Below are 219485 nucleotides of genomic sequence, written 5' to 3'. Positions count from 1 at the left end.
ATCAGCGCGATCGCCACGCCCCAGCGCAACGCCTGGAAACGGTATTGACGCCATTTCTCATTGGGCGAAGCTTCCAGCACTAGATACACGGCGACGCCGAGACCGAGGGCGAGATAGTCGAGCAGATGAAAAATGTCGTAGTCACGCAGCGCCAGGAGCCAGAGCAGGACGATACCGATGCCCGCGAGAGGCTGGGTGGTGCGGAAGAAGACCAGCATGGCGATCAGCAGCTGCATCCAGGAGATGAGCTCCGACGGCGTCTTCAGGTCCGGCGTCAGGTAAACGCCGCCGACTGCAAAGATGGCGATGAAGAACGCGCCGACCACCACTCGGACGAAATCGTCCAGCCGATTGTAGAGCGGGTCGGTCAGGCGGTCGAGGCCGCTGAGGATCACTTCGCCGCCCGCCGATTTTTCGACCACACGGGTGGCGAGGAAAAACACGAGGACAAGGGCGATCCCGATCCAGAACCATGCATTGCTGAGCATGGAAGAGATAGGTTGCGGCGGGGCGCCGACGATATAGGGGGCGAACCATTTGACATGGGCGGCGGCCGGCCCGGCGCCGGTCCCGGTAAACAGAGCGAGGGCGGCGAGGAGCCGCCCGGTATTGCGAATGCCAGACATGGCTTTGTCCCCTGGTTGCAAGATCGTAGGCGGCAGATCCCCATCCAGTCTGCCTACGATTTTAAGAGCAATTATTTGTGACTGAGTGTTTGATTTCCGTCAATTGCCGACCGGTTTCCGAAGGTCCGGTTCTTCGTCAAACGCGAATTCACGAAGGGCTTGAACCGCCGAAAGGTCGTCACCATCTCATGTCTGCAGGCGCCGATGAGGGCCTGCCGAACGGCTCCGGCATTGCCATTACGGGATGCTGAATGCCACACCCAAACCGCAACGTCGCTTCAAGAGAGGACACCATGCGTCACGTCGATTTTTCGCCGCTCTATCGTTCCACCGTCGGTTTCGACCGCCTTTTCAACCTGCTCGACAACCGTAATCCTGCCGACCAGGCTCCCAGCTATCCGCCCTACAATATCGAGCGGACCGGCGAGAACACCTATCGCATCACCATGGCCGTTGCCGGCTTCGACGAAACCGAACTTTCGATCGAATCCCAGGCCCATGCGCTGACGGTGAAGGGTGAAAAGAGCGAAGACGAATCCGCCGACAAGAGCGAATTCCTGTATCGCGGCATTGCCAAGCGCACCTTCGAGCGCCGCTTCCAGCTTGCCGATCATGTCGAGGTCCAGACCGCTTCGCTGAAGAACGGCCTACTTCACATCGATCTCGTCCGGAATATTCCGGAAGCCATGAAGCCTCGCCGCATTTCGATCGCTGCCGACGCCGTTGCGCCGAAGACGATCGAAGCCCAGATCGCTCCGCAGCAGGTCAACTGATCCTCCCCCGCCAGCCGATGCGCCCTTCGGGTCGTCGACTGGCAAAGACTGCAAGCCGCAAACGGCCCTTTCCTGGTCTCCGGGGAGGGGCCGTTTTTGTATGCGCTAATCACACGCCCGGAGGCAAATCGGTAGAAAACGCGATCTCCTTCTGGGCCCGGATGGCTTCAAGCCTTTCAGACAGGGCGCGCTCGATCATCATGTAGGAATCGCTGCCCAGCACCAGGCGCCTGGGAGCCGGGTGCTGATTGGCGCTTTCGATGATAAACTCGACCATCTTTGCCGGATCGCCGATCGGCAGCCGCGAGGTGTCGGCAAGGATCTTTCGGGTCATGCCGGCAGGGGTGTTTTCATAGGCCTCAAGCGCTGGCCCGACCCGGGCGCTGCCGAAGCGGAAATTGGTTCGGGCACCGCCCGGCTCGACAATCGTCATGTCGATACCGAAGGGGGCGACTTCCTGCGCCACCGCATCGCAGAAACCTTCGATACCCCATTTGCCGGCATGGTAAAGCGAGCCGCCCGGAAGCGTCGCCTGGCCGCCAAACGTGGAAATCTGGATGATCCGCCCGCCACCCTGGGCGCGCAGATGCGGCAGCGCGGAGCGGATCAGCCGGATAGGGCCTTCCAGATTGGTAGCGAGTTGGTGATCGACCTGTTCGTCGGTCAGTTCTTCCGCCGCACCGAACAGGCCGTAACCGGCATTGCTGACGATCACGTCGATCGATCCGAGTTCGGTGAATGCGCGATCGACGACCGAGCGAACCCTCGACAGATCGGTCATATCGAGCTCGGCCAGCCAAAGGTTGTCGCCGTATCGGGTCTTCAGGTCGTCGAGTGCATCCATTTTTCGAAGCGTAGCCGCCACGCGATCACCGCGTGACAGCAATTGTTCCGCCATCAGACGGCCGAAACCGCTGTTGGCGCCGGTGATGAACCAGGTCTTACGAAACATGTTTATACTCCATTTTATAACTAACTTGTTAGTTATAAAATGGACCTGTCTAACCGTTTAGTCAATTGCTAGGATTTAAAAAAGAATCGGAGGCTGTCGATGCGCAATGCGGAGGCGACGCGGGAAAAGATACTGGATGCGGCGCTTGCGGAATTTTCCGCCTATGGCATTGCCGGTGCGCGGGTGGACCGGATTGCCAAGACCGCGGGCTGCAACAAGAACCTCATCTACATTTATTTCGACAGCAAGGATGGGCTGTTTGCCGCAGTTCTCAGCAAAAATCTGACCGGCGCCTATGAAGCGGTGCCGTTTACACCCGATGACCTGCCCGATTATGCCGCAAAAGTTTTTGATTTTGCGATGGCAAACCCCGAGGTCATGCGGCTGATGGCCTGGTTCAATCTCGAACAAAAACCGGACGGGCTGCCGGCTCGACAGGAGGCGGCCGACGCAAAGATAAAGCAGATCAAGGCCGCTCAAGATCGCGGTGAACTGAACGGCGCTTTGCCGCCCGCATTCCTGCTGACGTCACTCATGACGCTCGCCACCGCCTGGACGGCGGCCGGAGCCTTCGGAGGCGGGCTTGACCCGGATGCAAAAGAAAAGCCGGAGCGTCTGAGAGACCATATCTCCGAGGCTGTCCGGCTTCTTTCCGCAAACAAGACTGGACGCTGAGGATCAGGCGGCGGCCTGGGCGGCCGCCGTATCCTTCAGCTTCAGCCGATTGGCGTATTTCTGGGCGATCACCGCGCAGGCCATCAACTGGATCTGGTGGAAGAGCATCAGCGGCAACACGATCGCGCCGATCGAGGAGGACTGGTTGGCGAAGATGGCATTTGCCATCGGCACGCCGCTTGCCAGCGACTTCTTCGAACCGCAGAAGGTTATGGTGATCTCGTCTTCCTTGTTGAAGCCGAGCAGGCGGGCGCCGAACATGGTGATGCAGAGAACGACGGCGAGCAGCGCCATGTCGACGACGATGACGACGGCGATATCAGTGGCCGAGAACGTATGCCACAGACCCTCCATCACCGCTTCCGAGAAGGCGAGATAAACGACCATCAGGATCGAGCCGCGGTCGACCGGGGCGAGGATCTTCTTCTTCGAACGGATCCAGTTGCCGATCCAGGGCTGCAGGATCTGGCCGACGACGAAGGGCAGCAGGAGCTGCAGCAGAATGCTCTGCATCGCATCCCAGGAAAAACCGCCATTGCCGGTGGTCGAGAGCAGAAGACCGGTCAGCAGAGGTGTCAGGAACATGCCGAAGATGTTGGATCCAGACGCTGCAACGATCGCCGCCGGGACATTGCCGCCGGCCATGGAAGTAAAGGCGATCGACGACTGCACGGTGGACGGCAGCACGCAGAGGAAGAGAATGCCCATATAAAGCGGGGCGGCCAGCACACTTTCCGGAATGAAGCCGATCATCAGCCCGAGAATCGGGAAGATCGCGAACGTCGTCAGCAGGATGGTCAGGTGCAGGCGCCAGTGCAGGATGCCGGCAACGACCGTGTCGCGCGACAGGCGGGCGCCATGCAGGAAGAACAAGAGGCCAATAGCAATGTCGGTCGCCACATCGAACCATTCCGCATAGATGCCGTGAATCGGCAGGACGGATGCAAGAATGACGGTGCAGATCAGGAGGACCGTGAATCGGTCTGGCAGGAAGCGGCTCATGGACGGGATTCCTCGAATTTGAGGCTTCCCATCTCGCTTATCATGAAGCAGGATGCAAACACTAACAGTTATTACGAAAGCCGATAGGCATGTTGAATCTATCGCATCTCAGCAGTTTCGTCATGCTGCAACAGACGGGCAGTTTTACAGAAACAGCGTCGCGACTGGGCATCGGTCAATCGACCGTGACGCAGCATATCCAGCGGCTGGAAAAATCGCTCGGCAAGCAGCTCGTGTTTCGCGATACGCATCAGGTGCGGCTGACGGCGGAGGGCGAGGCGCTGCTGGGATACGCGCGCGGCATGCTGGATCTCAACGGCAAGGTGGCTTCGCTATTCGGGGAAAGCCGGCTGCGCGGTCGGCTGCGGCTCGGGGTTTCGGAAGACGTGGTGGCAAACCGTCTGACGTCCATCCTGGAAGACTTCATCCGGCTTTATCCGCTGGTCGATCTGGAGTTGACGGTGGCGCTTTCGGCCGTGCTTTACCAGATGCAGGATGTCGGCGATCTCGATCTCGTACTCGCCAAGCGGCATCTCGGCGAAACCCATGGGCGGCTGCTGTATCGCGAGCCGCTGGTCTGGCTGGCGCGGGATCCGGAACATGTCTTGGCGCGCGGTGATGCCTTGCCGCTGATTGCTTTTCCACCACCGTCGATCACCCGGCGCGTGGCGCAGGAAGCGCTCGACCGGGAAAAGATGTCGTGGCGAATCGTCTGCACCTGCGGCAGCCTCAGCGGGCTAACGGCAGCGGCCAGGGCGGGCATGGGCGTACTGGTGCAGCCACGCAGTATGGCGCCGACCGGGCTGAAGGAAATTCCGGCTGAAAGGTTGCCGGTTCTGGAGGATGTGGAATTCGTGCTGGTGCCGAGGCGTGGGGCGGACGCGGCACTCGTGGAGGCGCTGTCGAATTTGATCGTGGCGAAGATCGCGCCGCAGCGGGTGGTTTAAGCTACGTCTTCGTGGTGATCTGGTATCATTCGATGATACCGCCTCTTGATCTTCATTGGTATCTCTCTATGATACCAATGCTTGGAGCTGTTTGATGATCATTTCCCATAGGTCGGATTTGACGGAAAAAGTGGCCCTTGGGGTCGCACCAAAAGGCTTCCCGGCAGATTTGGTTCGCGCCGCTCAACGCAAGCTTTCACTTTTGGATGACGCTACCCAACTGTCCGACCTGCGGCTTCCTCCCGGCAATCGTTTGGAGGCTCTGAAGGGAAACAGAAAAGGCCAGCACTCTATTCGCATCAATGACCAGTGGCGCGTCTGTTTCGTCTGGACGCCAGCCGGTCCCGAAAATGTGGAAATCGTCGACTATCACGACTGATAATGCACCCCTAGAAACAAGGAGGTTTCAAATGGCACTTGGTTCCCTGCTTCCCGCTATTCATCCTGGCGAGATATTGCGTGAGGAATATCTGTCTCCTCTCAACATGACCTCCTATGTTCTTGCGAAAAAGCTTGGCGTCCCGCGCACGCGAATCGAACGCATCATTGCTGAAAAGAATGGCATTACGCCTGACACGGCCCTTAGGTTGGCGAAGTTCTTTCAGACGTCTCCGCAGTTTTGGATGAACATGCAAGCAAGCTACGATCTCAAGATCGGAGCCGAGGCGCTTAAGGATCAACTCGCGGCGATACCTGAGCTTAAGATCGACGCTGCTGCTTGAGGAGGCGATATGGCTCGTTACAATGACAACGGGCCATATCGATCGTGACGCAGCAAGCCGGGGACTTCATCCCGCTTTGCAGATTGCCAGGAACTGATCGACATCCTCTTCCGTCGTCGCAAACGACGTTACCAACCGGATCAGCGTCTCGTCTTCCTTCACCGGTTCCGCCATGTTGAGCGGGGTCGGCCAGCCGTAGAACTTGGCGCCCTTGGCTTCTGCGGCTTCGGCCGAAGCCTTGTTCAGCACGGCAAAGATCTCGTTCGACGTGGTGTTCCAGGCGAGGCGTGCGCTGTTCTGCGAGCGGATGCCGGCGCGCAGGCGGTCGGCCATGGTGTTGGCATGGCCTGCCGTGCGGAGCCAGAGGTCGTCGGTCAGGTAGGCGTCGAACTGGGCGGAGATGAAGCGGGTCTTCGAGAAAAGCTGGGCTGCGCGCTTGCGGATGAAGGCGAAGTCCTTGGCGAGGTCCTTGTTGAAGAAGACGATTGCCTCGGCACACCAGCAGCCGTTCTTGGTGCCGCCGAAGGAAAGGATGTCGACGCCGCTCTTCCAGGTCATTTCGGCAGGGGTTGCGCCGAGTGCGACGACGGCATTGGCGAAACGGGCGCCGTCCATATGAACAGGTAGGCCGTTATCCTTGGCGATCTTGGTGATCGCGGCGGTTTCCGCCAGGCTGTAGACGGTGCCGAGTTCTGTCGCCTGGGTCATGGTGATGGCGGCGGCGCGGCCGTGATGCAGCGCGTCCTGCGGGAAGCCTGCGATCTTGGCGGTCAGCTTGGCCGGGTCCATCTTGCCGTCTTCGCCTTCGACCGGGATGATGCGCATGCCCGAGAAGAAGTCCGGGGCGCCCAGTTCGTCTTCGATCACATGCGCTTCCGAGTGGGAAAACGCGACGCCGCCGATGCGGGCGACGCTGGCCAGCGACAGGGAGTTGGCGGCCGTGCCGGTCGAGACGAAGAAGACGGAGACGTCATGTTCGAAAACTTCGGCAAATCGCGCTTCGACTGCCTTGTCGAGATCGCTGTTTCCATAGGCTGCCGCGAAGCGGTTGGATTCCTTGGAAAGACGGTCATTGATGGCGGGATGGGCGCCGGCCCAGTTGTCGGAAGCAAAAAACATGAAAGGACACCTTGGAAGGATTGCAGTGTGAAAACGCGAGCCGGACATTAAGGCTTTTGATCAAGTAATCAACGGGCGAAAACGCGCGCTGCGCCGCGGACCTATCTTCGCGGCAATCATTTGAATATCGTGAGCGTCATCCGGTAATTAAATTTCGCGCTTACGAATTTTCTCGCAATCTCCTGTCGTTCCCGCCTCGGGATTTTCAAAACTCGCTCTTGTTAAGCTTTCTAAACTGTGCGATAGAAAGTGGGAATTAGGACAGACATGCTGTCCTAATTTTGGGCTTTGAGAGTCAAGTTTGATGCTCTTCCCCGATGACCTGAGTGCCGATCCGGGTTATGCTGCGCCGCAGAGCTGCAGCTGACGCTGGAGCGGCGCCATCGCATGAATGAGGGATGGCGGCCTTGTTGTCATCCGTAAGAGATATTGAAGAGCCACTTTGCCCGCGCTGGATGCGGCCAACAGGAGGAATGACGATGACGAAGATGATCTCCGAGATGCAAGGCGCTGACGCCCCGGTCTCCGCTGAGACCAAAGCCAGCGTTCCTTTTGTTGCCTCCGGCATTCCGGCCGCGCAGGGTCTTTATGATCCGCGCAACGAGCACGATGCCTGCGGCGTCGGCTTCATCGCCCATATGAAGGGCAAGAAGTCGCACCAGATCGTCAAGGACGGCCTGTTCATCCTCGAAAACCTGACGCATCGCGGTGCTGTCGGCGCCGATCCGCTGATGGGCGACGGTGCGGGAATTCTGGTGCAGATCCCAGACCGTTTCTTCCGCGAGGAGATGGCCAAGCAGGGCGTCACTCTGCCGAAGGCCGGCGAATATGCTGTCGGTCACTTCTTCCTGCCGCGCGATGCCGAGCAGATCGAGCATTTCAAGAAGGTCATCGTCGAGACGATTGCCGAAGAAGGCCAGCAGTTCATCGGCTTCCGTGACGTACCGGTCGATAACTCATCGCTCTCCAAGGCGCCGGAAATCGCTGCTACCGAGCCTTATCACCTGCAGGTCTTTATCGGCGCTGGCCGCGATGCCGCGACGAACCACGATTTCGAGCGCAAGCTCTTCCTCGTCCGCAAGGTGATCTCGAACCGCATCTACGACCAGTTCGGCGGCCAGGAGACCGGCTTCTACCCGGTGTCGCTGTCGTCCTCGACGATCGTCTATAAGGGCATGTTCCTGGCCTATCAGGTCGGCGCTTATTACAAGGACCTGGCCGATCCTCGGTTCGAGACGGCGGTGGCGCTCGTCCATCAGCGTTTCTCCACCAACACTTTCCCGTCGTGGAAGCTGGCGCACCCATATCGCATGGTCGCCCATAACGGTGAAATCAACACGTTGCGCGGCAACGTCAACTGGATGGCGGCGCGTCAGGCGTCGGTTTCCTCGCCGCTCTTCGGTGACGACATTTCCAAGCTCTGGCCGATCTCCTACGAGGGCCAGTCGGATACGGCCTGTTTCGATAACGCGCTTGAGTTCCTCCAGCGCGGCGGTTACTCGCTGGCGCATGCCGTAATGATGCTGATCCCGGAAGCGTGGGCGGGCAACCAGTCCATGTCGAAGGAGCGCAAGGCGTTCTACGAATACCATGCGGCCCTGATGGAGCCGTGGGATGGTCCGGCCGCCGTCTGTTTCACCGACGGCAAGCAGATCGGCGCGACGCTCGACCGTAACGGCCTGCGTCCGGCCCGTTATCTCGTCACCGATGACGACCGCGTCATTCTCGCCTCCGAAGCCGGCACGCTGCCGGTACCGGAAGAGAGCATCGTCAAGAAGTGGCGCCTGCAGCCGGGCAAGATGCTGCTGATCGATATGGACAAGGGCCAGATCATCTCGGACGACGAGCTGAAGACGGAGCTTGCGACCAAGCATCCCTACCAGCAATGGCTCGGCCGCACCCAGATCATTCTCGAGGACCTGAAGCCGGTGGAGCCGCGTGCGCTGCGCCGCGACGTCTCGCTGCTCGATCGCCAGCAGGCCTTCGGCTACACCAGCGAAGACACCAAGATTTTGATGTCGCCGATGGCGACGACGGGTCAGGAAGCTGTCGGCTCGATGGGCACCGATACGCCGATCTCGGCCATGTCGGAAAAGTCGAAGCTGCTCTACACCTATTTCAAGCAGAATTTTGCGCAGGTCACCAACCCGCCGATCGACCCGATCCGCGAAGAGCTCGTCATGAGCCTCGTGTCGTTCATCGGTCCGCGGCCGAACATTCTCGACCATGAGGGCATGGCGCGGGCAAAGCGCATGGAAGTGCGCCAGCCGATCCTGACCAATGGCGATCTCGAAAAGATCCGTTCCATCGGCCATGTCGAGGACCATTTTGACACCAAGACGCTCGACTTCACCTACGATATCGAGCGCGGCGCCGAAGGCATGCCGGAAATGCTGGATCGTCTCTGCGAGCGCGCAGAGGCTGCGGTCAAGGGCGGTTACAACATCATCGTGCTCTCCGACCGCCAGATCGGTCCGGACCGCATCGCTATTCCGGCGCTGCTCGCGACCGCTGCTGTGCATCACCACCTGATCCGCAAGGGCCTGCGCACCTCGGTCGGCCTCGTTGTGGAATCCGGCGAACCGCGCGAAATCCATCACTTCTGCTGTCTCGCCGGCTTCGGCGCGGAGGCGATCAACCCCTATCTCGCCTTCGACACGCTGACCGACATGCACATGCGCGGCGAGTTTCCGAAGGAAGTCGATTCCACCGAAATCGTCTACCGCTACATCAAGGCGGTCGGTAAGGGCATTCTGAAGGTCATGTCCAAGATGGGCATTTCGACCTACCAGTCTTATTGCGGCGCGCAGATTTTCGACGCGGTCGGCCTGTCGTCGGAACTGGTCGCCCAGTATTTCTTCGGCACGGCGACGTCAATCGAAGGTATCGGCCTCAACGAGATCGCCGAGGAAACCTTCACCCGTCACAAGGCTGCCTTCGGCAAGGACCCGGTTCTGGCTTCGACGCTCGATATCGGCGGCGAATACATGTACCGCATGCGTGGCGAAAGCCATGCCTGGACGCCGGATGTCGTCGCGACCCTGCAGCATGCGGTGCGCGGCAACAGCCAGGACCGTTACCGCGAATTCGCCGAGATGGTGAATGAGACGGCGGTCCGCATGAACACCATTCGCGGCCTGTTCAAGATCAAGAGCGCCGAGCAGATCGGCCGCAAGCCGGTTTCGCTCGACGAGGTCGAACCGGCCGTCGATATCGTCAAGCGTTTCTCGACAGGCGCGATGTCTTTCGGCTCGATCAGCCGCGAGGCGCATACAACGCTTGCCATCGCCATGAACCGGATTGGCGGCAAGTCGAACACCGGCGAGGGCGGCGAAGAGAGCGACCGCTACATGCCGCTGCCGGATGGTTCGCAGAACCCCGAGCGGTCGGCGATCAAGCAGATTGCCTCCGGCCGCTTCGGCGTTACGACCGAATATCTGGTCAATGCCGACATGCTGCAGATCAAGGTAGCGCAGGGTGCCAAGCCCGGCGAAGGTGGTCAGCTGCCTGGTCACAAGGTGGATGCGACGGTCGCCAAGACCCGTCACTCCACGCCGGGCGTCGGCCTCATCTCCCCGCCGCCGCACCATGATATCTACTCGATCGAAGATCTGGCGCAGCTGATCTACGACCTGAAGAACGTCAACCCGACCTCGGATATTTCCGTCAAGCTCGTCTCGGAAGTCGGCGTCGGCACGGTTGCGGCCGGTGTCGCCAAGGCGCGCGCCGACCATATCACGGTTGCGGGCTTCGACGGCGGCACGGGTGCGTCGCCGCTCACCTCGCTGAAGCATGCCGGTTCGCCTTGGGAAATCGGCCTTGCCGAAACCCAGCAGACGCTGGTGCTGAACGGCCTTCGTTCGCGCATTGCCCTGCAGGTTGACGGCGGCCTGAAGACCGGTCGTGACGTCATCATCGGCGCGCTGCTCGGTGCCGACGAATTCGGCTTCGCGACGGCTCCGGTCATCGCCGCCGGCTGCATCATGATGCGCAAGTGCCACCTCAACACCTGTCCGGTGGGCGTGGCGACGCAGGATCCGGTCCTGCGCAAGCGCTTCAAGGGCACGCCGGAACACGTCATCAACTACTTCTTCTTCGTCGCCGAAGAAGTGCGCGAAATCCTGGCATCGCTCGGCTTCACCAAGTTCGACGAGATCATCGGCCTTTCCGACATGCTGGAAAAGGACGACATGCTGGCGCACTGGAAGGCCCAGGGTCTCAATTTCTCGAAGATCTTCCACAAGGTGGAAGCTCCGAAGGCTGCCACCTACTGGACCGAGCGCCAGAAGCACCCGATCGACGACATTCTCGACCGCAAGCTGATCGAGAAGGCGCAAGCCGCGATCGAAAGCAAGGAACCGGTGGTCATCGAAGTGCCGATCAAGAACGTCGACCGCTCCGCCGGTGCGATGCTCTCCGGTGCGGTCGTCAAGCGCTGGAATCAGAAGGGTCTGAAGGACGATACGATCCACGTGACGTTGACGGGTACGGCCGGCCAGTCGTTTGGCGCCTTCCTTGCCCGCGGCATCACCTTTGATCTGGTTGGTGACGGAAACGACTATGTCGGAAAGGGTCTCTCGGGCGGCCGCATCATCGTGCGCCCGCCGGAAAACTCGAAGCTCGTCGCTGAGAACTCCATCATCGTCGGCAATACCGTGCTTTACGGCGCGACGACCGGCGAGTGCTATTTCCGCGGTGTGGCCGGTGAGCGGTTCTCGGTGCGTAACTCGGGTGCGATTGCGGTCGTCGAGGGCGTGGGCGACCACGGCTGCGAATACATGACCGGCGGCATCGTCGTCGTGCTCGGCGAAACGGGCCGCAACTTCGCGGCCGGCATGTCGGGCGGCGTCGCCTATGTGCTCGACGAGCAGGGCGATTTCGCCAAGCGCTGCAACATGGCTATGGTCGAACTCGAGCCGGTTCCGGAAGAGGACGACATGCTGGAAAAGCTGCACCATCGTGGCGGCGATATCATGCACAAGGGACGTGTCGACGTTTCCGAGGACATGACGCGCCACGACGAGGAGCGCCTCTACCAGCTCATCTCCAACCACATGCATTACACGGGCTCCACCCGCGCCAAGGACATCCTTGATCGCTGGACCGAGTTCCGCCCGAAGTTCCGCAAGGTCATGCCGGTCGAATATCGCCGCGCGCTGGTCGAGATGGAACGCATGCGGATGGGTATCGCGGCCGAGTGACTTTAACAGGCTCTGAGGCTGTGATATGCTGATGGCATATCACAGTAGCGGAGGGTGCGATGAACGAACATTTGAGGGAGTCTCGAGAGGATGGTGGCGTTACCGTCAGTATCTTCAAAAATGGTCGCAGTCGTGCAGTACGGATACCGAAAGAGTTCGATCTGGATGGCGACAAGGTCGTGATGGTCAAGCAGCCCGATGGTTCGATTCTCGTTCGAACGGCGATCACAGCTGGGCTGATCGACTATCTCAGGCAGGCTGAAGCTTGGACTGGGGAAGATTTTGTCGCGAGCGACGACGACCTGGCGCCGCTTCACGAGATCGACCTGTGATGCGCTTCATGCTTGATACCAACATCGTTTCAGCCATCGTTCGTGATCCTCGCGGGAGGGTGTTCGAGCGGTTAGCTGAAGTGGGAGAAGAAAACGTCTTCATCAGTATCATCACCCATGGTGAGGTCTGGTACGGCGTCAAGAAGAACGGGTCGGAAGAATTGTCGCGTAAGGTGTCTGCTGTCACGCGACGGTTCTACGTGGCGCCGCTCAATCTGCCGACCGACCAGCGTTATGCCGATATTCGGCTGGCGCTGAGACAAGGAAATAATATCGGTCCGAACGACCTCTGGATCGCTGCTCATGCTTTGGCATTGGATGCGGTCTTGGTGACGGACAACGAGAAAGAGTTTTCCCGCGTGCCGGGATTGAAGATTGAGAACTGGCTGCGGTAGCGGCAAAGTAGAGGTTTAGACATGGGCAAGGTAACGGGTTTTCTGGAAATCGACCGCAGCGTGGCGAAGTATCAGCCGGCGTCGGATCGTATCCGCCATTTCCGCGAATTCACCATTCCGATGTCGGATGCGGAAGTCACCAAGCAGGCGGCGCGCTGCATGGACTGTGGCATTCCCTATTGCCACGGTCCGACCGGCTGTCCGGTTCATAACCAGATCCCGGACTGGAACGATCTCGTCTATAACAACAAGTGGGAGGAGGCGATCCGTAACCTCCATTCCACCAACAACTTCCCGGAATTCACCGGCCGCGTCTGCCCCGCGCCTTGCGAGGAAGCCTGCACGTTGAATCTCGAAGACACGCCGGTGGCGATCAAGACGGTCGAGCAAGCAATTGCCGACAAGGCTTATGAGCTGGGTTACATCGTGCCGCAGCCGGCCACCGTGAAGACGGGCAAGAAGGTTGCCGTCATCGGTTCCGGTCCGGCAGGCATGGCGGCGGCGCAGCAGCTTGCCCGCGCCGGCCACGAAGTGCATGTCTATGAGCGCGAGTCCAAGGCCGGCGGCCTGCTGCGCTACGGCATTCCGGACTTCAAGATGGAGAAGAACTTCATCGACCGCCGCGTCGAGCAGTTGACGGGCGAAGGCGTGACCTTCCATTACGGCGCCAATATCGGTGTCGATATCCCGGCTGAAAAGCTGATCGCCGAACATGACGCGGTCGTTTATTGCGGCGGTTCGGAAACCCCGCGTCCGGCCGGCATTCCGGGCGCCGATCTCAACGGCGTTTACGATGCCATGCCTTACCTCGTGCAACAGAACCGCCGCATCGGTCGCGAGAACATCGACAGCGTCGCCTGGGCAGCCGAGCCGATCCTGGCGGGTGCCAAGCATGTCGTCGTTGTCGGCGGTGGCGATACGGCGTCCGACTGCGTCGGTACGGCCTTCCGCCAGGGTGCCGTGAAGGTAACCCAGCTCGACATCCGCCCACAGCCGCCGGAAAAGGAAGACAAGCTTGCCGTCTGGCCGTTCTGGGCCACCAAGATGCGCACTTCGTCCTCGCAGGCAGAAGGTGCGGTGCGCGAATTCCAAGTGGCAACGCTTGAATTCATCGGCGAAGACGGTCAGCTCACCGGCGTGCGTTGCTGCGAAGTCGATGAGCGCCGCAAGCCGATCGCCGGCACGGATTTCATCATCAAGGCTGACCTCGCCTTCATCGCCATCGGTTTCTCGGGCCCGCTGATGGACGGCATGGTCAAGGAACTCGACGGCAAGCTCAGCCTCAATGTAGATCGGCGTGGCTCGACCAACGTCATCGCCAACGAAAAAGATTACAAGACCTCAGTCGACAAGCTCTGGACGGCAGGCGACGTGCGCCGTGGCCAGTCGCTGGTGGTCTGGGCGATCCGCGAAGGCCGACAGGCTGCGCGGGCGATCGACGAGGCGCTGATGGGAAGCTCGGTTCTGCCGCGGTGAATTTTTGAGAGGCATCGTTGACGTTTGAGTCAGATGCCTCCTCTGTGCTGCACATCTCTCCAGCGAGTGGGCAGTCTCGTAAAATGTTGGGTGTTGCGGCACACTCCCATCTTCCCCCTTGCGGGGAAGATGTCGCCATTAGCGACAGATGCGGTGGTTCAGCAATCTCCACCGTCTGGTTCGTGGCACCACCCCCATCTGTCAGCTCCGCTGACATCTTCCGCGCAAGGGGGAAGAAGGACGTCCGCAGCACTGCCGAATTTCAGCACGCAATTGCCTGATTAGCTTAGGTAGGGCCGGCGTTTCGATGCGCCGCTCTACTGCGCCACCTTCACCTTGTAATCATCTACCCGCCCAGCCGGCGGTGGCGCCAGTTCGCCGCGTTTGACCAGCTTGTCCCTTGGCGTTTCCACCGCAACGACCGGCAGTGGCGCGGCGCCCAGAAGATCCTTGCCGCCGTCGAGTTCCGGATCGGAGAGGCTGATCGGCACTGCCGGAACCGTCTGGCCGGCGGCGTTCGGAAGCGTGGCGAGCGGCGGCAGGTTGGTGCCGTCGAGTTTGACGAGATCGGGGCTCGCCATTTCGCCCACATGCCGGCGGACGAATTTTTCAACATAGAAGGCAAGCTTCTGCTTGCCGGCCTTGGTGAAGATAATGCCGTCGGAGCCGCGCAGGCGCACCTGCTGGCCGTTGACGTCCGAACCGGTGGTGATGAACTTGCCGTCCTCGTCGACGAACCCTTCCCAGATATCGACGAATTCACCGCCGACCTTCTCCGTTTGGGCGCGATAGATGGCGTTCAGCGTCACTGCATCCGCCATCATCGAGGGAGACTGAAAGGACGGCAACCCAACCCAGAGAAGCGGGATTTTGCGCGCCGAAACGGTACCGGCGATCTTTGCGACGCGCGCCTCATATTCCTTGAACCACGCATCGGTGCGGAATTTTTCAGCCGTATTGCCGATATCCATCTGCTGGCGGTCGTTGGCGCCGATCATGATAACGACGACGGACGGCTTCACGTCGTCCAGTATGGTCGGAAGCTGCGCTTGCCAGTCGAAATGATCTTCGCGCACCAGACCCGAGGCAACGTCGCTTCGGTCAGTGACTGCTACCCCCGGCGAGGCCGCAAAGGTCGTATCTAGTTCGCCGCCGAGGCCGCCGGCCATGAAATCGCCGACCACCAGCACATCCTTGGCATTTTCAAGTTTGGCGACGGGCTCGATAACCGCCGGCGTAACCGGCGCCTGCGGACGTGGTACTGCTGCACGACCAGTGCCGGCCGGGCGGCTTCGCTGCGGGCGGGAGGGAACGTCGACTATGGAGCCATCGCGATAATAGCGCCGTTCGTACCGCTGGTTTGGCTCATCACGGTCGTAGCGGTCATACCGGTCGTTTCTGTCAGAACGCCGTTCGTAACGCGGTCCGCCGAACAGCATGTCGAGAAGGTTACGGCGCGGGGCAGGTTCCTGGGCGCTTGCCGGAACAGGGGCAAGCGGCATCGCGACCGCCAATCCAAAGGCAAGGCAAGATACGCGCATCCATATGCTGTTTCGCCAGGATCTAGCCAAAGACGTCATGCCTCCCAAGCGGCTCGATGCGGATTCCATGCTGTGCCATGGCGTCTGAAACGATGTGGAGCATCGGGTCCGCTTGTCAACGCAAAGCTTTGAGAAGCTGCTGCGAAGGCTCCCCGCTCTGCTGCATGCCGAGCCGTTTCTGAATGGCGGAAATCGCGGCCTTGGAGCCAGAGCCGAAATTGCCGTCGACCTCGCCCTCGTAATAACCGAGCTCCTTCATACGGTGCTGCAGCTCGAATTTTTCCTTGATGTCGAGCGTGCCATCCGGCCGCGGCCAGCGCTGCTGCACGCCGCCGACGCCGGCGATCTCGTCTGCCAGAAGGCCAACGGCAATCGCGTAGCTATCCGCTGCATTGTACTTCTTGATGGTGAAGAAGTTGGCGAGCATCAGGAAAGCCGGACCATCGGAGCCAGCCATCAGCTTCAGCGTGGCGCGATCGGCGCCGCGCGGAAAATTCTTGCCGTTGGGGCGTGCGAAACCGAGCTTCGCCCACTCACCGAGCGTTTTTGTCTGGCCTTCAAGCTTTCCGGCACCGGCCGGCAATACGGCTTCGTAACCCCAGGTCTTGCCGGTAGTCCAGCCGTTCTTGGCCAGCAGGTTGGCGGAGGTCGCCAGCGCGTCCGGCACCGAGTGCCAGATGTCGCGCTTGCCATTGCCGTCGGCATCGATCGCGTAAAGCAGGTAGCTGGTCGGGATGAACTGCGTATGGCCCATGGCGCCGGCCCAGGAGCCGGTCAGCTGTTTCGGCGTGATATCACCGGACTGCAGGATCTTGAGAGCGGCGATCAGCTGGTTGCGGGCGAATTTGGCGCGCTTGGGATCGCCCCAGGCAAGCGTTGCAAGCGCCTGCGGCACGTGATGCAGGCGATCCGGCTTCTCAAGCGCTGCGCCATAATTCGATTCCATCGACCAGATGGCGAGAAGGATATTCTTGTCGACGCCGAAATGGCGCTCGATCGCATTCAGCGTCGAACCATGCTTGGCCGCCATCTCGCGGCCGATCTTCACCGTGTAGGGGTTCACGCGGGAATCGAGATAATCCCAGATGCGCGACTTGAATTCCGGCTGGTAATTGGCCTTGTCGAGCACGTCCTGATCCGGCTCGGAAATGCCTGCGAAAGCACGATCATAGGTGGTGCGGCTAATGCCGGCCTTAGCGGCCGTGTCATAGAATTTTACGACCCATGCCTTGAAACCGGCGTCTGCCCGAGCATCTATCGGCATTGCCGCGGTCAGCCCGGCAACCAGGGAAAGAAAGGCTCCGCGCAGGAGGTTGATGCGAAACGTGCTCATCGGCAGTCGTGTCCATTCTTCTTTTAACCAAGCCTTGCGGCAAGAGTGGCATGCGGCTTAACGATGTAATAACAAAATAGGGTCAACAAATTCTTTACCATGGAAACGCGATCAAAGGCAGTCTTTGCGAAATCGTAGCATTTCGTATTTAGACGCCATGAATCGTACAGTTTGCACAATGATGTGCTTTTCAGGAGGCATGAGTGGCACAACAACAGAAGATCCGTAAGGCAGTCTTTCCGGTAGCAGGTCTGGGCACGCGCTTCCTGCCCGCGACCAAGGCGGTGCCGAAGGAAATGCTGACGGTCGTCGACAAACCGGTCATCCAGTATGTGGTGGATGAAGCGGCAGAAGCCGGGATCGAACACTTCGTATTCGTGACCGGCCGCGGCAAGGGCGTCATCGAAGACTATTTCGACATCCAGTTCGAGCTCGAGCAGATGCTGCGCGAGCGCAACAAGAATGCGGAGCTGACGCTGCTCTCGCATATCCTGCCGAAGGCCGGCACGGCGAGCTTTACCCGCCAGCAGGTGCCGCTCGGCCTCGGCCACGCCGTCTGGTGCGCCCGCGATATCGTCGGCAACGAACCGTTCGCCGTTCTCCTGCCGGATATGATCATGTCGGCCGAGAAGGGCTGCCTCAAGGGCATGGTCGATCTCTACGAGCATAGCGGCGGCAACGTCATCGCCGTGCAGGAATGCGATCCGGAACAGGCCCACAAATACGGCATCGTCGGCGTGGGCGACGCGATCGGCGAAGGTTTCAAGATCACCCAGATGGTCGAAAAGCCGGCCAAGGGCACGGCGCCTTCCAACCTCTACATCAATGGCCGCTACATTTTGCAGCCGGAGATTTTCAAGATCCTGGAAACCCAGGAACGCGGTGCAGGCAACGAAATCCAGCTCACTGACGGCATGCTGGCGCTTGCCAAGGGTCAGGATTTCGCAGCCTATCCGTTCAAGGGCGAGACCTATGACTGCGGCGCCAAGGATGGCTTCATCCTGGCAAACCTCGCATTCGCTCTGAAGCGCCCGGACATCCGTCCGGCGATCGAGGAGCCGATGAAGGCGCTGCTCGCTTCGCTGAAGTAACATTTCTGCATCCCGCCGAGGGATGCCGAGACCACGTCACGAAAACCCCTCCTAGCGCGGCTATGAGGGGTTTTCATTTGAACCGCCGATCATGGTTATCGGCGAAACCGAATGGCGGCCATACATTCTGAGGCAGTCAAGGATTTCCGAAGGCCTGTGACCCTCCTGCTGCCGAGCCGGTAATAATCTCCAAAACTATTCCCTGGTTGCGGCACGCTGGACCTGTGTCAGGCCTACTTTTCGCGCAATTATTTCGAGCTGGGGTCTATCGCTTCAACGTCAGGCCGACACCGGCGCGGACGATGCGGTCATTGGAGCCGCCGCCGCTGGAGCGCTCATATTCCACGTTGCCGGTCAGATCGAGATAGCGGTTGATCGCCCAGCTGAGCTCGGCGCCGCCGACCCAGACGGTTTCGTCGCTCATACCGCTCGGAAAATCGCGCAGCGTGGCGGTGCTGGTCAGGCGGGCGACGAGATTGTCGCGCAGTTCATGCGCCACGGCGGCCGTGAGCTGGTATTCCACCCAGCCGCTCTGGCGGGGTGTCGTCGAATCCTGCACGGTGGTGCGCAGGCCGAGATCGACATCCGTGCCGCGTTTTGGAGACCAGGTGGCATTGCCGTTGAAGGTCACGGCGCCGATCGATTTCAGGCGGCTGTCCTGATAATCGACCACCTCGTAACCTGTGCCGACCTCGCCTCGCAGTTTTTCACCAAGGTCGAACTGCACGCCGGTCCTTGCCGCGTAGCTCTGCGATGAGCGCTGATAGCCCGAGAAATCGCGACGGCGGTCATAGAATGTGTGGCCCGTTCCAACTTCCAGGAAGGGTATGATTGCCGGCGAGAGTTCGTAACCGAGGCGAAGCCTTCCGTCGATGCCGGTATTGTTGCGGTCCTTCATGCTCAGTGTCGAGCCGTCGGACAGTTTCGCATCCGTATAGTCCGATCGCCTCAGGTTGAGTGCCGCCAGGCCGCGGACCTTGCCGAAATCGCGCTCGATCGACGAACCTGTGGTGAACTGATGCAAGCCGGACTGTGTTGCCGCGCCGCCGACTGCGTTCGGATCGTAATCGTCTTCGCGGGTGAAGCTGTAGCCGCCGGTGATATGAGCGATCGTATCGTTGGAAAGGTCGAGCCGCAGATCGGCGTTGATATTCGCCTCCGGACGCTCGCCCTGCTGGCCGCCGCTGATATTGCGTTCAAACGTGCCTTCACCGGTGACGGTCAGCGAATGGCGCGACCAGTCGGAGGAAAGCGTGCCGCGAATGCCGGTCGAGAGATAGTCGCGTCGGGTCTTGGCACTGTTGGAGCGGGTGATTTCCGTATCGATGCCCTGGCTGATAGACGGGCGCAGCAGAAAACTGCCGACGCGGATGCCGGTCGGATCGCCAGGCTCGCGCGGCAATTCCTGGGACTGAACCGGCGTGGTGCCGGGATCCAGATCCTGCTCGGTGGGCTGGTTGAGATCGTCCGCATACGGCGGTTCGACATCGGCGTCCTGGTTGCCATTGGCTGGAATGGTGCCGGTGGCGACTGTCGCATCGGGTTGGGCTTGGGAATTGCTGGCGTCTGTTGCCGCCTGCTGGCCTGTGCGGGTCTGAGATGTCGTGGTGCCGCGAAGTGCGCTGCTCGTGCCAACGGCTGTCGCATCCGCCGCGGAGGGAAGGGCGCTGCCTTGTGCTGGAAATACCGTACGGTTCGATTGTGTTTGCGCCGAAACAGGAGAGGTGAGCGCTGAGCAGGCCAGCAACAGTGCAAGCGCAGCCTTCTGCCGCGCGCGCGTTCTGCCTTTTGCTGTTCTCATCGTCATCAATGCGGTCCGCGATCGGAATTATCTGCCCAGCGGAAAATTCTGCATTATCGACATACACTGCTGATTTGCGGGTAAGTGTATGTTTTTTAATGCGTTTCTTCGCGCATGAGTGCTTTCTTAAACTATCTAAGGAAAAAGCAAATTTATGGTTAACGGATTGTGAAAATCCCGATGCTCGCGGCGAAAGAGCGATCAACGGAAGAGTGTCAGAATGTTCTGGGAGTCGCTATTGGCGATTGTCAGCGACTGCGTCGCCAGTTGTTGCTGTGTTTGAAGAGCCTTCAGACGGGTAGACGCTTCGTTCATATCGGCATCAACCAGCCGGCCGACGCCGCTGGTGAACGAATTCGACAGTTTGGAAACGAAGTTATCCTGCAGCTCGATGCGCATCGACATCGACCCGAGCCTGGAAGCAGCCGAGATCATCTTCTCCAGCTGACCATCCGTAAAATAGATCAAGTTCTCCATGACCTGCTTGTCGGTGGCAAAGTCGCCAAGGCCGATCGAATTGGGGCTGAAGTAACCTTTGTAGTCGTCGAGCTTGGTAATATCCAATTCCGAGACAGAGATGCCTTTCGCCAAAGCGATTGTACCATTGAGGGGAACAAATGAATTGGTATTGATCTCGAATTCATTCGATGTCGTCGAGAATATTGTGAAGAGATAGGCTCCACCCATCTCCATCACATAGGTGCCCCTGGTGCCGTCGTAAAATACGCCGTCAGTGGAGGCCTGCTGCCAAATTCCTGGCTCAAGCTCCCGCCATTCAACGTTCTTGGAATAGAAGTTGACCGTATCGATACGCGACCAGCGCTCGATACCGTTTGTATCTTTAACCTTGCGCACACCATTGGGTGGGCCGGTGTCGAGGATGCCGGCATCGCCGCCCGAAAGGTCATAAAGGACATTGGTTTCGTTGAGCGTGACATCGATCGTGCGGATCGAGACATTGCCATCGGCGTCGCGCGTGAAGTTGCCGACGACCCGTTTTGCGATGTCATCCGAAGCGTAGTTGATGCCTTTCACGGCATCGTATTTTCCGCTCAGGTCGGCTTGCAGCCAGTTTTCGCCGGAGAACGAGGCGGAGGCCGCGATGTTCTTAAGCTGGTCTTGGAGTTGGGTGATTTCTTCTTGGACTTTTGATTTGTCTACACCTGGCTCCGTCGCTGCGACCAGCTTGTTCTTGATTTCCTGGACGACATCGATTGCCGATTCCATGGCTGTATATGCAGTGTCGACCTGAGCTGCACCCAGCCCCAGCGCATCCTGTACCGCTGCCAGTGCCCCGTTGTCCGAGCGCATGGTCGTCGCGATGGACCAATATGCGGCATTGTCCGACGCTTCGCCGACCCGCATGCCCGTCGAAACCTGCTGTTGTGTGTGCAGCATTTGAGTGCTGATCGACCGGAGTGTTTGAAGCGCGGAAACGGCGGCTGAGTTGGTAAGGATGCTGGTCATTGATTTCTCGAATATCTTTAAGAATCAACGCTTCATGCGCTTGCTGGCCGCCAGGATAAGTGGCGGTGATGGTTAATGACCGGTAAATTTTTTCTGCAACTTCCGACACCCTTCCACTGTGGTGGTGCGGTTCGGCGCCGCCTTGAGTGCGAGTGGAAGCCTGGGTGATTTTCGCTCGCCTTGCGTTCCTTATGCGCGCTTTTGTCGGGGGCCTCCGCTCCTGTTTATTGTGCTGGCGCAGCAAGGATGTCCAAGGTTTCGGACAGGTCAGCATCCTTTGCCGGCGCTAACCTTTGTTTTGGCGCAACAAGTGTTGCTCTGACCATAACAACGCTTGGTTTCTGTGCGGGAACTCTAATGCAAGTTCTGTGCGGTGCGATAAACCCGTAGACTTGGCATTTAAAAAGGATTAATCCATTCGGCATGATCAAGAGAGCTTTGCAACTCGTCGAACATGACGTTGTCGATTCCGCTCTGCGGACAATTGCCTTTGGGAAGCAGGGGCTTAATGCGCTTGAGATAGCGCTTCAGAATGGCCTCGGCGAGGCATTCCGTAATGCGGCTGAAATCATCGGCCGCATTGATGGTCGGGTTGTGGTCACAGGTGTCGGCAAGAGCGGACATATCGGCAGGAAGATAGCCGCAAGCCTTGCGTCCACCGGCACTCCGGCATTCTTCGTGCATCCCGTTGAGGCTAATCACGGCGATCTTGGCATGATTGCCAGCGGCGACGTGGTGCTCGCACTCTCCTGGGGCGGCGAGACGGCGGAGCTGCAGGGTATCCTTTCCTTCACGCGACGTTTTTCCATTCCGCTGGTTGCCCTTACCTCGGGAGCCGCTTCCACGTTGGCGCGTTCCGCAGATATCGTATTGCTTCTCCCGAAAGAGCAGGAAGCCTGCCCGCATGGCCTTGCGCCGACGACATCGACACTGATGCAGCTCGCCGTAGGTGATGCGCTCGCAGTGGCATTGCTGGAAGCGCGCGGTTTTTCTGCAACCGATTTCCGTGTCTATCATCCGGGCGGCAAGCTGGGTGCTATGCTGAGCCATGTGAGCGACCTGATGCATGGTGGCGAGCGTATGCCTCTTGTGAACAAGGGCGCGCTGATGCCGGACGCGATCGACGAGCTGTCGCGCAAGCGGTTCGGCTGCGTGGGTGTTCTCGATGATGACGGCTGCCTGTGCGGCGTGATTACCGATGGCGATATCTCGCGACATCTTGATCTCGATCTTCGTCAGACGCTGGTCGACGATGTGATGACCCGCAATCCGAAGACCGTCGGTAAAGATACCCTGGCGACCGCTGCGATGGCGATCCTTAACAAACACAGCATTGCGGCTCTTCTCGTCATAGATGAGACGAGACGTCCGGTTGGCATTGTGCATTTCCACGATTTGCTGCGCGTCGGCGTCGCCTGACGCCCTTGCTTTAGGCTGCTTCGACGGTGAGGTCACGGCCGCTTGCGGCGGTGACCTTCACTCGTGTGCCGGACGGCAAGTCCGGGCCCACGACAGTCCACCAGGTATCGTCAAGCCGGATACGCCCATGGCCTTCGGCTATCGGCTCATGCAAGGTCGCGGTGCGGCCTATCAGGCTTTCGCCGCGGCGATTGAGAAGCGGCTCGTCGCTCGTCTGGCCACGGCCGGCATAGATCCGGCGTCCCAATATCGCGAAGACGACGGAAAGCACGGCGAAAAGCAGCAGCTGAATATGCCAGCCCCAGAGAGCGGTGTCCCAAAGCGCAAGCGACAGCGCGCCGACGACGATCGCTGCCGCGCCGATCCAGATGAGGAAGACACCCGGAACGAGCAGTTCGGCGACCAGAAGGAGGAGGCCGAGTATCCACCAGCTCCAGGGTCCAAGGTTGACGACGGCATCATGCAGCATGTCAGGTCTCGTCGGATGCCGGAGGATTGAACGGATTGACTGCCGGCGTGTTGCGCGAGGTCATCGGCGGACGGGAAGAGGCCGGCGGGCGCGGCTGGACCACCTGGCCGGAACCGTCGCCGAACACTTCCTTGGCGATTGCGCCGATGCCACCGAGCGAGCCGATGATCGACGAGGCCTCGAGCGGCATGAGGACGATCTTGGAATTCGGTGCCTTGCCGATTTCGACAAGCGCCTCGGTATATTTCTGGGCGACGAAATAGTTGATGGCCTGCACATCGCCGGAGGCGATCGCTTGTGAAACCATCTGCGTTGCCTTGGCTTCGGCTTCCGCCAGTCGTTCGCGGGCCTCGGCCTCGCGGAAGGCTGCCTCCCGCTCGCCTTCGGCCTTCAGCACCGCTGCCTGCTTGGCGCCTTCGGCGCGCAGGATCTGGGCATTGCGGAAACCTTCTGCTTCAAGAACCTGGGCGCGCTTTTCGCGCTCCGCCTTCATCTGCCGGCCCATGGATTCCACAAGGTCTGCAGGTGGCTGGATGTCCTTGATTTCGACGCGGGTGACCTTGATACCCCAGGGGTGTACCGCCTGATCGACGACGCGCAGCAGCCGCTCGTTGATAACTTCACGGTTGGACAGCAGTTCGTCGAGATCCATCGACCCCATGACCGAGCGGATATTGGTCATGGTGAGGTTCTGGATGGCGTTTTCGAGATTGGAGATCTGGTAGGCGGCCTGTGCCGGGTTGAGCACCTGATAGAAGGCGACCGCGTCAGCCGAAACGCTGGCATTGTCCTTGGTAATGACTTCCTGGGTGGGAATGCTCAGCACCTGTTCCATGACGTTCATCTTCGCGCCGATGCGCTCGATGAAAGGCGTCAGGATATTGAGGCCTGGCTGAAGGGTGCGCGTGTAGCGGCCGAAACGTTCAACGGTGTAGGAATAACCTTGTGGCACGGTCTTCACGAGCGCGAACAGCAGCAGGATCGCGAGGATTACCACCACAATCACGAAGATATCGAAGCCACCCAGATTGATATCCATGAAACTTTTCCTCCATCTCAGGATAGGCCTGATCCTATTCAAGGGAGGAGGCATTCACAAGCAAGGTTGTTCGGCCGCAGCATTTGAATATGTGGCGGCAGGCAAATCGCGAGCCCGCTTCTTTGAAAGGATACGGCGAGCTCGCGATCGCGTGAACTAGAAACTCACGCCGAGCGCATCCACCACTCGCTCGATCTTGTTCGCGAAAGTGTCGGAAATGGCGTCTGCGAAGAGCAGCCCAACAGCCTTGTTCTTGTCGCTGAGTATGATCGAGCCCGAATCTCCTGCCGCGGACATCTTCGTCATCTGCAACTGGTCCTTGAATATGCGATCGCCATCGGGATAGCCGCTGGCCCTGACCGTGGCGTTCGTGGAGCGCACCTCGCCGGTGGTCGCTTCGGTGGTTCGTCCACATTTTTTGACGCTCATTTTGTCGGTCGCCTTTTCGGTGCCGGTGATGTCGCCGTAAGAAATGGTCCCTTTCTTCACGTAGTCGTCGGCAGGCTTGCCGATGGTTGCTAACGCAACATCGAGATGTTCGGTCAAAACGCCGACAACGTTTAGGGCGATCACGTCGTCCAGTTTTCCGCCATCACCCCGTGCCTGCTGAAGGATGGGGTCCCCGTCTTTGGCTGCGCCCCCGTAAAGGACGTGCCAATTGGAAATGATGCAAGCGTTGCCCTTATACTGGACTCGAGCGCCGAGCGTGCCTGACCAATTTCCGGCCGCAGGTCCGCAACTGTTGCCTCCCAGGGCAGGGCGCAGCTTTCCAGTGAAACTCCGCACCTGGATTTTCCCGACGATGCGCTTTCGAACGGGAATAGTGGTGGCGCTCCGGGTTAACACACCGGAGGCATCAGGGATGGCCAGTTCGACAGGTGCTACGGGAAGCGAAAAATCCCCCGCCCTGGAAGAGGCCGGATCTCCGACGAGCTCGGAGTCGACCAGGCCGATCTCGATGACGTACTCGCCGTTTTCATCCTGAATGACGCTTATCAGGCTTACATTCGGATTTGCCATGACCGCATCGGCATGAAACGCCAATGTGCGGTCGGCCTCTTCTCTCGTTGCCATGGATGATATCCTTTCTCGGAATGGATTTGTTCATATTTTCAGTTGTCGGCCATAGGCTCGAAAAATGTTGGGCACAGTCCGAAGCGGCCCGATGCGATCAGCTCAGCAGCCTCGGCCGAATCCAGCTGCATCAGGACGTTCCTACTATCCAGCATGACGACGATTTCTCCCGTGCTACCGAAATCAAGACGGAGAGGCGTCTGCAGCTTGAGGGCCGAGGGATCGTATTGCGAAGGTGAAATCGCTCCGTAGCCGGCATAATATGTCTCCCCGATGGTCCAGGAGTAGCTGAGGTTTGGCTGTGCCTCGATCACCGAGACGGCATTGCCGGGTTGTCCGATCCCGGCGGCGATTTCGATATTGATGCCTACGGTTAACCCACCTGACGGAATATCCGCAGATGTTTCGATCACCATGCTGTCCGATGCCATTTCATGCGTTGGTGTAAAGGGAACGAGCTGGTAGCCCGTTCCTTTTTGCTCCAGGCGCACGGCGGGGGCCGTGCCGCTTGGCGCGAGGCGCTGAGCGACGCTGACGACCTTGTCGGAGAAGAGCTTTCCCGTATTCGACCAGACGTATTCGTAGGACGCCTGCCATTGAAGGGCTGCGAAGCTCTCGCTAAGCAAAAGTGCGCTGAACCAGGCGACGGGAGATGGGTCTGGGGATTTCTGCATCTCCGGCCAGATTGCAATACAGGTGCGGCTAGGGCCTGCGTTGATCAATGTCGCGCGGAAAGATCTCGCCTCGGCCATTCCCATCCCCCGTCTAGTGCTCCGGCAGGTTGGCTACCGAAGCAGCTTCGGATTGATGCGCAGGGCATGCGGAAGCTTCTCACTGCCGCCGGCTTTGAGGTAAGCGGTATTGACCTCCTGGAGAGAGGCAGTCGTCCACTTATTATCCGGTCCGAGGATTGCGCACATGTCGTACACATTCACCGGAAATTTGATCTCCTCTTTCTGACCGATCTGCTGCGTATCAAGCACCTGTCCCGCCACATAATCGCCGAAAGTGACCCAGTAGGTCGGATGCGGGGTGAAGCTTGCAATGATGTTCGGCTGTGCCGGTACGACGAAGGTGCCGCTGCCGGCACCGGCGGGGGCGCCCTGGATGCCCATGTTGATGCCGATCGCCGCCGTGTGTAACGGGATGGTACCGTCCTGATTGATATAGAGCGTGCCGGGAGCACTCCCTGTGGTCAGATTTTCGAAACTAAAGGCAGTGTTGGATTTGCGGGTGAAATCGACGCTGTTTGCAGTCTGCAGATCGGCGTCCCATTTCTGGCCGGCCTTGAACAGGACGCCCGGGGAAAGCTTACCCATCTGACTCCACACGAACTGATAGTTGATGTTCCACTGGAAGGTGACCGAAGTCGTAGAGGCGACCGGAAAGGCGAACCATGCCAACGACATGACGCCCTGCATGGTGATATTGGGGTCTTCCTGGTAGCAGCAAAAGCTCCAGTCGTTTTCAGAGTCATTGATGAAGGTCAGGGAATAAGTGTTCGACATGCCTGCAATCTCCTCGGTATATGACGGGTGGAGCAACCTAATAGGTTGTGCATGCGAATATTGACAATTTACGGTTATGATGACCATTCGTTGTGTGTAACTGATGGTTGATTTATTGGGTTTTGTTTTACTCTGGGTTTAGGGCTGCCGGTAAGTTCTCAATTGCGGTATTTCGGAAACGATTGCGATGACCAATTGAGTTATGTGAGCTGGTCGACTTCGTAAATTTTCGACAAGGTCGATCTCGATATGGTCCAATCGGTGTTGCGGCCATTCCGACGTGCTCTTGCCCATCAACAGCCAGTCAAGCGAGACATTCAGAAGATCCGACAACCGGCAGGCGTGGTCGATCGACATGGCATGCCCCTGTCTCCATTTTGAAACCGCGGCTGGCGAGATTTCCAGTGCTGCGGCAAGGGCCATCATCTTTCCCTGATCGCGCGCGATCATCGCCTGGTGAAGCCGCTCTCCGCGTTGCCTGTCAATCGATCCCGCAGACATTGCGTTCTCCATTTGTTCTGATTTATTTATGCGCACAAACGCGCATTGGTTGCAATAGGTGCAACTGAAAATCCGGATATAGTATCAAATTTTTGGACTATTGCCGATTTTCTTTGGAAATTTAATAGGGAAACTCTGCCGCTTACGCCGAAGAGGAACCCCGGTTCAAATCATGAATGCAATCATGGATTGTATTATTGTTCCGCAAAGATCCTCAACCCATCGTGCTTGAAAACAATTGGACGCCAGGCAAAAGATCAATGTGCCCTTACGCCCAGCCCTGCAGCTCGCGGCGCACGACCTTTTCCAGCACCGTCATGCCGTCTTGGCTGTCGTTGAGGCATGAGATGTGGACAAATTTCTCGCCGCCGTGATGCAGGAAGCTTTCGGCGGCTTCCTCGGCAATCTCTTCGAGCGTTTCAAGACAGTCAGAGACAAAGCCGGGGTTCATGACGGCGATGCGCTTGACACCTTCCGAGGCCAGCTTCTCGACCGTCTTGTCCGTATAGGGCTGCAGCCATTCTTCCGGGCCGAAACGGGACTGGAAGGTGATCATGAAGTTCTGGTCGGTAAGGCCGAGCGCTTCCTTCAGCAGGCGGGCGGTTTTCTGGCAGTGGCAATAATAGGGGTCGCCCGCCTTGAAATAGGATTGCGGGATGCCGTGGAAGGAGGCGATCAGCATTTCCGGCTGCCAGTCGAGCGTCGCAAGCTTCTGGCGGACGGAGGAGGCGAGCGCTTCGATATAAGCCGGGTCGTCGTGATAGGGCGGCACGGTGCGCACGGCCGGCTGCCAGCGCAGTTTCATCAGGTGTTCGAATGCCTTGTCGTTGACAGTAGCGGTCGTCGAGGCGGCATATTGCGGATAAAGCGGGAAAAGGACGATCTTCTCGCAGCCTTTTTCCTTCAGCGCATCGATGCGTTCGGCGATCGACGGCTTGCCGTAACGCATCGCCCAGTCGACCACGACATTGGGCAGGTCCTTCAGGCGTTCGGCCATCAGCTCGCCTTGGCTGCGGGTATAGGTGCGCAGATAACTTTCGTTGCGCTCCTTGTTCCAGATCGCCTCATAGGCCTTGCCGACTTTTTGCGGACGCTTGTTCAAGACGATGCCGTAGAGGATCGGATACCAGTAAAGCCGCGACCACTCGATCACCCGCTTGTCGGAGAGGAATTCCGCCAGGTAGCGCCGCATCGACCAATAGTCGGTGCCATCAGGCGTGCCGAGATTGACGAGCAGCACGCCGACCTTGCCGAAAGACACTTTCGGATGATCGGCTGGCATGGAGGCGGAATGAACGGTCATTCGGATGCTTTCGGTTAAAGCCAGAACATTTCCATCGCAGAGGGGCGGGCGGAAATGCTCCGTGTCTTCTGTTTGCGTGGTCCCAGCGACAAAGCCGGTTCCCACGGTCGCGGGAGTTGCTCTTGCCGAGCGTTACGTGCGTCCTGGTCTGGCGGATTACTTAGAAATAAAAATCGGCCCGGGAAAGCCCGGGCCGAAACGAGTATCGGGACAAATCGTCCCAATGCATGGCGGGAGGCGCTGACCCGAACCTTGGTCCGGGTCAAACGGCTTCGTTCAGCCGTTTACTTGGCCGGCAGTTCGAGTTCGTCGCCGATCTCGATATGGTTCGGGCGGCGCAGCTTGTTCGCCTTGGCGATCTCGGTCCAGCGCTCGCCGGAGCCGAGCTTGCTGGTGGCGATATCCCAGAGCGAGTCACCCTTGACGACCGTGTACTTGGTCGGGCCGGCGGGCTGCGGAGCGGCAGGTGCCGCCGGAGCAGGCTTTGCCGGTGCGGCAGCCATGGAGTTCTGGGCCGGTGCGGCAGGCGCCATCGTATTCGGAGCCGGTGCCATCGAGTTCTGAGCCGGAGCTGCCGGAGCTGCCGGCTTGGCCGGGCTTGCCGCCATGGAGTTCTGAGCCGGAGCGGCCGGAGCTGCCATGGACGGAGCCGGTGCCGCGGGGGCAGCCGGTGCGGGAGCAGCAGGCGCTGCCGCCATGCTGTTCGGTGCCGGTGCAGCAGGGGCGGCGGCGGTCGGAGCCGGGGTTGCTGGAGCAGCTGGGGCGGCCGGAGCAGCGGCAGCTGGCGGAGCGGCCGGGGCCGGCTTCGGAGCAGGCGTATAGCTTGCCGGCGTCAGGTCGGTGATGCGGCCGTCCGTATAGGGCTTGTAGGGGTTATGCGAGGCGACGAACTCGGCGGTGACATCGGCGAGGTCCGGACCGTAGTCATAGGCGTTCTTGCCGCCGGTCTTGAAGATGGCATAACCATCACCGCCGGCGCGCATGAAGTTGTTGGTGGCAACGCCATAGGTCTTGGCCGGATCGATCGGCACGAACTTGTCGCCTTCCTTGACTTGCACGTCGCTGACCTTGGCATTGGCCGGCTTGCCCTTGTCGAAGGAGAACTTCAGGCCAGCGACCTGCGGGAAGCGGCCGGCGCCGTCGTCGATCTGGCTGACGCCGTTTTCGAGCGCCTTGATGATGTCGGCGCCGGTGAGCTGGAAGGTTGCGAGCGTGTTCTGGAAGGGCAGAACGCTGACGACTTCGCCCTGGGTGACTTCGCCGGCATCGATCGAGGCACGCAGACCGCCACCGTTCTGGATGGCGATGGTGATGCCCTGATCCTTGGTGCGGGCGAGCATCGCGTCGGCGACGAGGTTGCCCATCGAGCATTCCTTGGCGCGGCAGACACGACGATCGCCGTCGATCACGCCTTCAGACGCACCGACGATCTTCTTCTTCATGTCTTCGATCGGCTTCTTCAGCTCGGCGACGCGGGCAAGGAAGGCCGGGTCCGGCGTGATCGACTTGTCCATCAGGATCGGCTCGCCATCGGCCGACTTCACGACGCCAGCGTCATCGAAGACGATTTTGATGTCGCCGAGATATTTGGAATACTGGTAGGCCTGAACCACCGGAACCTTGTAGCCGCCCGGATTGTCGGACCAGGTCGGGTAGGGACCTTCGGCGCCCTTGGCAACGTTCGACAGGAGCGTGTGGGTATGGCCGCCTACAACGACGTCGACATCCGGGATCTTGGCGATCATCTGAAGGTCGCGCGGGTAACCGACATGGGTCAGCGCGATGATCTTGTTGACGCCCTGCGCCTTCACGGCCTGGACGGCTTCGGTGATCTTGGCGACGTCGTCGGCGATCGTGATGTTCGGGCCGGGATTGGCGATTTCGGCGGTGTCGTTGGTGACCGCGCCGACGATGCCGATCTTCTGGCCACCGACGTCGAGAACGAGGAACGGCTTAATGCGGTTGCCGATCTTGGCGGCAGCGGACGGCACGACGTTGGCGGTGACGACCGGGAACTGGATCTTGTCGAGGAAGGTGGCGAGAACGTCGTCGCTATCGTCGAATTCATGGTTGCCGACGGTCATGGCGTCGAACTTCATGGCGTTCAGCGCTTCGGCTTCGGCAGCACCCTTGTAGGTCGTGTAGAAAAGCGAACCCTGGAAGTTGTCGCCGCCGTTCAGCAGGATGACGTTCTTGTTCTGCGCCTTCAGCGCATCACGGGTCTGGTTGATGGCGGTCAGCAGGCGGGAGGCGCCGCCGAAGCAGACGCCCTTGCCTTCATCTTCAGCCGAGCAGGTGGAATCCGTCGCGTTGATGGATTCGAGGCGCGAGTGGAAGTCGTTGATGTGCAGGATATTGAGTTCGAAATCGGCGAATGCCGCGCCGCTTGAAAGGGCCAGGGCCGAAGCGGCCATCAGGCCGGTCCTCAATCTCTTCATCATCTGTTCTCTCTCCTGTTTTATCGGCTCGCTCATCGGCCGCCGCGTTTCGGATTGTTCTAACGTCCCACCGTGACAATCGTTATACGACCATGTTTTCATCATGGCCGGCCCGTTTCAAGGGAAATGTGACAGTGCTGCATTTCTCTTGATCTGCGCGCCAAACGCGAAAACCCCGCTTGCGCGGGGTTTTCCAGTCTTGCGAAATGTCAATTCCGGCTCAGCCGCGGCGGGCGAGCGAGAACTGGGCGCCGCTATCCTGCGTGCAGTTGAGCTGCGTCGGCGTGACGAGCGAGCAGTTTACGCGTGACTGGGTCTTGCGCACCAGTGACGTCATGTTGATCTCGACCAGTGTCGGCGACAGGCTGACATAGTTGCCGGAGGCGAGCAGCGTGTTGCTGTCGCTGGAACGGGTGGTGAAGGTGCCGCCCTGGAACTGCGAAACGATGCCGTTCGGATCGACCCAACTGCCCTCGACGCCCTGCGGCTGAGCAGACGGCTGAGGCATCCGGTCCGGTGGCGGGGAGGACACGCAGGCGGTCAGGCTGGCTGCAGCGATGAGCACGAGGCTCGCTTTCAGTTTCATCATGGGTCTCCCGCGATTCGGTCCTGATCTGATGGCAGACCATGCCGCCTGACGTCTATGTAACGCAAGATGTGGCCTTGAAAAGGCGAGGGTTTTCCAATGCACAAAAAAAGCCGCCTGAAGGTGCAGGCGGCTCGTTTTTGAGGCTCGCCGGATTAGCGGACGAGGATGTTCTTGAACTGCCATGGGTCCTTGGTGTCGATGTCTTCCGGGAAGAGGCCCGGGCGGCCATCGAGCGGGGTCCAGTCGGTGTAGTGACCTTCGACCGGGCCGAGATAGGGCAGCTGCACTTCGAGGCAGCGCTTGTAGTCGATCTCGTCGGCTTCGACGATGCCGGCCTTCGGGTTTTCCAACGCATAGACCATGCCCGCGAGAACCGCCGAGGTGACCTGCAGGCCGGTGGCGTTCTGGTAAGGCGCGATGCGGCGGGTTTCTTCCAGCGACAGGCGCGAACCGAACCAGTAGGCGTTCTTCTCGTGGCCGTAGAGCAGTACGCCGAGTTCGTCGAGACCTTCGACCAGCTCGTGTTCGTCGAGAACGTGATGAACCGGCTGCGGCGTGCCGCCATTGCCGAACATTTCGTGCAGCGAGAGGACTGCGTCATTGGCCGGGTGATAGGCGTAATGGCAGGTCGGGCGGAAGGTTACTTCGCCGTCCTTGTCGCGCACCGTGAAATAGTCGGCGATCGAGATGGACTCGTTATGGGTGACGAGGAAGCCATACTGCGGGCCCGGGGTCGGGCACCAGGTGCGCACACGGGTGTTGGCGCCCGGCTGTTCCAGATAGATGGCGGCCTTGGAGCCCTTCTTGTGCTTCTTGGCATTCTTCGGCATCCATTCTTCATGGGTGCCCCAGCCGAGTTCGGCCGGCTGCATGCCTTCAGAGATGAAGCCTTCGACAGACCAGGTATTCCAGAAGACGTTCAGCGGCTTCGGGTTCTTGGTGAGCTGGGTGTCGCGCTCGGCAATGTGGACGCCCTTGACGCCAAGCTTCTTCATCAGCTTCGCCCAGCCTTCGCGGTCGTGCTGATCCGGCTCGTCGAACTTCAGGCCGGTGTCATTGGCGAGGTTGACCAGCGCCTGCTTGACGAACCAGGACACCATGCCCGGGTTGGCGCCGCAGGTGGAAACGGCAGTCGTGCCGCCCGGGTTCTTGGCCTTTTCCTTGCGAAGGGTTTCGCGCAGCGCATAGTTGGTGCGGTCGGCGTTCTTCATACCCTTGTCGAAATAGAAGCCGAGCCAGGGCTCGACGACGGTGTCGATGTAGAGGACGTCAAGCTTGCGGCACATCTTCATCAGGTCGAGCGAACCGGTATCGACCGACAGGTTGACGCAGAAGCCTTGGCCCTTGCCTTCGGTCAGAAGCGGTTTCAGGAGATCCTTGTAGTTCTCCTTGGTCACATATTCCTTGATGTGACGGATGCCATGCTTCTTGAGAATCTCCATGTCGGAGGGAATCTCGCGCGGGTCGATGACGACCATCCGGCTCTTGTCGAACTTGAAGTGACGTTCGATGAGCGGCAGCGTGCCGCGGCCGATCGAGCCGAAGCCGATCATGACGATCGGGCCGGTGATTTCGGCATATACCGGATGTTTCGTGTCTGACATGTCTTTCTCCTTTGGATCGGCGACCGTTCAGGTCGCTGCCCCCGCTTCTTCGGCAGTGAGCGAAATGCTGAAACCGCGATTTCGCGGGCTCTAGATCATAAATTTGCGTTACAATAAAGGGCCTGCTTGTGACAGCAATAAAAAGGCGATGCGTTTATTCCGCCTCGACCGGATTTCCGGCGATTTGCCGCAGCAGGTCGACAAGCTCGGCGCGCTTTTCCGTCAGGCCCTTGTAGTCGATCTGGGCGTCGCTCATCGCTTGCAGTTGATCGGCGAGCGATGCGGCAAGCCTTGGCGCATCCGGCTGCCTTGAGATTGCGGTGACCGGATCGAGATAGATGCGGATTGTGAAGAGGATGTCGCCCGAGACCGGCATCTTGCGTAGCGTCTGTCGTTCGACCCTGAGATAGGCACCTTCCGGCGGAATGGGTGCGGTCTCGGAACGAGGCTGAGGCGCGGGGCGATAAAGTTCGTAACCCCAGTTCACCGACCAGTTCCAGCGCTCGACGAAACGCTGCGGCGAAAGGTTGTCGAACATGCGGTTGATCAGCCCGGCATTGCGGCTACCGCCCTGGAAATCCGGCACCGGCGCGTGCACTTCATCCATGACCTTGCCGAATTTTTCCGACAGCGACCAGGAGGAGGGGAAGGCGAGGAAGGCGGCAGCGATGCGCCAGCCGGCTTCGCCCCTGCGCATGATCACGAGGTCGTCCTGCACAAGCAGGCCGGCGCGCAGGAGGGGCGGGATGGAGATGTCGGCCAGATCTAGTTCAGCGCCCGCCAGCCGCATGATGTTTCCATCCCGGCAATAGGCCGCCGGATGATGCGACGGGAGATAGACGCAGAGTGCATCCAGGATCTCCTGCTGCGCGTCTGCCGTGTCCGGTTCGGCGCGAAAAACCTGTTCGCCATGTTCGGCAAACAGCCTGCGTTTCTCCGCCAGATGGTAGGCAAGATCCTCGTCCGGTTCGATCCAATAGTCCGGATCGAGCTGCATAAGGCCGATCGTGAACGGCTTCGAGGAGCCGTCATAGGGCGTATGGACGAGGGGTCTGTCGTTCATGTCGGTCCGGCGCGAAAGTCATCTTCGATTCTTGTACGGCAGTTTCCGCTGCTTGTAAAAATCCGTTGCGAAGACTTGGAACATCGCCTTGCAGCCCTACAAACACCGCAGTCGGGAAAATTTGCGCCGGGCGGCACAGGGGTATGGGATGCAGATTTTACGGCTTGAAGAGGCGAGCGAAACCGATGGCGATCAAAGAGATCTCGCCTATCGGGCATACTGGCTCATTTTCTGGGTCATCATTTTCCTGGGGTGCGGCATGGCGGCGGCAGTCGCATCTCCAATGAGCCGGGGCTGCGATCTGGAAAACCTCAAACACTATCCGATGTCTCACGCGCTTTAGGCGCGGTCTATCAAGATCACGTCACCCAACCTGTTTTTCCGCGAGCCGGATAGCAGCCTGAACTACGAAACCATGATGGAAGCCGAGGGCGCAGAAAGGCTCAAAGCGGCGCTGTCGCGTGGACTTGAAACCTACCCGCCGAAGGAGTGGCCCATCCTTATGCTGGCGGCAGCCGATAACTGGACCAACGCCCCGGACGGCCTCCTAATCTTCTTCGTGTTGCCGAACAGCGTTTTTGTCGATGATCTGATTGCGGTACTCGATGCAGAGGGACTGGCGGCCCACGCCGCATTGCCGAGGTAAAGGGGGTGGCGCTTACGCCGTGGCAGTGCCCTGGTGAAACACCATCCGCCATTTGCCATCCGCATCAAGACGCCAGAGGGAACTGCGGTTGGTGAACTGACGGCTGCCGTCCTCTTCGGTGCGGATGCCACGATAGACGGCAAGTGCGACATTCTCCGCAATCACCGACACGCTGAAATCAGCAATATCCGTATTGTTCAAACCGGCCTCTGCGACGAGGCGAGTGATGATGTCTTCGAACGTATAGGCGAGGCCGGAGCGGCCGAATTCGCGAAAATCCGGCGACAGGAGTTCGCCGATCTTTTCTGCTGAGCTGCGGACCTCACGGGTTTGCAGCGCTTTCTCCAGCACAAGCAGGTGATCGACGAGGTCCTGTGGCGCGGCCGTCACCGGCCGGCCTTTGCGGTCTTGGCGCGGGCTGCCGGGCGGGGGGCTTCGATCGGTTTTTCCGCGCGGGCGATTTCGCCGATGAGTTCGGCGGCGATCAGGCCGCGCAGGGAGTTGCCGACGAAGAAGCGGCGGCCTTCGAGGTCGGTGGGCTTCAGGACATGGCTTTTTGCGCGGCCCTCGCGGATCAGGTCGGCGCGCAGGATGCCGGGGAGCAGGCCGCTGGAGATCGCCGGTGTTGCCAGTGAGCCATCAGGTTGTTCGACGAAAACATTGGTGATCGTGCCTTCGCAGACCTCGCCGCGCTCGTTGAGCAGCAGGACCTCGTCGGCTTCGTCAGGCGTGAATTCGGCGCGGGCGGTTTCGTAAAGCTCGCGGCGCGAGGTCTTGTGGCGGCAGTTCGGATCATCGGAAGGCATTGCCGTCCTGGCGACCCGTATTTTCCAGACGGTATCGGCGGCAAGCGGCGCAAACGGCGTGGTGGTGATCTCGACCTTGCCGCGATATGTCATGACGAGGCGGACGCGGAGCGGCGTTTCGCCTTCTGCCACTGCCGCGGCAAGCTGCTTTTGCACATCGGCTGGCGGCTGGCGGAAGCCGAGCGCATCTGCCGACCGGCTCAGCCGGCGCAAGTGCTGGTCCAGGCGCAGAAACCCCGTGCCGGGTTCCCATCGCATCGTTTCGATCAGCGAGAAATCCATTGATCGCCTACTGCAAAGCGTGCCTTCAACAGGCATTCATCATATTCGGCCTGCGCCTCCGAGTCGAAGACGATTCCGCCGCCGGCATTGAAGACCGCTTTGCCGTCGTTGAAAAGCGAGATCGTGCGGATGGCCACCGAAAAACGCATCGGGCCTGCCGGATCGCACCAGCCGATCGCGCCGCAATAGGCGTCGCGCGGTTGGTCTTCCAGCCGGTGGAGGATCTGCATGGCCCATAGTTTCGGGGCTCCGGTGATCGAACCGCAGGGGAAAAGGGCGGAGAGGATTTCAGGGAAGCCGATTTCGGGTCTGAGCTTCGCCCGCACATGGCTGACCATCTGGTGGACGGTCGGGTAGGTCTCGATCTTGAAAAGTTTGGGCACCGAGAGCGTGCCGACCTCGCTGATGACGGAAATGTCGTTGCGGAGCAGGTCGACGATCATGCGGTTTTCGGCGAGCGTCTTTTCGTCGGCGAGCATGCCGGCGATGATCGCATCGTCCTCTTCTTTCGTGGCGCCGCGTGCGGCGGTGCCCTTCATCGGGTGGGTTTCGATGAAGCGGTCCGTATCGACGGAGAAGAAGAGTTCCGGCGAACGGGAGAGGATCAGCGGGCCGCCGGCTGCCTCGGTAAAATCGATGAAGGCGCCGTAGCGCACCGGCTGGCGGGCGGTGAGCGACCAGAAGGCGCGCAGCGGATCGCCCTGCCAGCGGGCGGTGATCGGCATGGTGAGATTTGCCTGGTAGCAGTCGCCGTTGCGCAGGTGCTGATGCAGCTTTTCGAAGCGCTCGCGATAGGTCTCGAAATCCCAGCCGGCGTGGGGGGCGGTGAGGAAGTTGCTGTCATTGGCGGGGTAGGCGGCAGCCAAAGGGTGCTCATTGCCGGCTGGGGCGTCGAAAATGCCCATGGCGAGGAGGGGTGTCTCGCGGCCTTCGGCCATCAACGGGCGGAGCTTGTCCTCGAAGACGTAGCCTGCTTCGTAGGAAATGTAGCCCGCCAGCCATTTTCCGTTCAGGCGCGCTTCCTCCAGGCGGCGGAGGGCGGGCAGGATCTCGGCGGCGGTTCGGGCGATGACGATTTCCTGCGGCTGGTCGAAGACCATGCTTTGAGCCGCGGGGTCGTCTCGGAAGAGGGCAAAGGGGGTGGCGTTTGTCATTCTCGGCTAAAACCAAATGTTTCGCATTCAATGCGAGCGTTTTTGGCGGCGCGCAAGGGGCGAGATTTCCCTTCTCCCCAGTGGGGAGAAGGTGGCCCGAAGGGTCGGATGAGGGGGCCAAGTCCTACGACGCCAAGGATTAGGCGTCACTCCCCGTCGCCCCCTCATCCGCCTGCCGGCACCTTCTCCCCGCTGGGGAGAAGGGATTTGCCGCACCGCTTCTGCCTCTTTCGGCGCTGAGTAGGGCACGTTCCCTCTCCCCGTCATAACGGGGATAGGGGTAGGGTGAGGGGCAACTTCGATCAACAGGATGGGAGCGTTAGACCTTATCCCCGATCCAAAGCCTCCAGCTCATCGATCAGCCCCTCAATCATCGACAGTCCCTTAGACCAGAACGACGGATCGGTGGCATCCAGCCCGAACGGCTTCAAGAGTTCCGAATGGTGCTTCGTCCCGCCGGCCTTGAGGAGATCGAAATACTTGTCCTGGAAGCCCGGAGCCGCGTTCTGGTAGACCGCATAAAGCGAGTTCACCAGGCAGTCGCCGAAGGCATAGGCATAAACGTAGAAGGGCGAGTGGATGAAGTGGGGGATATAGGTCCACCACGTCTCGTAACCTTCCGAAATCTTGATTGCCGGCCCGAGGCTTTCGCCCTGGACGGAGAGCCAGAGTTCGCCGATCTGTTCGGCGGTCAGTTCGCCTTCCTTGCGGGCCGCGTGGACCTTTCGCTCGAACTGGTAGAAGGCGATCTGGCGCACGACCGTGTTGATCATGTCCTCGACCTTCTGGGCGAGCATCGCCTTGCGCTCGCGCTTGTCCCTGGTCTTTTCCAGCAGCGCGCGGAAGGTCAGCATTTCGCCGAACACGGAAGCCGTTTCGGCCAAGGTGAGCGGCGTCTGGCACATCAGCGCGCCCTGGCCGCCGGCCAGAACCTGATGCACGCCGTGGCCGAGTTCATGGGCAAGCGTCATCACGTCGCGCGGCTTGCCCATGTAGTTGACCAGAACATAGGGATGGGCCGAGGGTACGACGGGATGAGCGAAGGCGCCCGGGGCCTTGCCGGGACGCACCGGCGCGTCGATCCATTCCTCATCGAAGAAGCGGCCGGCGATATCGGCCATCTCCGGGGCAAAGCCGCGATAGGCGTCGAGAACGGTGGCCTTGGCGTCGGTCCAGGGGATGAGCGCATTCGGGGTTTCCGGCAGTGGTGCGTTGCGGTCCCAGAAGTTCAGCTGTTCCATTCCGAGCCATTTGGCCTTCATCGCGTAATAGCGATGGGACAGGCGCGGATAGGCCTGGGCGACGGCTTCCGCCAGTGCATCGACCACCTCGCGCTCGACACGGTTTGCCAGATGGCGGCTATCGGCGATGTCCTCGAAGCCGCGCCAACGGTCGGAGATTTCCTTGTCCTTGGCGAGCGTATTGGTGATCAAGGTGAAGACGCGGAGGTTTTCACCGAAGGTCTTGGAGAGTGCCGCAGCCGCCTTGGCGCGGGTTTCCGGCTCCGGTTCCTGCAGCATGTTGAGCGCCACTTCCATCGGCAGCTTCTCGCCGTCGATCTCGAAGCGCAGTTCCGCCATCGTCTCATCGAACAGGCGATTGAAGGCGGCGGCCGAGGTCATCGATTTTTCGAGGAAGAGCTGTTCCAGCTTGTCGTCGAGCTGGAAGGGCTTGTCCTTCCTGAGGTCGACGATCCAGGGGCGATAATGGCCGGCCGCGGGATCGCGATCCATGCAGGCATCCACCACGGCGTCATCGACGCGGTTCAATTCGAGCGCGAAAAACAGGAGATGTGCCGACATGTCGGTCAGTTTCGCCTGCACGTCGCCGTAGAACTTGCCATTTGCCGGGCTCGAAGTGTCGGCGAAATAGGTGAGGCCGGCAAACGAGCCGATCTTGCCGATCAGATCGTCCATCGCCTCATATTCCTTGAGCGCCTCGCCGATGCCGCCGGCGCCCGTCTTCGTTGCAGCCTCAGTGAGCTTGCCCTTCCATTTATCCTCGAAGGCGACGGCCAGCTTGCCGGCCTTTTCCATATCGGCGACAAATTCCGGAGCGTCTTTCGCGGCATAAAGATCGGAAAGTTTCCAGACCGGCAAAAGGCCGAGCCCGGCGTCCGGCGCTGCGCCGCCAGCGGCAGTTGCGGCGGCAATTTCGGGGAGCGCGGGGTGGGACATCTTCATCGCGTTGTTCCTTCCTGGATCTGGTGCGTCTGTTTTCCTTGCCGGCCGTTAAAATGCAAGTCTTTCTCAAAAGGGGATGTTCAAGCCTTTCTGGCACAACCGGCAGCATAAGAGCCCATAAGGGGGCACGATGAACGTAGCCGGGAGCCGAGCATGATTGCGCAAATCCTTGTTGTCGATGACGATCCGATCCAGCGTCGTCTTCTGAAGAACGCCGTGGAACGTTACGGCCATGCCGCGCATCTGGCCGAGAACGGCCTTGCGGCACTCGAGTTCCTGAAGCAGACCTCGGTCGACATCAATGTCATCGTGCTCGATCTGATGATGCCGGAAATGGACGGTTTGACCTTCCTTGCGGCAGCCCGCGAGCTCGGCATCGACACGCCGGTCATCGTCCAGACGGGACAGGGCAGCATCGAGTATGTCGTGCAGGCCATGCGTGCCGGTGCCTTCGATTTCGTCGTGAAGCCGGTTTCGCCGGAGCGCATCGGCGCCTCGATTTCCAATGCGTTGAAGCTCGACCAGAAGGAATCGAAATCCCGCGCCGGCCGCCGCCAGCGGACGAGCGCCGTCGGTTTCGGCGACATCGTGTCTGCCAGCCCGGATATGCTGCGGGTCATCGACCTTGCACAGCGCGCTTCCCATTCCAACATCCCGGTCGTGCTCGAAGGTGAATCGGGCGTCGGCAAGGAAATGATCGCCCGCGCCATCCAGTCCAACGGCGATCGCGCCGGCAAGCCGTTCATCACGGTCAACTGCGGCGCCATTCCGCATAATCTGGTCGAGAGCATCCTGTTCGGCCACGAGAAGGGTGCCTTCACCGGTGCGCTCGAAAAGCATACCGGCAAGTTCGTCGAAGCCGATGGCGGCACGCTGTTCCTCGACGAGATCGGCGATCTGCCGCTCGACGTCCAGGTGAAGCTGTTGCGCGCCGTGCAGCAGGGCGAAATCGAGACCGTTGGCGCTGCCAAGGTCCAGAAGGTCAATGTCCGGCTGATTTCGGCGACCAACAAGGACCTGATCGAGGAAGTGCGCGCCGGCCGCTTCCGTGAAGACCTTTATTATCGCCTCAACGTCTTCCCGATAACCATTCCGGCGTTGCGCCGCCGCAAGGAAGACATTCCGCATCTTGCCCGCGTGTTCGCCGAGCGTTTCTCGATCGAGCAGAAGCTTGCAAAGACGCTGTCCGTCGGCCCCGGCGCCCTGGCGCTGCTGACCGCCTATGACTGGCCGGGCAATATCCGCCAGCTGGAAAACGCCGTGTTCCGTTCGGTGGTTCTCGCCCAGGGCGACGAGCTGACGGAAGCCGATTTCCCGCAGATCGCCGCGCAGCTTCCGGAATTCCGTCCCGAAGAACTTGCCGCGACTGCCGTCATGCCGACGCCATCGGCCGCTGCCGACCAGGCTGTCAGGGAAGCATTGGCGGAATCTCCGGTCTTTGCCAACGGCCCGCGTGCCGGCAAGCCGGACCCGAAGGCGATGCTTGCCGCAGCTTATCCACAGGCTGAAAACGTCATCATCAGCACAGATGAGACCGGCGAAGTGCGCAAACTGGCCGATGTGGAGGAGGAGCTGATCCGTTTCGCGCTGAAATTCTACCGCGGCCAGATGAGCCAGGTGGCGCGCAAACTCGGCATCGGTCGCTCGACATTGTACCGGAAACTCAAGGATTACGGCATCGATCCGGACGATCCGCTCAAGGAGGCGGCGTAATTATACGTCGCCAACTTAAGTATTTGCTTCGTTAGGAAGCGTTAACCCTCACGCAAGCATGTCCTACGTTTTACAACAACCCGTTTTTTAACTAGGGGGCTTTTTTTACAGCCCTTTTTTCTTTTCTGCTCTCAAGCCTGTGCTCGCCCTGATACTCCAACGGCTTTAAATCCAGAGTTGCAATCGCAACAAGGAGATATTGCAATGGTTGGATTTCGCGTTTGGGGACGAATTGATGGCAAGCAGTTCGATCAAGTCTTCAAAACGGTCGCAGAGTGGCGCGTTGAGCGCAAGATGATCGAAAACGTCTGCAAGCTCGTCGTCATCGGCATGGCAAGCGTTGAGGTGGCAGCATGAGACTGCTTACCGACGAATTGAAGGCCAAGTTGATCTCCAATAATGTGGAAGCACGTGAGGCCGATCATATCCCGGTGGTAAAACTGTTTACGCCATGGGCTGCGGCAACATGGATTCTGACGGAAATGGAACCCGATGGCGTGTGCTTCGGCCTTTGCGATCTCGGCCACGGCACGCCTGAACTCGGCTATGTCAGTGTTGAGGAATTGGAGCTTCTCACAGGGCCGCATGGATTGCGTGTTAAACGCGATCTCCACTTCCGAACGGATAAGCCGCTGAGCGTTTGGACCGAAGCGGCAAGGCGTGCGCGAGAAATCGTCGTACCGAAATAGGGAACTAACGGTCCGTAATGCCGTTATCTTTACGAACAGCGAAGCCTAGTCAGTGACGCGGTTCAAAATGGAAGAGCCCGGTGTGCAGCCGGGCTTTTTCTATTTCAATGTGCCTGCGCAGCGTTTTGCGCCAATGCGGCTTGTCGCTGGGCGATTTCTGAATTTCGCAGGTATAGCCGGTGCATGGTCTCGGCTACGGCTTTCTCAATCGGCTGTCCCAACAGTAGGTCGGGATCATCGGCGAAAGCGGTGATCGTCTGCGCGATCAGTGCTCGGTGTTCGGGGCCACGGATATGATAGCGAAGCGCATAACGCGACAGCATTTCTTTCAGAGCCTGACGCTCGTCCGACGAATGGGTGAGAAGTGATTTGAACATGGGGTATCCCGGCTATGCAGGCGGGAGCAACATGACTCTCAGGCACCAGCGCCTACTATCTCGTGTGCCGGTGATGTTCCCATTATACTGTCTTGCAGATCGGTGTCTGTGTACTTTGACATAGCTGGAACATTAAAGGTCGATGGTAACGCCGTCGAACTCCGCATCGGTCTCGCGGCGAACGCGTTTTGGTTTGATCCAGTGCCACCAGATGCTGTCAGCTACACGTAGCCATGCCCATGCGAGAACCGGACCGAACACCAGCCAATATGCGAGTGCCAGCAAGCGGATCGCGCCGATGTAGTGGAAGAGGTCTGCTATGGTCATACGCGTGTGCTCCTGCAAAAGCAGCAGCCGTATTGCCACTGCTTTCAAAGGGCGAGCGCTGACGCAGGCTTAGTTAATGGACTTTTGGCTAGTGTAGCCTTCGAGCCATGACTGGTGTTTGACTGGCTCGCTGTCCTGCCGAAAAGGATTGTCAGTCCGCTGCAATCCGACTTTCGCGCTTGCACGGCCTTCATCAAAACAGAAGGCGTCCTTGATAGCGCGGCTGTCACCGTAACCTAGATCCATTTTATCACGCATAAGATGTTGTCCCGTTTCCCGGCCCTCTAACGCGGTTAAATCGATTCAGTTCCCTAACGCGATGAGCTATCACATTTAGTCGAGGTGCATCATGTCTGCTGCGACCAGCTTCCTCGAAAGAACAGTTCGCCCTCATAAACTGGCTTGCCGGTGACATCACGGACAGCGACGCGGATTCGAGTTGCGTCATCAGTCGGCATCTCTTCCTTTGCGATATCGGTGAGGATACGGGAGACTTCGCGGCGGATTTGATCGGGTCGATCCATCTCGATCCCAATCTCGTCGCGCTCTAACCCATGGCCGTTGATCACGTCGAAAAAGAACCTTGTCATCTTGAACTCCTACAGGCTGATGGTGTCGAAGTCCTATCCTGGGCATTTGTTCCAAAGGACAGAAAGCCCTGCTAGGGAGGTAAGGAAAACCTAGCAGGGCTTCGTTTTAGGAGTAAAAGCTATGGCGTGCTTCCACAAATCTATTTAGCGGTTGACGCTATCGCAGCGGCACGATCCGCCGTCAGCGCGGCGATCCATTGCGCCTTGCTGAGATTCGTCGTCTCGGTGAATTCGACTATCTCTTTGTTTTTGGGTACTCGCTTCGCTGCCCGCTTTGCGATTTCTTCTGGCGACATCTTGTAGCCCTTTGGCCTGGCCATGTAGCGTTCTCCGTTGTTGCGGAGATATTTACGTCAGCTGAGCGCAGCTAGTCCGGGCTATCATTTTCCCTTCTTCTTCCGAAAAGTGGCCGCCGTCTTGGCAATGCATCCGACAAGCGATTTTGCGCCGATCTTTTCATAGCCTAGGGCATACATCCGTTGGCCGACGAGATAACCAGCGGCAATGGTGCTTTCGTTGTGACCGCCATAGTCCTTTCCCAAGGCGCTCGCGATTTGGGGATCGATCGGCTCTAATGCGGGGTCTGCCCTTTGCCGTTGCATCTAACATCAAGTCGGTATTGTCGGGCTTGTTGATGATCAGTTCGATTTGCCGGTAGATCGGATCGCCATCGGAAACTGGCGTTTCTTTGAAATATTTCTCACCTGTAGCGACCAACATGGCGATGATGTCGTCTGCCTGTCGCAGGTTCAGCCGTCGCAGCCAGTGACGCTCTATGACGCGCTGGCGGGCATATTGTCCGGCTAGGGCAGGGAGGATAATGAACCCGGCTCGAAAACCGCAATATCTTTATTTGCTCATGTAGCAGATTTTAATTTTGGCTCTCAAAACAGGCATCGCTTATAAATAGGATGTGATGCTTGGTCTGGAAAACGAAGTCATTACAATAACTTCGTGCAAGACCAACGCATTCTTTTCTTGATGATCAGTTGAAACGGTCCCGCTTGTTTCCAGACCCAAGCGGGACTTTTTCGTATCAAGAAAGGAATTCTGTAATGTCTGGAAAACTTACCGCAGCCAATATCCTAGCGCAGATCAAGCGCAACACATTGGAGAAGGCGAAAACCCACGCAAATGAAATCAACCCTGTCATCCTCGATTGGGCAATGACTGAGCGCGCATCTATTAAGAGCGAGCGCGGCAATGACTTTTTTTCGGGCCAAGGCGCGCATTCATTAAGTATTAGAAGTAGAGAGAAGTTACTTAATAGATGCGCGCCTGATGGCGCTGACAACGCATCTAGCGAAGTAGTTTCTTCCGACCTGCAATCGGGAGAGAAGGCCCGCGCGGATGCTCGGTCGCACCCAACGACGGCGAGTGAAGCCCGCGTGAATTCGCTCTGCTCATCCACACGACAAGACGAAGTCACTAATGGCTGCGCGGAGATGGACCCCCAGGATGACCCCGCCGGGCAGCACGTCGATTTCTACGAGATCAAGACCGACTTGTTCGATAATACGGGCAGGGGCAAGAAATCGACGGTCCACCGCGCAAAGCTGATGATCCGTGCCGAGCCGACCACGTCGGCAAAAGAAGCCGACGTTTTCATGCTCGATTTCTATAACCGCAGCCGCGACATCAACAAGCGCCTCAAGGAAATGGAAGTCGAGAACCATGCTTGGTACCTCGGTTTCAAGGCGGAGTTCAATCGGTATTCGGAAATGCTCGTTGCGTGGGAAATCCCGCCGAAGCTGGCCGTGCTGAAGGAACTAATCATGGATGACGGCAGTAGCGAGATCGTCGGCTACGGCGCTGGCATCATGTTCCAGGTGAAGAACCAAGCCCCGACCGTGATCTTCTTCTACGGCGCGTCACGCTTTGAGCTGGTGTTGGATTTAGAATTCAACCGGACACCGGGTAGCCCGATTTTCAAGAAAGGCATCTACCGCGATCCCGCTCGCCAGCATCTGGACGTGGACCTCACTGCGACGAAGAAGAAGTTCAAGATCAAGACAATGAAGGATTTCAACTGAGCGGGTTGGAGAACGGTCGTTTCGGAGCCGTTTCCCGCCTCAAAGGTAGCAGTCGGATTAAATACAAGCGAAGACAAAACACAAGAAGGAGATAACTCCCATGAAAGACAATACGAAGCTGGTCGCAGACATCAACAGCGCGATTCAGTCACTCGACAAGGCCATCACCGCTTACCATGCCGTGATGATGCCGCAGCCATACGGCTCGACGGAACCGATGTCGCTCACATTCTATCCTATGGACCTTCTTACGAACCTGAAACACGCCGTGCGCGAGGTAGTAAGCAAACGGATCAGTGCTGACGAGACAGCACGCATTCTGAATCTTGGTCTCAAGAAGGAGAGCAAGTGATGGGTACGAAGAAGGGCCACAAGTTCAGCGAACAGGCAGTCGAGAATATGAGACAGGCCCAGCTAAAACGTTGGCAGCGTATTCGCGAACTGATGGCCCATGGCGAAGAACACGACACAATCCTTAATGCAGTCCCGCGCAACTGCAAGCACGATGACAAGTCACTGCTAGAGAAGGTCGCAGATTTCATCACGAATTTGAAGTAAGGAAACCATAGTGAAAGTCTACAATATCAACATTTTTATGGGACTGGACGAGGAAGAGAATCCAACACCACTCGAAAAGGGACCGACAACACCAAAACGTCTCGATCCAATTGCCGAACTAAAGCAGTCAGCGGGTCCGATCCAAATCGAGTTCACCAAGCGATTTCAGAACAGCAACATTCCATATCTGGATTTCAGCCGTGGTGATCGCCGCTGGCTCAACCTGCTACTGGAAGACCTACAGCGCATTTACATCGCCAGCCCCACCGATGCTGTGATCATGAGCGGCAAAGCTCCGGTGCGTCCTCGTGATGGCTCCAGGCAGTCGTGGCAGGAATTCATCGATGGGATGGTCAGCGACAAGGTGAAGAAGGGTTTCGATTTCACGGAAGGTCAGTTGAAGCATTTGCCCACGCTGATCGATCTGCTCAGCAAGGGACACAAACTGGCGGGTTGCGGCTCGCTTGTGTTCGTTGAAGCAGAGACAGGGGCGGTGTTGGCATGAAAAAGGAGTCGATATTCGAGAACAGGAAGAAGCGTCTGCTTCGCGAGTTCGCCAAGACATTTCCCGGCAAAGAGCTTCCGGTCACTGATTCGGAAGTCGAGTTCTATCTCGAAGAAGAGCAGCATCTCGCACGTCGAGCAATCGTCGCATATGATTTCAAAGCGCGATATCCCGCCGAGGTTCTGGAACATCACGACCAATTCGAAGCGTTCCTGAACGACCGCAGCAGGGTAGATGTGTGGCACGACGAGCGCAAAGCAGTATGGGCTGGCGCGAGAGTGATCCGCGCTTATGGAGGCACAGCATGACCACTTACACGAAGGTCACAATCGGCACGCGCACAGTGTTCGTACCCGTCGAGCAAGCTCCACAGCCATTGCCAAAACCAGCACAGCCGAAACCGAAAGCACCATATGCGAAGCGGATCGGCAAGAAGTACGGCGAACGTAAAAATTGGTGGTAAGCAGCCGATGTTGATCCCGAAGAGAAACGGCAATAATAGTGAGGCGTGGTGCAGCCAAACGTACCGCTAACTTCTGCCCGATCAGCAATGGTCGGGCATTTTTCATCGGCGCAACAAAAAGCCCGCCGGATGGATGACAGCGGGCTTTTCGTGTAACAAGCGCCGACTACGGGTAACATCTCGGCACCCGATGACGATGCCGCATCACGGTTAACATAAGGCTAATACGGAGAGCTGGTTGCTTCCGCTAGGCCCACGCCGCCCAAGCCAGCATGGCCAGTACAACCGCCAAGATCAGAATGAAATCGATGCTCATACAATAGCGAAGACCCGCTCAGGAGATTTGAGCGGGCCTTGCTTCGTCATTCCATTACAAGGAGAAACGCCGCCGAAGGGCACTCGGATTGGCGTCCCGTATGTCTAACAGCGACTACGCCGGAATGTTTCTGTCCGCTAACGTACCGAACTACTGCCGATTTTTCGGATAGCCCCGAGAGATGCGAACGCTACGGTCGGCCTCAGCAGCGGCGGCTATAAACGCCTCACGGGCGCTTTCCGGCTCGGCCTTACCTTGAAGCACGGCAAAGCAGGTTGCCTTAGCAGCGGCCAGTGCCTGGCCTTCTTCCAGCGGCCAATCAAAGACCAGCGTGCGGGCGGCTGCATCTGTGTCGGCTATCGTCCTGTACATGCCCAAGCGATCAAGCTCAATCTCGACGGGCTTTTCCCAATCACCACGCATCATGACTCGTACTCCCAACATACACCTATGGCGATTCAACAAGAGACGAAATGATTCGTTCCGGTTGAAAGGAATCAGTAATCCGTGTATGTCAGGGATGCTGACAAGCATCGACCTCTCTTGTGTGCTTCCCAAAGTGTCAGCGTAGTTCCAAACCCGGTCCTCCAAAGGCCGGGTATCTTTTTGCGTTTGGGTAAGCCAGCAGTGACTAAGCGCCCGGTTGTAAAATGAGAATCGAGGGGTACTATTTGTGCGCGAGTTCAGCCACGGGCTGGCTCGTAACGGATAAGGTCGTGAGGTGTGGAGCCTGACATTATCCGGTGCTACCGAGCGCAGCTTCGATTAAATCGGTCGTTAGGCGCGCGGCGGGCGTCGTGACGCGACGAAAACAAACAATCCGATTGCGGCGAAAATAATCAGCCCTGTTACAGCGGCATATGTGGCCCATGGTGGCCCGTCATTGATACAAAGCCCAGCCGTTGCTGAAATTTGCTCTTGCATTTCCTCACCTGTGCGCCTTGCTGGCAGTGTTCACCGCTCATTGCGTCATTTCCGACGGGCGTTTTCTAACGATATGAGTTTGGTAGCGTCAACGAAACGTTTGTCCCGATGAGGTGCTAGGGTGCAGCAAGTCCCGTTTTTAACATAAGTTAATTGCCCGGTAGCGCACCGACAACAAAACAGATATTGAGCTTCCCGCGATCCAACGAGATGCGGCTTGTAATCGTAACGGAGTGATCTGGCTTCTGCCGGTCACTCCGTTTTGTTTTATTCACCGGCCTAATATTCGTCCAACAGACGGTGAACATCACCCGTACATACACGGGATATCTACCGAACACGAACTTACGGTTTGCTAAGATCGGGGAAGCAAGTTTCCACAGATAAATTTCAGAACCTATTGTCCGAATAGGAATCCGAGCTATATTCAAAGTAGCGCATTCAAGCGCGAACCGGATAAATGAGTGAGCCCGCGGAAGCGGTTTACTGGAAGGTCTCTATACTGGTTGGGATCTTCGTAGCTTAGATAAGACGAAACCAGATGTAGTTTAGTTTCTCTCGGACACATTAGAACCCGAAGACCGGTTTACAAAAGGTCCCGCATGACGGGACACGCGGACGGCCAGTACTGTCACACAAAACCGGGAAGCGAAGCGACATCTTCAACGAGTTACAGGACCCTCGATGGACGTATCGTTCATTCTCGGGCGTGTGGCGCGGTTGGGGATGTATTTCGCTGATGCCCCCGCTACCGTCATCATCGCTCTCGCCTTTGCAATAGTTGTCGTGATGATCGTCGCGGCAATCATTATGCGTTGTCTTGACCTCCACAAGGTCAAGTTATTTGGCCTGGAACTTACCGCCAAGACGAACGATAACGCGCCCGTTAAAAGAGACTGTAGTCGCCTAGCGTTGCCGGCTAGGGTTTCCAAACGTGCGACTAGGGTGAAGCCAAAGGAAGATCAGTCAAATTGATCGACGGCGTGTTGAAACGGCCAATAGCCTCGCCGGTCGTCTTGAGCGTCTTGAGGATAGCTGGAATATCTCGGGCTTCATGATCGCGCCAGGACAGCACGATCTTGCCGATGGGGATGCCCCGACGGTCACGGACACCGCATTGAACCATCTCGACGCTGCCTAGGCTTTTCAATCCCGCTCGCAGGTATGGCGATGAAATCTGATCGCGTCGCCAGTACCCGCATTCGGTAGCCTCGGCATTTGGAAAAAGTACGGCATTTGTTTCCGCGCTGATGCTGTTGGGGATTTTCTGGAAGTCATCGGGGATAAAGGCGATGCCCTCTTTTACGAAGGGGCAATGGACATTCGCATAGTTGAAGGGCACGCCGCCAAGGCCATAACTGCCATTGCTGAATGTCCAAAACGTAGCACGGTCGGCATCCAATTGCTTGCCAACCTCATCGATTGCCGCACAGGTCAGTTTATCGCGGGGAATGCTTTCCTGTAGTCGCTTCGCTTCTTCTTCCGGTGGAATAGGCACAGCGATGGGTTCGATTATCGAAGACTGCGAGCTGGTGAAATACTCGACCAGTTTGAATGTTCGATCAGGGTCGGACAGTGCGACATATCCAAGCAGACCAATACCCGCGAATAAGCCAATGAGATTAAGACCGAATACGGTAGCCAGTGGCTTTCGCGTAAGCGTGTCGATGAATGACGCGAACGCCGAACTGATATTAGAGAGGTCCATACAATGCCTTTAAGAACCGAGGGATGCTCGAATATTTAAACGCAGACAGCGGTTTGAAGCCTCATATGGAGCAGGTTGGTAAATACCACGAAGTTTAATCACGAAGGTATTTTCCAATGACAAAGCGAAAAGACAGTCCATTCAACCTACTCACGCCTGAAAGCTTCACGAAGGCGCTTCAACTACGCGCACAAGGATATTCGTTCAACGACATTGGTAAGATACTGAACGTCGAGCACACGAGCATCTACAGAAAGATGAAGACGCAGGAGACAATCCAACGCGAGTTCGGAAGACTGCACAGAAAGCAGATGGTGCAGGATTACATTGCAGCACGGAACGGTGGCAGTGATCTATGAGAAACCGACTTGAAGAGAAGGTAGCAGCGCAACTAGGTCCAACCTATACCTACGAAACGCACAAGCTCTCCTACACAATTTCACACACATACATTCCTGATTTCATCGATGAAGCCAATAAGCGGATTGTCGAAGCGAAGGGGAATTTCCCACTAGAAGAGCGCACTAAGATGTTGGCAGTCAAGAAGCAGAACCCTGACTGGCAAATCGAAATGGTATTTCAAAATCCGAAAGCACCGATCAACAAGGGAAGCAAGACGACCTACGGCGACTGGTGCGACAAGCATGGTATCGCATGGAGGAAAGCATGAGTATCAAAGCAAAACTCGCAGCGAGGATCAAGCGGCTTCCGAAGCCAATCAAAGATCGCGTCCTAAACGTATTATTCAAAATCCTGAAGTTTCTTGCTTACAATCACAGGCAAGCGAATGATGGTCGTCTCTTAGAAGCCAGCACCCAATACGATCACTTCATCCGAATAGAACGCGAAGTGCCCTACAGCATTTTCAGGGGTTTCAATAAACGCGATCCCGATGTGCAAGCGGATCAAATCCTTGAGGTTGTCGGCTGGGACCTCCGCAATGAGACGGCAATCAAAAAGTGGTACTTCGAATTGGTCCCCACGACATACGAATTTCCTAACGTCACGTTCAAACTCAGTGGTTTCATCGCGTTTAATACGAAGAACGAAATGGTGCTGTGGAAGCTGGCGAATGGAGGTGATGCATGAGCAGAGCCATTGGCAAACACTTCGGCACGATCAAGCAGCAGAGACAAATCCTAGCGGATTGGGCAGCATGGGAATACGAGATTGACCGCTCACAACGCCTCTCGGCACATGCTAATGCAGCCGCAGGGCTTTACGGTCTATCCCGCGCAGTCCTCGCGCCTAGAAGTTTCAATACCAGTATGGGCGATTATCATCGTATCCTCGACCTAGCAGAGAGCCGATTGAAGATCGCGGCGAGTATCGGCAGTGTCGTGGACATTTCGGCAACCAGCGTAGGCCAGGACGCGCTTTGCGTAATCGACGCGGCCCGAGCCGGGGCACAATTTGGATCGAAGCAGCGAATCCGCGACAATCTCGTGGCATACGATTTCATGAAGCGCTTTGGCCGCGACGTAGACGTGAGCGTAAGCAAGACAAGCCTCTTGCGGATAGCTCCACCAAATCCCGCGAGCAGTATCGAAGACCTCGCGACGATCTTCCTCAGCCCCACATACGAACCCCTTGTACTGGCGAGTTTCAAAGACCCGGCAGATGCGATGGTCTACAGGCTGGCAATCTAAAATTGCCGGGGACATATCACCCTCAAGTTTCCTCCCCCGATTGCAAGCTGGTATATTAGCGGCGTTGGAATCGGAGGACGGCAGTGTACGAAATCTTTGCGCTTTTACTTGATAAGTTGACGAGCCGCACGGCAGGCGCGGTTTCATTCTGCGTCGGCTTCGGTATGACACTGCTCGAATACCTTTATGCGAACCCCAAGCCCGAATATTTCTTTCAGATCGATATATGGGCCGTGGCGACATTCGCCGGTGCATCCGCCGTTGTCTTCCGATCAATCGCGACATGGAAAACTGCATACGAGAAAAGGCAATCAGAGGGCGCCTATGGTCGGGCCAAGGCTAAGCGGGTCGAGCAGGCGGCCCTTGCAAACCTCGACCATCTTCCCAAGCAGGAACTTGAAGCTCTGTTGCATTGGCTCCGCGAGGGTAAGCAGCGCATTCATGTCCAGTACAAGACCGACCTCATGCGGGAACTGCTCGGCCATTACATTTTTGTCGAGACAAAAGAACTCGGTGATGCTTGGTCGTCCGGTATGTATGCGATCCATCCCGCGATATGGGCAAGGCGCGACGAAATCTTAGAGAAGTTTAAAGGCGTTGAAGGGCGTATCACTGACTTCAGAGGACGCAGCCGAGTTTAAAGCGGTCAATGCCGTGGCGCACTAGCGAAGATCAATCCGGCGTGGCTTGTAATTGACCAGCCGCATGAACTCGTAAAAGCTGGCTTCATTGGGGAACGAGACCGCGAACAGGCCTTCCTCATCATCGGTGTGATAAGGGAAATAGGTGCCACCGGCTTTCCGAACGCATTCCATCGTCTTGCTGAAACGATCCGGGCCGACATGCCCGAAATGGAATGAACGCGGCCACGGCTTATCCTCGATCCGAATTGCCCGCTTCATTCTGCAATCACCGCTATAAGCCGCCGGTCAACAGCGGCGATATCCACGATAGACCGTTCCTCGTTTAGCACCCAGACAAGTTCAATCGGTTTCAGGTCGCGGAAGACAAACCGATAAACGGCCATCGCGCCAAGTTGCGTACCACCGTTTTCCGCGAGCATTTCGGCCCGCTGCGCAATCGCGGCGAGATGGCATTCCTCGGCAGTCTCGGCAAACCAAAGCAAGTCATCGGAACCCGGCGACATCTGGTAAGCGTATAGAATTGTTTCCACCGGCCACTCCCGCGAATCTCACGCACAGGTATAGTGGCGTTGATACGGGTTGAAAATTATAGAATCCTACATAGGCGATGGAATGATGAAAAAGAACGGCTGGCTGATATTCGGCTTTGGCGCGACCTTCGCCTACACAGTCGCGGCGATTGGATTTGGCTTCATCGAGGTCGATTTTATCAAGAACTTCGCCGCCTTGCCGCTCAACAATCAAGGCGATGCACTCGCCGGATTCTTCGCGCCACTGGCATTCCTCTGGCTGTTCGTCGCGACCATGATCCAATCACAGGAACTTGCGCTGCAACGAAAGGAAATCGCGGACAACCGCGCAGTAATGCAGGAGCAGTCCGATGCTGCAAAAGAGCAAGCCGAACAGGCGAAGGAACAGGCAAAGTTTCTAGAGGCTCAAACAAAAGCGATGCAGGATCAAACAGCGCTGATCATTGAACAGGTCAAAATTGCTAGAGATAATTCCGAACGGGAGAGTAGGCTTGCGCTTTTCGAAAAGCGCATCGAAATCTACAACGCTCTTGTCGAGTTGGATCGGCTCACTTGGCACCGTCGCATGATAGACCATACGCATGTGGACAGAGTTTGGGAAATTTCGCGACGAGCAGAGTTTCTTTTCGGTACAGAAGTAGTTGACTGGCTGGACAGTGTTGCAGAAAGCCTTGATTACATAAGAACCGAGTCTTCAAGGCTGGACGAGTTTGATAGCGGCATCATGGTGCTTGGTCCGAAGCGGACACCAAGTAAGGAAGAAGCCGAACTTGAGCAGAAAGTCAAAGAGGAATTATCATGGGCAGTTGAACAGTTTTGGGGGGTAACTTTAAAGGAAAAATTGGGCGACTACCTGTCTCTTTATAGAGAAGATCAACCGGAACAACAGTCAAACAACGATGCATCCTATTTGCAGCGCGTAGGAACAGATAATCAGCCGCCCGCTACAATATAGCACGATATTTCCGATGAAATGGTCAGAAAACCGTAGGGCATAATAGTCTAAGCCTTTGCAATCATAGGGCAACCGAAAAGGCTTCTTGCCCTTCATTCTTTTCGGCAGCAGGAACGAGCAACGCACGTTGTTTGTGCCGAAGGAGAATGCAACCAATGCAACCTGCAACTTATGTCGCGTATTATCGCGTATCCACACAGAAGCAAGGGCAGAGCGGATTAGGGCTTGAAGCGCAACGCAATGCTTGCCAAGTGTATCAGCCAATCGCGGAGTTCATCGAAGTCGAAAGCGGCAAGAACGATGAACGTGAGGAACTAAACAAGGCAATCGCATTCGCTAAAGCGAACAAGGCCACACTGATCGTTGCCAAATTGGATCGCTTGTCTCGTCGTGCAAGTTTCATCATGAATCAGATGGACGAGGGCTTGAAGTTCCGTTGCGCGGACATGCCAGATGCAGATGAGTTCCAATTACATCTGTTTGCGATCCTCGCACAGAAGGAACGCAAGATGATAAGCGAGCGCACTAAAGCAGCATTGCAAGCGGCAAAGGCACGAGGCGTTAGACTCGGTGGTGTTCAAGCGGAGAAAGCCAATGCGATGCGGAGCTATGAAGAAAGCATTCTACCAGTCCTTAAGAGGCTCATAGACAGCGGTGTTGAAGGGCCAGCAGCATTGGCACGTAAGTTGAACGAAGACGGTCACAGAACGCCCAATGGTGCTCTATTCGTATCCACGCAAGTATCTCGCTTGTTGAAAAAAGAGTTGGAGAAATAGGAAGATAACGCTCGCCCTGTTCGATCAAAGGCTATTGATAGAGAGGCACAGCAGCAACGGTGCTGCTGGTGCAAAGGTAGATCGAAATGGCAAACGCTTTGGAAGTTCTCAAGTCCGCAGCAACGACTAGCCCGGTTGGTGGTCGTAACCCGCTGGAAATCTTCAACAGCAAGATCGACACGCAGATCGCATATGCTGGTCAGGTCAAGGACGGCAAGCAGATCAGCAGCAGGTCGCTGTGGTTCCGCAAAGACGGTGCTGGATATGTTGTGCGGATCGGACGCAACGGATTCGAAATCGCTGGCAGCAAACTGTTTAAGGCTGCTGATCTCGATGCGGTCGCGGAAGTGTTGAAGGCTGCGAAGGACGTAATCAACTCGGACAAGGAGTTGCAAGACAAGATCGCAGTCCACTCGATGGAGCGCAGCGAACGGCTTAAGGTTGGACGTGCAAAGTCGAAGAAGGCAAAGACCAAGTAAGCGTACGGTCTGATTGCGCAATCGGACTTAGCCCGGTCGGAAACGGCCGGGCTTTTCCATGCTGTGTTTGGCCTGGCTGTGTAGCTGTCGAGCGTAGGGCAGGGGAGCGCGTGCATTGCAGCAGCAGGACCCACAGGAGCGTCACACAGCGCGTTCGCGGCTGTCCTTGCTGCCAAGTAGCGCTGAGAGTTCCCGCGCTTCCTTGATGCCTCTATAAGGTGGTTGCATACGGACCCCCTATACACCCCCTGCCGCACAGGCAAAAATATCTATCTGTACAGATTCCATTTGATACGGCTCTGCAGTTTTCCGACTTCATGCCCACAACGGCGTTCAGCGCACCCGATAATCCTTAAAATTATTCCATTTTTTGGACTTAAAAGTTAATCTGATCCTGATAGGCGATCCCGAGACGGCTTGACAGAGGCTCATATCTTGACTGACCGCATTTTTCCTTTTCTGCTAGGCTGGATCGTGTCAGCGATGTTCACGATGGTTTCGTTCGGCCTCGGTACCGGTTTCGCGATCGGTGGCAATTATGCGGGTCGCGTAATAGAACCGGATTGGGCTGTCTTGCTGATCGGCCTAGTCGCGGGTTTTATCATGACGCTCCTGTTTTTTATGAGCGCTCGATACCGAACCGGTCTGCCCGTTTTCACTGTCCACGTTGTCGGGATTTTCGCCGCAGCCGGTATCAGCTTTGCAATATCCGAACACGCGCTGGGTCAATCGGCTTCACGATATAACCTGCTGACCGAGAATTGCTATTACGTCAACGTTCCCGTCTATAATCTGATCGCTGGTAAACTAATTCAGATCAATGACTATAAGTTGTTGGTACGTTCAAGCCAGATTGTGAGTATGCGGCAGAACCTGTCGGGGTCAAAAGAGGTTCAAACGATCCCGCAGTAGGGATACAGCGCGTGTATTGTTGCTCGGGTTGCAACTGATACGATTTAGAGAATATCCGGTGATATCGCTGCACAAATATTACATTCCGCACTTAATCGTTAAGCCTGCAGCAAGTTTGAGGAAGATTATCCCGCCGAAACCACAAGACCACTTTTTAGCGATCACCAATATGAGCAATTGCGAAGATTACCCCGACGCGGTGGAACCCAAAACTGTGTCAGAAGAGTACCTTGCCAACCTAATCGAATACCGTCGCCGTCTCACCCGGCTCTATGAGCAATTGACCGTCCTCAACGGGATGATCGAGGAAAATCAAGCCGCTATCGATCCAGCTTCGCAAATCCGGCACTAGTTGTCCAACTTCCCCTTAGCCATTCGTAACGCCCGTAGCCGCTCGGTCTTTTCGCGCGATTCCTGCAACCATTGCCGGGAAGCTTCCTGCGCAAACCGGGTGGTCTCTTCATGATCCCGGCGTTTGCGCTCGGTCTTGGTCAGGTCAGGTTCTTGCTCGTCCATCTCGTACCTCCGTCATTCCGAAATAGAGCTATCGGCATTCATGGCAATGGTTGGTTTAAATTGCCGAGAAGGCATTTTATGACGGCAGCGAAAAGTGATTCGTTTCGATAAGATTCAAGAGTTTGGTGTCCGCAGGAACACCAAATCGGTGAGTCAATTCGACTCTTATCAGGTCAAGAAGATTTTTATTTTTTCTGTGAATAGTTGTTTGAAATGTTTGCCAAATTCGAAAGCCATTGATTCCGCAACGATTCTCCGTGAAGGCCACTGTGACACTTGAATCACGGTCGCCTAGTCAACGCCCGGCTCTTAATTTTGCGTAAAATTCATCATTGATCTTGCGAGATGAAGTCTCGCATTATGCGCGAAGGCCGAGACAAAACGACGGTGCTCACAACACCTTAACGTCGTCGTCCCGGCCTTGGTACGGCAGTCAGTACAACTGCAACCGCGCGAGGGGATGATTTGGCTGCAACCGGTCATCCCCGAGCGGCCTTATCATCGTATAGTTTCGCGGAAATCGCAAACACCGCTTTGCCACACCGGCAAAAAAATCGAAGGAGGATTATTCTGCGGGCTTCTCGTTCGCCATGAATTCGTCGATCCGCCTTTTGATTTCTTCCGGCGTCATCTGGCTTGCTGGAGGCGCGGGTTTGATAGAGGCCGCATTCTTTGCCGCGTTGTCCGCCCGGACCTGTTCAAGTGATCGCGAGCCTTCCGGTGTGCATAGGGGCGCCTCGGTCAGGCTAACAGCCTTGCAGTATGAAACAGCGCCAGTCCGTACGTCGATCCGCAAACCACCGCGATCATCGCCAGTAGTCTGATATCGTGGCGATGTCAGCCACATGCTGGCTGCGATCAACAATCCGGCGAGAAGAATGGCTAGTGGCTTCATGCTAATTTCTTAGCACGAACCTGTTCCCACTTTCTAAATTCTCCTGCCAATGCCGCCCGCTTCGCTTCTCGTCGCGCCAGCTCGTCAGCCTTCTTTTTCGCAGCCTTCTCTACCGGAACAGGCTTAGGCCGTGGCTTAGGCTTTACCTTGACCGGCTCTGGCTTGGGTTTCGGCTGAATCGCTACCTGCCTCTTAATGCGCGGGAATTGCCACTCCACGTTATCAGGGGCGAATCCGAACCTGGGGTCAACCGGCGCAAGCAAACGCCTGTTCTGTTGATTGGGAGTCCGGTCCCACATATCCGCGATGAACCGATCTTCGCTGTCACGCCATGCCGAATAGACGAACTGGCCGGTTGCCATGATCCGTTTGTATTCGTCGCGGAGAAACTTGTTCTTGTCCATGCGGGGAGCTTAATCCACCGCACGGAACAGATCAAGAACTTGAATCAAAAAGCCCCGGCTGTGAACCGGGGCTAGTGATGTTAGACAACGATGTCGCGGTTATGGCCTTCTTGCTGCCATGCCGTCCCCTGGTGGTCATGATCGAAGAGGAGCCAGACAATGTGTCGATCCTCACTCGCGTTTTTGAAGTAGACCCGGACGATGGTCGGTGACACTTCGGCATGAGCAGCAGCCGTCCGGGCCGCGTCCATAATCGTACTGATGTAGTCTGGCGCAACATCAGAGACATCGTAGGCGAGCCGGACCGCTGACATCATCAAGGCGCGATTGAGCTCTCCCTTGTCTTTGTGTGCGCGTGCACCTAACTCGCAAAATCCGCTTTCCCCGTTGCGCCAGACTTCAAGGCTACCCTTATAAAGACCGCCCGAGGTGAATGATTGAACGACCGCATTTTGCGCCTCGGTCGGATCGACAGATTTGTTGAAATAGTAGGCCATGTAATTGCGTCCTTCTCAAATCGAAAATCAGGCCAGCGGATACTTCAGTTTGAACAGAGCCGCGATTTCTGGCTCTGTGATCGCGACAGTCAAAACCGTTTGCCGACTATCGACTGTTTCGAGCTTTATCGTGCCGATGCGAACCCACGCCGCACTCCGAAGTCCTCTATCAAATTCATCCATTAGTTCACTCGCGATCTCCTCATTGGTGCCCTCCGCGATAAGGTACGGCTGGAACAAAACCGCGCCTTTCTCCCAGTGTTTGAGAGCGCCTAGAACAGACGTGATGGAATGGGGCGAGCGATAAGAATCAGTTGTTGCGGTACGCGTCACTGTCCATGTGTCGCCAGTATTGCGCCCGTTTACCTCGGCCTCGATGGCGAAGGTTTTCGCCTTTATGATGTCACGCACAAGCAGGTGTAGTGCGGTAGTGGAAAAGGGATTGTCTAGCATTTCGTTCGCTTCTCGTTGTGCCAGCGGAACGACTGTCGAGAGTTACGCGCACGACAGACCGTTCACGCCAGCGATTGCTGTGTGATTTTGTCTGTCGAGGGTCTGCCAAACTCGACTACGGCGCCTTTAAAATCGCTGGAAGAGGACGCGTTTAGGCCCAGCGAAGTGTCTCCCGCACTAAGCGGTCCGTCTGGTCTCAGGGACGGCAAGACAGTGAACGAATTCACTATGGCCGCCGATATAGCCGTCGATTTCGGCCGATGCAAGGCAATCGTAAATCTATGGTTAATTTCAGGAATTGCCGTCTTCGTGCTGGATTACCCGCACTGCCTCGACCTGGCCCTCGATGACATTCGCACGCGACCCCGCACGCGCCAGCAAGTCGGAAATGCCCGGACCTACGTCCAGCGTCATCTTCTGCTCCTGTGCGGCCTTCGACATATTGAACGATAGGATCGTCTCCGCAGCTTTCAGCCGAACCATGTCGTTCTTGCTGTTGTCGCGGAGCCATTCCAGCGTCTTGAGGGAAGCCGGGCTCATTTCCGCCGCCGACAGTTTAAGCTCAGCAGCCAGCACCGGCCTGCCATTCGGGTTACGGCTAGGCTGACCCTTCTGCGTGCCGATCCGCTTCAAGCGCTCGTGCTGCTCTGGCGTCACCTTCAAATCTTTTGCTCGTTTTGTGCGATCTCTCGTTGCCATTATTCCTCCACCACTCGACCGCCAATCTTCGGCATCGCAAACAGCGCATCTGTGTCATGAGTGAAGTCGATACGGAAACTATCGTCGGTCACATCGTAGATGGTGAAGTCGGTGATATCGCTGGAACGCAGCCAACCACCATGTCGAGCATCAGCCCATTGCGTGATCGCTGCAATGCGAGCATCATTATCAACTTGAGCATTCGGATCGATTTCGAACCACTTTGCGAGCGAACCGCGCTTGTCACCGTTCGCGATGTTCATATGTACCTTCATGTCGTATTAACCTTGGCTATTCGCCTCTATAGGGGTTTACCCTTTATTTAAAAGCGGACAGCTAGAAAGTGCATCATATCGGAACAAGCGCGGATGAACTGCGCAATGAACAGGGAAGGGCAGACTAATGGCAAAAGCAACGACACCAGTATCCGCAAAAGATCGACTCAAGGCTCGACTGACGCCACCGCCGAGCAAATCGGCAGGGCCGCAGGATCGCATCAAGGCGCTTATTGAAGAAGCGCAGAAGCAGATTGAAGCGCTCGACAGGCTGGCTAAGTTGAAGACCGCCGACGAGCAGCGCAAAGCAATTATTCCGCAAGCTTCATGGATCAAAGTCACCGACCACAATAAGTTCGTCATCAAGATTGGTCGCTTGGGCTTCCCGTTCTTCGGCGAAGAGGACAAGCATTTTAAGGCAGATGGAGTTGATGAAGCGAAAGAGATCATCAACGACATTAAAGACCTCGCTCGCGAAGACGAGGAGTTTCAAAACGCGATCCGCGCTTACAAGCCAACTCCTAAGAGTGGCACCATTGTTAAGTAATCGATCCACATTGATGACAACAGAAAAGCCTCGGTTCGCCGGGGCTTTTTGCATTTGAAGCTCTCAAACACAGGCCGAAGGTAAATATCCCGATTACAATAGTCGGTTGATATTTCATGGCACTCACACAGCAACAGCAAGCGGAGCAGGATGCTTTTATCGCGCTTGTTGGTGAATGGCATAAGGACATCGCGTTCTTTGCCAACAACGTTTTTCAGGTCGAACTCACACCCAAGCAGATCGAGTTCGCAAAGGCATTCCAATCCAGTCGCCAGATCACATTCCGTGGCGGTGTAGGTTTCGGCAAGACAATGGCGATGAGTATCATCGTCTGGTGGTCGCTCGTCACTCACGATGAAGTGCAGGTTACAATTTTCGGTCCAACCGAAGGCCAATTGAAGGGCGGTATCTGGAAGGAACTGACATCGCTCTACGGCAAGATGGACAAAGCGCTTGCCGATGGCTTCGAAATGACCGCCACTCGCATTAGCAGAAAGACCCGCAGTTCGGACTGCTTTGCAGAGTTTCGCCTTGCCAACAAAGACAACATCGCAGCGACACGCGGTATCCACAAGCGCAACAACTTCGTACTCGTGGATGAGGCAACAGGTATCGAGCGCGAAGTCTTCACGGATTCGCTCGTCAACATCCTAACCGACCCAAATCCTAAGCTCTGCTTGGTATCCAACCCGAACAAGTTGGACAGCTATTTTTTTGACACCTTCTACGGCGACATAAGCGCGGACTGGACAAAGGTTCACGGCGCAATGATCGACGGGCGTCAGATGACGCAGGAGAAGGTTGATCGCATTGCCATCCAGTACGGAGGCAAAACCGCACCTCGTTATCGTGCGCTTGTACTTGGTGAATTTCCACTAAGCGACGAAGACAGCCTTATCCCACGCGAGTTTGTGGAAGAGGCAATCGACAACGAAGATGCAATTCCCGCAACTGGCTCGCCTATCATCTGGGGGCTTGACCCGGCTGGCAAAGGTGCTGACCGGTCCGTGCTTTGCGTTCGGCAGGATAACAAGGTCATCAAGTTTCACGAATGGCGGAACTTGGACCCCGCACAGTTGGCGACACAGGTTCTCGACTTGTGGAAGCTGACGCCAGCAAAGGACCGACCAAACCAAATCTGTGTCGACGCGATTGGTCTCGGTAATGGCGTGGCCGCTGTTTTGAAGCAGTGGAACCTGCCAGTGCTCGCCGTGACAGTCAGCAATAAGCCAACCCGCAAGCAAGACCTCTACACGAGGCTTCGTGATCAGCTTTGGTGGGAATGTCGTGAATGGCTGATGGACGGCAATCGCTGCATCCCAAACAACCCTGACCTGATCCGCGAACTTTGCACGCCAACGTACGAAGAGTTCCCAAAGATCAAGGTTGAAGACAAGCCATCGATCAAGCGCAGGCTTGGCATGTCGCCAGACCTTGCAGACGCCATGTGTCTGACATTCGCAGGCAACTCGCAACGGTTTAGCGGCAGATGGGCATGGAGCAACACAATCCAGCCATCCGATCTAAGAGCGTTCGAATAAGCGCGGAACGGTAAATATCAAATAACCAACACCTCAACTAGAACGGCAGGCCAACTGTCGCGAAAGGCTGCATTGGCAAAAAAAACCAAGAAAAATACCATCAAAGATGACGACCTAGCCAATATTGTCGCACGGATTGCAAGCGACGCTGTCGGCGTCTCAGCAACTACAATCGACAATGCGTATCAAGAGAACTTCCGTCTCTACATGCGCAAGCCGATGGCGGGTGATGAACGTATCAAGGGCCGATCCAAACATGTCAGTGGTGAAGTCCTCACACATGTAGACTGGTCAACGGCGCAGCTTGTTCGTGTAATGGACACACAACGAGAGCCGGTCAGTTACCTACCTAATACACCAGCCCCGCAAGACGCAGCACTTGCAAGGCAGATGACGGAAGTCGTCAATCACATTCTCCGTCAGAAGAACAAGCACGTTGGCGTTCTCATGCCGGTTGCGAAGAACGGGTTCATTCACGGCCTTGGTGTCGCGATGGTTCGTTTCGAAGCCAAGGACGAAGAAGGCAAGCCGCAGCTTGTGAAGGGGCTGACCGATGAACAGTTGGTTCCTTATTACGAGCAGGAGAAGGCCGGTCAGATTTCCGATATCGAGGCAAGCGAAGTTGAGGCGAAGGATGCGCCGCTGCCCGCTGGTGTTCCCGAAGAACTCGGCCCGATCCTCAAAGCTATGCAGCCTCGTCTCTGGGACATTAAGTTCCGCAAGAAGAAGCGCGTGGTCTGCTTGGACATCGTGCCGTTGCCCCCGGAAGATTTCATCGTTTCCAAGGACGCGGATTTCGATCCTCAGACCGGAGGTGTCAAGGCTCGCCTGCAGGGCCACAAGCGACAGATCAGCCGCGCCGACCTTCTCGAAATGGGATACGAGCGCGAGAAGATCGGCCGCATTAGCAGCGGCCAGGACGACGAGAAGGGCCTTTCGCTAGAGCGCTCCGAAGTTACCGGCTTTAGCGGCGGTGATAGCAGCGTCAGCGACGACGTGACCCTGTACGAGATTTACACGAAGATCGACGCAGGTAGCGGTCAGCGCCGTCACTACCGTTTCGTGCTTGCCGGTGACTTGCAGAACAGCCCTGTGCTGCTTCATCACGAGGAAGTCAGCAAGCATTACCCATATGCGGCCTTCTGCCCATATCCGACCCCGAACACGCTTTTTGGTCAGGGCATCGCAGAGCGTATCGGCCCGGAGCAGGCAATCATCTCCAAGATGAAGCGCTCGATTTTCGATAACCTCAACGCCCACTCCAATCCGATCAAGATTGTGAACCCGGAAGTGACGAACGTGGATGACGTTCTGAACCTGTATCCGGGCGCTGTCGTTCGTTCGACCGATCCAACTGGCGGCATCACCTATAATCAGCAGCAATTTACCGGCATGAACGCAATGCCAGTGATCGACGCGCTTTCGCAGGGTATTGATTTCGCTACTGGTGTCGGCCCAAGCATGATTGCGTTGAATCCCGGCGACATGGCCGAAACGGCGACCGCTGCAAGTCAGCGTGCCAATGCAAGTCAGCTTTTCATGGAACTGGTCTGCCGCTGGTTCGCGGAGACGTTCTACACGTACCTGAACCGTCTCATTGTCGATGCTCTCGTCAATAACCCGGAAGACGCGCAGCTCTTTATCCAGCGCCTGACCGACCAATTCGTGCCGATCCAAATCGATGATTGGGACCCGGATATGGATATCGCGACGAACGTAGCGTTTGGTGTGATGAACAAGGATTTCAACTCGCAAGCCCTCAACATGATCCTCGCCCAGCAAATGCAAGCGATGAGCATGGGCTTCGTTAAGCCGCAGCAGATTTTTAACACGCTGACCAAGATCGCGGAGAACGCCGGTTTCACTAACCCGGCTGAATTCTATCTCGATCCCGCGCAAAATCCTGCACCACCTCCACAGCCTCCGGTCGATCCGAACGCGGGCCTAATCGAAATCGAGAAGGTGAAGGCTCAGTTGAAGGCACAGGCGGACCAAGCCGACCGCGAATTTGAGATGCGCAAGTTGATCGTGACGAACGACCTAGAGCGTGATCGCTTGGAACAGGACAAGTACCTGAAAGCAGCGGAAATCCAAGCCAAGTACGGCGCAGATATTCAGATCGCGCAGATCAACGCGGCACAGGCAGCGCAGCGCAATGACGTTGATATGGCGATGGCGCAGCAGGAAAGCCAGAATCAAGCAATGCAGCATTTGGCGCAGATGAAGCAGCAGGCACAACAGCCGCAAGCTCCACAGCAACCGCCAATGCCGCCACAGGGGCAGTAATATGAGCCAAGAAATCATTGATCGCGGTCAGGCCGCAAAGCGTTTGCTCGAAAATCCCGATTTCGTATTCATCGCTGAACAGGTGCGACAGGACATTTTCACTCAGTTCGTTCGAACGAATGTCGCAGATGCAGAGAAGCGAGAGAGCCTATTCAAGGTGGTCAACGGACTGGAAACGCTAGTCGCGAAAGCCCGTATGTATGCGAGTGACGGAGATATCGAACTCACGCGCGACGCGTCAATTCCAGACGCATAACCGCAGTCAAAAACGCTGGCTCACTAAATACGATAAGATCAATATATTTGTGAGAATAGCACATGGATTCGACCAACAATCCCGATGAGGGAACTGGTGACTCAGTGGCAGAAGCCGCACTAAACATCGAAAGCCTTTTGGACACCGACAACGGTACAACCGAAGAAGTAGATGCTGATGGAGCCGATGAGGCTCAAAACACCGAAACTGATGAAGTCGCTGATGAGGTGGAACAATCCGATGAGGACTCCGATAGCGTCGAAAACGATGGAGACGAAGACGGTGAAGGCGAGACAGACAATGCAGATGTCGCCGCTGCTAAGGACGCTGAGATTGTTTTCGAAGTCGACGGAAAGCAAGTCAGCCGAAAAGAAGCGGTGCAGGGGTATCTACGTCAAGCCGACTACACGAAGAAGACACAGGAACTGAAACAGCACGTGGCTCGCTACCAAGTGCAGGAACAGAACTTTGATCAACTCCGTGCAGACGTTGCGCGTGAGGTTCAAGAAGTTAAGAACCGCATCGCACGAGAGTTCCAATTCAATGAGCCTGATTGGGGCCAGATGATCCAAGATGATCCCGCTGGCTATCTACAAGCAAAGCATGATTGGGACCGGAAGCAGGCAGCAGTTCGTGAACTTCATACAATCGAACAATTGCAGGCAGAGAAGAACGCAAAGTGGCAGCGCGAGCAGTTTGCTATCCAGCAAGCCAACGCACTTGAAACACTATCGACCAAACACCCTGAGTTCGCGGACAAGCAGAAAGCACCCGCATTGCTTAACGGTCTAGGCGAGTTTCTTGTAGATGCTGGTTTCACGGCTGAAGAGATTGAAGGCATTGCCGATCATCGGATCATGGACATTGTGTACCGCGCTTACAAGAGCGGACTGGTTCAGAAGAATGTTCCGCAGGTCGTCAAGCATTTCGAGAAGAAGCCGCCAGTGACCATGCCCGGTGCTAGTTCGAAGAAACTACAGTCTTCGACCGCAGATGCCGCAAAGCGTGAGGCTCAGAGACTAAAACAGAGTGGTTCGCTCAATGATGCACAATCCTATTTGGAGAGCATGATGAAGGGTCTCACTCGCTAATCAGCATAGACTATAAGGAGAAGCCAAAAATGGCCATTACACTCACTACCGCGCTGAAGAACATTAACGAAGACCTCGCTAATACGATCAGCAACATCGCCCCTTCCGCAACTCCGGTTTACACAAAGATCGGCAAGACGAAGGCATCCCACACTTATCACGAAGTGCTCGTAGACACGCTCGCTGCTCCTAACAAGGACAACGCACGCGCAGAAGCAGCCGACGCTCTCGTTCCATCGAACGCAGTTGTCAGCCGTGTTGGTAACTTCACGCAGATCGTTGCGAAGGAAGTCTCTGTTGCTGGTACTGTTGACGCCGTAAGCACAGCCGGCAAGGGCGAATTCGCACGTCAGCTTGCAAACGTAATGAAGGAAGCAAAGACAGACATCGAAGCGTCCATCGTTTCGGGTAACGCGTCTGTTGCCGGTGCTACTCGTAAGAGCGCTGGTATGGAAGCATGGATCAAGACAAACGCTGTTGAAAACGGCGGCTCGTCCACTCCGGGCTTCTCGTCCACACTCGTAGGTGCTCCGGTCGCTGGTACGCCAGTCGTTGTTACAGAAGCAATGGTTCAGACCCTTGCACAGAACATGTACAACAACGGCGCTGAGATCAAGGAACTGATCGCAAGCCCACTGATGAAGACAAAGCTTTCGGCTCTGCTTTCCGGTAATGCAAGCCGTTGGAATAACGCAAAGGACAAGTCTGCTACTTCGGCAGTTGATTACTACGCTACGGACTTCGGCGAATTCGCTATCAAGCCGCACCGCATGGTAAGCAACAACACCGTAATTGCTTACGATCCTGAACTTTGGGCTGTGGCTACACTTCGTCCGTTCAAGACTGAAGAACTGGCTAAGACAGGCGACGCACGTAAGGTTCAGTTGCTCACAGAGTTCACTCTGGAATGCCGCAACGAAGTCGGTAACGGCAAGATCGCAGGCATCAAGACTGCCTGATGACTAAGGGATGGGGGCCAAGTGCCCCCATTCTCCTATCGCCGCATAAAAACAAAAAGACGAGGCGAACAAATGAATCTCGATAATTTCACCAATGGTGACATGTTTCACGATACGCGCACTGTGCTGTTCATCGATGAACCCGGCTACCGCGTTTGGCTCACCAACTTGGGTAACGGCGAGATGGCCGTTCAAGAGCAGTGGCCGGACGTTAAAGCGCTTCTCGATCACAACGCGGCAGAAGCAGCAGAATTTTCGCGGAATCAGAAACTAGGCGATATGGTCAAGGTGGCTTCGGTTCCACAATGGCTCGTCAATCAGTGGGAAGAAGAGACGCAAGGCGACAAGGCTTTGCTACGCCGCAAATTGAACGACCCGGATAACGCCAAGTTCCGCACGAACGGGATGAGGGTGTAACGATGGCCCTGGCCAATTATAACGATCTTCAATCGACTATCGCAGATTATGCACTCGGCATCACAAGCGCCGATCCGATCAGCACGTTCATCGCGCTAGGCGAGGGCGATGTCTTTACCCGCGTAAAGCACTACCTGGCCGAAACTACGATCACGACCAGCTCGACCGCAAATGCGATCACACTGCCGGCCGATTTCTCCGAAGCCCGCTCTATCACCGTTGACGGTATCAAGGCCAAGCCCGTTTCGATTTACGGTGCGAAGCTCTATGCGGGCGAAATCGGCTATCTTCAATCCGGCAATACGTACGTCTTTGTTCCCACGCAGGAGACACCTCGCGTGGTCGAACTGACCTACTATGCCAAGCCCCTTGCACTGTCGGAAAGCAATCCATCTAATTGGCTGCTCACAACCTTTCCGGCAGTGTACCTTCATGCGAGCCTAGTGCGCGCTTATCGCTGGCGTCGAGACGCAGACAGCGAAGCAGCCGAGAAGGCTTCTCTTGAGGAAGCCCTTGCACTGCTAGACGCAGATCATCGCAAGGCAGTCCATAGCGGCAATCCGATCATCATGAATGACGGAGGCTTGTTCTATGCTAATTGATAGCACGCTCGGCCAATGGCTTCCCGACCTACCCGATTACAATAATCCCGGCGTGACGACCGCTTATAACGTGGTGCCTTCCGTAGGTGCCGCACAGGGCGCAGTGACGTATCAGCCATTGAAGGCCGCATCACTGTATTCGACAACGACGATGGTAAGCCGCCCGCTCGGCTCTGCAATCGGCAAAGACAAACTCGGAAATGCCAAGGTCTATTCGGGCTGTGCAACGCGCCTCTATAAGATCAACACGGCAACCCGCATGTGGCAGGACATTTCGCGTGCGGCGTTCTACACGACCGCAGAAGGCGAGCGTTGGGAGAGCACCGAGTACGGTAACGGCATCTACCTCACGAATTATTCAAACGAAATTCAGTACATCAACAAGGACGTAGACACGCAATTCGCCAATGCTACGACCCTCGTGCAGGCACGTCACATAGCTACGGTGAAAGACTTTATCGTAGTCGGCAACACCTATGACCCGCTAGACGGCGCAGTTCCATTCCGTGTTCGCTGGTCTGGTCTCGGATTGCCTCTGAGTTGGGATTTCTCACAGGCGACGGGCGCTGACTTCCAAGACGTATACGGCTACGGCGCTGTCCAGGCGATTGTCGGCGGTGAGGCCGGTTGGTTGATCATGAGCGACGGCATCGTGAAGATGACTTACGTCGAATACCCGTATTGGTTCCGCTTCGATCCTGTTCCGAATGCCAAGGGCTGTGCAGTCCCACAGAGCGTCATTCCTGATGTCGAGGGCTTTACCTACTTCATCGGTGATGACGGCTTCTATGCTATGGATCAGCGTAGCGGCGCAACGACGCCAATCGGCTCGGGCAAAGTAGATCAGTTCTTCCTCAACTCAGTGGATACAGGCGCTTACCAGTATATGACGGTTGCGGCTGACCCACGCGCAAAGCTGATTTACTGGTTATATGTGAGTGCCGCAGCAACCGATGGCACGCCCGACAAGATGCTGGTTTTCAACTACCTGACCGGCGCATGGTCCACTGCCGACGCAACGGCGGATTACATTTTCAACGCGCTGTCGTTGGGATGGACAATCGAACAACTCGACACGTTCGGCACCATCGAGCAAGTCCCATCATCGTTCGATAGCCCGCTCTGGGCCGGTGGCAACGCCATGCTTTGGGCGATGAAGCAGAACGGTTCGATCTACGTTTTCGGCGGCTCGACGCTGCCAGCGCGGATCGAGACCGGAGAGCAATGGCTCTCCGGCACAATCAAGGCGATGGATCCACGTGCGGGGAATGGCGACCGTGCAATCGTGCATGGTGTGCGTCCGCTGTTCGACGGAGCCGGTGCAGACGTAGACGTGTCCGTAGGTACTCGCAGTCTCAGCAATGACGCAGTGGTTTGGACGAATGCGCAGGATATGCATGGTCAAACTGGCTTCGCATATTTCCGCACTCATAGCCGATACTTCCGCTTTCGGTTGAGCTTGGAAGCAGGCTGGTCAAACGCGATGTCTCTGCAAATTGAAGCCTCTATGGCCGGAGGTAGGTAAATATGCAGGGGCCTAGAGACGTAACAAACCCACAGCAATTGAAGGTCGCGTTGGATCAACTAGTCCGACAGTTCGACAACACAGGAACGGTCACACTCACTTTAAGTGCGGCAACGACTGTGGTTCAAAACGGCAAGGTCAACCCCAACAGTGTTGTTGTCCTGACGCCAAGAACAGCGAATGCAGCGGCAGCAATTGCATCGACATATGTCACGTGCGCAACTGGATCGTTTACGATCACACATGCGAACTCGGCAACAACAGGCAGAACATTTGGATATGTAATCCACGGAGTGTAATGGCAAGGAAGATCGATACAGCGGTAGAATTCACAAGCGAGTTGAACCGTTGTCTTCCATGGCTGATTGAAGCTCTTCACCGTGCCCAAGAGCAGATCGATTTCAAGGACATATTGAAGGGTCTCGTAGAGCGAGAATATCAATTGTGGACCACTGAAAACGCAGCGGCAATCACCTCGATTATCACTTGGGAGGGCAAGCAGGTTTGCTGCTTGTTTATGATCGGCGGCGTTAAAGGCAAGTCACTCAAAGAGATACTAGCCGCTCGTTCAATACTTGAACCATACGCAAAGAGCAAAGGCTGTTCCGGGTTGCTCGGAAAAGGTCGGGCGCAGTGGTTACAAGCGCTTACTCGCATTGGATTTCAAGAAATTCAACACGTCGGAGATACTGACAACATTTATTTTAAAGGAATTTGATCGATGGGTGGACCTAAAGAGACAACAACAAAGGTTGAACCGTGGGACGGCGCAAAGCCTTACCTAACCGATGTTTACAAGCAGTATGATCAACTCATCAAGGATGGCGCTCCGAAGCAGTGGAGTGGTCCGACTGTCGCTGATCAATCCGCAGCAACAAAGACTTCGCAAGCGCAGACACAAGCCTATGCGACCAATCCGAATGCATCGGCTGGCCTCAACGTAGCGGCAAACGCAACGAAGAACATCACTTCCGGCAACTTCGACCAGAGCGGCAACAATGCGCTCAAGGGATTGCTAGGTGGCGTTAACACTGGACCGAACCCAGCGACCTCCGGTGTCAATAACTTCCTGACGGGAAATCAATTTGCACCCGGTCAGTCCACATTGAACGCCGGTATGAATTACACGAACGCGGCTTCCGGTCTGCAACAGCAACAGGCACAGGGTCTTGCGGGTGCGAACAATCCGGCACTGGCTAATTTGCAGGCGACTGCTTCCGGCGCAAACATCGGCAAGAACCCGTATTTGGATCAGGCCGTTGGTAACGCTACACAGAAAATCGCAGATCAACTCGGCAACGTAACCAATCCGACGATTGCCGGTGGTGCCGCTGGTATGGGGCGTCTCGGATCGAATGCATCTGCAAGCCTGCTTAATAACGCGCAGGGCGCAGCGGCAGAGCAGATGTCGAAGGTCGCAACCGACATGTATGCGAACCAGTACAATACCGACGTGCAGAACATGCTCGGCGCGAACAGTCAGTACGGCAATTTCTATAACAGCGATGTCGCGAACCAGCTTAATGCAAACTCCGCATTGGCCGGTACGTCGAACTCTCAGCAGAGCCAACGCACTGATGCGGCGAACGCGAATAACAGCCAATACAATGCGGGTCGTGATGCACAATTGGCTGGTCTCGGTTTGCAGAACAACATGTATCAGCAAGGCGTTGCGAACCAGTTCACCAATGCAGGCTTAAAGGCCGATGCAGCGAATTCGCTCAATGGCAATCAGAACTCACAAGCTGGTTTGCAGTTGTCGGGCGCTGGTATGGCAGGCGATCAGTACAAGAATGGTTTGCTTCCGGCTCAGGCTCTCGCAGAACTCGGTCAGACGCAGGACACGCGTAACCAGAACATTCTCAACAACAATATCCAGCGCTACGAACAGCAGCAGCAGCAGGGTCTTACGAACCTCGGCAATTTCACCAACATTCTCAATGGTGGCAATTACTCCAATACGACCACGCCGGTCTACAACAATACGGGCGGTCAGATTTTGGGCGGCTTGTCTACGATCCTCGGCCTGTTCGCTTCCGACCGTCGCATCAAGAACGTGCTGGCTCATACCGGCTTCGACCGTGGCATTCCGATCTACTTGTGGACCTACAAGGACGATCCAGAGCAGCGCGTGTTCGAAGGCCCGATGGCGCAGGACGTGGAAGAAGTCATGCCAGAGGCAGTCGTCGAGTTCGGCGGTATCAAACAGATCGTCATGGATCGCTACATGGAGGCCGCGTAAATGGCAGACATCGATTTTCTCGAACTTCTCAAGAAGGCGCTTGAGGGCAATGGCGGTATTGCTCCCATTCCTCAAGCCCGCCCTGATATGCAGGAACAGCCGCCGATGCCATTAGCCGCTGCAATGCCACAGGAGCCAAAGCAGGAGCAGGGCGGTTTCTTCTCCGGTCTGCTTCCCCAAGATCCAACTAAGCGCGAAGCTCTCGGCAATGGTCTGTTGAATGCCGGTGCGGCCATGATGGTTGCTGGTGGTCCTAGCGTTGGCAGACCGACAAACTTCTTGCAGGTTCTCGGTTCGGGCGTTGGCGCTGGTGCGCAGGCTTACCAAAACTACCGCAAAGACGCTTCGGAGATCGGCATTAACGACGCCAAGATCGCAGCGGGTAAGGCCAAGTTGTCTCAGGAGCAGGCTGCAAAGCAGTTTGCTGGTGGCCTTGGTTCGCCTGCAATGGGCGAGGCCGTCGATGCTGATACCGGCTATTCCGTGGGCCAGCTTAAAAAGTTGTTCCAGTTCTATATCAGCCAGAGCGAACTTTCCGCCGCTGGTGGCATTCTCGACAAGATCAACCGGCTCGATGACGAACGCGCTAAGGACGGCATGATCCGTGGTGCTGATGGCTCGTACCGTAACGCGCCGGGTCTCGTAGCTTCGCAGGCACAACTTGAGCAGGGCAAAGCAGCTGGTCGGGTGTCGGGTGAAGAGAGTCAGCGCAAGACCGATGACATTCGCGAGTACGAGTACGGCAACGACAACCCCGGTTTCGTGCAGCGTCAGGATGAGTTGTCAGATAGCAAGCGTCAGGCTAATCGCTTGCAGAAGACTGGCGCATATATTGATCCGAAGACGAACACTCGCTTCAACGGCTATTTCGATAACGCGACCGGCAACACCATCTACAAGGATGCGACAAACGCCACTGTAAGCGATCCCGCAGTAATCAATCGAATGGTTGAAGACACTCCGGGTCGTACAAAGGCGAATATGAGCGATCCAGTTGTGAAGGACGAGCGCGGAGCAGAAGCAGCGCTTGCACAAGCAGCAGGTCGCACTCAGCAATCCATCGGCACTGTTGATCGTATGCTGAAACTCTCCGACGACATCAACAAGAATTCGTGGTTTGGCACTGGTGGTTATAACGGCACTGCAAAGATGCTTGATGCGTGGTTGCCCGGTGACAACTTCTCTGGTTCGACGCGTCAGGAACTCGACAACCTCATGCAGGATCAGATCAAGGGCGAAATCGAAAGCCTGCGTGGTCTCGGCGCTATGTCGGATAGAGACTTGGCGGCAATCCAAGATCGCGTGTTGAACGGCAATCTCAATCCCGCTGCACTCAAAGATATTGCGGATCGTATGCGCAAGATTTCGCAGTACAACGCCAACAAGTACGAGGCTTGGAAGAAGTCAGGTCAGACTGATGAATTCCGTTCGTGGAACTTCAACTTCGACAAGGACAACTACGAAGGCTTCATGGGTGCGAAGGAAGAGAAGAAGTCAGACGAGAAGCCAAAAGCAGAGGGTAAGCCAGCAGCAACGATAACTATGGGTAAGACCGTAGTCGGTGAAGACGGCAAGCAATATCGCTTCAAGGGCGGCAATCCAAACGACAAGAAGAATTGGGAGCCAGTCATGTAACTGGCTTCACCTCAAGAAGCCCGGCAAACGGGACAAGGTGGAATGTGAGAAATTACATCGTTTATCGAAACCAAGGCGCTACTCGTAATCGACCACTCGATGACGATCTAGTTGAGCGGCTCGGCTACTTGCAGGACATGGGCGTGACCATGGAAGTTTTCTCCGGTGGTCAGCCGGGGAAAGCCGAGGGTGGTGCTCGCGTCGGTTCCGTTCGTCACGATCACGGCGGCGCAGCCGATGCCTTCTTCTACAAGGACGGTCGAAAGCTGGACTGGTCGAACAAGGATGACTTGCCGATATTTCAGCAAATCGTTTCGCAGGGCAAGGCCAACGGCATTACCGGATTTGGCGCTGGTGACGGCTACATGCAAAAAGGCTCCATGCATATCGGCATGGGCACACCCGGCGTCTGGGGTGCTGGTGGCAAAGGTTACAATGCTGCGCCCTGGCTAAGATCAGCATATGCGGGCACTGCTTTCGACCCTAGCAGCGTTACCGCTGTCGCACAGTCCACAGGAGGCTCTTCCAGCGCGGTGAGCGATTCTAGCGACCCAGCAGTGCGGGCGCTACAGGCGCAAGCCCTAGCGCAAAAGCAGGACCCTCAGCCCGCTCCTACGCAAACGCCTACACCTGCTCCGCAGCAGACAGCATCGGCGGATACGAAGAAGGCCGACGAGCCGCTGTTCAAGTTGCCAAAGTTGTTTCCTGACAAGGTTCTTGGCGTCGACACGAAAAAGGGTCTCAACGTCTTCGGTGCGTTCGGTGACATGATCGCGAAGCAGGACGAGGCGAATAATCAGCAAGCACAACAGACGGCCCAAGCCGGTGCTGCCCGTCGCAATTCCGCTCAGCCAGTGCAACTCGCCGCTAATCCGGCGCAGGCTCCGCTATTCGGGCAGGGGGAAATGGACCCGGCAATGATGGAAGAATTGAAGAAGAAACTGCTTGCGCAAAGCCTAGGTGGCCTTGGTGGTCTTGGCGGATTTGGGAGGGTTTAATGCCTAATCCATGGGAAATGAATTGGTCCGGTGAGGACGAGAAGAAAGGACAGCCTGTAGCTCGAAATCCTTGGGATATGGAGTGGAGCAACGAGGCTAAGGCCGAACCTGAACCTGCACCGGAAAGAGAGCAAGGCATGTTGTGGCCTGTAAGTTGGAACAAGGAAGACGGTTCCGATTATTCCTTCGACAGCGATGCTGGTCTGCTTGGAGCTATGAAGCGCTCGTTCATGGCACCCGGTGATGCGATGGCAGGGAAGTTCGATCCTATGTCGGACGAGGGTATCGGTCGCGCACTTGAGTTCGCCGGCACGTTCGGTGGTGGCGCTACAAACTTTGGTCGTGCCGCTGCACCTATTGCGAAGACGGCAGAAGAGATCACGGTTGATCCTCGTGGCGGTATCGGTAACACGCTCCGCAATCTCGTGGTGGGTGAGGCTGATGACCCCGCGCTTATTCGCCAGCGCATCGATGACTTGAAGGCCGTAGGCGTCGAGAATCCGACAACGGGCATGGTTTCCGGTTCGAACCGCGCAGCATGGAAAGAGCACGCGATGAGCCCGACAAATCGCCGTGTTGCGGAAGCGCAGCAAGCCAGCGTCGGCAAGGTCGAGGATAGCATTAGTGGCCTTGCAGATCGCATGGCAGCGGAAACGAACCCGACAGCACGCCCGACGACTATGCAGGACTTGAGCGGTCGTCTCCTAGAGCAGGCAGAGCAGGTTAAGCAGGCCCAGGTCGCAGAGGCTAACCGCCTCTATGGCCGTGTAGGTGAATTGACAGGTGAAGCGCCCGCCGTTGGCGATGCAAGCCGCGCAGCATTGGCGAAATTGCAGGAGGCAAAGGCTGGACTTTCGAACAGCGCGAAGCTGACAGAAGGCCCGCATTTGAACAAGGCGATCCGTCATGCAGAGGCCGTTGTTGCCGATCTCAATTCGGGCGCATCCTTCAATACGCTGAAAGAGGCTCGCACCTCACTCGGCGCGTTGATGAGCGACCAGTCCGTAAACCCGGTTCTGAAAGGCCATTTGCAGAATATCCGTGCCGCTCTCAGCGACGACATGGCCGCAACGGCTCGCTCTTCCGGCGATGAAGCTTTCGGCGCGTGGAAAGCCGCCGATGACTTCTACAGGGGCTTCAAGGACAACGAGACTGGTTTCGGTAAGAAGTCGGACGTGTCGAAACTGCTGAATAAAAACGAGGACAGCGCTCTCAAGTTCACAATGGGTATGACCAAGGAAGGCGCTGCGCGACTCCGTAATATCAAGTCCCAGATCGTGAAAGAGAACGGTCAGGAAGTATGGGACCGCACAAAGGCAACAATGTTGATGGACGCGGCTACAGATGGCGCGGGCAATGTCAGTGGCAGCACATTCATTCGTAACTTCGCCAAGTATGCGCCGGAAGCAAAAGATGAACTATGGGGTCCTGTTGGCTCTGTACATCGCGACAATATCGAACAGATCGCTCGTGCAGCCGAGACAATGAAGAAATACAAAGCGAAAGCGAATGGATCGAACACCCAGAACCATGCAGAGGCTAACCGCGATATCACCCCCGGAAAAGACAGCCTCATGTGGGCCGCAGTCGGTGGCGTGAAGGCATTCGCAGCAAGTGCAGCGGCTAAGACTGCAAACGGCGTGTCGCGTTGGTATCAGGCGAAGTTGTTGACCAATCCACAGACAACGGAATGGCTCGCAACTATGCCGAAATCGGTCATGCAAAAGGGCGGTCTTTCTGGTCACGTCAACAAGCTGCTCGAAATCGGTCGATACACCAGTGATCCGCAAATGCGCGTGGCAATCAACGAGTACCTAGCAGCCGCCGGATACGAGGGCCAAAACAGCAGATCGCGTTAAATACGATACGGGCAAAGCCCGATCACCCAATAAGAAAAACAATAAGGTGGTGACGAATGGCAGACTATTCTGCAAGTTCATGGAATGAGGTAGATGCCTCGAATACCAGTGCAAGCCCCGATGGTCTGCCAACTGGTGCGCAGCCTAGCGCACTTGCTCCGCGACTCAGAGCAATGGCCGGTGCTGCAAAGCGCTCGTGGGATCGCATCAATGCCGCAACGACTTCCACAGGCACGGCAACTGCAAGCATCCTGACTTATTCGCAGGGTCCAGCGTTGTATTTCAAAGGCGAGCGTTTTGCGTTTTGGGCAAACGCAACGAATACCGGCGCGCTGACGATCAATATCAACGCGCTTGGCGCGAAGAGCATTCTCCGACCAAACGGCACAGCTTTGGTGGCCGGTGATATCACCAACGGCACTTTTACCGAAATCGTGTACGACGGCACAAACTTCCGCATCGTCAATTCGGTGCAGGCAAGCCCTACATTCACCGGCACAGTGACTGCTCCAACCTTTAGTGGTGCGTTCAGCGGTTCCGGTGCTGCGATCACTGGTTTAAATGCATCGCAGTTGACGACTGGTACTTTGCCAAATGCGGTATTGAGTGGCGCGTACAACGGCATCACCAATCTCGGTATGGCTGGTACGCTAACGAACGTTACGAACAGCGAAGCGCTTCGATTGCAAGCTGCGACTACTGGCAACGATCCGTTCATCTCGTTCTATGAAGCCGATGGCACGACACGACGCGCTTATATCCAGCATCGTGACGGCGCAGGTAACGGTAACGGTATTCGCCTGACCACAGACGCTACAGGCGACTTTCTGAACCTAACAAACGACAATACGACATCAGCACTGGTCCTGTTCGATTCCAGCGTAGGCGCGTATTACAAGGTTTGGCACGAAGGCAATGATGGTGCTGGATCGACACTGGAGGCAGATACAGTCGATGGCTATCACGCTACAGGTCTTTTCCGAAACAACGCAGACTTTTCGACAAGTGGCAATCTGACGATCACAAACAGTGCGCCTTACATCGTTCTGTCGGACACGACTTCTGGCTCCTATAACACGCGCATCGTGGTAGATGCCAATAACTGGCTACTGCAAAAGCAAGCAGATGGTTCGACTACATGGACAACGTTCATGCAGTTCGAAATGGACACGACCAACGCCTACGCCAATGGCTCCCAAATCTGGACCAACGACAACGTAACTGCTTCTTCCCTCACTACGAAACTCGGCTACACACCTGCAAACCGAGCAATCGTGCTTACAGCGGGTAACGGTCTGACTGGTGGTGGCGGTATCGACACAAACCGAACCTTTACACTCGGCACGCCAACTGCAATCACAGCGTCATCGACGAACAGCGTAACAGCGACATCCCATACACATGATTTCGATGTGGCGTCGTTCATCTACACAGGCTCGTCATCGAGCAACGTCACGTTCCCGCTCGGCACATATATCGCCGTCTACAGCGGCTACATCGATCTCGCGGCAAGTGCGACAGTTCGATTGGGCACGTCGGGAGATTTCTACACAACCGGTTCAGGTGCGGTCGTCACAGGTACATGGCGTACTCGCGGCGCTGTTGGTCAGGATCGAATGCTGTTTCAGAGGGTTTCATAATGTCAAAAATTCATCAGATTCACAAGATTACTGCCACAGCAGAACCCGACGTTTATATCATCGACCTCGACTTGACCGATATGGATGGTGAAGTCGCCCGCTGTGATTATTGCACGCGACCGGGAGACCCTTATGGGGCTAATCCGGAAATTCGAGAGTGGCTTACGGCTAATTCAGGTTCGTACACGATTGAGCCGTATGTCGAACCGACAGCAGATGAAATCCGGGCCAATATGCGGTCGATCACAAAGCGCCAGCTTTCGTTGGCATTGATCCGCAATGGCTTCTCATTGGCGGCGGTGTCGGCTGCCATTGCAGCGATGCCGGAAGGGCAAGCGAAGGACGAGGCCGAAATCGAGTGGGAATATACGACCGATTTCGAACGCCTCAACCCGACCCTTCTAAACGTTGCCAGCGCACTTGGGCTGACGCCGGAACAGGTCGATGCAATGTGGGAACAGGCGCTTACGATTTAACTGTCGATTGCTGCTTTCCGTTTCGCTTTCAGTGCGACGACATCAGAATCATTGAGGCGGGGGTTCTTTGCTCCCGCCACTTTCTTATTCCGCGCCATGATGAAGTTGGTGATCACCTTCTTCCGCTCTTCCGAAACACCGGTCTTGAACTTGTCCACAGACACACCGCCGCGTTCGGCTGCGATGCCGTCACGAATGGCATCGGTAACGCTATCGAGCTTGCCGTCTTTGAAGTGGTACGCGAAGAGGCCATTGGCGAATACAAGACTGGCCGTGCCCTTTACGCTGTCGAACACGAGCAGGTCGTAGAGATATTTCAAGGTTGCGTTGATTCGAGACCGGCTTTGATAAAGCTCTGCCTCGCTCATGCCGGGCCATGCTTCCCGCTCTTTACGGATCGCCGCGTCTGCATCACTAAAGTCGTCCTGGGAGCCGATCAGGATCGATTTGTTTTTCTCCGCTTCATCAAGCCGCTTCTGTGCCGCTGCCTTATCCACCTGCATCTGATCGAGCGCTTTGTGAAGGACTTGAGCGGAAGCAGCAGAAACCATCGCCAACTGACTGACAAGATTGATTTCCTTCGCCTCGATCTCGGCCAGCATTGCCCGCGACGACAATATTACCTCGTCTAGTTCCTTCATTTTCGGATCGATATCGAAATTGCCTGCGTAGTCGCTGATCCCGAATTCGCGGATCGTATCCAACGCCACAGCCTCCAAGGCTTCGTACATGAAGACCTTCTTGCCGACCGTGCAGTTATTGCCACGCAGGTTATTGTAGCATCTTAGATAGGCCTTGCCGCCGTTTTTCGGGCCTTTGTAATTGATGGTCATGCTGCCACCGCAGTGAATGCATGTAGTCAGGCCGTTAAACAGGTTCGTGAACCGATCACCTTTCCGGCCGCGATTGACCTTCCGCTGTCGATTGCGTTGAGCTGCAAGAAAAGTCTCTTTGTCGATCACTGCCGGGTAATAATCGGGAATGGCGTCAGCATACTGCTCGTATTTGCCGTTCACCCGTTTGCGGGGAACGAACACACCGTAGGTCGCATGATTGTCGAGAACGTCACCGACGACTGTCTGATGCCATCCATTAGATGAGGCGCGCATCGGTTTCAGTCCGCGCCGGTTCACTTCCTTCGCGATTGCCATCTGACCCATGCCGCTTTTCGACAGTTCGAAAATCAAGCGAATCGTATCGGCGTGGTCGTTGAGCTCGTAATCGATTTCATGCCGTGACCGTTTCGTCTGTCCGATCCAGCCAGGAACGATGTGCGAGAACTTGCCTTTGCCTTCCAGCGCGTCGGCCCGTCGTTTTGCCAACGCATCATGGGCGAGGTCGCTTTTTCGCTGGCTCTCTTCATGCGCTCGCGCCTGTTTTGCGAGAATCAGAATCAGTTTGGTCCAGTCGTCGCGAAGGCCGCGAGATGAATAATGCTGCTCGTCTTCGATGGTGACGACATCGATTCCCGCGTTGAGGATGCTGACGAGAATTACTTGCGCGTCAAGTGGGTGTTGTCGCGAAAGACGGTCGAGACTTTCCACAAGTAAAATACTGCCGTGTGCTATCCGGCCAGTTCTCACCAGTTCTAAGAAACGCCCTAGCGCGCCTTCCGTAAGGTTCGCGCCAGAGAAGCCTGATTTACCTATATCCGTCAGGTTCAGGCTTTCGTCTAATACTAGTCCATGCTTTCGGACAAATTTAACCGACAAATCCATCTGACGGGCGAGGGAATTGCCTTCAAGTTGCTTGGCCGTACTCATCCGAATATAGGAGTAGGCGATCGTATTCGGCTTGAATTGCATTGCGGGTGGGCTCACTTATCTCGCGTTAACTCTTTGCAGGATATGATTAATCGGCAGTTAGCGCTGACGGTCATGTTGCAAAGCAAGTTACACGCAAGGATGTCCTGTCACCCTTTGTCAATCTGGCGTTAGTCAATTATTGACTATACGCACAAAGCTTGTACATGTGTGGCACATTTGCCATCGTGTAACCGCAATTGACAGTCATTTAGGCGACGTCGCACGTTGTCGACAGGACGGGGATCGTTTTGCCGGATCAGAATGCAAAAGAAACGCTTTCGGGTGAGAAAGCGCTCGGCGACTTTGCCGGGCTTTTTGGAATTCTCGCCAAGCGCGTTGCCATCGCAGCTCTGTTGATGCTGGCGGTGTTGCCTGTCCTGTTCGTTTCCGCAGGCACGGCATCGGCGCAGGACAAGAGCCTGAAGCTCTATTTCGTGCATACCGGCGAAAAGGCCGTCATCACCTTCAAGCGTAACGGCAAATTCGATTCGCGCGGTCTCGCGCAGATCAACCAGTTCCTGCGTGACTGGCGCAAGAACGAGCCGGCCAAGATGGACCCGCGGCTCTTCGATCTCGTCTGGGAAGTCTACCGCCGCTCCGGCGCGACCGATTACATCCACGTTGTTTCAGCCTATCGTTCTCCCGCCACCAATAACATGCTGCGCACCCGCTCGCGCGTGACCGGTGTTGCCAAGAACAGCCAGCACATGCTCGGCAAGGCCATGGACTTCTTCATTCCGGGCGTAAAACTTTCGACCCTGCGTGGGCTTGCCATGCAGATGCAGGTCGGCGGCGTCGGTTTTTATCCGACCTCCGGTTCGCCCTTCGTGCATCTCGATGTCGGCGGCGTGCGTGCGTGGCCGCGCATGACGCGTCAGGAACTCGTCCAGATCTTCCCGAACGGCAACACCATCCATCTGCCCGCCGACGGCAAGCCGTTGCCGGGTTACGATACCGCGCTTGCAGATTACAAGAAGCGCGTCGGTGCCGACTCGATCCAGATCGCCGCGACGGCGGGCGGCAGCATCCGAGGCGATTCTTCGCCGCGCCGAGCGCCTAACCTGCTTGCCTTCCTGTTTGGCGGTGGCGGTGCCGACGAGGAAGAAGATAACGAAGAAAGCTCTGCGCCGGTTCAGGTCGCGCAACGTCCCGCCCGTGCAGCGCCTGCTCCCGCAGCTGATGATGAAGACGATTCTGCGCCCGTTCAGGTGGCTTCGGCTCCGGCTGCAGCGCAGCAGCCGACGATTGCTGCTCCGGTTCCGCTGCAGCGTCCGGCATTCCGTTCCGACGTGCCGCAGGGCAATGCCCAGCAGGCCAGCCTGGCGACGGCTCTCTATTCTCCGAGCCGCAATGCTGCCCAGGAAGCGCTTGCCATGCAGGCCTCCGCTCCGGCTGCGACAGGCCAACAGCCGGCGGGCGAGACGTTTGCCGACCTTTCCGGCTACAAGATTCCGGTTCCGACCCTGCTTGGTCCGCGTGGCCTGAAGGGCGATGCGGAGAGCGGTGTGATGACCGCTTCCGTCGGCCAGATGCCGGGGCTTGAGAATATGGCTTCGATCCCGCTCCCGTCGCAGCGTCCGACGCCTGTAACCATCCCGGCTCCGGCGGCAGCGCCTGTCGCTGTGGCGAAGGCTGAGGAACAGCAGGAGCTGACGCCGGAACTGGTTGCAGCACTTGCCCAGAGCGTAGAGCCGCAGCGGGCGCCGACACCGTCTCCCGTTCAGACGGCTCCGGCCGTTGCCATGCAGGCTTCCGCCCCGATGCCGGCGCCGGTTCAAAAGCCGGTTCAGACCGCAGCGATTTCTCCGAAGGTCATCCAGCCGTCGTCCAAGAACATGCAGTTCGGTGATGGTTTCGACGCGCCGAGAGCACCTGTTGCAGCCTCTGCAGCTACAATGCCGGTCGTTCCGGGCAAGGGTAGCCGGTCTGGCCAGCCTGCTTCGCAGCCGGCCCAGGCCTCCGGCACTGGTCAGCTGACCGGCGATATGGTGGCCAAATGGGCGGTGAACAATAATCGTGTGGATGCCGCCGCTTCGATCAAGGCGCCGCGTGTCGTCAGCCGTACGTTGAATAGCGAATATGCGGCAGGTTATTCCGGTGGCGGCTTCAAACCGGTTGCAGCGGCCGCTGCCATCGACACCGGCCGTTTCGGCAACTGATCATCCAGATTTAGAAAACCGGTACAGGCATCAGTGATGCCCGTACCAGGTATAGGTACCGTCCTCACGAAAGGGCGGCCTCATGTTGAGCGGTTCGAAGCGCCGCTCTGCAATGGCTTCCGCGTCTGAAAAGATGGTCTGGAGACGCCTCGTATCCTGCGCCATATTTGCAAGTGCCGCATCGAACCGTTCAAAGAGGCTATTCGCCCCGCTTTCCGAACTCGGGGCCGGCGCTTGCGGCGCAGGCGTGATCGACATCCTGACCCCGACATTCAACTGAAAACGCGCGAGGCTGAGGCCCGCCGTCGCGAGGCGCCGACGCACCAGCGGCCTCGGCTCGGTCGCAATCACCAGCCGGAAGGCGTTCTCGATCGAGGCCTTGCTGGCAGGAAGAGCACGGATATCGAGGATATCGTTGTTGATCCGCTCGATACGGGTGAATTCGATAAACGCCTCGACGAGTTCATGCGCCTCGGCGAGGATTTCGCTGTCCGACAGATGGCCGGCATTGCGGACCGGATATTCGTAGGATGTAGCCATGTCGACTCCTTCGACATAGCAACGTGCGATCAGGTCAAAAGGTTGCCGCGGGTGATGTTTGCGACATGACCGGCCCCGTCATTTCGGCAAATTCTTTACGCAGTCCAGGATATTCGTCCTGCAGACAGGCACATCTGCCCGCGCCGAAGGATCCTCAAGCCAGCGCCGATAGGAGGCGCGTATCTCGACATCCTTATAGTTGAAAGTCTTCGCCTTCTTGGCGATACGGCTTGCTTCGAGCGCTTCCGGCGTCACTACCATGTGGAAGGCGAGCTCGGTGAATTTCCAGGGCTGCCAGCCTTTTCGATGCTCGAAAACACGGACATGAAAATACGGATCATCGGGCCGTTCCGGCAGAATTTTATAGATCGCTGCCCAGCGTGTGACATTGCCGGTCGCAGACAGGACGATATCGGCCTGTTGCTCCAGCGTTTCGGCCTGCGCCGCTGCAGCCGAGGAGATGCAGACAAGCGCCGTGAAACACATCGATCTCAGATAGCGGGGCATCCGGACCTCCTCAAACAGCATGCAGACGATGAGCATCATATGCGCTGCTCAAAGCGTCACATCGGGCGCTGGGCGGCAGAATGCTCAGGCGAAGGCGGTCGTCGGCCGCCAATGGCAGATTGTCGATCAGCCAGTCGAGCACCGCATTGCGATCTTCCGAAGCAGCCAGCCGCAAGGCTTCGTATCCCGCAAGACCGCCGAGCTGTTTTGCGAATGGGCCGTCGCCATTCACATCGTCAAGGACCTTGGTTCGCAATGTATCGAGTTCTTTGAAACTCGAAGCCTCCTGCGATGCGGGAAGAGGGCTGATCCGGACCGCAGCAAGTGCATCCGACGGAACAGGCTTCGGCCGGCGTCGAAAGAGGCCCGTTGTGCCGAGCCTGGCATAGTTGCCTCCAGCGAACATCCCGGTGATTTCGGCAATTTGCACCGCCTGCCTGGAGCGGAACGAATAGCGTACTGCCTGGTCCGGCACGCCTCCGCTTCCATGGCAGATGGCGATGACTGCCGGCGCGCCGGGTGCGAGATCGGCAGCAACGACGAAGGGGATGTCGAAAAGCGCAAATGTATCGGCATCGGCGGGCACGGCGGCTTCCACCAGTGCCTCGCCCTGGGTCGAAAATTCCTGGCCGGCCCTGGCAACATGGAGAGAGGCAAAGGCCGGGTAATGGCGGTCGAAATCGATCGGTTTGGGCGGTTTCGGAGTGTGGCGGTAAATTTCGTCCGTCGCGGTCGCCTCCATGAGGCAGTCGAGATCGGGCGGACGCTTGGCCGGCTTGATCTCGTGGAGAGCGCCTGGCTGAAACTGTACGACATAGTTGGGCAGCGGTTCAAAACCATCGTCCCTTGCGCCAGGTTCGGCGCTCCATTCGACGGCCGTCACGGTGACCGCGTAATCTCCATCGGGAATATCGATCCAGAATTCCTCGTTTTCCGAGGGTTGAGTCATCTGTTCGACGCCCGGCAAGGTATCGGTATTGTCGATGAATACCCGGCCATGGCGCACACGATAGGGAAAGGTCCATCGCGGCCCGCAATAGCGTTCTTCCCGCTCGGTCAACGGGCCATCGGTGATGCGGACGGCAAAGCCGCCATCGCTGCCCGTACACCATCCGATCAGGCGACCGGCAGCGCTTTCTGCGGGAAATATGAAGGGTTCGGAATACCAGGCGATCGGCCATTCGCGGGCATGGGCCAGATCGTCCGGATGGAAAAGTACGATATGCGCCACGTCGGTCGAAACCATCAAGGTCTTCGAAAATCCGGCCATCAATGTCGTCCCCTCATTGCGCGGCCGAGCGGACCACGCGGGGACATATAGGCTTGAAAACCGATAGGGGGAGGCTGCTTTCCGCTATTTCAGGGGAGCTGGCGGGCTTTTCCATTGCAATAAAAAACCCGCCTTGCGGCGGGTTCCTGGATCCTATCAGCAATGGTAGGCGATCAGGCGGCGTCCTGCTCGCCCGGGCCTTCGATCATGCCAAGTGCGGCGAGGTAGGTGTCGAGAATCAGGTCCTCTTCCATACGCTCCTGGTCGTCTTTCTTGCGAAGGGCGATGACCTTTTTCATGATCTTGGTATCGTAGCCCATGGCCTTTGCTTCGCCGTAGACATCCTTGATGTCGTCGGCGATGGTTTTCTTTTCTTCTTCGAGACGTTCGATACGCTCGATAAATGCGCGAAGCTGGTCGCGGGCGACGCCATGAGCATCAGACATCGGGGCCTCCTGATCGTGAAATTGATGGATTGCTGGTCAACTGCCGAAAAGCCGCCGGAAGGTCAAGCATAATCCGCCTCAAGTATGATAATCGACCCGAGTTCAACCGTGGGCCGGCTTGTTGACTTCGAATGCGGCTTTTTGTGCGTCGCTGGCCTGACCCTGGTGCAGATTTTTCCAGTCCTCGTAAGGCATGCCGTAGACGATTTCCCGCGAGGCGTCCTTGGAAAGATCGGCGCCCGCTTCATCGGCGGCGTCCTTGTACCAGTTCGACAGGCAGTTACGGCAGAAGCCGGCAAGGTTCATCAGGTCGATGTTCTGAACGTCGGTACGCTCTCGCAGGTGCTGCACGAGCCGGCGGAAGGCGGCGGCTTCGAATTCGGTCTGCTGTTCCTTGGTCAGGTCGGTCATGGCAATACCTCGTGATTGGCTTCAAGCCGGGTAGGGGCCGGTGCGCGACGGAAAAATCCGGTATTCGTGCAATGTGGGGTCGGCGTTGAGCGACTTGAAGATGGGGGCGAGCCTTTCCGCCCAGGCGGCAATGCCGGTCTCGTCACCGATCAGGTCCTGTCGGACTTCGAGCAGCGCATGCGCAATGCCCGCCCTCATGCAGTGCCGGTACATGGTATCGCCCTTCAAGGCGCCGTCATAGGGCTCGTTGTCACCGACGACGATATCGCCCGGCCGGTTCAGCAGGTCGAGAAACGGCGTAACCGCGCGGTGATCGCTGTCCCAAAGAACAGCGGCGTGCCAGGGACGGGCAAAGCCCTTCCAGAAGGGCGTGAAGGAATGCAGCGACAGGACAAGCGGTGCGCGGCAGGAAGCCGCGGCTTTTGCGATCGTCCGGTCGACGGCCTGATGGTACGGGCGGTGATACGTATCGAGCCTAAGATCCCATTCCGCCTGCGTGATCGGGTGATTGCCCGGAATGATCGCGCCGTCGGAGATCTTCATGATCAGCGTCGGATCGTCCTCACCCCGGTTCGGATCGATCAGCAGGCGGGAAAAGCAACCCAGTACTGCCGGCACGCCGAGCATGGCCGCCAACTGCCGCGTCAGACCTTCGATGCCGATATCGAAAGCGATATGGCGGTGGAAAGCGCTCTCGGGGAGGCCGAGACTGCCATAGGCAAACGGCAGGCGGTTCATGGCGTGATCTGCCAGAAGCACCATGCCGCCGTCATAATCGCCGTCTATGATTTCGAAAGGAATGAAGTCCTGCATGGTCGAACGATCGGATCAGCGGTGAGACGAGACGGGTGTTGATGGCACGGGCGGAGGCAAGTCGCAAGCGTTTGAGGAAGTGCTTGTTCGTTGTAATTGCAACGATTGGCGGGACTAATCGATTAGACCTTCGTTGACTTTCAAGCGTTGCCGCGCGAAGAAAGTGCTTCACGAATAACCATGGAGTCCTGACGGAAACCGTGTCGAAAAAATCCCCGAAAGCGTATCTTCGTTCTCTCGTTTCCGCTCCGGCCGCTGTGGCCATGCTGGCGTGCGGCATTCCTCTCTTTGCCGCCGGCGCAGCGCATGCGGATTTCCGCGTCTGCAACGGCACCCAGAACCTCGTCGGCGTAGCCATCGGTTATCGCGCGGCGGAGGGCTGGACGACCGAAGGCTGGTGGCAGGTGCCGGCATCCACCTGCGCGACGCTGATCGAGGGCGAGCTGGCGTCGCGTTATTATTATCTTTATGCCGAGGATGCGGCCCGTGGCGGCCGCTGGACCGGCGGTGTCAACATGTGCGTCGCCGAGAACGAGTTCAAGGTCGTCGGCGTCAACGATTGTTTCGCCCGTGGCTTCCAGCGCATGGGCTTCAAAGAATATGACACGGGCCGTCAGGGCAGCTGGATGGTCCAGCTTTCAGACACGCCCGGCACGCAAGAAGGCCAGAATTGATGAGGCGCTATCGCAAAGTTAAAATCCTCGCGACGCTCGGACCGGCGTCCTCCGAAGAGGACATGATCCTGAAGCTGCATGAGGCGGGTGCGGATCTTTTCCGCATCAACATGAGCCATTCGAGCCATGAGATGATGCGGACCCTGATCGGCCGCATCCGTGCCGTCGAAGCCAAGTCCGGCCGCCCGATCGGCATTCTCTGCGACCTGCAGGGCCCGAAGCTGCGCGTCGGCAAGTTCAAGGACGGCAAGGTGGCGCTCAAGGTCGGCCAGACCTTCACGCTCGACAACAAGGATGAGCCGGGCGACGAAAAGCGCGTCTTCCTGCCGCATCCGGAAATTCTGGAATCTGTGAAGGCGGGCGATCGTCTGCTGATCGACGACGGCAAGCTGGCGTTGAAGGCCGAGAAGGTCAACGGCAAGAGCATCGTCTGCACGGTTGTTGCCGGTACCAGCATTTCCGACCGCAAGGGCGTCAGCCTGCCCGACACGCTGCTCGGCGTCGGCGCGCTGACCGAAAAGGACCGGACCGACCTCGATGCGGCACTCGCCACCGGCGAAGTCGACTGGGTTGCGCTCTCCTTCGTGCAGCGCCCGGATGATCTTGCCGAAGTACGCAAGATCGCCCGTGGCCGCGTCGGCATCATGTCGAAGATCGAAAAGCCGCAGGCGCTCGAGCGCATCGACGAGATCATCGAGCTTTCCGACGCCGTCATGGTGGCGCGCGGCGACCTTGGCGTCGAAATGCCGATCGAAGCCGTTCCGGGCATCCAGAAGCAGCTGACGCGCGCATGTCGCCGTGCCGGCAAGCCGGTCGTCGTCGCGACGCAGATGCTGGAATCGATGATCACCTCGCCGGTGCCGACCCGCGCCGAAGTTTCCGACGTATCGATCGCCGTTTTCGAAGGCGCCGATGCGATCATGCTGTCGGCCGAATCCGCGTCCGGCGAATATCCGGTCGAAGCCGTTTCGATGATGGCGTCGATCTCCCGCAAGGTGGAAGACGACCCGCTTTATCCGAGCATCATCTACGCGCAGCGCGCCACGCCGGAAGCCACCGGTGCGGATGCGATCTCGCTTGCCGCTCGCCAGATCGCCGAGACGCTGCGCCTTTCGGCCATCGTCACCTATACCTCGTCGGGCACGACGGGCCTGCGTGCATCGCGCGAGCGGCCGAATGTGCCGATCATCGCGCTTTCGCCGATCGTCCAGACCGCCCGTCGGCTGTCGATCTGCTGGGGCATGCATTGCGTCGTCACCCATGACGCGACCGATCTCGACGATATGGTGAACCGCGCCTGCCGCATCGTCGTGTCGGAAGGTTTCGGCAAGCCGGGCGACCGCATCATCATCTCCGCCGGCGTGCCGCTCGGCACGCCCGGCGCCACCAACATGCTGCGCATCGCCTATATCGGCTCCGACGGCCAGACGGGCGTCTGAGAGCCAGCAGGCACACATGCAAAAGCCGCCGGAGCGATCCGGCGGCTTTTTTCATGGACATAAGAGGCTGAGGTCAGATCGTGATGCTGGTCGTCGGTGCGGTAGAGACCGCGTTGGTTACGGCGCCGACGGCGGCGTCGAGATTCTGGGTGCCGGGAACGGCTGCGGCATTGCGCTGTTCGCGCAGATTTCGGGCTGCCTCCTCCAGCAGGGCTTTGATCTGTTTGGCAATGGTGCTGAATTCCGTTGCGGTACGAATATCGTCCTGTGAAAGGCTGGATGTGCGCGTCGGCTTGTTGTCGTCCATCACGTCCAGATAGGCCCGTTCCGCCTGAGATGCCTGTTCTTCGCCGGCATCGGTTGTGTCACCGGTGGATACGTCCGGTTGCTGCTTATCGACTGCGGGGGCAGTATTGGTCGTGGGCAATTGTCCGGTAGCATTACCTCCCAATGCGTCGGCGAATTCCCGGGCGGCGGCTGCCACGACAGTTCCCAGCTGGGCCGCAAGGCGCGCGACGACCTCCGGATCCATGCCCCAGCGCTGCATGAATTTGAGCTGTTCCTGGGCATCCTTCAGCTTCTGCTTGGCACGGGCCTTGGCGTCGTCATCGGCTTTTGCCGTGGCTTCGGAAAGCTTGGTCAGACCATGGATGAGGCGGTCGTATTTCTCATAGGCCGGATCGGTTGCCTGATCCTCTGGCACGCTCGGGCCGCCAGACGCGGCATTCCTGTCGATCGGATTTGCCTGATAGTTTCTGCCGATACCACCGATTTCCATAAACGCCTCCGATTCCATTTTGCTGAACCGTGGGGCGGGTGGCTTGCGTCAGGCTGATTGTATTTCAGTTGTGCTCGACTGAAAGGTCCATCTCCGAACGGCCCGGTTGCGCGTGGGGAGCGATCCTCGCTTCGGCCCGGCGGGCCAGCGCCTGAATGTCGCGCGGCAGCCCGGCGAGCTTTTCGATCGCGGCGATCGCCACGTCGGTGACGATATAGTCCGGCTTGTGGCCGAGATTGTGGATCCAGACGAGTTCGGAGCCCGCGATATCGCGTGCAAGACCCTTGGAGTGGATTTCTTCCGCGACGATCTCATCCGTATCGCCGGTGATGATTACGGTCGGGGCGGTGATTTCGCGATAGCGCGGCGAGATGCGTTTCACATAGTCGTTGAGGTTCACGACATCGACCGCGTTGTTGCGGAAATTGTCGGGCCTCAACACCAGCGCCGGGGCGCCGTCTTCGAGATATTTGTCCGGCCGGGGATTGGGGTGGAAAACGGAGCGGGTGGCACCGTCCATCAATACAAGACCGGCGGGCAGGGTGAGGAGATGGGTGAAGAGCCAGCCGAGATAGGGCTTGGCCGTGACATCGTAATACCAGTCGACGCCGCCGTTCCAGGGGTGGGTGGCAGGCGCCAGTAGCAGCAGCCCGGCAGTCTTCTCCGGATGGAAGACGGCGAAACTGGCGGCAATCGCGCCACCGAAGGAGTGGCCGACGATGATCGCCTTTTCGATCCCGTATTTCTCCATCAGCCGGGCGATCGCGGCCGCCTGCCCATCTGGGAAGTCGTTCTCCGGGCCACCCCGTTCGGAATAACCGTGTCCCGGGCGGTCGACGAAGAGCATTTCGGCGCGGCCCTGCAGCGGCTTCAGGAATGCGGTCGTCTGGTCGCGGAGATTGCCGCTGGCGCCATGAATGAAAACGATCGGCGGCAGGTCGGCGCCGGCTGGCTTGGGGATATGCAGGGCATTCAGATTGTAGCCGCCGATATCCGTCAATTCGCCGATATTCGGGAATTCGGATTCGATGGCGCGTGCCTTCCAGAATGTGAAGGCAAGGCCGATGGCGATGAGGCCGGCAAGGGCGAGGGCAAGGAAAATCATGAGGGAGCGAACCGGATGCGTCAGGTACGGTTTCCGGCGATCTTTTCGGAGATCTTGGATACGGCCTCCTGGGCGTCGCGATCGGCCGGATAAACGGCGAGGTAGTCTTCCCAGGCCTTCAGCGCCAGCTGGTCCTTGCCGGATTCCATGAGAATGCCTGCCATGCCGGCAAGCGCGCCGAAATGGCGAGGCTCACGCTTCAGCACCTCGGCAATGTCTGCCATCGACTTGCGGCTATTGCCCATCGTGTAATGAAGCGTCGCACGACGATTCCAGCCTTCGGGATAGGCGGGGTCGAGCACCGTCACCTGATCTAGGAAATCGAGTGCTGCGCCATTGCGCTTTTCCTTGATGGCGGTCGCGGCCCACTGCATCAGCAGGTTCACCGTGGCGCTGCCCGAATCGCCCATGTTGCTGGCAATCTGGCTGGCGATGCCTTTGGCCTTTTCCGGATCGCGCTCGCGCTTCAGGGCATCAAACAGCGGATCGAGCGGATTGGGAGCCTTGGCCGGTGCAGAGGTCTGAACGACAGGGGGCTTCTGTTCCGCAGGAACGGCAGGCGTCGCGGGAGCGGCCGTCTGAGCGAGGGTGGCTGAAGCGGCGAAGGTCGCGGCCAGGAGCGGGAGGCTGAAACGAAAATAGCGCATGCGGTTAAGGTAAACCGCATGCGCCGAACTTCAAACCAGAAATATCACGCTATCGACAATTTGATCGGCTCGCAGTCCGCGTGGCCGAATGCCGATATCAGCCCTGACGGGCCTTGAAGCGCGGGTTCTGCTTGTTGATGATGTAGATGCGGCCCTTGCGGCGAACCAGACGGTTGTCCCGGTGACGAGCCTTCAGCGCCTTGAGCGAGTTCTTGATCTTCATTGTACTGATCCAGCAGTCTGTGGGCCGTTAAGCCGCTTGTCCTATCAATCAAAAGCGCGCCGCCAAGTTTCTTCGAGGGGCGCGCTCTCAGTTGGGCGTGCAGATAACCCGAGGGAGGTTACATGTCAACCTTGTGAAGGTGATTTCAGCGGCAGAACAAGGGAATTCACCGGAGATCATATGCCGTTCGGATACCAGATGCCGCGCCGAAGATGGAAGCCCATGTTGGGCCGGACGTGGTTTTCCTCGATATCTTCATATGCGACGGATTCTATGGAGGCGATCCGGTCAAGATAGTCAGCGGTGCTGAGCGTCTCGGCGAGAACCGTTCGGACATCAGCGGAATCAAGAGCTGTTACGCCGCATCCAAGCTGGCAGCCAACCGGGTAGTCATTTTCGACGAAATGTACCCAGTATGTCTGCATGTCGGCTCTTCAAGTCCGTCAGGCTTTCGCCGTCAGCTCCGTTACATGCCCCATTTTGCGTCCGGGGCGGGATTCCGTCTTGCCGTAGAGGTGGACGAGGACGTCCTTTTTCTGAAGCCAGGCGGGAACGTCCAGGATGTCGTCGCCGATCAGGTTGGTCATCACGCAGTCGGAATGGCGGTGCGGATTGCCGAGCGGCAGGTTTGCCACAGCGCGGATATGCTGCTCGAATTGCGAGACGATGCAGGCCGCTTCCGTCCAGTGGCCGGAATTGTGGACGCGCGGGGCGATCTCATTGGCGATCAGCGTGCCGTCGGCCATGACGAAAAATTCCATGCCGATGACGCCGACATAGTCGAGCGCGGCGAGCAGCTTCTCGGCCGATTCGCGTGCGGTCTTCGCAGTTTCGTCAGAGATGCGAGCGGGAAGGGTCGAGGTATGCAGGATGCCGTTCCTGTGGATATTCTCGGCCGGATCGAAACAGACGACCGTGCCGTCCTTGGCGCGGGCGGCAATGATCGAGACTTCGCGCTCGAAGGGCACGAAGCTTTCGAGAATCAGCGGCACCGAGCCGAGCGCCTCATAGGCGCCGGCCGGGCTTTCGTCGGCGGAACGGAAAACGCGCTGGCCCTTGCCGTCGTAGCCAAGCCGGCAGGTCTTCAGGACACCCTTGCCGCCGAAATCGGCGAGCGCCTTTTCGAGGTCCGCCTGGCTGTCGACGGCATGGAATTTCGCCGTCTCGATGCCGCAGGAGTTGAGGAACCGCTTTTCGACCAGGCGGTCCTGCGACACTTCGAGCGCCTTGGCCGGCGGATAGACCGGCACAGAGCGCTGCAGAGTTTCGGCAGCCGTGACCGGCACGTTCTCGAATTCGTAGGAGACGACGTCGCAACGTTCCGCCAGTTCGGCAAGGGCTGCAGGATCGTCGTAAGCCGCGGTGATCTGCGCATTGGCGACCTGAGCGGCAGGGCAATCGGCTTGCGGCTCCAGAATGATGGTACGGAAGTTCAGCCGCGCGGCGGCCATTGCCAGCATGCGGCCAAGCTGTCCGCCGCCGATGATGCCGATCGTGCGGACTGTCCCGGTGTCGGTGGTCATAGTGTCCCTCACGGAGCCTCGTCGATCGGGTAGTCTGCGACCGAGGCGGTCTGGCGGGCGCGCCATTCGTCCAGCCGGTCGGCAATGCCGTCGTCATGGAGGGCGAGCACGGCTGCGGCAAGCAGGGCCGCATTGATCGCACCGGCCTTGCCGATCGCGACGGTACCGACCGGAATGCCGGCCGGCATCTGGACGATCGAGAGCAGGCTGTCCTGGCCGGAGAGCGCCTTGGACTGGACGGGCACGCCGAAAACCGGCAGCGGTGTCATGGAAGCGGTCATGCCGGGCAGGTGGGCGGCACCGCCTGCACCGGCGATGATCACCTGGAAACCCTCGGTGCGGGCGCCCTTGGCAAAGGCCATCATCCGCTCCGGTGTGCGATGTGCCGAAATGATCCGGGCTTCGTAACCGATATCGAGCGCTTCCAGCGTATCGGCGGCGTTCTTCATCGTTTCCCAGTCGGACTGGCTACCCATGATGATGGCGACGGCGGGTCTTTCGGCCATGGTCGAGCTCTTCAAGCGATGATGTCTGGGATGATCTGGTCTTCGATCTGGGTCATCTTGTCCTTGATCGAAAGTTTCTTCTTTTTCATCCGCTGGATGCGCAGAGCCTCGCAGCCGACCTGGATCATGGCGTTGATGGCTGCATCGTAATCCTCGTGCTCCTGGCGGAGTTTTGCGAGCGCCAGCCGGTTATCCGCCTGTTCCTGATCTGCCATGTCTCAGTCCCCATGCTCATGCCGGCTATTTCAACTCTCGCCAGCTATTTGCGCAAGCCTCTACCACCAAACCGTATTAACCGCTAGTTAGCCGATGCCACGAATTTGCCCCCTTGAAACCATGATTTCTCCTTCGACAAACGCCGGCGATCGTGTCACACTTCCGTCGTAAACCTGAAGCCTTGGCAGAAGGGATGCCGAGGCAGGTGACCAAGGAAGGAACATGCCACATGACCGTCCAGGCTCATATCGCATCGCTTGAAAAGAAGCATGGAGATCTCGAGGAGGAACTCCAGGCAATTCTCGCTTCTCCCTCTTCGGACGACCGGGAGATTGCGGATCTCAAGCGCCGCAAGCTGCGTCTCAAGGATGAGGTGCAGCGTCTCAAAGCCTCTACGCGTCACTAATTTCTCAACGGGAGAAGATAGCCGCCCAGCCTCACGTCTGATCAGTTAAGAGGCTCTCATACGGCGGCAAAGCCAATCATCAAAGATTAGAAAAACGTTCTGGTCGTGGCCGGGATAATCCCGAAGGTGACTTGCAAACGCCAGGTCACGACCAGAACTCAACTCACGACCAGAACTGATCCAGCCACAAATTGAGCTTGTCGAACCCCTTCGCATTCACCGAATAGATTCGCCGCGTGCCTTCGGCCGTGACGTTAACGAGATTGCTGTCGAGCAGCGCCCTCAGGTGCTGCGATACCGCGGGCCGGCTGATCGGCAGGCCCTGCGCCAGTTCGTTGACGGTTTTCGGCGAACGCCGCAACTCCTCCAGCAAATACCGCCGGTTCGGATCAGCTATGGCTGCAAAGGGATCAACGGTTGTCATGCCGCGAACTTACGGTAAACACCTGATATCGGCAAGAATTTTTGTGCGTCGCAGCAATAAGTTCTGCCTTATTCTGTGTCGCTGTTTTAGCTACGCGGCGCGCTGCTTTTTGATCAAAACGGCAACCCATCCCAGAGCAGCTTGAGGCCGGCGAAAAAGGCGAGCGTATAGGTCATCGGATAAAAGACCTCCGCCTTCAGATGCTTGACCACGGCCGCGCCCATCATCGTCGCGACAAGAGCCACCGGCAGCAGGGTGGCCGAGATCGTCAGGTTTTCCTGGTCCAGCGCGCCGAGGAAGAAATAGGGGATGACCTTGACCGCATTGACGATCGCGAAAAACCGGATGCTGGCGCCCGTATAGGATTTCGGGTCGAGCTTCATCGGCAGAACGTAAATCTGGAAAGGTGGTCCGCCCGCATGGGCGACGAAGCTCGCATAACCCGACAGCGCGCCCCAGAAAGTGGCGGCCGCCGGACGATGCGGCAGCGGGGCGACCGGCCGGCCGGAATTCGGGCCGTAGACCTGCCAGAAATAACGCACCGTGAAGAGGATGGTGGCACTGGCGATGACGAGGCGTAGCGCATCGTCGGAAACATAGGCCGAGGTTGCCCAGCCGAGCGCAATGCCGATAATGCCGCCGGGCAGGATGACCAGCAGCGTCTTCCTGTCGTTATAATGCCGCCAGGACCAGAGCGCGACGATGTCCATCAGGATGAGGATCGGCAGGAAGATCGCCGCGGCCTTGACGGGATCGACGACCATCGACATCAACGGCACGCCGAGCAGGCCGATTGCGCCGCCGATACCTCCCTTGGAGAGGCCGACGAGCAGGACGGCGGGAATGGCGAAAGTGAAAAATGTCAGTGTAAGAGTGTCGGGCATGAAATTTTCGACAGGAAATCTTCGACGGGGCGGGGCGGGTTGATCCTTCAGTCACTCCGGTCTATCGAATCGTCACGCATAAAACGAGTGCGGATATCGCCGAAGCGGTCCGCCTACACGGAAAAAGAAGAAGATGACCGGATCGGAATATCGCTGCCGCCTCGTATTGATCGTGCCGGAAGGCGACGATGCTGCGGCAATCGCGAAACAGCTGGAGGAGGCGTTGTCCGGCGGCGACGTCGCGTCGGTGATCGTCCCGCAATACGGGCTTGACGATCAGGCCTTCCAAAAGCGTGCCGAGCAGCTTGTCGAGATCATTCAGGCTGCGGGTGCCGCCGCGCTGATCGCCGGCGATACCCGCGTGGCCGGACGCGTCAAGGCTGATGGCCTGCATATGACGGGTGCGATCGGCGACCTCGAAGACGCGATCTCAAAGTTCTCGCCGAAGCTGATCGTCGGTGCAGGCGGTGCGGCAGACCGGCATCAGGCGCTGGAAGTGGGCGAACATCGGCCGGACTATATCTTCTTCGGCAAGCTGGACGGCGACATCAAGCCGGAAGCGCATCCGAAGAACGTGGCGCTCGGCGAATGGTGGGCATCAATGGTGGAAATCCCCTGCATCGTCATGGGCGGCACGGATGGCGCTTCTGTTTTGGTCGTGGCCGAGAGCGGTGCAGAGTTCGTGGCCTTGCGGACGGCGGTATTTTCGTCTTCGGAAGGGCCTGCGAAGGCCGTTGCCACAATCAACGCCATTCTGGACGAAAAAGCGCCACGGTTTGAAGCTTGATGATCCGCATGCTGTGGAACCGACCATACCATCGTCTGATTCTGAATGGATTGCTGGCAAGCTTTTTGGCGACGTCGGCGATTCCCTCCATCGTTTTTGCCCAGTCGAGCACACGGCCGGTCACACGGCCGGTGGAAAGCGATACCCAACAGATGAAGATGGATCGGGCGGAAACGCAGCAGGTGCCGGGGGCTTCGGGTGATAAGGACAGCCAACCGGACGGTCTCGTGCCCTCCGGTGGCGTCGAGCTTTATCGGCGCATGGGGGCGGCTCTGCCGCCGGCGCCGGCCGAAAAGCCTTATAACGGACCGGTCGATGAAGCCTACGGCGCCTACCAGCGTGGTCTTTTCGTGACGGCGCTCGACAAGGCTCTTACCCGTGCCGGGGAAGGCGATGCTGCCGCGCAGACGCTCGTTGCTGAAATGATGACCAAGGGGCAGGGCGTCAAACGCGACGCCAAGACAGCCGCATTCTGGTATCAGAAGGGTGCGGCCGGTGGCGATCCCGCGGCGATGTTCCAATATGCCATGCTTCTGATGGCCGGCCGCGACATGCCGCGCGACAAGAAGCAGGCCGACGATTACATGCGCAAGGCGGCAGAGGCCGGCAATTCATCCGCGCAGTTCAACTGGGCGCAGATCCTCGTTTCCGACAATCCCGGTGAGCGTGGCCTGCGTCTCGCCTTGCCTTATTACGAAAAGGCGGCCGTCCAGGGCGTTGCGGATGCGCAATATGCCGTGGCGCAGCTTTATGTGGCGTTGAAAGACTTGCCTGCTGCGAAAAAGGCGGAAGCCCGCAGCTGGCTTGAGCGCGCTGCCAAGGCCGGGTTCGACACGGCCCAGCTCGACATGGGAGTCTGGCTGGTCAACGGTGTCGGCGGCAATCAGGATTACGACAAGGGCTTCGAGTGGATGCGGGTCGCCGCGCTTCGCGGCAATGTCGTTGCCCAGAACAAGCTGTCGCATCTTTATATCGATGCGCTCGGTACCCGGCCCAATCCGGTCGAGGCCGCGAAATGGTACGTGCTTTCGCGTCGTGCCGGGCTGCAGGATGCCGCCCTGGAAGATTTCTACCTCGGCATCAACGAGGAAACCCAGAAGAAGGCGATCGACGCGGCGAACAAGTTCCGCCGCGGCGCGATATTGGTGGCGCCGCAGCCGGGGCAGTCCCTTCAATAGGGCTGCCGCGGCCGCTTTGCTTCTATCATTGCCTGAACAGTGACAGGATATTCTGCGAGTCGTTGTTTGCGATAGACAGCGATTGCGTGGCCAGCTGTTGCTGGGTCTGCAGAGCCTTGAGACGGGTCGATGCCTCGTTCATTTCGGCATCCACCAGGCGGCCGATGCCGCGATCGATCGAATCCGTCAGTTTCGAAGCATAATCCTGCTGGATGCTGATGCGCATCGAGACGGAACCGAGCTTCGCCGCCGCACTCGTCATCTTCTCAAGCTGCTTGTCGGTAAAGTCGACGAGGAAGCCGATCAGCTGATTGTCCGTGACAAAGGTACCGAAACCCATGCCCAGGTTGAACGCGCCGCCCAGTTCGCGATAGTCATCGAGCCTGGTAAGGTCGAGCTCGGAAACGGAAACGCCGCCGACGACCGAAAGTGCGCCAGTGGCAAAGGCTCCCGTGCTGACCGCGTAGTCGTTCGCGACCGTCGAGAAAACCATCGGCACATAGCCGCCAGCCACTTCCTTGTAATAGGTGCCCTGCGAGCCGAGGGCATAATTGCCGTTGCTATCCGCACCCTGGTAGATATTGCCACCGAGGTCCTTGTATTGGTGATTGTAGGCGGAAAGGGCGATCGTATCGATATTTGCGAAGCGGTCCTGGCCTAGGGTGTCGGTTATCAGGCGCACACCCTTCAGGACGTTTGCGTCCAGAAGGCCGGCATCGCCGCCGGACAGGTCGAAGAGCACGTTGTTCTCGTTCAGCGATACGCTGATCGTCTTCACCGACACATTGCCCTTGGCATCGCGCGTGAAGGATCCGACGATCTGTTTGTTGACTTCGCTGGAGGCGTAGATATCGCCGGAGTTCGTGTCGAACCTGCCGCTGATATCCGCCTGCAACCAATTGTCGCCGGAGAAGGATGCGGATGCGGAAATGCTGCGCAGTTGACCTTGAAGCTGGGTGATTTCTTCCTGAATCTTGGTCTTGTCGACGCCCGGCTCAAGTGCTGCAACGAGCTTTTTCTTGATTTCCTGCACGACGTCGATGGAAGCTTCCATCCCGGCATAGGCAGAATCGACTTGGGCTGCACCCAGGCCAAGGGCGTCCTGAACGGCGCCGATCGCTCCATTGTCCGACCGCATCGTGGTGGCGATCGACCAGTAGGCGGAGTTGTCGGCAGCCTTGCCGATGCGCAGGCCGGTGGACACCTGCTGCTGCGTATCGGTTAACTGGCTGCTCAGGTAGCGAAGCGTTTGAAGCGCAGCCACGGCTGCCGCGTTTGTCAGAATACTTGACATTAGATCTCTCTAAGATTTTGAAATATAATGATTTTACGCGTGGAACTGATGGGTTAAGAGGTGATCTACCTTGGTTAATTCCAAGTTAATGGAACGACGTGAAATATATTGGTTGTTAAGGGTTTGGGCGTTCCGGAGGGCTCGATATCCCGGCGACGAGGTGCCGGGATACCGGATCGGCCGCGCTTGCCTTTCGTCAAATTAAGCCAGACGGCTTCGGCAGCTTCATGCCGAGGCTTTTTAACGCTGAATACGAATCACCGCCGTCAAATCCGGGCGCAAACCTCACGCGACTTGAATTTCCCGCCGTTTTGTGGTCTTGAAGCCGCCCATCAAAGAAAATTTGCAAAACACGCCGTCCCGCGTTGCCTGTCGGGACACTCCCAAGGATTTCCCGCATGGCCCGCTCCGCCCTTCTCAATGTCATGGTTCAGGCTGCCCTCAAGGCAGGCAAGTCGCTTTCACGCGATTTCGGCGAGGTGCAGAACCTGCAGGTTTCCGTGAAGGGACCGAGCGATTTCGTGTCGCAGGCCGATCTGAAGGCCGAAAAGATCGTCCATGACGAGCTGATGAAGGCTCGCCCGACCTATGGTTTCCTCGGTGAGGAAAGCGAAGAGGAAAAAGGCACCGACGGCGCGCATCGCTGGATCGTCGATCCGCTCGACGGCACGACCAACTTCCTGCACGGCATTCCGCAGTTTGCCGTCTCGATCGCGCTGGAGCGCAATGGCGAGATCGTAGCCGGGGTGATCTTCAATCCGGCGACCGACGAGTTGTTCACGGCCGAAAAGGGCGGCGGCGCCTTCATGAACGACCGCCGCATTCGCGTCGCCGCGCGCCGCGTGCTGTCCGATTGCGTCATCGGCGGTGGTGTTCCGCATCTCGGCCGCGGCAATCACGGCAAGTTCCTCGTCGAACTGCGCCATGTCATGGGCGAAGTCGCCGGCATTCGCCGCATGGGGGCCGCTGCGCTCGATCTTGCCTATGTAGCCGCCGGACGTTTCGATGGCTTCTGGGAAACCGACCTTTCGCCGTGGGACATGGCTGCCGGCATTCTGCTGATCCGGGAAGCGGGCGGTTTTGCCAGCGATATGAAGGGCACAACCGACATTTTCGGCAGCCGCAACATCGTTGCCGGCAACGAGCTGATTCAGAAGGCGCTCGTCGAAGTCGTAAACCGTCCGGTTCCGACGCGCTAAGGGCGGTACGCTTTACCGCGGCAAAGCGGCCACAGCAGTCGATAGCCGACTGTTTTCCCTTTGCTGCACACTTCAATTCGTCGCAATTTTACACTAGCCTCCGGCGCGGCAGAATACCGGAGGCAAAGGCATACCCATGGCGAATGCGAGAGTGGACGATCTGGCAGAATCCGAAACGCGCGGCGGCTATGCCCACAAGCTTTCGAACCCTGCGTCCTTCCTGTGGACGATGGTGATCTTCCTGATCATCGTCGGGTTCGTCGCCTCCATCCTTTATCGACAGGCGGCCCATGCCTTCCAGACCAATCCGGGCCTGAACGGCCTGATCCTCGGCGTTCTGGGCATCGGCATCATCCTCGTTTTCCTTCAGGTCATCAATCTTGTGCCGGAAGTGCGCTGGTTCAACTCGTTCCGCGCTGCCGGCAGTGCCGACAAAGTGGGCCGCGAGCCGAAGCTCCTGGCGCCGATGCGCACCCTGATCGGCAGCCGCCGACGCATGTCGCTGTCCACCGTTGCCTTCCGCTCCATCCTCGATTCGATCGGCACCCGGCTCGACGAATCGCGCGACACGTCGCGCTACCTGATCGGCCTTCTCGTCTTTCTCGGCCTGCTCGGCACGTTCTGGGGCCTGATTGAAACAATCGGCTCGATCAGTAACGTCATCGGCGCGCTCGACCCGAATTCCGGCAGCTCGAACGACGTTCTTGCGGCGATCAAGAGCGGTCTCGCCCAGCCGCTGGCCGGCATGGGCACGGCGTTCTCGTCTTCGCTGCTCGGTCTTTCCGGTTCGCTGATCCTCGGCTTCCTCGATCTGCAGGCCGGCCGTGCGCAAAACCGGTTCTATACCGAACTTGAGAACTGGCTTTCCTCGGTCACTGATGTCGGCTCCGACATGCCGGTCGCTGCGGCGGAGACGATCGCCAGCGGCTCTTCGGAAGATATCCGAGCCCTGACCGAACAGCTTCGCGCGCTGGCCGCCGCACAGGCGAAAGCGCCCGCCGGGGTGCCCGATGGCGCGTCCAACGACCGCTCGCTCGCCGCCATGGCCAATCTAGCGGAAGGCATTCAGGGTCTCGTCAAGAACATGCGCAACGAGCAGCAGATGCTGCGCGACTGGATCGAGGCGCAGCAAGAGGAATCCAAGGCGCTGCGCCGCACGCTCGACCGGTTGTCGGACAAGATTTCGGCCGACAAGATCGGAGGGAAGTAAGCGATGGCGCTCGCCAAGAACCGCCGTCGCGAGCGGGGTGTCGATTACTGGCCGGGCTTTGTGGACGCGCTTTCCACGCTGCTGCTCGCCATCATGTTCCTGCTGACGGTCTTCGTGCTGGCGCAGTTTCTGCTGTCCCGCGAAATTACCGGCCGCGACGAGGTCTTGAACCGGCTGAACAGCCAGATTGCCGAACTGACCGAGCTTCTGGCGCTGGAAAAGGGCAATGCCCAGGATTTCGAGGACCAGCTCGCCAATCTGCAATCGTCGCTCGCCACCGCTGAAGCGGACCGTTCGCGTCTTCAGCAGTTGTTGAACCAGGGCACGGGTAACAGCGATGCCGCTAATGCGCGGATCGGCGACCTAACCAATCAATTGGGCCAGCAGCAGCAGCTCAGCGCCCGCGCTGCAAGCCAGGTCGAATTGCTGAACCAGCAGATTGCAGCGCTTCGCGCCCAGATCGCCGCCATCGAGCAGGCGCTGCAGACCTCCGAGGCCAAGGATGCCTCCTCGCAGGCGCAGATCTCCGATCTCGGCCGTCGCCTCAACGTGGCGCTGGCGGCCCGTGTGCAGGAGCTCAACCGCTATCGCTCCGATTTCTTCGGCCGCTTGCGCGAGATTCTCTCGGATCGCGAAAACATCCGCATCGTCGGCGACCGTTTCGTCTTCCAGTCGGAAGTGCTTTTCCCGGTCGGAGGCAATGAGCTCGATCCGGCCGGCAAGGTAGAGATGGACAAGCTTGCCGCAGCCCTTCTCGACCTCGCCAAGGAAATCCCGGCGGAAATCAACTGGGTGCTGCGTGTCGACGGACATACGGACAATTCGCCGCTTTCCGGCACCGGCCGTTACCGCGACAATTGGGAGCTCTCATCGGCCCGTGCCACTTCGGTGGTCAAATACCTGATCTCCAGGGGCGTGCCGGCCAATCGCCTGGTCGCCGCCGGTTTCGGCGAATTCCAGCCGATCGCGCCGGGCGACACGCCGGATGCGAAATCGCAGAACCGCCGCATCGAACTGAAGCTGACCGAACGCTGATGGCCGAAGTAAAGCCGGATATGGCTGCGGTGTTGAAGGCTGTTGCCGAAAGCCCAAAGCGTGACAACAGTGCCTATCACAAGGCGATGGCGGAAGCGCGAGAAGCGTTCCAGGCCGCCGAGGCGGAGCTTGGCGGCCCGGTGACGGTGAAGACCAAGGCCAAGCTGAAGAGCAACGGCAAATATGTCGTGAAATGGGTTTTCGAACGGGCGGAGTGAACCGCCCTTCGAAACTCAGGCGCTTGCCGGCGCGATGCCGTGTGGCTCGGACGTGAAGCCTAGTCGTTCCAGCCCGCGGCGCACTTCCGGAGCGTTCATGAACAGTTTCCACAACAGGCCCGAGCGGTAGTTCTCGATCATCGAGATGATCGGTCCCTGGTCGATGGCAAGATAGGTATTGGCGATCCAGCCGGTTTTCGGCACGAAGGCATCGGCGAAACCGAAGCGGCCGAGCAGTTTGCCGTCCTGATAATCGAGCATGGCGCGCAGGCCGCTTTCGGCCTCGACAGGCAGGAACGGGAAGCTGGAGAGGGCAGCGGTCGGGGCGATGACGCCCTTGTCGAAGGTCGGCGAATGGGCGCCGTAACCTTCCTGGCCGTCGGAGGCAGTCAAGCCCCAGACGCCGGCAGCGCGATATTCCGGCACGGCCGCGCAATAATCATGGTTGATATGCGTATGAGCCACGGATTGCGCGAAATAATCGGTGCAATAACGGTCGCTCAGCCCGCGCGGGTCGATGGCGCAGAAAGAATATTGCGTCAGGAACAGCGGGCCGCCATAGGGCTCGCCGAGCGGCAGGACGGTGCCGAGATAGGTATTGCCGTTCACCATCTCGCCCGAGCGCGCCCAGCCCTTGTGATAGTTTTCCGGCTTGATCGGGTGGGTCTCGGAACCGGCTGCCAGAACGTAAACAGATAGTGCCTCGTTCCAGCCGCGGATCGGCAGGTTCATGATCCAGTCGTGGTCCGGGCTCCAGTGCCAGAACAGCGCATCGTCCTCATCGCGTGTGTACCAGCTCCATTCGACCGCGGCGAACAGGCGGTTGATACAGGTGCGAAGTTTTTCTTCCTGCTGTTCTTCTGCGGCGAAATATTCCCGTGCGCTGATCAGGCCCTGCATGAGGTATGTCGTCTCAACTAGATCGCCGCCATTGTCCTTTTCGGAGAAATGCATGGCGGCACCGGTGTCGCCGTCGATGAAATGGGCGAAGGCGCCGTGAAAACGGGGGGAGTGTTCCAGATGCTCCAGCATCGTCGTGAGCCGCTCCAGCGCGGCCTCACGGCTGATCCAGCCTCGCTCCGTGGCAACAACGATCCCCATGATGCCAAAACCGACACCGCTGACCGAGACGATATTAGGAGACGGGTCGCCATTGGCAAAGCATTTATCGAAGGCCAGACCGCTTTCCGGATGCGCGCCCTCCCAGAAGAATCGAAACGTCTGCGACTGGACCTTGTCGAGGCAGTCATCGAGGGAGGCGGGCGGCGCGACGGTAACATTCATGGGCACTGGCTTCTCGAAGTCTTCAGGTTGGCTTCCAACACGTAGGCACATCGAGCGCGGTATTCACGCCCCGACCGGCCGGGACATGAACACATCGACGTGACGATCAGAGTGCCGATGCGCTCTGATGCTCGATATCATGAAATTGCAGCCGGGCAAGCTTGGCATAGAGCCCGCCCTGGGCGACGAGGCTCTGATGCGTGCCTTCTTCGACCACCTTGCCGGCTTCCAGCACGAGAATGCGATCCGCTTTCAGCACGGTGGCGAGCCGGTGGGCGATGACCAGGGTCGTGCGGTTCTGCATCAAGCCATCCAATGCCTTCTGCACCAGCGTTTCGCTTTCCGCATCCAGCGCCGAGGTGGCTTCGTCGAGCAGAAGGACCGGCGCGTCCTTCAGGATGGCGCGGGCGATCGCGATGCGCTGGCGCTGGCCGCCGGACAGCGTGATGCCGCGTTCACCGGCCAGCGTGTCGTATCCCTGGTCGAGTTTCGAGATGAACTCGTCGGCCTGAGCGGCAACCGCCGCGGCGCGCACGGCTTCGCGCGTGGCATCCGGCATTCCGAAGGCGATGTTGTCGTGGATCGAGGCGGCGAAGATCGTCACGTCCTGCGGGACGATGGCAAGGCGCGAACGGAAATCGTCAAGCCGGGCCTGTCGAAGATCGACGCCGTCGAGTTTTATGGTGCCGGCGGATGGATCGTAAAAACGCATCAGCAGCGAGAAGATGGTGCTTTTGCCGGCGCCGGACGGGCCGACGATGGCGACCGTTTCTCCGGATTTCACCTTGAAGGACAGCGAATTCAGCGTGATGGCGCTGACCCGGGCGGGATAGGCGAAGGAGACTTGTTCAAACTCGACTTCGCCGCGCGGTGGAGCGGGCAGCGCGACGGGCGTTTCCGAATCGCGGATGGCCGGCACTTCCTGCAGCAGTTCGCTCAGGCGCTCAGCAGCACCTCCGGCAGCGGAAAGCTCGCCCCAGACTTCGGAAAGCTGGCCGAGGGAACTCGCGACGATGACCGAATATAGCACGAACTGGCCGAGTATACCGGCCGTCATCGTGCCGGACAGCACGCTCTGCGCGCCATACCACAACACGCCGACGATCGAGCCGAAGATCAGCAGGATGCCGAAGCCGGTCAGCAGGGCGCGGGCCTTGATGGAGGCGCGAGCGGCGCCATAGGCGTTTTCCACCGTGCCGCCGTAACGGCTGCTGGCAATGGTTTCGGCGCTGAAGGCCTGCACCGTACGGGTGGCGCCGATGGTCTCCGACGCGAAGGCGGAGCTTTGGGCCAGCATATCCTGCGCGTTGCGAGAGCGCTTGCGCACCGAACGGCCGAAGCCCACGAGCGGGAAAACGATCAGCGGAATGGCGCCGAGCACCAGGGCCGAGAGCTTCGGGCTGGTATAGATCATCATGCCCATCGCGCCGAGACAGAGGATGGTGTTGCGCAGCGCCTGTGAGGCTGCGGAACCGAAGGCAGACTTGATCTGCGTCGTATCGGCGGTCAGGCGCGAAACGATCTCGCCGGACTGATTGACGTCATAAAAAGAGGGCGACAGCCGGGTGATATGCGAAAATACTTCACGGCGAAGATCCGCCACGACGCGTTCGCCGATGGTGATGACATAGTAGTAGCGCATGGCGCTGGCGACAGCGAGAAGCGTCGCGAGCACCAAGAGCATGCCGAAATAGTTGTTGATGAAATGCCCGTCAGCGGAGGCGAAACCGTGGTCCACCATGCGGCGCACGGCGAGCGGCAGGGCCAGCGTGGTGGCAGCGGCCAGCACCAGGAAAAAGGTTGCGAGCCCGACCATGCGCCGGTATCGCGAGAGATAGGGGAGGAGTCGTCCGAGCGGCCTTAGCGCCTTGCCTCGTGCCTTGGTTTCTGCGGGCTGGGTATGGGAGGCGTCGGACAATTTTCCCTCGGATTTCATGCTGCTTCTGGGGCGCTTTTCACAGCGCGCGGGTACTTGTAACTCCGGCCACCTTCCTGTATAGGCTCCGCATCCAATTGGGAAGCCGTGGCCGGGCAGGTCTGCGGCTTCATTTATTAAAGAGGTTTCTCGCTCGCAATTGCGACAAATGGACCTCGCAGAGCAGGAACATCGACATGAAGGCTGGCATCCATCCCGACTACCACACGATCAAGGTCGTCATGACCGACGGCACCGAATACGAAACCCGCTCGACTTGGGGTTCGGAAGGCGCCACCATGAACCTCGAAATCGACCCCAAGTCCCACCCGGCTTGGACCGGCGGCAACCAGCAGATGCTGGACCGCGGCGGTCGCGTTTCCAAGTTCAACAAGCGCTTCGGCGGCCTCGGCCTCTAATCCGCTTCTGGACAGATTTATAAAAAGCCTGGCGAAAGCTGGGCTTTTTTGCGTTTGGGCTTTGTCCAACGAAATGGGCGGCCGTTGAATTTGTGCGAATTATACGTATAATTTGGATATGTCGCGATGGAGTGGTGTCATGGCAAGGGTGAGCTCACTTGAATTCCAGCGCCGGTTCGGCGAGGTCCAGCATCAGGCGCAGCGGGAACCGGTGGAGATAACTAGACATGGCCGAAGGGAATTCGTGCTGATGTCAGCGGACCAGTATGATTGGCTGAGGGCTGCTGCTCAGCGGTCGCATGCGACAGGCAGCGCGCTGGATATCGTTGTCGACGCGGTAGAGCGCGCTGAGATAGATCCGGAACATGCATCACTCGACGAGCTTTTGAAGTAATTATCGTCAATGGCGCTTCCCGACCCGAAGCCCGGAATGGTTATTCGCTACGACTATGTCTGGGCGCATGATGAGGCTGCGAGGAGAAACCAAGGCAAAGATCGGCCCGCCTGTCTCGTTGCGGCAAGCGATAGTTTTGCCCGCCCGCGTTATGTCGTCCTGCTGCCCATCACCCACAGCCCGCCTTCCGTAAACACGATTGGAATTGAAATCCCCGCCAGGGTGAAGGCGTTTCTCGGTCTCGACGATCAGCCGAGCTGGATAATCGTCTCGGAGCACAATATCGACGAGTGGCCAAATGGTGGTTTGACGCCTGTGCCCGGCGGCGGCGGCGAGTTCAGCTACGGCTTCATTCCACCCGGACTTTTCTCCATCGTCAGGGTGAAATTCCTGGAATTGGCGAGAGCAGGAAAAAGTGCCGGCATCAAGCGTGATTAGGTCACCTGATTTCGCTAAGCACAAAACGAAAAAGGCAGGCGCGAGGCCTGCCTTTTAAAAATCTAAAAATCTGGATACCGACAGCTTCGATCAGCCGCCGAAAGCGGTCTGCAGCAGGTTCTGCTGGGCGCGAACGCTGTTTTCGTTGTCCGAGACGACGGTCGGATCGGACGGACGGTAGATTTCGCGATCGAGAAGCGCAACGCGGTTCTGCAGGCGCAGCGAGCGCTCGACCAGATCACGGAAGCCTTCCGGCAGGTCCAGCCAGCCCGGCGCGTTGCGGTCGACGTTGAAACCGTCGAGGCGGACCTTGTTCTTTTCGGAGAGAACCTGTTCGCGGCTCATCTCGCCATTGTTGACGGCGCGCTGCAGGAGAAGCCAGGAAGCCATCTGCATGAGGCGGGTGGTCAGTCGCATCGACTCGGCGGCGTAAAGCACCGATGCCATGCGCGGCAGAACCTTGGAGGCGGCGCGACCCGGACCGTCGAGATAACCCGCGGTTTCTTCCACAAGCGCCATGCCTTCAGAGTACAGCGCCTTGAACTGCGAAGAGGCAGCGGCGCGGCCGGCAAAACTGACAGTGTTCAATCCCTGTTCGGACATCGAGGTCATCCTGCTAACGCAATCACATTCAGGCAATGATGCCGGCGACTAAAAGTTCCCCGGCCGTTCTCTTTGACCTGAAGATGATACTTATAATGGAAATCCGCAAGACGTTTCTTAAGGAAAGGTTAATACCCACAAGAAGCGGTAAACGCGGGTCAACTTCCTGAAATGGGACGTATTTCCGGACTTGCCAATACACCGCCTATGGCCGGAAGGCGAGAGCTGCCGTTACGTCAGCTCACGGTGTAGTGAAGGGAAAATTACCGAAATCCAGCGGTTTTAAAAAAGAAGAGCCGCGGGAAGGCGGCTCTCAAGGTAAAACAGGGAGAAATCAGACCATTCGCCGAACGGTGAAACTGTCTGAGTCCAGGAGGCCTGGACGGTTTTATATTCTCTATTAATGATTAATATTCCGTTAAAGATGAGAAGAAATACTTCAGTGCCTCCCGGAAATTCTTGAGGGTTTGCGGGCGCAGCGTCTATGATCTGCGTATGCGTAAAAACGATGTGATCCATCGCTGGACGCGGATGCGGTCTCGATCAGGATTTGAAAATGCTGTCGGCAGCACGACGGCCGGCCGCTTTCCGGTCTTTTTCGGCGCCGAGACGCTCGATTTCGCTCCTCAGCAAAGTGATTCGCGCGTCGAGTTCGTCAACGGAGAGCATCGAGAGATCCGAGCCGATCTCGTGGGCGGTCGGCTTTTTCGGGCGGTCGTCGTCAAGGAATGTCATGGCGCGTCCTTCCGAGCCTGGCCTTCCGGGTTCGCCTTGGCGCGCGGATCGAGCGACAGGCTTTCCGGCGTTGCAAGCTGCGAGGGCGAGCTCGGAGCCGTCTGGTAGGAGCCGCGCTCTTCCACCGGCACCGGCGCGCGCATGCGGCTGCGGATGATGGCATAGGCAGTGATGAGGGTATGCGCCACGGCGGTGACCATGAACAGCGCATAAGGGCCGGCCCAGGTCATGACGGGGCCGCCGAGCGAGGGGCCGATGATCGTGCCGATGCCGTAAAGCAGGAGCAGGCCGCCCGACACTTTCACGAAATCTTCCGGCGCGGCGAAGTCGTTGGCGTGTGCGACCGCGATCGGATAGAGCGCGTTGGCCGCGGCTCCGTAGACCGCCACCAGCGCGACGATCCAATAGACATGCGTGGGCTGGATGATGACGACGGCAAGGCCGGCAAGAGCCGCCGCGGCGGAAAGCGCGGCCAGCACATGGCGGCGGTCCATGCGATCGGAAAGCCGGCCGGCGGGGAATTGCATGATGGCGCCGGCGAAGATGGTGATCGAGACCATTGCCGCAACTGCGCCGTGATCGAGCCCGGCGCGGGTGCCGAAGACGGCGCCGAGCGTACCGTATGCGCCGTTGGCGACGCCGATCAGCAGGATGCCGATGCAGGAGATCGGCGAATTGCGGAAGAGGGCGGGGATATCCAGACGCGCGCGTTTCAGCGGCTGCGGCGAGGCGGCCTTGGAAAGCGTCGTCGGCAGTGCGGCGATGCAATAGAGGATGCCGCAGACCATGAAGAGGATCGGCGTGTTGATATCGGCGAAAGGCACCATCAGCTGTCCGCCGACGACGCCGAACAGCGTGATCGAAATGTAGAACGAGAAGATCGTGCCACGGCTTTCCGGCGTGGCGCGCTCATTCAGCCAGCTTTCGATGATCATCGAGGTGCCGGCGGTGCAGAAGCCGGTGATGGCGCGCAAGAGCAGCCAGGCTTCCTGGTTGACGATGATGCCGGTCAGAAGCACGTTCAGGCAGATCAGCGACAGGAAACCGGAAAAGGCGCGCACATGACCGATGCGGCGTACGACGTTCGGCGCCACGAAACAGCCGATCACGAAGCCGGAGGCCCAGGTGGTGCCGAGGAAGCCGAGCACCTCGTTCGAATAACCTTCCTGCGAGCCGCGCACCGGCAGAAGCAGGCTTTGCAGGCCGTTTCCGAGAAACAGGAAAAGCGTACCGCAAAGAAGGGCAAGAACCGGGAGGAGGTTGCGTCTCATCTGTCTACTGTCAGCTCTTATGCGCGCGTCTGGAGGGGTTCACATGCAAGCATTGTTGCATGCGGATGAACCGAGCGTTAACGAAAGCGAAGTGGATCATGACTTCCCCGAATCCCCTCACAGCTATCTGTGGTGGAGGGGAAAAATGTCCAGCCTGTGGCGGTTCGCGAAAGAACAACCTGATGACGAAAACAATCTCGGTTCTGCTGATCCTGGCGATGGTGATCCAGATCATCAAGCCGCTCGGACTGCCTGGACTGAGGCGCCGCGGGGATTTTTGGAAGCTCGCCTTGTTCGCTTTCGCGATCTGGAGCGTGGCGCTGATCCTGCGCGAGTTTACGACGCTCTAAAGCGTATCGCGCTTTAGATTTTTGTTTGTCGCATGTCGTCGTCGCAAAACCGCTGCACACTTTTGCGCGACATGCTTAGACCTCAATCGATCCGCGCATGACCGAAATGCAGCGACCGGTGATCCGCACGTCGGTAACCTTGCCGGCCGTCTTGACCACATCAAGCTGGATCACGCTGCGACGGCCCATCTCGACGCCCTGTTCGATGGTGATCGCCACCTTTGCACCGGCCTCCGCAATATTGGTCACGAGGAAGGCACCGAGTGCCGCCGACGCGCTGCCGGTGGCCGGGTCCTCGATGACATTGTCGAGCGGCGCAAACATGCGGGCGCGGATGCGCCAAGGGTCTGCGGCATCGCGAACGTAGAGGAAGAGCGAAAAATCGCCACGCGTCGCAGGGTGTCTCGCCGCTGCTTCGTGGAAGATGGAGATATTCGGCCGGGCTGCCGCCAGCGCCTCCAGATTTTCCAGTTCGGCGATCGCGAAGAGCAGGCCGACGGATGCGAAGACGGGGTTATGCCCCGCTGTGCGGATCGCAGTCACATCGATCGAGGCGCAGCGGGCGACCAGATCCGGGTCCACCTTTTCGCCGGTCTCAAGCGGGCGAGGCGCCCGGATAGTCGCGCCAATGACAACGTCAGCCTCACGCAGAAGCTCGATCTTGACGAGACCGGCGATCTCCTCGAAGCGCAAGCTGTCTTCAACCGGCTTGCCGAAAAGCTCCGGCCGGCTGCCGAGTACGAAGGCGGTGCCGACATTCGGATGGCCCGCAAACGGGATTTCTGCGGTCGGCGTAAAGATGCGCACGCGGGCGCTGTTTGCCGGATCCTCCGGCGGCAATATGAAGGTGCTTTCCGCATAGCCGAATTCCGCTGCGATCTTCTGCATATCTTCGGTGCTCAGCCCGCGGGCATCGGGCACGACGGCCAGCGGATTGCCGGCAAAACGCTCCGAGGTGAAGACATCGACGGTGACGAAATCGGCTGTTGGCATGGGACAACTCTAAGGACGGTGGATGGCGGGATTTAAACGTTTCGCGGCTTTCGCGACCAGCGAATGTTTTTGATCGTCTCCATCAGCAAAACGAAAGTGCCGGTTCAGGCCAGACCGTGCTCCTGCATCGCCTTGTCCTCGTCGCCGGTGATATAGGCAAAAATCCGCGGTTCGCCGTCGGCGATGGTGACGAAGTAGAAGTTGGTGAAACGCACGTTGCCGCCTTTGCCGGCCTTGTTGACATAGGCAAAGTCCCAGCCGATTTCGGCCAGTGCGTGGAGGTCGTTGAGGACGGTGATCTTGATGCCGGTAATGTCCATCCGCTTGCCGCCGCATTGCCGGTAGCGGGCAAAACCTTGCGGGATGACTTCGCGAAAAGTCGCGTCATTGGCTCCACCGAACACAGCCTTGGGCGTCGAGCCGACGAAATAGGATGCGAAGAACGAGGCCACGAGCGTGGCATGCACTGATGTCTCATCCTTCAGGGCATCGTTGCTGAGACGGCCATAGTCATCGAAGAGCTGCCGAACCCTGGCTTCCAAATCCGTCATCGCTCCACCTCCATCGCCGAATGAACGCGAGACCGGTTGGTTCGGTTCACGCCGATGTTACAGCCGCGCGAAGGACCGTGGAAAAACGAAAAGGCCGCTCCGGTGGAGCGGCCTTCTTCCTCCTCTGAAAAGGCGACGGTTTGCGCGCCTTTTCGGAATATCAGGACTTGTTGACGCTGGCAGCGTAGATCTGATCGATCGTCTTGGCCAAGCTCGCGTCGAAGTCCGCATCGCTCATGGAGACCTGCAGGTTTTCCGCCAGGGCGCGCGAGAAGCTCGCGATCATCCCGTGGTTATGGCTAAGCTTTTCGCAGGCGTCGACAGTGCTGTAGCCGCCGGAAAGGGCAACCACGCGGATGACCGACTTGTGGGCGACCAGCGGCGCGTAAAGATCGGCAACCGTCGGGATCGTCAGCTTGAGCATGACGGTTTCGCCGGCGGGAAGCTTGTCGAGTTCTGCCGCGATTTCATCGCGAAGAATGGTTTCGGCCTCCGCCTTGGTCGGGCTCTTGATCAGAACTTCCGGCTCGATGATCGGCATCAGGCCCTGAGCGATGATCTGGCGCGCAACTTCGAACTGCTGCTTGACGACGGCTGCGATACCGGTCTTGTCGGCATGGGCGATCACCGAGCGCATCTTGGTGCCGAAAATTCCCTTTTCGCGGCCGCGGATCAGCAGTGCATCGAGATCGGGCATCGGCTTCAGCGTCTGAGCGCCGTTTTCCTCGGCATTCAGGCCCTTGTCGACCTTGAGGAAGGGCACGACGCCACGCTTTTCCCAGAGGAAGGACGGAACGGCCTCGCCATCGACGTCGCCATCCATGGTGCGTTCGAACAGGATCGCGCCGATGACCTTGTCGCCCGTGAAAGCCGGTGCGCTCATGATGCGGACGCGCATGGCGTGGATCAGGCGGAACATTTCCTCGTCGCCGCTGTAGTCGGACTCGGACACGCCATAGAGGCGCAACGCTCCAGGTGTTGAACCACCGCTCTGGTCCAGCGCCGCGATAAATCCGGGCGCGGAACTCATCTTGTTCAACATCTTCGCGTCCACCATTCTACACTCCTGTTCCCTAAAGTTGGCGCGAAACGCGCACACATCCCAAAGCTGCCATCCGCGGATAACAGAAGTCGTTTTAAAGTGAAATGCACCCCTAAGCTACTGAAACGATTGAATTCATTTCAATCGTTTAAAATATCTAAATATTTTAAAATCAGTGAATAACGAAGTGCGCCGCTCTATATGCAACATATTTCGTTGCAGGCGTATGACTGACAGGCGACCGACATAACCGATCAATAGCCCGCTTCTTTCTGGTGGCGGATGGCCAGCAGGCTAATTGTCTCTGCATCAACCCGGTAGAGAACAATGTAACCGCTATCCCCGAATTTGACGAGCCATTCTCTGTATCCCTCCTCCATGTTTTCTGCGTGCCGGCCGATATGCGGCTGCTCGGCAAGGATCTTAACGCCGGTGCGGATGGCGTGGATAGCGCGCTTTGCAGAATCGGGATTTTTAGGGGACAGAAATCGGTAAAGGCGCTGGACGTCCCGGAGGGCGGCAGGTGTCCAGATTAGCCGTGGCATGCGGGCATATCCGCATCTTCGCCCGCTTCGAGCTTGGCTAGCCAGGCATCGACTTCGTCGAGCGTCAGATGCATGCCGCTGCGCTGGTATTCATCCCAGGCATCTCGCGCCTGCTGACGAAACGCTTCGCGCTTTTCTTCCCGCTCGACATATTCGGCAATTGCTTCCCGCATGACCCAGTGTGAACTCCGGCGGCGCGCTTGCGCAAGCTGCTGGACGCGTTCTTTCAGATCGTCATCGAGCTTGATGGAGGTTGGCGTCGCCATCGTGCCGGCCTTTAGTCGAAGGTAATACCTATCGCTACCTTAGCGTATCGAATGCGTATTGTCGATGCGCCGATAGCAGACGACGCATCGACAAGATGAAGTCAGGCCGTCTTCGAAAGCACCGAAACGCCCGGCAGTTCCTTGCCTTCCATCCATTCGAGGAAGGCGCCGCCGGCCGTCGAGACGTAGGAAAAGTCGTCGGCCACGCCGGCGTGGTTCAGCGCGGCTACCGTATCGCCGCCGCCCGCGACGGAGGTGAGCTTGCCGGCCTTGGTCTCGGCCGCTGCGTGCTTGGCGGCCGCGACGGTTGCGGCGTCGAACGGGCTGATTTCGAAAGCGCCGAGCGGGCCGTTCCAGACGAGCGTGGAAGCCTTGGAAATCCATTCGTTGACGGCTTCGATCGACTTCGGACCGACGTCGAGGACCATGGCGTCGGCGGGGATCGCGTCGATGGCAACGACTTCATTGGCGGCACCCGCCTTGAACTCGCGGGCGATGACGCCGTCGACCGGCAGCACGATGGTGCAGTTGGAAGCCTTTGCCTCAGTCATGATCGCCTTGGCGGTCTCGGCCAGATCGTGCTCACAAAGCGACTTGCCGACATCGATGCCCTGTGCGGCAATGAAGGTGTTCGCCATGCCGCCGCCGATGACGAGAGCGTCGACCTTCTTCACAAGGTTCTGCAAGAGGTCGATCTTCGAGGATACCTTGGCGCCGCCGACGATGGCGACGACCGGGCGGCTCGGATTGCCGAGGCCCTTTTCCAGGGCTTCCAGCTCTTCCTGCATGGTGCGGCCGGCATAGGCCGGCAGGTGGTGGGCAAGGCCTTCCGTGGAGGAATGGGCGCGGTGGGCGGCGGAGAAGGCGTCGTTGACGAAAAGATCGCCGTTCCTGGCGAGCGCTTCGGTGAAGGCCGCGTCGTTCTTTTCTTCAGCCTTGTGGAAACGGGTGTTTTCCAGAAGCAGGATTTCGCCGTTCTTCATGGCCGAGACGGCCTGTTCGGCATCCGGGCCGATGCAATCGGTGGCGAATAGGATTTTCTGGCCGAGCACTTCGTTGACGGCCGAGAGGATTTGCGACAGCGACAGGTCCGCGGACGGGCCATCCTTCGGGCGGCCGAAATGGGCAAGCAGGATGACCTTGGCGCCCTTCTTCGACAATTCGAGAATGGTCGGCGCGACGCGTTCGATGCGGGTCTTGTCCGTTACCTTGCCATCCGCAACAGGGACGTTGAGATCGACGCGGACGAGTACGCGCTTGCCTGCGATGTCGGTGAGATCGTCGAGTGTCTTGAAGGCCGGCATATCCTGATCATCCTCTTATATAGAAATTCGCGCGGACCATACTATGCCAGCCTCCTGACGCAAGCGGATATCGGGCTGCAAAAATTCTTGGTCCTAAGCTGCGGGTGGCGGCGTTGCGCGCCGATCCGGCACCGTCTTGCCGCGGTATTTGCGGATCAGGTCGCGGATACGATGGGCGATTTCCCGCATGTTGATGAAGATCGGCAGGTTGGTTGTGGGTTCGACCGGTTCCAGCGAAATGCCGATCGAGCGGATATGCTCCTCCTGGTCGTCCAGTTCGCGGACGATCAGGATGATCGAGCCGAAACGCATGCGATCGGCATATTCGACCCGGCCGCCAAGGCGTGAGGTGATCAGGTCACCGACCGTCATATTCTGCTCGTTGGCGGAGAGCAGGCCGGGGCCATAGGCTGCATCGAGCTCCTTGGCCGGACGGTTCGGCGAAATTGCGAAGGCGCCGAAAAACTCCGCGTCGTCTTCGTCAACCGGCACCTGGCTTGCGAAAATGCGGTCGAGCAGTTTCGAATAGGCGGGCGAGATGAACAGGTAGATCTGGTCGTTTTCCTTCAGCCGTCCGGCATATTGGTAGCGCATGCTGCGGCCGTCGCGGATGACGAGCGAGGGCATCGCCCAGCGCGGAATGCGCTCACCCTTCAGGATCGGGCTGTCCTTCATGACGCGGTAGGAGATCAGCTCGTGATGAGCGGTGCCGGGCAGGTCAAGTTCCACCTTGTCCACGGCACCCATGCGCGGCGGAATGATCAGGCCAAGCCAGTCGGCGACCGGCTTGATGGTCCAGCCCTGAACGAGCAGTGAGACCAGCACGATGATGAAGGTCGTATTGAAATAGACCGAGCCGTTTTCGACGCCGGAGAGGATCGGCATGATGGCAAGCAGGATGGAGACGGCGCCGCGCAGGCCGACCCAGGCGAGGAAGCCGGTTTCCTGCTGGGTGAAATCGAAGGGCAAGAGGCTCAGCCACACCGCGACCGGGCGGGCGACGAAGATCAGGAAAAGTGCAAGCCCGACGGCGGGCAGCAGGAGGCTCGGGAACTGCGAAGGGGTGGCGAGCAGGCCGAGCACCAGGAACATGATGATCTGCGCCAGCCAGGTCAGCCCCTCGTTGAAACGGACGATCTGCTGCTTGGCAAACATCTTGCGATTGCCGGACACCATGCCGGCGACATAGACCGCCAAAAAGCCGCTGCCACCGATCGCGCCGGTAAAGGCGAAGACGAGAAGCGCCAGGGTCAGCACGAAGATCGGCGCCAGGCCGCGGTCGGAGGTGAAGCGGTTCAGCACCCAGACGATCATGAAGCCGCCGCCCAGGCCGCAAAGGACGCCAAGCCCCATTTCCTCCAGGAAAAGTACGAGGAAATGCACGTCGAGGCCGGAAAATCCCTGGCCGGTGGCCAGCAGTTCCGCCAGCGCGACGGTGAGGAAGATCGCCATCGGATCGTTGGTGCCGGATTCGACCTCCAGCGTCGAGCGCACCTTGTCACGAATGTTGATGCCGCCGATGCGCAACAGGAAAAACACCGCCGCCGCATCCGTCGAGGCGACGATCGAGCCGAGCAGCAGCCCTTCCAGCAGCGAGAATTTCAGGAACAGCGAGGCGGCAAGTGCAAACAGGCCGGTGGTCAAAAGGACGCCGACGGATGCCAGCGCGATCGACGGGGCCGCGGCGATGCGGAACGAATGCATCGGCGTCATGAAGCCGGAATCGAACAGCACGATGGCCAGCGCCACCGAACCCAGCATGAAGGTGAAGGAATAGTTTTCAAACGCGATGCCGAGGCCGTCAACACCGGCGAGCAGGCCGATCGACAGGAAGACGAGAAGGAGGGGGGCGCCGAAGCGGAAAGCGAGCAGGCTCGACAGGGCGGCGACCAGCACCAGCACCGTGCCGACCAGCAGGATGATATAGAACGCCTCCACCGACTAAATCCCCTTCCTTCTGCACCTCACTCGATATGGGTTCCTCATCCGCAGCCCCGAAACAGGAACTGTGCCACACCGCAACGCGGCCAGCTAAGACGAGGCTTTGAGTACCCGGCAGGACACCAGGCGATTCGATGCAACCATTTGAATAGGGAAGAGCAATTCCGGCAAGAGCAGGGCGGCCAAGAAAAAAGACGGATTCATGCCTTGGTGCAGATGGCTTTTCAAATATCGGAGAGCCCACACGAATGCGGAACCTCAGTTTAGTTTAGGTATGGTGGCTCCGCATTCGCGTGGCCTTCGGCGTCTTTTCGGGACTTCCGGCCCCTACAGGTGATTGCCTCGCCTTCTCTGCACGCAAGGTTCCCTTAGCGCTTGCACGGCTCAAACCGAACCCAACCCGGCGGCCAGGGGGACGCTTGATAGGAACACACATCCTTTCAGACATGCGCTCCATGGCTTTCACCTCTTCCACCTTTCCCGCACGTTACGGTTCCGATGAAAGCGCCGGCCTCCGCCTGCCCGCGAACGTCTCGCGAAACACTCCGGCGACGGAAGCAGGGGGATTGTAGGCATGGGTTTGATGGGTGGGGAAATTTGGAGGCGATTTTTTCCAAATGAGCAAAATCCGCCACCAACCTTGGGCAGCTTTACGTCAATTGCGGTCATGTGTTAAGCCTTCTAGGTGTCTGCCCGAACCTCATCCGCGATCCAGTTCCGGAATGCGGTGACCTTTGGGTGTTGACCGTTCCCGGTTCGGTAAACGAGGTCGTAGCCCCATTCGACATCCAGCTTGGACTTTGGGAACAGCGCAATGAGACGCCCTTCGGCAAGGTCTTCGGCCACCAGTACGCTCCGCCCGAGCGCGACGCCTTCGCCTCGAATAGCCGCTTCGATGGACATGCTACCGTGGCTGTAGCCTGGACCGCGTGTCTTTGAATAGGATAGTCCAACCGACGTGAACCACCGCTCCCAGGTCGCGGTCATGCCGATCTCGTGAATGAGCTGGCATTTATCGAGGTCAGCCGGATCGGTGAGCCCACCGACCTGTGTCAGATAAAATGGGGCACATACCGGCGACACCGTCTCGTTCATGATGCGCTCGGCCGTCGCTGCAGGATAAACGCCCGCTCCATAGCGAAGAGCAACATCGACCTGGCTCTTTGTGAAGTCCACTGCGATGTCCGTGACTTCCAGATGCACATCAAGATCCGGGTATCGCGCCATCAGCCTATGAAGACGGGGTGTCAGCCACTTGCTGGCAAAAGAGACACCGGAGCTGACGACGAGGCGCGTTGTATCGCTGCGGCTTCGGATGGAATCCGCCTCGCGGGCAAGTTCGGACAGAAGCCTCGTCACAATGCCGAACAAGGAGCTTCCTTCTTCGGTCAATTCGATCTTTCGGGTCAGCCGACGAAAGAGCGGAACCCCAAGATGCACTTCCAGCGTCTTGATCTGCCGGCTGACAGCCCCATGCGTCAGATGCAGTTCTTCGGCCGCTCCTGTCATGGATAGACGCCGCGCAGTCGCCTCGAAGGCGCGAAGGGTTTGCAAGGGAAGTTGGTCGGGCATAGCACCTACGCGTGAACAGAGATCACGCATCCTGTGAAGAACAATCGTTTGTCAGCAGATAACGAGCAGAGCATATGAATGACAGATTTGCACGCTTCTTCCAACGATTGAACCAGCTATATGACCCAAACCGTCGCCACCAACTTCAAGACGTCTGCGTCCACGAGAAGCATTGCTGCGATGGTCCTGCTCGCCGTCATGTGGGGGCTTTCGATCCCGATCACCAAGCTCGGCCTGGAAACGGTCCCGCCGTTAATGTTCACCGCCATGCGATTTCTCGTCGCGGTTCCCATATTGCTCATCCTGGCAACGGGACGTCTTCGGGTGCCGCTTCGGGCGGTTCCGAGCATCGTCGCTCTCGGGGTGATGGGCATCACGCTCGGCAATGTCGCCCAGTCATACGGGGTGCAAGGAACGTCGGCCTCCGTCGGCACCATCGTATCGGCGACCATTCCAATCTTCATCGTGATTTTTGCCGCAGTGCGCCTTGGCTAATCTGTGGCAGGCAGACATTGGGTCGGCCTCGTCGCGGCTTTCGGGGGCATCGCCTTGGTGGCAATCGGTAGCGGATCGGGCGTCGATGACCTATCGAAGACAACGGTGACAGGGGTCGCCTGGATGCTGGTTTCGGCGGTCGCAATCGCCTTCTACTACATCTGGAGCGCTGAGCTGACGGAGAAGTACGGCACGTTACCAGTTGCGGCTTGGAACGCGCTGGCAGGCCTCATCGCGATCTTGCCTCTAGCGGCTGTCGAGATGGCTGACACGCCCTACCAGATCACTGTTCAAGCCCTTTGGACGGCGATCTATCTTGGCGTCATGGTGACTGTCGCTGGCCTTCTGCTGTGGCTCTACATTCTCCGCGCCGTTCCGGCCCGCGTTGCTGCAAGCGTCCAATATCTTCAGCCAGTCTTCGGGATCACCGCTGCCTCGCTCATGTTCGGGGATCGGCTTGGTGGCTTGTTTATTGCAGGCGTGATCGTGATTCTGGTTGGCCTGGCTCTCGCCGTCTCGAACAAGCGGGTTGTCCCTGAGGAAGTGGTCACGCACGAGTAGCCCCAGTTCCCCACCGCTCTGTTATTCCAGGAGCGGATTGGCCTGCCCCTCGGGGCGGGCCTTTTTATGCAACGGCCGCAAAGGGTCGAAAATCGCCATTCGGCGGCGGATCTGTACCTCATAGGCAGACCTCGGATCGTCTTCGCAAACGCTATGGCCGTGTCCGACATGCGGTTGGAGAAGCCGCATTCGTTGTCTTACCAGGAGAGGATACGCACGAAATTGCCTTCCATGGCCTTGGCCTGGTCGATCGCGAAGATCGAGGAGTCGTGGTTGAAGCCGCGGGAGGCCAGCAGCTCGTCGGCATAGCCGAGGATACCCTTCAGGTGCGGTAGGACGAGGCCGTTCGGGCGGCCGCTGATGGTCGGTGATCTTTCGGGCCAAACCGATAATCGCGGTCACGATGCCGGCCGGAATTCGACCTTGGAGCCCAATGCCTCCAGCTGATCGCGCAGCCGGCGCAACTGGATGTGCGAGCCGCTTCCGGCCGTGAACTCGCCTGCGGCCGCAAGCGCCAGGGCCTGTTTCAGGGGAAGCCCCAGCGCCTTGCTGACGACCTGCACCACCTGCAACTTGTTCTGACCGGGATCGGTCACGATGAGATGGCCGTCTTCGTAGTCTTTCAAATCGTAAGTGGCGCCCAGGGTTTCCCGGAGGTTTTCGCTCTCGGCTTCGGCGCGGGCGATCTGCACTTCGTGCCAGAACGGGTTGGAAATGTCGGTTTCCGCTTCCAGCGCTGCCGAAAACCGTTCGCTGTTATCTTCCACGTGCTGCAGGGCGGACAGTATTTCGGCAAACCGCGAAAGGTTCGGGGCGATCGGTGTTGCATCCCATCGCCCTGCACCATGCGGTGCGTAATAGACCGGATAGCCGCTGTCCCGGTCGCCGGCGTCTATGATAAAGGGATCGTCAAGCGCGTTGAGGGCGATGACATACCATCCGGGCTGCCAGGCGCCGGTTGTCTGCGCCACTAGGCTCTTGCCCGTGACGCCATGGCTGCGGAAGCCGATCTGCAGGGCATCGAAGCCTTCGGGGTCGGGATAGAAGGCCGGCAGCATCGCCTCGCCGACGATCAGGCGGGCGGCAAGGAATTCTCCGACCAGTGGGGAAAAACGTTCGCTGAAGTTTTCTGGAGCGGATGACGCCATCGGGACTGCTGCTCTCATTCGTATAAGGGGCGGACGTTAGAGTAGCGGCGCCCGCCGTCACGGCAATGCCTGCCGGTGACGCGATGATGCGCAAACAAAAACCCCCTCCCTTGTGGGGAGGGGGCGATATTCTGCCGATGCCACCCAAAGGCGGCCTCTGCGATCCTCAGATCGTCTTGGCGAAGGCCACAGCCGTGTCGGACATGCGGTTGGAGAAGCCCCACTCGTTGTCGTACCAGGAAAGGATACGCACGAAATTGCCTTCCATGACCTTGGTCTGGTCGATCGCGAAGATCGAGGAGTGGCTGTCGTGGTTGAAATCGCGCGAAACCAGCGGCTCGTCGGTATAGCCGAGGATGCCCTTCAGCTTGCCGTTGGCGGCGGACTTGATGGCTTCGACGATTTCTTCGACCGAGGTTGCCTTCTTGGCGACGAACTTGAAATCGACGACGGAGACATTCGGGGTCGGCACGCGGATCGAGGTGCCGTCCAGCTTGCCCTTCAGATGCGGCAGGACGAGGCCGACGGCCTTGGCGGCGCCGGTCGAGGTCGGGATCATCGACAGGGCTGCAGCGCGGGCGCGGTACAGGTCCTTGTGCATCGTGTCGAGCGTCGGCTGGTCGCCGGTATAGGAATGGATCGTGGTCATGAAGCCGTGGTCGATGCCGACCGCGTCATCCAGAACCTTGACCACCGGAACCAGGCAGTTGGTGGTGCAGGAAGCGTTGGAGATGACCAGGTGGTCCTTGGTCAGCTGGTCGTGGTTGACGCCGAAGACGACCGTCAGGTCGGCGCCGTCGGCCGGAGCCGAAACGATGACGCGCTTGGCGCCGGCCTGGAGGTGCAGGGCGGCCTTGTCACGCGAGGTGAAGATGCCGGTGCATTCCATGGCGATGTCGACGCCCATTTCCTTGTGCGGAAGGGTTGCCGGATCCTTGATCGCGGTGACCTTGATCGGCTTGCCGCCGCCAACGGTGATCGTGTCGCCTTCGATCTTCACGTCGGCCGGGAACTTGCCGTGGATCGAATCGTAGCGCAGCAGGTGGGCATTGGTCTCGACCGGGCCGAGGTCGTTGATGGCAACGACTTCGATGTCGGTGCGGCCGGATTCGACGATGGCGCGCAGAACATTGCGGCCGATGCGGCCGAAACCGTTGATGGCAACTTTTACAGTCATGTCATTCTCCCGAAAATCTAGCGTTCAGTGCTGGCGGGGCGCATCCTGTCAGGCGCGCCCCTTGTAGTCTTGGTGTCAGGCAAGTGCCTTTTCGGCAGCTTCGACGACCGCTTCCGCGGTGATGCCGAAATGCTTGAAGAGATCCTTGGCCTGGCCGGAGGCGCCGAAGGACTTCATGCCGATAAAGGTGCCCTTGGGGCCGATGAAGTGATCCCAGCCCTCGCGGACGGCCGCTTCAACGGCGATCTTGACCGGCGAATTGCCGATGACGGCGTCCTGGTAGGCTTCCGGCTGGTCGAAGAAGAGTTCGACGCAGGGAACGGAGACGACGCGGGTCGAGATGCCCTTGCCATTCAGCGTTTCAGCAGCCTTCAGCGCCAGTTCGACTTCCGAACCGGAGGCGAAGACCGTGACCTTGGCATCCGCCGAGCCGGAAAGCTCGTAGGCGCCCTGGGCGCAAAGGTTCTTCGCTTCGTAGGTCTTGCGGGCAGGCGTCAGGTTCTGGCGGGTCAGCGCCAGGCCGGACGGGCGGTGCCGCTCATGCAGCGCCAGCTGCCAGCATTCCGCCGTCTCGGTCTCGTCGGCCGGGCGGAAGATCAGAAGGTTCGGGATGGCGCGCAGTGCGGCGATCTGCTCGACCGGCTGGTGGGTCGGGCCGTCTTCGCCGACGCCGATCGAGTCATGGGTCCAGACATGCACCAGGCGGATGCCCATGAGGGCGGCCAAGCGCACGGACGGACGGCAATAATCCGAGAAGATCAGGAAGCCGCCGGCGTAGGGGATCAGGCCACCGTGCAGCGAGATACCGTTCATGGCCGCAGCCATGGCATGTTCGCGGATGCCCCAGTGCATGTAACGGCCGGAGAAATCGGTCGGGGTGATCGACTTCATCTGGCTGGTCTTGGTGTTGTTCGACGGGGTCAGGTCGGCCGAACCGCCGATGGTCTCGACGACGATGCCGTTGATGACTTCGAGCGCGTCTTCCGAAGCCTTGCGGGTGGCGACGGTCGGGTTGTTTTCGGCGATCTTCTTCTTGAAGCCGTCGATGGCGGCATCAAAGCCTTCCGGCAGGTCGCCAGCGAAGCGGCGGACGAACTCGGCCTTCTTGGAGGACGTGTCGAGGCGGCCTTCCCAGGCCTTGCGGTCGTCGACGGAGCGGGTGCCGGCCTTGCGCCATTCGGTGAGAACGTCTTCCGGAACAACGAAAGCTTCGGATTCCCAGTTCAGCGACTTGCGGGCGGCAGCGATTTCCTCGGCGCCGAGCGGCGAACCGTGAACCTTGTGGGTGCCCTGCTTGTTGGGGGCGCCGAAGCCGATGATGGTCTTGCAGGCGATGAAGGTCGGGCGATCGGACTTCTGGGCGGCTTCGATGGCGGCCGAAATCTGGTCGGTGTCATGACCGTCGACTTCGATCGTGTTCCAGTGGGCGGCCTTGAAGCGCATGATCTGGTCGGTCGAATCCGACAGCGAAACGGCGCCGTCGATGGTGATCGAGTTGTTGTCCCAGAAGAGGACGAGCTTGTTGAGCTTCAGGTGGCCGGCAAGCGCAATGGCTTCCTGGCTGATGCCTTCCATGAGGCAGCCGTCGCCGCACAGCGCATAGGTGTGGTGGCTCTGCAGGTCGGAGCCGAATTCTTCTTCCAGCTTGCGTTCGGCGATCGCCATGCCGACGGCATTGGCAATGCCCTGGCCGAGCGGGCCGGTGGTGGTCTCGATGCCCGAGGCATGGCCATATTCCGGATGGCCGGCGGTCTTGGAGCCGAGCTGGCGGAACTGCTTGATGTCCTCGATCGTCATGTCCTCGTAACCGGTTAGGTAGAGGAGCGAATAGAGAAGCATCGAGCCGTGGCCGGCAGACAGCACGAAGCGGTCGCGGTCGGCCCAGAGCGGGTTCTTCGGATCGAACTTGAGGTAGCGCGAGAAGAGCACGGTTGCGATGTCGGCTGCGCCCATCGGCAGGCCGGGATGGCCGGAATTGGCCTTCTCAACAGCATCCATGGCAAGGAATCGGATCGCATTCGCCATCCGGTTATGTGTTTCGCTATTGGTCATGGCAAATCCGCTTTTTATGGGTGTCGGATACGATCCCATCTAAGCCGTCGTTCTGGCTCCGGGACCGCCTGAAAGCGGCTGATCCTTAGCAGGTGCAACGCGCAAGTCAACAAAAGCAAAGTATGTTGAATCGGTTGAGAAAGAAAGTTTTGTGCGGCCTGCCGAAATTGTAGGCAAGGGTAACGAGCGAAGCAAATATAGCTGACGATCCACAGCTTGAAGCGCTGGAAACCCCCTTGGTTGATTGACCGCTTCGGAGGCCGTGAATAGTCTTCGGCGCTTGTTGGAAGGGGAAACCGTGCCGATTCGGGACTCCTCGCGTATCGACAGGAAAACGCCCTATGCCGGCTGAAAAGACGATCGACATGGCTATCACGCAGCTCCGAGCCGCCATAGGCGGGCTGGAGAGCGCCGTCGATGCGCGCATCGAACGGCAGCGCGACGCGCAGGACGTGGAGGGCGAGGTTCGCCGTGTGCATGCGGATCGGTCGCGGCTGGCGCAGGAGCTCGACCAGTCGCAATTCCGCGCCAATCGTCTGGAAGAGGTCAACCGCGAAGTATCGCGGCGGCTGGTGACGGCGATGGAGACGATCCGCGCCGTGCTGGATCGCTGACGGGACGCTTGGGATAGGGAACGCGCATGGCTCAGGTTACGGTAATGATCGACGGCAAGGCCTATCGCATGGCCTGCGAGGAGGGGCAGGAGCCCCACCTGACGGAGCTTGCCGGCCGTTTCGACCGTTATGTCGGCCATCTGAAGAGCCAGTTCGGCGAGATCGGCGATTTGAGGATCACCGTCATGGCCGGCATCATGATCATGGACGAGCTTTCGGAAATGACCCGCAAGCTCGGCCTGCTCGAAAGCGAGGTCGCGTCGCTGAAGACGAACCGCGACGGGTCGCTCGAAACGCAGCAGCGCAACGACCAGCAGGTGGCCTCGGCCTTGAGTGAACTTGCCGCGCGGCTGGAAGGCTTGACCGCAAAGCTGAATGGCCGCACGCCTGCCTCAGTGAACTGATGGCTGAGCAGGGCGATCATGTTCAGCCCTCTTCGCCGCGCATCAGAATTATTCTCTCGGCGGGGTTTGCGGGCGCGTGCTTTCTGCTCATGCTTTTCGCCTGGAGATTGCTCAGCGGGTCCGTGGGGCTTTACGGGCCGAATGGCCAAGGCCAGCCCTTTCAATGCGATCTGCTGATGAGTTCCGGGAACGATGACGAGATTTGGGCCATGGTACTCGTCTTGCTCGTAATCCCGATGACGATCCGGGTATTCAGATATTCTAAATACGCTTCCTGGGCAGAGTTGCTGCTCTATGTGTTTATCGTGAATATCTATCTCGGTCTGACCCAGCGTCTGGGGGGATGCGGTGATATTCTCTATACGCTCTCTCTGAATCTGAATTTCGACCTGACCATGATGGCTGTCTGGTTCCTGGTAGGCTTTGTCGTGCTGACTTTTTCTTGCATCCAGGGGCGCCGTAGCGCCAGGCTCGCGCGATGACTGCGGCCTGATTAAATTAGCGCATGCATATCCGGCGGCACTGGCGCGGGACGTTCTTTATCTCTATATCTGAGTAGCGGTCTGCGCCTCACGACAGGAACCACAATCCCTGGGGCCATACTCGATCCAAAGGGAGCTGTCCCTGACCAGGCCCGTGGGCTTGGACACACGGCGCCCACCTACGTTTGTAGGCACCCAGGATCGTAAACATCCATCGGTTGCCGTGGATCGCTCTCTCGTTTTATGCCGGTAGACGTTTGGTCAATCGGCTTTAATACTTTCGACAATTCTAATTTATTTACCATGCCGGCCATTTGATCGCATTTGGCCCAGCGTCATGCATGCTTCCTTAATTTTCTTTTCAGTCCGGAGGCCTATGTTCCCGGCATGCGCATTAACGAAATCACCAACTGGGCCTATGGCGTCACGGTCGTGCTGACCGTGCTCTCGGGCGGTGCGTTCATGCTGTCGGCATATAGCGCGTCCCAGGAACGGGTCGCCATCGAAGAGCATCGCGCACTGGATGATCTATCCGACGAGCTTGCGATCGGCGCCGAGGAGCGGACGGATGCGGCGAGGCTTTATGTCATTCGCGGCGAAGAGCGACATCTTGACGATTTCAAGGATGACGAAGCGCGCGAGACGAGGCTCGAGGGCGCGATAAAGGATGTTCGTGGGTTGGGCGCGGCCGATGCGGAATTGGCGGCACTGACGGAAGTCGAGCAGGACGCCGATGCGCTGGATCAGTTCGAGCGGGATGCCATCACGGCTTACCAGAATGGCGACAAGGCCGGCGCACAGCAGACATTGTTCGGTGTCGAGCATGAGCGTTATCAGTCATTGCTATTGGAGAGGGTCACCCGTTTCCGCGAGCTCGTGAAGGCGCGCACCGAAACGGCGGTGGCGCTCGCCCAGGCGCGCAGCGATTTCTGGGGGCTTGTCGCCAAGACGATGCTCGGCATCACCGGTGCATTGTTCATTGCCGTTCTCTATTTCGTGCTCAAGCGCCGCGTCTCCATGCCGCTGACGCGCATGACCGGCATCGTCACCCGCCTTGCCCGGCAGGACTACGCGGTGGAAGTGCCGCTCGACCGGCGCCGCGACGAGATCGGCGAGATGAACCAGGCGATCCACATTTTTCGCGAGAACGGGCTGGAGCGCGACCGGCTGGATGCCGAACGCCAGGCCGACCAGCGTACCAAGGACCTCATCCTGCAGATGATGCATCGGCTGCAGGCGTGTCAGGCACAGGTGGAGCTGGCGGATGTCGTCTCGCGTTTCGCGCCGCAGATCTTTCCCGATCTCTCCGGTCATCTCTATGTGCTGAACGAGAGCCGCACTGTGCTGGTCAAGGTCGGCACCTGGCTGGAGCCGCAGCATTCCTCCGACGCTTTCCCGACCAGCGCGTGCTGGGGCCTGCGACGTGGCCGGCCTCATCTGAGCAATCACGGTCACGGCGACATTCCCTGCCAGCATCTCGGCGAAAGCGACACTGCCGGCCTTTGCGTTCCGCTGACGGCGCAGGGGGATACGATCGGTCTCCTATATTTCGAGGAGCGTCCAGGCCATGAAATGGCACCGGAAAGCGCACGGCTCTATCTGGAACTGATCGCGGAAAATATCGGTCTGGCGGTGGCAAACCTGCAGCTGCGTGACCGGCTGACCAATCTGGCCGTGCGCGACGCGCTGACGGGCCTTTTCAATCGCCGCAGCCTTGACGAGACGCTGCTGCGTTTTGGCAAGGATCGGCCGGAAGTGCCGCTTGCCTGCCTGATGATCGATATCGACCGGTTCAAGCGCTTCAACGACGAGTTTGGCCATGATGCCGGCGACATGGTGATGCAGTATGTCGCGCAGATGATGCTGGATACGGTCGGGAAGGCGGGGACGTGTTACCGGTTCGGCGGCGAAGAATTCACCATCCTTCTGCCGAATGCGGAAGAGACGGTGGCATTCGACATTGCCGAGCGGCTGCGAGAGAAGATCGCCACGACGCCGCTGTCGCATGGAGGCCGTATCCTCGGCCTGGTGTCCATCTCGATCGGTGTGGCGGGTTCACCTGCGGAAGGCCCGGTATCGACACTCGTCACCCGCGCCGATGCGGCCCTGCTGCAGGCCAAATCTGCCGGGCGGAACCAGACGATCGTCGCGGGCACGCACAAGCTCGGCGAACTGGGCAGCCGCAATTCCGCCTGAACCAGCGATCGGTTACTCCGGCCGTCTTCCGACTATTTATCATGGTCTGCTTGACAAAGCGCATGTTGCGACCACCTTGTTGCCGTCCTGTTCGCTTACTCTCCTGATTTGACTGGCCGGCCTGTCCCCATGCCCTTTTCCAATGCATCTTTCGCCCGATCCTCGCTGCTGATGCTGGTCATCGGCAGTGCCATTCTTGTCGGGATCGTGCTGTCGTCCTTCTTTCTGGCGTCGAACACGAAGAGCTATTTCCAGGATGTGGTAAAGCTGCGCGATGTGCGCAGTTCGGCGGCCGATCTCGTGCTTTACCTTCGGGCGGCGGAATCCGGTCAGCGCGGCTATCTGCTGACGCAGGACAAGGAGTTCCTGACGCCCTTTACCAATGCCATGGCGAATTTGCCGAAGGCACGCGATCGTTTCAAGGCGGCCCTTGCCGCTCAGGGAAGCGTCGATATTCCGATATCGGATCTGGATCGCTTGTTGTCCGAAAAGATGCAGGAGATGGAAAGCACCGTCGATCTCGGCAAAAGGGATGAATTTGCCAGCGCGGTTGCCATCGTCAAGGGTGCCTACGGCCGTCAGGTCATGGAAGGCATCACGGCAATCATCGGCAAGGTGATCCGCGACATGGACGGCAAGATCGGCGCCGGTGTCGAGGAGCTGAACGATTCGGCATCCTCGCTGCAATGGTTCACCATCGGTGGCGGTGTGGTAATCCTCCTGGTGCTCGGCGGAGCGATCGCCATCGTCGCACAACATGTCCGCGAGCTGCAGCATGCCCGCAGCGAGGTGGAAGAGTTGAATGCCGGTCTGGAGGAGCGGGTCAACGAACGCACCGAAGATCTCATCCAGGCCAACCGTGAAATCCAGCGTTACGCCTATATCGTTTCGCACGACCTTCGTGCGCCATTGGTCAACATCATGGGTTTCACCAGCGAGCTCGACGCGACGTTGAAATCGGTCGGCGCCTATGTCCTTGCGGACGGTGCGCCGCTTTCCGAGGCGGAAGTGCGCGATGCACGTCTGGCGGTGCAGGAGGATCTGCCGGAAGCGATCGGCTTCATCCGCTCTTCGACGAAAAAGATGGACGGGCTGATCAACGCCATCCTGAAGATTTCCCGCGACGGCCGCCGCGAGCTGAAGCCGGAGCGCGTCAATCTGCAGGAACTTCTGGAAGCGACCGCCGCGAGCGTCTACCATCAGGTGAACGATGCCGGAGGCGAAGTGGATATTTCGGTGGCTGCAGCGCGCGGCCTTATTACCGACAGATTTTCCATGGAGCAGATTTTCGGCAACCTCTTTGACAATGCCGTCAAGTATAAGCATCACGACAGGCCGCTGAAGCTGTCGGTCAAGGCGGTTCCGATCGGCCGTGGGGCGATCAAGGTCGAGGTTATCGACAACGGACGCGGGATTGCGCCCGAGGATCATGAAAGAGTTTTCGAGCTTTTCCGCCGCTCGGGTGTTCAGGACAAGCCGGGCGAAGGCATAGGCCTTGCGCATGTCCGATCATTAGTTAGAAATTTAGGCGGTGAGATTACGGTCACGTCCACATTGGGCGGCGGGACGACTTTCGTCATTCGCCTGCCCACGGATTTGTCCCAGTATGTCAGGAGTAACGGGTCATGAAAGCAGCCGGCAAGGAAGTCACCATCGTCATGGTCGAAGACGATGAAGGCCATGCGCGCCTGATCGAAAAGAATGTCCGTCGCGCCGGGGTCAACAACGAGATCGTGCCGTTCACCAACGGCAACGAGGCGCTCGACTACATTCTCGGCACGGACCGCGCCGGCACCGCCAATGCGGACCGCTACCTGCTGATCCTTCTGGACCTCAACCTGCCTGATATGTCGGGTATTGACATCCTGGAGAAGGTAAAGTCCAACCCCCATTCGAAACGTCTGCCGGTCGTGATCCTCACGACGACGGACGACGAACGCGAGATCCAGCGCTGCTACGATCTCGGAGCCAACGTTTATATTACGAAACCCGTCGACTACGACAGCTTTGCGCATGCCATCCGACAGCTCGGGCTGTTTTTTGCCGTGATGCAGATCCCCGGACAATAACGAGACGATGCCGCATACCATTCTCTACGTCGATGACGACCTGGCCCTTGCAAGGCTTGCCGAACGCCAGTTCGGCAGGGCCGGGTATCAGGTCATCCATGCCATCGATGCGGAGTCGGCGATGGTGGCGATCGAGAATGGCGGCATCGATATTGTGGTCCTCGACCACTATCTGAAAACCGGCACCGGGCTCGACATCCTGCACACGCTGAAGGAACAAGGCTCGGACATGCCGGTCATCTACGTGACCGGTTCCAGCGATGCGACGATCGCGATCGACGCGCTGAAAAGCGGCGCGTCGGACTATGTCATCAAGACGGTCGGCGAGGAATTCTGGCCGTTGATGGAAAGCGCCATTTACCAGGGCCTCGCCAATGCCGACCTGCGCCGCGCCAAGGAAAAGGCCGACCAGGAAATTCGGGTCGGCAAGGAACGCGCCGAAGTGCTGCTCGCCGAGGTCAACCATCGCGTTGCCAACAGCCTTGCGCTCGTCGCGGCACTGATCCGCCTGCAGGTATCGAGCAGCAAGAACGATGCGGTCAAGGAAGCGCTGTCGGAGACGCAGGCGCGCATTTCCGCGATCGCGGGCATGCATCGCAGCCTCTACACGTCCGACGACGTGCGCCATGTCGAGATGGACAAATATCTCGGCACGCTCGTCAAGGAAGTGCAGGGCACGGTGAACGACCAGCAGGGACCGTCGATCCGGCTTGAAGCAGAATCGGTGTCGCTGACATCGGACCGCGCGGTATCGATCGGCATGATCGTCACCGAGCTTCTGACAAACGCCCTGAAATACGCCTATCCTGCCGGTTCGGAAGGTGAGGTGCGCGTCGTTTTGAAGAAAACCGGCGAGGGCAGTGCGCTGCTCGCTGTCGAGGATGATGGTGTCGGCTGGCGTGAGGGCGACGTGCCGAAGGGTACCGGACTGGGGAGCCGCATCGTCAAGTCGATGGCCGCGACGCTTGGTTCGACGATCCACTATGTGCCGGTTATTGCCGGCACGCGTGCCGAGCTGACGGTCACCCTCCACTGAATTTTCGTGATTTTTCTGCAACAGATTTCGCATCGCATTGTGTTCCGGCCATTGCAATGACCGGGCTGCGACCCTATGATTTCATGAGAGCAAGGAACGATGCATAGTTCCGAGAACCGATAGCCGGTTTTCCGAACTGTGCGTGAAACCTTGCCGGCGCGGCGTTCCAACCGCTATCGCCTGAAGGCATTTTCCGTCTCCTTGCAACATTTTCGAGGGCGGTGTGTTTCGTTTGGCGTGCAGGATATTGTCCCAGCTTAAGAGCTCCTTTTGTTAACCGAAATTCTCATCGTCGTTGCACTCACCGTCCTGAACGGTGTTCTGGCAATGTCGGAACTCGCCGTCGTCTCCTCCCGTCCCGTTCGCCTTAAAGTCATGGCCGAGCAAGGCAACCGGGGAGCGGCGACAGCCATTCAGCTGGCCGAAGATCCCGGCCGCTTCCTTTCTTCCGTCCAGATCGGCATCACGCTCGTCGGCGTCCTGTCCGGCGCCTTTTCGGGCGCGACCCTCGGTACGCGCCTGACCACCTGGCTGGAAGCCCAGGGGATGGCCGATAACCTGGCCGACTGGCTGGGCGTTGGCACCGTCGTCGTGTTCATCACCTATCTGTCGCTGATCATCGGCGAGCTCGTGCCGAAGCAGATTGCGTTGCGCGCCCCCGAAGCGGTGGCCGCCCGCGTCGCACCGGCCATGAAGCTGGTGGCGATGGTCGGTGCGCCGGTCGTCTGGTTCCTCGATATTTCCGGCCGTCTGGTGCTGGGCCTGCTCGGCCAGCGCGGTGAATCGAGCGACCGGGTGACCGACGAGGAAATCCGCACCGTGCTCGCCGAAGCCCAGAGCGCCGGCGTGATCGAGACCGGCGAATCCGAGATGATCTCCGGCGTCATGCGGCTTGCCGACCGCACCGCCCGTGGCCTGATGACGCCGCGCCGCGATGTCGAGGTGATCGACACGGAAGACAATCTCGATGAACTGCGTGCCCAGCTGCGGGCGACGACCCGTTCGCGTCTGCCGGTTCGCAAGGGTTCGTCAGACGAGATTCTCGGCGTGCTGTTCGTCAAGGACGCCTACGATTTCATCGCCGGCGACAAGCATTTCGAAGTCAGCACGCTGATGCGCGAGGCGCCCGTCGTCTCCGACCTCACCGGCGCACTCGACGTGATCCAGGCGCTGCGCAAGGCGCCGGCGCATCTTGTCCTGGTCTATGACGAATACGGCCATTTCGAAGGCATCATCACCTCGGGCGATATTCTCGAAGCTATCACCGGCGTGTTCCAGGAAAACGAAATCGAAGAGCCCGCGATCGTGGCGCGCGACGACGGTTCGTTCCTGATCGCCGGCTGGATGCCCGTCGACGAGTTTGCCGACCAAATGGGCATTCCGGTGGGCGACGATCCGGGTTACGAGACGGTCGCCGGCTTCGTGCTGGACGAGTTGAAACATCTGCCGGAACTCGGCGAGAAGTTCACCAGCCATGGCTGGACCTTCGAAGTCGTGGATCTGGACGGGCGGCGTATCGACAAGCTGATCGTCACTCGGGCGGACAAGGACTGATGAGCGACGCATCTCTCAGTGCGCCTCTCAAGGCGGAACTGCGCGCCGGGCGGCTTGCCGCTCGCGACGCAATCCCGCCGGTCGAGCGTATCGAGAAAAGCCTGGCGCTCGCATCGCATGGGCTGGACACGATAAAATTCGAAGCCGGAGCGATCGTCTCCGGCTTTTTGCCGATACGGTCGGAAGTCGATACAAGACCGCTGATGGCCTATCTCCGCGACCGCAGCGCGCGGCTTTGCGTGCCGGTCATCCTCGATAAGCAGACGATTGTGTTTCGCGAACTGGTGCGGGGCGCGGAACTTGTGGCCGGTACTTTCAGCACGTTCGGGCCGGGGCCGGATGCGGAAGAACTCGAGCCGCAGGTGATGCTGGTGCCGCTCTCCGCATTCGACGCCGCCGGCCACCGGATCGGCTATGGCGGGGGCTATTACGACCGCGCGATTCAACGTTTGCTTGAAAAAGGCCTGAATCCGATGCTGATCGGCATTGCGTTCGACTGCCAGGAAGTGGCATCAGTTCCCGCTGAACCTCATGATATCAGACTGAATGCGGTCCTGACCGAAAGCGGCTACCGGCCCTTCGGAGAGTGGGACCGATAGATTGGACAGACATGCGCCTTTTGTTTCTCGGTGACATGGTGGGCAAGACGGGCCGCACGGCGGTCTGGGAAAAGCTGCCCGGCCTCGTCTCCGACCTGAAGCTCGATTTCGTCATCGTCAACGGCGAGAATGCCGCCGGCGGTTTCGGCATCACGGAAGACATCTTTCTCGAGACGATCAATGCCGGCGCCGACGTGGTGACGACCGGCAATCATGTCTGGGACCAGAAGGAGGCGGTCACCTTCGCTGGCCGCCACGACCAGTTCCTGCGGCCCGCCAACTATCCTTCCGGCACGCCCGGCAAGGGATCTGGCCTGTTCTACGCCCGCAACGGCGCGCGCGTCATGGTCGCCAACATCATGGGCCGGGTGTTCATGCATCCGGAACTCGACGACCCCTTCAAGAGCGCCGAGGCGATCCTCGATGCCGCGCCGCTGAAGGAGCAGGCGGATGCGATCATCTTCGATTTCCATGCGGAAGCGACCAGCGAAAAGCAGTGTTTCGGCCATTTCGTCGATGGCCGCGCCAGCCTCGTGGTCGGCACCCACACCCATGTGCCGACCGCCGACTATCAGATCCTGAACGGCGGCACGGGCTACATGTCGGATGCCGGCATGTGCGGCGACTACGACTCGTCGCTCGGCATGGACAAGGAAGAACCGCTCAACCGCTTTATCTCAAAAATGCCGAAAGGCCGTTTCGAGGCGGCCAGCGGCCCGGCGACGATCTGCGGCCTCGGCATCGAGATTTCGGATTCGACCGGTCTGGCGGAAAAGATTGAGCCGCTGCGGATCGGGCCGCGGCTGGCAGAGACCATTCCGAGCTTCTGGCGGTAGTTCACCTGCGCCTGTTGCTGCGTTTGGTGCCGTCATAGAAGCCGTCCGGCTTCTTTGCGACCCAGGCGATGAATTTCTGCATTTCCGGATGATCGAGCAGCGCCTCGATCGTCGCATAGGACTTTTCGAGTTCGGCTTCGGAAAACAAAGCATGGATCTGTCGGTGGCAGATGCGATGCAGGAACTGCGTCTGGCGTCCGCCACGGCTTTTCGGCACGAGGTGGTGTTCGTCGCGCTGGTCCTGCGGGATCAGGCGATTGCAGAGCGGGCAGATTTCCGGCTCCGGCTGCTGATACCATGAGACGACATCGTTTTTGTGCTTTCTCGCCATGCTTTTCCCGGCCCGCCGCTATAGCGGCATTCCGCTTTCGATCAGTTTCCTGAAATAGGCAATGCCATAAGGGATTGCATCGTCGTTGAAATCGAAACGCGGGTCATGCACCGAGGCGGTGTCGCCATTGCCGATCAGCATGATATTGCCCGGCCTTTCCTGCAGCATGAAGGCGAAATCCTCCGAGCCCATCAGCGGTTCGAGTTCGGCGTTGACATTGGCTTCCCCGACCAATGCCCGCGCCATCTCGACGGCGAACTGCGTTTCGCGATCATGGTTGACGGTGGGCGGGTACATGCGCCGGTAGGCGACAGTGGCCTTGGCGCCATAGGCCTCGGCTACCTTTTCTGCGATGGTCGTCACGCGGGCTTCGATCAGATCCTGGAGTTTCGGGTCGAAGGTCCGGGTCGTGCCGACCATCTCGGCAAATTGCGGAATGACATTGCCGGCCTTGCCTCCATTCAGGGCGCCGACACTGACGACGGCGGATTTCATCGGGTGGACGTTGCGGGAGACGATCGTCTGCAGCGCGAGCAGTATATTGGCGCCGACGACGAGTGGATCGACACTGGCATGCGGTGAAGCGCCGTGTGCGCCCTTGCCCTCGATGCGGATGCGGAAACCATCCGCCGAGGCGGCGATCGGGCCGCTGACCGTCGAGAACTTGCCGATGGAAAGGCCGGGCTCATTATGCGTGGCGTAGACTTCGTCGATACCAAAGCGCGACATCAGCCCATCGTCGACCATGGCCTTGCCACCGCCGCCGCCTTCTTCGGCGGGCTGGAAGATCATCACGGCGGTTCCGTCGAACTGGCGGGTGGCGGCGAGGTCTCTCGCCGTGCCGAGCAGCATGGCGGTGTGGCCGTCATGGCCGCAGGCATGCATTCTTCCTGGTATCGTCGATGCCCAGGGAAGGCCGGTCGTCTCCTCCATCGGCAGGGCGTCCATGTCGGCCCTGAGGCCGATCGCCTTGCCGCTCGTCTGCGTCCGGCCATGGATCACACCGACGACACCTGTTCGGCCAATGCCGGTGACGATCTCGTCACAGCCGAATTCCTTCAGCTTCTCGGCCACGAATGCGGCTGTTCGGTGGACGTCGTAAAGCAGTTCCGGATGCGCATGGAGGTCGCGGCGCCATGCGACGACGTCACTGTAATCGGGCTCGTTGGATGTCGCATCGGTCATCGTCCTGCTCCTTTCGGGTGCCCGGAGAAACTGCCCGCAATGGCAGAAGGTTTCAACCGGTGCCCTGCCGATCTCGACCCTGGCATGAAACGGGTGGGCGGCGCCAATATTCGGATCTCTAGTGTCTTGTTGTCGAAAATACCGGAGATTCCGATGTCCTCTCTATTGGCGCTGCACGCGATCGCGGCCGAACGCGGCGATGGCCTTCATCCGAAACTTCTGGACGCGCTGAGGCAACAGGAGGCGAGGCCGGCGGACGGGCTGACGCTTGTACCGCTTCCCGGCCTTGCCCTGGAGCGGTCGCCCGTCAACGAAAATGATCAAGGCTTGTTGCGTCCGGTAAGCCACGCCTCGAACCCGGCAATCGAACTTACGCTACCATCGAGAACCGCTTCGTAGACCAGCGCGCTCGACGCCGGTCGGCTGCCCTTCGGCGTATTGGCGGCAAGCTCAGCCTTAATCGCAAGGATGGTCCTGCGGATATCGTCGGTCAGGCGCGGAGCCAAGGTTTTCAGATGGGCGATGTCAGGCTGGCGCGCCGGTTGGTCGACGAACCATAGGTCGAGGTTCCAGTCTTCGTCCCTTTCGGATCTATAGGTAACGGCGAGGTAGAGCCCGTCCGGATAGGCATGCGGCTCAACATTCCAGGCGCCGGTATCGTTGCGATAGCGCACGGCGCCGATCCGTTGATCGAGCATCAGTTCGGAGGCAATCTCGGCGATCGTCCGCCGCGTTGAGGCATCCAGGCGGTCGCAGATGGTGGTGATGTCAATGTCGCGAAGAACCATCAGGCCGAGAGTTGAACTTCCGACACGCACCGGCTTCCCGGCCAAACCCAGCAGCCTTGGCAGATCCAGCTTTTCGACGATCGTATCGGCCTGCGCCTGGAGAGCGGCCTGGCGTTCGAGAATGTCCGGCATGGTTTCAAGTCTCCAGGAACGGGCGGCGCTTGCCGCCCGAGGCCGTGCTATCGACGTCAGAGGGTCTCTTCGAAGAGCGTCAGCAAGCGCTTGAAATGGCGCTCGGAGCCGGCTTCGTCGTAGACGCCATGGTCCGGCACGGTCCAGCCATGCGCCATGCCGACGTAGTTTTCCATGGCGTGATCGACGCCGGCAACGCGGAAGGTTTCGGCGAAGCGGGCGGATTGTTCCGGCGGGAAGCTGTTGTCGATGCCGGAAACGCCGACATAGACGCGAGCCTTGATCTTGTCGGCAAGGCGGTGCGGGCTGTTTTCGGCGTCGCTTGCCAGACTGCCGCCGTGGAAGCTTGCGGCAGCGGCGATCCGTTCCGGATAGTTGGCGGCAGCGGTCAGCGCGCGGGCGCCGCCCATGCAGTAACCGACGACGCCGACCGGGCCGGATGCGCCTTCCGCATCGAGCGCGGCGATGAAGGCATCGCCGTCTTTCGCCGTCAGTTCCTGGGTGGTCGCGGCCATCATGGCGCGGATCTGGGTCTTTGACTCTTCCTGGCTGAAGGCCGTCTTGGCATTGAACGGGCCGTAGGCGCCGGAGCGGTAATAAAGGTCGGGAACCAGCACGATGTAACCGGCATCGGCGATGCGCTGGCCCATCCAGTAGAGGGCTTCTCGCGGGCCGAATGCATCCATGTAAATGATGACGCCCTTGGACGTTGCTGCGCCGTTGGCAGACTTGATGACGGCTGCCTTGGCAATACCGTCGGCAGTCCTGATCTCAATATCTTTCTTCATGAAAAACTCCTCTCGACCCTTGCAGCAGACGGCTTCAAGTCGCTGCATTCTTTCAATAGTCAATTCTATCGCCCCAACCAATGACAGAATTGTGAGGGTGCCTGTTACACTTCGTGCTGGACCGGTCTTTTGCCTTGCCGCATCTTTTCAACAGGGAATGGGTGCGTTCTTGAGGATGGTGGCATGAGGCTGCGAGCTCTGGCATTCGGGTTTCTAGGCGGGGTTTCGGCCCTGTTTCTGTCCGCCTTCACGGCTGCCGCGCAACAGGCGGAAATGCCGATCAGCCAGTGTCAGGCGATTGCCCAGAAGCTTCCCGGAGTCACCTATGCAAGCTTCAATCCTTCCGGCGTCCAGTTCGCCCAGGCGAAGAAAAGCCTGACGCTTTCGGAGAAGGAAGAGGTGAAGATCACCTTCGTCGGCCATTCTACCTATTTCATCGAGACGCCGGAGGGGGTCGGTATCGCCACGGATTACAGCGGCGTCTACTCACCCTCGAGGCTGCCGGATGTGGTGACGATGAACAAGGCGCACTCAACCCACTATACGCTGCAGCCCGAGCCTGGCATCCAGCATGTGCTGCATGGGTGGAGCGATGTGCCGGGCGAGAAGGCGAAACACCAATTGATGGTGGGGGACGTCTATATCCGCAATGTCGTCTCAGATATTCGCGACTGGGGCGGCGGCATCGAGCAGAACGGCAATTCGATCTTCATCTTCGAAGTCGCGGGCCTTTGCATCGGCCACCTCGGCCATCTGCATTTCGAACTGAACGAGGCGCAATATACGGAGATCGGCCGTCTCGATATCCTGATGGTACCGGTGGATGGCGGGTTGACGATGGGGGCCGACAGCATGAGCCGCGTCGTGCAACGGCTTCGGTCGTCGCTTATCCTGCCCATGCACCGGTTCGGACCGCCGCTCGATCGGTTCCTGGGAATGTTCGGCACCAAGTTCGACATTGCCTTTGCAAAGGAAAAGACGCTCAGGGTCTCGATGCGCAGCCTGCCGAAAAAGCCGACAATTCTGGTACCGCAGGGGCTGTAAGCCCCCGCGGAAGGCCATCTCGTCAGTGGAATTGCGGGAAGGCGAGGTGCTGCTTGACGCCGACATCCGGCATCTTTTCGTCATGCAGGTTGGCTTTGGCGATTTCCCAGCCGAATCTCAGCGTGCTGTCGGTGGAGGCCCAGATTTCGGCATCTTCGACGCGCAGCGCGAGTAGGGTGAGCAGAGGGTCTTCCTTGCCGTGCTCGAACCAGGCAGCCGTTACAGCGCTCCAGTATTCCTCGATCTTGGCCGGATCCTTGCGCACTTCCAGCCGGCCGGCAAGGCAGGCATGATAATCATGCTTCTTGCCGATAACGCAGAAATGCGCCATGGCGCCCGCGCCGACTGCCCGCACCAGATCGGTATCGGTCTTGGTGAAGAACCAGATGGTGCTGGCCTTCGGGTCCGCATTCGGCGCCATCGGCTGCATATGCATGTGCGATCCCTCGATGCCGAGCATGCCGGCATGGATGCCGCCGATCTCGTCCCAGAGCTGGCGTTCGGGTGCTTCGCGGGCTTCGGTCAGGCTTGCCATGGATTGTCTCCTTGTTCTTCGTTTGCTTCGAAGATCAAACGGCGAGCTTCGATTCTTGTTCCGGCAGCTGATAAGGCTCGAAACCCTTGTTTCCACGTCAGGCGCCGTATGACGGAAAAACCTTGAACGGCTGCGGCTTCGAAATTATAAGGCCCCATTCCCAAACAAGCTAAAGCGTTACAGGGGTGCCATGGCTGGCCATTCACAGTTCAAAAACATCATGCACCGCAAGGGCAAGCAGGACGGCATCCGTTCGAAGATGTTCTCCAAGCTCGCTCGCGAAATCACCGTTGCGGCAAAAACCGGTCTTCCCGACCCGAACATGAACGCGGCGCTTCGCCTGGCCGTCCAGAACGCCAAGGCGCAGTCCATGCCGAAGGACAATATCGACCGCGCCATCAAGAAGGCGTCCGGTGCCGACGGCGAAAATTACGAATACATCCGTTACGAGGGTTACGGTCCGGGCGGCACGGCGGTCATCGTCGAAGCGCTGACCGACAACCGCAACCGTACCGCTTCCGTCGTTCGCTCGACCTTTGCCAAGGCCGGCGGTGCACTCGGAGAAACCGGTTCGGTGTCGTTCTCCTTCGACCGGCTGGGTGAGATCACCTACAAGCCGGGCGCTGGAGATGCGGACAAGGTCATGGAAGCGGCGATCGAGGCCGGTGCCGAGGACGTTGCCAGCGACGAAAACGGCCATGTCATCCTCTGCGGTTTTGAGGATCTGGGCGAAGTCTCCAAGGCTCTGGAAGCCGTGCTCGGCGAAGCCGAAAGCGTCAAGTCGATCTGGAAGCCGCAGAACACGATCGAAGTGGACGAAGAACGCGCCCAGTCGATCCTGAGGCTGATCGACACCCTGGAAGACGACGACGACGTGCAGAACGTCTATTCGAACTTCGAAGTTTCCGAAGAAGTCATGGCCAAGCTTTCGGCCTGATTTTTCGAGGGTTGGATGAAATAGAAACGGCACCGCGATTGCGGTGCCGTTTTTTTGTTTTTGGGAGTTTGTGGCTGCCCCTCATCCGGCTGCCGCCACCTTCTCCCCGCTTGCGGGGAGAAGGACATATGCCTCGATGCTTTCGGCAATCTCAACCGTTGAGCTGGGCACGTTCCCTCTCCCCGCGAGCGGGGAGAGGGTTAGGGTGAGGGGCAACGCCGCGAACGATCAGAACAGCTGACGCAGCGCGACGAACAGCACGAACGAGATCGCGATCGAGGCGGGAAGGGTCAGCACCCAGGCGAGCAGCATGTTGCGCACCGTCGACCACTGAAGTCCCGAGCCGTTCGCCGCCATCGTCCCGGCCACACCGGACGAAAGCACGTGGGTGGTGGAGACCGGCAGGCCGAGATGGTCTGCAGCGCCGATGGTGATCATCGCGACCATTTCCGCCGAGGCGCCCTGGCCGTAGGTCAGGTGGGTCTTGCCGATCTTTTCGCCGACGGTGACGACGATGCGCTTCCAGCCGACCATGGTGCCGAGGCCAAGAGCGAGCGCCACAGCGACCTTCACCCAAAGGGGGATGAACTTCGTCGCGTTGTCGACAGCGCCGTGATAGGCCTTCACCGCATCGAGATCGGCGCCCTGCATCGGCAGGAGCTTGTTCTTGTCGATGAGCTTCAGCGCCTCGCCGATCAGGTAGACGTCGTTACGCATGTTGCCGACCAGCGAAGTGGGCACGGCTTCGAGCGTCGGGAATTTCGAAATCTGGTCGCTCGACGAATGAATGAATTGCTGGAGAGCAACCGTCGTCTGGTCGTTCCAGGTCTTGTTCTTGACGGCGCTGGAGACCTCCGCCTTGGCATCTGTCACGGTAACGCCGGGCTTTGCATATTTCTGCAGAGAGGTTTCGACGGCGCTCGATGCCTGCAGGTAAGCCTGCACGTATTTGGCATCGGGCGTGCGGTTCAGCGCAAATGCGGTCGGCACGAGGCCGATGAGGATGAGCATGATGAGACCCATGCCCTTCTGGCCGTCGTTGGAACCGTGCGCAAAGGAAACGCCGGTGCAGGTGAAGATGAGAAGGCCGCGGATCCACCATGGCGGCGGCTTATTGCCTTTCGGCTCCTCGTAAAGCGCCTTGTTGCGGACGAGAACCTTCATGACCAGCAGCAGGATGGCGGCGAGGCCGAAGCCGACGACCGGCGAGACGAGCAGCGAGGTGCCGATGCTGGTCGCCTGCGACCAGTCGACGCCGCTTGTCGCGGTGCCCTGCGGAGCGAGGAACTGGTTGGCGAGGCCGACGCCGATGATCGAGCCGATCAGCGTGTGCGACGAAGACGACGGCAGGCCGAGATACCAGGTGCCGAGGTTCCAGATGATCGCGGCGAGCAGCAGGGCGAAGACCATGGCGAGGCCGGATCCGGAACCGACTTGCAGGATGAGCTCGACCGGCAGCAGTGCCAGGATGCCGAAGGCGACCGCACCGCTGGACATGAGAACGCCGAGGAAGTTGAAGAAACCGGACCAGATGACGGCGAGTTCGGCCGGCATGGAGCGGGTGTAGATGACGGTGGCGACAGCGTTTGCCGTGTCGTGGAAACCGTTGACGAATTCAAAGCCCAGCGCGATCAGCAGGGCAAGACCGAGCAGGGCCCACGGAACCGAAGTCGCGACTTCGAGATCCTGCGACAGCGCATAGCCGACATAGCCGAGGCCCCCGAGAATGACGATCAGGAAAATCGGCAGGAAAACCTTGCCGAGGGAGCTGCGATGTTCGAGGGGATGATAATTGGAGGAAGCATGAGAACTGGAAGCAGTTGCGTCTGTCACGTTGAAAACTCCACGTTGGCCGGACTTAACAAAGGGTAAATCCGGCCGGTGAAACTCTTGTGACGCATACTATCGCTTAGGTTGTGAGTGCTTGCCGCTCCATCATGGGCAGGCTGGCGAACAGTTCCACCGAACGCAGCCGCGTTTCGATATCGTGGATCGGCATGGAAACGATCAGCTCGTCGGCCTCCGTCTCTCCGAGGAATTCCTTCAGGTGAGCCTCGACGGTCTGCACGGAACCGACGGCTGCATAGCGCAGGGTATGTTCCACATTCATCTTTTCCATCGGCGTCCAGAAACCTTCCATGCTGTCGATCGGTTTCGGGAAGCGGGTGCGGACGTTCTTTCGCAGATTGACGAACTGCTGTTGCGACGAGGTGAAGAGCTTCTGCGCTTCCTCATCCGTGTCGGCTGCGACGCCCATGACGCCGACCATCACATAGGGCTTGTCCAGTGTCAGCGACGGCTGAAAGCGGTCGCGGTAAATGGCGATCGCCTCCATCAGCATGTCGGGTGCGAAATGCGAGGCGAAGGCATAAGGCAGGCCGAGTGCCGCGGCTAGGTGGGCGCTGTAGATGCTCGATCCCAGCAGCCAGATCGGTACGTTGGCCTCCATGCCTGGCACTGCGAGCAGGCCCTGGTTCGGCTCCGGTGTGCCCAGAAGGCGCTGCAGTTCGAGAATGTCGTGGGGGAAGCTTTCGGCGCCGGCCTCAAGATTACGGCGCAGTGCGCTGGCGGTGCGCATGTCGGTTCCGGGAGCTCGGCCGAGGCCAAGATCGACGCGGCCGGGCAGAAGCGCTTCCAGCGTGCCGAACTGCTCGGCGATCACCAGTGGCGAATGGTTGGGAAGCATGATGCCGCCAGAACCGACGCGAATCGTTTTCGTGGCTGCGCCCACATGGCCGATGACGATGGATGTGGCGGCGCTGGCAATGCCCGGCATGCCGTGATGCTCGGCAAGCCAGAGCCGCTTATAGCCCTCTTCCTCGGCCTTGATGGCGAGGCGGCGAGACTGATCGAGCGCTTCGCGCACCGAATAACCTTCGCCGATCGGCGAAAGATCGAGAATGGAAAAGGGGATCATCGGCAGGTCCTGAAGAAATAGGTGATGGAGTGCCTCACCTATTTAGGCAGTCGTGTCCAAAAATACGACCCCTTCCGAATGCGCTATTGTAAAGGGTTCGCGCAGGACCTGCCTCCGGCTTTGCTACCGTTCGCCTGATTATTTCACCAATCGCAGGTGCGAGCCTCGTTTCGGCCGCGTCACGGTGCCTGGCATGGTGATGCTGCCCTGCGTCAAGACCGTGACGGGAGTGAAGCGGCCGGCGTGATGATCGAGCGCGCCGATCTCCCGCATAATGCGGTCGGCCCGAACGGCAAGGGCATCCAATGCAATGCTCTGGTCCCGGCCGTTCTTGGCGAGCGACAGGATCGACAGTCTGACAGCGGCGACCTTCTCGATCTCTTCGGAGGAGCTTGCAGCGATCGTATCCAGATGCCCCTTCAGGGCATCGGCATAGATCACCATCGCGTCGAGTTCGGCTTCAGCCTTATCGATAGACCGGCTGCCGTGTTCTGCAGCTTCCGCTGACTGCCGTGACAGGAGAGAAATTTCCCGTGCGACCTCTGCAGTCTCTTCCGCAAGCGCGCGGAAGCTTGCGACGATCATATCCGTTGCACCGTCGGCGAGCCGGCTTTCGTCATGTGCGGCCTCAATGCCGGCGTTCATGGCCAGTATGTTGGTCTCGAAGGCGATCTTCCGCATGAGTTCGGCGACGGGCTCGATCCTGAGAGACGCATCCTGCACACGGGCGACAGCCTCGGTTGCCGTATTCATCACCTCTTTTGGCCGGCGGATATCGATCCGCGCATTATAGGCAATATTGGCGGTATGCTCCGCCTGCATCTTGCGCATCCGCAGAGTCTCGGCGAGCGATCCAATATCGGCAACCGTCTTCGCCAGTATCGAACTTTGCCGCAGGCTTCCGTGCATTGCCGAGGCGGAATCGCTTTTCAGATCCGCGCAAGTGGAATGGAGCAGATGGGTGCCGTTCTCGATCCTGTCGAGCTTGTCCTGGAGCGAGGTCATGGCGTGATTGAAATCCGCGCGCAGGCCTTCGAATTCCTCCGGAAAGCTCATGTCGAGCCGGCTGCGCAGGTCTCCGGCTGCAAACCGCCGCATGGCGTGATCGACCGCATCCACGACCTCTTTCAGCGCACTTACCCGTCGATTGGCGGCCTTAAGTTCGCGGGCATGCTGATCGTCGCGCTCCGCGGTCTGCTGGTTGCGCTTGTCACGCTCCTGGTCGTCCTCGACGAGGCGGGCAAGGTTTTCGTGGGAAAGGCGTTCCAGTTCGCGGGCAATCTCGCCGATCTCATCCTTTCGCTGAAGATGTTCGGGGGCGATCGAGTTGCCATCCGCGAGCCCGGACAGATCACCAGTCAGCGTTTTCAGCGCACCCAGCGTGCGGCCGGCAAGCATGATCGTTACCAGCGCCGAGAGAAACAGGACACCGATGATGAACGACGTCTGCAGCGGGGTCGCATCCTTGGCAGAGTAAAAGAGCAAGGCGGCAAATATCCCATTCTGTATCAGGACAAACCCTGCCACCTTTAGGGAAAGGGAGTGATGAGTGTTGGACATGACTGCCTCCTCGCATCGCGTTCCAGCCGTGAAAATCCAACGCGCGAGCCCGTCCGGCGTTGCTTCCGGGCCGGGTGAGGCAGGGCAAAGCTTCCCGTCGTGGTAAACGAAAGGTAAAGAGCGACTCGATAGCGTTTTCGGTTTGTTCACATTCTCGTGGCACTGATGGTGGTCAGAGGATAGAGTGCACGCATGACACAGACGATTCGCATTATCGGCATCGACCCGGGGCTTCGGCGCACCGGTTGGGGTGTTATCGAAACGCTTGGTAACAGCCTGCGCTTTGTCGCGTCCGGCACTGTGACCTCGGACGGGGACATGGATCTCGCTTCCCGTCTCTGCCAGCTGCATGACGGGCTCGCCGAGGTGGTGCATGCCTATCAGCCGCACGAAGCGGCGGTCGAGCAGACTTTCGTCAACAAGGACGCCGTCGCGACGCTGAAGCTCGGTCAGGCGAGAGGCGTGGTCATGCTGGTGCCAGCGCGGGCGGGCCTTCCCGTTTCGGAATATGCGCCGAATGCCGTCAAGAAGTCGGTCATCGGCGTCGGCCATGGTGAAAAGCAGCAGATCCACATGATGCTGAAGATCCTGATGCCGAAGGCTGAATTCAAGGGCAACGACGCGGCAGACGCGCTCGCCATCGCTATCTGCCACGCCCATAATCGCGGCGGCCACCGCATGCGGCAGGCACTCGCCGGCTAATTTGTTCTTGACTTGTTCCGTTTCGGAGATTAGGTAATACCTGAGAGGTATTACCATGCGTGTCACCGAAAAAGGCCAGGTTACGATCCCGAAGGAAATCCGCGACCGATTGAATATCGGACCGGGCTCTGAGGTGGATTTCGTTGCGGACGAGAAGGGGGCAAGGCTCGTGGTTGTGTCGAGCGGGGATCATGCTCCTTCCAAGGACGACTTCGAGACGTGGCTGAAAAGCAGGTCCGGCACGTTCGATACCGGCGGCATGACGACGGATGAGTTCATGGAGTTTCTGAGAGGACCGCGCGATGATCTCGGTTCTCGTTGATACCAACGTTTTCATCGATGTCTTCGGGCCGGAGACGCAATTCAAGAAATGGTCCTCCGACACCATTCTGGCGCTCAAGGAGGAATCGCAGTTCATCCTGACACCGATCGTCTGGGCGGAGCTTTCCAGCATGGCGCCGAGCGAGGACGAGTTGGCCTTCACGCTGGCCAGGCTGAACCTCGTGCGTGAAGCACTGCCGTTTCCTGCTGCATACCGGGCCGGAATGGCACATATGCAATACAGGCGCGCCGGCGGCCTACGAGATCGGACCCTGCCCGATTTTCTGATAGGCGCACATGCGCTTATCCGCTCCCATCGTCTCCTGACCCGCGATGCAGCCCGTTACCGGGCATATTTCCCATCACTCGACATCATCTCTCCCGAAACCCATCCCCTTTAACACGGACGCATTTCATGATCGGCAAGCTCAAAGGCACCATTGACGAGATCGGCGACGACCATGTGCTCGTCGATGTTCATGGCGTCTGTTACGAAGTCTTCTGCTCGTCGCGGGCGCTTTCGAAAATGGGTTCGGTGGGCGAGGCGATCATTCTCTATATCGAGACCTATGTGCGCGAGGACCAGTTCAAGCTCTTTGGCTTCCTCAGCGCCCTGGAGCGGGAATGGTTCAACCTTCTGCAGAGCGTGCAGGGCGTGGGTGCGAAGGTGGCGCTTGCTGTGCTTTCGACCCTGACGCCCTCTGAACTCGCCAATGCGATCGCGCTGCAAGACAAGACGTCCATCTCACGTGCGCCGGGCGTCGGTCCGAAGGTGGCGATGCGCCTCGTCACAGAATTGAAGAACAAGGCTCCGGCATTCGCCGGCGAAGCGTCCGCCAATCTCGGTCTCAAGCAGGAGATCGGCGAGGGTGTCGCCTCCGCACCGGTGGCAGATGCCGTTTCGGCCCTCACCAACCTTGGCTATTCCCGCGATCAGGCCGCCAACGCGGTTGCCGCGGCCTTGAAGAACGGCGGGGAGGGAGCCGATAGCGCCAAGCTGATCCGGCTGGGGTTGAAGGAATTGGCGCGGTAAAGCGATCACGGCTGCGAATCCACGATACGTCGTGTATGACTGAAATCGAGTTTCGAACGGAAATACCCTTATGACCGAACCCGCCCGCCTGATTTCCGCTGAAAAGCGGGGCGAAGATCTGGATGTGACGCTGCGGCCCCAGTCGCTAGACGAATTCACCGGCCAGGCGGAAGCGCGCGCCAACCTGAAGATTTTCATCGAAGCGGCGAAGGGGCGCGGAGAGGCGCTGGACCATGTGCTGTTCGTCGGTCCGCCGGGCCTCGGCAAGACGACGCTGGCGCAGATCATGGCGAAGGAGCTCGGGGTCAATTTCCGCTCCACTTCCGGCCCGGTCATCGCCAAGGCCGGCGACCTTGCGGCGCTTCTCACCAATCTCGAAGAACGAGACGTGCTCTTCATCGACGAAATCCACCGCCTCAATCCGGCGGTCGAGGAAATCCTCTATCCGGCCATGGAGGATTTTCAGCTCGACCTGATTATCGGCGAGGGGCCTGCCGCACGCTCGGTAAAGATCGATCTGTCGAAATTCACGCTGGTCGCGGCAACGACGCGGCTTGGTCTCCTGACCACGCCGCTGCGCGATCGTTTCGGCATTCCGGTGCGCCTGTCGTTTTATACCGTCGAAGAACTCGAGCTGATAGTCCGGCGCGGCGCGCGGCTGATGGGGCTCGGCATGACCGATGACGGCGCCCGCGAGATCGCCCGACGTGCGCGTGGCACGCCGCGCATTGCCGGCCGCCTGTTGCGGCGGGTGCGCGATTTTGCCGAAGTGGCGAAGGCGGAAGCCGTCACCAGGGAGATCGCCGACGAGGCGCTGACGAGGTTGCTCGTCGACAATATGGGTCTCGACCAGCTCGACAAACGGTATCTCAACATGATCGCCGTGAATTTCGGCGGCGGTCCAGTGGGCATCGAGACGATTGCGGCGGGGCTTTCGGAACCGCGCGACGCGATCGAGGATATTATCGAGCCCTATATGATCCAGCAGGGTTTCATCCAGCGCACGCCGCGTGGCCGTGTTTTGACCGCAAATGCGTGGAAACACCTTGGACTACAGCCGCCCAAGGATCTGGAAGCGGCGCAGTTCCGGATGAGTCTCGAGGATGACTGAGTGATATCCCGTCGCGGGTTTCTGAAGACGCTGGGCGGAGGCTTCGCGGCACTGATGGCGCTCGGCGGTTATGCCGTGGCCGAGCCGTTGGTTCGTCTGGTGACAACCCGATACGCGTTGACACCCCGCAGGTGGACGCCGGGATTGAAGCTTCGTGTTGTTGTGCTCACGGATTTTCACGCTTGCGAACCCTGGATGCCGGCCGATCGTATTGCATCGATCTGCCGAATGGCAAACGAGCTGGAGCCGGATATCATCTGCCTGCTCGGCGATTTTGTCACGGGCATGCGGCTCATCACCGATCGGGTGGCGCCGGATGCATGGGCAGAAGCGCTGACAGTGTTGAAAGCGCCGCTCGGGGTTCATGCGGTACTCGGTAATCATGACTGGTGGCAGGATGACGCTGCCCAGAGCGGAACGTCCGATGCGCCGTTTGCGCGCGCCGCGCTGGAGCGCGCCGGCATCCCCGTTTACAGCAATCGGGCGATCCGGCTGGAAAAAGACGGACATCCTTTCTGGCTTGCAGGGCTGGAGGATCAGATCGCTATCCTGCCGAGGCGCAGGTCCGGGCGCTGGGCTCAAGGCCGAGACGATCTGGGCGGAACCCTTAAACAGGTGACTGACGATGCGCCGATCATCCTCATGGCGCATGAGCCGGACATTTTTCCCAGCCTTCCGTCCCGTATTTCGCTGACGCTTTCCGGTCATACACACGGCGGCCAAGTGCGGATTCTCGGATATGCACCTGTTGTGCCGTCCCGTTACGGGTCGCGTTATGTCTACGGTCACATTACGGAAAATGGTCAAGATCTGATCGTGTCCGGCGGCCTTGGCTGTTCCGGCCTACCGATCCGTTTCGGGTCGCCACCGGAAATCAATCTGATCGAACTGGGATGACCATGGCCCGCACGCGCATCCGCATCAAGACCAAGTCGAAGAACGCATTCCAGATGCGCATTGCCGGCCTCGGGTTTCGCAACGGTTACGTACTGGTGCATCGGGCGATGCATGAGCCGTTCTGGACCTTTCCCGGCGGGCGGGCGGAGATCGGCGAGACGTCGGAAGAAACGCTGAAGCGCGAGATGATCGAGGAACTCGGCGTCGAGGTGAAGGTCGGGCGGCTGCTCTGGTCGGTCGAGAACTTCTTTCATTACGAGGACCGCGACTGGCACGAATTCGGGCTCTATTATCAGATGGAACTGCCGGAGCATTTTCCCTTCCATCCAACCGAGATCGTGCATCGGGTAATGGACGGGCATGAGCTCGAATTCAAATGGGCGCCCGCGACCCGTGCGGCGCTGAGGGAACTCGACATCCCGCCCTATTTCATTGCCGAAGAGATCGAGAACCTGCCGGAGACCCCGAAACATCTCGTCTGGCGAGATGGCGATCTCGACCTTAAAACCTGACTTCTGGAACATCTTTCCGCGTTTCTTCGTTTTTCAACCGAGAAGGGAGAACGCCATGCAGAAAATCGAAGTCGGAAACGAAGTCGAATGGAAATGGGGTCGCTCGAAAGCGGAAGGCAAAGTCGCGGAAAAGTTTACCGACGACGTCGAGCGCAAGATCAAGGGTAAAGCGATCAAACGGCACCCGGATGCCAAGGAGCCTGCTTTTCTGGTGAAACAGGAAAACGGCAATCGCGCCCTGAAAAGCCAGTCGGAGCTGAAGAAGACCCATGTCTGACCAGTATATCGACCATGTCCCGCCGCCAGATGTCGCCCAAGCTGCCGAAAAAGGTCTTGAGCTGCGCGCCCGGTTCCGTCGCGGCGGCACCACGCTCGGCATCGCCCGTGCCAAGGATATCCGCAACCGCAAGCCGCTTTCGGAAAAGACCGTGCGCAAGATGGTCAGCTATTTCCATCGCCACAAGACGGACAAGCGCGCGGACAATTTCGGCGACGACGACAATCCGTCGACGGGCTATATCGCCTGGCTGCTCTGGGGCGGCGATCCCGGCCAGCAATGGGCTGAAGAGCACAAGAGGGCGATCGAGCGTTCCAAGCAGGAGGGCAGGATGCAGCGTTATCAACAGTAGATGCGCATCCCGGCGTATGTTGTCCGACCGCGATAAGGCCGCCGGAGCGTTTCCGGCTGGCCTTTGCTATCTTTCCTGCTAGTGAAAGCCCGGTTGCACTTGCGGCTTAGACGCCATGGATGTGCATCGAGGTTAGGGCAGGGCCATGCAAGGACACAATTTTTCTTTATCGGGCGATCTGATCGAGGGCGGCCACCGGCTTGCGCAGCGGGTCTATTACGAGGACACCGATTTTTCCGGCCTGGTCTATCACGCCCGTTACCTGCACTTCCTCGAGCGTGGCCGCACCGACTATCTGCGCTGCCTGGGCTGCGAACAGAGTGCGCTTCTCTCCGCGGATGAGGAAGGCCTGGTCTTCGTCGTTCACCGCATGGAGATCGACTTCAAGCAACCGGCCCGCATGGACGATATCCTGACGATCCAGACGGTGACGGAGAAGGCCGGCGGCGCAAAGATGGTGCTGAACCAGGAAATCCGCCGTGGTGAAACGCTGCTGATCGCCGCCAAGGTGGTGATCGCCGTCATCAACAAACATGGCCGTCCGCGACGTCTGCCGGAGGCGATAGCGGAAAAGTTTCTGGGCAAGCAAGCCGATTGACGGTCCTTCGGCGGCTTATTGGCCGCCGCATATATGCTGGGAATCGCCCATTGCCCAACTCTGTCCCGTGCGCAGGTTTGTCGTAAGGTAACCACGGCCACGGTCGTCATCGGGCGGGCAGCGATGCGGAATTGAAATCAGGCACATGGTAACTTTGTCACCGGGCCTGGAGCTTATCAGCGCTTCCTCACGCGCGTAGGAAACCTGGTATCCATCGTTCGCGAATTCGATGCCCGTGCCGCTATCAAAATCCTCGGATTTTGGAGGCGTGCTGCCCTCGAGACGTGGATGAACTTCCGTCACAGTCGTGCTCACGCATTTGCCGAGTGTGTTTGGCAGGCCGGTGAGGGGAAGTTTTCGCCCGGCTGCGATCGATCCTGCGGTAATCTCCTTCGGCAAAGCATCAGGACCATTGAGCGTTACCAAAATCGCGACATAGGTCGCGAGAACGCATGCGCGATCAGAGCCGCAGCTCTTGCGATCGGCCTGAAAGTCCCGGGATGCCTGGAGCGCCGTTTCCGGATCGTCTTGCTTGGCTGCGAGATAGGCATCGCCGAGCCGCGTATCGAGGGACGAGATGAGGGGATCGTGACAGACGACTTTTTCATCGGGCGAGAGGGACGCCTTGCAGCTGAAAGAGGCGCCATGAGCCGAATTGGCGGCGAGCAATAACAGGAGAATCACGAAGGTTTGTCTCATGTCGTCTCCAGATATGCCGGATGGGATGTTTCCGCTCGTGCCGAGCTTTGTTCAAATCCCGTTGCCATTGCAAGTGCAGTACCGGCAGATATCTTCGAGGCAGCGCCGTAACGCATTTTTAACGATAATGTAGTCTTAATGGCCACAGAGGAATTTGTGCAACGCACGCCTTCCTTTGACCAAAATTGAAAGCGAGAAGCCAAAGCTTATAAACTCAGGGCATCTGTGGGTTAAGGCGGGCGCATTCGGCGATCAAGACATATTCGCGGAAGCGCGCTTTTGAACCCGCCCGGTCTTTCAAAGCCGGGCGTTTGGATTCGGGGATAGTGGATAGATGGAACATGTAGGTTTGGCGGCAGCGGCGAGCGAAGTGAGCCTTTGGTCGCTGTTCATGCAGGCCGGTCTTGTCGTCAAGCTGGTCATGATCGGTCTTCTCGGCGCGTCCGTCTGGACCTGGGCAATCGTCATTGACAAGTATATCAATTTTGCCAAGGCCAAGCGCCAGTTCGACCAGTTCGAACAGGTCTTCTGGTCGGGCCAGTCGCTTGAGGAATTGTACCGCTCGCTGGCCGAGCGCCAGAACAACGGCCTTGCGGCGATTTTCGTGGCTGCAATGCGCGAGTGGAAGAAGAGTTTTGAGCGCGGCGCGCGTTCGCCGATCGGCCTGCAGATGCGTATCGACCGGGCCATGGACGTCACCATGTCGCGCGAAGCGGAAACCTATGAGGCTCGCCTCGGTTCGCTGGCAACGATCGGTTCGGCCGGTCCGTTCATCGGCCTTTTCGGAACCGTCGTCGGTATCATGACCTCGTTCCAGGCGATTGCCGGTTCGAAGTCCACCAATCTTGCGGTCGTTGCACCGGGTATCGCGGAAGCGCTGCTCGCCACCGCGATCGGCCTCGTGGCCGCTATTCCGGCGGTTATCGCCTACAACAAGTTCATGGGCGATGCCGGCAAGCTGTCGGGCCGCATGGAAGGCTTTGCGGACGAGTTCTCGGCCATCCTGTCGCGCCAGATCGACGAAAAGCTGCAGGCGCCGCGCCAGGCAGCGCAGTAACAACGGTCCGGTCTCAAGGAGTAACGTTTCATGGGCATGTCGGCCGGAGGAGCAAAGGCATCGGGTGGCGGTCGTCGCAGGCGCGGCGGGCGTCGCGGCGGTGCGATCAGCGAAATCAACGTCACGCCGCTCGTCGACGTCATGCTCGTGCTTTTGATCATCTTCATGGTCGCCGCACCGATGATGACGGTCGGCGTGCCGATCGACCTGCCGGAAACGCAGGCGAAGGCGATGAACTCCGATACGCAGCCGATTACCGTCTCGGTCAATCCGAAGGGTGAAATCTATCTGCAGGAAACGCCGATCGCCCTCGAAGAGGTCGTGCCGAAGCTGCAGGCGATCGCCACGACCGGCTATAACGAACGTATCTACGTGCGCGGCGACACCACCGCTGCCTATGGCATGGTGATGAAGGTCATGGCCCGCATTTCCGCCGCCGGTTACAAGAATATCGGCCTCGTGACGCTTCAGGAACAGGCGAAGTGATCGAAGCACCATGAAGGTCAGTCTCGGCACATCGCTGGTTCTGCATACGGTGGCGCTAGGTTTTGCCCTGGTGTCGCTCAGCGCCCCTGCGTCTTTCGAAGTCGCGGATGTCGAAGCGCTGCCGGTCGATATCGTGCCGGTGGAATCGATCACCCAGACCCAGCAGGGTGACAAGAAGGCGCCGCCGAGCACCAAGCCTTCGCCGAAGGAAACCAAAAATCAGAAGATCGTCGAGAATGCCCAGAATGCGGGCGAGAACAATGTCGATCTGAAGACGCCTCCGACGCCGGTGACGAAGCCGACGCCGACGGAGGTCACGGCTGCCCCGAAGCCGACCGAGCGGCCGACGCCAACTCCGACGCCCGACCAGAACCAGGTCAAGGATATCGTCAAGGAAGAAACGGCGCCTAAGCCGACCGAGGTTGCCGCCCTGCCGCAGCCGAAGCCGGAAATCACCCCGCCGCTTCCGAAGCCTGAGCCGACCCCGCCAAGACCCGAGCCGACGCCCCCGAAGCCGGAAGCCGCCAAGCCGACACCGGCGCCGGTGCAGAGCGAAAATACGTCCGAGACTGGCGAACTGCCGCCGCAGACCGCGACGCCGATTGCCAAGCCGACCCCGCCAAAGCCGCCGGAACCGCCGAAGGAACAGGCTAAGCCCGCCGAAAAGCCGACGCCGGCAAAGCCTGACGTGGCTGCCGCCAAGCCTACCGACGCGCCAAAAACCGACGCCAAGACGACCGCATCCGTGAAGCCATCCGACAAGAAGGAAGGCAAGCAGCAGGAAACGGCGAAGTCTTCGTCTTCCATGGCCAGCGATTTCAACGCCAACGACATTGCCGCCCTGCTGAACAAGCAGGACGCCACCGGCGGCGGCGCCAAGCGCTCGACGCAGGTCGCTTCGCGCGGCGATACGAAGACGATCGGCACCGGCCTGAGTTCCAGCGAGATCGACAACGTCAAGGGCCAGATTCAAGGAAACTGGGCGCTTGTCGGCGGCCTGACCGGCGTTGCCGAAGTCCGCGTCAAGATCAGGGTGCAGCTCGATCAGTCGGGCAACATTATCGGCGAGCCGGAAGTCACCGCGACCGGCGGTCCGGAAGGAACCCGTCGCGCCGTCGAAGGCAGCACCAAGCGTGCGCTGATGAAGTCGGCACCGCTCAAGAATTTGCCTGCCGCCAAGTACGAAGGCGAAAAAGGCTGGAATGTTTTGGTTTTGAACTTCGATCCTTCGGAGTTCGCATTGTGAGCCGGCAGGTATGGAACCGTTCGAACGGAACCTGCCCAAACTCTCGTGTTAAGCTGAAAGGCTTGTTTATATGATCAAGAGCTCTTTTTTCCGCGCCGTAATGGTGGCTGCGGGGATGTTGACGGCCTTCGTTGCCGCCACCCCGGCCAGTGCCGAAGTCGTGATCAACATCAACAAGGGTAACGTTCAGCCGCTGCCGATCGCGGTGACGGACTTCCTGTCGAACAACGAACTCGGGCCGCAGATTTCGCAGGTGATCGCCGCCGACCTGCAGCGTTCGGGTCTGTTTGCGCCGATCAACAAGCAGGCTTTCATCGAGAAGATTTCCGATCCCGGCAAGACGCCGCGCTTCGAGGACTGGAAGGTCATCAACGCCCAAGCGCTGGTCACCGGCCGCGTCACGCGGGAAGGCGATGGCCGTCTGCGTGCCGAATTCCGGCTTTGGGACACTTATGCCGGCCAGCAGATGACCGGCCAGCAGTTCTTCACCCAGCCGGAAAACTGGCGCCGCGTCGCGCATATCATCGCTGATGCGATCTACAAGCAGATCACCGGCGAGAACGGCTATTTCGACAGCCGCGTAGTCTTCGTTTCCGAAAGCGGCCCGAAGAATGCCCGCCAGCGCAATCTGGCGATCATGGACCAGGACGGTTTCAACGTCCGCATGCTGACCAATACCAAGGATATCGTTCTGACGCCGCGTTTCTCGCCGAGCCGTCAGGAAGTCACCTACATGTCCTTCGAAGGCAACCAGCCGCGCGTCTACCTGCTGCAGCTGGAAACCGGGCAGCGCGAAGTGGTCGGCAATTTCCCGGGCATGACCTTCTCGCCGCGCTTTTCGCCGGATGGCCAGAAGGTCATCATGAGCCTTCAGCAGGAAGGCAATTCCAACATCTACACGATGGACCTGCGCTCGCGCACCACGACGCGGCTGACCTCCACCTCGGCGATCGATACGTCGCCTTCCTATGCGCCGGATGGCGGACGCATCGCCTTTGAAAGCGACCGCGGCGGCCGTCCGCAGATCTACGTCATGAACGCCGACGGCTCAGGCCAGACGCGCATTTCCTTCGGCGACGGTTCCTATTCGACGCCGGTCTGGTCTCCCCGCGGCGACCTGATCGCTTTCACCAAGCAGTCGGGCGGCAAGTTCTCGATCGGCGTGATGAAGCCGGACGGTTCGGGCGAGCGTATCCTGACCAGCGGCTTCCACAACGAAGGCCCGACCTGGGCACCGAATGGGCGCGTCCTGATGTTCTTCCGCCAGGCGGCGGGTGCCGGTGGGCCGCAGCTTTATTCGATCGATCTGACCGGTTACAACGAGCTGCAGGTCAAGACGCCGTCCTACGCTTCCGACCCTGCCTGGTCGCCCCTTCTCGAATAGGGCCGGTTTTCGCCTCTTTCCCGCCCCATTCTCCTGAGAAAGGGCGGAAATAGGCACTTTGGAAGGGTTTGTTAACCATAACCCTTCGCGCATGGTTAACCGAGCCCGGTTAGAGTCTGGAAACCGTAATTCTGGCAACTCTGAAAATTACTGATCTAAGGAGAGACCGGCCATGAGCCGCATCGATACCCCGGCGATGAGCCGCATGCAGACCCTCGCTCGCAATCCCGCCGTCATCGCGCTCACGCTGGCCTTGGCGCTTGCCGGTTGCGCCAACAAGAACAACCTGCCGAACAATGCCAACGAGCTTGGCCTGAACGGCAAGAACGGTGGCCCTCCGGGTTCGCAGCAGGACTTCACGGTCAATGTCGGCGACCGCATCTTCTTCGACACCGACTCGACCTCGGTTCGCGCAGACGCCCAGCAGACGCTCGACCGCCAGGCACAGTGGCTGCAGCGTTACCCGAATTACGCGATCACGGTCGAAGGCCATGCCGACGAACGCGGCACCCGCGAATACAACCTGGCGCTCGGTGCGCGCCGTGCGGCCGCCACCAAGGAATACCTCGCTTCGCGCGGCGTTCCGGCAAACCGCATGAAGACCATTTCCTACGGCAAGGAACGTCCGGTCGCCGTTTGCGACGACATTTCCTGCTGGTCACAGAATCGTCGCGCTGTCACGGTTCTTGGCGGCGCCGGCATGTAATTCGGTCTTTCGCCCGGCGGGCGAAGATTACCGGAGCATTAAAAAAGGCGGTCTTTGGGCCGCCTTTTTGTTTTTTCCTTAGTTTGGCCCTGATTTGTGGGATTTTTGATCGCGAGCTTGGTTGCTTTTTGCCGGCAGATTAGAAAAATCCTTGTCTGCACCAAATCAGGTGCAGACTTAACGAGCAGGACGGACACTCATGAAGAAAATTGTCTTGGCAGCGATGCTGGGGCTGATGGCGACGAGCGCCCCGGCTGGGGCTTTCTCTCTGCCTAAACTCTTCCAGGGCACTCAGAGTTCTGTGCAGCAAGCTCCGGCCGCCCCGCAAGAGGCGCCGGTGATTCTTGCGCAGAGCAACGATGCCGTTCGTAACCAGCAACTCCAGGAACAGATCCGGCAGTTGAACGGCCGTATCGAGGAAATGAGTTATCAGCTGCTGCAGATGCAGGAGCAAATCCGCAAGACGCAGGAAGACAACGAATTCCGTTTCCAGGATCTGGAAAAGAAGAAGAGAAGCGATCTGGGCGACACGGCTGGGCAACCAGCCGTGGCGTCCAGCCGCCCTCCCGCCGCGAATGGCGCTTCTCCGTCCCAGCCCGCGCCATCCGATGATGTCGCACGTATTATCGAACAGCCCGGCAACAACGGCGCCGGGGCGAACACGGGCGGCTCGACCACCGCTCCGCCGCCGACCACGCTCGGCTCGATGGATTTCGACCAGAACGGCAATCCGCGCGGTGCCAACCGCAACAATGCCAACAATTCCGCTGGACTTCCGGGTGTGGAGCTCGGAGCACGACCGCAGGGCAACACGCCGGCGACGCCGAGCCGTCCGGATCCGCAGCAGACCGCATCGCTCGGCTCCGAAAGCGATACGTACCAGGCCGCCTATAACCACGTTCTTTCCGGCGACTATTCGCTCGCGGAGAAGGAATTCTCGGGTTACATCCAGGCCTATCCGAAAAGCACCCGCATTGCGGACGCGAATTTCTGGCTTGGCGAAGCGCAGTATTCGCAGCAGAAATACAACGAGGCGGCCAAGACCTTCCTCAACGCCCACCAGACCTACGGCAAGTCGCCCAAGGCTCCGGAAATGCTCTTGAAACTCGGCATGTCGCTTGCGCAGCTGGACAATACCGACACTGCCTGCGCGACGCTGAAGGAAGTCACGCGCCGTTATCCGAGCGCGTCCAAGGCGGTGCTTGCCAAGGTCAGCAGCGAACAGAAGCGCCTGAGCTGCGGCTGACGCGGTCGCGCCCGTGTCTGCCGGTTTGACGCTTTCTCCGCAAAGAGCCGCAGCGCGGTTTCTCGCTACTATCGCCAAGCCTGCCCGCCTGCTGGTGGCGATTTCCGGTGGGAGCGATTCCGCCGGTCTGCTTCTTGCCCTTGTTCAAGCCAATGCCTCCGATTCGGACGTTTTCATCGACGCCGTGACGATCGATCATGCGCTGAGGCCGGAATCGGCAGATGAGGCTGTGTCTGTCGCCGCATTCTGCCGTCGGCTCGGCGTGCGCCATTTCATCCGTCGCTGGGATGGGGAGAAGCCCAGGACCGGGATTTCCGCTGCATCCCGCGAGGCGCGTTATCGGCTGCTGATGGATGTCGCTGACGAAATCGATGCCACCGCGATCCTGACGGGCCATACGCTTGACGACCAGGCCGAGACGGTGGCCATGCGAGCGGCGCGCAACGAGGGGGAAGGCAATCTCGGCCTTGCAGGCATGGCCGATGCCGTGCTGCTCGACCGCCGCCGCTGGCTTTTGCGGCCGTTCCTTCACTGCCGCCGTGCCGATATCCGGGAGCTCCTCGCCGAGGTGGGTGAGGGATGGATCGACGATCCGAGCAATCAGAATATCCGCTATGAGCGGGTGAGGGTGCGAGAACGGCTGTCTCAGGAGGCCGTTTTCGATGATCATGCGATTATCCGCGCCGGCTTGCGCCGTACCGAGCTTTCCGATGCGGCGTCGTTGTGGGTCCGGAGCCATCTAGCGATCAGTCACGGCGTGCTGGCCCATGTTTCTGGCGAAGGACTAACCGAGGATCCCGTCGTGCTGCGCCATGCGCTCGCCGTGTTGTCGGCTGTGCTGGGGGGCAGGTCGTATCTACCAGCCGGTGAAAGCATGGATCGCGTCATGGCTTTCATCGATGGCGGCCAGCCCGGACGGATGACGGTCGGGAGAGTGATCTTCGATTTGCGCCGCGACGGCCTTTATGTGGTGCGTGAGAACCGCGGCATGATACCGCTGCATATTGCTGCGGATAGCTCGGCGGTTTGGGACGGGCGGTATCGGATCGTGAATGATGGAGAGTGCGAGATCGCCGTTGGTCCGCTGGCACCGGGTCGCGAAGAGGCGATCGGGCTTTTTCCCGATGTGCCGCCGGCGATCGCGATGCGGGCGGCGACTGCGATGCCATGTATCGAGATATTTGCCGGGCGCGCCGACGGTGCGGCGTCCCCTTCTCCCCAGCGGGGAGAAGGTGGCCCGAAGGGCCGGATGAGGGGGCCAAGTGCTCCGACCTCGCTATCAAGCGGCATTCCGCGGAGCCCCCTCATCGCCTCGCATTCGCTCGGCACTTCTCCTCGTTGGGGAGAAGTGGGAGCGAACCTCCAGCGCGGAATTCCTTCATTAACGGATACCCAGGAAGGGGAAGGGGCTCCACGCTCCGTCTCTCCAAAACCCCGCATCCTTCTCACTCCCACCCTTGGTCCCTTCGACCGTTTTTTGCCGCAGTTTGACGTTAATCTTGCAAACCAATTCGTGCTTTTGCTCGGATGCGACGATTTTCCCCCGCTGCCGATTAAGGATTGTGCGCGGAAAAGCTAGGCGAAGGTTCTGCGTCGCCTTGGCAAGCCGGTGCCGCAACCCTATGTTATGCGGCAAGCAAGGCGGTCGCCGTCAGAAGCTGATCGTCACAGTCCGGGGAGTTCAATGAACCCAAATTTTCGTAATATCGCCCTCTGGGTCGTCATAGCCCTCTTGCTGGTCGCTTTATTCAGCATGTTCCAGACGGCACCGACGCAGACAAGCTCGCGTGAGGTTCCCTATTCTCAGTTTCTGAAGGATGTGGATTCGGGGCGGGTTCGGGATGTCGTCGTCACGGGTAACCGCGTTCTCGGTACCTATACCGAAAGCGGCACCGGCTTTCAGACCTATTCTCCCGTCATCGACGATACGCTGATCGAGAAGCTGGCCGCCAAGAACGTCAACATTTCTGCCCGCCCGGAAACGGACGGGTCTTCCGGTTTTCTCTCCTATCTCGGCACGCTCCTGCCGATGCTGCTCATCCTCGGTGTCTGGCTGTTCTTCATGCGGCAGATGCAGGGCGGCTCGCGCGGCGCGATGGGTTTCGGCAAGTCCAAGGCCAAGCTTCTGACAGAAGCGCATGGCCGCGTGACTTTCGAAGACGTTGCCGGTGTCGACGAAGCCAAGCAGGATCTGGAAGAAATCGTCGAATTCCTGCGTGATCCCCAAAAATTCCAGCGTCTCGGTGGTCGTATTCCGCGCGGCGTGCTGCTCGTCGGTCCTCCGGGTACCGGTAAGACGCTGCTCGCCCGTTCCGTCGCCGGCGAAGCCAATGTACCGTTCTTCACGATTTCCGGTTCGGACTTCGTCGAAATGTTCGTCGGCGTCGGTGCATCCCGTGTGCGCGACATGTTCGAGCAGGCCAAGAAGAACGCGCCTTGCATCATCTTCATCGACGAAATCGACGCCGTCGGCCGTCATCGTGGCGCAGGCCTCGGCGGTGGTAACGACGAACGCGAGCAGACGCTCAACCAGCTGCTCGTCGAGATGGACGGTTTCGAAGCCAATGAAGGCATCATCCTGATCGCCGCGACCAACCGTCCGGATGTTCTCGACCCGGCACTGTTGCGTCCGGGCCGTTTCGACCGCCAGGTCGTCGTGCCGAACCCGGATATCGTCGGCCGCGAGCGCATCCTCAAGGTGCATGCCCGCAATGTTCCGCTGGCACCAAATGTCGATCTGAAGGTTCTGGCCCGTGGTACGCCTGGTTTCTCTGGTGCGGACCTGATGAACCTCGTCAACGAATCCGCTCTGATGGCTGCGCGCCGCAACAAGCGCCTCGTCACCATGCAGGAATTCGAAGACGCCAAGGACAAGATCATGATGGGCGCGGAACGCCGCTCGTCCGCTATGACCGAAGCCGAAAAGAAGCTTACGGCCTATCACGAAGCCGGCCACGCCATCACGGCGCTCAAGGTCGCGGTTGCCGATCCGTTGCACAAGGCGACGATCATTCCGCGCGGTCGTGCGCTCGGCATGGTCATGCAGCTGCCGGAAGGCGACCGCTATTCCATGAGCTACAAGTGGATGGTGTCGCGCCTGACGATCATGATGGGCGGCCGCGTTGCGGAAGAGCTGACCTTCGGCAAGGAAAACATCACCTCGGGTGCATCCTCGGATATCGAGCAGGCGACCAAGCTTGCCCGCGCCATGGTTACCCAGTGGGGCTTTTCCGACGTGCTCGGCCAGGTCGCTTATGGTGAAAACCAGCAGGAAGTCTTCCTCGGCCATTCCGTCTCGCAGTCGAAGAACGTTTCGGAAGCGACCGCTCAGAAGATCGACAACGAAGTGCGCCGCCTGATCGACGAGGCCTATACCGAAGCCCGCGCGATCCTGACCGACAATCACGACCAGTTCGTCGCGATTGCCGAAGGCCTGCTCGAATACGAGACGCTGACGGGCGACGAAATCAGGGCGCTGATCAAGGGTCAGAAGCCTGCGCGCGACCTCGGCGACGATGCGCCGCCGGCCCGCGGTTCGGCTGTTCCCTCGACTGGTTCCAAGAAGGACGAGCCGAAGGGTGGTGAAACCGGCCTCGAGCCGCAGCCTCACTGAGGACAGGTTCCTGGATTACACACCGTCGCGGAGCAATCTGCGGCGGTTTTTCTTTGGAACCCACTCGCGTGTTGGTAACGGGATATAAGCGATTTTTGCGCTAATTTATGTGCTTGCGCCCGCGAACTATGGCATGAGCCAAGCTTCCGGTTCGTGTGGCCGTCGAACATCATGCAGGTCCAATCCCTGCGAAAGCCGCGCCATGCAGGGTGCGATGACGAAGGAGCATTTATGACACGCCGCTATTTTGGCACGGACGGCATTCGCGGACAGTCCAACATCTTTCCGATGACGCCGGATCTGGCGATGCGCGTTGGCATTGCCGTCGGCACGATTTTCCGCAACGGCAGTCACCGCCACCGGGTGGTGATCGGCAAGGATACCCGTCTATCCGGCTATATGCTGGAAAATGCCATGGTGGCTGGCTTTACCGCCGCCGGCCTCGACGTCTTCCTGCTCGGCCCGATTCCGACGCCTGCCGTCGCAATGCTGACCCGTTCGCTGCGCGCGGATGTCGGTGTGATGATTTCCGCGTCCCATAACCCCTACGAAGACAACGGCATCAAGCTGTTCGGCCCGGATGGCTACAAGCTGTCCGACGAGCTGGAAATGCGCATCGAGGAACTGCTCGACAGCGACCTGCATGCCCAGCTTGCCAAGTCTGCCGATATCGGCCGGGCGAAACGTGTCGAAGGCGATATCTACCGCTATATCGAGCACGCAAAGCGCACACTGCCGCGCGACGTGACGCTGCAGGGCCTGCGGGTTGCGATCGATTGCGCCAATGGCGCCGCTTACAAGGTCGCTCCGCTGGCGCTCTGGGAGCTCGGCGCGGAAGTCGTGACGATCGGCAACGAACCGAACGGTACCAATATCAATCTCGATTGCGGCTCGACCAGCCCGGCCAACCTTCAGAAGAAGGTGCATGAAGTGCGTGCCGATATCGGCATCGCGCTCGATGGCGATGCCGACCGGGTGATCATCGTCGACGAGCGCGGCGAGATCGTCGATGGCGACCAGCTGATGGCGGTGATTGCTGAAAGCTGGGCGGAAGATCAGAAGCTGACAGGCGGCGGTATCGTTGCGACGGTCATGTCAAATCTCGGCCTGGAACGCTTCCTGAACGGCAAGGGGCTCGATCTTGCCCGCACCAAGGTCGGCGACCGATATGTCGTCGAGCATATGCGTAACCACGATTTTAACGTCGGCGGCGAACAGTCCGGCCATATCGTATTGTCGGATTTCGGCACGACCGGCGACGGCCTGGTGGCCGCTCTTCAGATTTTGGCCCGCGTGAAGCGTCTCGGCCGACCGGTCAGCGAAATCTGCCACCGGTTCGATCCGGTGCCGCAGCTCTTGAAGAACGTCCGTTTCTCGGGGGGCAAGCCGCTGGAGGAGGCCATCGTGCGTGAGGCGATCGCCGATGCGGAAGCCGAGCTTGCCTCCAAGGGGCGCCTCGTCATTCGCCCGTCCGGCACCGAGCCGCTGATCCGCGTCATGGCGGAAGGTGACGACCGCGCCCAGGTCGAACGTATCGTCGACGGCCTGGTCAATGTCATCGCCAATGCGCGCAGCGCTGCCTGATCGGAAGCAAGTGCCTAAAAAGATAAAGCCGGCGGAAACGCCGGCTTTTTGATTCGCGAAAGTTCTTTGGCCTGACCCGCAGAGGACGCCGTTACGGGCGCGGGGCTCCCGCCAAGGAGAAATACACGTAGGCCGCCAGGAAGAAAGCTACGATGCCGAGCGCAACCAGCAGCTTTTTCAACCACGGCGGCGTCTGCCGCGGAGGCTTCGGTTTTTGCGGGCGCTGAAATTTGATGACGTTGTCGGACATGCCGTCTTTCTTAGACCTCATCGATAGATTTGCCAATGCGACTGTTTAGAACCGATATCATGACTTTCAGCCGCATAATAAAGAGCGTCGGTTCAGCCTAAATTAGAGAAAACACCTGGTAAACAAGCATGGTTAAGCAGGGCTTAACCTTTCTCCGTCATGATTCATTGCGGATCAACCCGATGGCTGTGCGCTTGCCTGCCATATGCGAGACGAGCTTTGGAGATGAAGCCATGAAGAAGTTTCTGACCAGCGCCTTTGCGCTGGCGTTGACGGTAAGCGCCGCCAATTCCGCCGACCTTTACCAGCCGCAGCCGGAACCGCTCCAGGACGCGCCGGAAGTGACCGTGCAGGAAGCCACCGGCTGGTATCTGCGTGGCGATGTCGGCTACTCGTTCAAGAAGTCCCGCGGCACCGAATTCTGGCAGGGCACCTCGACCCCGGGCGTTGCTCAGGCCGATTTCACCCGCTCCTCGCTGCGTGACGGCTTCACGCTCGGCGGCGGCGTCGGTTATCAGATCAACAGCTATCTGCGCAGCGACGTCACGTTCGATTATTTCACGCGCTCGAAGTTCCGCGGCGGCACCAGCGGCGTCTGCGCCGGCGGCATCGCCTGCACCTCGAACGACAGCTCCAACATGAACGCCTATTCGCTGCTGGCGAACGTCTATGTCGATCTCGGCACCTACGGTTACTTCACGCCTTATCTCGGCGGTGGTATCGGCGGTACCTACGTGAAGTGGAACAAGCTGCGTAACACGATCTGCGACGATCCGTCCGTCCCGGGCTGCTACTCGACAGAACACGGCGGCAAGGGTGGCTGGCGCTTTACCGCAGCCCTCATGGCCGGCGCGTCGATCGACATTACCTGCAACCTCAAGGCCGATGTCGGTTACCGCTTCCGTTACGTGGATGGTGGCGACATGTTCGGCTACGCAGCCGGCGGCGGCCCAGGCCGCGACAAGGGCTTCTACAGCCACGAAGCACGCGTCGGCGCTCGCTACATGTTCGGCGGTTGCGATGCACCGGTTGCCTACGAGCCCCCGCCGCAGCCGATCGTCTACAAGTAATTCTTTCAATATCTTGCGAAAGCCGCCCATCGGGCGGCTTTTTGCGTTTGGTCAAGTTTTAAGCGTTAACGATGTATTAAGAATTCAATTCAGGTTGCCCGTCCCGGTTGCTATGGTCGGCTGTAATCAGTCGGAGACGTTGGCATGGTGCCGGCATTCCAAATTGCGATATTCGATAGACTCGAAAACGTTTCGAGCGACTGGCCGCGCGCTGCGCAGGCCGAAAACGGCGCGCGTTTCCACGCCTTTCAGACCGTTACCTTCCTGACCGCCTGGACCAACAGTTTCGGCCGCTCCGGGCGGCGCAGCCTGCATTTCGTCGAAGTGCGCGACAGGGCAGGGCGTCCGGTCATGTTCGTGCCGCTCTGCATCACCCGTCGCACCGGCGCCGCCATCCTGACCTTCATCGACAACGACGCGGCCGATTACAACGCGCCGATCCTGTTTCCGGTCGGTTTCGAGTGGACGCGCAACGTGATGGAAGGGCTGTGGCGTCAGATCGCCTCGAAGCTGCCACCCTATGACGTGCTGGAACTCGACAAGATGCCGGCGGATATCGACGGCCTCGTCAACCCGCTGGCGCTTCTGAGCAACGGCGCGCATGCGATCTCCTGCCACGGAACCGACCTGCGGCGCCCGTGGAGCGAGGTCGATGCGGCCTATCCGAACCGCCGCACGGTGCTGCGAGGCGCCCGGCTCCTGAACGACAAGGCGCCGCTGGAATTCTGCGTGGCGCGCCGGCGTGACGAGATGGATGAGGCGGTGGCGACGATGCTGCGCCAGAAGCAACAGCGATTCGAGCAGACGCGCGTACCGGGTTTCGAAACCGACCGCGACAAATACGACTTCTTCAACGAAGGGACCTATCTCTTCGCGGAGGAAGGAATGGTCGTGCTGTTTTACCTGAAGGCCGGCGACCGCATCTTGGCGACCAACTGGGGCCTTGTTGCGGGCAGGCGCTTCCACGGCATCATGACCTCCTTCGAAGGCGGTGACTGGGCGAAGTTTTCGCCGGGTAGCATCCTCAATTATCGCGTCGTCGAATGGCTGCATCGCGAAGGTTTCGAATGGCATGACCTTGGCGTCGGCGACGAGGCCTGGAAGCTCAAGGCCGCGCGGGCGTTCGAACTGACCCGCCGCCGCTCGGCCGCAACCGTGCAGGGCTGGATCTATCTCCAGCGTCGTACCGCAATGATGCGGCTGAGGGCGACTCAGATCTGGCAGAAGGTCCGGCCACTTAAATGGATGATCCTGCGCCGCCTGCGGCAGGGCACTCTGGCTCTATTTGGCCTCGATATTTTATTCGACGTGATTTTTACAATCGCGGCAACGGCTTAGCGCGCAATTTTCGCAATGCCCGGCCGCCCGTTGCGGCAAAAATCTATCCGGTAGCGACATCGGCCGCTTGACTGCGAAAACCGACAGGCATATCCACAGCGGCGGGACACTCCTCCCCAACGAGGAGCCAATTACCTGGAAGGGTATACATATGGCCGATGCCGCCGCAAAGCCGGACCTCCGTCCGAGCAATACTCATTTTTCTTCTGGCCCTTGCTCGAAGCGCCCCGGTTGGTCGCTCGAAGCGCTTTCCGATGCCCCGCTCGGTCGTTCGCACCGCGCCAAGGTCGGCAAGGCAAAGCTCAAGCAGGCCATTGATCTCACTCGCGAAATTCTGAACGTGCCGGCGGATTACCGCATCGGCATCGTGCCGGCTTCCGATACCGGTGCCGTCGAGATGGCGCTCTGGTCGCTGCTCGGCGAGCGCGGCGTCGACATGGTCGCCTGGGAAAGCTTCGGCGCCGGCTGGGTCACCGACGTCGTCAAGCAGCTGAAGCTCAAGGACGTGCGCAAGATTGAAGCCGGTTACGGCGAACTTCCGGATCTTTCCACGGTGGATTTCGACCGTGACGTGGTCTTCACCTGGAACGGCACCACTTCGGGCGTTCGCGTTCCGAACGGCGACTTCATTCCGGCAGACCGTAAGGGCCTGACGATCTGCGACGCCACCTCGTCGGCATTTGCGCAGGACATGGATTTCTCCAAGCTCGACGTCGTCACCTTCTCCTGGCAGAAGGTTCTGGGCGGCGAGGGTGGCCACGGCATGCTGATCCTCAGCCCGCGTGCCGTCGAGCGCCTGCTGTCCTACCAACCGGCCTGGCCGCTGCCGAAGATTTTCCGTCTGACCTCGGGCGGCAAGCTGATCGAAGGCATCTTCACCGGCGAGACGATCAACACGCCGTCGATGCTCTGCGTCGAGGATTATATCGATGCGCTTCTCTGGGCAAAGCAGCTCGGCGGTCTCAAGGGCCTGATGGCCCGCGCCGATGCCAATGCCAAGGTGATCTTCGATTTCGTCGAAGCGAACGACTGGATCGCCAACCTGGCCGTCGAGCCGGCAACGCGTTCCAACACTTCCGTTTGCCTGAAGATCGCCGACGCTGACGTCGCCGCACTTAACGCCGACGCCCAGGAAGCCTTCGCCAAGGGCGTTGTCGCCATCCTCGAAAAGGAAGGCGTCGCCTTCGATATCGGCGCTTACCGTGACGCTCCGTCCGGCCTGCGCATCTGGGCTGGCGCGACGATCGACGAAGCCGACATGAAGGCCCTGATGCCCTGGTTGACCTATGCGTTCAACACGCAGAAGGCCGGGCTCGCCAAGGCCGCCGCGTAACGATCGCGTATCGGCTCCGCTTCGGCGAAGCCCATTCTCTATTCCAGTTCAGAACCCCTTATCAGGAGCCCGCATCCATGGCACCTCGCGTTCTCGTATCCGACGAACTTTCGGAAACCGCCGTCCAGATTTTTCGCGATCGCGGCGTTGAAGTCGATTTCCAGCCGAAGCTCGGCAAGGACAAGGACAAGCTTGCCGAGATCATCGGCAATTATGATGGCCTCGCCATCCGTTCCGCTACCAAGGCGACGGAAAAGCTGATCGCTGCCGCGACCAACCTCAAGGTCATCGGTCGCGCCGGTATCGGCGTCGACAATGTTGACATCCCGGCCGCCTCGCGCCGTGGTATCATCGTTATGAACACGCCGTTCGGCAACTCGATCACTACAGCCGAGCATGCCATCGCGTTGATGTTTGCCGTTGCCCGCCAGCTGCCGCAGGCCGACGCCTCGACGCAGGCCGGCAAGTGGGAAAAGTCGAAGTTCATGGGTGTCGAAATCACTGGCAAGACGCTCGGCGTCATCGGTGCCGGCAATATCGGCGGTATCGTCTGCCGCAAGGCGATCGGCATCGGCATGCATGTCATCGCCTATGATCCCTTCCTGTCCGCCGAACGCGCCCAGGAAATGGGCGTCGAGAAGGTCGAGCTGGACGATCTGCTCGCCCGTGCCGACTTCATCACCCTGCACGTGCCGATGACCGACAAGACGCGCGGCATTCTTGGTGCCGAAAACCTCGCCAAGACCAAGAAGGGCGTTCGTATCATCAACTGCGCCCGCGGCGGTCTGGTCGATGAGGCAGCCCTTGCCGAAGCCATCAAGTCCGGCCATGTCGCGGGCGCCGGCTTCGACGTCTTCGAAGTCGAGCCCGCCACCGAAAGCCCGCTCTTCGGCCTGGAAAACGTCGTCTGCACGCCGCATCTCGGCGCTTCCACCACGGAAGCCCAGGAAAATGTCGCCCTGCAGGTCGCCGAACAGATGTCGGACTACCTCGTCAAGGGTGCGGTTTCCAACGCCATCAACATGCCGTCGATCACCGCTGAAGAAGCGCCGATCCTGAAGCCGTTCATTCGTCTTGCGGACGTGCTCGGCGCTTTCGTCGGTCAGGTCACCGAAGATGCGATCAAGGAAATCGAGATCCTGTATGACGGCTCGACTGCCGGCATGAACACCAAAGCGCTGACCAGCGCGGCTCTCGCCGGCCTGATCCGTTCGCAGGTTGCCGACGTCAACATGGTCTCGGCGCCGATCATGATCAAGGAAAAGGGCATTATCCTGTCCGAGGTCAAGCGCGACAAGTCGGGCATCTTCGACGGGTACATCAAGCTCACCGTCAAGACCGATACGATGACTCGCTCGGTTGCCGGCACGGTATTTTCGGACGGCAAGCCGCGCTTCATCCAGATCAAGGGTATCAACCTTGACGCCGATGTCGGCGCCAACATGGTCTATATCGCCAACACCGACGTTCCCGGCATGATCGGTTTCATCGGCACGACGCTCGGCAATGCCGGCGTCAACATCGCCAACTTCCATCTCGGCCGTGACAAGGAAGGCGGCGACGCGATCGCCCTGCTTTACGTCGATGGTCGCGTGCCGGACGATGTGCTTGCCAAGCTGACGGCAAACTCGGCGATCCGCCAGGCAAAGCCGCTGGCGTTCAACGTCGATTGAGGCTGGGGAGTTTTCCTCCACAGAAGCTATTCCTTCCAAGCAAAAAGCCCGGCACCCTGTGCCGGGCTTTTTGTTTATCCGGCTCCCTGCGACCTTTTGCGCGATCAACTTTCGTTCAGGTTGTATTTCTGGCTATTGGCTCCCGTTTCAAACTCCATTATCTACTTCGGCGGGAAATAATGACGGCGCCACTAAAATTGTCACCCGGCCGTCGCTATATAAATCGGGAACCCCGCGCTCATGCGGGCAAGAGGAGAAAGTTATGTTATCCAAACTTCGGCGCTTCAAGCAGCTGTTCGCGGTCGCTGCGATCGGGATGGCGGTTTCCTTGTCCGCCGTTGATTTTGCGGAAGCACGGCGCGCCAGCGGCGGCGGTTTCGGCAGCCGTGGCACGCGCACCTATTCCGCGCCGGCCACCACGAACACCGCGCCTTCGGCGCCGACTGGCATCAACCGCTCGATGACACCCAATACCCAGCAGAACGCTACAAACCCCGCAGCGGGCGCTACGCAGCCTGCCCAGCCTAGCCGCGGCCTGTTTGGTGGCATGGCCGGTGGTCTTCTCGGCGGTCTGGCACTCGGCGGCCTTCTCGGCATGATGATGGGTAATGGTTTTGGCGGCATGGCCGGCATGCTTGGCATGCTGCTGCAGATCGCCCTGATCGCCGGTCTCGCCATGTTGGCCTTCCGCTTCTTCGCGCGCCGCCAGCAACAGGCGAGCGGCGGTGCGGCCGGTGGCTCAAATACCGGCTTTGGCCGACAGAACAACGCCTATGAGGCGCCGCATCAGAACCAGCAGTCCGGTGGCGGCTTCCAGATCCCGAAGATCGGCTCGCAGGGCAATCATGGTGGTTTCGGAAGCGGCTTTGGCGGTTTGGGTGGCGGCAATGCGCCGGCACCGCGCCAGGCAGGCCCGGAAACCGACGAGATCGGCATTACCAACCGTGACCTCGGCCATTTCGAGAAGCTGCTGACCGATGTCCAGAGCGCCTACTCGGCCGAAGACTATGCGAAGCTTCGCAACCTCACCACGCCGGAAGCCATGTCCTATCTGGCGGAAGAGCTTGGCGAGAACGCCACGAACGGCCTGAAGAACGAAGTTCAGGACGTGAAGCTGCTGCAGGGTGATCTTGCCGAATCCTGGCGCGAAAACGGTCAGGACTATGCGACGGTGGCGATGCGTTATTCCAGCGTCGACTACATGAAGGACCGCAATACAGGCGCAGTTGCGGAAGGCGATCCGAATTCGGTCACCGAGACGGTCGAAGTATGGACCTTCGTCCGCAAGCCAGCCAATGACTGGAAGCTCTCGGCAATCCAGGCGGCTGCGTAAAGCAGCCTGCCCGAAGAGCTAACGGCCCAGCAGCGCGACGGTCTTTTCGTCGCGCTCACCATGATAGAACTGTTCGAGGGCTCGTCCGAAAGGCGAGCCCTTTTCGCTGACCGCTTCAAATAGCGTCATCGAGCTTTTGAATTTCATGTCGTCCGGAGAGCCGAGAATGGCATGCGCCGTAAGGTCGCCATGGGCGAGCATCGCCTCGGTGCATTCGACAAGGCGGGAACCAAGCAGCGGATTGTCGAGATAGGCTTTCGCCTCACCCTTGGAACCGATCGCGAAGCGCTGCGACATGATCGAGAAGCCGAGGCCGGCGATCTGCGGGAAGATGTACCACATCCAGTGGGAGCGCTTCTTGCCGGCTTTCAGTTCGCCGATCACCTGCGCATAGACAGGGGCTTGCGCATCGACGAAGCGCATCAGATCGAATTCCATATTCACCGTCCTTCGCCCTGTTTGCTTCGTTCACCCCACGCCATGAAGCCTCTCAATCATGAAATTTTTACGGCCGGGGTTTTCCATGCTGCATTGCACCCTAGCTGACGGGGCATGGAACAGTTCATTCAGGAATTCAGAAACGACACCGCCTGGCTGCCGGGCTGGCTGGTCAGCATGGGCGTGCTTGCCGCCGCATTTTTGATCGGGCTCGCTATCCAGCGCTTCGGATTCCGGTTTCTGACGCGACTTGTCGAGAACAAGGATCTGTTCTGGCGTTCGCTGGTATCGCGCACCCGCCGGCCGATGCGGCTGGCGATTCTCACCTGGACGCTTTCCTTCGGCGCGACGATCGCGCCACTGACGGAGACACAGGCTGACGTCATCCGCCATCTCCTGCTGCTTTGCTTCATCATCGTCGTCGGCTGGATGGCGAAGATCGCTCTGCATGTGTGGATGATCGTTTATCTCCGCCGCTTCAAGCTCGATGCGGAAGACAATCTGTTGGCGCGGGCGCATGTCACCCAGTCGCGGATCGCCGAGCGGATCGCAAGCTCGATGATCGTGGCGATCACCATCGCCGCCATGCTGATGACCTTTCCGGCCGTGCAGCAATATGGCGTCAGCCTGCTCGCCTCGGCCGGGGTCGCGGGCATCGTGCTTGGCCTTGCGCTGCAGCCGGTGCTGAAGAACATCTTTGCCGGCATTCAGCTCGCCATCACCCAGCCCATCCGCATCGACGACGCGCTGATCGTCGAAGGGGAGTGGGGCAATGTTGAGGAGATCACATCGACCTATGTGGTGGTGAAGCTATGGGACTGGCGGCGGATGATCCTGCCGCTCAGCTATTTCATCGAAAACCCGTTCCAGAACTGGACGCGGGAAAGCTCGGCGCTGATCGGCACGGTGATGATCTATCTCGATTATTCCGTGCCGGTCGCCGTGGTGCGCCGAAAGGTCGAGGAGATCGCGGCGGCCTCCAAGCTCTGGGACAAGCGGGTGGTCGCGGTGCAGGTGACGGATTTCAAGGAAAACGTCATGGAAATCCGCATCCTGGTTTCCGCCTCCAACGCGCCCAAGACCTTCGATCTGCGCTGCGAGATGCGTGAAAAGATCATCGACTTCATCCAGCGGGACTATCCCGAAAGCTTGCCCCGGGTGCGGGCGGAAGGGCCTGCCAATGCCAATGGTGCTGTCGTGGCGCAGACCGTGCGGCAAGCTTCGCTATCTTGAGCTGCGGAGCGTGTTTGTTTCGCGTTATATGCTTTTTAGTTAATACGAATTCACAATTGCGGTGACCGTGATGCTCCGGTTATGTGTCATATTGATACGTATAGCCGAGACACCATGATTCAAAACCCCGAAAATCTCATTCCGTTGATGGTGTTCTTCATTGCGATCTACTGGTTTTTTCGCTGGGTGGTGTATGACATGAACCGCCCGGCAGGCGAGGGGCGTCGTACGCAGATCTGATTCTGCCAAAGATCGCGACCGTGCCGCTCCTTGCGCAGGTCCCAAATCCTTTCTATATCCGGTGCAGAATAGCCCTTCCGGCGGACGATCCCGCGTCGGGCCTGGAGATTTTCGTTTTTGTGCCCGATGGAATTATCAATCAGGGCCGGGCGACGAGATGTTAGAGAGAGTTCCGTGAATAGCTTGGATTTTGACAAGAGGCCGGAAGACACACGTGTTGTCGTTGCCATGTCGGGGGGAGTGGACTCCTCCGTCGTTGCAGGCCTGCTCAAACGCCAGGGCTATGATGTGCTCGGCATCACGCTGCAGCTCTATGACCACGGCGCTGCCGTGCATCGCGCCGGTTCGTGCTGTGCGGGCCAGGATATTGACGACGCGCGCCGGGTTTCCGAAACGCTTGGCATTCCGCACTACGTCCTCGATTATGAAAAGCGTTTCCGCGAAACGGTGATCAATCCGTTTGCCGAGGCCTATGCGATGGGCGAAACGCCGGTCCCCTGCGTCGCCTGCAACCAGACGGTCAAGTTCGCCGATCTTCTGGCCACCGCGCAGGATCTCGGTGCGGATGTGCTGGCGACCGGTCATTATATTCGTTCGTCCGCCAATCCGAGCCCGGATAACCCGAGCCGCCGCGCGCTGTTTCGCCCGATCGATGCCGACCGCGACCAGAGCTGGTTCCTGTTTGCCACGACGCAGGAGCAGATCGATTACCTGCGCTTCCCGCTCGGCAGCATGTCGAAGGCGGAGGTGCGGGCGCTTGCGGAGGAGATGGGCCTCGTTGTTGCCAAGAAGGCCGACAGCCAGGACATCTGTTTCGTGCCGCAGGGCAAATATGCCGACATCATCAACAAGGTGAAGCCGAATGCGGCGCTGGCCGGCGATATCGTCCATATGGACGGCCGCGTGCTCGGCCGCCACGAGGGCATCGTCCATTACACGATCGGCCAGCGTAAGGGCCTCGGTGTCGCGACCGGCGAGCCGCTTTACGTCGTTTATCTCGATGCGCGTTCGCGCCGGGTGATTGTCGGCCCGAAGGAGGCGCTGGACACCCACCGCGTTTACCTGCGCGACATGAACTGGATCGGCGACCGGGCGTTGGCGGAAGATGCCAAGCAAGGCTTTGCCTGTTTCGCCAAGGTGCGCTCGACGCGCCCGCCGACCCCGGCGACAGTGCATTGCGACGAAAACGGCGTTTATGTCGATCTGGCGATCGGCGAGGCGGGCGTGGCGCCCGGCCAGGCCTGCGTGCTTTATTCCGCCGAAGGCGCCGATGCCCGTGTCTACGGCGGCGGCTTCATCGATCGTTCGGAACGCGCACCGGCCGCGGAAGCTTCTCTGAAGGCTCTGCTTTCCACGCCCGTCGCGGCCTGAACTAAAGACCTACGGCGGCCTGAAGAGTGGCTTGAACAATTGCCGCCGGATTTTGCCAAAAGCCTGCTTGACACTTTGGTGACGGGCGACTTATAAGCCGCACGACCGATGCGGACGGAGCCTTTCAGGCCTTCTTCCGGTCCCCTGTGGCGGGGTAGCTCAGTTGGTGAGAGCGCGGGATTCATAACCCCGAGGTCGGCAGTTCAATTCTGCCTCCCGCTACCATTCAGTCTTTCCGAAATATGTTATTCCCACCAGCAGTAGGTTTGGAACGCGTGGCTTGCGGTTCCATGCACGTCTTCGCTTGTCTTTCTTCCAGCTATGTAGCCGCTGCTCATGCACTTGCATCCCGCGGGCTGTGCTTTTCCGCGATAAGAGCTACCGCCATCCAGAGGAGAGCCAGCCGTGGCGGTTAGCCTGCTGTGCCGGATAGGCTGATGCAAGTCCTTCGTCCAGCACCTGGAGGCGTACGGCGGGCTCTACCTCGGCACAGCTTGGATATCTTAGCGTCTGTAGCGAAGTGCATCGATCAGAATGGAAAATGCGGCGCTCTGGTGCCGGCGGCTGGGATAATAGAGGTGATATCCAGAAAACGGTTCGCACCAGTCATCGAGGACGCGAACCAGCTTGCCGCTTTGTAGATGCTCTCTCACCGCGTCCTCCGGCAGATAGGCAAGCCCGAGGCCGGCAAGTGCGGCGGTCAGCGAAGCGGCGGCCGTGCCGACCACAAGCTGGCCGTCGACGCGGACACGCAGGTCATGGCCATTCTTTTCGAATTCCCATGCATAAAGCCCGCCGTAAGTGGGGAGGCGCAGATTGATGCAGCAGTGCGCGGTCAGATCCTGCGGAGCTTTTGGCGGCTTGTACACGGCGAAATATTCCGGCGAGCCAACCACCGCCATGCGCAAATCGGGGCCGATCGGCACGGCAATCATGTCTTGAGCGACCATCTCTCCCGGCCTCACGCCGGCATCGATGCCGCTGGCGACGATATCCGTCAGTCCATAGTCGATGATGATCTCGACACGGATGTCCGGATAGTCCGGCAAAACTTTTTGAAGCGTTGGCCACAAAGCGGCGGCGGCAGCGCTCTCGGTCGTCGAGATGCGGACGGTTCCCGAAGGCTTGGCGCCGAAAGTATGCAACGCTGACAGCTCGGTCTCGATTTCCTCCAAACGCGGCCCGATCGTACGCAGAAGGTGTTCGCCGGCTTCGGTGGGTTTGACGCTTCGCGTCGTGCGGGTGAGCAGGCGTACGCCCAATCGATCCTCAAGGTTGCGAATGGTTTGGCTCAGCCGCGACTGCGAAAGACCGAGCTGAGCGGCGGCGCGCGTGAAACTGCGTTCGCGTGCGACAACCATGAAGGCGGTCAGGTCGTTCAGATGATCACGCATTCATTCGTATTCCCAATAAGTACATGCAGAATTTAGGTGATTATCCGGCATGATCAAATGCTTATTTTGATCATGCTCGACAGCGAGAGAGGGAAATTCCCGTCCAGATCGGCTCCGCCGTGCGGCAGCTTGTCCAAGAAAGAAATGCCATGAACACTGAACCCACGAACGCCCGAAAATCGTTCGGCGATATCGCACCGCATCTTGCCGAACTCACCGACAGGGTCCTGTTCGGGGACGTATGGGAGAATGACGCGTTTTCACCACGAGACCGCAGTCTTGTCACCATCACCAGCCTGATTGCACTTTATCGCATCAACGAGATGCCGTTCCACTTGAAGCTGGCGCTGGAGAACGGCGTCACGCGTGACGAGATTATCGGCGTCATCACCCACCTGGCTTTCTACGCCGGATGGCCGCCGGCCATGACGGCGCTGCAGATTGCACGCAAGGTTTTCGACGAAAACCCTGCCTAAAAGATCCAGGACTGAATTCTGGCCTAATAGCTTGAGCACTGAGGAGAAATGGAATGCAGAAACGCAAACTCGGACGGGGTCTTGAGGTGTCGGCGCTGTCGTTGGGCGCAATGGGCTACGGCAAGGCGCGTGAACTTCCCGATCGGGCGGAAATGATCGCTTTATTGCGCACGGCGGTCGATCGCGGGATGGATTTCTTCGATACTGCTGAAGTTTACGGGCCACTCACCAATGAGGTGATGGTTGGGGAGGCGTTGGCGCCGGTGCGCGGCAAGGTGAAAATCGCGACCAAGTTCGGATGGGATATCGATCGAGATACCGGTGTTCACCATGGCGGCGTCAACAGCAAGCCCGATCATATCCGCAAAGCCGTTGAAGGAAGCCTCAAGCGCTTGAAGGTCGACACAATCGACCTCCTTTACCAGCATCGCGTCGATCCCGAGGTGCCCATGGAAGACGTCGCCGGAACGGTCAGGGACCTAATCGTGGAGGGCAAGGTCCGTTGGTTCGGTCTTTCCGAGGCCGGTGCAGCTTCGATCCGGCGTGCTCACGCGGTGCAGCCGGTGGCCGCGCTCCAGAGCGAATATTCGCTTTGGACACGCGAGCCTGAAGCCGAGATCCTTCCCGTACTTGAGGAACTGGGCATCGGTCTGGTTCCCTTCAGCCCGCTCGGCAAAGGCTTCTTGACCGGCAAGATCGATGCTGGAACCCAGCTCGATCCATCAGATATGCGCAACAGCATTCCGCGCTTTGCGACCGACGCCCGCGAGGCAAACCAACGTTTGGTTGACCTGATAAGACATATCGGCGCAAAGCACGGTGCCACGCCGGCCCAGGTCTCTCTCGCTTGGCTGCTGGCACAGAAGCCATGGATTGTGCCGCTGTTCGGCACGCGCAAGCTGGAGCGTTTTGATGAGAACGTCGGCGCGTTGAAGGTGACGCTGACCCAACAAGATCTGGACGAGATCCAGGCTGCCAATATCAAAGTTCAAGGCGCGCGTTATCCGGACGAACATCTGCGCCGCGTCGGGCTGTGACGAGCCTGCGCCGAGAGCTCGGGAGCCCCAAACGGGGCTCCACATAAGCGGACGGAGCACCGCGGTCGCGCGGGCAGTGACCGCAATCATTGGCCCGACATTATTCTCGCAACGGCTGAAGGACTTATGGTCTAGAGACGGGCGCGATCATGTGAGGCTATATGCGTCTACCAGCCTTTTCGCAGCATTCACGTGGCCTGACTGGAGCGCTCGATAGCGGCCTAGTTCACGCCTGCAGAAGACGGCTCAACTTCCCTTTCGGCTCAAGAATGCGAACCATTCCCCTCATTCGATCATGCCGGCTTTCTTTACCAAACCGTATTCTCCACGCAAGTCGAGTGTAAACGGGATGCCCTAGCTTGGTTCATCGCCGAAGGACGAAGACAGCATTCGTCGCTCGGAAGGCAATGTTTCCAGAGGGGATTCCCATGCGAATGATCGTCGTCGCTGCCGTGTTCAACGTGATCCTGCTCATTGGCTTCATTGCCCTGGCGCTTCCGATCGGCGTCACGTCGCAAGCGTGTGGCCCTGTCGTCGCGGACAAAGCCGGATATTGCCACCATTGATCGCTCGCCACTGCCGGCAATCGTGAAGGCCCCGCGAGCGGGGCCTTCGTGTTTGGGACGATTATTCGGTATCGTTTCCGTCCTGTCCGTTCTCAGCCGTCACCTTGGCCATGCCTGTCTGACCGTCGACCGACACGGTCTGGGACCCAGAAGCCGACATCAGTTCGATTTCGAAAGTTGGAGCGGTCTGCTCGTTGTCGAGTGCGGCATTCACGGCCTTGCCGCCGAATTTCTGCTCGGCCGCGGATATCGCTTCGCTGAGCGAGACCTTGGCGCCACCGAGTTTGGCGAATTCGGCCGCATCGTCCTGTCCATCATTGCCCTGCGCCGCCGACGCGGCACCTGCGCCGATCAGTCCGATCACCAGGATCGCCATGAATGCGGTGTGGAAAGCATTGTTGGTCATGTTCAGTCTCCCGTTGTTTCGGCCCGCCATTGGACCGCCATAACGGTGCCGCGCTCACATCAGCCTGGTCTGTCCATGCGCTTACCATTCCGTAAGCGGTCGTTCGCATTTCGCGTTTCTTACGAAACCGTAAGTTTGCGGAAAGGTGGCGGCGATTTTTCGGGCCTACGGGTTGGTCGACTTGGTCGCATGTTACCCGGACAGGATAATAAATGCCGGACTACCTGATTGCATTTCTGCTCGGTGTCGTCGAAGGCCTCACCGAATTCATTCCCGTCTCGTCGACCGGGCATCTTATTCTTCTGGGACATTTTCTGGGGTTAGAATCCGCCGGAACGTTCGACGTGCTGATCCAGCTGGGCGCGATCCTCGCCATTCTTCTCGTCTATTTCCAACGACTCGTCGAAATTGCGATGGCGCTTCCCCGGGATCGGCGGGCGCGGCATTTCGTTCTGTCCGTGCTGTTCGCATTTCTGCCTGCAGCCGTCATCGGCGCCCTTGCGCATGATTTCATCAAATCGGTGCTGTTCGAGACGCCGATGCTCATATGCATCGTGCTGGTCCTGGGCGGCATCGTTCTACTCGTCGTGGACAAGCTGGAATTCAAGCCCCGTTATCACGATGTCATGGACATTTCCTGGCCGGCGGCGATCGGCATCGGGTTCTGCCAATGCCTGGCGATGATCCCGGGAACGTCGCGCTCCGGTGCCACGATCGTCGGTGCGCTGCTTCTGGGCGCCGACAAGCGCTCGGCAGCGGAATTCTCCTTCTTTCTGGCCATGCCGACCATGGTCGGGGCCTTCACGCTGGATCTCTACAAGAGCCGCAACGATCTCAGCCTGGATCAGGGCGTGCTGATCGCCATCGGGTTTGTGACGTCCTTCGTCACCGCGCTGTTCGTTGTGCGCCGGCTTCTCGCCTTCGTGTCGCAGCGCGGATATTCGCCATTCGGCTGGTGGCGCATCGCCGTCGGGCTGCTCGGTGCCGTCCTGCTTCTGACGGTCGGGTGACCGTGCGGTTCGGGCTCATGTCAGATGCCGAACCGATAACCTCCATTCCACCGCCGTCTCAGGAGCATTCGTGCGTCAAATTCTTGTGTCGATGACGGCATTCTGGTCGCGGGTTCGTTCGCAGGGACCTACCGGCCCGGCCATGGTCATCCTCGCATCCGGCGCGGGGTTCGTCTTCCTGTGGCTCGCCCGCGAATTGCTGGAAGGTGACACTTTCGCCCTCGACCGGTCCATCCTGCTTTCCTTGCGCAGGGCGGGTGATCTGTCCGTTCCTATCGGGCCTTCCTGGCTGACCCATGTGATCACCGATATCACCAGCCTGGGCGGCACCACCGTCCTCAGCCTGGTCACCATCGTTTCCGTGACCTATCTTCTGATGACCGGGCGCAGATCGACGGCATTGCTGCTGCTCGCCTCGGTGATCGGCGGCTGGGCATTGAGCAGCGGCCTGAAGATCGGGATCGGTCGTCCGCGGCCGGATATCGTGCCGCACCTGATCGAGGTCGGCGATCTCAGCTTCCCGAGTGGCCATGCGATGGTTTCGGCCGCGACCTACCTGGCGCTCGGATCGATCCTGTCCGGATTGCAGACGGGCCGAGCCGAAAAAGTCTTCGTTCTTGCGGTGGCCGTGGTTCTGACGGTCGCCATCGGCCTCAGCCGGGTCTATCTCGGCGTTCACTATCCGTCGGATGTCGTGGGAGGATGGTGCGGAGGAGCAGCATGGGCCATTCTCTGCCAGCTGGTCGCGCGCCGCTCCGGTCTTGCCAAGGGCGAGGTTTCCCGGCACGAGACTTGATATGAGCAAGACCAGTATCGACAGACAGCCTCATCTCTCGGGCTCAGTTGAAGTCCTCACCGCGCGCTTTCCCGCTTCGGACAAGGTCGAAGCCATCGAGTTCGAACTGCAAGGCGGCACCTGCACGGTTCTCACCGGCCCGTCGGGCATTGGGAAAACCACGCTTTTGCGCCAGATCGCCGACCTCGATATGCATGGCGGCGAGGTGTTTCTGGGTTCGGTTTCCCAAGCGCAGATTCCCGCTCCCGCCTGGCGGCGCAACGTCATGTATCTTGCCTCCGAAACGGGCTGGTGGGCGCCGCAGGTGCGGGATCATTTCGCGGTCACGGATGAGGTCCTGGCGATGATGCAGAAATTCGGCATGAAGCCGGAGAAGCTGGACATGTTGCCGGGCCAGCTTTCGTCCGGGGAGCGTCAGCGCATGGCTTTGATCCGGGCGCTTTCATACAGCCCCAAATTTCTTCTGCTGGATGAACCGACTTCGGCGCTCGACCACGAGAGCGTCCTGAAGGTCGAGGAGGTATTGACGGAAACGAAACGGGCGGGCTGCGGCATGCTGATCGTCAGTCATGACGCCGCGCAGGTCGAACGGCTCGCCGATGCGCATATCGTGATGCGGGCGCGCTCATGACCATCGTATTGACCCCGCTGGAGCTCGGACTGGCTGTCGCTCTCGTCGTGCTTTCGGCGAGCCTGTCGCTTTTCCTGTCGCTCGGCTTCCATCGGAACCTGTTATGGGCGGCGGTCAGGATGATCGTGCAATTGCTGCTGGTCGGTGTCCTGTTGCGGTTCGTGTTCCAGCAGAATTCCGCCTGGCTGACGATCCTGATCTTCCTGGCGATGGTGACTGCCGCAGCCTACGAAGTCGGAGCGCGGCAGCCGCATCGCCTGAGGGGCCGTTGGCAATTCCTGATCAGCGGAGTGTCCGTTTCCTTCTCGACCATGGTCGTTTCGGCTTTCGCGCTCCTGACCGTGCTCGGTTCGCGAGACTGGCTCGAACCGGCGCATGCCTTGCCGATCGCCGGCATCATCCTCGGTACGGCGATGAACTCGGCGAGCATTGCGCTCAATGCTCTTTTGTCGAACATCAACAATGAGCGCGTGCCGATCGAAGCGCAGCTTGCCTTGGGAGCTACGCGGCTTGCGGCACTCTCGCCGCTGATGAAGCGGGCGATCCGGGCCGGCATCATTCCGGTCATGAACCAGATGGTGGGTGCCGGCATCATCACCATGCCAGGCATCATGAGCGGGCAGATCCTTGCCGGCCAGGACCCGCTGGAAGCCGCCAAATATCAGATATTTCTGATGCTTCTGCTGGCGGCAAGCGGCACGGCCAGCGTCATCGCCGCCGTTTACCTGACTGCGCTACGCTTCACGGACAAACGCCACAGGCTTCGGTTCGACCGGATCGTCTGATCGCTTAGCCGCCAGTCGTCCGTGCGAGGGTCGCTTCCAGCTTCTCCCAGCTTTCGTCCATGGGATAGGCGGCTGAAAGATAGGGAATTCCGAAGTGGCCGTAACGGATCGAGAGCTGTTTCTCGGCGTCTTTCGCATCGATGCCGGTGATCTGGTTGAGATAGATCGCCGAGACGAGCCCGGTGCGGTCCGAGCCGGACTGGCAATGAACGAGGATCGGCTTCGGCAGGTCGCGCATGAGGTTGGTGAGCTGGGCCATCTCTTCGACGCTCAACTCCCGCGAGGCGGACATGCGGAAATCGACATGCGTGAGGCCAAGCTCGGCGGCCTTGGCGACCTCATCGCCATACCAGGCCGCATTACTGTTTTCGCCACGCAGATTGACGATCGACCTGATCCCGTAATCCTTGGCATAGGATGCGATCTGCGCGGCACTCGGCTGGTTCGAACGATAAAGCTCGCCGGCGATCACTTCATGGAAGTTGCCCGTCAACTGCAGGATGCCGAGATAGGCTCCGAACGACAGGCCGCCGATCAGCAGGCCAAGACCGGTTCGTTTCAACAATATCTTCATGCCCATTTGCCTTCAATAATCCGATCATACGCTGCCGCGCAACGGCGACAACCTGAATGTCTTCGTTCTCGGTTCAAGATGTCGTGGCCGATGGGAAGGTCATGCTCACCCGCAGTCCGGGAGCATTGTCCTCCAGCCTGATTTCGGCGCCGTGCAGGTCGGATATCGCGCGCACCAGGCTGAGCCCCAGTCCGTTGCCCGGCGTCGTGCGGCTCTTGTCGAGACGGTAAAGGCGACGGAAAACCTTGTCCCGCTCGGCGGCGGGAATGCCTGGGCCATCGTCGCTGATCGTCGCCAGGATTTCACTGCCATGACGTGCCAGGCCGAGTGAGATCACCGTCCCCGCCGGGCAGTGATTGATGGCGTTTTCGACGAGATTGACCAAAAGTTGCGTGAGCAATTCACGGTCGCCGCGGAGCATGGCGGGATCATCCGGAAGCGCTTCCAGTCTCAGTGTCTGGGCATTGTCTTCGGCGACGCTGCCATAAATATCCGCGACTGTCGCCATGATGGCGGCGAGATCTATGGGCTGGAACCGCGTTCTGCGGCTTCCGGCTTCTATCTGCGAAATGCGCAGCAAAGCCTCGAAGGTCGCGTTGAGCTGATCGCTTTCGGCAAGGGCGTCTGTCATCAATGAATGGAGTTCGGGCCGATCCTCGCTGCGGGAAGCAGCTTCCTCGATCGTCAGCCGCAGGCGGTTCAGCGGCGTCTTCAGCTCATGGGCGATATCGGCGCTGACCTGCCGCATGCCCTCGACGAGCCCGGAAAGCCGATCGAGCGCCTGATTGATCTGCATCGACACTTCATCGATATCGTCCTTGCGTCCGTGAAGCGGAATGCGCGTGGCGAGTTGGCCATTGGAGACGTCGATCATGGTTCTGGCAATGCCGTCCATGCGCCTCTGCGCCCGGGAAGCAAGAAACGCGCCGCCGGCTATGGCCACCGCAATGGTGATGACCAGCGCCCAGCCGAAGCTGACCAGAGCGATTTCTTGAAGGTCGTCGGTTTCGGTAAAGCTCTGGCCGACGACGAGGCGATAGCCGCCGATCGTGCCGTTGTTGACGCGATAGATCGTGTCGCCGGAAAGCCCGATCTGCGGCGCGGTGACGGTCGATAATCCATCGGGAAGGGCCGGGGGCGTAAAGTTTCCCGCCAGGCGCTTTCCATCGCGATCGACCAGCGAGAAGACCCGATCCTCGCTATTGCTCAGTCCTGTATAGGCATTGATCGTCGAAACCAGGTCCTCGACATCATCGACGCCGTAGGCTGTCGACGTCACGGAGTAGATTTCGCTGACGGAAGCATCGAGCGCACCCGCCAGTTCGCGTGCGAGAAGCTGGTAGGTGACGACGCCGGAAATCGCAAAGGCGGCGACGAAAAGGAAACCGAATGTCAGCGCCAGCCGAAACGGCGTACTGCGGAAAAGACTACCTCGGTGCATGGAGGCTGTAGCCGGTATTGCGAACGGTGTGCAGCAGCGGCACGTCGAATGGCTTGTCGATCTTGGCGCGCAGGCGGCTGATATGGGTCTCGACGACGCTGGTCTTGGGATCGAAATGGAAATCCCAGACCCGTTCCAAAAGCATGGTCCGAGTCAGGACCCGGCCTTCGCCGCGCATCAGCACTTCCAGCAAGGTGAATTCCCGTGGCTGAAGCTCGATCGTTTCGCCTCCGCGTCGGACCTGACGTTTGACGATATCGAGTTCAAGATCCGCGACACGCAGGACAGTCACCTGTTCCTGGGCCGGCGGGCGTCGGCTCAGCGCGTTGACGCGGGCAAGAAGTTCGGTGAAGGCGAAGGGTTTGACGAGATAGTCGTCTCCACCTGCCTCCAGCCCTTCGACACGGTCGTCGACGCCGCCGACCGATGTCAGGAAGATGGCCGGAATCTTGACGCGGGCGGCGCGCAGCGCCTTCATCAGCGACAGGCCATCGAGCCCTGGAAGCATGCGATCGACGACCATCACATCATAGGCTTCGCGGGTTGCCTGGAAGAGAGCGTCCCGGCCGTCGGGGATAACGTCCGTCACGTGTCCGGACTCCGCGAAGCCCTTGACGATATAGTCGGCCGTTTTCCGATCGTCCTCGACGACTAGGATGCGCATATACTCTGCCTCGTGACGAACAGGCCAAAATCCTGGCATGGATGATAGCAGGAGAGGCGGTCCGTCGAAAACCCGGATCGCCAAGATAGATATTTCAGCGGTTGTCTCACGGGCCGAAGGGCTTCTGGATCGCCGCGATCAGATCCGTGACGGCACGTTTGGCTTTCGCCGCGACCGGCTTTTTCGCACGCAGGCTGGAAATCGCCTTGTCGGCGGCATCGTCGACCACGCCCCAGGCGGTCTTGTCTCTATGGTAGAGGTCGCTCTGCGCCGCATCCCAGGCGGTCTCGAAATCCGTGATGCGTTTCTGCGCGGCCGCGAGGTCACCCTTGTCGACCAGGACGAGCGTATCACGGGCGATCGTCTCGAAGGAGGAAAGGTCTCCGAGGGAACTCTGTGTCGGTGCCGCATAGGCGGCGAAGGGCAGGAGCGCGGGCGAGACGACCAGGGGCATGGTCGCAAGGCTCAATGCAAGAAACAGTTTCTTCATGGGTGTCTCCGGTTTGGCGATAGATCATCGATCTCGCAGCCTCACCATGCCGCCCCAACTTTACGCGCACTTCGCGCTGCCTTTACGGATCGGTAAACTAGCGACGATCCGCCGATCGGGGTGGATCATGCGGCAATATCCGACACCAGGCTCGACAAAACGCTTTTGCGGCTCGGGCAGGTCCACCTTACGAAACCGTATGCTCGCGGCAAATCGCAGGTATGAGCAGTCCTCTAGACCGGTGACATCCGGCAACCAACCGAGCCGGATCGATCACCGGTTCGACAAGCAAAAGGATGTCGCAATGAACAGGATCATTTCCCTCACCTTCCTCGCAGCTCTTGCCCTGACGGGCGCAGTTGCCTCCCGCGCCAATGCCGCCAATGTCCCTTGCGAGGAAATGCTCAAGGACATGCGCGCCGCCAAGGCGACGGCCAAGCTCAGCGATGCCGACATGAAGAAGGTCAACGAGCTCGAAACCAAGGCGGTCGAGCGCTGCAATGCCGATGACGATGCCCGGTCGGACAAGTTCCTGACCGATGCCATGGCTCTGATGGGCAAGTAATACGCTCTGTTGCGAAATTGGAGAAAACATTATGTCGGTCTCATATGCATCACCGGCTGCGCCGAACCGCGTTCCCGAAGCGACGGTCGATTTCTGGCTGATCAAACTCATGGCGGTGACCATGGGCGAGACCGCCGCGGACTATCTGGCGGTCAACCTCGGTCTCGGGCTGACTGTCACGTCGGTGATCGTGGCCGCCATCCTGGTGGTCGCGCTGGTCATGCAGTTCGCCCGGAAAAGATATATCCCGTCCGTTTACTGGACCGCCGTTGTCCTGATCAGCGTGGTCGGAACGCTGGTGACGGACAATCTGGTCGACAATTTCGGGGTGGCGCTGGAAACGACGTCGATCGCCTTCACCATCGCGCTCGCGGTCACCTTCGCCGTCTGGTACGCATCGGAGCGCACGCTTTCGATCCATTCGATCGTCACCGCCAGGCGTGAAGCGTTCTACTGGCTGGCGATCCTCTTCACCTTCGCGTTGGGAACGGCAGTGGGCGATCTCGTCGCTGAGGTTTTCGCTCTCGGGTATCTGACGACCGGCATCCTGTTCGGCGCCATCATCGCCGCGATCGCGGCCGCCTATTACGTCCTCAAGATCAACGGCATCCTGGCCTTCTGGTTGGCGTATATCCTTACCCGTCCGCTCGGTGCATCGTTCGGCGACCTGCTGTCGCAGCCGCTCGAATATGGCGGTCTCGGCTTCGGCACGATCGTCACCAGCCTGCTCTTCCTCGCCGCCATCGTGGCGCTGGTGGCCTATATGACCCTTCGCAGCAAACCGGCCGACGGCGACTGGCAGGTGGCCAAAAAAATCTGACCTAAGCATTCCGCAAGCGGGTTCAGCCGCATGGAACCCGTCTGCCGAGAGGAGTGTCTCGCCTGAAGAAGGCGGGCACTCTTTTTTTGCTTCAAGGCCCATCGTTGACGATGCCGATCCGGCCTTCCGGGAGCACATTGCCGAGACGATTGCGCGCCTGGAATGTCAGGTCGTTATCGCTGTCGACCTTGAAACCGTACAAGAGGGGCACGCAATCGGTCGCCGGCTACATTCCAATAAACGATATGACTTTTGCAAGCGCTCCCACGAAGAGGATTTTCAATCTCAGGTTTTATTCAGGAAGCGCCGTGCTGATACGTTGTTGGCTTAACTGAGAAATCTTGCCGCTCGCTCAATTGTAGGCAGCAATATAAGTAGACAACTTAATTCATGTTATTTAGAAGCCAGTCTATTGGGAGCTGGGATGGACGCTTGATCAGGCTGTCCAATCTGTACTGATGTTTAAGCGATGCCTCTCGGCACCGCCGCGAGAACTCGGTCGCGATCCAATGTTGAATATGCCGTTGCTCTGAGAGGGCATCAAATAGAACGATCGAGGAGAGCTGAATGTCTGCACTAGTTCATCGCGTATGGGAGGCGGTAACCGGACCGTTCCTTCTCGCCCTGTATCTGATCGTTGCCCTGGCGGGTACGATCGCGTCGGCAACGGCGCAGGAGAAGATCACCGTTACCGATCTCGCCGGCCGCACCGTTCAGGTGCCACATGGCGCCAAGAAGGTCATCCTCGGCGAAGGGCGCATGTTCTATGCGACCGTTGTCTTCGATAAGGACAAGCCATTCGAGCAGCTGGCAGCGATCGGTGACGATCTTCCGAAGTTCGATCCGGATACCTGGAGCAAATATCTTGCCCGCTTCCCGGACGCGAAGAACGTGCCGATGATCGGTGCCGCTGCCTCGGCCGACTTCAGTGTCGAAAAGGCGCTGCAGCTCGATGTCGATGTTCTGGTCGTCACGCTCGGCTTCTACGACAAGATCAAGGAAAGCGGCATTATCGACAAGCTCGAAAAGGCCGGCGTCCCGACGGTCTTCGTCGACTTCCGCGAGCGGCCGACACAGAACACCGTTCCATCCATCCTGTTGCTTGGCCGTATCTTCGGCAAGGAAGCGCAGGCTCAGGCTTTTGCCGACTACTACATGGCGCAGATGCGTCGCGTCTACATGGGCATTTCGAGCCTGAAGGCCAATGAACGTCCGGTCGTTTTTGCCGAGCGCGCTGCCGGCCTCGATCCTGCCGTTTGCTGCGATACGTTCGGCAACTTCAACTTCGGCGAATTCATCGCAGAAGCCGGCGGCTTCAATCTCGGCACGAAATATGTGACCGGCGTCAGCGGCCGCCTCAATCCGGAGGCCGTCATCGTCGAAAACCCGCCCTTCATCGTCGTCACCGGTGCAAACTGGTCGAAGTCCAATCCCGGCAACAAAGGCGTGTGGCTTGGATACGAAATGTCCGAAGAGGCTGCCAACAAGCAGCTGCAGGGACTGATGGAGCGAACCGGTTTTCCGGAGCTGAAGGCTGTCAAGGACAAGAACGTCATGGCTGTCTATCACCAGTTCTATCAGAGCCCGTATCATTTCGTTGCCGTGCAGGCTCTTGCCAAGTGGCTGCATCCGCAGCGTTTCAAGGATCTTGATCCGCAGGCGACCTTCAAGGAACTGCACCAGAAGTTCCTCCCGATCGATGTCAGCGGCGTCTTCTGGACCACCCTGAAGTAGTCACGACAGCACGGAGCGAGGGCGCGCGATGCGCCTCCGCTCCAGCCCCGTTTTTGTAGTTTTTGATGGGTAACGAACGAGTTGCCTTCAATCCATTCCAGCCGGACAGGATGATGGACCAGACCGTGACCGTAAGAGCAGGCGATCGTTATCGCCAGCGAATGATGCGCAAGACGTTGTTCGTGACCGGAGCCTTCGTTCTTCTGGCCGTTGCGATATGCGTCGATGTCGGCGTCGGGCCTGGTTTCTTCACCCCGATCGAGGTGCTGACTGCGCTTTTTTCTCCCGGCAGCGTTGAGCCGAAACTTGCCATCATCGTGTGGGACGTACGGCTGCCGGTTGCCGTCATGGCGGTTCTGATTGGCGCTATGCTCGGCGTTGCAGGCGCGCAGATGCAGACCATCCTCCACAATCCGCTGGCCGACCCGTTTACGCTTGGTGTCTCATCTGCGGCGAGCTTTGGTGCGGCACTGGCGATTGCGCTCGGCATCGGCCTCTGGCCTGCCGGCGGGACGTTTTTCATCGCTTTCAATGCGTTCGTCTTCGCGCTTGGAACGTCATTGGTCCTGTTCATGTTCACGCGAATGCGCGGCGTGACGGTCGAGACTTTCGTTCTCGTGGGGATCGCATTGTTCTTTACGTTCAATGCTCTCCTGGCCTTCATCCAATATCAATCGTCGGAAGCGCAGCTGCAGCAGATCATCTTCTGGATGATGGGTAGCCTTGCGCGTGCGAGCTGGACCAAGATCGCCATATGCGCGAGCCTGCTCTTGCTGCTGGTGCCGCTCTGCTGGGCTCGCAATTCGATGATGACGGCGCTTGCCATGGGCGACGACAGGGCGGCCAGCCTTGGCGTCCCCGTTCAGCGGCTAAGGCTTGAAATGCTGGCCAGTATTTCTCTGCTCGCAGCGACGGCGACAGCTTTTGTCGGAACGATCGGCTTCGTGGGACTGGTCGGTCCGCATATCGCCCGCATGTTTGTCGGCGAGGACCAGCGATATTTTATCCCGGTCTCCGCTGCGGCTGGCGCGGCTATCCTGTCTGTCGCCTCCACCTTGTCGAAGGCGATCACTCCGGGCGTCATATATCCGATCGGCATAATCACCGCCTTGGTCGGCGTCCCCTTCTTCCTGAGCCTCGTGCTTTCCATCCGGCGGGAGACCTGGCGATGAGCCTCGCGATCAAGGGTTTGCGTTTTGCCTATGGCACGAATGTCGTTTTTGACCGTCTCGACGCCGCGCCATTCAATCGTGGAGAGATGACGGCACTCGTCGGTCCTAATGGTGTGGGAAAGTCTTCGCTGTTTCGAATGATCGCGGGGCATCTGAAACCTCTCGAGGGTGCCGTTTCACTCGATGGCGTCAACATCTCGACGCTACCAGACCGGCAGCGCGCCGAACGCGTTTTCCTGCTCAGCCAGCATACGGCGATGCGAGCGGCGCTCGCCGTGTTCGACGTTGTCCTTCTCGCCAAGCGCGGCTGGCAGGGTGGCAAGGCAAGCGATAGCGACGTCAGGCAAGTCGAGGAAACGCTCGATCTGCTCGGCATCGAACATCTCTCGGATCGGCTCATCACCGAATTGAGTGGAGGCCAACAGCAGCTCGTTGCACTTTGTCAGGCTTTGGTACGCGATCCGCAGGTCCTGTTGCTCGACGAACCGACCAGTGCACTTGATTTGCGCCGGCAATTGGAGGTCCTGAGCCTGGTGCAGAAGATTACCATTGAGCGGAAGATCATCACCATTGCGGCGCTGCACGACCTGTCGCTCGCATGCCGGTTCGCCGATCGCTTCATGCTTATCAGCCGGGATGGGGTCGTCGCGGACGGACATCCGGAGCAGGTTCTGCGAAACGACATGACGGGCAGGGCCTATGGCGTGAGGATAGAAATCGAACGGAATGCCAAAGGCAATCTGTTCGTCCATGCAGAACTCGCTTCCTAACGCCGGCTCGCAAACAAAGCTTCGGCGCAAAAGGCCGACATGATCGTCCCGGTGAGCTCGCGCGGCTGGCCAATCAGCTCATCCACTGTCTGGTGGCTTTACCCACGTCAGCTGCAATGATGGGTAGCGACGACTGTCAATCACATCAGGCCGTATAAGGACCGAAGCTGTCACCAGCTCCGGTCCTTTTGATGTTAATGTGATGCGCCGGAACCGCCGATTGCCGCGATGGAGAAGGGCTGGCCTTCGACGTCGATCGTGCGCGTTTCCTTCAGCGTCTGCGCATCGACCACCCTGACCAGCGAATGGCGCGGATCGGTGACGACGATGTGCCCATCGGCGACTGCAAGACGCGGGCGCGGGTCGCGCCAGTGGCCGTCCTTGCTGTAGGGCTCTGTCACCTTGGCTTTGCGAACGATCTCGCCTCTGATGACGTCGAGCACATGAAGATCGCCGTCCTCAGTGAGGATGTAGGCGTTGCGCGGCGTGGCGGGGTCGAGCAGGAAATCCACCCGGCGGGTTGGAAGCTCGATCAGTTTATAGGGCTGTTCGCTGTCCGGATCGACCAGGACGAGCTTGTCCTCCCCGTAATTGCCCAGGAAGAACTGCATCGCCTTTCCGCCGAGAAGCGTGCCGGTATAGGCTTTCGGGAAGTTGGTGGGATAAGGAAGCATTTGGAGCTTCGGTCCATCGATTCCGCCGGGACGGGCGATCAGGATGCCTTCCTTGCAGCCGAAAGCCACCAGCCGTGCCGACGTGGCTTCGCCGTGGAGATCGGTGCATTTGGCGGTATCCCCGACCTGTTCGCCCTTTTCGTCGAGCACGCGAAGGCCGATGCGCGGTGGAAGTTCGTCCGGTTTGGTTTCGACGCTGGTGTCGGGAACCGATACGAGCACGAAACGGCCCATGGTTACGGCAACGCCATGATGCGGCTTCGTTGTATCGACCGTGCGAACGCTGGCTTTGCCTTCGAGCAGTGCTTCCTCGTCGATGATTTCCGCCTTGCCGCCGCGGTCGTAAAACAGGATTGCATGGTCGTCATGCGGCACGACGTGGAAGGGCCGTTTACCCTCGAAGGTGACCGGCAGCAGGCCGACGTCGGAAACATGGAGATCGCGGTGCTCGCCATGATCTGAAAACGCGATTCCGGTCTTGATGACATGCACGATGTCATGGTCCGACTGGGTGACGAAAAGCGTCTTGCCGGAAGCGCTCGCCGTCAGGGCGGCATAACCCGTGGTGTCGTAGCGAGCGATCTCATTGCCTGTGTGAAAATCGATGGCGCGCACGATCGGCGCGGTGTGATCTGCGACGAACAGTCTCCAGGCCTTGGTCGTCTCCGTGAAGTCTTCCGCCCGGGATGCGCCGGTGCCGAAGACGATCGTGGCTGCCGCTGCGGCCAGTAACCTGCTGCGGATCGAAATCTGTCTCATGAGTTTCCTTTCTGTTGTTGGGACCGTGCGGGCGCTCGCAATTGGCCGCGCCGCAAATTAAATGTGATGTTATGACGTTACATCATTGTTGACGGATGTAATAACATTACGTATTCAGTCGCTGTCAACCCCCGAGGACGCGATGAGCGACATCTGTCTGGAATTCAAAAATCTCACCCTCGGCTATCAGGGGCGGGCGGCCATCCATCACCTGAATGGAACGATCGAGCGCGGATCGCTGACAGCAATCGTCGGAGCCAACGGGTCGGGCAAGTCAACGCTGATGAAGGGGATCGCCGGAATATTGAAGCCGATCGGCGGCACCTGCATGTCGAGAGGCCGGCGGCTCGCTTATCTGCCGCAGCAATCCGAGCTCGACCGAAGCTTTCCCGCCCGGGCGATCGACCTCGTCTCCCTCGGTCTCTGGCAGCAACGAGGCCTGCTTGGCCGCATCACACGGAAAGATGGGGAAAAGCTTGCCGGTTGCCTGGCTGCCGTCGGTCTCACCGGCTTTGAGAAGCGTCCTCTCGATAGCCTGTCCGGCGGACAGCTGCAAAGGGCGCTTTTTGCCCGTACCATGTTGCAGGATGCCGATCTGATCCTGCTGGATGAGCCGTTCAATGCCGTCGACGAACGGACGGTCACGGATCTGGTCGCGCTGATCGGGCAATGGCGTGCCGAAGGCCGAACCATCCTCTGCGTACTTCACGATCATTCGCTGGTAGCAGAACATTTCCCGATGACGCTGCTCATCGCTCGCGAGCTTGTTGCCTGGGGGGCGACCGGCGAGGCGTTGACGCGCGACAATCTTCTGCGCGCCCGCAATTTCCAGGAGGCTTGGGACGCGAAGGCTGGCTGGTGCGAGGCACCGCAGAGTGCCGCATTTCACGTACATGACGATATCGCCCGGAGCCGCGACCGCAAGCATGGGGCCGCCGCGCATGGTTGAGTGGTTGATATCCCCCTTCCTGCAATATGGCTTCATGCAGCGGGCGCTGTTCGGCTCGATCGTGCTCTCTGTCAGCTGCGCGCCGGTCGGGGTGTTCCTGATGCTGAGGCGCATGAGCCTGACCGGCGACGCGATGTCCCATGCGATCCTGCCCGGCGCAGCACTCGGCTTTCTTCTTTTCGGGCTCGATATCCTGCCGATGACGATCGGTGGCCTCATTGTCGGCCTGCTGGTGGCGCTCGGTTCGGGCGTCGTGTCCCGCTTCACGGTGCAGAAGGAGGATGCCTCGATGGCGGCCTTCTATCTGATATCGCTGGCGGTCGGCGTGCTGCTCGTGTCCTGGCACGGTTCGAGCGTCGATCTGATGCACGTCCTGTTCGGTTCCGTTCTGGCGCTTGATGACGAGGCTCTTTATCTGATTGTCGGCATCGCCGTCACGACCTTCATCACGCTCGGAATCTTCTGGAGAGCGCTGGTCGCCGAATGCCTCGACCCGCTCTTCCTGCGTTCGGTCAGCCGGATCGGCGGGCCGGTACATTTCTTGTTTCTCGTGCTCGTGGTGCTCAATCTCGTCGGCGGCTTCCAGGCCCTCGGGACGCTGCTCTCGGTCGGCCTGATGATGCTGCCTGCCGCTGCCGCTCGCTTCTGGTCGAATGACGTGCGCAGCCTTTGTGCTGCGTCCGTCCTTATCGCCGTCATTTCCTCGCTTGGCGGTCTGGTCCTCTCCTACCACGCATCGATGCCGTCAGGCCCGGCGATCATCTTCATTGCCGGCGCGATCTACCTTTTCTCCGCTTTGGCTGGCCGTCGGGGAGTGCTCGCGAGCTTCCTCGTTTCCGCCCGCCACAAGACAGCCTGATCAACAGAAGGAGTTTTCCATGTTCAGGACGCTACGCCTTGCCACATATACCAGTCTCATCGTCATAGGCGGCCTTGCCTCAACCGCTTCCGCGGCCGACCTCAAGGTCGTCGCCAGCTTCTCCATCATCGCGGACCTTGCCAGGAATGTCGGCGGTGATCTCGTAGAGGTAAAGACGCTCGTACCCGTCGACGGCGATGCCCATACCTATGAGCCGCGCCCCGCCGATGCCGCATCGCTTTCGGAAGCGAATGTCGTGCTCGTGAACGGGCTGGGGCTTGAAGGCTTCATGTCGCGGCTGATCAAGACCAGCGGCACCAAGGCACCGATCGTCGAGGTCAGCAAGGGCGTGAAGCCCTTGAAGGGCGAGGGTGAAGAGCATGGAGAGAGCAAGGAACATGCCGATGCTGATCAAGATGGACACCACCACGGCGCCTTCGATCCGCATGCCTGGCAGGCTATCCCGAATGGCGAAATCTACGTGAAGAACATCACCGACGCCTTCTGCAAGGCGGACAAGGCCGGTTGCACGACGTTCACGGCCAATTCGCAAGCCTATCTCGCAAAGCTGAAAGCTCTCGACAAGGACGTGCAGGCGGAGATCGCTGCAGTTCCGAAAAACAAGCGCACCATTATCACCTCACACGATGCCTTCGGTTATTTCGAACACGAATACGGTCTGAAATTCCTGGCACCGGAAGGGATTTCGACCGAAGCCGAGGCTTCAGCGGCCGACGTCGCAAAGCTTGTCGATCAGGTCAAGGAAGACAAGGCTTCGGCGGTCTTCGTCGAGAACATCACCAATCCGAAGCTGATCGAGCAGATTGCCCGGGAAACAGGCTTGAAGGTCGGCGGAACGCTTTACTCAGACGCGCTGTCCGGTGCGGATGGTCCCGCCTCGACTTACATCGACATGTTCCGCCACAACGTAAAGACCATGAAGGCCGCGATGCTCGGAAGTTGATCGATACACCTGCCCGGCCCGCTGGCCGGGCAGGTACCGGCTTCGTTCGAAATCTTGAGGCTGACTGAAATGTTTCGTCGGTTATCCGCGGGACAGAATGCCGAAGGGCGACACGGACCGCAGATCAGGATCGACCACTCCTGTTCCCGTGGACACCCGCGCTCCGCTCATGCTGTAACCGTAATCGAGCACCCTTACGCCATCCATGATGAAGAGTTGCGTCTTCTCCATGCCTGGCTTCAAAGCTCCGGTAATGGTGACCACTTCGTAGACCTTGGAAATGCGGAAGGGCTCGTTCGGGACGACCCGGACCAGCTGGTTCGGCGGGGGTGGGGCACTGTGGCTGCATGCACCCGCCCACGGAACCAGCATGAATTCGTAAACGAGGTCCCTGTCCTGATCGATCGGCAGGATGAAGCCGGTCAAGGCAATGGTTTCAGCATCGTTGCGCCAAACCATAGTTTCGCCCTGGGCGCGGCTCGAAGCCATGCCGGGTAGGGGCAGGTCGGCATTCGATTGATCGGCGGGCCTGAGTGCGCTCCACTGAAGGGATTGCGGTCCGGCAACCGCACCGGACGCCATAAAGGCCATGGCGGTTGCGATCGCGACGGATTTCAGGCGACCAAGGGCGGCGCTCATTATTGCGTCTCCGTGAGCTCAGATGGCTGGGCAAACTTAGCGCTGCAGTCGGCTCGGTTCCATCCTCATTTTCGCCCGGTCGTCAAAATCGTCCGATCACGGCTATCGTGTCTGAATGCAAAGAGGAGCAATGCTTCAGTTCAAGGCACCTTCGCATATGGGTGTCGGGCGGGGCGGCGGAGCAGGATGATCATGCTTGTACTGAACGATAACCGGCTCAAGCTTCTCCTTCTTCCAGAATGTCGGCGAGCCGATTTCCTTCAGACAGGAGGCATTCCAGTAAAGTCCGTTGCGGACGGGCGATTGGCCTGCGGCAACTGTCTGGGCGACAGCCTGGATATCGTGTGATTCCGGATAGATATAGACCGTAGTTGGATTGTCCTTCACCATGGAAAGGACCTGCGGCGTTTCTTCCGGCGACCAGCTGGTGCAGCCGTCACTGCGCCCGCCCGCATAGGTCACAAGCTTTCCAAGCGGAACGTAACCGTCGCGATTGGCGTAGCTGCTTTCCGGTTTTTTCTGCATGCATATGCCGGACACGAGAGCCGCGGCGTGTCCGCCGATCGCGCGCTGCCGCGCATTGGCCGTTTCGCCCATCCCGTCGAACTGTACGAAGGAACGGGTCAGGATCGTTTCATCCCTGGCTTGCGTGCGATAATAGCCCTTGAAAGACGTCTTGATTTCGTTCGTCAGATAGGCTCCGCCGGCGGTGAGGTTGGAATCGAGCGCATTGCCGAAGTTTTTCGCGCATTCCCGGCCGTTGGAAAAGTTCACGATGCCCTGCAGATTGCGGCCACCGCCATGCCCGGCAGAGATCACGCGAAATGATTGCTGGGTCTCGCATATCACGTAGAATCGTCCGCCCGACTGGCCGTCGGTGAGATCGTTCGGCCGGGTGGCGTCCATCGCGAAATAACACCCATTTCGCACTTTGCCTTCGGCGACCTTGGACAGATAAAGCGTACGGGATCTCTCAAGCACGGTGAGCGCAATCTGGCCTTTACCTTCGCCAACATGGCCCATCAGCCAGCCGGGTATCGTGGCGCTTCCTTCTGTGGCAGGTTTTTGTGCTGACGCTGGTACGGCGAATATCAAGGCGAGAACGCCGACTATCCCGGCAAACGTGGATTTCTGGAGCATGGTTCAATCTCCCGCGGTGATCAACGTGCGTTTCACCGTTCAAAGCAGATGTCGCAAATCCTGAACAGGCTTCAGCGATGATGGTTGAGAAAGCCTTAACTCCGTAAGATGCAGCGTTGTCGCACCCGCTTCTCCATTCTCAACGCTGCGACAGATAACAGCGTAATTTCGAAACCTCCAGAAATTAAATAACGATATAGAGATGTCTTTATGTGAATTGACCAAGCGATGATTTTAGCCTGATGTCAAAACTCGCTGTTGTCGCTGGCGAGAACGCGCTTCAACGACGGGCAGCTCTGGATCAATCCCGATTGCGGTTTCAAGACGCGAAAATGGGACGAAGTCAAACCCGCTTTGATCAACATGGTCGAGGCAGCCCGCAAGCTGCGCGCCCGGACGGCGAGGGACCGCGCCCTGGAGACGGCATGAAGCGGGAGTTTCCATCATCAGGGGAGCCGGCCGGAGGGCCGGCTCCTGCCGTCCTCATCGACATCGTCTTTCCCGGCGACACGAACCATCACGGCACATTGTTCGGCGGCGCTGGCCTTGCATTGATGGACAGGGTCGCCTTCATCGCCGCCACCGATCCGAACTTTGCCGAGCTTGCAGGAAAGGAAGTTTCCTTGATCCTGGCGACCATCGAGGTGTCCGAAGTCCGGGCGCCCTTTGACGAGTTCCAAGAGCGCGGCGTGGACATTCCCCAGGTTCCGACAAAGCAGCCTTGGGGTGGGACCGACTTTCATGTCCGCGATCCCGACGAAAATGTGATTTCCTTCGTGACCTTTGAATAGCCGTGAGTTCGATGGAGATCAGCCGGCCATCCCCAACATTGTTGACATCTCCACATCATAGTCGTTGACGGAAATTTCGCCTCGTCTACTATATCTAGTGTTCGAGGTTCTTCCGATTCGCGTCGGAAGCTAAGACGGGAATCCGGTGCGTTATGGCCATGATGGACAGAACAAGACCGGAGCTGCCCCCGCAACTGTAAGCGGCGAGCGTTCGACCAATCAGTCCACTGATGCGAAAGCATTGGGAAGGCCGGTCGGATGTTTTGACCCGCAAGCCAGGAGACCTGCCTTGCAACGAAAAGGTCCACGGGCGGGGTGTCCGGAAGGTCGCGGGTGTTGCGCGGAATGTTGCCGCGTATGCCGCTACCCCGAATATTCCGCATGAGCCACTTCGGGGTGAAGTCCTATGTTCCTGCGTTTCTATCCATGTCAGCGCGAATGACGGGCGTCTAAAGCGCGTCGCGATCTTTCAGATTCGCAACCGCACTTTAGGTTCTTGTTTTTGAGCATGTCTTTATCCCGAAACCGGAACCACTTTCGGGAGACATGCTCTAGCGTCCGGCAACCGGCTGCGGCTGCCTTCATCTCTCAATCATGTCGCACGGACATCGGCGGGTGTTCGAACGATTTCCCATGCCCGTCAGATACGAGGAAGACCATGAGCATTATCGTCTACAGCAAGCCGGCCTGCGTTCACTGCACCGCGACCACCCGCGCGCTCGACCGGCAGGGGATCGACTATACCGTCGTCGACGTCTCCACCGACTCCGCCGCCTACGAGCTTGTCCAGGGGCTGGGCTATCGCCAGGTGCCGGTGGTCGTTGCGGGTGAGACCCATTGGGCCGGCTTCCGACCGGACATGATCAGCACGCTTGCAGCCTGAGGCTCGAGGAGTGTCGAGCGCGATGGGCGAGATCGTTTATTTCTCCAGCCGATCGGAAAACACCCATCGCTTCGTCGAAAAACTACGTCTTGCCGCCCGGCGCATTCCGTCCGGTCAAGCCGAGGCGTTTCATGCAAGCTCGCCCTACGTCCTGATCATTCCGACCTATAGCGGCGAAGGCGGCAAAGGGGCCGTTCCAAAACAGGTGATCCGCTTCTTGAACGATGCGGACAACCGGAAAAACATCCGGGGCGTGATCGCCGCCGGCAACAGCAATTTCGGCGCGACCTTCGGGATCGCCGGCGACATCATTTCTGCGAAGTGCCAGGTGCCGTACCTTTATAGGTTCGAGCTTCTGGGCACCGAGGAGGATGTCGTCAACGTCAGACACGGATTGGAACGATTTTGGACGCGACCACCTTCGAAACACCGATGAAGACATCGGAGTCGGACCTCGACTATCACGCCCTCAATGCGATGCTGAACCTCTACGACGAGCATGGCAGGATCCAGCTCGACAAGGACCGGCTGGCTGCCCGGCAATATTTCCTCCAGCACGTCAACCAGAACACCGTCTTCTTCCATAACCTTCGGGAAAAGCTCGATTATCTGATCCGCGAGGGCTATTACGAACAGGAGGTGCTGGACCAGTATTCTTTCAACTTCGTCCGCGATCTTTACGACCACGCCTATGACAGGAAGTTCCGCTTTCCGACCTTCCTCGGCGCCTTCAAATACTACACCAGCTACACGCTGAAGACTTTCGACGGAAAGCGTTATCTCGAGCGCTACGAAGACCGTATCTGCATGGTGGCGCTGGCGCTAGCCCAGGGCAACGAGATGCTGGCGAAGGACATGGTCGACGAGATCATTTCCGGCCGTTTCCAGCCAGCGACGCCGACCTTCCTCAATGCCGGCAAGAAACAGCGCGGCGAACTCGTCTCATGTTTCCTCCTGCGCATGGAAGACAACATGGAATCGATTGCACGCGGCATCAATTCCGCTCTGCAGCTTTCCAAGCGCGGCGGTGGCGTGGCGCTGTCGCTCACCAACATCCGTGAGGCCGGCGCCCCGATCAAGCAGATCGAGAACCAGTCCTCGGGCGTCATTCCGGTGATGAAGCTGCTGGAGGATTCGTTCTCCTATGCGAACCAGCTCGGGGCGCGGCAGGGGGCGGGCGCCGTCTATCTCAACGCCCATCACCCGGACATCATGCGTTTCCTCGACACCAAGCGCGAGAATGCCGACGAGAAGATCCGCATCAAGACGCTGTCGCTCGGCGTCGTCGTGCCTGATATCACCTTCGAACTCGCCAAGAACAACGAGGACATGTACCTGTTCTCGCCCTATGACGTGGAACGTGTCTATGGCGTTGCCTTCACCGAAATCTCGGTGACGGAAAAGTATCGCGAGATGGTGGCCGACTCCAGAATCAAGAAGAAGAAGATCAAGGCTCGTGACTTCTTCCAGGTCATCGCCGAAATCCAGTTCGAAAGCGGTTATCCCTACATCATGTTCGAGGACACGGTGAACCGCGCCAACCCGGTCGCCGGCCGCATTTCCATGAGCAATCTCTGCTCGGAAATCCTGCAGGTCAGCGATGCCAGCGAATATAATGACGACCTGTCCTATAAGCATATGGGCAAGGACATTTCCTGCAATCTCGGTTCGCTGAACATTGCGGCGGCGATGGACTCGGCCGATTTCGGCAAGACGATCGAGACGGCGATCCGGGCGCTGACCGCCGTTTCCGACATCAGCCACATTTCGTCGGTGCCCTCGATCGAGAAGGGCAATGACGACAGCCATGCGATCGGTCTCGGGCAGATGAACCTGCACGGATATCTGGCCCGCGAGCGCATCTTCTACGGTTCGGACGAAGGCGTCGATTTCACCAACATGTATTTCTACACCGTGACCTATCACGCCATCCGCGCCTCCAATCGGCTGGCGGTCGAACGCGGTACAAGCTTCAAGGGCTTCGAGAACTCGAAATACGCGTCCGGGGAATATTTCGACAAATACACAGAAGTCGAATGGAGGCCGGCGACCGAGAAGGTGGCTGAGCTGTTCGAAAACGCTGGCATCCACATCCCGACGCAGGAAGACTGGCTGGAGCTGAAGGGCGCCGTCATGGAAGGCGGGCTCTACAATCAGAATCTGCAGGCCGTGCCACCGACCGGCTCGATCTCCTACATCAACAATTCGACGTCCTCGATCCATCCGATCGTTTCGAAGATCGAGATCCGTAAGGAAGGCAAGATCGGCCGCGTCTATTACCCGGCCGCCTTCATGACCAACGACAATCTCGACTATTACGAGGATGCCTACGAGATTGGTCCGGAGAAGATCATCGACACCTATGCGGCGGCGACCCAACATGTTGACCAGGGGCTTTCCCTGACGCTGTTCTTCCGCGACACGGCAACGACCCGCGACATCAACCGGGCGCAGATCTACGCCTGGAAGAAGGGCATCAAGACCATCTACTACATTCGCCTTCGCCAGATGGCGCTGTCCGGCACCGAGGTGCAGGGCTGCGTTTCCTGCACGCTCTGAGATCGGGAAAGACAATGAATATCCAATTAAAGAACAAGCCTGCAAAGGCAGCTTCGGCCGTGCGCGCGATCAACTGGAACCGTATCGAGGACGAAAAGGACCTCGAAGTCTGGAACCGGCTCACCGGAAACTTCTGGCTTCCGGAAAAGGTGCCGTTGTCGAACGACATCCCCTCCTGGGCGACGCTGAGGCCGGAGGAGCAGCAGCTCACGATCCGCGTCTTTACCGGCCTGACCTTGCTCGACACGATCCAGAACGGTGTTGGCTCGGTGAAGCTGATGGGCGACGCTGTCACGCAGCACGAAGAGGCCGTGCTTTCGAACATATCCTTCATGGAGGCGGTTCACGCCCGTTCCTATTCGTCGATCTTCTCGACTTTGTGCCTGACACCCGATGTCGACGATGCCTATCGCTGGTCCGAGGAAAACGAGTTCCTGCAGCACAAGTCCGCGATGATCATGGAGCAATACGCGACCGATGATCCGTTGAAGAAGAAGGTCGCCTCCGTCTTCCTCGAAAGCTTCCTCTTCTATTCCGGCTTCTATCTGCCGATGTACTGGTCGAGCCGTGCCAAGCTCACCAATACCGCCGACCTGATCCGGTTGATCATTCGCGACGAGGCCGTGCATGGCTATTACATTGGCTACAAGTTCCAGCGTGGACTGGAAAAGCTTTCCGAAGAGCGTCGTCAGGAAATCAAGGATTTTGCCTTCGATCTCCTGCTGGAACTCTACGACAATGAAGCCAAATATACCCAGGCGCTTTATGACAGCGTTGGTCTAACCGAAGACGTCAAGAAATTCCTGCACTACAACGCCAACAAGGCGCTGATGAACCTTGGTTACGAGGCTCTGTTCCCGGCTGAAGCCTGCAAGGTCAATCCGGCGATCCTCTCGGCGCTCTCTCCGAACGCCGACGAGAACCATGACTTCTTCTCGGGCTCCGGTTCCTCCTACGTCATCGGCAAAGCAGTGGCGACAGAGGATGAGGATTGGGATTTTTAATTTATTGAGAATTTCGATGGATTGATCCACCGCTCCATCACCCGTTTTGTCTGAAGAATTTTCGCCCGATGTCAGCGAAAACGCTTTACGAGACAAGTTCGCCTATGACTGGCTCCCGCTACCATTCTACAAACTCCCGATATCGACACTCGCGACGGCAAACGTCGCGAGTGTCGATGTGTAGCCTTATTCATCTCCCGCGTTGTCAACCAAAACCACAAGCTCGTTGATTACATCGAGTGCTTCGGAAAGCATGATCATCACTTCGTCCTGCGTCACGTCCTCGAAGTTCTCCAAGGCATTGGAGAGTTTGGCGACGATATCGGCGCTCAATCCACGGGCGGTTGAGAATGGCATGACGCGCTCTCCTGAGTTCAGGCTGGGATTTTCGCCGATCATCCTGGCGAGTGCAACAGGCGGCCACTCGTGTTAGCGCCTGACTTAACAGTCGCGTCGGCGTCCTAACCGCGGATGATATCCTCGTAGGCCATGCCTGCCTGCAACACGTCCTCATCCTGGTTTGCCTTGCCGGAAAGCATAAAGCCGACGGGCATGTCGGCATCGCCTGTGCCGCAGGGAATGGATATACCGCACCAGTCGAGGAAGTTGCCGAAGCCGGTGTTGCGGAGCGTCTTACCGTTTGCGGCAAAGAAAGCCTCGTCGTCCTTCAGGAGCGGCTCGATCTTCGGCGCGACATGCATCACCGAAGGCATGGCGACCAGGCGGTTGCCGATCAGAGCCTCGGTCGCGGCCGTCATGCGGGAGCGGGCTTCAATGATGGCGATATAATCGGCAGTCGATGTTCTCTCGCCAAGGCGGGTGCGGGCGACGACGCGATGATCGATATCGGCGGCTTCGGGGCCGGCCAGCTTTTCGCGGTGGAGCGCAAAGGCTTCGGCTGTCACCATCGGTCCGTATTTCGCCATCAGCTGCGGCAGTTCGTCGAAGGCTGGGAAGGCAAGACGGGTCACGGTGCAGCCGGCCTTCTGGAGGCGCTCGACCGTCGCCTCGAAGGCAGCGACCACGCCCGGCTCGGCGCCATCGAAGACGCCGTTGATGGGGATGACGATATCGAGGGGCCGGATCGGCTTGCGCGCCGTGGAGGGCACGCCAAGGCCGCGCATGGCGGCGTCGATCCAGACCGCATCCTGAACGGTGCGGCAGAGGGGACCGAGCGAATCGAGGCTTTTCGCCAGCGGATAGACGCCGTCCATCGCATAGCGGCCGCGGGTGGCCTTGTAGCCGACAGTGCCGTTCAGCGCCGACGGGATGCGGATCGAGCCGCCGGTATCGGTGCCCATGGCGACGGGCACAAGGCCCGCGCCGACCGCAACGCCCGCACCGGAGGAGGAGCCGCCCGGAATACGCGGCGCGTCCTTTCCGCGCGGATTATGTGGCGTGCCGTAATGCGGGTTGATGCCGATGCCGGAAAAGGCGAACTCGCTCATGTTCGTGCGGCCGATGGCGATCATGCCGGCCTGTTTCAGAAGGTCGACGACAGCGGCGTCCTTTGCTGCAGGGGCCGCGGTCTTCAGCACTTTCGAACCTGCGGTGGTCGGCAGGCCCTGGATGTCGAACAGGTCCTTCCAGGCGATTGGAATGCCGTCGAGCGGGCCGAGCGAGCGGCCTTCCTTGATACGCTTGGAGGAGGCCCTTGCTTCGGTGAGTGCGCGTTCCTCCAGGAGGGTGATGAAGACGGCCTTGTCGGGCCAGGCCTTGATTCCGGCGAAAACCTGCTCTGTAACCTCGACCGGATCGACCGCGCCGGTCTGGATCAGCACCGACAGCTCGGCAATCGACATGGCTCCGTAGGATTTCGTCACGGCAATCAATCTCCCTCATTCAAAAACAGCGGATCAAATGTGTAGCGGATATTTTTTCGATGAATAGACGATTTATCGATGCTAGGGCTCACGGAACTTCGGCGCCAACTCCGAGTTAAGCCGAACGGCTCATTGCGAGAAAGAGGCGGGATCAGCCCATGCGACAGATCGTTTTCATCGGTGCACTTGCAGGATTGCTGGCAGGCTGCAGCGTCAGCAGCGAGCCGATCGAACCCAGCTATCAGTATGGGCCTGGCATACGCCCGATTCCCGGCAGCATTACCTATGGCGGGCAGCCCAGAAACCCGACACGCAAAGCGCCGGTCGGCAGCCCCGTCGATCACGAATTCTACGATCAGGCCGGCAACCGCGTCTTTGAGACATATCTGATCGAGCCGGATCGCAGCCTCAAGCTGGTCAGCCGGCGTGTCTGCCGCGCACCGTTCTGCAATCGCTGAACGGGTTTATCCGTCAATCGCCGCCCAGGCCCGCTCCGTGGCGATCGGCTCGTCGGTGGTGATCTGGTCCGGCTTCAATCCCATCAGTGCCGTGAAGTGTTTCGCCTCATCGGCATCGAACCCCTCGTCCGGGCTCTGGAGGTTGAAGGTCCAGGCATCCACCAGCTTGCCGGCGTCGCGACAGAGGCCGATCAGGTCGAGGCCTTCTGCGGCGGCGCGCAGGATAAGCGGCCAGGCAAGGTAGATCGTGTCCGGTTCAGTCCGTCCCGCGAGGTCGGCGCGAAGGTCTTCTTCGACTGCCTTGAGGCCGTTTTCGCGATAGATTTCAATCAGCTTGTCGGTCGGGTCGATACCGCGCTTCAGGCTCGGCAGCTGTTCCTTCACGGCGAGGATGAGATCGAGATCGTGGCCGCTGATGATGATCGAGGAGCCGGCACCGGCGAAATATTCGGTCAGATGCGCCATGCCACGTTCGCCGATCACCGCCAGCTCGTCCTTCATGTCGAACTGCAGCAGGGCCTCCGGATGCGCGGTCTGAAGCAGCGAAGCGAGATCCTCGCTGAGGATTGGATGGTGGCCTCCGGCTGTCAGTCGCAGCGGACGGATATCATCCGCCGCGGCTTGGCGTATCAGGCCATGACCATTGGTTTCGCCCTCAAGTTCTTCATCGTGCAGGACGACAAAACCGCCATCGCTCCGGACGCGGAGATCGAGTTCGGTCGATGCGCCGAGGCGGAAACCTTCCGCCATGACTTCAGCGGAAAAAAGCGGGTCGTTGAAGCTGCGCCGCAAACGATGCCATTTCAGCCGGGTGAAATGGCCAGCATGGCGGATGCCGAGGCCGGAAAATGCGCGAGTCATCGGGATTTCCTTGGGTAGGCCGGGAGATTCGATCAACCGTAGACTATGCATTTCCGAGTAACTGACATAGACCGAATCTAAGGTTTCCAACCGTTGATTGGCAACCATGCACAACCCAGAGACCGGCAAGAGACCGGCCACGCCAGCAGAGGCAGACGGAAATGTCACAGGATTCCGATTGGGCGCCGCTTCCCCCCACCAGCACGGGACTGCGCTGCCGCTGCCCGCGTTGTGGCCAAGGCAAGCTGTTCAGCGGATTCCTGACGCTAAGACCGCGATGCGAAGCCTGCGGGCTTGATTATTCCTTTGCCGATCCGGGCGACGGTCCGGCTTTCTTCATCATGGTTTTCGGGTGCATTCCCGGCATCGCGCTGGCAGTGTGGATGGAGACGAGTTTCCAGCCGCCGTTCTGGGTGCATCTGCTGATCTCGCTGCCGTTCCTGCTGATTACCTGCCTTTTGCCCATGCGGCCGCTGAAGGGCTGGATGGTGGCGAGCCAATATGTGCACAAGGCCGGCGTCGGAAAGCTGGACAGAGCGTCAAAAGACGATCCCTGAACTCGCCGGCGCGCCTTCCACGCACTATTCTTTTTCAAGTTGTGGAGCCTTCTGCGGAACATCCGCGGACTCGTTCAGTTGGGAGTGTGAATTCCCAACGAATAAAGGACGTTTCCGTGGCTCAGTACCCCGCTCCGCCTTTTCCCGAACAGCAGCAGCCGATGCCGGGCTTTACCGGCCTGATGGATCCCGTGCCGGATCATGGGGAGCAATCCTATCGCGGTTCAGGCCGGCTTGCCGGAAAACACGCCGTCATCACCGGCGGCGATAGTGGAATCGGCCGGGCAGTGGCCATCGCCTATGCGCGAGAAGGCGCGGATGTATTGATCTCCTATCTCGATGAAGACGAGGATGCCGAGGATACGAAGCGGCTGGTGGAGGAAGCAGGGCGCAAGGCCGTGCTGGTGCCGGGTGACATCAAGACACCGGCGCATTGTCGGGCGATCATCGAGCGGGCAGTGAAAGAGTTCGGTGGCATCGATATTCTCGTCAACAATGCAGCCCATCAGGCGACGTTTTCGTCGATTGAGGACATTACCGACGAGGAATGGCAGCTGACATTCGAGGTCAATATCCATGCCATGTTCTATCTGACCAAGGCGGCCGTGCCGCACATGAAGCCGGGTGGCGCGATCATCAACACGGCCTCGATCAATTCCGACAGTCCGAACCCGACGCTGCTTGCCTATGCGACGACCAAGGGCGCGATTCAGAATTTCACCGCCGGGCTGGCGCAGCTTCTCGCCGAAAAGGATATTCGCGCCAATGCGGTGGCGCCGGGACCGATCTGGACACCGCTCATTCCCTCGACCATGACAGAGGACCGGGTGAAAAATTTCGGCAATCAGGTGCCGATGAAACGGCCCGGCCAGCCGGCAGAACTGGCGACGGCCTATGTCATGCTGGCCGATCCGCTGTCGAGTTATGTGTCCGGCACGACGATCGCCGTCACCGGCGGCAAACCGATCCTCTAAGCTTACGCCTTTAGAGATATCGAGGATCTTACCCCAGACTTCCTCCTCCCAAACGAGAACAGCGGCGGCATCTGCGTATGCCGCCGTTCTTGTCTGCACGAAGAAAATCGTCAGGTACGCCGGCCGACCTCGCGGGCGAGATCCTCGAAACAGAATTTCGCGCCTTCCTGATGCGCCTCGTTGGCGAGCAGCAGGAGCCGGATCGGAAAGGCGACCGCTTTCTGGTGGGAGCTGGAAACGCTGAGCGGTTTGTTGTCGGCGAGCACCGTGCGTTCGGTCGCCTGCAAGGCATCCTGGATTTCCTGATGCGAAAGGACATCCTTTTCTACCAGAAGCCGATTGATGGCGGCGACGGCGAGATAAAGGCCTTCAAGCTGCGGATTGGCGGTGTTCATGGCTTCCCCCTTGAGACAAGACCTCGGCTGCCATCCTTCGGACAGGCCTCGGCGCGATGTGGGTCAACACAGCCGCGCGTTGTTTGTTCCAGAGCTAATTTTCCCGGAACTTTTCGGGCCTCCCGCCGTTCAAATTTACGACATTACAAGGAGAACGTCATGAACAGCATCGTTTGGTTGGTCGGCGCAGTCGTTATCGTCATCGCCGTTCTGAATCTCGTCGGATTCGCTTGATTTCATTTATAAAAAGCTCGGAACTTAAACTTCCGGCAGAGAATCAAAAGGCGCCGCTCCGGATGGAAGCGGCGCCTTTGTTTTGAGGTTGGCAGGAAGCTCGGATCACTCCGCGAGAAGCAGGGCGAAGGGGTGTTCGTTGAACACCCAGTTGACGGCAATCCGCTCCTTCGGGTCGATCACCTTTCCCGTGCAGATGTCCTTGTAGCGGCGATTGGCGAGGCGTGGCGGCAGGATGATCTCCGTCTCGGCCCAGCGCTCCTGCCGGGAAGGGGCAAGGCCGGCATGCAACGCGCTGAAGACAAGGCGCGGCGCCACCACGACCAGGGCCTCGTCATCCTCCATCGCCCGCGCATAAGCGACAATATTGCCGGCGCGTTTGCCAGCAATGGAAAGCGGAAGATAATCACCCTTTCGGAACAAGGTCGGCGCTTCCTGGCGCAGGCGCAGCAGAGTGGCGATAACGTGCTGCTTCAGGCGGCCGCTCTGCCATTCTTCCTCTTCGCCGGAGGCAAGCGTCTGCTTTTCCAGCAAGCGCTTCTGCAGCGTGCCGAAATCCGGCTCCCGGCGATTGTCAGGGTCGACGAGGCTGAAGTCGAGACCTTCGCTGCCCTGGTAGATATCAGGCACGCCGGGGGCGGTGAGCTTGATGATCGTCTGGGTGATGCCATTGACGAGGCCCGCTCGGGCCAAGGGACGGAGCGTATCAGCGAAATCGGCAAGGAATGCCTGATTGTCGGCAGATAGCATGTGGCGGGCGTAAGCGATGACGGCCTGTTCATACGCTTCGTTGCTATCGCCCCAATTGGTGCGCAGCTTTGCTTCCCGCAATGCCTTTTCGACATAGGCGATAAACCGCTCTTCGAGCGCTTTCAGGCCTTCCCGGTCTTCCGAGTGAAGGTCGACGGGCCAGACGCCCGCCAAGGCTTGGTAGAGCATCCACTCGACCGCCGGCTCGGGTGCGGGGCCGTCATCCAGGATGTTTACCGCGCTTCTGTTCACCGCCCGCCACCGGCTGACCGCGTCGCTCCAGATTTCCGGAGCTTCGGTTATGGCATAGAGGCGCGCACGGGCATCCTCTCCACGCTTGGTGTCGTGGGTCGATGTGCCGGAAAGCGCATCGGGCTGGCGCTCCAGGCGGGTTTGCATTTCCTGATGGAAGCGATCGAGCGAAAAGGCGCGTGGCAGCGGTTCGGCGCCGACTTCGTTCAGCGCCAGCGCCATGTGTTGGCGGAAGAACAGGGTGTCCTCGACCGATTTCGCCATCAACGGACCGGTCAGCTGCTGGAAACGGGTGAGGAAGACGGCCGCCGTGGCGGCAACGGAGGATTCCACATCGCCGGTCAGAATGCGCTCGAAAAATGCGAGCGCCGGTTCATCCGGTGAATTCGGCCCTCGACGGATTTTTTCCAGAACGGCAGCGAGCATTTGTCGGCCCTCCGGCGGCAGGCCCTGGCGGGTGCCGTATGTCCGATAGACCGGAAAGCCGATAAGCAATTCGCGCAGGGCCGCTTTCAGCGCATCTTCCGGCAAAGCCGAATCGCGATCTTCCGTCTGGCCGATCTGCCGCGCGAGTTTCAGCAGTGTTGCAACTTCGCCGGCGAAGTTCTTGTCCGCCATCAGCAATTTTGCCGCGCGCAGCTCGGTTTCCATATCGATCGGCTGGCCGGCGACCGTATCGTATGCGGCGCGCAGTTCATCCAGTTTCTCACCATCCACCAATGCGTCGCTGACGGCGGAAATGAATTCGTAGCCGGTGGTGCCGGAGATCGGCCAGTCGGCCGGGATATGTTCTCCTTCGCCGAGGATCTTTTCCACGGTGATGTAGCAGTCCGGTCCGGCCTCACGGCGCAGTTGCTCCAGATAGGCTTTCGGATCTGCAAGGCCGTCGACATGGTCGACGCGCAAGCCGTCCACAGCGCCGGAATGCACGAGTTCGAGGATGAGCTTATGCGTGTCGTCGAACACCGCTCCATCCTCGACGCGGATACCAGCAAGGCCGGTGATCTCGAAGAAGCGGCGATAGGAGAGGTCGCGCGGCGCATCCCGCCAGGACATCAGCCGGTAGTGCTGCTGTTCGTGCAGTTTGGCTATCGCTGCCTTGTCCGCAAGTTTGAGGACTTCGGCTTCTCGGCCCGAATAGGTCTCCGGATTGAGCGGATAGAAGGTTTCGTAATAGGCGAACGCCGGTCTGCCGGTTTTCGGATCGGGCTTCAACGAAATCTCGCCGGCCCCCAATACCGTCTCGAACGTGTCGCCAAGAAACGGGAGCGTCAGCTTGCGCGACCAGTCGATATCGAAATGGCGGGCGTAGCGGCTCTGTTCGCCGTGTTCGACGACATCGCGCCACCACAGGTTTTCCAGTGATGCCGCCATGTGGTTCGGCACGATATCGAGGATCAGGCCAAGCCCGGCAGCCTTGAGCGTTCTGGCCATGCGCTCGAAACCTTCGCGACCGCCGATCGACGGTTCGATCTCGTTGGCATCTGTCACGTCATAGCCGTGGGTGGAGCCGGTCGTGGCGGTGAAGATCGGCGAGGCATAGAGGTGGCTGATGCCGAGACGTTTCAGATAGGGCACCAGCTCCGCGGCGCGGTCGAAGGTCATGCCATTGCGGAACTGGATGCGATAGGTGGCGGTCGGGATGTTCATGCGGGCCTTCCGGAAACTTCGAGGCGGACAACGGTGGAGTTCGGCGGGAGGTCATGTGTCTTTTCAGGCCAGGCGAAGATAGTCTCGCCGGGCGCATCGGGAAGGGGCTGTGGTTTTTCGCCGATGTTGAGGGCCAGCGAGAGCCGGCCTTTCGGAAAGGTCCAGGAGACGGCGAGGAAGCCCTTATCCGTTTTCACCACCTTGCCGCTTTCGCCGCCGGCAGTGGCGAGTAGCGGGACGATATGCTTTTGACGGAGCGCCAGCAGGTCCTTCGTGAATTTCAGCCAGTCCTTGCCATCTTTCGAGTCCGGCTTTTGCCAATCAAGCGTGGAGACTTCGAAGGTCTTCTTTGCATTCGGATCGGGTACGCTTTCGCCCTCGTGACCTGCATGGCCCTGAAACTCCCGGGCCCGGCCTTCGCGCACGGCCTTGGCAAGATCACCGAGAAAATCGGTGAAGAACAGGAAGGGATTGGTCTCGCCATATTCCTCGCCCATGAACATCAGCGGGATATGTGGCGACAGAAGCAGCGTGGCGAGCAGGGCCTTGGTGCGATCGGCGCCGGCAAGTGAGATCAGCCGTTCGCCCTGTGCCCGGTTGCCCACCTGATCATGGTTCTGGATGAAGTCGACGAAAGCGACGGGCGGCTGGCCGGTGCTTTTGACACCGCGTTTTTCGCCTGTCTGAGGCGAGACCTCGCCCTGATAGGCAAACCCTTCGGCCAGCACACGAGCGACCAGTTTCTCAGGGTTTTTGGCGAAGTCCTTGTAATAGGCATGTGTTTCACCGGTCGCGAAAACATGCACGGCATTGTGGAGGTCGTCGTTCCATTCGGCGGTGAAGAGCGGCGCCGAGCCATCCCCATTGCGCGGATGCAGGAAGGTGATGTTGCGGGCGTCCTCTGTGGTCAGGTGGATCGGCCGGTCGGTGATCTCGGTGCGGATGCGCCTGGCGATCTCTTCGAGGACATGCTGTTCCGAACTATCCTCGATCTGGTCGATGGCATCGAAGCGCAGGCCGTCGAGCTGGAATTCCTCCAGCCAGTAGAGCGCGCATTCGCTGATATAGCGCCGAACCGGATCGACGTCATAGGCAATGCCGGCACCCCAGGGTGTCATGCGTTCCTTGTGGAAGAAATCGGGCGCCAGCAGTGGCAGGTAGTTTCCTTCCGGGCCAAAATGGTTAAGCACAATATCGAGCACGACGGAGAGGCCGAGCCCGTGGGCAGCATCGACGAAGGCCTTGAAATCCTCCGGCGCGCCATAGGCCGAATGAGGGGCGTAAAGCAGCACGCCGTCATAACCCCAGCCGCGCTTGCCGCCGAACTGGGCGAGCGGCAGGACCTCGATCATGGTGATGCCAAGGTCGGCCAGATAGGGCAACTTTTCGATCGCCGCGCGAAATGTACCCTCCGGGGTGAAGGTGCCGATATGCAGTTCATAAACGACCGTCTCCTCCCATGGCCGGCCCTGCCAGTCGGGGTGTTGCCAGTCGTAGCTGGTCGGGTCGATGACAAGGGAAGGGCCGTTCACATCGGCCTTCTGGGCGCGGGACGCAGGGTCCGGTACGACCATGCCGTTTGCGAGCACGTAATTGTATTCCGCGCCGGGCGAGACGCCTGTCGCCAGCAGTTCGAACCAGCCGTCATCACTGCGGGTCATTTCGGCATCTTTGCCGTCGAGGCGGAGCGTAACGGTTTCCTGCCCGGGCGCCCAGAGCCGGAACCGGACCTCGCCGGCCGCAACATATTCGGCCCCCCATGATTTTGGATAGACACGAAACTCGGCGGCGGCGCTCAAATCCGACATATGCTCATCTGTTCCTGCTGAAAGAGCCCGGCAAACGATCAAATCGCATTGTGGTTCCATGGTGCCGCTGCGACGAAATAAAATTGCTGGAACTCGCAATAAATAACAAGTTCGCGGGAGTGGCCCGCCGGCTGATCCGGCCCTAGATTAGTTGTCATGCATACGGTTTCGAGGAGGAGATCATTGCATGCTGACAGATGAGGAGGAGCTCATCCGCTCCACCGCCGCTGAGTTTTCCCGCGAGGTTTTGAAACCCGGTGCGGCTGCGCGCGAAAAGGCGCATGCGATCGAGCCGGACGTGCTGCGCCAACTCGGCGAACTCGGTTTTCTCGGGATGCGCACAGCCGAAGAATGGGGCGGCGTCGGCTGTTCCTACGTAGCTTATGCCTGTGCGCTGATGGAAATCGCTGCCGGTGACGGCGCCGTCTCGACGCTGGTCAGCGTCCACAATTCCCCCGTCTGCTCGCTCATCGATGCGCATGCGTCCGATGCCCAGAAGGAAATTTTTCTGCGGCCGCTCGCGGAAGGCCGGCATATCGGCGCGTTTGCGCTGACGGAAGCCGATACCGGTTCCGATGCGGCTGCGATCCGTACGCGGGCGACGAAGGACGGTAGCGATTACCTTATCAACGGCTCGAAGATGTTCATTACGTCCGGCAAGATCGCCGGGACGGTAATCATCTTTGCCGTCACCGATCCTTCCGCCGGTAAACGCGGCATTTCCGCTTTCGTGACCTCCACCGATGTTCCGGGTTTCTCCATCTCTAAGATCGAGGACAAGCTCGGGCAGAAGGCGTCCGACACTGCGGCATTGATGTTCGACAATCTGCGCATTCCTGAAAGCCAGCGCATCGGCGCGGAAGGGGCGGGGCTGAAGATCGCGCTGTCGGGTCTCGAAGCCGGCCGCATCGGCATTGCTGCGCAATGCGTCGGCATGGCGCAGGCAGCGTTCGACGTGGCGCTGACCTATGCCAAGGAGCGAAAGACCTTTGGGAAGATCCTGCTGGACCATCAGGCGATCGCCTTCCGGCTGGCCGATGCCAAGACGCAGATCGAGGCGGCGCGGCAGCTTGTTCTGCATGCGGCACGGCTGAAGGATCGCGGTGAGCCATGCCTCGACGAAGCCTGCATGGCAAAACTGTTCGCCTCAGAGATGGCCGAAAAGGTCTGCTCCGCGGCGATCCAGACGCTCGGCGGCTACGGCTATATTTCCGATTTCCCGGTCGAACGCATCTATCGCGATGTGCGGGTCTGCCAGATCTACGAGGGCACGTCCGATATCCAGAAGATCATCATCGCCCGCGGGCTGGCGAACTGAGGAGGAGCGGGATGCGGATCGAAGGCGGAAATTTTCTCGTCACCGGCGCAGCCTCCGGCCTTGGGCTCGCGACGGCTAAAATGCTTGTCCAAGCGGGCGGTAAGGTCGCTCTGCTCGACCTCGATGAAAAGAACGGGCCGGCACGGGCTGAAGAGCTTGGCGCGATTTTCGTGAAGACGGATGTGCGTAGCGGCGAGGCTGTCGAGCAGGCGGTTGCCAAGGCGGAAGCCACCAATGGGCCGATCCGCGGTGCGGTCTGCTGCGCCGGTATCGCGCCTTCGGAAAAGGTGCTCGGCAAGCAGGGTGTGCATGCGCTCGAAAGTTTTACCCGTGCGCTGGAGATCAACACGATCGGCACGTTCAATGTGATCCGGCTTGCGGCGCAGGCGATTGCGAAAACCGAGCCGAACGAGGAGGGCGAGCGCGGCGTGCTGGTCGCCACCGCATCGGTCGCGGCATTCGACGGACAGATCGGGCAGGCGGCCTATTCCGCCTCGAAAGCGGCTGTTGCCGGCATGACGTTGCCGATCGCCCGCGAACTGGCGCGCGACGGCATTCGCATGATGACGATCGCGCCCGGTATTTTCGAAACGCCGATGATGGCGGGTTTTTCCGACGAGGTGCGTGCTTCGCTCGGCAAGTCCGTACCGTTTCCGCCGAGGCTGGGACGCCCGGCGGAATATGCGCGGCTGGTGCGCGACATCATCGAAAACCCGATGCTGAACGGCGAAGTGATCCGCCTCGACGGGGCGTTGCGCATGGCTCCGCGTTGAGGCGCAAAATTCTCGGTTCTTTGGGAGGAGAAACGGATGACGGACAATATAACGGGACGACTTAGCCTGCATGTGCCGGAGCCGGAAGTACGGCCCGGCGGCAAGCCGGATTTTTCCAATGTGACGATCCCCGAAGCGGGTTCGGTGCGCCGACCGGAAGTGGATGAAGATCCGGAACAGATGCGCGATCTCGCCTTCTCGATCATCCGCGTCCTGAACAGGCAAGGCGAGGCGGTCGGCCCCTGGGCCGGGTCGCTGACCAATGACGAGCTGATGGAAGGCCTGCGGCACATGATGTTGCTGCGCGTCTTCGACCAGCGCATGCTGATGGCACAGCGGCAGGGCAAGACCTCGTTCTACATGCAGCATCTTGGTGAGGAGGCGGTCTCCTGCGCCTTCCGCAAAGCGCTTGTGCAGGGCGACATGAACTTTCCGACCTATCGGCAGGCGGGCCTGTTGATCGCCGGCGGATATCCGATGGTCGATATGATGAACGAGATCTATTCCAACGATGCCGACCCGCTGAAGGGCCGGCAGCTGCCGGTTCTCTACTCCTCCAAGGAATACGGCTTCTTCACGATCTCGGGCAATCTCGCCACACAATATATTCAGGCTGTTGGCTGGGCGATGGCATCCGCCATCAAGAACGATACCAAGATAGCTGCCGGCTGGATCGGCGACGGCGCGACGGCGGAGTCGGATTTCCATGCGGCGCTGGTGTTCGCCTCGACCTACCGGGCGCCGGTCATCCTCAACGTCGTCAACAATCAATGGGCCATTTCGACCTTCCAGGGGATTGCCCGCGGCGGCTCCGGTACGTTCGCGGCGCGGGGTCTCGGCTTCGGCCTGCCGTCATTGCGCGTGGATGGCAACGACTATCTCGCCGTGCATGCGGTCGCCAAATGGGCGGCGGAGCGGGCGCGGCGCAATATCGGGCCGACGCTGATCGAATATGTCACCTATCGCGTGGGGGCGCATTCGACCTCCGATGATCCTTCCGCCTATCGGCCGAAGGAGGAGTCGGAGGCTTGGCCTCTTGGCGATCCGGTCATCCGGTTGAAGAACCACCTCATTCAGGTCGGTGCCTGGAGCGAGGAGCGGCATGTACAGATGGAGGCGGAAATCCGCGATACCGTCGTCGCTGCCCAGAAGGAGGCGGAGAAGCACGGCACGCTGCATTCCGGCGGGCGGCCTTCGATGCGGGATATGTTTGAGGGCGTCTATGCGGAGATGCCGCCGCATCTGAAGCGGCAGCGGCAGCAGGCGGGGGTTTGAGCGGATGGAGATGATCAATATGCACGCCTCGTCCGCACCTACTATGGCTGATTGGAACGACAGGTCGCGCCTCCTGCCGATCTCCCCCCTTGAGGGGGAGATGCCCGGCAGGGCAGAGGGGGGTAATGCTCCCACATATTCGGCCGCTGCGTTTGCTGAACCCTCGCCACCCCCCTCTGTCGCCTTCGGCGACATCTCCCCCTCAAGGGGGGAGATTATTGGGAGTTCGCCGCACCGACCGAATCCCATCCGCGAAGCTCGTTCTATTCGCAAGGAGGCCTCCCCATGCCACGCATGACGATGATCGAGGCGATCCGCAGTGCCATGGACGTTTCCATGGAGCATGACGACGACGTGGTCGTGTTCGGCGAAGATGTCGGTTATTTCGGTGGCGTTTTCCGCTCCACACAAGGCCTGCAGCAGAAATACGGAAAGACGCGCTGTTTCGATGTGCCGATCAACGAATCCGGCATTGTCGGTGCTGCGATCGGCATGGCGGCCTATGGGCTGAAACCCTGCGTCGAAATCCAGTTCGCCGATTACATGTATCCGGCCTATGACCAGCTGACCCAGGAAGCGGCGCGGCTGCGTTACCGCTCGAATGGCGATTTCACCTGCCCGGTGACGATCCGCATGCCGACCGGCGGCGGGATTTTCGGCGGGCAGACGCATAGCCAGAGCCCTGAGGCGCTGTTCACCCATGTCTGCGGGCTGCAGGTCGTGGTGCCGTCCAATCCTTATGATGCCAAGGGCTTGCTAATAGCCTCGATCGAGAACCCGGACCCGGTGATCTTCCTGGAGCCGAAGCGGCTTTATAATGGGCCGTTCGACGGACACCATGACAAGCCGGTGACGTCTTGGGCCGCGCATCCGCTCGGCGAAGTTCCGGCGGAATATTTCACCGTGCCATTAGGCAAGGCGGTCGTGCGTCGGCCGGGTTCGGCGGTGACGGTGCTGGCCTATGGCACGATGGTGCATGTGGCGGAAGCCACGGCGGAGGAGACGGGCATCGATGCCGAGGTGATCGACCTTCGCACGCTTCTTCCGCTCGATCTGGAGACGATCGTTGCCTCGGTGAAGAAAACCGGGCGCTGCATGGTGGTGCATGAGGCGACGCTGACATCCGGTTTCGGAGCGGAACTGGCGGCGCTGGTGCAGGAGCATTGTTTCTACCACCTCGAGGCGCCGATCGTGCGGGTTGCCGGCTGGGACACGCCTTATCCGCATGCGCAGGAATGGGATTATTTCCCGGGACCGGCGCGTGTCGGCCGGGCATTGCGCGAAATGATGGAGGCTTGAGATGGGCGAAAAGATCATCAAGCTGCCGGATGTCGGCGAAGGTGTTGCTGAGGCCGAACTTGTCGAATGGCATGTGAAGGTCGGCGATATCGTGCGGGAAGACATGGTGCTCGCCGCCGTGATGACCGGCAAGGCGACGGTCGAAATTCCTTCGCCGGTGGAAGGCGAAGTGACCTTCCGGCATGGCGAGATCGGCGACGTGATCGCGACGGGAACCGTGATCCTGAAGATCAGGGTCGCGGGCGAGGACGGAGAAAGCGAGGCGGAGCCGCATGTCGAGGTGCCGCCGCAGGCTTCGGCATCACAATCCGTCCCGTCCTCTTCCCCTGAAGTTAAAGGGCAATCCGAACCGGTTGCCGAGCGGTCGAAGCCGGAACCAGTCCAGAGCACGGCGGCACAGGCGGCCCCGGCAAAATCTGCTGCCACGTCCGGTTCCGGCAGAGGCAGTGTTACAGGGCAAGGCGTGCCGCGTGCGGAAGGTGAAAAGCCGCTTGCGACGCCCGCCGTACGTCTTCGCGCCAAAGATGCCGGCATCGATCTGCGGCAGGTGTCTGGCTCAGGCCCGGCGGGCCGCATTACCCATGAGGACCTCGATACCTTCCTGAGCCGCGATAGCGGTGGGGCGGTCGTAGCAGGCTTGCAGCCGAACAAAAGCGTCAACGAGGTCAAGGTCGTCGGCCTTCGCCGCCGGATCGCCGAGAAGATGGCGCTTGCCAAGTCGCGCATCCCCCACATCACTTATGTGGAGGAAGTGGACATGACCGCGCTGGAAGAGTTGCGTGGCCGCATGAACGGCACGCAAAAACCCGGTCGCCCGAAGCTCACCATCCTGCCCTTTCTGATGCGAGCCATAGTGAAGGCGATCGCCGAGCAGCCGGGCATCAATGCGATCTATGACGACGAAGCAGGTATCATCCGTCAGTTCGGCGGCGTGCATATCGGCATTGCGGCACAGACGCCTTCGGGGCTGGTCGTGCCCGTAGTGAAGCACGCTGAGGCGCGCGATATTTTCGACTGCGCCCGCGAGGTGGCTCGGCTTTCCGATGCTGCGAAGAGCGGCACAGCCCAGCGGGAGGAGCTTTCCGGATCGACGATAACCATTTCATCGCTCGGCGCTATGGGCGGCATCGTCTCGACGCCGGTCATCAACCATCCGGAAGTGGCGATCATCGGCGTCAACAAGATGGCGATCCGGCCGCATTGGGACGGCACGCAGTTCGTGCCGCGCAAGATGATGAACCTGTCTTCCAGCTTCGACCACCGGGTGATCGATGGCTGGGATGCGGCGACTTTCGTGCAGCGGCTGAAGTCGCTCTTGGAAACGCCGGCGCTGATATTCGTAGACGAGTGAGGTGAAAGAAAAACAATGAAAGAGATCACCTGCAAACTTCTCGTCATCGGGGCCGGTCCGGGGGGCTATATCTGCGCCATCCGGGCCGGCCAGCTGGGGGTGGATACGGTCATCGTCGAAATGGCGAAGCCCGGCGGCACCTGCCTCAATATCGGCTGTATCCCGTCCAAGGCGCTGATCCATGCGGCGGACGATTTTCACAAAACGGTGGCGATGGCGGCGGGCAAGAATGCCATGGGCATTCGTGCCGAAAACCCGAAGATCGATCTCGCCAAAAACATGGCCTGGAAGGACGGCATTACCGGTCGGCTGACCAATGGCGTCTCGGGCCTGCTTAAGAAGGCCGGCGTGAAAATCGTCGTTGGTCGGGCAAAATTCCGCGATGGCAAGACGGTGGCGGTGGAGACCGAGACCGGCGAACAGATCATCCGCGCGGAAAACATCGTCATCGCCACCGGCTCAGTGCCGGTCGATCTGCCGGCGCTGCCGTTCGGCGGCAAGGTGATTTCGTCGACGGGGGCGCTATCGCTTTCCGAGGTGCCGCAAAAGTTGGCTGTCGTGGGCGCGGGTTATATCGGCCTCGAACTCGGCATGGCCTTCGCCAAGCTCGGTTCCAAGGTGACGATCGTCGAAGCGCTCGATCGCATCCTTCCGCTCTACGATACGTCGCTGACGCAGCCGGTTTCCAAGCGGCTTGCCGCACTCGGCATCGAAGTTCTGCTCGGGACCAAGGTCAAAGGCATGTCCTCCAACGGCGACGCCCTGCTGGCGGAAACCGGCGAAGGCGAGGAAAAGCGCATCGCCGCCGACAAGGTGCTGGTGACCATCGGCCGCAAGCCGTTGACGGAGGGCTGGGGCCGCGAGGAACTGGAACTCGACATGGTCGGTCGTTTCCTCAGGATCGATGAACAATGCCGCACCTCCATGCGCGGCATATACGCGATCGGCGACGTCACAGGCGAACCAATGCTGGCGCACAGGGCTATGGCGCAGGGCGAGATGGTGGCCGAGATCGTTTCCGGCAAGCGCCGCTCCTGGGACAAGCGGGCGATACCGGCCGTGTGCTTCACCGATCCGGAAATCGTCTCGGTGGGATTGTCGCCGGACGAGGCGCGGGCGGGTGGGCGCGAGGTCAAGATCGGTCAGTTTCCGTTTGCCGCAAACGGGCGGGCGATGACGCTATCATCGGAAGAGGGGTTCGTGCGCGTCGTGGCACGGGCGGACAATCATCTGGTGCTTGGAATCCAGGCGGTCGGGGCAGGGGTGTCGGAGCTCTCCGCCGCCTTCACGCTGGCGGTCGAGATGGGCGCGCGGCTGGAGGACATTGCCGGGACGATCCATGCGCATCCGACGCAATCGGAAGGGTTTGCGGAGGCGGCGATGAAGGCGCTGGGGCATGCGTTGCATGTATGAGCCAACCCGGTCTCAGACGTCGAATTGCGACGCGATATAGACAAGCGGCGACCCCGCGGCATACTGGCGTTTTTCATGGAGGCATCGATGAAGCGGTGGATTGCCACAGGGCTTGTATTGGCGACGATACCGACAACGGTTCTTGCCGAAAACCGTTGCGGCTGGCTGATCAATCCGACACCCCGGAACTGGACCCTGGTCGATGCGGAGAACGAATGGACCATCATGGTTCAAGGCGGGTATTCGGCCAAGGGCATGGACAAGATCAGGGATATGGCCGAGGGCGAATATGTCCGCATGAATTACAGCCATGGTTATGCATGCTTCTGCATGAATGTCTCGACCAGCAAGGATGGCGGCATCACCCAGATTTATTCATCTCGCCAATTGTCGTTGTCGACATGCAGGCGCGATCCAGCTCTCTCCGAGCCGGGAGACGGCTGATGAAATGCCTGCGCATCTACGCCACTCCAGACGGTGAGTCGCATTTTGGCGAAATTGAATTGCCGACGACCAAGAGGTCGGTACACCCTGATGCTGCGCCGTTTGACGTCACCGCCAGTTATCTGGCTTCCCGCGTCCGTTTAACTCACATTCCGGCTGGCATGCGAGAGGTTGCCTGGCACACGGTGCCGGAACCCGTGCTTACTGTCAGGCTGAATGGCTCGGTTGAATACGAGACGAGTGATGGAGACGTGCGTTACGTTCAGGCTGGCAGCTTTGTGCTGGTTGAAGACACGCACGGCAAGGGACATTTGTCACGTCACTCTCCAGAACCGCAAACGGTCATTTGGATATCACTTCCGAACGGACTCGATCTGCCGTCGATGTAGTCGGTTTGGTACGTTACCGCACCTCAAGAAGAGGCCTGCCCGCCGGCTTATTGAGGTGCAAGGCGACACTCTAGACTGGAGCGCCGTCGGGCAGGTGTTGCATCTCTAAATGGTATATGTCTTTGTCCCGCTGATCAGTGGACCGAGGAAAGAGACGATGGCGGCATCTGTGGGACATGCGACGCGTCAGGCTCCGTTGCCGGAGGTGATGCAGGGGCGCTGGGTTGCTGCTGATGATCCGTCCAGCGAACTGATCATCGAAGGCGGCGAAATCACCTGTTATGGAGCCCGCGTCGAATATGATTACAAGGAGATCAGCACCGTTGATGATGTGCCGGTGGTCAATCTGAAGGTTTTGGACCCGGCAAAAGAAGACGACTTTCAACGCGCCAACATCGTCGGCTTGGCATTCCCGCCCGGTGGCATCCTGCACGTCTGGAACGTCAAGTCCGGCGATGAGTTCGTGCGCCCTGGCCAGTTGCTGGAACAGGAGTAAGGACGAAACCATCCAGCCCAATCGGATGCGGTAGGCTGGACTAGGCTGCCGCGATTGGCTAGGTCGTCAATCAGTGACATCAGCATGCGGCGCCGCGCCGCTTATGGCGTCGTGAATTACGACACGATTGTTGATGCGATCACCGCGTCTTGGCGAAATATGATTGGTTAGGCAGCGGCCTACAACTCCAGCAGTGCATACGGTTTGCCCGTCGGCTTCTCGATATGCGAGGCGACGTTGTAGACAGGCGCCCCGCCGGGGGTTTTGCCTTCATATTTGCCACGGTGAGCATGGCCGTGGACGACTGCCTTGACGGGGAATCGATCGATGGTTTCCGCAAGACGCGACGATCCCAGGAACGGAAAAATTTCCTCCGGCTCACCTTCCACTGTTTCGCGGATCGGCGCGTAGTGCAACACCACCATGGCCCGCTCCGAACGAACCTGCCGAAGCGCGTTTTCGAGCCGCATGGTTTCCTCGACGCTTTCCGTCACCATGGCCTTGATTGCCGGTTCGCCGAAGGAACCGAGCATGTGGCGGCCAAAACCACCGGCAAAGCCCTTGGCGCCGGCGAAACCGACGCCGTTGATCTCGACCGCCTGGCCCTCCAACAGATGGACGCCGGCTTCCTTCAGGATGTGGGTGACTTCCTCGACGCAGCCGCATTCGTAGTCGTGATTGCCGAGCACGCCGACGATCGGGATGGAGCAGGACCGTAGATCGGCGGCCAGCAGTTCAGCTTCCTTGACCTTGCCGAGGTCGGTTAGGTCTCCGGTCAGTACAAGGATGTCGGCGGCCTGCGAAATCTCGGTGAAAAGGTCCTTATAGGAAGTCGTGCCGTGTTCCTTCACGTGCAGGTCTCCCATGGCGGCAATCTTCGCCTTGCCGGTTACCTTCTTTGGTTCAGCCTTGCTGGTTTCCTTATTTACCTTTTCCGGTGCCTTGCTCACGCCGAGCCTCCTTTTGCAATTTCTTCTTCCGCGCCCTCGCGCAGATCGCCTTCACCGCCCACGTCGGCAAAGCCCCATTCCTTTACGTCGATTTCGAAATCCACCCGGCTGAACATGCGGCCGCGGCAGATTTTCATCTGGGGCAGGGGTAGCTCGCGCTGTGCCTTCAGGCGGTCGAGCAACTCGTCCAACAGCCAGTCCGGTACCTTGTCGCGCTCGGTCGGATAGATCCAGCGGAAGTTCAGGAGATGGATCAGAAGCACTTCCCAATGCACTTCCATATGGTTCAGCAACCGTTCCCAGTCGACCTGGTCATGCGCGCGCAGGATCATATGGACGATGTCGCCGCCATCGTAACGATGGCGAAGCTGCACGAAGCATTTCGACCAGATGAGCTCGGTCGGGGCGATGATGCGCACTTTATGGCCGTTCATCTCGATCTGACGGGCATTTTCGAACCAGCTATCGCTGATCGGCATGGTGCCGTTCGAGGCAGCGAAGATGACGTCGAAGAAGTGCTTGCCCTTCTTTACCTTGCCCAACCAACGGTCGTCCTCCACCTCGATCTCATAACCCTTTTCCTTGAAATGGGCGAGGATGCGGGCGTAGTCGCCGGCCTTGCAGAATATGTCGAGATCCTTGGTCTGGCGGGTAATGCCCGTATAGGCACTGATCGCGAACGTGCCAGCAAGCAGAAACGGGATATGGCAGGCGACCAAATCTTCCAATGCTTGGGCGACGAAGGCTTCGGAATCGGCATCGGCGAGATACGGGGCGGCCTTCACCTCCATGCCTGGCATGGTGTCGATGGGGTGGGTTGCCTTTTCCCGCGACGGCTTTGGCGCAAGGTTCTGGGCGGTGTTCACGTCGGCATTCATCGAGCTTCTCCGAATGTCTGTCGGCGCGGAAAATAGAGGGATGGGCCGGAGGTTGATGCTTCCGGCCGCTCTCTGCCGGTTTCAGCGCTCGGGATTGTCGGCATTTGCCATCGGGCTGGCACGGCCATCCGGCTGGTCGCCGTCTTGGCGCTGTTCGCGGTCCTCAAGATCGGTCTTTACCAGAAACGTGTCGATATTGCCGAGGCGTGCAGCTTCTTTCAGCGCTTCCGGGTTTGTCGTGTCGAGCTGTTCGTGCTCGCTGTCATTCAGTCGTTCTTCGGGTTTGGTCTTGCGCATCTCGGCCATGTCAGTGGTCCTTTCTTTTTCGGCATCACCGCGTGACGCCGTTGGAGAGAAACCCCCGGAGAGGCTGGGAAGTTCCGTTCACCACATCCGGAACCAAATCCATGCGGCTTTGTTGGATTTGCAGATGTTCAGAAGGAGGCACTTCATGCCGGCAAAATCAAAGGCACAGCAGAAGGCCGCAGGTGCGGCTCTTGCTGCCAAGCGTGGCGACATCAAGAAGAGTGAGTTGAAAGGCGCCTCAAAGGGGATGGAAAAATCCATGAGCGAAAAGCAGCTCGAAGACTTCGCTTCCACGAAGCGCAAGGGCAAGCCGGAGCATGCCCCGCATCACTGACTGACTTCAGCCTCCGGTCCGACCCCGGAACTTCCCGGAAAGGCGAGCGTTTGTTCAAACGCTTGCCTTTTTCGTGAAACTGCAGCCGGAAGATATGGGAGGAAGACATGCCGCCGGAAGAGCTTGACGCGACGCTGACCGCGCTGCCGCTGAGGATTGGCGTCTACATTCCCGACGATCTGATGGAGGACTGGTTTGCGCCCGGCACCGGCATGAAGCCAGTCAGCGATATCGCCGTGAAAGCGGCGGAAGCCTATGGCCGCAAGTTCGAATGCGAATTCAAATATTATCCGGAACGGATGGAAGGCGTGTTCTGGAAATGGGTGCCGGCCATGTAAAGCCGTTTAAGCATGCCAGCGGATTTGGGGAGGGGTCGAGGAGGCGCCGTGCGCTTCAAAGATCAATTGCTCTTCGCCGCAAGTGCAATGGACCGGTCCGCCTTTCAGCACAGCGGCGCCTCTCTCAATGGTACAACCGGGAGCGCGACATGTGGCTGAAACGTTCAAACGTCAGCCGCCGGCCAGTTCCACAGGGTCTGCCATTAGGGGTAAACGGGCAGTCTTCGAATTGGTTCCGAGAAAAACGTGATTCGGCCGAATATTTTTTGGCCGGATCACCAAAGCTCACACGAGGTATCCGAAGATCTCCCTCAAAGGGTGGCGTAACGACCGCGCAACGCCTCGAACTTGGCCAATTGCTCTCCGATCAATTCGCGGTTCTCGTCGCGCTTGACGAAGACCTTGAACATGGCGGAGCCCTTTCCGTTCATGAACCAGATCGAGCAGGAGCGACGGCCGTGGAAGGCGCGGTCGACGAAGGTGACCGACGCGCAATTGTCCTTCTTGATATGACCGCCGATCGGGCTGTCGCCATGAATGTTGAACCAGCCATGGCTTTCCGAACCGGCCGGAAGAGTACCGTCGATCTCGGCGACCACATCCTCGGTATGGACGAGGAAAAGGACGATGCCCCATGTGGTCAGCTCGTTCCAGATATCCAGAAAATGTTCCTTGCCGGCAATCACGGCAGCGCCTTGCGGCAGAATTTCCAGAATTTCGGCCGGCGTCACGTCGGCATTCGAAGCGATGGCTTCGACGATGCCGTCCGGTTTTTCGGCAAGGGCTGCGAGCGCCCGCTCGCGACGCTCTGGCTTGATGTCGGCAACAGCGTTCATCGCGGCCTCACGCAGCGTCGGCGCGTACGCCGTTCTTGTCTTCGTGAATGATCACTTCGAAACCTTCGAAATGCGGGCCGGACAGATATTCGACCTTGCCGCGGTTCTCGCCGGCCTTCGCGTGGGCGGCACGGAACTGTTCGGATTTCGTCCAGGCCTGAAAATCTTCGAAGGTTTCCCAGACGGTATGCGAGGCATACAGAGCGTGATCTTCGGCCTTGGGGCCTTTCAGCATGTGGAATTCGACATAGCCCGGCAGTTCCGCAAGGCGGCCCTGGCGGCTGCGCCAGATAGCTTCGAACGCCTCTTCATAACCCGGCACCACGCGGAATCGGTTCATCGCGATATACATAAATTCATCCCTCACTAAAGTTTCATTTTCGGCTCAAGATATCTGTGGCCGGGTGTCTTGAAAA

General features: G+C 59.0%; 241 protein-coding genes, 1 tRNA gene, 1 other RNA gene, 2 pseudogenes and 1 riboswitch (1 of these 246 only partly in view). Of the genes and pseudogenes, 139 read left to right on the top strand and 106 right to left on the bottom strand.

Translation table 11 applies throughout. From position 1 onward, the window contains the following. Nucleotides 1-626, bottom strand: the 5' portion of a protein-coding gene (locus KX729_RS09550; RefSeq protein ID WP_219742203.1) for a hypothetical protein. The gene continues 538 nt to the left of window position 1, outside the view; the window shows 626 of its 1164 coding nt (coding positions 1-626); it begins with the start codon at nt 624-626; the stop codon falls past the left edge of the window. Nucleotides 627-919: 293 nt separating this feature from the next. On the opposite strand from KX729_RS09550, the gene KX729_RS09545 reads away from it, so the two are divergent. After that, nucleotides 920-1399: an Hsp20 family protein gene (locus tag KX729_RS09545; RefSeq protein ID WP_219742202.1), complete on the top strand. Its 480-nt coding sequence runs from the start codon at nt 920-922 to the stop codon at nt 1397-1399. Between the two features lie 109 nt (nt 1400-1508). On the opposite strand, the gene KX729_RS09540 is transcribed toward KX729_RS09545, so the two are convergent. Continuing rightward, the gene (locus KX729_RS09540) at nt 1509-2351 is read right to left on the bottom strand and encodes an SDR family oxidoreductase (RefSeq protein ID WP_219742201.1); all 843 of its coding nucleotides are present in this window, start codon (nt 2349-2351) and stop codon (nt 1509-1511) included. 99 nt (nt 2352-2450) lie between these two features. Between KX729_RS09540 and KX729_RS09535 the strand changes: the two genes are divergently transcribed. Next, nucleotides 2451-3026, top strand: coding sequence for a TetR/AcrR family transcriptional regulator (locus KX729_RS09535; RefSeq protein WP_219742200.1), 576 nt, complete (start codon nt 2451-2453; stop codon nt 3024-3026). A 3-nt stretch (nt 3027-3029) separates the two neighbouring features. Here KX729_RS09535 and KX729_RS09530 read toward each other — a convergent pair whose 3' ends face one another. After that, nucleotides 3030-4028, bottom strand: coding sequence for a bile acid:sodium symporter family protein (locus KX729_RS09530; protein WP_219742199.1), 999 nt, complete (start codon nt 4026-4028; stop codon nt 3030-3032). Nucleotides 4029-4117: 89 nt separating this feature from the next. Between KX729_RS09530 and KX729_RS09525 the strand changes: the two genes are divergently transcribed. The 3 genes from KX729_RS09525 to KX729_RS09515 all read left to right on the top strand — a co-directional run bounded on the left by KX729_RS09525 (nt 4118) and on the right by KX729_RS09515 (nt 5697). Continuing rightward, nucleotides 4118-4975, top strand: a complete 858-nt coding sequence (locus KX729_RS09525; RefSeq protein ID WP_219742198.1) for a LysR family transcriptional regulator — start codon at nt 4118-4120, stop codon at nt 4973-4975. A 94-nt stretch (nt 4976-5069) separates the two neighbouring features. Next, entirely contained in the window at nt 5070-5354 is a 285-nt protein-coding gene (locus KX729_RS09520; protein WP_219742197.1) for a type II toxin-antitoxin system RelE/ParE family toxin, read from the top strand. Between the two features lie 31 nt (nt 5355-5385). Further along, nucleotides 5386-5697: a HigA family addiction module antitoxin gene (locus tag KX729_RS09515; RefSeq protein WP_219742196.1), complete on the top strand. Its 312-nt coding sequence runs from the start codon at nt 5386-5388 to the stop codon at nt 5695-5697. A gap of 66 nt (nt 5698-5763) precedes the next feature. Here the strand turns inward: KX729_RS09515 and KX729_RS09510 are convergent, their stop codons facing one another. Next, complete coding sequence (locus tag KX729_RS09510) at nt 5764-6816, bottom strand: threonine aldolase family protein (protein ID WP_219742195.1); 1053 nt, start codon at nt 6814-6816, stop codon at nt 5764-5766. Between the two features lie 500 nt (nt 6817-7316). Between KX729_RS09510 and gltB the strand changes: the two genes are divergently transcribed. From gltB to KX729_RS09490, 4 genes are read left to right on the top strand one after another with little or no spacing between them, the layout of a single operon-like run. Next, nucleotides 7317-12017 carry a glutamate synthase large subunit gene (gene gltB, locus KX729_RS09505; RefSeq protein WP_246617534.1) on the top strand — a complete coding sequence of 1567 codons (4701 nt, stop codon included), beginning with the start codon at nt 7317-7319 and terminating at the stop codon, nt 12015-12017. 59 nt (nt 12018-12076) lie between these two features. Further along, on the top strand, nt 12077-12349 hold the full coding sequence (locus tag KX729_RS09500; protein ID WP_219742193.1) for an antitoxin: 273 nt from the start codon (nt 12077-12079) through the stop codon (nt 12347-12349). Between the two features lie 8 nt (nt 12350-12357). Next, nucleotides 12358-12744 (top strand): type II toxin-antitoxin system VapC family toxin, encoded by a 387-nt coding sequence (locus KX729_RS09495; RefSeq protein ID WP_312990670.1) that lies wholly within the window; start codon nt 12358-12360, stop codon nt 12742-12744. A 21-nt stretch (nt 12745-12765) separates the two neighbouring features. Beyond that, complete coding sequence (locus KX729_RS09490; protein WP_219742191.1) at nt 12766-14220, top strand: glutamate synthase subunit beta; 1455 nt, start codon at nt 12766-12768, stop codon at nt 14218-14220. A gap of 317 nt (nt 14221-14537) precedes the next feature. Here KX729_RS09490 and KX729_RS09485 read toward each other — a convergent pair whose 3' ends face one another. Together KX729_RS09485 and KX729_RS09480 are read right to left on the bottom strand one after the other, a co-directional pair. Next, the gene (locus tag KX729_RS09485; protein WP_376775944.1) at nt 14538-15800 is read right to left on the bottom strand and encodes an SGNH/GDSL hydrolase family protein; all 1263 of its coding nucleotides are present in this window, start codon (nt 15798-15800) and stop codon (nt 14538-14540) included. A gap of 76 nt (nt 15801-15876) precedes the next feature. Then, on the bottom strand, nt 15877-17094 hold the full coding sequence (locus KX729_RS09480; protein ID WP_025602757.1) for a lytic murein transglycosylase: 1218 nt from the start codon (nt 17092-17094) through the stop codon (nt 15877-15879). Between the two features lie 203 nt (nt 17095-17297). Between KX729_RS09480 and galU the strand changes: the two genes are divergently transcribed. After that, the gene (gene galU / locus KX729_RS09475) at nt 17298-18185 is read left to right on the top strand and encodes a UTP--glucose-1-phosphate uridylyltransferase GalU (RefSeq protein WP_025602755.1); all 888 of its coding nucleotides are present in this window, start codon (nt 17298-17300) and stop codon (nt 18183-18185) included. 265 nt (nt 18186-18450) lie between these two features. On the opposite strand, the gene KX729_RS09470 is transcribed toward galU, so the two are convergent. Then, complete coding sequence (locus KX729_RS09470; RefSeq protein ID WP_219742189.1) at nt 18451-19992, bottom strand: outer membrane beta-barrel protein; 1542 nt, start codon at nt 19990-19992, stop codon at nt 18451-18453. A 195-nt stretch (nt 19993-20187) separates the two neighbouring features. Then, nucleotides 20188-21453, bottom strand: a complete 1266-nt coding sequence (locus tag KX729_RS09465; RefSeq protein ID WP_219742188.1) for a flagellin N-terminal helical domain-containing protein — start codon at nt 21451-21453, stop codon at nt 20188-20190. A gap of 423 nt (nt 21454-21876) precedes the next feature. Between KX729_RS09465 and KX729_RS09460 the strand changes: the two genes are divergently transcribed. After that, entirely contained in the window at nt 21877-22872 is a 996-nt protein-coding gene (locus KX729_RS09460; protein WP_219742187.1) for a KpsF/GutQ family sugar-phosphate isomerase, read from the top strand. A gap of 10 nt (nt 22873-22882) precedes the next feature. On the opposite strand, the gene KX729_RS09455 is transcribed toward KX729_RS09460, so the two are convergent. The 11 genes from KX729_RS09455 to KX729_RS09405 all read right to left on the bottom strand — a co-directional run bounded on the left by KX729_RS09455 (nt 22883) and on the right by KX729_RS09405 (nt 34460). After that, nucleotides 22883-23341, bottom strand: a complete 459-nt coding sequence (locus KX729_RS09455; protein ID WP_219742186.1) for an NfeD family protein — start codon at nt 23339-23341, stop codon at nt 22883-22885. Between the two features lies 1 nt (nt 23342). Then, nucleotides 23343-24374 (bottom strand): SPFH domain-containing protein, encoded by a 1032-nt coding sequence (locus KX729_RS09450; protein ID WP_219742529.1) that lies wholly within the window; start codon nt 24372-24374, stop codon nt 23343-23345. Nucleotides 24375-24536: 162 nt separating this feature from the next. Continuing rightward, nucleotides 24537-25454 carry a chymotrypsin family serine protease gene (locus KX729_RS09445; RefSeq protein ID WP_219742185.1) on the bottom strand — a complete coding sequence of 306 codons (918 nt, stop codon included), beginning with the start codon at nt 25452-25454 and terminating at the stop codon, nt 24537-24539. Between the two features lie 38 nt (nt 25455-25492). Beyond that, a complete protein-coding gene (locus tag KX729_RS09440) occupies nt 25493-26206 on the bottom strand; it encodes a RhiA family protein (protein ID WP_219742184.1) in 714 nt (237 codons plus the stop codon). A 33-nt stretch (nt 26207-26239) separates the two neighbouring features. Beyond that, complete coding sequence (locus KX729_RS09435; RefSeq protein WP_219742183.1) at nt 26240-26962, bottom strand: RhiA family protein; 723 nt, start codon at nt 26960-26962, stop codon at nt 26240-26242. A 138-nt stretch (nt 26963-27100) separates the two neighbouring features. Beyond that, on the bottom strand, nt 27101-27463 hold the full coding sequence (locus KX729_RS09430; RefSeq protein ID WP_219742182.1) for a helix-turn-helix domain-containing protein: 363 nt from the start codon (nt 27461-27463) through the stop codon (nt 27101-27103). 268 nt (nt 27464-27731) lie between these two features. Further along, entirely contained in the window at nt 27732-28766 is a 1035-nt protein-coding gene (gene hemH, locus KX729_RS09425) for a ferrochelatase (protein ID WP_219742181.1), read from the bottom strand. 284 nt (nt 28767-29050) lie between these two features. Beyond that, nucleotides 29051-31207 carry a 5'-nucleotidase C-terminal domain-containing protein gene (locus KX729_RS09420; protein ID WP_219742180.1) on the bottom strand — a complete coding sequence of 719 codons (2157 nt, stop codon included), beginning with the start codon at nt 31205-31207 and terminating at the stop codon, nt 29051-29053. 217 nt (nt 31208-31424) lie between these two features. Continuing rightward, nucleotides 31425-31790 carry an outer membrane lipoprotein Omp10 gene (omp10, locus tag KX729_RS09415; RefSeq protein WP_219742179.1) on the bottom strand — a complete coding sequence of 122 codons (366 nt, stop codon included), beginning with the start codon at nt 31788-31790 and terminating at the stop codon, nt 31425-31427. Nucleotides 31791-31945: 155 nt separating this feature from the next. Continuing rightward, on the bottom strand, nt 31946-33397 hold the full coding sequence (locus KX729_RS09410) for a homospermidine synthase (protein WP_219742178.1): 1452 nt from the start codon (nt 33395-33397) through the stop codon (nt 31946-31948). Nucleotides 33398-33551: 154 nt separating this feature from the next. Next, nucleotides 33552-34460, bottom strand: coding sequence for a heme-dependent oxidative N-demethylase family protein (locus KX729_RS09405; protein WP_219742177.1), 909 nt, complete (start codon nt 34458-34460; stop codon nt 33552-33554). Between the two features lie 88 nt (nt 34461-34548). On the opposite strand from KX729_RS09405, the gene KX729_RS09400 reads away from it, so the two are divergent. Then, nucleotides 34549-34803: a hypothetical protein gene (locus KX729_RS09400; protein ID WP_219742176.1), complete on the top strand. Its 255-nt coding sequence runs from the start codon at nt 34549-34551 to the stop codon at nt 34801-34803. Between the two features lie 75 nt (nt 34804-34878). Further along, the gene (locus tag KX729_RS09395) at nt 34879-35106 is read left to right on the top strand and encodes a hypothetical protein (RefSeq protein WP_219742175.1); all 228 of its coding nucleotides are present in this window, start codon (nt 34879-34881) and stop codon (nt 35104-35106) included. A 12-nt stretch (nt 35107-35118) separates the two neighbouring features. On the opposite strand, the gene KX729_RS09390 is transcribed toward KX729_RS09395, so the two are convergent. The 4 genes from KX729_RS09390 to KX729_RS09375 all read right to left on the bottom strand — a co-directional run bounded on the left by KX729_RS09390 (nt 35119) and on the right by KX729_RS09375 (nt 39531). Then, on the bottom strand, nt 35119-35496 hold the full coding sequence (locus KX729_RS09390) for a nuclear transport factor 2 family protein (RefSeq protein ID WP_219742174.1): 378 nt from the start codon (nt 35494-35496) through the stop codon (nt 35119-35121). Continuing rightward, nucleotides 35493-36194: an aminotransferase class IV family protein gene (locus KX729_RS09385; protein WP_219742173.1), complete on the bottom strand. Its 702-nt coding sequence runs from the start codon at nt 36192-36194 to the stop codon at nt 35493-35495. The genes KX729_RS09390 and KX729_RS09385 overlap by 4 nt, the downstream gene beginning before the upstream one ends. Then, entirely contained in the window at nt 36179-37348 is a 1170-nt protein-coding gene (locus KX729_RS09380) for an aminodeoxychorismate synthase component I (protein WP_219742172.1), read from the bottom strand. Before KX729_RS09380 ends, KX729_RS09385 begins: the two co-directional genes overlap by 16 nt. Before the next feature lie 326 nt (nt 37349-37674). Beyond that, nucleotides 37675-39531, bottom strand: a complete 1857-nt coding sequence (locus KX729_RS09375) for a M3 family oligoendopeptidase (protein ID WP_219742171.1) — start codon at nt 39529-39531, stop codon at nt 37675-37677. A 153-nt stretch (nt 39532-39684) separates the two neighbouring features. Here KX729_RS09375 and KX729_RS09370 point away from each other — a divergent pair, with 153 nt between their 5' ends. The 3 genes from KX729_RS09370 (at nt 39685) to KX729_RS09360 (ending at nt 41933) form a co-directional block, all read left to right on the top strand. Continuing rightward, the gene (locus tag KX729_RS09370) at nt 39685-41244 is read left to right on the top strand and encodes a sigma-54-dependent transcriptional regulator (RefSeq protein WP_219742170.1); all 1560 of its coding nucleotides are present in this window, start codon (nt 39685-39687) and stop codon (nt 41242-41244) included. A 204-nt stretch (nt 41245-41448) separates the two neighbouring features. Then, nucleotides 41449-41601, top strand: a complete 153-nt coding sequence (locus KX729_RS09365) for a hypothetical protein (protein WP_219742169.1) — start codon at nt 41449-41451, stop codon at nt 41599-41601. Next, nucleotides 41598-41933, top strand: coding sequence for a DUF2958 domain-containing protein (locus KX729_RS09360; RefSeq protein WP_219742168.1), 336 nt, complete (start codon nt 41598-41600; stop codon nt 41931-41933). The genes KX729_RS09365 and KX729_RS09360 overlap by 4 nt, the downstream gene beginning before the upstream one ends. Nucleotides 41934-42037: 104 nt before the next feature. Here the strand turns inward: KX729_RS09360 and KX729_RS09355 are convergent, their stop codons facing one another. The 5 genes from KX729_RS09355 to KX729_RS09335 all read right to left on the bottom strand — a co-directional run bounded on the left by KX729_RS09355 (nt 42038) and on the right by KX729_RS09335 (nt 43829). Further along, a complete protein-coding gene (locus KX729_RS09355) occupies nt 42038-42310 on the bottom strand; it encodes a hypothetical protein (RefSeq protein ID WP_219742167.1) in 273 nt (90 codons plus the stop codon). 132 nt (nt 42311-42442) lie between these two features. Beyond that, nucleotides 42443-42637, bottom strand: coding sequence for a hypothetical protein (locus KX729_RS09350; protein WP_219742166.1), 195 nt, complete (start codon nt 42635-42637; stop codon nt 42443-42445). A 347-nt stretch (nt 42638-42984) separates the two neighbouring features. Beyond that, nucleotides 42985-43227 (bottom strand): DUF6894 family protein, encoded by a 243-nt coding sequence (locus tag KX729_RS09345; RefSeq protein WP_219742165.1) that lies wholly within the window; start codon nt 43225-43227, stop codon nt 42985-42987. Between the two features lie 140 nt (nt 43228-43367). Continuing rightward, entirely contained in the window at nt 43368-43547 is a 180-nt protein-coding gene (locus KX729_RS09340; RefSeq protein ID WP_219742164.1) for a hypothetical protein, read from the bottom strand. Nucleotides 43548-43607: 60 nt separating this feature from the next. Then, nucleotides 43608-43829, bottom strand: coding sequence for a hypothetical protein (locus KX729_RS09335; protein WP_219742163.1), 222 nt, complete (start codon nt 43827-43829; stop codon nt 43608-43610). 453 nt (nt 43830-44282) lie between these two features. Here KX729_RS09335 and KX729_RS09330 point away from each other — a divergent pair, with 453 nt between their 5' ends. The 6 genes from KX729_RS09330 to KX729_RS09305 all read left to right on the top strand — a co-directional run bounded on the left by KX729_RS09330 (nt 44283) and on the right by KX729_RS09305 (nt 46786). Then, entirely contained in the window at nt 44283-45260 is a 978-nt protein-coding gene (locus KX729_RS09330) for a hypothetical protein (RefSeq protein WP_219742162.1), read from the top strand. Nucleotides 45261-45360: 100 nt separating this feature from the next. Beyond that, nucleotides 45361-45612: a hypothetical protein gene (locus KX729_RS09325; protein WP_219742161.1), complete on the top strand. Its 252-nt coding sequence runs from the start codon at nt 45361-45363 to the stop codon at nt 45610-45612. Continuing rightward, nucleotides 45612-45818 carry a hypothetical protein gene (locus tag KX729_RS09320; protein ID WP_219742160.1) on the top strand — a complete coding sequence of 69 codons (207 nt, stop codon included), beginning with the start codon at nt 45612-45614 and terminating at the stop codon, nt 45816-45818. The genes KX729_RS09325 and KX729_RS09320 overlap by 1 nt, the downstream gene beginning before the upstream one ends. Nucleotides 45819-45828: 10 nt before the next feature. Next, nucleotides 45829-46323, top strand: coding sequence for a hypothetical protein (locus tag KX729_RS09315; protein WP_219742159.1), 495 nt, complete (start codon nt 45829-45831; stop codon nt 46321-46323). Further along, on the top strand, nt 46320-46631 hold the full coding sequence (locus tag KX729_RS09310) for a hypothetical protein (protein WP_219742158.1): 312 nt from the start codon (nt 46320-46322) through the stop codon (nt 46629-46631). Before KX729_RS09315 ends, KX729_RS09310 begins: the two co-directional genes overlap by 4 nt. Continuing rightward, the gene (locus KX729_RS09305; RefSeq protein WP_219742157.1) at nt 46628-46786 is read left to right on the top strand and encodes a hypothetical protein; all 159 of its coding nucleotides are present in this window, start codon (nt 46628-46630) and stop codon (nt 46784-46786) included. Before KX729_RS09310 ends, KX729_RS09305 begins: the two co-directional genes overlap by 4 nt. Before the next feature lie 466 nt (nt 46787-47252). Here KX729_RS09305 and KX729_RS09300 read toward each other — a convergent pair whose 3' ends face one another. Together KX729_RS09300 and KX729_RS09295 are read right to left on the bottom strand one after the other, a co-directional pair. Further along, complete coding sequence (locus KX729_RS09300; protein WP_246617493.1) at nt 47253-47636, bottom strand: DUF982 domain-containing protein; 384 nt, start codon at nt 47634-47636, stop codon at nt 47253-47255. 1330 nt (nt 47637-48966) lie between these two features. Continuing rightward, nucleotides 48967-49734: a hypothetical protein gene (locus tag KX729_RS09295; RefSeq protein ID WP_219742156.1), complete on the bottom strand. Its 768-nt coding sequence runs from the start codon at nt 49732-49734 to the stop codon at nt 48967-48969. A 355-nt stretch (nt 49735-50089) separates the two neighbouring features. On the opposite strand from KX729_RS09295, the gene KX729_RS09290 reads away from it, so the two are divergent. From KX729_RS09290 to KX729_RS09275, 4 genes are all read left to right on the top strand, one after another. Further along, nucleotides 50090-50404, top strand: a complete 315-nt coding sequence (locus KX729_RS09290; protein ID WP_219742155.1) for a PDDEXK family nuclease — start codon at nt 50090-50092, stop codon at nt 50402-50404. Then, complete coding sequence (locus KX729_RS09285) at nt 50401-50823, top strand: hypothetical protein (RefSeq protein ID WP_219742154.1); 423 nt, start codon at nt 50401-50403, stop codon at nt 50821-50823. Before KX729_RS09290 ends, KX729_RS09285 begins: the two co-directional genes overlap by 4 nt. Continuing rightward, nucleotides 50820-51383 carry a hypothetical protein gene (locus tag KX729_RS09280; protein WP_219742153.1) on the top strand — a complete coding sequence of 188 codons (564 nt, stop codon included), beginning with the start codon at nt 50820-50822 and terminating at the stop codon, nt 51381-51383. The genes KX729_RS09285 and KX729_RS09280 overlap by 4 nt, the downstream gene beginning before the upstream one ends. An 83-nt stretch (nt 51384-51466) precedes the next feature. After that, entirely contained in the window at nt 51467-52024 is a 558-nt protein-coding gene (locus tag KX729_RS09275; protein WP_219742152.1) for a hypothetical protein, read from the top strand. A 21-nt stretch (nt 52025-52045) separates the two neighbouring features. On the opposite strand, the gene KX729_RS09270 is transcribed toward KX729_RS09275, so the two are convergent. Both KX729_RS09270 and KX729_RS09265 read right to left on the bottom strand, forming a co-directional pair. Further along, nucleotides 52046-52285 (bottom strand): hypothetical protein, encoded by a 240-nt coding sequence (locus tag KX729_RS09270; RefSeq protein WP_219742151.1) that lies wholly within the window; start codon nt 52283-52285, stop codon nt 52046-52048. Continuing rightward, nucleotides 52282-52557 (bottom strand): hypothetical protein, encoded by a 276-nt coding sequence (locus KX729_RS09265; protein WP_219742150.1) that lies wholly within the window; start codon nt 52555-52557, stop codon nt 52282-52284. Before KX729_RS09265 ends, KX729_RS09270 begins: the two co-directional genes overlap by 4 nt. Before the next feature lie 82 nt (nt 52558-52639). Between KX729_RS09265 and KX729_RS09260 the strand changes: the two genes are divergently transcribed. The 5 genes from KX729_RS09260 to KX729_RS09240 all read left to right on the top strand — a co-directional run bounded on the left by KX729_RS09260 (nt 52640) and on the right by KX729_RS09240 (nt 56031). Beyond that, nucleotides 52640-53512, top strand: coding sequence for a hypothetical protein (locus tag KX729_RS09260; RefSeq protein WP_219742149.1), 873 nt, complete (start codon nt 52640-52642; stop codon nt 53510-53512). A gap of 155 nt (nt 53513-53667) precedes the next feature. After that, nucleotides 53668-54288, top strand: a complete 621-nt coding sequence (locus tag KX729_RS09255) for a recombinase family protein (protein WP_219742148.1) — start codon at nt 53668-53670, stop codon at nt 54286-54288. Between the two features lie 86 nt (nt 54289-54374). Then, entirely contained in the window at nt 54375-54767 is a 393-nt protein-coding gene (locus KX729_RS09250) for a hypothetical protein (protein ID WP_219742147.1), read from the top strand. A gap of 435 nt (nt 54768-55202) precedes the next feature. Then, the gene (locus KX729_RS09245) at nt 55203-55679 is read left to right on the top strand and encodes a hypothetical protein (protein WP_219742146.1); all 477 of its coding nucleotides are present in this window, start codon (nt 55203-55205) and stop codon (nt 55677-55679) included. Between the two features lie 58 nt (nt 55680-55737). After that, nucleotides 55738-56031 (top strand): hypothetical protein, encoded by a 294-nt coding sequence (locus KX729_RS09240; protein WP_219742145.1) that lies wholly within the window; start codon nt 55738-55740, stop codon nt 56029-56031. Here KX729_RS09240 and KX729_RS09235 read toward each other — a convergent pair. The 7 genes from KX729_RS09235 to KX729_RS09205 form a co-directional block, all read right to left on the bottom strand. Further along, nucleotides 56028-56195: a hypothetical protein gene (locus tag KX729_RS09235; protein WP_219742144.1), complete on the bottom strand. Its 168-nt coding sequence runs from the start codon at nt 56193-56195 to the stop codon at nt 56028-56030. The two genes, KX729_RS09240 and KX729_RS09235, sit on opposite strands and share 4 nt — an antisense overlap. A gap of 565 nt (nt 56196-56760) precedes the next feature. Continuing rightward, the gene (locus KX729_RS09230; RefSeq protein WP_219742143.1) at nt 56761-57090 is read right to left on the bottom strand and encodes a hypothetical protein; all 330 of its coding nucleotides are present in this window, start codon (nt 57088-57090) and stop codon (nt 56761-56763) included. Beyond that, the gene (locus KX729_RS09225; RefSeq protein ID WP_219742142.1) at nt 57087-57494 is read right to left on the bottom strand and encodes a hypothetical protein; all 408 of its coding nucleotides are present in this window, start codon (nt 57492-57494) and stop codon (nt 57087-57089) included. The genes KX729_RS09230 and KX729_RS09225 overlap by 4 nt, the downstream gene beginning before the upstream one ends. An 80-nt stretch (nt 57495-57574) precedes the next feature. After that, nucleotides 57575-57991: a hypothetical protein gene (locus KX729_RS09220; protein WP_219742141.1), complete on the bottom strand. Its 417-nt coding sequence runs from the start codon at nt 57989-57991 to the stop codon at nt 57575-57577. 27 nt (nt 57992-58018) lie between these two features. Next, nucleotides 58019-58444 (bottom strand): hypothetical protein, encoded by a 426-nt coding sequence (locus KX729_RS09215; RefSeq protein WP_219742140.1) that lies wholly within the window; start codon nt 58442-58444, stop codon nt 58019-58021. A 291-nt stretch (nt 58445-58735) separates the two neighbouring features. Then, entirely contained in the window at nt 58736-59143 is a 408-nt protein-coding gene (locus KX729_RS09210; RefSeq protein ID WP_219742139.1) for a hypothetical protein, read from the bottom strand. After that, nucleotides 59143-59406: a hypothetical protein gene (locus KX729_RS09205; protein ID WP_219742138.1), complete on the bottom strand. Its 264-nt coding sequence runs from the start codon at nt 59404-59406 to the stop codon at nt 59143-59145. The genes KX729_RS09210 and KX729_RS09205 overlap by 1 nt, the downstream gene beginning before the upstream one ends. A 139-nt stretch (nt 59407-59545) precedes the next feature. On the opposite strand from KX729_RS09205, the gene KX729_RS09200 reads away from it, so the two are divergent. From KX729_RS09200 to KX729_RS09125, 16 genes are all read left to right on the top strand, one after another. After that, a complete protein-coding gene (locus KX729_RS09200; RefSeq protein ID WP_219742137.1) occupies nt 59546-59965 on the top strand; it encodes a hypothetical protein in 420 nt (139 codons plus the stop codon). Between the two features lie 116 nt (nt 59966-60081). Further along, a complete protein-coding gene (locus tag KX729_RS09195; RefSeq protein WP_219742136.1) occupies nt 60082-61506 on the top strand; it encodes a DEAD/DEAH box helicase family protein in 1425 nt (474 codons plus the stop codon). A gap of 72 nt (nt 61507-61578) precedes the next feature. Next, nucleotides 61579-63792: a portal protein gene (locus tag KX729_RS09190; RefSeq protein WP_219742135.1), complete on the top strand. Its 2214-nt coding sequence runs from the start codon at nt 61579-61581 to the stop codon at nt 63790-63792. A gap of 1 nt (nt 63793) precedes the next feature. Beyond that, nucleotides 63794-64048: a hypothetical protein gene (locus KX729_RS09185; RefSeq protein WP_219742134.1), complete on the top strand. Its 255-nt coding sequence runs from the start codon at nt 63794-63796 to the stop codon at nt 64046-64048. A 62-nt stretch (nt 64049-64110) separates the two neighbouring features. Continuing rightward, the gene (locus KX729_RS09180) at nt 64111-65139 is read left to right on the top strand and encodes a hypothetical protein (RefSeq protein ID WP_219742133.1); all 1029 of its coding nucleotides are present in this window, start codon (nt 64111-64113) and stop codon (nt 65137-65139) included. A gap of 29 nt (nt 65140-65168) precedes the next feature. Further along, the gene (locus KX729_RS09175; protein WP_219742132.1) at nt 65169-66098 is read left to right on the top strand and encodes an SU10 major capsid protein; all 930 of its coding nucleotides are present in this window, start codon (nt 65169-65171) and stop codon (nt 66096-66098) included. 72 nt (nt 66099-66170) lie between these two features. Beyond that, the gene (locus KX729_RS09170) at nt 66171-66515 is read left to right on the top strand and encodes a hypothetical protein (RefSeq protein WP_219742131.1); all 345 of its coding nucleotides are present in this window, start codon (nt 66171-66173) and stop codon (nt 66513-66515) included. 2 nt (nt 66516-66517) lie between these two features. Beyond that, complete coding sequence (locus KX729_RS09165) at nt 66518-67117, top strand: phage adaptor protein (RefSeq protein ID WP_219742130.1); 600 nt, start codon at nt 66518-66520, stop codon at nt 67115-67117. Then, nucleotides 67107-68642 (top strand): hypothetical protein, encoded by a 1536-nt coding sequence (locus KX729_RS09160; protein ID WP_246617492.1) that lies wholly within the window; start codon nt 67107-67109, stop codon nt 68640-68642. The genes KX729_RS09165 and KX729_RS09160 overlap by 11 nt, the downstream gene beginning before the upstream one ends. A gap of 298 nt (nt 68643-68940) precedes the next feature. Continuing rightward, nucleotides 68941-69360 (top strand): hypothetical protein, encoded by a 420-nt coding sequence (locus KX729_RS09155; protein ID WP_219742129.1) that lies wholly within the window; start codon nt 68941-68943, stop codon nt 69358-69360. 3 nt (nt 69361-69363) lie between these two features. Next, entirely contained in the window at nt 69364-70884 is a 1521-nt protein-coding gene (locus tag KX729_RS09150; protein WP_219742128.1) for a tail fiber domain-containing protein, read from the top strand. Beyond that, nucleotides 70885-72519 carry a hypothetical protein gene (locus tag KX729_RS09145; RefSeq protein ID WP_219742127.1) on the top strand — a complete coding sequence of 545 codons (1635 nt, stop codon included), beginning with the start codon at nt 70885-70887 and terminating at the stop codon, nt 72517-72519. Nucleotides 72520-72563: 44 nt separating this feature from the next. Further along, complete coding sequence (locus KX729_RS09140; RefSeq protein ID WP_219742126.1) at nt 72564-73517, top strand: hypothetical protein; 954 nt, start codon at nt 72564-72566, stop codon at nt 73515-73517. After that, nucleotides 73517-75376 (top strand): hypothetical protein, encoded by a 1860-nt coding sequence (locus KX729_RS09135; protein WP_219742125.1) that lies wholly within the window; start codon nt 73517-73519, stop codon nt 75374-75376. The genes KX729_RS09140 and KX729_RS09135 overlap by 1 nt, the downstream gene beginning before the upstream one ends. 56 nt (nt 75377-75432) lie before the next feature. Beyond that, nucleotides 75433-77016: a hypothetical protein gene (locus tag KX729_RS09130; RefSeq protein ID WP_219742124.1), complete on the top strand. Its 1584-nt coding sequence runs from the start codon at nt 75433-75435 to the stop codon at nt 77014-77016. Continuing rightward, nucleotides 77016-77492, top strand: a complete 477-nt coding sequence (locus KX729_RS09125; protein WP_219742123.1) for a hypothetical protein — start codon at nt 77016-77018, stop codon at nt 77490-77492. Before KX729_RS09130 ends, KX729_RS09125 begins: the two co-directional genes overlap by 1 nt. Here KX729_RS09125 and KX729_RS09120 read toward each other — a convergent pair. Continuing rightward, nucleotides 77489-79297, bottom strand: coding sequence for a recombinase family protein (locus KX729_RS09120; protein ID WP_219742122.1), 1809 nt, complete (start codon nt 79295-79297; stop codon nt 77489-77491). The genes KX729_RS09125 and KX729_RS09120 overlap by 4 nt on opposite strands. A 248-nt stretch (nt 79298-79545) precedes the next feature. Between KX729_RS09120 and KX729_RS09115 the strand changes: the two genes are divergently transcribed. Beyond that, nucleotides 79546-81456, top strand: coding sequence for a peptidoglycan L,D-endopeptidase MepK (locus KX729_RS09115; RefSeq protein ID WP_246617491.1), 1911 nt, complete (start codon nt 79546-79548; stop codon nt 81454-81456). Between the two features lie 30 nt (nt 81457-81486). Here KX729_RS09115 and KX729_RS09110 read toward each other — a convergent pair whose 3' ends face one another. The 6 genes from KX729_RS09110 to KX729_RS09085 form a co-directional block, all read right to left on the bottom strand. Continuing rightward, nucleotides 81487-81996 carry a hypothetical protein gene (locus KX729_RS09110; RefSeq protein WP_219742121.1) on the bottom strand — a complete coding sequence of 170 codons (510 nt, stop codon included), beginning with the start codon at nt 81994-81996 and terminating at the stop codon, nt 81487-81489. Between the two features lie 78 nt (nt 81997-82074). Continuing rightward, nucleotides 82075-82503, bottom strand: coding sequence for a DUF5086 family protein (locus tag KX729_RS09105; protein ID WP_246617490.1), 429 nt, complete (start codon nt 82501-82503; stop codon nt 82075-82077). 10 nt (nt 82504-82513) lie between these two features. Further along, nucleotides 82514-83773: a hypothetical protein gene (locus KX729_RS09100; RefSeq protein WP_219742120.1), complete on the bottom strand. Its 1260-nt coding sequence runs from the start codon at nt 83771-83773 to the stop codon at nt 82514-82516. Between the two features lie 173 nt (nt 83774-83946). Next, nucleotides 83947-84219 carry a DUF2312 domain-containing protein gene (locus KX729_RS09095; RefSeq protein WP_219742119.1) on the bottom strand — a complete coding sequence of 91 codons (273 nt, stop codon included), beginning with the start codon at nt 84217-84219 and terminating at the stop codon, nt 83947-83949. Between the two features lie 102 nt (nt 84220-84321). Then, entirely contained in the window at nt 84322-84630 is a 309-nt protein-coding gene (locus KX729_RS09090; RefSeq protein WP_219742118.1) for a DUF1244 domain-containing protein, read from the bottom strand. 21 nt (nt 84631-84651) lie between these two features. Next, nucleotides 84652-85443, bottom strand: coding sequence for an N-formylglutamate amidohydrolase (locus KX729_RS09085; protein WP_219742117.1), 792 nt, complete (start codon nt 85441-85443; stop codon nt 84652-84654). 263 nt (nt 85444-85706) lie between these two features. Between KX729_RS09085 and KX729_RS09080 the strand changes: the two genes are divergently transcribed. Both KX729_RS09080 and pyk read left to right on the top strand, forming a co-directional pair. Next, complete coding sequence (locus KX729_RS09080; protein ID WP_219742524.1) at nt 85707-86117, top strand: DUF1036 domain-containing protein; 411 nt, start codon at nt 85707-85709, stop codon at nt 86115-86117. After that, the gene (gene pyk, locus KX729_RS09075) at nt 86117-87556 is read left to right on the top strand and encodes a pyruvate kinase (protein ID WP_219742116.1); all 1440 of its coding nucleotides are present in this window, start codon (nt 86117-86119) and stop codon (nt 87554-87556) included. Before KX729_RS09080 ends, pyk begins: the two co-directional genes overlap by 1 nt. A gap of 73 nt (nt 87557-87629) precedes the next feature. Here pyk and KX729_RS09070 read toward each other — a convergent pair whose 3' ends face one another. From KX729_RS09070 to KX729_RS09035, 8 genes are all read right to left on the bottom strand, one after another. Then, a complete protein-coding gene (locus tag KX729_RS09070; RefSeq protein WP_219742115.1) occupies nt 87630-88334 on the bottom strand; it encodes a hypothetical protein in 705 nt (234 codons plus the stop codon). 64 nt (nt 88335-88398) lie between these two features. Then, nucleotides 88399-89439: an alpha/beta fold hydrolase gene (locus tag KX729_RS09065; RefSeq protein ID WP_219742114.1), complete on the bottom strand. Its 1041-nt coding sequence runs from the start codon at nt 89437-89439 to the stop codon at nt 88399-88401. Between the two features lie 20 nt (nt 89440-89459). Further along, nucleotides 89460-90086, bottom strand: a complete 627-nt coding sequence (locus KX729_RS09060) for a tetratricopeptide repeat protein (RefSeq protein WP_219742113.1) — start codon at nt 90084-90086, stop codon at nt 89460-89462. 97 nt (nt 90087-90183) lie between these two features. Continuing rightward, a complete protein-coding gene (ykgO, locus tag KX729_RS09055; protein WP_006726873.1) occupies nt 90184-90309 on the bottom strand; it encodes a type B 50S ribosomal protein L36 in 126 nt (41 codons plus the stop codon). Nucleotides 90310-90485: 176 nt separating this feature from the next. Next, nucleotides 90486-90734 (bottom strand): hypothetical protein, encoded by a 249-nt coding sequence (locus KX729_RS09050; protein ID WP_219742112.1) that lies wholly within the window; start codon nt 90732-90734, stop codon nt 90486-90488. 18 nt (nt 90735-90752) lie between these two features. Beyond that, complete coding sequence (locus tag KX729_RS09045; protein WP_219742111.1) at nt 90753-91832, bottom strand: 5-(carboxyamino)imidazole ribonucleotide synthase; 1080 nt, start codon at nt 91830-91832, stop codon at nt 90753-90755. An 8-nt stretch (nt 91833-91840) separates the two neighbouring features. Further along, nucleotides 91841-92338 (bottom strand): 5-(carboxyamino)imidazole ribonucleotide mutase, encoded by a 498-nt coding sequence (gene purE / locus KX729_RS09040; RefSeq protein ID WP_219742110.1) that lies wholly within the window; start codon nt 92336-92338, stop codon nt 91841-91843. A gap of 11 nt (nt 92339-92349) precedes the next feature. After that, nucleotides 92350-92553 (bottom strand): YdcH family protein, encoded by a 204-nt coding sequence (locus KX729_RS09035; protein WP_219742109.1) that lies wholly within the window; start codon nt 92551-92553, stop codon nt 92350-92352. A 230-nt stretch (nt 92554-92783) separates the two neighbouring features. On the opposite strand from KX729_RS09035, the gene KX729_RS09030 reads away from it, so the two are divergent. Continuing rightward, on the top strand, nt 92784-92960 hold the full coding sequence (locus KX729_RS09030) for a YdcH family protein (protein ID WP_219742108.1): 177 nt from the start codon (nt 92784-92786) through the stop codon (nt 92958-92960). A gap of 163 nt (nt 92961-93123) precedes the next feature. Here KX729_RS09030 and KX729_RS09025 read toward each other — a convergent pair whose 3' ends face one another. Beyond that, on the bottom strand, nt 93124-93384 hold the full coding sequence (locus KX729_RS09025; protein WP_219742107.1) for an ArsR/SmtB family transcription factor: 261 nt from the start codon (nt 93382-93384) through the stop codon (nt 93124-93126). 113 nt (nt 93385-93497) lie between these two features. Then, nucleotides 93498-94268, bottom strand: coding sequence for a sulfite exporter TauE/SafE family protein (locus tag KX729_RS09020; RefSeq protein ID WP_219742106.1), 771 nt, complete (start codon nt 94266-94268; stop codon nt 93498-93500). A gap of 133 nt (nt 94269-94401) precedes the next feature. On the opposite strand from KX729_RS09020, the gene KX729_RS09015 reads away from it, so the two are divergent. Further along, a complete protein-coding gene (locus KX729_RS09015) occupies nt 94402-95055 on the top strand; it encodes a thiamine phosphate synthase (protein WP_219742105.1) in 654 nt (217 codons plus the stop codon). 8 nt (nt 95056-95063) lie between these two features. After that, nucleotides 95064-96233 carry a tetratricopeptide repeat protein gene (locus KX729_RS09010; protein WP_219742523.1) on the top strand — a complete coding sequence of 390 codons (1170 nt, stop codon included), beginning with the start codon at nt 95064-95066 and terminating at the stop codon, nt 96231-96233. A gap of 25 nt (nt 96234-96258) precedes the next feature. On the opposite strand, the gene KX729_RS09005 is transcribed toward KX729_RS09010, so the two are convergent. Together KX729_RS09005 and KX729_RS09000 are read right to left on the bottom strand one after the other, a co-directional pair. After that, entirely contained in the window at nt 96259-97527 is a 1269-nt protein-coding gene (locus KX729_RS09005; RefSeq protein WP_219742104.1) for a flagellin N-terminal helical domain-containing protein, read from the bottom strand. 196 nt (nt 97528-97723) lie between these two features. Then, nucleotides 97724-97927: a hypothetical protein gene (locus KX729_RS09000; protein WP_219742103.1), complete on the bottom strand. Its 204-nt coding sequence runs from the start codon at nt 97925-97927 to the stop codon at nt 97724-97726. Here KX729_RS09000 and KX729_RS08995 point away from each other — a divergent pair. From KX729_RS08995 to KX729_RS08980, 4 genes are all read left to right on the top strand, one after another. After that, a complete protein-coding gene (locus KX729_RS08995) occupies nt 97926-98726 on the top strand; it encodes an inositol monophosphatase family protein (RefSeq protein WP_219742102.1) in 801 nt (266 codons plus the stop codon). The two genes, KX729_RS09000 and KX729_RS08995, sit on opposite strands and share 2 nt — an antisense overlap. A 136-nt stretch (nt 98727-98862) precedes the next feature. Then, nucleotides 98863-99936 carry a flagellar motor protein MotA gene (locus KX729_RS08990; RefSeq protein ID WP_219742101.1) on the top strand — a complete coding sequence of 358 codons (1074 nt, stop codon included), beginning with the start codon at nt 98863-98865 and terminating at the stop codon, nt 99934-99936. A 3-nt stretch (nt 99937-99939) separates the two neighbouring features. Then, a complete protein-coding gene (locus KX729_RS08985) occupies nt 99940-100971 on the top strand; it encodes a peptidoglycan -binding protein (RefSeq protein WP_219742100.1) in 1032 nt (343 codons plus the stop codon). Then, nucleotides 100971-101189 carry a hypothetical protein gene (locus tag KX729_RS08980; protein WP_219742099.1) on the top strand — a complete coding sequence of 73 codons (219 nt, stop codon included), beginning with the start codon at nt 100971-100973 and terminating at the stop codon, nt 101187-101189. Before KX729_RS08985 ends, KX729_RS08980 begins: the two co-directional genes overlap by 1 nt. A 15-nt stretch (nt 101190-101204) precedes the next feature. Here the strand turns inward: KX729_RS08980 and KX729_RS08975 are convergent, their stop codons facing one another. Together KX729_RS08975 and KX729_RS08970 are read right to left on the bottom strand one after the other, a co-directional pair. After that, nucleotides 101205-102473: a glucoamylase family protein gene (locus KX729_RS08975; protein ID WP_219742098.1), complete on the bottom strand. Its 1269-nt coding sequence runs from the start codon at nt 102471-102473 to the stop codon at nt 101205-101207. A 106-nt stretch (nt 102474-102579) separates the two neighbouring features. Continuing rightward, the gene (locus KX729_RS08970) at nt 102580-104409 is read right to left on the bottom strand and encodes an ABC transporter transmembrane domain-containing protein (RefSeq protein ID WP_219742097.1); all 1830 of its coding nucleotides are present in this window, start codon (nt 104407-104409) and stop codon (nt 102580-102582) included. Nucleotides 104410-104585: 176 nt separating this feature from the next. Here KX729_RS08970 and rpmE point away from each other — a divergent pair, with 176 nt between their 5' ends. The 3 genes from rpmE (at nt 104586) to KX729_RS08955 (ending at nt 105639) form a co-directional block, all read left to right on the top strand. Next, nucleotides 104586-104807: a 50S ribosomal protein L31 gene (gene rpmE / locus KX729_RS08965; protein WP_219742096.1), complete on the top strand. Its 222-nt coding sequence runs from the start codon at nt 104586-104588 to the stop codon at nt 104805-104807. 139 nt (nt 104808-104946) lie between these two features. After that, nucleotides 104947-105201: a type II toxin-antitoxin system prevent-host-death family antitoxin gene (locus KX729_RS08960; protein ID WP_219742095.1), complete on the top strand. Its 255-nt coding sequence runs from the start codon at nt 104947-104949 to the stop codon at nt 105199-105201. Nucleotides 105202-105237: 36 nt separating this feature from the next. Then, nucleotides 105238-105639: a hypothetical protein gene (locus KX729_RS08955; RefSeq protein WP_246617489.1), complete on the top strand. Its 402-nt coding sequence runs from the start codon at nt 105238-105240 to the stop codon at nt 105637-105639. Between the two features lie 90 nt (nt 105640-105729). On the opposite strand, the gene rcdA is transcribed toward KX729_RS08955, so the two are convergent. The 3 genes from rcdA to KX729_RS08940 form a co-directional block, all read right to left on the bottom strand. Further along, on the bottom strand, nt 105730-106242 hold the full coding sequence (gene rcdA / locus KX729_RS08950; protein ID WP_219742093.1) for a protease adaptor protein RcdA: 513 nt from the start codon (nt 106240-106242) through the stop codon (nt 105730-105732). Between the two features lie 543 nt (nt 106243-106785). Beyond that, complete coding sequence (locus KX729_RS08945; RefSeq protein ID WP_219742092.1) at nt 106786-106977, bottom strand: DUF1192 domain-containing protein; 192 nt, start codon at nt 106975-106977, stop codon at nt 106786-106788. Beyond that, nucleotides 106974-108248: an MFS transporter gene (locus KX729_RS08940; protein ID WP_219742091.1), complete on the bottom strand. Its 1275-nt coding sequence runs from the start codon at nt 108246-108248 to the stop codon at nt 106974-106976. Before KX729_RS08940 ends, KX729_RS08945 begins: the two co-directional genes overlap by 4 nt. 182 nt (nt 108249-108430) lie before the next feature. On the opposite strand from KX729_RS08940, the gene KX729_RS08935 reads away from it, so the two are divergent. Further along, entirely contained in the window at nt 108431-108598 is a 168-nt protein-coding gene (locus KX729_RS08935) for a hypothetical protein (protein ID WP_219742090.1), read from the top strand. Between the two features lie 75 nt (nt 108599-108673). On the opposite strand, the gene KX729_RS08930 is transcribed toward KX729_RS08935, so the two are convergent. The 8 genes from KX729_RS08930 to gcvA form a co-directional block, all read right to left on the bottom strand. Continuing rightward, nucleotides 108674-109591, bottom strand: a complete 918-nt coding sequence (locus KX729_RS08930; protein WP_219742089.1) for a PhzF family protein — start codon at nt 109589-109591, stop codon at nt 108674-108676. Between the two features lie 104 nt (nt 109592-109695). Further along, complete coding sequence (locus KX729_RS08925) at nt 109696-110142, bottom strand: hypothetical protein (RefSeq protein WP_219742088.1); 447 nt, start codon at nt 110140-110142, stop codon at nt 109696-109698. 160 nt (nt 110143-110302) lie between these two features. After that, on the bottom strand, nt 110303-111199 hold the full coding sequence (locus KX729_RS08920; protein ID WP_219742087.1) for a fructose bisphosphate aldolase: 897 nt from the start codon (nt 111197-111199) through the stop codon (nt 110303-110305). Nucleotides 111200-111438: 239 nt separating this feature from the next. Beyond that, on the bottom strand, nt 111439-111729 hold the full coding sequence (locus KX729_RS08915) for a type II toxin-antitoxin system RelE/ParE family toxin (RefSeq protein ID WP_219742086.1): 291 nt from the start codon (nt 111727-111729) through the stop codon (nt 111439-111441). Continuing rightward, entirely contained in the window at nt 111717-111995 is a 279-nt protein-coding gene (locus KX729_RS08910) for a CopG family ribbon-helix-helix protein (protein WP_219742085.1), read from the bottom strand. The genes KX729_RS08915 and KX729_RS08910 overlap by 13 nt, the downstream gene beginning before the upstream one ends. A gap of 101 nt (nt 111996-112096) precedes the next feature. Further along, complete coding sequence (locus KX729_RS08905) at nt 112097-113299, bottom strand: phosphoglycerate kinase (protein WP_219742084.1); 1203 nt, start codon at nt 113297-113299, stop codon at nt 112097-112099. 93 nt (nt 113300-113392) lie between these two features. Continuing rightward, complete coding sequence (locus KX729_RS08900; protein WP_219742083.1) at nt 113393-115237, bottom strand: potassium/proton antiporter; 1845 nt, start codon at nt 115235-115237, stop codon at nt 113393-113395. Nucleotides 115238-115921: 684 nt separating this feature from the next. Continuing rightward, nucleotides 115922-116812 carry a transcriptional regulator GcvA gene (gene gcvA / locus KX729_RS08895; protein ID WP_219742522.1) on the bottom strand — a complete coding sequence of 297 codons (891 nt, stop codon included), beginning with the start codon at nt 116810-116812 and terminating at the stop codon, nt 115922-115924. A gap of 120 nt (nt 116813-116932) precedes the next feature. On the opposite strand from gcvA, the gene KX729_RS34395 reads away from it, so the two are divergent. Both KX729_RS34395 and KX729_RS34390 read left to right on the top strand, forming a co-directional pair. Beyond that, nucleotides 116933-117307 carry an EamA family transporter gene (locus KX729_RS34395; protein ID WP_312990631.1) on the top strand — a complete coding sequence of 125 codons (375 nt, stop codon included), beginning with the start codon at nt 116933-116935 and terminating at the stop codon, nt 117305-117307. A gap of 3 nt (nt 117308-117310) precedes the next feature. After that, on the top strand, nt 117311-117868 hold the full coding sequence (locus tag KX729_RS34390) for a DMT family transporter (RefSeq protein WP_312990630.1): 558 nt from the start codon (nt 117311-117313) through the stop codon (nt 117866-117868). 134 nt (nt 117869-118002) lie between these two features. Here KX729_RS34390 and KX729_RS08885 read toward each other — a convergent pair. The 4 genes and pseudogenes from KX729_RS08885 to tkt form a co-directional block, all read right to left on the bottom strand. Beyond that, nucleotides 118003-118194, bottom strand: a pseudogene (locus KX729_RS08885) (erythrose-4-phosphate dehydrogenase); the annotation flags it as partial. A gap of 72 nt (nt 118195-118266) precedes the next feature. Next, nucleotides 118267-119016 carry a hypothetical protein gene (locus KX729_RS08880; protein WP_219742082.1) on the bottom strand — a complete coding sequence of 250 codons (750 nt, stop codon included), beginning with the start codon at nt 119014-119016 and terminating at the stop codon, nt 118267-118269. 166 nt (nt 119017-119182) lie between these two features. After that, entirely contained in the window at nt 119183-120193 is a 1011-nt protein-coding gene (gap, locus tag KX729_RS08875; protein ID WP_219742081.1) for a type I glyceraldehyde-3-phosphate dehydrogenase, read from the bottom strand. Nucleotides 120194-120268: 75 nt separating this feature from the next. After that, nucleotides 120269-122245: a transketolase gene (tkt, locus tag KX729_RS08870; protein ID WP_219742080.1), complete on the bottom strand. Its 1977-nt coding sequence runs from the start codon at nt 122243-122245 to the stop codon at nt 120269-120271. 341 nt (nt 122246-122586) lie between these two features. Between tkt and KX729_RS08865 the strand changes: the two genes are divergently transcribed. The 11 genes from KX729_RS08865 (at nt 122587) to KX729_RS08815 (ending at nt 132035) form a co-directional block, all read left to right on the top strand. Then, the gene (locus tag KX729_RS08865) at nt 122587-122859 is read left to right on the top strand and encodes a DUF4164 domain-containing protein (protein ID WP_219742079.1); all 273 of its coding nucleotides are present in this window, start codon (nt 122587-122589) and stop codon (nt 122857-122859) included. A gap of 26 nt (nt 122860-122885) precedes the next feature. Beyond that, on the top strand, nt 122886-123263 hold the full coding sequence (locus KX729_RS08860; protein WP_219742078.1) for a cell division protein ZapA: 378 nt from the start codon (nt 122886-122888) through the stop codon (nt 123261-123263). Further along, nucleotides 123263-123745, top strand: coding sequence for a hypothetical protein (locus tag KX729_RS08855; protein WP_219742077.1), 483 nt, complete (start codon nt 123263-123265; stop codon nt 123743-123745). Before KX729_RS08860 ends, KX729_RS08855 begins: the two co-directional genes overlap by 1 nt. Before the next feature lie 75 nt (nt 123746-123820). After that, nucleotides 123821-123979, top strand: a non-coding RNA gene (ssrS, locus tag KX729_RS08850) — 6S RNA. A 153-nt stretch (nt 123980-124132) separates the two neighbouring features. Further along, a complete protein-coding gene (locus KX729_RS08845) occupies nt 124133-125941 on the top strand; it encodes a diguanylate cyclase (RefSeq protein WP_219742076.1) in 1809 nt (602 codons plus the stop codon). 129 nt (nt 125942-126070) lie between these two features. Beyond that, complete coding sequence (locus KX729_RS08840; RefSeq protein ID WP_219742075.1) at nt 126071-127570, top strand: sensor histidine kinase; 1500 nt, start codon at nt 126071-126073, stop codon at nt 127568-127570. Continuing rightward, nucleotides 127567-128010, top strand: coding sequence for a response regulator (locus KX729_RS08835; RefSeq protein WP_219742074.1), 444 nt, complete (start codon nt 127567-127569; stop codon nt 128008-128010). The genes KX729_RS08840 and KX729_RS08835 overlap by 4 nt, the downstream gene beginning before the upstream one ends. 7 nt (nt 128011-128017) lie before the next feature. Beyond that, nucleotides 128018-129046: a sensor histidine kinase gene (locus tag KX729_RS08830; protein ID WP_219742073.1), complete on the top strand. Its 1029-nt coding sequence runs from the start codon at nt 128018-128020 to the stop codon at nt 129044-129046. 270 nt (nt 129047-129316) lie between these two features. Further along, on the top strand, nt 129317-130600 hold the full coding sequence (locus KX729_RS08825; protein ID WP_219742072.1) for a hemolysin family protein: 1284 nt from the start codon (nt 129317-129319) through the stop codon (nt 130598-130600). Continuing rightward, nucleotides 130600-131199, top strand: a complete 600-nt coding sequence (locus KX729_RS08820; RefSeq protein WP_219742071.1) for a 5-formyltetrahydrofolate cyclo-ligase — start codon at nt 130600-130602, stop codon at nt 131197-131199. The genes KX729_RS08825 and KX729_RS08820 overlap by 1 nt, the downstream gene beginning before the upstream one ends. An 11-nt stretch (nt 131200-131210) precedes the next feature. Then, nucleotides 131211-132035, top strand: coding sequence for a TIGR00282 family metallophosphoesterase (locus tag KX729_RS08815; protein WP_219742070.1), 825 nt, complete (start codon nt 131211-131213; stop codon nt 132033-132035). A 1-nt stretch (nt 132036) separates the two neighbouring features. Here the strand turns inward: KX729_RS08815 and KX729_RS08810 are convergent, their stop codons facing one another. The 4 genes from KX729_RS08810 to KX729_RS08795 form a co-directional block, all read right to left on the bottom strand. Continuing rightward, nucleotides 132037-132366, bottom strand: coding sequence for an HNH endonuclease (locus KX729_RS08810; RefSeq protein ID WP_219742069.1), 330 nt, complete (start codon nt 132364-132366; stop codon nt 132037-132039). Nucleotides 132367-132384: 18 nt separating this feature from the next. After that, complete coding sequence (locus KX729_RS08805; protein WP_219742068.1) at nt 132385-133551, bottom strand: M20 aminoacylase family protein; 1167 nt, start codon at nt 133549-133551, stop codon at nt 132385-132387. A gap of 320 nt (nt 133552-133871) precedes the next feature. Next, nucleotides 133872-134471, bottom strand: coding sequence for a hypothetical protein (locus KX729_RS08800; protein ID WP_219742067.1), 600 nt, complete (start codon nt 134469-134471; stop codon nt 133872-133874). Nucleotides 134472-134527: 56 nt separating this feature from the next. Next, nucleotides 134528-135259 carry a dienelactone hydrolase family protein gene (locus KX729_RS08795; RefSeq protein WP_219742066.1) on the bottom strand — a complete coding sequence of 244 codons (732 nt, stop codon included), beginning with the start codon at nt 135257-135259 and terminating at the stop codon, nt 134528-134530. A gap of 183 nt (nt 135260-135442) precedes the next feature. Between KX729_RS08795 and KX729_RS08790 the strand changes: the two genes are divergently transcribed. Further along, nucleotides 135443-136303 (top strand): MBL fold metallo-hydrolase, encoded by an 861-nt coding sequence (locus tag KX729_RS08790; protein WP_219742065.1) that lies wholly within the window; start codon nt 135443-135445, stop codon nt 136301-136303. A gap of 22 nt (nt 136304-136325) precedes the next feature. Here KX729_RS08790 and KX729_RS08785 read toward each other — a convergent pair whose 3' ends face one another. Then, the gene (locus KX729_RS08785) at nt 136326-136838 is read right to left on the bottom strand and encodes a pyridoxamine 5'-phosphate oxidase family protein (protein ID WP_219742064.1); all 513 of its coding nucleotides are present in this window, start codon (nt 136836-136838) and stop codon (nt 136326-136328) included. Between the two features lie 190 nt (nt 136839-137028). Here KX729_RS08785 and KX729_RS08780 point away from each other — a divergent pair, with 190 nt between their 5' ends. Then, on the top strand, nt 137029-137775 hold the full coding sequence (locus tag KX729_RS08780; protein ID WP_219742063.1) for a YebC/PmpR family DNA-binding transcriptional regulator: 747 nt from the start codon (nt 137029-137031) through the stop codon (nt 137773-137775). A 228-nt stretch (nt 137776-138003) separates the two neighbouring features. Here KX729_RS08780 and KX729_RS08775 read toward each other — a convergent pair whose 3' ends face one another. From KX729_RS08775 to KX729_RS08765, 3 genes are all read right to left on the bottom strand, one after another. Beyond that, nucleotides 138004-139608 (bottom strand): inorganic phosphate transporter, encoded by a 1605-nt coding sequence (locus tag KX729_RS08775; RefSeq protein ID WP_219742062.1) that lies wholly within the window; start codon nt 139606-139608, stop codon nt 138004-138006. 76 nt (nt 139609-139684) lie between these two features. Next, nucleotides 139685-140692 (bottom strand): LLM class flavin-dependent oxidoreductase, encoded by a 1008-nt coding sequence (locus tag KX729_RS08770; RefSeq protein WP_219742061.1) that lies wholly within the window; start codon nt 140690-140692, stop codon nt 139685-139687. 138 nt (nt 140693-140830) lie between these two features. Then, nucleotides 140831-142252: a methyl-accepting chemotaxis protein gene (locus KX729_RS08765; protein ID WP_219742060.1), complete on the bottom strand. Its 1422-nt coding sequence runs from the start codon at nt 142250-142252 to the stop codon at nt 140831-140833. Between the two features lie 192 nt (nt 142253-142444). Between KX729_RS08765 and ruvC the strand changes: the two genes are divergently transcribed. From ruvC to ybgC, 10 genes are all read left to right on the top strand, one after another. Then, a complete protein-coding gene (gene ruvC / locus KX729_RS08760; protein ID WP_219742059.1) occupies nt 142445-142954 on the top strand; it encodes a crossover junction endodeoxyribonuclease RuvC in 510 nt (169 codons plus the stop codon). A gap of 55 nt (nt 142955-143009) precedes the next feature. Then, on the top strand, nt 143010-143276 hold the full coding sequence (locus tag KX729_RS08755) for an AbrB/MazE/SpoVT family DNA-binding domain-containing protein (RefSeq protein WP_219742058.1): 267 nt from the start codon (nt 143010-143012) through the stop codon (nt 143274-143276). Next, entirely contained in the window at nt 143257-143676 is a 420-nt protein-coding gene (locus tag KX729_RS08750) for a type II toxin-antitoxin system VapC family toxin (protein WP_219742057.1), read from the top strand. The genes KX729_RS08755 and KX729_RS08750 overlap by 20 nt, the downstream gene beginning before the upstream one ends. A gap of 14 nt (nt 143677-143690) precedes the next feature. Further along, complete coding sequence (gene ruvA, locus KX729_RS08745; protein WP_219742056.1) at nt 143691-144308, top strand: Holliday junction branch migration protein RuvA; 618 nt, start codon at nt 143691-143693, stop codon at nt 144306-144308. A 70-nt stretch (nt 144309-144378) separates the two neighbouring features. Continuing rightward, nucleotides 144379-145419, top strand: coding sequence for a Holliday junction branch migration DNA helicase RuvB (gene ruvB, locus KX729_RS08740; RefSeq protein ID WP_219742055.1), 1041 nt, complete (start codon nt 144379-144381; stop codon nt 145417-145419). Then, nucleotides 145420-146316: a metallophosphoesterase gene (locus KX729_RS08735; protein WP_219742054.1), complete on the top strand. Its 897-nt coding sequence runs from the start codon at nt 145420-145422 to the stop codon at nt 146314-146316. Continuing rightward, nucleotides 146313-146828, top strand: a complete 516-nt coding sequence (locus KX729_RS08730; RefSeq protein ID WP_219742053.1) for an NUDIX hydrolase — start codon at nt 146313-146315, stop codon at nt 146826-146828. Before KX729_RS08735 ends, KX729_RS08730 begins: the two co-directional genes overlap by 4 nt. A gap of 55 nt (nt 146829-146883) precedes the next feature. Next, nucleotides 146884-147105, top strand: a complete 222-nt coding sequence (locus KX729_RS08725) for a hypervirulence associated TUDOR domain-containing protein (protein WP_219742052.1) — start codon at nt 146884-146886, stop codon at nt 147103-147105. Next, entirely contained in the window at nt 147098-147457 is a 360-nt protein-coding gene (locus KX729_RS08720) for a hypothetical protein (protein WP_219742051.1), read from the top strand. The genes KX729_RS08725 and KX729_RS08720 overlap by 8 nt, the downstream gene beginning before the upstream one ends. Nucleotides 147458-147602: 145 nt before the next feature. After that, a complete protein-coding gene (gene ybgC, locus KX729_RS08715; protein ID WP_219742050.1) occupies nt 147603-148055 on the top strand; it encodes a tol-pal system-associated acyl-CoA thioesterase in 453 nt (150 codons plus the stop codon). 15 nt (nt 148056-148070) lie between these two features. Here the strand turns inward: ybgC and KX729_RS08710 are convergent, their stop codons facing one another. Next, a complete protein-coding gene (locus KX729_RS08710; RefSeq protein WP_219742049.1) occupies nt 148071-148754 on the bottom strand; it encodes a lysozyme inhibitor LprI family protein in 684 nt (227 codons plus the stop codon). 334 nt (nt 148755-149088) lie between these two features. Between KX729_RS08710 and tolQ the strand changes: the two genes are divergently transcribed. The 9 genes from tolQ (at nt 149089) to glmM (ending at nt 160076) form a co-directional block, all read left to right on the top strand. Continuing rightward, entirely contained in the window at nt 149089-149811 is a 723-nt protein-coding gene (gene tolQ, locus KX729_RS08705) for a protein TolQ (protein WP_219742048.1), read from the top strand. 30 nt (nt 149812-149841) lie between these two features. Next, nucleotides 149842-150297, top strand: coding sequence for a protein TolR (gene tolR / locus KX729_RS08700; protein WP_219742047.1), 456 nt, complete (start codon nt 149842-149844; stop codon nt 150295-150297). A 10-nt stretch (nt 150298-150307) separates the two neighbouring features. Continuing rightward, nucleotides 150308-151543, top strand: coding sequence for a cell envelope integrity protein TolA (gene tolA / locus KX729_RS08695; RefSeq protein ID WP_219742046.1), 1236 nt, complete (start codon nt 150308-150310; stop codon nt 151541-151543). A gap of 70 nt (nt 151544-151613) precedes the next feature. Further along, the gene (gene tolB / locus KX729_RS08690; RefSeq protein WP_219742045.1) at nt 151614-152927 is read left to right on the top strand and encodes a Tol-Pal system beta propeller repeat protein TolB; all 1314 of its coding nucleotides are present in this window, start codon (nt 151614-151616) and stop codon (nt 152925-152927) included. Between the two features lie 172 nt (nt 152928-153099). Then, nucleotides 153100-153633, top strand: a complete 534-nt coding sequence (gene pal, locus KX729_RS08685) for a peptidoglycan-associated lipoprotein Pal (protein WP_219742044.1) — start codon at nt 153100-153102, stop codon at nt 153631-153633. Between the two features lie 199 nt (nt 153634-153832). Beyond that, on the top strand, nt 153833-154879 hold the full coding sequence (gene ybgF / locus KX729_RS08680) for a tol-pal system protein YbgF (RefSeq protein ID WP_219742043.1): 1047 nt from the start codon (nt 153833-153835) through the stop codon (nt 154877-154879). A 13-nt stretch (nt 154880-154892) separates the two neighbouring features. Next, on the top strand, nt 154893-156458 hold the full coding sequence (tilS, locus tag KX729_RS08675; RefSeq protein ID WP_512699453.1) for a tRNA lysidine(34) synthetase TilS: 1566 nt from the start codon (nt 154893-154895) through the stop codon (nt 156456-156458). Nucleotides 156459-156563: 105 nt separating this feature from the next. Further along, entirely contained in the window at nt 156564-158492 is a 1929-nt protein-coding gene (ftsH, locus tag KX729_RS08670; protein WP_219742041.1) for an ATP-dependent zinc metalloprotease FtsH, read from the top strand. A gap of 231 nt (nt 158493-158723) precedes the next feature. Then, nucleotides 158724-160076 (top strand): phosphoglucosamine mutase, encoded by a 1353-nt coding sequence (gene glmM, locus KX729_RS08665; RefSeq protein ID WP_219742040.1) that lies wholly within the window; start codon nt 158724-158726, stop codon nt 160074-160076. A gap of 91 nt (nt 160077-160167) precedes the next feature. On the opposite strand, the gene KX729_RS08660 is transcribed toward glmM, so the two are convergent. Further along, a complete protein-coding gene (locus KX729_RS08660) occupies nt 160168-160326 on the bottom strand; it encodes a hypothetical protein (RefSeq protein WP_219742039.1) in 159 nt (52 codons plus the stop codon). Between the two features lie 233 nt (nt 160327-160559). On the opposite strand from KX729_RS08660, the gene KX729_RS08655 reads away from it, so the two are divergent. The 5 genes from KX729_RS08655 (at nt 160560) to KX729_RS08635 (ending at nt 167073) form a co-directional block, all read left to right on the top strand. Then, nucleotides 160560-161396 (top strand): outer membrane protein, encoded by an 837-nt coding sequence (locus KX729_RS08655; protein WP_219742038.1) that lies wholly within the window; start codon nt 160560-160562, stop codon nt 161394-161396. A 144-nt stretch (nt 161397-161540) separates the two neighbouring features. After that, nucleotides 161541-162734 carry a GNAT family N-acetyltransferase gene (locus KX729_RS08650; protein WP_219742037.1) on the top strand — a complete coding sequence of 398 codons (1194 nt, stop codon included), beginning with the start codon at nt 161541-161543 and terminating at the stop codon, nt 162732-162734. A gap of 151 nt (nt 162735-162885) precedes the next feature. Beyond that, a complete protein-coding gene (locus tag KX729_RS08645) occupies nt 162886-164067 on the top strand; it encodes a phosphoserine transaminase (protein WP_219742036.1) in 1182 nt (393 codons plus the stop codon). Nucleotides 164068-164144: 77 nt separating this feature from the next. Further along, the gene (gene serA, locus KX729_RS08640; protein ID WP_219742035.1) at nt 164145-165740 is read left to right on the top strand and encodes a phosphoglycerate dehydrogenase; all 1596 of its coding nucleotides are present in this window, start codon (nt 164145-164147) and stop codon (nt 165738-165740) included. A gap of 262 nt (nt 165741-166002) precedes the next feature. Beyond that, a complete protein-coding gene (locus tag KX729_RS08635) occupies nt 166003-167073 on the top strand; it encodes a Tim44 domain-containing protein (protein ID WP_219742034.1) in 1071 nt (356 codons plus the stop codon). An 18-nt stretch (nt 167074-167091) separates the two neighbouring features. Here the strand turns inward: KX729_RS08635 and KX729_RS08630 are convergent, their stop codons facing one another. Next, the gene (locus KX729_RS08630; protein WP_219742033.1) at nt 167092-167511 is read right to left on the bottom strand and encodes a DUF1810 domain-containing protein; all 420 of its coding nucleotides are present in this window, start codon (nt 167509-167511) and stop codon (nt 167092-167094) included. Nucleotides 167512-167625: 114 nt separating this feature from the next. Here KX729_RS08630 and KX729_RS08625 point away from each other — a divergent pair, with 114 nt between their 5' ends. The 4 genes from KX729_RS08625 to KX729_RS08615 all read left to right on the top strand — a co-directional run bounded on the left by KX729_RS08625 (nt 167626) and on the right by KX729_RS08615 (nt 170580). After that, the gene (locus KX729_RS08625) at nt 167626-168744 is read left to right on the top strand and encodes a mechanosensitive ion channel family protein (RefSeq protein WP_219742032.1); all 1119 of its coding nucleotides are present in this window, start codon (nt 167626-167628) and stop codon (nt 168742-168744) included. A gap of 114 nt (nt 168745-168858) precedes the next feature. Further along, nucleotides 168859-168984 (top strand): hypothetical protein, encoded by a 126-nt coding sequence (locus KX729_RS34245; RefSeq protein WP_281423216.1) that lies wholly within the window; start codon nt 168859-168861, stop codon nt 168982-168984. 174 nt (nt 168985-169158) lie between these two features. After that, on the top strand, nt 169159-170355 hold the full coding sequence (gene mnmA / locus KX729_RS08620) for a tRNA 2-thiouridine(34) synthase MnmA (protein ID WP_219742031.1): 1197 nt from the start codon (nt 169159-169161) through the stop codon (nt 170353-170355). Between the two features lie 148 nt (nt 170356-170503). Then, nucleotides 170504-170580 (top strand) — tRNA-Met (locus KX729_RS08615). A gap of 278 nt (nt 170581-170858) precedes the next feature. Here the strand turns inward: KX729_RS08615 and KX729_RS08610 are convergent. Further along, a complete protein-coding gene (locus KX729_RS08610) occupies nt 170859-171749 on the bottom strand; it encodes a LysR family transcriptional regulator (protein ID WP_219742030.1) in 891 nt (296 codons plus the stop codon). Nucleotides 171750-171898: 149 nt separating this feature from the next. On the opposite strand from KX729_RS08610, the gene KX729_RS08605 reads away from it, so the two are divergent. The 3 genes from KX729_RS08605 to KX729_RS08595 all read left to right on the top strand — a co-directional run bounded on the left by KX729_RS08605 (nt 171899) and on the right by KX729_RS08595 (nt 173828). Further along, on the top strand, nt 171899-172225 hold the full coding sequence (locus KX729_RS08605) for a carboxymuconolactone decarboxylase family protein (RefSeq protein ID WP_219742029.1): 327 nt from the start codon (nt 171899-171901) through the stop codon (nt 172223-172225). Nucleotides 172226-172278: 53 nt separating this feature from the next. After that, nucleotides 172279-173262, top strand: a complete 984-nt coding sequence (locus tag KX729_RS08600; protein ID WP_219742028.1) for an aldo/keto reductase — start codon at nt 172279-172281, stop codon at nt 173260-173262. Nucleotides 173263-173690: 428 nt separating this feature from the next. Beyond that, entirely contained in the window at nt 173691-173828 is a 138-nt protein-coding gene (locus KX729_RS08595; RefSeq protein WP_219742027.1) for a hypothetical protein, read from the top strand. A gap of 61 nt (nt 173829-173889) precedes the next feature. Here KX729_RS08595 and KX729_RS08590 read toward each other — a convergent pair whose 3' ends face one another. Next, entirely contained in the window at nt 173890-174234 is a 345-nt protein-coding gene (locus tag KX729_RS08590) for a PepSY domain-containing protein (protein ID WP_219742026.1), read from the bottom strand. 212 nt (nt 174235-174446) lie between these two features. On the opposite strand from KX729_RS08590, the gene KX729_RS08585 reads away from it, so the two are divergent. The 4 genes from KX729_RS08585 (at nt 174447) to KX729_RS08570 (ending at nt 177456) form a co-directional block, all read left to right on the top strand. After that, nucleotides 174447-175244, top strand: a complete 798-nt coding sequence (locus KX729_RS08585; protein WP_219742025.1) for an undecaprenyl-diphosphate phosphatase — start codon at nt 174447-174449, stop codon at nt 175242-175244. Between the two features lie 70 nt (nt 175245-175314). Next, nucleotides 175315-176040 (top strand): phosphatase PAP2 family protein, encoded by a 726-nt coding sequence (locus tag KX729_RS08580; protein WP_312990621.1) that lies wholly within the window; start codon nt 175315-175317, stop codon nt 176038-176040. A gap of 1 nt (nt 176041) precedes the next feature. Further along, the gene (locus KX729_RS08575; protein WP_219742024.1) at nt 176042-176671 is read left to right on the top strand and encodes an ABC transporter ATP-binding protein; all 630 of its coding nucleotides are present in this window, start codon (nt 176042-176044) and stop codon (nt 176669-176671) included. Then, entirely contained in the window at nt 176668-177456 is a 789-nt protein-coding gene (locus tag KX729_RS08570; RefSeq protein WP_219742023.1) for an ABC transporter permease, read from the top strand. Before KX729_RS08575 ends, KX729_RS08570 begins: the two co-directional genes overlap by 4 nt. Before the next feature lie 4 nt (nt 177457-177460). Here KX729_RS08570 and KX729_RS08565 read toward each other — a convergent pair whose 3' ends face one another. The 4 genes from KX729_RS08565 to KX729_RS08550 form a co-directional block, all read right to left on the bottom strand. After that, the gene (locus tag KX729_RS08565; protein ID WP_219742022.1) at nt 177461-178030 is read right to left on the bottom strand and encodes a dual specificity protein phosphatase family protein; all 570 of its coding nucleotides are present in this window, start codon (nt 178028-178030) and stop codon (nt 177461-177463) included. Between the two features lie 73 nt (nt 178031-178103). Beyond that, nucleotides 178104-179471 (bottom strand): sensor histidine kinase, encoded by a 1368-nt coding sequence (locus tag KX729_RS08560; protein ID WP_219742021.1) that lies wholly within the window; start codon nt 179469-179471, stop codon nt 178104-178106. Continuing rightward, the gene (locus KX729_RS08555; protein WP_219742020.1) at nt 179458-180135 is read right to left on the bottom strand and encodes a winged helix-turn-helix domain-containing protein; all 678 of its coding nucleotides are present in this window, start codon (nt 180133-180135) and stop codon (nt 179458-179460) included. The genes KX729_RS08560 and KX729_RS08555 overlap by 14 nt, the downstream gene beginning before the upstream one ends. A 106-nt stretch (nt 180136-180241) precedes the next feature. After that, nucleotides 180242-180625, bottom strand: coding sequence for a hypothetical protein (locus KX729_RS08550; RefSeq protein ID WP_246617487.1), 384 nt, complete (start codon nt 180623-180625; stop codon nt 180242-180244). A gap of 304 nt (nt 180626-180929) precedes the next feature. On the opposite strand from KX729_RS08550, the gene KX729_RS08545 reads away from it, so the two are divergent. From KX729_RS08545 to KX729_RS08525, 5 genes are all read left to right on the top strand, one after another. Then, on the top strand, nt 180930-181190 hold the full coding sequence (locus KX729_RS08545; RefSeq protein WP_219742019.1) for a hypothetical protein: 261 nt from the start codon (nt 180930-180932) through the stop codon (nt 181188-181190). Nucleotides 181191-181221: 31 nt separating this feature from the next. Then, nucleotides 181222-182010 (top strand): COG4705 family protein, encoded by a 789-nt coding sequence (locus tag KX729_RS08540; protein ID WP_219742018.1) that lies wholly within the window; start codon nt 181222-181224, stop codon nt 182008-182010. Nucleotides 182011-182577: 567 nt separating this feature from the next. Continuing rightward, entirely contained in the window at nt 182578-183744 is a 1167-nt protein-coding gene (locus KX729_RS08535; protein ID WP_219742017.1) for an ABC transporter substrate-binding protein, read from the top strand. Nucleotides 183745-183857: 113 nt separating this feature from the next. Further along, on the top strand, nt 183858-184916 hold the full coding sequence (locus tag KX729_RS08530) for a FecCD family ABC transporter permease (RefSeq protein ID WP_219742016.1): 1059 nt from the start codon (nt 183858-183860) through the stop codon (nt 184914-184916). After that, entirely contained in the window at nt 184913-185686 is a 774-nt protein-coding gene (locus KX729_RS08525; protein WP_219742015.1) for an ABC transporter ATP-binding protein, read from the top strand. The genes KX729_RS08530 and KX729_RS08525 overlap by 4 nt, the downstream gene beginning before the upstream one ends. Nucleotides 185687-185880: 194 nt before the next feature. Here KX729_RS08525 and aztD read toward each other — a convergent pair whose 3' ends face one another. Next, nucleotides 185881-187119 carry a zinc metallochaperone AztD gene (gene aztD / locus KX729_RS08520; RefSeq protein WP_219742014.1) on the bottom strand — a complete coding sequence of 413 codons (1239 nt, stop codon included), beginning with the start codon at nt 187117-187119 and terminating at the stop codon, nt 185881-185883. Nucleotides 187120-187261: 142 nt separating this feature from the next. On the opposite strand from aztD, the gene aztA reads away from it, so the two are divergent. Genes aztA through aztC form a run of 3 tightly spaced genes read left to right on the top strand, consistent with a single transcriptional unit; the run spans nt 187262 to nt 189891 of the window. Beyond that, nucleotides 187262-188068, top strand: a complete 807-nt coding sequence (gene aztA, locus KX729_RS08515; RefSeq protein ID WP_219742013.1) for a zinc ABC transporter ATP-binding protein AztA — start codon at nt 187262-187264, stop codon at nt 188066-188068. Next, nucleotides 188061-188927 (top strand): zinc ABC transporter permease AztB, encoded by an 867-nt coding sequence (aztB, locus tag KX729_RS08510; RefSeq protein ID WP_219742012.1) that lies wholly within the window; start codon nt 188061-188063, stop codon nt 188925-188927. The genes aztA and aztB overlap by 8 nt, the downstream gene beginning before the upstream one ends. 19 nt (nt 188928-188946) lie before the next feature. Continuing rightward, nucleotides 188947-189891: a zinc ABC transporter substrate-binding protein AztC gene (aztC, locus tag KX729_RS08505; RefSeq protein WP_219742011.1), complete on the top strand. Its 945-nt coding sequence runs from the start codon at nt 188947-188949 to the stop codon at nt 189889-189891. An 81-nt stretch (nt 189892-189972) separates the two neighbouring features. Here the strand turns inward: aztC and KX729_RS08500 are convergent, their stop codons facing one another. Both KX729_RS08500 and KX729_RS08495 read right to left on the bottom strand, forming a co-directional pair. Then, the gene (locus KX729_RS08500) at nt 189973-190530 is read right to left on the bottom strand and encodes a DUF3299 domain-containing protein (protein WP_219742010.1); all 558 of its coding nucleotides are present in this window, start codon (nt 190528-190530) and stop codon (nt 189973-189975) included. Between the two features lie 135 nt (nt 190531-190665). Further along, entirely contained in the window at nt 190666-191670 is a 1005-nt protein-coding gene (locus tag KX729_RS08495) for a murein L,D-transpeptidase catalytic domain family protein (RefSeq protein WP_219742009.1), read from the bottom strand. Between the two features lie 255 nt (nt 191671-191925). Between KX729_RS08495 and KX729_RS08490 the strand changes: the two are divergent. The 6 genes and pseudogenes from KX729_RS08490 to nrdF form a co-directional block, all read left to right on the top strand. Continuing rightward, nucleotides 191926-192099: pseudogene (locus tag KX729_RS08490) on the top strand (hypothetical protein); the annotation flags it as partial. Then, nucleotides 192096-192461, top strand: a complete 366-nt coding sequence (locus KX729_RS33470) for a VOC family protein (RefSeq protein ID WP_246617485.1) — start codon at nt 192096-192098, stop codon at nt 192459-192461. The pseudogene KX729_RS08490 and the gene KX729_RS33470, both read left to right, overlap by 4 nt. Before the next feature lie 87 nt (nt 192462-192548). Next, nucleotides 192549-192767, top strand: a riboswitch (cobalamin riboswitch). A gap of 352 nt (nt 192768-193119) precedes the next feature. Further along, nucleotides 193120-193344 carry a glutaredoxin-like protein NrdH gene (nrdH, locus tag KX729_RS08480; RefSeq protein ID WP_219742008.1) on the top strand — a complete coding sequence of 75 codons (225 nt, stop codon included), beginning with the start codon at nt 193120-193122 and terminating at the stop codon, nt 193342-193344. Nucleotides 193345-193366: 22 nt separating this feature from the next. After that, nucleotides 193367-193780, top strand: coding sequence for a class Ib ribonucleoside-diphosphate reductase assembly flavoprotein NrdI (nrdI, locus tag KX729_RS08475; RefSeq protein ID WP_219742007.1), 414 nt, complete (start codon nt 193367-193369; stop codon nt 193778-193780). Next, a complete protein-coding gene (nrdE, locus tag KX729_RS08470; protein ID WP_219742006.1) occupies nt 193777-195903 on the top strand; it encodes a class 1b ribonucleoside-diphosphate reductase subunit alpha in 2127 nt (708 codons plus the stop codon). The genes nrdI and nrdE overlap by 4 nt, the downstream gene beginning before the upstream one ends. A gap of 14 nt (nt 195904-195917) precedes the next feature. Continuing rightward, on the top strand, nt 195918-196907 hold the full coding sequence (nrdF, locus tag KX729_RS08465; RefSeq protein WP_219742005.1) for a class 1b ribonucleoside-diphosphate reductase subunit beta: 990 nt from the start codon (nt 195918-195920) through the stop codon (nt 196905-196907). A 186-nt stretch (nt 196908-197093) separates the two neighbouring features. Here nrdF and KX729_RS08460 read toward each other — a convergent pair whose 3' ends face one another. Together KX729_RS08460 and KX729_RS08455 are read right to left on the bottom strand one after the other, a co-directional pair. Then, a complete protein-coding gene (locus KX729_RS08460) occupies nt 197094-197264 on the bottom strand; it encodes a hypothetical protein (RefSeq protein ID WP_219742004.1) in 171 nt (56 codons plus the stop codon). A 104-nt stretch (nt 197265-197368) separates the two neighbouring features. Then, nucleotides 197369-198730 carry an amidase gene (locus KX729_RS08455; RefSeq protein WP_219742003.1) on the bottom strand — a complete coding sequence of 454 codons (1362 nt, stop codon included), beginning with the start codon at nt 198728-198730 and terminating at the stop codon, nt 197369-197371. 158 nt (nt 198731-198888) lie between these two features. Here KX729_RS08455 and KX729_RS08450 point away from each other — a divergent pair, with 158 nt between their 5' ends. Continuing rightward, nucleotides 198889-199188, top strand: a complete 300-nt coding sequence (locus KX729_RS08450) for a hypothetical protein (RefSeq protein ID WP_219742002.1) — start codon at nt 198889-198891, stop codon at nt 199186-199188. Between the two features lie 6 nt (nt 199189-199194). Here KX729_RS08450 and KX729_RS08445 read toward each other — a convergent pair whose 3' ends face one another. Next, nucleotides 199195-200049: a glycerophosphodiester phosphodiesterase gene (locus KX729_RS08445; RefSeq protein ID WP_219742001.1), complete on the bottom strand. Its 855-nt coding sequence runs from the start codon at nt 200047-200049 to the stop codon at nt 199195-199197. Between the two features lie 161 nt (nt 200050-200210). Here KX729_RS08445 and KX729_RS08440 point away from each other — a divergent pair, with 161 nt between their 5' ends. Both KX729_RS08440 and KX729_RS08435 read left to right on the top strand, forming a co-directional pair. Further along, nucleotides 200211-200606 (top strand): DUF983 domain-containing protein, encoded by a 396-nt coding sequence (locus KX729_RS08440; protein WP_219742000.1) that lies wholly within the window; start codon nt 200211-200213, stop codon nt 200604-200606. Between the two features lie 161 nt (nt 200607-200767). Continuing rightward, the gene (locus KX729_RS08435; RefSeq protein WP_246617525.1) at nt 200768-201580 is read left to right on the top strand and encodes a glucose 1-dehydrogenase; all 813 of its coding nucleotides are present in this window, start codon (nt 200768-200770) and stop codon (nt 201578-201580) included. Nucleotides 201581-201690: 110 nt separating this feature from the next. Here the strand turns inward: KX729_RS08435 and KX729_RS08430 are convergent, their stop codons facing one another. From KX729_RS08430 to treZ, 3 genes are all read right to left on the bottom strand, one after another. After that, nucleotides 201691-201975, bottom strand: coding sequence for a hypothetical protein (locus tag KX729_RS08430; protein WP_219741998.1), 285 nt, complete (start codon nt 201973-201975; stop codon nt 201691-201693). Between the two features lie 339 nt (nt 201976-202314). Continuing rightward, the gene (gene treY / locus KX729_RS08425; protein WP_219741997.1) at nt 202315-204861 is read right to left on the bottom strand and encodes a malto-oligosyltrehalose synthase; all 2547 of its coding nucleotides are present in this window, start codon (nt 204859-204861) and stop codon (nt 202315-202317) included. Further along, nucleotides 204858-206669, bottom strand: a complete 1812-nt coding sequence (treZ, locus tag KX729_RS08420; protein ID WP_219741996.1) for a malto-oligosyltrehalose trehalohydrolase — start codon at nt 206667-206669, stop codon at nt 204858-204860. The genes treY and treZ overlap by 4 nt, the downstream gene beginning before the upstream one ends. Nucleotides 206670-206856: 187 nt before the next feature. On the opposite strand from treZ, the gene KX729_RS08415 reads away from it, so the two are divergent. The 9 genes from KX729_RS08415 (at nt 206857) to KX729_RS08375 (ending at nt 215427) form a co-directional block, all read left to right on the top strand. After that, nucleotides 206857-207987, top strand: a complete 1131-nt coding sequence (locus KX729_RS08415) for an acyl-CoA dehydrogenase family protein (protein WP_219741995.1) — start codon at nt 206857-206859, stop codon at nt 207985-207987. An 11-nt stretch (nt 207988-207998) separates the two neighbouring features. Beyond that, nucleotides 207999-208760, top strand: a complete 762-nt coding sequence (locus KX729_RS08410; RefSeq protein WP_219741994.1) for a 3-hydroxyacyl-CoA dehydrogenase — start codon at nt 207999-208001, stop codon at nt 208758-208760. Between the two features lie 36 nt (nt 208761-208796). Beyond that, on the top strand, nt 208797-210035 hold the full coding sequence (locus KX729_RS08405) for a 3-methyl-2-oxobutanoate dehydrogenase (2-methylpropanoyl-transferring) subunit alpha (RefSeq protein ID WP_219741993.1): 1239 nt from the start codon (nt 208797-208799) through the stop codon (nt 210033-210035). 285 nt (nt 210036-210320) lie between these two features. Beyond that, nucleotides 210321-211334 (top strand): alpha-ketoacid dehydrogenase subunit beta, encoded by a 1014-nt coding sequence (locus KX729_RS08400; protein ID WP_219741992.1) that lies wholly within the window; start codon nt 210321-210323, stop codon nt 211332-211334. 1 nt (nt 211335) lies between these two features. After that, nucleotides 211336-212685, top strand: a complete 1350-nt coding sequence (locus KX729_RS08395) for a dihydrolipoamide acetyltransferase family protein (protein ID WP_219741991.1) — start codon at nt 211336-211338, stop codon at nt 212683-212685. 15 nt (nt 212686-212700) lie between these two features. Next, the gene (gene lpdA / locus KX729_RS08390; RefSeq protein WP_219741990.1) at nt 212701-214098 is read left to right on the top strand and encodes a dihydrolipoyl dehydrogenase; all 1398 of its coding nucleotides are present in this window, start codon (nt 212701-212703) and stop codon (nt 214096-214098) included. An 87-nt stretch (nt 214099-214185) separates the two neighbouring features. After that, a complete protein-coding gene (locus KX729_RS08385) occupies nt 214186-214542 on the top strand; it encodes a DUF4087 domain-containing protein (RefSeq protein WP_219741989.1) in 357 nt (118 codons plus the stop codon). Further along, nucleotides 214542-214931, top strand: a complete 390-nt coding sequence (locus tag KX729_RS08380) for a cupin domain-containing protein (RefSeq protein ID WP_219741988.1) — start codon at nt 214542-214544, stop codon at nt 214929-214931. The genes KX729_RS08385 and KX729_RS08380 overlap by 1 nt, the downstream gene beginning before the upstream one ends. A gap of 157 nt (nt 214932-215088) precedes the next feature. Continuing rightward, nucleotides 215089-215427 (top strand): hypothetical protein, encoded by a 339-nt coding sequence (locus KX729_RS08375; protein WP_219741987.1) that lies wholly within the window; start codon nt 215089-215091, stop codon nt 215425-215427. A gap of 179 nt (nt 215428-215606) precedes the next feature. On the opposite strand, the gene KX729_RS08370 is transcribed toward KX729_RS08375, so the two are convergent. The 3 genes from KX729_RS08370 to KX729_RS08360 all read right to left on the bottom strand — a co-directional run bounded on the left by KX729_RS08370 (nt 215607) and on the right by KX729_RS08360 (nt 217561). Further along, the gene (locus KX729_RS08370; protein ID WP_219742518.1) at nt 215607-216293 is read right to left on the bottom strand and encodes a metallophosphoesterase family protein; all 687 of its coding nucleotides are present in this window, start codon (nt 216291-216293) and stop codon (nt 215607-215609) included. 80 nt (nt 216294-216373) lie between these two features. Further along, the gene (locus KX729_RS08365; protein WP_219742517.1) at nt 216374-217168 is read right to left on the bottom strand and encodes a nucleotidyltransferase family protein; all 795 of its coding nucleotides are present in this window, start codon (nt 217166-217168) and stop codon (nt 216374-216376) included. Nucleotides 217169-217336: 168 nt separating this feature from the next. After that, complete coding sequence (locus KX729_RS08360) at nt 217337-217561, bottom strand: hypothetical protein (protein ID WP_219741986.1); 225 nt, start codon at nt 217559-217561, stop codon at nt 217337-217339. 145 nt (nt 217562-217706) lie between these two features. Between KX729_RS08360 and KX729_RS08355 the strand changes: the two genes are divergently transcribed. Together KX729_RS08355 and KX729_RS08350 are read left to right on the top strand one after the other, a co-directional pair. Beyond that, entirely contained in the window at nt 217707-217895 is a 189-nt protein-coding gene (locus tag KX729_RS08355) for a DUF3008 family protein (protein WP_219741985.1), read from the top strand. 107 nt (nt 217896-218002) lie between these two features. Further along, nucleotides 218003-218233: a hypothetical protein gene (locus tag KX729_RS08350; RefSeq protein WP_219741984.1), complete on the top strand. Its 231-nt coding sequence runs from the start codon at nt 218003-218005 to the stop codon at nt 218231-218233. 311 nt (nt 218234-218544) lie between these two features. On the opposite strand, the gene hutX is transcribed toward KX729_RS08350, so the two are convergent. Together hutX and hmuQ are read right to left on the bottom strand one after the other, a co-directional pair. Then, nucleotides 218545-219069 carry a heme utilization cystosolic carrier protein HutX gene (gene hutX, locus KX729_RS08345; protein WP_219741983.1) on the bottom strand — a complete coding sequence of 175 codons (525 nt, stop codon included), beginning with the start codon at nt 219067-219069 and terminating at the stop codon, nt 218545-218547. A 7-nt stretch (nt 219070-219076) separates the two neighbouring features. Then, nucleotides 219077-219421: a heme-degrading protein HmuQ gene (gene hmuQ, locus KX729_RS08340; protein WP_219741982.1), complete on the bottom strand. Its 345-nt coding sequence runs from the start codon at nt 219419-219421 to the stop codon at nt 219077-219079. Nucleotides 219422-219485 lie beyond the last annotated feature (64 nt).

It is taken from the genome of Neorhizobium populisoli, assembly GCF_019430945.1.
Taxonomy (GTDB): domain Bacteria; phylum Pseudomonadota; class Alphaproteobacteria; order Rhizobiales; family Rhizobiaceae; genus Neorhizobium; species Neorhizobium populisoli.
Note: the sequence above shows the minus strand (reverse complement) of the source record. Positions and strands in the feature narration are given on the sequence as shown.

What these genes read in the sequence shown, in the direction of transcription:
- KX729_RS09545 (WP_219742202.1), top strand. Translation starts at nt 920, where the DNA reads ATGCGTCACGTCGATTTTTCGCCGCTCTATCGTTCCACCGTCGGTTTC.
- KX729_RS09540 (WP_219742201.1), bottom strand. Translation starts at nt 2,351, where the DNA reads ATGTTTCGTAAGACCTGGTTCATCACCGGCGCCAACAGCGGTTTCGGC.
- KX729_RS09535 (WP_219742200.1), top strand. Translation starts at nt 2,451, where the DNA reads ATGCGCAATGCGGAGGCGACGCGGGAAAAGATACTGGATGCGGCGCTT.
- KX729_RS09530 (WP_219742199.1), bottom strand. Translation starts at nt 4,028, where the DNA reads ATGAGCCGCTTCCTGCCAGACCGATTCACGGTCCTCCTGATCTGCACC.
- KX729_RS09525 (WP_219742198.1), top strand. Translation starts at nt 4,118, where the DNA reads ATGTTGAATCTATCGCATCTCAGCAGTTTCGTCATGCTGCAACAGACG.
- KX729_RS09520 (WP_219742197.1), top strand. Translation starts at nt 5,070, where the DNA reads ATGATCATTTCCCATAGGTCGGATTTGACGGAAAAAGTGGCCCTTGGG.
- KX729_RS09515 (WP_219742196.1), top strand. Translation starts at nt 5,386, where the DNA reads ATGGCACTTGGTTCCCTGCTTCCCGCTATTCATCCTGGCGAGATATTG.
- KX729_RS09510 (WP_219742195.1), bottom strand. Translation starts at nt 6,816, where the DNA reads ATGTTTTTTGCTTCCGACAACTGGGCCGGCGCCCATCCCGCCATCAAT.
- gltB (WP_246617534.1), top strand. Translation starts at nt 7,317, where the DNA reads ATGCAAGGCGCTGACGCCCCGGTCTCCGCTGAGACCAAAGCCAGCGTT.
- KX729_RS09500 (WP_219742193.1), top strand. Translation starts at nt 12,077, where the DNA reads ATGAACGAACATTTGAGGGAGTCTCGAGAGGATGGTGGCGTTACCGTC.
- KX729_RS09495 (WP_312990670.1), top strand. Translation starts at nt 12,358, where the DNA reads ATGCTTGATACCAACATCGTTTCAGCCATCGTTCGTGATCCTCGCGGG.
- KX729_RS09490 (WP_219742191.1), top strand. Translation starts at nt 12,766, where the DNA reads ATGGGCAAGGTAACGGGTTTTCTGGAAATCGACCGCAGCGTGGCGAAG.
- KX729_RS09485 (WP_376775944.1), bottom strand. Translation starts at nt 15,800, where the DNA reads ATGACGTCTTTGGCTAGATCCTGGCGAAACAGCATATGGATGCGCGTA.
- KX729_RS09480 (WP_025602757.1), bottom strand. Translation starts at nt 17,094, where the DNA reads ATGAGCACGTTTCGCATCAACCTCCTGCGCGGAGCCTTTCTTTCCCTG.
- KX729_RS09470 (WP_219742189.1), bottom strand. Translation starts at nt 19,992, where the DNA reads ATGACGATGAGAACAGCAAAAGGCAGAACGCGCGCGCGGCAGAAGGCT.
- KX729_RS09465 (WP_219742188.1), bottom strand. Translation starts at nt 21,453, where the DNA reads ATGACCAGCATCCTTACCAACTCAGCCGCCGTTTCCGCGCTTCAAACA.
- KX729_RS09460 (WP_219742187.1), top strand. Translation starts at nt 21,877, where the DNA reads ATGATCAAGAGAGCTTTGCAACTCGTCGAACATGACGTTGTCGATTCC.
- KX729_RS09455 (WP_219742186.1), bottom strand. Translation starts at nt 23,341, where the DNA reads ATGCTGCATGATGCCGTCGTCAACCTTGGACCCTGGAGCTGGTGGATA.
- KX729_RS09445 (WP_219742185.1), bottom strand. Translation starts at nt 25,454, where the DNA reads ATGGCAACGAGAGAAGAGGCCGACCGCACATTGGCGTTTCATGCCGAT.
- KX729_RS09440 (WP_219742184.1), bottom strand. Translation starts at nt 26,206, where the DNA reads ATGGCCGAGGCGAGATCTTTCCGCGCGACATTGATCAACGCAGGCCCT.
- KX729_RS09435 (WP_219742183.1), bottom strand. Translation starts at nt 26,962, where the DNA reads ATGTCGAACACTTATTCCCTGACCTTCATCAATGACTCTGAAAACGAC.
- KX729_RS09430 (WP_219742182.1), bottom strand. Translation starts at nt 27,463, where the DNA reads ATGTCTGCGGGATCGATTGACAGGCAACGCGGAGAGCGGCTTCACCAG.
- hemH (WP_219742181.1), bottom strand. Translation starts at nt 28,766, where the DNA reads ATGACCGTTCATTCCGCCTCCATGCCAGCCGATCATCCGAAAGTGTCT.
- KX729_RS09420 (WP_219742180.1), bottom strand. Translation starts at nt 31,207, where the DNA reads ATGATGAAGAGATTGAGGACCGGCCTGATGGCCGCTTCGGCCCTGGCC.
- omp10 (WP_219742179.1), bottom strand. Translation starts at nt 31,790, where the DNA reads ATGAAACTGAAAGCGAGCCTCGTGCTCATCGCTGCAGCCAGCCTGACC.
- KX729_RS09410 (WP_219742178.1), bottom strand. Translation starts at nt 33,397, where the DNA reads ATGTCAGACACGAAACATCCGGTATATGCCGAAATCACCGGCCCGATC.
- KX729_RS09405 (WP_219742177.1), bottom strand. Translation starts at nt 34,460, where the DNA reads ATGAACGACAGACCCCTCGTCCATACGCCCTATGACGGCTCCTCGAAG.
- KX729_RS09395 (WP_219742175.1), top strand. Translation starts at nt 34,879, where the DNA reads ATGGAAGCCGAGGGCGCAGAAAGGCTCAAAGCGGCGCTGTCGCGTGGA.
- KX729_RS09385 (WP_219742173.1), bottom strand. Translation starts at nt 36,194, where the DNA reads ATGGATTTCTCGCTGATCGAAACGATGCGATGGGAACCCGGCACGGGG.
- KX729_RS09380 (WP_219742172.1), bottom strand. Translation starts at nt 37,348, where the DNA reads ATGACAAACGCCACCCCCTTTGCCCTCTTCCGAGACGACCCCGCGGCT.
- KX729_RS09375 (WP_219742171.1), bottom strand. Translation starts at nt 39,531, where the DNA reads ATGAAGATGTCCCACCCCGCGCTCCCCGAAATTGCCGCCGCAACTGCC.
- KX729_RS09370 (WP_219742170.1), top strand. Translation starts at nt 39,685, where the DNA reads ATGATTGCGCAAATCCTTGTTGTCGATGACGATCCGATCCAGCGTCGT.
- KX729_RS09365 (WP_219742169.1), top strand. Translation starts at nt 41,449, where the DNA reads ATGGTTGGATTTCGCGTTTGGGGACGAATTGATGGCAAGCAGTTCGAT.
- KX729_RS09360 (WP_219742168.1), top strand. Translation starts at nt 41,598, where the DNA reads ATGAGACTGCTTACCGACGAATTGAAGGCCAAGTTGATCTCCAATAAT.
- KX729_RS09355 (WP_219742167.1), bottom strand. Translation starts at nt 42,310, where the DNA reads ATGTTCAAATCACTTCTCACCCATTCGTCGGACGAGCGTCAGGCTCTG.
- KX729_RS09350 (WP_219742166.1), bottom strand. Translation starts at nt 42,637, where the DNA reads ATGACCATAGCAGACCTCTTCCACTACATCGGCGCGATCCGCTTGCTG.
- KX729_RS09345 (WP_219742165.1), bottom strand. Translation starts at nt 43,227, where the DNA reads ATGACAAGGTTCTTTTTCGACGTGATCAACGGCCATGGGTTAGAGCGC.
- KX729_RS09340 (WP_219742164.1), bottom strand. Translation starts at nt 43,547, where the DNA reads ATGGCCAGGCCAAAGGGCTACAAGATGTCGCCAGAAGAAATCGCAAAG.
- KX729_RS09335 (WP_219742163.1), bottom strand. Translation starts at nt 43,829, where the DNA reads ATGCAACGGCAAAGGGCAGACCCCGCATTAGAGCCGATCGATCCCCAA.
- KX729_RS09330 (WP_219742162.1), top strand. Translation starts at nt 44,283, where the DNA reads ATGTCTGGAAAACTTACCGCAGCCAATATCCTAGCGCAGATCAAGCGC.
- KX729_RS09325 (WP_219742161.1), top strand. Translation starts at nt 45,361, where the DNA reads ATGAAAGACAATACGAAGCTGGTCGCAGACATCAACAGCGCGATTCAG.
- KX729_RS09320 (WP_219742160.1), top strand. Translation starts at nt 45,612, where the DNA reads ATGGGTACGAAGAAGGGCCACAAGTTCAGCGAACAGGCAGTCGAGAAT.
- KX729_RS09310 (WP_219742158.1), top strand. Translation starts at nt 46,320, where the DNA reads ATGAAAAAGGAGTCGATATTCGAGAACAGGAAGAAGCGTCTGCTTCGC.
- KX729_RS09305 (WP_219742157.1), top strand. Translation starts at nt 46,628, where the DNA reads ATGACCACTTACACGAAGGTCACAATCGGCACGCGCACAGTGTTCGTA.
- KX729_RS09300 (WP_246617493.1), bottom strand. Translation starts at nt 47,636, where the DNA reads ATGCTTGTCAGCATCCCTGACATACACGGATTACTGATTCCTTTCAAC.
- KX729_RS09295 (WP_219742156.1), bottom strand. Translation starts at nt 49,734, where the DNA reads ATGGACCTCTCTAATATCAGTTCGGCGTTCGCGTCATTCATCGACACG.
- KX729_RS09290 (WP_219742155.1), top strand. Translation starts at nt 50,090, where the DNA reads ATGAGAAACCGACTTGAAGAGAAGGTAGCAGCGCAACTAGGTCCAACC.
- KX729_RS09285 (WP_219742154.1), top strand. Translation starts at nt 50,401, where the DNA reads ATGAGTATCAAAGCAAAACTCGCAGCGAGGATCAAGCGGCTTCCGAAG.
- KX729_RS09280 (WP_219742153.1), top strand. Translation starts at nt 50,820, where the DNA reads ATGAGCAGAGCCATTGGCAAACACTTCGGCACGATCAAGCAGCAGAGA.
- KX729_RS09270 (WP_219742151.1), bottom strand. Translation starts at nt 52,285, where the DNA reads ATGAAGCGGGCAATTCGGATCGAGGATAAGCCGTGGCCGCGTTCATTC.
- KX729_RS09260 (WP_219742149.1), top strand. Translation starts at nt 52,640, where the DNA reads ATGATGAAAAAGAACGGCTGGCTGATATTCGGCTTTGGCGCGACCTTC.
- KX729_RS09255 (WP_219742148.1), top strand. Translation starts at nt 53,668, where the DNA reads ATGCAACCTGCAACTTATGTCGCGTATTATCGCGTATCCACACAGAAG.
- KX729_RS09250 (WP_219742147.1), top strand. Translation starts at nt 54,375, where the DNA reads ATGGCAAACGCTTTGGAAGTTCTCAAGTCCGCAGCAACGACTAGCCCG.
- KX729_RS09235 (WP_219742144.1), bottom strand. Translation starts at nt 56,195, where the DNA reads ATGGACGAGCAAGAACCTGACCTGACCAAGACCGAGCGCAAACGCCGG.
- KX729_RS09230 (WP_219742143.1), bottom strand. Translation starts at nt 57,090, where the DNA reads ATGAAGCCACTAGCCATTCTTCTCGCCGGATTGTTGATCGCAGCCAGC.
- KX729_RS09225 (WP_219742142.1), bottom strand. Translation starts at nt 57,494, where the DNA reads ATGGACAAGAACAAGTTTCTCCGCGACGAATACAAACGGATCATGGCA.
- KX729_RS09220 (WP_219742141.1), bottom strand. Translation starts at nt 57,991, where the DNA reads ATGGCCTACTATTTCAACAAATCTGTCGATCCGACCGAGGCGCAAAAT.
- KX729_RS09215 (WP_219742140.1), bottom strand. Translation starts at nt 58,444, where the DNA reads ATGCTAGACAATCCCTTTTCCACTACCGCACTACACCTGCTTGTGCGT.
- KX729_RS09210 (WP_219742139.1), bottom strand. Translation starts at nt 59,143, where the DNA reads ATGGCAACGAGAGATCGCACAAAACGAGCAAAAGATTTGAAGGTGACG.
- KX729_RS09205 (WP_219742138.1), bottom strand. Translation starts at nt 59,406, where the DNA reads ATGAACATCGCGAACGGTGACAAGCGCGGTTCGCTCGCAAAGTGGTTC.
- KX729_RS09200 (WP_219742137.1), top strand. Translation starts at nt 59,546, where the DNA reads ATGGCAAAAGCAACGACACCAGTATCCGCAAAAGATCGACTCAAGGCT.
- KX729_RS09195 (WP_219742136.1), top strand. Translation starts at nt 60,082, where the DNA reads ATGGCACTCACACAGCAACAGCAAGCGGAGCAGGATGCTTTTATCGCG.
- KX729_RS09185 (WP_219742134.1), top strand. Translation starts at nt 63,794, where the DNA reads ATGAGCCAAGAAATCATTGATCGCGGTCAGGCCGCAAAGCGTTTGCTC.
- KX729_RS09180 (WP_219742133.1), top strand. Translation starts at nt 64,111, where the DNA reads ATGGATTCGACCAACAATCCCGATGAGGGAACTGGTGACTCAGTGGCA.
- KX729_RS09175 (WP_219742132.1), top strand. Translation starts at nt 65,169, where the DNA reads ATGGCCATTACACTCACTACCGCGCTGAAGAACATTAACGAAGACCTC.
- KX729_RS09170 (WP_219742131.1), top strand. Translation starts at nt 66,171, where the DNA reads ATGAATCTCGATAATTTCACCAATGGTGACATGTTTCACGATACGCGC.
- KX729_RS09165 (WP_219742130.1), top strand. Translation starts at nt 66,518, where the DNA reads ATGGCCCTGGCCAATTATAACGATCTTCAATCGACTATCGCAGATTAT.
- KX729_RS09160 (WP_246617492.1), top strand. Translation starts at nt 67,107, where the DNA reads ATGCTAATTGATAGCACGCTCGGCCAATGGCTTCCCGACCTACCCGAT.
- KX729_RS09155 (WP_219742129.1), top strand. Translation starts at nt 68,941, where the DNA reads ATGGCAAGGAAGATCGATACAGCGGTAGAATTCACAAGCGAGTTGAAC.
- KX729_RS09150 (WP_219742128.1), top strand. Translation starts at nt 69,364, where the DNA reads ATGGGTGGACCTAAAGAGACAACAACAAAGGTTGAACCGTGGGACGGC.
- KX729_RS09145 (WP_219742127.1), top strand. Translation starts at nt 70,885, where the DNA reads ATGGCAGACATCGATTTTCTCGAACTTCTCAAGAAGGCGCTTGAGGGC.
- KX729_RS09135 (WP_219742125.1), top strand. Translation starts at nt 73,517, where the DNA reads ATGCCTAATCCATGGGAAATGAATTGGTCCGGTGAGGACGAGAAGAAA.
- KX729_RS09130 (WP_219742124.1), top strand. Translation starts at nt 75,433, where the DNA reads ATGGCAGACTATTCTGCAAGTTCATGGAATGAGGTAGATGCCTCGAAT.
- KX729_RS09125 (WP_219742123.1), top strand. Translation starts at nt 77,016, where the DNA reads ATGTCAAAAATTCATCAGATTCACAAGATTACTGCCACAGCAGAACCC.
- KX729_RS09120 (WP_219742122.1), bottom strand. Translation starts at nt 79,297, where the DNA reads ATGCAATTCAAGCCGAATACGATCGCCTACTCCTATATTCGGATGAGT.
- KX729_RS09110 (WP_219742121.1), bottom strand. Translation starts at nt 81,996, where the DNA reads ATGGCTACATCCTACGAATATCCGGTCCGCAATGCCGGCCATCTGTCG.
- KX729_RS09105 (WP_246617490.1), bottom strand. Translation starts at nt 82,503, where the DNA reads ATGCCCCGCTATCTGAGATCGATGTGTTTCACGGCGCTTGTCTGCATC.
- KX729_RS09100 (WP_219742120.1), bottom strand. Translation starts at nt 83,773, where the DNA reads ATGGCCGGATTTTCGAAGACCTTGATGGTTTCGACCGACGTGGCGCAT.
- KX729_RS09095 (WP_219742119.1), bottom strand. Translation starts at nt 84,219, where the DNA reads ATGTCTGATGCTCATGGCGTCGCCCGCGACCAGCTTCGCGCATTTATC.
- KX729_RS09090 (WP_219742118.1), bottom strand. Translation starts at nt 84,630, where the DNA reads ATGACCGACCTGACCAAGGAACAGCAGACCGAATTCGAAGCCGCCGCC.
- KX729_RS09085 (WP_219742117.1), bottom strand. Translation starts at nt 85,443, where the DNA reads ATGCAGGACTTCATTCCTTTCGAAATCATAGACGGCGATTATGACGGC.
- KX729_RS09080 (WP_219742524.1), top strand. Translation starts at nt 85,707, where the DNA reads ATGCTGGCGTGCGGCATTCCTCTCTTTGCCGCCGGCGCAGCGCATGCG.
- pyk (WP_219742116.1), top strand. Translation starts at nt 86,117, where the DNA reads ATGAGGCGCTATCGCAAAGTTAAAATCCTCGCGACGCTCGGACCGGCG.
- KX729_RS09070 (WP_219742115.1), bottom strand. Translation starts at nt 88,334, where the DNA reads ATGGAAATCGGTGGTATCGGCAGAAACTATCAGGCAAATCCGATCGAC.
- KX729_RS09065 (WP_219742114.1), bottom strand. Translation starts at nt 89,439, where the DNA reads ATGATTTTCCTTGCCCTCGCCCTTGCCGGCCTCATCGCCATCGGCCTT.
- KX729_RS09060 (WP_219742113.1), bottom strand. Translation starts at nt 90,086, where the DNA reads ATGCGCTATTTTCGTTTCAGCCTCCCGCTCCTGGCCGCGACCTTCGCC.
- ykgO (WP_006726873.1), bottom strand. Translation starts at nt 90,309, where the DNA reads ATGAAGATCAAGAACTCGCTCAAGGCGCTGAAGGCTCGTCACCGGGAC.
- KX729_RS09050 (WP_219742112.1), bottom strand. Translation starts at nt 90,734, where the DNA reads ATGCAGACATACTGGGTACATTTCGTCGAAAATGACTACCCGGTTGGC.
- KX729_RS09045 (WP_219742111.1), bottom strand. Translation starts at nt 91,832, where the DNA reads ATGACCACCGACACCGGGACAGTCCGCACGATCGGCATCATCGGCGGC.
- purE (WP_219742110.1), bottom strand. Translation starts at nt 92,338, where the DNA reads ATGGCCGAAAGACCCGCCGTCGCCATCATCATGGGTAGCCAGTCCGAC.
- KX729_RS09035 (WP_219742109.1), bottom strand. Translation starts at nt 92,553, where the DNA reads ATGGCAGATCAGGAACAGGCGGATAACCGGCTGGCGCTCGCAAAACTC.
- KX729_RS09030 (WP_219742108.1), top strand. Translation starts at nt 92,784, where the DNA reads ATGACCGTCCAGGCTCATATCGCATCGCTTGAAAAGAAGCATGGAGAT.
- KX729_RS09025 (WP_219742107.1), bottom strand. Translation starts at nt 93,384, where the DNA reads ATGACAACCGTTGATCCCTTTGCAGCCATAGCTGATCCGAACCGGCGG.
- KX729_RS09020 (WP_219742106.1), bottom strand. Translation starts at nt 94,268, where the DNA reads ATGCCCGACACTCTTACACTGACATTTTTCACTTTCGCCATTCCCGCC.
- KX729_RS09015 (WP_219742105.1), top strand. Translation starts at nt 94,402, where the DNA reads ATGACCGGATCGGAATATCGCTGCCGCCTCGTATTGATCGTGCCGGAA.
- KX729_RS09010 (WP_219742523.1), top strand. Translation starts at nt 95,064, where the DNA reads ATGCTGTGGAACCGACCATACCATCGTCTGATTCTGAATGGATTGCTG.
- KX729_RS09005 (WP_219742104.1), bottom strand. Translation starts at nt 97,527, where the DNA reads ATGTCAAGTATTCTGACAAACGCGGCAGCCGTGGCTGCGCTTCAAACG.
- KX729_RS08995 (WP_219742102.1), top strand. Translation starts at nt 97,926, where the DNA reads ATGGCCCGCTCCGCCCTTCTCAATGTCATGGTTCAGGCTGCCCTCAAG.
- KX729_RS09000 (WP_219742103.1), bottom strand. Translation starts at nt 97,927, where the DNA reads ATGCGGGAAATCCTTGGGAGTGTCCCGACAGGCAACGCGGGACGGCGT.
- KX729_RS08990 (WP_219742101.1), top strand. Translation starts at nt 98,863, where the DNA reads ATGGCGAATGCGAGAGTGGACGATCTGGCAGAATCCGAAACGCGCGGC.
- KX729_RS08985 (WP_219742100.1), top strand. Translation starts at nt 99,940, where the DNA reads ATGGCGCTCGCCAAGAACCGCCGTCGCGAGCGGGGTGTCGATTACTGG.
- KX729_RS08980 (WP_219742099.1), top strand. Translation starts at nt 100,971, where the DNA reads ATGGCCGAAGTAAAGCCGGATATGGCTGCGGTGTTGAAGGCTGTTGCC.
- KX729_RS08975 (WP_219742098.1), bottom strand. Translation starts at nt 102,473, where the DNA reads ATGAATGTTACCGTCGCGCCGCCCGCCTCCCTCGATGACTGCCTCGAC.
- KX729_RS08970 (WP_219742097.1), bottom strand. Translation starts at nt 104,409, where the DNA reads ATGAAATCCGAGGGAAAATTGTCCGACGCCTCCCATACCCAGCCCGCA.
- rpmE (WP_219742096.1), top strand. Translation starts at nt 104,586, where the DNA reads ATGAAGGCTGGCATCCATCCCGACTACCACACGATCAAGGTCGTCATG.
- KX729_RS08960 (WP_219742095.1), top strand. Translation starts at nt 104,947, where the DNA reads ATGGCAAGGGTGAGCTCACTTGAATTCCAGCGCCGGTTCGGCGAGGTC.
- KX729_RS08955 (WP_246617489.1), top strand. Translation starts at nt 105,238, where the DNA reads ATGGTTATTCGCTACGACTATGTCTGGGCGCATGATGAGGCTGCGAGG.
- rcdA (WP_219742093.1), bottom strand. Translation starts at nt 106,242, where the DNA reads ATGTCCGAACAGGGATTGAACACTGTCAGTTTTGCCGGCCGCGCCGCT.
- KX729_RS08945 (WP_219742092.1), bottom strand. Translation starts at nt 106,977, where the DNA reads ATGACATTCCTTGACGACGACCGCCCGAAAAAGCCGACCGCCCACGAG.
- KX729_RS08940 (WP_219742091.1), bottom strand. Translation starts at nt 108,248, where the DNA reads ATGAGACGCAACCTCCTCCCGGTTCTTGCCCTTCTTTGCGGTACGCTT.
- KX729_RS08935 (WP_219742090.1), top strand. Translation starts at nt 108,431, where the DNA reads ATGACGAAAACAATCTCGGTTCTGCTGATCCTGGCGATGGTGATCCAG.
- KX729_RS08930 (WP_219742089.1), bottom strand. Translation starts at nt 109,591, where the DNA reads ATGCCAACAGCCGATTTCGTCACCGTCGATGTCTTCACCTCGGAGCGT.
- KX729_RS08925 (WP_219742088.1), bottom strand. Translation starts at nt 110,142, where the DNA reads ATGACGGATTTGGAAGCCAGGGTTCGGCAGCTCTTCGATGACTATGGC.
- KX729_RS08920 (WP_219742087.1), bottom strand. Translation starts at nt 111,199, where the DNA reads ATGGTGGACGCGAAGATGTTGAACAAGATGAGTTCCGCGCCCGGATTT.
- KX729_RS08915 (WP_219742086.1), bottom strand. Translation starts at nt 111,729, where the DNA reads ATGCCACGGCTAATCTGGACACCTGCCGCCCTCCGGGACGTCCAGCGC.
- KX729_RS08910 (WP_219742085.1), bottom strand. Translation starts at nt 111,995, where the DNA reads ATGGCGACGCCAACCTCCATCAAGCTCGATGACGATCTGAAAGAACGC.
- KX729_RS08905 (WP_219742084.1), bottom strand. Translation starts at nt 113,299, where the DNA reads ATGCCGGCCTTCAAGACACTCGACGATCTCACCGACATCGCAGGCAAG.
- gcvA (WP_219742522.1), bottom strand. Translation starts at nt 116,812, where the DNA reads ATGCCCGACCAACTTCCCTTGCAAACCCTTCGCGCCTTCGAGGCGACT.
- KX729_RS34395 (WP_312990631.1), top strand. Translation starts at nt 116,933, where the DNA reads ATGACCCAAACCGTCGCCACCAACTTCAAGACGTCTGCGTCCACGAGA.
- KX729_RS08880 (WP_219742082.1), bottom strand. Translation starts at nt 119,016, where the DNA reads ATGGCGTCATCCGCTCCAGAAAACTTCAGCGAACGTTTTTCCCCACTG.
- gap (WP_219742081.1), bottom strand. Translation starts at nt 120,193, where the DNA reads ATGACTGTAAAAGTTGCCATCAACGGTTTCGGCCGCATCGGCCGCAAT.
- tkt (WP_219742080.1), bottom strand. Translation starts at nt 122,245, where the DNA reads ATGACCAATAGCGAAACACATAACCGGATGGCGAATGCGATCCGATTC.
- KX729_RS08865 (WP_219742079.1), top strand. Translation starts at nt 122,587, where the DNA reads ATGCCGGCTGAAAAGACGATCGACATGGCTATCACGCAGCTCCGAGCC.
- KX729_RS08860 (WP_219742078.1), top strand. Translation starts at nt 122,886, where the DNA reads ATGGCTCAGGTTACGGTAATGATCGACGGCAAGGCCTATCGCATGGCC.
- KX729_RS08855 (WP_219742077.1), top strand. Translation starts at nt 123,263, where the DNA reads ATGGCTGAGCAGGGCGATCATGTTCAGCCCTCTTCGCCGCGCATCAGA.
- KX729_RS08845 (WP_219742076.1), top strand. Translation starts at nt 124,133, where the DNA reads ATGCGCATTAACGAAATCACCAACTGGGCCTATGGCGTCACGGTCGTG.
- KX729_RS08840 (WP_219742075.1), top strand. Translation starts at nt 126,071, where the DNA reads ATGCCCTTTTCCAATGCATCTTTCGCCCGATCCTCGCTGCTGATGCTG.
- KX729_RS08835 (WP_219742074.1), top strand. Translation starts at nt 127,567, where the DNA reads ATGAAAGCAGCCGGCAAGGAAGTCACCATCGTCATGGTCGAAGACGAT.
- KX729_RS08830 (WP_219742073.1), top strand. Translation starts at nt 128,018, where the DNA reads ATGCCGCATACCATTCTCTACGTCGATGACGACCTGGCCCTTGCAAGG.
- KX729_RS08820 (WP_219742071.1), top strand. Translation starts at nt 130,600, where the DNA reads ATGAGCGACGCATCTCTCAGTGCGCCTCTCAAGGCGGAACTGCGCGCC.
- KX729_RS08815 (WP_219742070.1), top strand. Translation starts at nt 131,211, where the DNA reads ATGCGCCTTTTGTTTCTCGGTGACATGGTGGGCAAGACGGGCCGCACG.
- KX729_RS08810 (WP_219742069.1), bottom strand. Translation starts at nt 132,366, where the DNA reads ATGGCGAGAAAGCACAAAAACGATGTCGTCTCATGGTATCAGCAGCCG.
- KX729_RS08805 (WP_219742068.1), bottom strand. Translation starts at nt 133,551, where the DNA reads ATGACCGATGCGACATCCAACGAGCCCGATTACAGTGACGTCGTCGCA.
- KX729_RS08800 (WP_219742067.1), bottom strand. Translation starts at nt 134,471, where the DNA reads ATGCCGGACATTCTCGAACGCCAGGCCGCTCTCCAGGCGCAGGCCGAT.
- KX729_RS08795 (WP_219742066.1), bottom strand. Translation starts at nt 135,259, where the DNA reads ATGAAGAAAGATATTGAGATCAGGACTGCCGACGGTATTGCCAAGGCA.
- KX729_RS08790 (WP_219742065.1), top strand. Translation starts at nt 135,443, where the DNA reads ATGAGGCTGCGAGCTCTGGCATTCGGGTTTCTAGGCGGGGTTTCGGCC.
- KX729_RS08785 (WP_219742064.1), bottom strand. Translation starts at nt 136,838, where the DNA reads ATGGCAAGCCTGACCGAAGCCCGCGAAGCACCCGAACGCCAGCTCTGG.
- KX729_RS08780 (WP_219742063.1), top strand. Translation starts at nt 137,029, where the DNA reads ATGGCTGGCCATTCACAGTTCAAAAACATCATGCACCGCAAGGGCAAG.
- KX729_RS08770 (WP_219742061.1), bottom strand. Translation starts at nt 140,692, where the DNA reads ATGATCCCCTTTTCCATTCTCGATCTTTCGCCGATCGGCGAAGGTTAT.
- KX729_RS08765 (WP_219742060.1), bottom strand. Translation starts at nt 142,252, where the DNA reads ATGTCCAACACTCATCACTCCCTTTCCCTAAAGGTGGCAGGGTTTGTC.
- ruvC (WP_219742059.1), top strand. Translation starts at nt 142,445, where the DNA reads ATGACACAGACGATTCGCATTATCGGCATCGACCCGGGGCTTCGGCGC.
- KX729_RS08755 (WP_219742058.1), top strand. Translation starts at nt 143,010, where the DNA reads ATGCGTGTCACCGAAAAAGGCCAGGTTACGATCCCGAAGGAAATCCGC.
- KX729_RS08750 (WP_219742057.1), top strand. Translation starts at nt 143,257, where the DNA reads ATGATCTCGGTTCTCGTTGATACCAACGTTTTCATCGATGTCTTCGGG.
- ruvA (WP_219742056.1), top strand. Translation starts at nt 143,691, where the DNA reads ATGATCGGCAAGCTCAAAGGCACCATTGACGAGATCGGCGACGACCAT.
- ruvB (WP_219742055.1), top strand. Translation starts at nt 144,379, where the DNA reads ATGACCGAACCCGCCCGCCTGATTTCCGCTGAAAAGCGGGGCGAAGAT.
- KX729_RS08730 (WP_219742053.1), top strand. Translation starts at nt 146,313, where the DNA reads ATGACCATGGCCCGCACGCGCATCCGCATCAAGACCAAGTCGAAGAAC.
- KX729_RS08725 (WP_219742052.1), top strand. Translation starts at nt 146,884, where the DNA reads ATGCAGAAAATCGAAGTCGGAAACGAAGTCGAATGGAAATGGGGTCGC.
- KX729_RS08720 (WP_219742051.1), top strand. Translation starts at nt 147,098, where the DNA reads ATGTCTGACCAGTATATCGACCATGTCCCGCCGCCAGATGTCGCCCAA.
- ybgC (WP_219742050.1), top strand. Translation starts at nt 147,603, where the DNA reads ATGCAAGGACACAATTTTTCTTTATCGGGCGATCTGATCGAGGGCGGC.
- KX729_RS08710 (WP_219742049.1), bottom strand. Translation starts at nt 148,754, where the DNA reads ATGAGACAAACCTTCGTGATTCTCCTGTTATTGCTCGCCGCCAATTCG.
- tolQ (WP_219742048.1), top strand. Translation starts at nt 149,089, where the DNA reads ATGGAACATGTAGGTTTGGCGGCAGCGGCGAGCGAAGTGAGCCTTTGG.
- tolR (WP_219742047.1), top strand. Translation starts at nt 149,842, where the DNA reads ATGGGCATGTCGGCCGGAGGAGCAAAGGCATCGGGTGGCGGTCGTCGC.
- tolA (WP_219742046.1), top strand. Translation starts at nt 150,308, where the DNA reads ATGAAGGTCAGTCTCGGCACATCGCTGGTTCTGCATACGGTGGCGCTA.
- tolB (WP_219742045.1), top strand. Translation starts at nt 151,614, where the DNA reads ATGATCAAGAGCTCTTTTTTCCGCGCCGTAATGGTGGCTGCGGGGATG.
- pal (WP_219742044.1), top strand. Translation starts at nt 153,100, where the DNA reads ATGAGCCGCATCGATACCCCGGCGATGAGCCGCATGCAGACCCTCGCT.
- ybgF (WP_219742043.1), top strand. Translation starts at nt 153,833, where the DNA reads ATGAAGAAAATTGTCTTGGCAGCGATGCTGGGGCTGATGGCGACGAGC.
- ftsH (WP_219742041.1), top strand. Translation starts at nt 156,564, where the DNA reads ATGAACCCAAATTTTCGTAATATCGCCCTCTGGGTCGTCATAGCCCTC.
- glmM (WP_219742040.1), top strand. Translation starts at nt 158,724, where the DNA reads ATGACACGCCGCTATTTTGGCACGGACGGCATTCGCGGACAGTCCAAC.
- KX729_RS08660 (WP_219742039.1), bottom strand. Translation starts at nt 160,326, where the DNA reads ATGTCCGACAACGTCATCAAATTTCAGCGCCCGCAAAAACCGAAGCCT.
- KX729_RS08655 (WP_219742038.1), top strand. Translation starts at nt 160,560, where the DNA reads ATGAAGAAGTTTCTGACCAGCGCCTTTGCGCTGGCGTTGACGGTAAGC.
- KX729_RS08650 (WP_219742037.1), top strand. Translation starts at nt 161,541, where the DNA reads ATGGTGCCGGCATTCCAAATTGCGATATTCGATAGACTCGAAAACGTT.
- KX729_RS08645 (WP_219742036.1), top strand. Translation starts at nt 162,886, where the DNA reads ATGGCCGATGCCGCCGCAAAGCCGGACCTCCGTCCGAGCAATACTCAT.
- serA (WP_219742035.1), top strand. Translation starts at nt 164,145, where the DNA reads ATGGCACCTCGCGTTCTCGTATCCGACGAACTTTCGGAAACCGCCGTC.
- KX729_RS08635 (WP_219742034.1), top strand. Translation starts at nt 166,003, where the DNA reads ATGTTATCCAAACTTCGGCGCTTCAAGCAGCTGTTCGCGGTCGCTGCG.
- KX729_RS08630 (WP_219742033.1), bottom strand. Translation starts at nt 167,511, where the DNA reads ATGGAATTCGATCTGATGCGCTTCGTCGATGCGCAAGCCCCTGTCTAT.
- KX729_RS08625 (WP_219742032.1), top strand. Translation starts at nt 167,626, where the DNA reads ATGGAACAGTTCATTCAGGAATTCAGAAACGACACCGCCTGGCTGCCG.
- KX729_RS34245 (WP_281423216.1), top strand. Translation starts at nt 168,859, where the DNA reads ATGATTCAAAACCCCGAAAATCTCATTCCGTTGATGGTGTTCTTCATT.
- KX729_RS08610 (WP_219742030.1), bottom strand. Translation starts at nt 171,749, where the DNA reads ATGCGTGATCATCTGAACGACCTGACCGCCTTCATGGTTGTCGCACGC.
- KX729_RS08605 (WP_219742029.1), top strand. Translation starts at nt 171,899, where the DNA reads ATGAACACTGAACCCACGAACGCCCGAAAATCGTTCGGCGATATCGCA.
- KX729_RS08600 (WP_219742028.1), top strand. Translation starts at nt 172,279, where the DNA reads ATGCAGAAACGCAAACTCGGACGGGGTCTTGAGGTGTCGGCGCTGTCG.
- KX729_RS08595 (WP_219742027.1), top strand. Translation starts at nt 173,691, where the DNA reads ATGCGAATGATCGTCGTCGCTGCCGTGTTCAACGTGATCCTGCTCATT.
- KX729_RS08590 (WP_219742026.1), bottom strand. Translation starts at nt 174,234, where the DNA reads ATGACCAACAATGCTTTCCACACCGCATTCATGGCGATCCTGGTGATC.
- KX729_RS08585 (WP_219742025.1), top strand. Translation starts at nt 174,447, where the DNA reads ATGCCGGACTACCTGATTGCATTTCTGCTCGGTGTCGTCGAAGGCCTC.
- KX729_RS08575 (WP_219742024.1), top strand. Translation starts at nt 176,042, where the DNA reads ATGAGCAAGACCAGTATCGACAGACAGCCTCATCTCTCGGGCTCAGTT.
- KX729_RS08570 (WP_219742023.1), top strand. Translation starts at nt 176,668, where the DNA reads ATGACCATCGTATTGACCCCGCTGGAGCTCGGACTGGCTGTCGCTCTC.
- KX729_RS08565 (WP_219742022.1), bottom strand. Translation starts at nt 178,030, where the DNA reads ATGAAGATATTGTTGAAACGAACCGGTCTTGGCCTGCTGATCGGCGGC.
- KX729_RS08560 (WP_219742021.1), bottom strand. Translation starts at nt 179,471, where the DNA reads ATGCACCGAGGTAGTCTTTTCCGCAGTACGCCGTTTCGGCTGGCGCTG.
- KX729_RS08555 (WP_219742020.1), bottom strand. Translation starts at nt 180,135, where the DNA reads ATGCGCATCCTAGTCGTCGAGGACGATCGGAAAACGGCCGACTATATC.
- KX729_RS08550 (WP_246617487.1), bottom strand. Translation starts at nt 180,625, where the DNA reads ATGAAGAAACTGTTTCTTGCATTGAGCCTTGCGACCATGCCCCTGGTC.
- KX729_RS08545 (WP_219742019.1), top strand. Translation starts at nt 180,930, where the DNA reads ATGAACAGGATCATTTCCCTCACCTTCCTCGCAGCTCTTGCCCTGACG.
- KX729_RS08540 (WP_219742018.1), top strand. Translation starts at nt 181,222, where the DNA reads ATGTCGGTCTCATATGCATCACCGGCTGCGCCGAACCGCGTTCCCGAA.
- KX729_RS08535 (WP_219742017.1), top strand. Translation starts at nt 182,578, where the DNA reads ATGTCTGCACTAGTTCATCGCGTATGGGAGGCGGTAACCGGACCGTTC.
- KX729_RS08530 (WP_219742016.1), top strand. Translation starts at nt 183,858, where the DNA reads ATGGACCAGACCGTGACCGTAAGAGCAGGCGATCGTTATCGCCAGCGA.
- KX729_RS08525 (WP_219742015.1), top strand. Translation starts at nt 184,913, where the DNA reads ATGAGCCTCGCGATCAAGGGTTTGCGTTTTGCCTATGGCACGAATGTC.
- aztD (WP_219742014.1), bottom strand. Translation starts at nt 187,119, where the DNA reads ATGAGACAGATTTCGATCCGCAGCAGGTTACTGGCCGCAGCGGCAGCC.
- aztA (WP_219742013.1), top strand. Translation starts at nt 187,262, where the DNA reads ATGAGCGACATCTGTCTGGAATTCAAAAATCTCACCCTCGGCTATCAG.
- aztB (WP_219742012.1), top strand. Translation starts at nt 188,061, where the DNA reads ATGGTTGAGTGGTTGATATCCCCCTTCCTGCAATATGGCTTCATGCAG.
- aztC (WP_219742011.1), top strand. Translation starts at nt 188,947, where the DNA reads ATGTTCAGGACGCTACGCCTTGCCACATATACCAGTCTCATCGTCATA.
- KX729_RS08500 (WP_219742010.1), bottom strand. Translation starts at nt 190,530, where the DNA reads ATGAGCGCCGCCCTTGGTCGCCTGAAATCCGTCGCGATCGCAACCGCC.
- KX729_RS08495 (WP_219742009.1), bottom strand. Translation starts at nt 191,670, where the DNA reads ATGCTCCAGAAATCCACGTTTGCCGGGATAGTCGGCGTTCTCGCCTTG.
- KX729_RS33470 (WP_246617485.1), top strand. Translation starts at nt 192,096, where the DNA reads ATGAAGCGGGAGTTTCCATCATCAGGGGAGCCGGCCGGAGGGCCGGCT.
- nrdH (WP_219742008.1), top strand. Translation starts at nt 193,120, where the DNA reads ATGAGCATTATCGTCTACAGCAAGCCGGCCTGCGTTCACTGCACCGCG.
- nrdI (WP_219742007.1), top strand. Translation starts at nt 193,367, where the DNA reads ATGGGCGAGATCGTTTATTTCTCCAGCCGATCGGAAAACACCCATCGC.
- nrdE (WP_219742006.1), top strand. Translation starts at nt 193,777, where the DNA reads ATGAAGACATCGGAGTCGGACCTCGACTATCACGCCCTCAATGCGATG.
- nrdF (WP_219742005.1), top strand. Translation starts at nt 195,918, where the DNA reads ATGAATATCCAATTAAAGAACAAGCCTGCAAAGGCAGCTTCGGCCGTG.
- KX729_RS08460 (WP_219742004.1), bottom strand. Translation starts at nt 197,264, where the DNA reads ATGCCATTCTCAACCGCCCGTGGATTGAGCGCCGATATCGTCGCCAAA.
- KX729_RS08450 (WP_219742002.1), top strand. Translation starts at nt 198,889, where the DNA reads ATGCGACAGATCGTTTTCATCGGTGCACTTGCAGGATTGCTGGCAGGC.
- KX729_RS08445 (WP_219742001.1), bottom strand. Translation starts at nt 200,049, where the DNA reads ATGACTCGCGCATTTTCCGGCCTCGGCATCCGCCATGCTGGCCATTTC.
- KX729_RS08440 (WP_219742000.1), top strand. Translation starts at nt 200,211, where the DNA reads ATGTCACAGGATTCCGATTGGGCGCCGCTTCCCCCCACCAGCACGGGA.
- KX729_RS08435 (WP_246617525.1), top strand. Translation starts at nt 200,768, where the DNA reads ATGCCGGGCTTTACCGGCCTGATGGATCCCGTGCCGGATCATGGGGAG.
- KX729_RS08430 (WP_219741998.1), bottom strand. Translation starts at nt 201,975, where the DNA reads ATGAACACCGCCAATCCGCAGCTTGAAGGCCTTTATCTCGCCGTCGCC.
- treY (WP_219741997.1), bottom strand. Translation starts at nt 204,861, where the DNA reads ATGAACATCCCGACCGCCACCTATCGCATCCAGTTCCGCAATGGCATG.
- treZ (WP_219741996.1), bottom strand. Translation starts at nt 206,669, where the DNA reads ATGTCGGATTTGAGCGCCGCCGCCGAGTTTCGTGTCTATCCAAAATCA.
- KX729_RS08415 (WP_219741995.1), top strand. Translation starts at nt 206,857, where the DNA reads ATGCTGACAGATGAGGAGGAGCTCATCCGCTCCACCGCCGCTGAGTTT.
- KX729_RS08410 (WP_219741994.1), top strand. Translation starts at nt 207,999, where the DNA reads ATGCGGATCGAAGGCGGAAATTTTCTCGTCACCGGCGCAGCCTCCGGC.
- KX729_RS08405 (WP_219741993.1), top strand. Translation starts at nt 208,797, where the DNA reads ATGACGGACAATATAACGGGACGACTTAGCCTGCATGTGCCGGAGCCG.
- KX729_RS08400 (WP_219741992.1), top strand. Translation starts at nt 210,321, where the DNA reads ATGCCACGCATGACGATGATCGAGGCGATCCGCAGTGCCATGGACGTT.
- KX729_RS08395 (WP_219741991.1), top strand. Translation starts at nt 211,336, where the DNA reads ATGGGCGAAAAGATCATCAAGCTGCCGGATGTCGGCGAAGGTGTTGCT.
- lpdA (WP_219741990.1), top strand. Translation starts at nt 212,701, where the DNA reads ATGAAAGAGATCACCTGCAAACTTCTCGTCATCGGGGCCGGTCCGGGG.
- KX729_RS08385 (WP_219741989.1), top strand. Translation starts at nt 214,186, where the DNA reads ATGAAGCGGTGGATTGCCACAGGGCTTGTATTGGCGACGATACCGACA.
- KX729_RS08380 (WP_219741988.1), top strand. Translation starts at nt 214,542, where the DNA reads ATGAAATGCCTGCGCATCTACGCCACTCCAGACGGTGAGTCGCATTTT.
- KX729_RS08375 (WP_219741987.1), top strand. Translation starts at nt 215,089, where the DNA reads ATGGCGGCATCTGTGGGACATGCGACGCGTCAGGCTCCGTTGCCGGAG.
- KX729_RS08370 (WP_219742518.1), bottom strand. Translation starts at nt 216,293, where the DNA reads ATGGGAGACCTGCACGTGAAGGAACACGGCACGACTTCCTATAAGGAC.
- KX729_RS08365 (WP_219742517.1), bottom strand. Translation starts at nt 217,168, where the DNA reads ATGGAGGTGAAGGCCGCCCCGTATCTCGCCGATGCCGATTCCGAAGCC.
- KX729_RS08360 (WP_219741986.1), bottom strand. Translation starts at nt 217,561, where the DNA reads ATGGCCGAGATGCGCAAGACCAAACCCGAAGAACGACTGAATGACAGC.
- KX729_RS08355 (WP_219741985.1), top strand. Translation starts at nt 217,707, where the DNA reads ATGCCGGCAAAATCAAAGGCACAGCAGAAGGCCGCAGGTGCGGCTCTT.
- KX729_RS08350 (WP_219741984.1), top strand. Translation starts at nt 218,003, where the DNA reads ATGCCGCCGGAAGAGCTTGACGCGACGCTGACCGCGCTGCCGCTGAGG.
- hutX (WP_219741983.1), bottom strand. Translation starts at nt 219,069, where the DNA reads ATGAACGCTGTTGCCGACATCAAGCCAGAGCGTCGCGAGCGGGCGCTC.
- hmuQ (WP_219741982.1), bottom strand. Translation starts at nt 219,421, where the DNA reads ATGTATATCGCGATGAACCGATTCCGCGTGGTGCCGGGTTATGAAGAG.